The organism is Jujubicoccus corallicola (genome assembly GCF_047345645.1).
Taxonomy (GTDB): Bacteria; Pseudomonadota; Alphaproteobacteria; order Rhodobacterales; family Rhodobacteraceae; genus JBLEFH01.
Map to the genome: position 1 here is coordinate 110613 of NZ_JBLEFH010000003.1, position 221212 is coordinate 331824.

A 221212-nucleotide genomic window follows, 5' to 3' on the forward strand; every position below is an offset into this window, starting at 1 on the left:
CTTGTGCTGATCGGGCCACCATGGGGCGAGGCAATCGAGGACCAGCACCACGTCGGCCTTGGCCATCGCCGGGCCTGGGTCCGGCCCGATATGGCAGGGATGGTCGGTCGGGATCGCGAGATGGGTCGCCCACCATGAACAGACCGCGATTCCCCAGCGGTGCGCCCAGTCAGAGAAAGCCGCGAAACTCGCGGCATCCCCGGCACCGCGCTGTGCGATGACAAGCGGATGGTCGGCCTCGGCCAGCAAACGCGCGGCCGCGGCGAGCGACGCCGGGTCGGGTGCGATCCGGGTCGGGGCCATCGTGGCGGGCTCGGTCAGCGGCGCTGCCGGGCAGTCCTCGCACAGGACTTCGCGGGGGAGCGAGAGATAGACGGGGCCCTTGGGTGTGGAGTCCGCAATCGCCAGCCCCCGGTCGATCAGCACGCCCGTTTGCTCGGGGAATTTCAGCTCATAATCCCATTTCACCGCCTCGCGGATGAGGGCGGTCTGATCGCGCATTTCCTGCCCCCAACCGATGGGAACGGTGCGCGCACCGAACCGGTCCGCCTCGGTGACGGGGGTGCGGCCCGACATGACGATCATCGGCACATGCTCGCAGGCCGCGTTGATCGCGCCGATGGAGCCGTTTGCCAGCCCCACATTGGTGTGCAGCATCACCGCCTGCGCCGCGCCCGACATGAGGTAGAACCCATGCGCCATGCCCATGGCGGCGTGTTCATGCGGCATGACAATCGCTTCGGGGAGCGGCACGCCGGAGGCTTCGGCTTCGGCCAGCCCTTCGATAATCGGCGGGAAATCCGTCCCCGAATTGGCAAAGACATAGCGCACCCCAAGTGCGCCGAGCCGCGTGAAAATCGCGGCTCCGGCTGTGGTTGTCGACATCTAGCCCCCCAATATCCGTGGCAGGATCAGCACGATCACCGGGAACATGAGCAGCAGCGCCACCCGGAACATCTCGGCGATGAAGAAGGGCAGAACGCCTTTGAAGGTCTCCAGCATCGGCGTGTCGGGATCGAGGGCGGAGATGACGAAGACGTTCATGCCCACGGGGGGCGTGATCAACCCTAACTCCACAACTATGAGCGCCAGGATCCCAAACCAGATTTTCAGATCCTCGGTGGACATGCCGTAGCCAGACCCTTCCGCGCCCTGGTAAATCCCGCCATTCACTTCGAGCAGCACCGGCCAGAAGAAGGGGATGACGAGCAGGATCATCGAGAGCGAGTCCATCAGGCAGCCGAGCAGGATCAGCGCGAAGAGCAGCAGGATCATCACACCCATGGGCGACAGACCACTGGTCGCGACCCATTCGGCGGCGGCTTGCGGCACGCCCGCGCGGGACATGAAAATCTTGAGCAGTTCCGCGCCAAGCAGGATCAGGTAGATCATGCCCGTGGTGCCGGCGGTCTCCAGAAAGCTTTCGCGAATATCGCTGCGCCCGAGTTTGCCGCGCACAAAGCCGAAGATGGCAACGAGGAACACGCCAATCGCGGCGGCGGGTGTCGGGTTGTAAAAGCCCGCATAGATGCCGCCGATCACGATGCCGAAGACCGCGAGGACCGGGATCACGCCGCGGGTTGCTTCCCAGAATTCTTCGCGCGAGCTGGCCCCATGGGCGGGGCCGGATTCGGGGAAGATCCAGACATAGACCGCGATGGCCAGCAGGAAGAGGATCACCGCGAGGATGCCGGGAATGAAGGCCGCCATGAACATGGTGACGATATTGGCCTCGACGATCACCGCGTAGATGATGAGCACCACCGAGGGCGGAATGAGGATGCCCAGCACCCCGCCCGCCGCGACCGAGCCGGTCGAGAGCGCGCCGGAATAGTTGTAGCGTTTGAGCTCCGGCAGGGCGACTTTGCCCATGGTAGAGGCGGTGGCGAGCGACGAGCCGCAGACCGCGCCGAAGCCCGCGCAGCCCGCAATCGCCGCCATGGCCGTGCCGCCGCGCATCCAGCCAAGCCAGGCATTGGCGGCGCGGAAGAGGTCTTTGGACAGCCCCGTTTTTGTCGCGAGCGCCCCCATCAGGATGAACATCGGCACGACGGAGAGGTCGTAGATGGAGAACTGGCCGTAAGCGAGCGTCTTGAGCTGCGAGAGGAAGACGGAGGGGCCGTTGATCAGCACCGTGCCCCCTGCCCCGACGATGATCATCGCATAGGCAATCGGCATCCGGATCACGATCAGCGCGATGAGGAGGCCGAGCCCGAGAAGGCCAAGGGTAATCGGGTCACTCAACATGGCTGTCTCCGCGCGTGTTGTCGTAAATGGTGAGCAGCGCGGCGAGGCCGAGAAGCGCGATGGAGATCAGGATCGGGATATAGGCGAGCCAGATCGGGAGCTGGAGGATCGCGGTTGTCGCGTTATAGGCTTTCTGGTCGAGCATCCCAAAGGTCATGCGCCAGATCAGCAGCCCCGCGAAAATGAGCGCGACGACCCCGGCAATGGCGGTGAGAAACCGGAGCGTGCCCGGCCCGGCCTTGGAGGTGAAAATATCCGCCGTGACGTTCTCGTCCATGAGCTGCGTGTAGGGCAGGAACATGAAGGCGGCGATGGCGATGAAGACTTCGGTGAGTTCGAAGTCCCCGGCGAAACTCATGCCGATCAGCGGCGCAATGACCGCCCAGACATTGACCAGCACGATCCCGATCAGGATCGCGCCGCCCAGAAGCGCCCAGCCGGTGATAAGCTGCCGAAGCAGGCCAAAGGGCCTGCGCCGGGTGATCTCGTTTGTCATTGGGCGGCCTCGGCTTCCTCAGCGGGGGCCTCTTCAGCCGGGGTCTCTGTCGCAGCGGCGTCATCGGCAGGAGCCTCCTCAGCCGCTGCATCGCCTGCGCCCGCATGGGCTTCGGTCGCCGCAATCGCCTTTTCGACCAGCGCCGCGCCGTCAAAGCCCGCGCCGGAGACCTCTTCCACCCAGCGATCCCGCACCGGGGCAATCGCATCGCGGAACGCGGCGGTTTCCTCTTCGGTGAGCGTCACATGGGTGTTGCCATTCTCAACCGCGAGCGCAATGCCGCGCTCATCCACATCGCGCCAGATCTGCCCGACCTCGGCCAGCCAGTCCTCGTCGGACGCATCGCGGAAGGCCTGTTTCACATCGTCAGGCAGGCTGTCCCATTTCGCCTTGTTCATGGAAACCTGGAAGATCGAGGTACCGAAACGCTCCTTGTTCACGCCCTCGATCTGGTAATCGGTCTGCTCGAAGATCTTGAGTGGCGCGATGATCTCCCACGGGATAAACGCCCCATCAACCACGCCTTTTTGCAGCGATTGCGGCAGATCCGGCACCGGCATCGAGATCGGCGTCGCGCCGAGCGCTTCGATCACCCACCCGCCAGAGCGGGTCGGGATGCGCATTTTCGCGCCCGCCAGATCCTCGGGGCTGCGGACTTCCTGATCGCGCATATGGATCGCCTGACCCGCATGGGCGTGCAGGAACATCACCTCAAGCCCGCGATAATCCTCCGCCAGATCGCTCTCGAAGAGATCCTTCATGGCCAGATTGGTCGCCGCCGGATCGTTCACGAAGACGCCGGGCAGCTCGAACACCTCGCTGCGCGGGAACTGCCCCGCCGTGTAGCCATTGAGCGCCCAGACGAGATCGACCACTCCGTCCCGCGCCTGCTGGACCAGCTCCGGCGGACGCCCGCCAAGTGTCATGTTCGGGAACACTTCGATGGCGACCTTGCCGCCCGACAGCTCCTCGACCCGCTCGGCCCAAGGCACGATCATGTCCGTATGCGCCGGCGCCTGCGCGCTCAGGAAGTGGTGGAATTTGAACTGGAATTCCTGCGCCGAAGCGCCCGATGCAGCCAGAGCCGCGATGGCGGTAAGTGTTTTGATATATTTCATGTTTTCCTCCCAGAAAGCCCGCTTCAGAACGGGTAATGTTGCGCCGGATCTTCAATGGTAATCCAGCGTGTAATGGTAAACTCGTCGATCCCGGCCCGCCCGCCGAAGCGGCCATAGCCGGAGCTTTTCACGCCGCCGAAGGGCATTTGCGGCTCGTCGGCCACGGTCGGGCCGTTGATGTGGCAAATGCCGGTCTCGATCTGCTGCGCGACGGCCATGGCGCGGCGGATATCCTGGCTGAACACCGCGCCCGAAAGGCCATATTCGGTATCGTTGGCGACCCGGATCGCCTCCTCTTCGCTCGCCACCCGGATGATGGGTTTGACAGGGCCGAAGCTTTCCTCGCGGTAAATCCGCATCTCGGGCGTGACATTGTCGAGCAGGGTCGCCGGAACAATCGCGCCGTCCCGCGCGCCGCCCGCCACTTGCTTTGCGTCCTTGGCGGTCGCGTCGGCAATGAGATCGTCCATCTTCTCGGCGGCGTCTTTGGTGACCAGCGCGCCCAGCACGACATGGCCGCGCGGATCGCCTGCGGGTAGCTCATTGGCGCGTTTCGCGAGTTTCTCGACAAAGGCATCGGCAACCGCTTCGTGGACGATGATCCGCTCCGTGGACATGCAGATTTGCCCTTGGTTCATGAAGGCCCCGAAAATCGCGGCATTCACTGCACCGTCGAGATCGGCGTCGTCCAGCACCACGAAAGGCGCTTTGCCGCCAAGCTCCAAGAGCGCGGGTTTCAGCCCTTCCGCCGCCTTTTGCGCGATGATCTTGCCGACCTTCGTGGAGCCGGTGAAATTCACATGTTTGACCTCGGGCGCGGCGATGAGGGCCGCGACGATCTCAGCGGCATCCTCTGGCGCATTGGTCAGCACATTGACGACGCCGGGCGGGAAGCCCGCCTCTTCAAACACCGTGCCGATGAGCCGGTGCGTCGCCGGGCACATTTCGGACGCTTTGAGGATCACCGTGTTCCCGGTCGCCAACGCCATCGCGAGGGCGCGGGTGCCAAGGATCACCGGCGCATTCCACGGCGCGATCCCAAGGCACACGCCATGCGGGCGGCGCGTCGCCATCGCCATGCTGCCGGGCTTGTCGCTGGGGATGATCTCGCCCGACACCTGCGTCGTCGCGCCCGCCGCTTCGCGCAGCATATTGGCCGCGAGCATGACGTTGAACCCCGCCCAAGGGCCGGTTGCGCCGGTCTCGGCGATCATCAGCTGGGTGAAATCACCCGCCTTGCTTTCCATCACCTCGGCGGCTTTCAGGAGCAGCGCGCGGCGCGGACCGGGACCCATTTGGGACCACTCCGCAAACGCCGTATGCGCGGCCTGAACCGCGTCCTCAACGTCTTTCACTGTGGCTTTCGGCGCTGTGGTCGCGACCTCGCCCGTCACCGGATCGACCCGCTCGAACCCCTCGCCAGACCGGGCCTCCCCCCCGATCAACATATCTATCTTCATTTAGTCCTCCCTGAATTCGGCCGCGAACCTCCGCGCCATTGTGGCCGCCGCGCCCGTGACGCGCAGCGGATTGTTCGTCAGATCGCCAATGTCGAGACTGGCGAGACCCTGATCGGATTTGAGCGCCGCCTTCACCGCCGCCTGCGCGTCGGTGCGCGGCATAGTTTGCGCCAGTTGGAACGTCGCGGCTTCGGCGTAAGGGCCGTCCCCGGCGGCGGCGAGATTGGCCAGCATCGTCTCGGGCTTCGGCGTCAACACGGCGAGCAGATCGCCAAGCCGGGCGAGCGCCGCGCCGGAGGCCACTGCGATCTGCCGCAGCACCGCCCATTCCTCGGCCCAGGCCGCGCCGTCGCGCTGGCCGCCATGGAGCATGGCATCGAACATGCCGCCCTGAAGCCGCGCCGTGCTGCGGGCGAGCGTGATGAGCGCTTCGGCCAGAACGGGGTTGGATTTATGCGGCATGGTGGACGAGCCACCGCCTGCGAAACTGACTTCATTCACACCGCTTTGCGCGAGCAGGATCGCGTCGGTCCCGATCTTCCCGATACTCCCCGCGAGCAAGGTCAGCGCCGCGCCGCATTCGGCCATGGTGCCGCGATCGGCATGCCACGGGATCTCGGCGGTTTTGAGGCCAAGCGTGTCCGCCATCTTCGCGCGGACCTCGCCAGCCTTCTCGCCAATCGCCGCATCCGTGCCCGCCGCGCCGTGGAGCGAGACGCGCAGAAGCTGCGGGCGCAGCGCTTTGAGCCGTCCGCGCGCCGCGTAGAGCGCTTGCCCCCAGACGGCGACCCATGCGCCGAAGGTGGTGGGCGTGGCGATCTGGCTGCGGGTGCGGGCCGCCATCGGGATCTCCGCGCCCTCTTCGGCGATCTCTGCCAGCCTTTTCATAGCCTTGGAAAGCCGCGCGTCCAGCAAGTCCAGCACTTTGCCAAGCTGAATGACCGTCGCCGTGTCCACAATATCCTGCGAGGTCGCGCCCCAATGCAAATAGGCCGATGCCTCGGGCGAGAGGTTTTTGCGCAATTCCGCAAGCAGCGCCGGGATCGGCACCCCGTCCCGCGCCGCGCCTTCGCTCAGCGCCGCGGGCGACACCTCAAGCCCGCGCAATTCCTGCGCCAGCGCCGCGCCCGCCTCCGCCGGGATCACGCCGCAGGCGCCTTCCGCCTCGGCCAATGCCGCTTCGACCTCGATCATCGCGCCGACCAGCGCCGCATCATCAAGAAGCCCGCGGATCTCGCCATCGCTGAAGAGATCCGCCCAAAGCGCGCTATCGGCCAGCGAAATACTCACACGCCCTCCAGTGCCAGAAGGCGGCGGGCGGTTTTCCAGTCGGCCACTTCCCGGCCCGCTTTTTCGCAAAGCTCGACGGTGCGTTTGACCAGCGCGGCGTTGGACGGCGCGAGCGTGTCCTTGTCGATCCGCACATTGTCCTCAAGGCCGGTGCGGCAATGCCCGCCAGTCTCAATGCACCATTCGTTCAGCGTAGCCTGATGCGGGCCGATCCCGGCGGCGCACCATGTGGTTTCGGGCAAAATCCGCTCGCGAGTCTGGCGGTAGAAATCGAACACCTCGCGGTCCACCGGCATCGCGTTTTTCACGCCCATGACGAACTGCACATGGACATTCGCCGGAAGCCGCCCGTCCGCCACCATCTTCGCCGCCTGGAAAAGATGCGACAGATCAAAGGCTTCGATCTCGGGACGGACGTTGTATTGCTTCATCTCGCTGGCGAGCCAATCCACCAGATCCGGCGGATTTTCGTAAACCCGCGTCGGGAAATTGTTGGACCCGACGGAGAGCGACGCCATGTCGGGCGAAAGCGGCAGCATCCCGCCGCGCGCCTCGCCCGCACCGGAGCGCCCGCCGGTTGAGAGCTGGATGATCATGCCGGGGCAATGTTCCTTGATCCCCTCGACCAGCCGCGCGAATTTCTCGGGATCGGAACTTGGGCTCTGATCGTCATTGCGCACATGGCAATGGGCGATGGTCGCGCCCGCCTCGAAGCTTTCCTGAATGCTCTCCACCTGCTCCGAAATCGTGATCGGAATCGCCGGATTGTTCGCCTTGCGCCCGACCGAGCCGGTGATGGCCACACAGATGATACAGGGGTCAAATTCGCTCATGATGCGTCCTTAAATGTCGAAAAACACGGTCTCTTTCGGACCCTGAAGATAGATATCGTGATGGTAGCCCTCGTCGGATTTTTCGGCCACCAGCGTCGCGATCCGGGTCTTATGCTCGATCCGCGCGAGAAGCGGGTCGGCGGACAGATCATCCTCGGGGAAATAGACCCGCGTCGACAGCCCCGTATTCACACCGCGCGCGACGATCCAGAGATTGAGATGCGGCGGCTCGGTGCTGCCATCGCCGCGGTCAATCGCGCCGGGTTTGATGGTTTCCAGCCGGAAAATCCCGCTGTCGAAATCCGCCGAGCGGCGGGCAAAACCGGTCACTTTCGGGTCCGCCCCCTCCTGCCCCGGATAGCGTCCTTCAGCATCGGCCTGCCAGATCTCGACCAGCACGTCTTTCAGCTCCATTCCGGCCCCGTCGATCACGCGGAAGGTCAGCACGATTTCCTCGCCCTTCGCCCCCGCCTCAAAGGTCGTTTTGCCGACCGACTCGTAAGGCACGGGATCGAGACCGGCATAGTCCGGCGCGGTGCCGATATGCACGTAAGGCCCCGCCGTTTGCGACGGCGTCACCGGCAGAGTGTCAAGTTTCTGAACCATTTAGAGACCCTCCCGGTGGTTTTCGAAGAATGTCGCGCGGCGGCCCCGCAAGACAATGTCAAATTTGTAAGCAATCGAATCCATCGGCTTGGTCTGGCCCATATCGAGCGCCGCGACGAGACGGCCAAGCGCCTCCTTATCCGGGATCGTATTGGCAATCGGGCAAAGCGGGATCAGCGGATCGCCCTCGAAATAAAGCTGCGTGATCAGGCGCTGACCGAAAGCGTGGCCGAAGACCGAGAAGTGGATATGTGCCGGGCGCCAGTCATTCGTCCCGTTCGGCCACGGATAGGCGCCGGGCTTGATCGTGCGGAAGACGTAAGAGCCATCCTCGCCCGTGATCGTCCGCCCGCAGCCGCCGAAATTCGGGTCGAGCGCGGCGAGATAGCCGTCTTTTTTGTGGCGGTAACGCCCGCCCGCATTGGCCTGCCAGATCTCGATCAGCGCGCCGGGAATGCCCTTACCGTTCTCATCGAGGAGCCGGCCATGAACCAAAATCCGCTCGCCAATCGCGGACTCGCCGGATTGGGCCCAGTTGATGATGAGATCGTTGTCATGCTCGCCAATAATGTCGTGGCCAAAGGTCGGCCCGGTCTCTTCGCTCGGCCCGCTCGGGAACGAGATCATCGCCTTTTGCGGCGACCGAAGCACGCTGGTTTTATAGGCTGGCGTAAACGCTGGCGGGTTGAGCCCCAGCGGACGTTCGATCAATCCTCCGCTCATGTGTCCATCTCCTCCAAGGTGTCCTTGATGATTTTGATCGCGTGATTGGCGCGCGGCACCCCGGCATAGACCGCGACATGCAGCATCGCCTCGCGCAGATCTTCCGGGGTCGCGCCCGTATTGGCCGTCGCCCGCGTATGCATGGCGACCTCGTCGAAATTGCCCAAGGCGGCGAGCAGCGCGATGGTCACGATGGAGCGCTCGCGGTGGGTCAGCTGGTCCCGCGACCAGACGGACCCCCACGCCCCTTCCGTGATAAACTCCTGAAACGGCTGGTCAAAATCGGTCTTGGCCGCTTCCGCCCGGTCCACATGCGCATCGCCCAGAACCGCGCGGCGCGTGGCCATCCCTTGCTCAAAACGCTCAGACATTGGGCAACTCCTTGATGAAGGTTGTAACGAAAGCGGCGACTTTTTCCGGGGCCTCGATGGCCGGGATATGACCCGTCTCGTCGATCAGCTTGTATTGACTACCAGAAATGAGATCCGCCGTGCTTTGCACCAGATCCGGCGGGGTCGAGCCATCATGGCCGCCCGCGATCAGCATAACCGGCAGGTCAAGCTTCTGGGTGCTTTCGGTCAAATCCGCGCCCGAAATCGCATGGCCGCAGCCCGCATAACCTGCCGGGGACTGGCGCGAGAGCATGTTGGACCAAAGCTGGTGGTGATTTCCGTTAACGAAGTCCGGCGAAAACCAGCGTTCCATAATGCCGGGAGCCATCGCCGCCAGCCCGTCCGTGTGGACCTGATCAATCCGCTCAGCCCACATCTCGGGCGTGCCGATCTTGGCTGCCGTGTTCGAGAGGATCAGCGCGCGGCACAACTCCGGCCGCGTCGCCGCCAGTTTCTGCGCGATCATGCCCCCGATGGAACAGCCGAGAATCACAGCATTTTTAATATTGAGATGATCGAGCAGCGCCGCCGCATCTTCGGTCAGCCCGGCCATGGTATAGGCCCCCTCCGGCGCATCGCTGACCCCATGGCCGCGCTTGTCATAGCGAAGGAAACGATAGTCCGGGAGCGCGTCCACGACCGAATCCCACATCCGCAGATCGGTCCCAAGAGAGTTAATGGCGAGGATCACCGGCGCATCTGCAGGCCCGTCTTCGCGGTAATGCATCGCCCCCCAATCGCGTGAAATGGCTTTCATGGAATCCTCCCTGCGAATGATCATTCCATAATATTTACCTTGCGTGAAATATAAAATGGGGGGAAACGTATAACCATATGACTATGCATCCCGGCATCAAACTCCGCCATATCCGCGCCTTCCTCGACGTCGCCGCCGAGGGGACCGTCACCGGCGCGGCGCGGCGGCAGGGCATTTCGCAGCCCGCGCTCTCCAAAACCATTTCGGAACTCGAAACCCTGCTGGATCAATCGCTCTTCACCCGGCAAGGACGGCGGCTTGCGCTGAGCCGCGCCGGCGAGATGTTCCACCGCCACGCACTCAGCGCCGTCGACAGCCTCAACGCCGGTGCCGCCGCGCTGCAAGGCGGCGCGCCCGCGGGCCGCATCGCCGTCGGCGTGCTACCCACGGTCGCCACCAGCTTTTTCCCCCGCGCCGTTCTCGATTTCCACGCGCTTCGCCCCGACTGCCGGGTGCGCGTGATGACCGGCCCGAACGCCTTCCTGATCGACCGCCTCCGCGCCCGCGCCATTGATTTCATGGTCGGCCGCCTGCCCGATGGCGCGAGTATGGACGGCCTCAGCTTCAGCCATCTCTACGAAGACGATGTGGTCCTCTGCGCCCGCGCCGGCCACCCCATGCTCGGCGCGCCGATCAGCGAAATCCTCCGGCACGCGCCGCTCGTGCTGCCCCCCAAAGGCGCGATCATCCGCAACATCGTTGGCCAATTCCTCCACGCCCAAGGCCTCGCCGGACTGCAACCGGCTTTCGAGACCGTCTCCCTCGCCTTCGGCCGCAGCCTCCTGCTGCAATCCGACGCCGTCTGGTTCATCTCCCGCGGCGTCGTCGCCCACGAAGTCGATATAGGCGAGCTCGTCACCATCGACACCGGCGCCCAATTTCTCTCCGGCGCGGTCGGATTGACGCAACTCCAATCCGCCGAGTTCGAAGGCGACGCAGCGCTGCTCATCGAGATTTTGAAGGGGCACGCAAGCGGCGCGCGGGTGAAGCGTTAGGCGCAAAATGCGCGTTTATGATAAAGTTCGGAATCTTAACGCCAGCTAGGCAGAGAAACGGAAAAACAGGAAACGTTTCGACGCGAGATCCCCGCACCTAAAATTATCCAATATTTTCAATAATTTAAATGGTGCCCGGGGGCGGAATCGAACCACCGACACGAGGATTTTCAATCCACTGCTCTACCCCTGAGCTACCCGGGCACGGGTGACGCTTGGCGTCGGGTGAGCGGTTTCTAGGCCACTGCGGCGGGACTGTCCAGAGCGTTTTCGCTCTTTTTTAGTCCTCGTCCTGCGGCAGCATCACCGCGTCGCTCGGGGCCTCGTCGGTTTCCACGCGGTAGCTGCCCGTCAGCCAGCGGCCGAGATCCACATCGGCGCAGCGTTTGGAGCAGAAGGGGCGGTATTTTTCCGCCTCTTGCGGCACGGTTTTACGGCAGATCGGGCAGCGCATCAGAGCAGCTCCGAGAGGGGGCGGCGTTCGCGTTTGCGCTGGAGTTCCAAGAGGCCGAGGGGGGTCCAGCCGGCGATGACCGTATCGATCCCGTCGGCTTTGAGCGCGGCGCGGAGTTCGCCCTCGATTTTCGAGCGGTCCCGTTTGGCGAGCGGCGCGAAATCCACCGTGACCACCCCGCCAAGCCCGCGCAGGCGCAATTGGCGCGGCAGGTTGCGGGCGGCGGCGAGATTGGCCTTGAGGGTCGCGGCGGGCGAGAAATCCCCGCCGGTGTTCACATCGACGGCGGTGAGCGCGCGGGTCGGCTGAATCTCCATCCAGGCTTCGGTGCCAATCTGCGCGCGCGCGGTTTCCAGCGCGGCGATGGCGGACCAGACATCAGCGGTCTCGAAGGTGCCTTCGCCCTCTTCCACCCGCTCGGGGGACGGCTCGGTCCAGTCGCGCCAGGCGGTCAGCACAGCATCGGGCGCTTCGACCAGCAGCGACGGTTCGCTGGCCTGATCCTGCATCACAGCCTCGGCGAGATCACGCATGGCGAAGATGTCTTCGGCCAGCGCCTCACTGTCCGCGCCATCGGAGGCGGAGCGCAGGATGAGGCCGAAATCACTGCCTTCCATGCCTTCGTGACCCAGCTCCAAGAGACGGTCGCGCTCGGCTTCGTCCTTGATTTTGCGGGCAATATTAATGCCGGGCGCATGAGGCGTGACGATGGCATAGCGCGATTTGAAAAGCGGGCGCGGCGTAACCGCTTGCGCCTTACCGGGCTCTGCATGGGTGGTGATCTGCACGGTCACCATATCGCCCTGCGCCATGCCTTTCGCTTCCTTCAGAAAGGCCGATTGCCCGTCCGGAAGGCGCAGCATCGCGCCGCCCATGCCTTTGACGAGACGGTCCACCTTGCCGCGATAGATCGCGCCGATCTGCGGGGTGTCGTCCTTGGAATCGACCAGCAGATCCTCCAGCACCGTGCCGCGCATCCGGGCGACAATGGCCCGGCCATCGGGAAGTTCGTCAATGAGAACGCGCCACATAGCCCGCTCCTTTCAATAGGTTCAGCGTCTCGACCATCGGCAGGCCGACGACATTGGTGTAGGAGCCGATGATCGCGGGCACAAGGCACGCCCCTTGCCCCTGAATGGCGTAGCCGCCCGCCTTGCCCTGCCACTCGCCGGTGCCGAGATACCACGCGAGATCGCCCTCATCGAGGCGTTTGAATTTCACGGCGGTCTCGACCACGCGGACATGCAGGCGCTCCGCGGTCTTCAGCGCCACACCGCTCATCACGCGGTGACGGCGACCCGACAGAAGACGCAGGAATCGCTCGGCTTCTTCCGCATCGGCGGGCTTGCCCAAGATGCGCGTTCCGACCGAGACGACCGTATCCGCCGCCAGCACCAAATCGCCCGGCACGGCTTCGGCCTTTTCCACGGCCATACGCCGCACATAGGCGCGCGGCGCTTCGCCCGTTGCGGGCGTCTCGTCGATATCAGCGGGAATGATCTCGGCGGGCACGATCCCGGCCTCGGCCAGCAAATCGCGCCGACGCGGGCTGGCCGAGGCCAGAATGAGCCGCGAGATCGCCTTATTTGAAGCGGTAATTGATCCGGCCCTTGGTCAGATCATAGGGGGTCATCTCGACCTGCACCTTATCGCCTGCCAGCACGCGGATGCGGTTTTTGCGCATCTTGCCAGCGGTATGTGCGATGATTTCATGGCCGTTCTCAAGCTCCACCCGAAAGGTCGCGTTCGGCAGCAGCTCGGTCACGACTCCGGGAAATTCAAGAAGCTCTTCCTTAGCCATGGGGTCTCCGAGGTTTTGTTACAATGCGCTTTAGATGCGCCTCAATCGCCCGAAATTCAAGGGCAAAGCGCGGGCACAAGCGGGAATGTTAAACAGCGAGGCCGAAACGTGACTGAATCCGCGCATAAAGGTCGTCGCGGCAGTTCCGATAGGCCGCCATTTTCTCCTCACGGCGCTCTCCAAGGCCGGTTGGGTCCATCACGGGCCAGTATTCCACATCGATATGGGCGTTGCGGGCATATTCCTGCGCATGGCGCATCGCGGCGGGCGAAAGGGCAATGATGAGATCGAAACTCTCGATCTGGTCGCCCCACTCTTCCATTTCTTCGAGCGAGCGCGAGCGGTGGCGTTCCAGCTCGATATTCATTTCACGGCAGACGGCGACCGCAAACCCGTCGATTTCGAGATCATGGCGCACCCCGGCGGATTGCACATAGACGCTGCGGCCCAGCAATTTCTTGCAGATCCCCTCGGCCATCGGCGAGCGGACGGCGTTGTGATCACAACAAAAAAGTACCGCTCCGGGGCCCATAAATCAGCCTTTGAAATGCAGCACGCAAATCAGGGTGAAGAGGCGGCGCGCCGTGTCGTGATCGAGCTCCACCTTGCCTTCGAGCCGCTCCATCAGGATGCGCGAGCCCTCGTTGTGGATCCCCCGGCGGGCCATGTCGATCGCCTCGATTTTCGAGGGCGGCAGGTTCTTCACCGCGTCGAAATAGCTGGCGCAGATAGCGAAGTAATCCTTGATGACCTGCCGGAAGGGCGAGAGCGAGAGATGCAGCTCCGCCGGATCGCCGCCCGCTTCGGGCGCAATCGACATCACCAGCCGCTTGTCCCGCACGGCGAGGCTCAGATGATACGGCCCCGGCGGAATCTCCTGCCCTTCCTTGGCGAGCGGCGCGAAGCTGTTCTCCTCCAGAAGATCGAAAATCGCGACCTTGCGTTCCTGCGCGATCTCCGGCGTCGGGACCGGCAGGCCCGTTTCGTCCAAAGTCACGTCGCTGATGCGGTTGGTGTCACTCATCCTTGCCCCCATGGTTGAGCGTGTCGAGCCGTGCCGTTACCGACAGGCCATGCGCCTCAAGGCTTTCCGCCCGCGCAAGTGTTGCCGCCGCCGGGCCGATGGCCTTGAGCGCTTCCGGCGTCATTTTCGCTATCGTCGTGCGTTTCATGAAATCCAGCACCGACAGCCCCGACGAGAACCGTGCCGAGCGCGCCGTCGGCAGCACATGGTTCGGCCCGCCAACATAATCGCCAATCGCTTCGGGCGTGTAGGCCCCGAGGAACATCGCGCCCGCATGGCGGATGGTGGCGGCCACGGCGTCCGGATCAGCGGTGCAGATCTCCAGATGCTCCGGCGCGATGCGGTTGGTGAGCGCGCTCGCCGTCTCCAAGTCCGGCACGGTGATGATCGCGCCGAAATCGCGCCAGCTTGCGCCCGCAATGGCGCGCCGCTCCAGCGTTTCCAGCCGTGCCTCCACCGCTTTCGCGACCCCCTGCCCCAGCTCCGCGCTGGTGGTGATCAAAATGCTCTGCGCGCTTTCGTCATGCTCGGCCTGGCTCATCAGATCAAGCGCCAGCCAATCCGGGTTGTTGTCCGCATCCGCAATCACGAGGATTTCCGACGGCCCGGCGATCATGTCGATCCCGACATGGCCATAAACCCGGCGCTTGGCGGCGGCCACATAGGCATTGCCCGGACCGGTGATCTTGTCGCAAGCGGGCACGCTTTCGGTGCCATAAGCCATCGCCGCCACGGCCTGCGCGCCGCCGACACGGAAGATTTTCGAAATGCCCGAGAGTTTCGCCGCAAGGATCACCAGAGGGTTCACCGCCCCGTCCGGCGTCGGCACGCACATGACCAGCTCGCGCACCCCGGCCACACTCGCCGGGATCGCATTCATCAGGACCGAAGACGGATAGGTCGCGATGCCGCCCGGCACATAAAGTCCCGCTCGGTCCACCGCCGACCAACGCCAGCCAAGGGTCGCGCCCGCTTGATCGGTGAACTGGTGATCTTCGGGACGCTGCTTTTCGTGATAAGCTCGGATCCGGCCCGCCGCGAGTTCCAGCGCCGCACGGTCGCCGGGGGCCACATCGGCGATAATCGTCTCGACCTCATCTTCGGAAAAGGCCAGCGCCTCGGGCGTGAAGCGATCAAATTTCGCCGTCAGCGCGTGAAGCGCCGCATCGCCCTCGGCCCGCACCTGCGCAATGATCGCCGCGACCGCCTCGTCCACATCGACGCTCGCCTCCCGCTTCGCCGAAAGCAGCGCGGTGAACTCCGCCTCGAAATCCGGCGCGGACGCATCGAGGAAAACCGGCATCAGCCGTCCTCGCTGTGACGCGGCAGCGCTTTGGCCCGTGCTTTATAGGGGCGCGAGACATCCTTGAGGATCACGTCGATGGTCTCGACATCCACCGCAATCTCGCCATCGCCCGCCAGCGTCAGCATCATCCGGCCCGCGCCATCCTCTCCGGGCGTGAACTCCAGCGACAGGAGCGAGAACACCAGCTCCTGATCATTGCGGTCGATCCCGCTCGACGAGACTTTCAGTGCGCCGTCGATCACCAGAACCGATTGCACCCGCTCATAAGGCCGGCTCTGCGCCGCCGCCTCATCCGCATCTTCCCAGCGGAAGCGGTTGAGAAGGAACGCCAGCCGGTGCTGTTTGGGGATCCAGCGCATCTCGCTGACCTGCCCGACCGCGTCCTGGATCATGGCCGAAATGACCGGCAGATCCTCCGCGCCTTCGGCTTTCAGCGCCAGCGCCTCTTCCGCGCCATCGGCAAAACGAGCGTCACTCATCGGCCACCTCTTTGACTGGCTGAACTTCCTTTTCACGCCGCACATCCGCGCCGCAGGCCCGCAGCTTTTCCTCAAGCCGCTCATAGCCGCGATCAAGGTGATAGACGCGGCTCACACTGGTTTCGCCCTCCGCCGCGAGCCCCGCCAGAATGAGCGAGACCGAGGCGCGCAGATCCGTTGCCATCACCGGCGCGCCGCGCAGTGTCTCGACCCCGTGGACCGTGGCAGTCCCGCCATGGACCTCGATATTCGCGCCCATGCGGGCCAGCTCCGGCGCGTGCATGAAGCGGTTCTCGAAAATGGTTTCCTCAAGGTGGCTGTCGCCATCCGCAAGGGTCAACATCGCCATCATCTGCGCCTGAAGATCGGTGGGAAAGCCCGGATGCGGCTCGGTGGTCACATCCACCGCCGTCAGACGCCCATTGGTGCGGCGGACCTTGAGCCCCGCCTTGGTTTCCTCAACGGTCACGCCCGCCTGCTCCAGCTTCTCGCAGAACGCTTCCACCAGATCGCGGCGCCCGCCAAGCAGCTCCACTTCGCCGCCGGCCATCACGGGGGCGAGCATGTAGGTGCCCAATTCGATCCGGTCGGTGATCACGCGATGCGTCGCGCCATGCAGCTTTTCGACGCCCTCGATGGTGATCTCCTCGGTGCCGTCGCCCGTGATCTGCGCGCCCATGGCCCGCAGGCAGTCCGCCAGATCGACGATCTCCGGCTCCCGCGCGGCGTTTTTCAGCACGGTTTTGCCATTGGCCAGCGTCGCCGCCATCATCAGGTTCTCGGTCGCGCCCACGGAAACGACTGGGAATTCAAACACCCCGCCCTTGAGCCCGCCCGGTGCCTTCGCGAACACATAACCATCACGCAGATCCAGCTCCGCGCCAAGCGCCTCCAGCCCGCGCAAATGCAGATCAACCGGCCGCGCGCCAATCGCGCAGCCACCCGGCAAGCTCACCTCTGCATGGCCAAGCCGCGCCAGCATCGGGCCGAGCACCAGAATCGACGCGCGCATCTTGCGGACGATCTCGTAATCGGCCTTGGAATTCGTGATCTCGGGCGTCGCCAGCACCAGCACCTGATCATCCGACAGGCTCGCAATCTCCGTACCGAGCGAGCGCAGCAGCTCCTTCATCGTGCGAATATCCGACAGGCGCGGCGCGTTGGTCAGCGTCAGCGGCTCGTCGGTCAGGAGCGCAGCGGGCATCAGCGTGAGGCACGCATTCTTCGCCCCCGCAATCGGAATCTGCCCACTCAGGCTGTTGCCGCCCTTCACGATGATCTTGTCCATGCTTACTCCTCGGATGCCTGATCGCCCGCGGATTTGCGCCCGCGCGCCTGCGCCTTGCGGCGTTTGAGATTCTCGCGCAGGGCCTCGGCCAGCCGCGCCTCCCGCGTGGCCTTTTCGGCCCGCGTCGCCTCGGTCATGTCCGGCTCACCCTGTGATGTGCCTGTCTTACTTGGGGTCTTTCCCTGCGTCATGAGGTTTCTTTTACAAAGAGGCGAAAGAATGGTCCAGATAAGGGTTGCACTCGGCGCAAGATCCGTTAAAAGCCGCTCCCACGATGCTGCTGTAGCTCAGAGGTAGAGCACTCCCTTGGTAAGGGAGAGGTCGAGAGTTCAATTCTCTCCAGCAGCACCAGTTTTTCCTTTAAAGTCAGTATTTTGACAGCGCCGCATGGCTGTTCGTGTCTCCACATGAAAAAGCCGCCAATAGAGGCGGCTTTTCGCAGTTTGAACCGCTCACGCCTCCCAGGGTACTGAGAAGACGCCCAGGATTTCTTGGATTTTATCGTCGCTGACGCCGTCAGCGCGTTCGACTTTGGCGACGAGGCCACGTTTCTTGTCCTCGCGGATTTCGCCGATCTCGGCATTCACGCCGCCCTCTTTGAGCGCTGCGTCAAAGACGCGCTTGATCGCGAGGCGGCGCAGGTCGGGTTTGAACACCTTGCCCACGGCGGTTTTCGGCAACTCGGGCAGGATCTCGATATGTTTCGGGACCGCCGCGCGCTCGGAGATGTGGTCTTTGCAATGCGCCACCAGATCGCCGACGCTCACATCCGCGCCGTCGTTCAGCTCCACATAGGCCGCGGGGACTTCGCCGGAATGCGCGTCCGGCTGGCCGATCGCGCCGACGAAAGCAACCTCGGGGTGGGACATCAGCCCCTCCTCGATGATCGCCGGGTCGATATTGTGTCCGCCGCGGATGATCAGATCCTTGGCGCGGCCGGTGATCCAGAGGAACCCGTCCGCGTCGATCCGGCCAAGATCGCCGGTGCGCAGATATTTCCCATCGGCGAAGAGCTTCTCGTTCTTGGTCGCATCGGTGTAGGTCTTGCCGGTCCAGACGCCGGGATTGGCCGCGCAAATCTCGCCAATCTCGTCGACGCCGCATTCCTTGGTGACCGCGCCCGACGCATCGCAATGCAGGATGCGCACCTCGGTGTGGGGGAACGGGATGCCGACGGAGCCGATCTTGCGCTCGCCCTGCACCGGGTTGACGGAAATGAGGCAGGTCGCCTCGGTCATGCCGTAGCCCTCAAGGATGCGCAGGCCGGTCTTGTCTTCAAACCGGGTGAACAGCTCGCGCGGCAGCGGCGCGGAGCCGGAGATCGCATATTTCAGCGAGGACACATCGGCGTTGATCGGCTGCTGCATCAGCGCGGCGGCGGCGGTCGGGACCGTGATGAGGAAGTCCGCCTTGTATTTCTCGATGAGCTTCCAGAAATTCTGCATCACGCCATCGCCGCGATAGCCCTGCGGCGTCGGCATCACGAGATGCCCGCCCGTGACCAGCGAGGACATGAAGACCGGGTAAGCCGCGAACACATGGAACATCGGCAGCGGACACATCAACACGGAGCCGGGCGCCAGCACGTTCAGCTCGCTCACCACCCAGCCATTATAGAGCATCCCGAGCGCGTTATGCTGCGCCAGTTTCGGCATTCCCGTGGTCCCGCCGGTGTGGAAATAGCCGCAAGCGCGGTTCTCCCGGCTCTCGGTGAAGGTCAGCTTGTCGCCGGAGTGCTTGGCCAGTTCCTTCTCGAAATTATGGATCTTGGCGTTGTGGCTGTGATTCCGCTTGGGGCGCAGGAACGGCACGATCATCTTTTTCACGCCCGTCAGATAGCGCAGCAAATCGACCTCGACGACATGCTTGACATTGGGCGCATAGCCAACCGCTTCGGCGACCTTCTCGCTCAGATCCGTTTTCGGGAACGGCTTGAGCGTCACCACCACTTTCGCGCCGCTTTCGCGCAGGATCGAGGCGATTTTCTCCGGCTCGATCAGCGGGTTGACCGGGTTGACGATCCCCGCCGTCGCACCGCCCAGAAGCGTGACCACCGCCTCGTTACAATTCGGCAGGATATAGGCAACGGAGTCCCCCTCCTCGACGCCCAGACTGCGGAAAAGGTTCGCGGCCCGTGTCGCCCGTTCCTTAAGCTCGCGCCAGCTGAGCGTCTCGCCCTTGTCCGAAATATCCGATGTGAGCTGAAACGAAATCGCGGGCGCATCGCCGCGCGCGTTCGTCGTTTCCGTCAGTTGTTCGTAAAGTGTGCGCGCCGTAATCTGGTCTTCAAAAGGCCCGCGCGCCTCTATCTCAGCCTTATATGCAAGCGGGTCAAACCCCGCCTCAGCGGTTGCATTCATGTTATCCTCCCCTGCCATCAGATGGCGTGCTGCGCAGCCTGTGACGATTAAATTTAGCTCGCAACCTGAACGCGGCGTCAAGCCTGTCGCTCCGTTACGTTAACGTCACTTATGTTGACGTAAACTGCAACGCGGCGAGGCGCGCATAGAGACCGCCCTCTGAAACAAGGCTGTCATGGGTGCCTTGAGCGACAATCCGGCCCTCGTCAAAGACCAAAATCCGGTCGGCTTTTTTCACGGTCGCCAGCCGGTGCGCGACGATGAGCGTGGTGCGATCCGCGCTCATCCGGTCGAACGCCTCCTGCACCGCCCGCTCGCTTTCCGCGTCGAGCGCCGAGGTCGCCTCATCGAGCAGCAGCACCGGCGCGTCGCGCAGCACCGCCCGCGCAATCGCGATCCGCTGTTTCTGCCCGCCCGAGAGCATCACGCCGCGCTCGCCGACATAACTGTCATAGCCCTCGGGCAGACGCATGATGAACTCATGCGCGGACGCGGCTGTAGCCGCAGCAATAATCTCATCCCGGCTCGCGCCCTCGCGCCCGAAGCCGATATTCTCCGCAATCGTCGTGGCAAAGATCACCGGGTCTTGCGGAACAAGCGCCAGCGCGCTGCGCAAATCCGTGCGGGTCAGGCGGTGAAGGCCGACGCCGTCGAGCGTGATCTCACCGCCCTGCGGCGCATAAAAGCGCTGAAGCAGTTGCAGCACCGTGCTTTTGCCCGCCCCGGACGGGCCGACCAGCGCCACCGTTTCCCCCGGTGCAATCGCGAAGCTGACCCCTTCGAGCGCCGAGACATCCGGGCGGCTCGGATAGCTGAACGCCACATCGTCAAAGCGGATCTCGCCGCGCACGGGATGGACGAGCGGCAGCGGGTCCACCGGGTCGGGCAGGCTGTCTTGGGTCTCCAGCAGCTCCATGATCCGCTCCGTCGCGCCCGCGGCGCGCTGAAGCTCGCCCCAGATCTCCGAGACCGCGCCAACCGCGCCGGCGACCATCACCGAATAGATCACGAATTGCACCAGCTCGCCCGCGCTCATCTCCCCGGCCCGCACATCGCGCGCGCCGATCCAGAGGACCGCGACGACACTTGTAAAGACAAGGAAAATCACGATGGCAGTCATGCCCGCGCGGGTCGTGATCCGGCGTTTGGCCACGTCAAAGGAATACTCTGTCAGATCGCCAAACCGCGCGCGGCTCGTGCCTTCGCGGGTGTAGGATTGCACGGTCTGCGCGGCCTGCAACAGCTCGCTGGCATGAGCGGAACTCGCGGCGATGGCGTCCTGGCTCTCGCGGCTCAACACCCGCAACCGCCGCCCAAGCGTGAGGATCGGGACCAGCACCAGCGGCACGCCGAGCATCACGAGGCCAGTCAGCTTCGCCGAGGTCAGCAGCATGAAAATCAGCCCGCCCGTCAGCGTCAGCATATGGCGCAGTGCAACCGAGACCGACGAGCCGATCACCGAGAGGATCAGCGTCGTGTCCGTAGTCAGGCGCGAGAGGATTTCGCCCGTCATGACCCGCTCGTAAAAGGCCGGACTCATGGAAATAATGCGGTCGAACATGGCGCGGCGAATATCGGCCACCACCCGCTCGCCAAGCCGCGTGACCAGCATGAACCGCACCGCCGTGCCGATGGCGAGCAGCCCGGCAATGAGGATCGCCGCGCCGAAATAACGGTCCATCTGCGCGGCGCTTTCGGCCCCGAAATTGTCGATCACCCGGCGCACCGCGAGCGGCAGCGAGAGCGATAGCATCGCCGTCACGCAAAGCGCCAGCCCGGCACCGACGGCCATCCATTTATAGCGCAAAACATAAGGCAGAAGCCCACGCAACGGCCCGATTTGTCTGGACTTTTCGCGCTCTTCTTGGGCTGTCATCGCGTTCCCTTAGGCTCGTCTTCGGCGACCCGCGCAAGGGATGGCGGGAATTGGAGCGGGTAGACGGAATCGAACCGACATAGCCTGCTTGGAAGGCAGGGGCTTTACCATTAAGCTATACCCGCGTGCGCCCCTTCCTAAGATATTCGGAAAGGCGCGGCAAGCCGATTTCCTCTCAATGCCTGTGCATCCGGTCGAGCAGTTTCGCGGTCATCTTGTCGAGCCAGCCATCTTGGTTGAACCGCGCATAATTCGGCCCGCGCTGCGCCGTCATCTCGCGGAGCGGCAGCGGGTCAAACCGCGTCTCCAGCGTCTTCGACGCGCCATCCGCACCGGCCGCCTGAATCGCCAGCGTCAATTCGGTGAGATGCAGCGTAAAATCGTGGCTCGGGAAGGGTTTGCGCCCTTTCTCGATCGCCTGCACCAGTTCCGCGATGCCGATAAACTTGTCCTGCTGGCCAAGCTGGCGGCGCTTGAACTTCTTGATGAGCGTTTTCGGGCTCCAGCTGTTGCCGAGCGGATCGATCTTCTCTTCCCCGTCCCGCCCCGGCGTCGGCGCATCGACGAGCGGCAAGCGCTTGCCCCCCACCCCGAACGGCCATTGCAGCCAGCTTTTCGTCCGCACCGACCGCGCCTTGCGGGCGTTCATCGACAGCTTGGTGAAGCGCTCATGATAAACGGGGCATTCGTAATGGCGATAAGTATCCGCGTGGAGCATCCCCTCATTGCCGATGATCCGCATCCGGTGGTCATAGGGCGCGGCGATGGAGCAGGTAACACGGCCCACGACACCGCTTTCAAAATCCAGACAGGCCACCGAGAAATCAGGCGTGTCGGGCGGATCGAGCGGCTTGTCCGTCTTGTCCGGCAGGGTCTGTTTGGAAAACGCCGTGACCGACCGCACCGGGCCAAAAATCGCGCACATCCATGTCAGGTGATAGCCAACATGCTCCCAAGTGCACCCCATCTCATATTCATGCAAATAAGGCCACGGCGCGCCGGAGCGGGAGCGCCATTCCTCGGGGCTCATGAGGTAAATCGGGTTGTCGTCAAACTCGGCATAGACGATACGCGGATCGCCAATGGTCCCATCCGCCACGGCTTTCCACATGGTCTGCGAGGTCGCCGAGAGCGTGTTCGACGGCGCGCAGGAGAGATACAGCCCCTTCTCCTCCGCCAGCGCCATCAATGCCTTGGCCTCATCCATATCCGTGACGAGCGGCTTTTCGGAATAGGCATGTTTGCCCGCCTCCAGCGCCGCGCGCGTCACGTCGTTATGCGCCTCGATGGAGGTGAGATTGACGATAATGTCGATCTCAGGGTCCGCCAGCATCGCCGCATTGTCGGGATATTGCTTCAGATCGTAAAAATCCGCGACATGCACCGCGCGGGCCGTGTCCTTGTCCGTAATCCCGGCGATCTCGACATGCGGGTGCTTGGCCCGCGTTGCCATATAGTGATCAAACACATAGCCGCAGCCGATAATCCCGATCTTCATGCGCCAAACCTCATGCACCTGTGCTCCATGTCGCCTTGGCCTGATCGACCAGTTTCATGATTTCGACCGTCTCCTCCAGCGGAAGCGTCTGATGCGCGGTCACGCCCTTCTCCAGCGCCTCGGCGACCGCGTCGGCTTCATGGCCATAGCCATTACCCGCATAAGGCGCGTTGATCGCGCTGCCGCCGGGCCGCAGCGCCTTGGCCGCGCCGCCGAAACGCTGCCAGAGCGCCTGAACCGTTGCGTTCTCCTTGAGTCCCGCCAGCTTGCCGCCGCCGCCCGTGCCGCCCTCCCGCGGTTTGATGCGAAAGAGCCGCGCGCTTGGCGGGCGGTAGATCGGCGCTTCCAGTCGGATCGTGCCGCGCTCGCCCTGAATGACCAGCATATTCGGCCCGGTGCTGCGCAGGCTCGCGCGGATGTTCGACAGCGCGCCCCCCGCATGGCGCAGGGTCAGCATGACTTCTTCATCAACCGCGGTGGAGCCGATCCGCGCCATGGCCTGCATCTCATCGACCGGCCCGCAAAAGGCGCGCGCCAGCGAGAGCGGATAGATCCCGCGATGCATGAGCGCGCCGCCGCCCGCGGCCGGATCGAAGAGGCTGACGGAATCGCGCGGCACATCGGCCCCGCAGAACTGCCCCTGAAGCTGGCGGATCTCGCCGATCTTGCCATCCGCGATCTGTTTCTGCACCTCGGCGATGAGCGGCATGAACCGCGTCCACATCGCTTCCATACAAAACACATTGGCCGCTTTGGCCGCATCGGCGATCCGGGTGGCGGCTTCGGCATCGAGCGCGAAGGGCTTTTCGATCAGCACCGCCTTGCCCGCGGCAATCGCCAGCTTGGCGTGATCCTCATGCAACGCGGGCGGCGTCGCGATATAGACCGCATCGACCCCCGGCATGGCGACCGCAGCGGCATAATCCTCCGCCACCTCCGCGCCCAAGCTCTCGGCGAGCCGCGCGGCATTCTCCCGGCGGCGCGAGGCCACGCACGCGACCTTCGCGTCATGCGCCGCTGCCTCAAGCCCGCGGGCAAATTTCTCGGAGACCGGGCCGCTACCGATCAGCGCCCACCCAATTGTTTTCGCCATTACACTTCATCCACCATTCTGTCGCGCCCAGATGTGCCACGACGCGGCCCGTCTCTAAAGCCCTTTCTTCAGCCGCCCAAGGTGATCTTGTCGGCGCGCAGAAGATCCGTCTCGGCCTCCGCCGCGCGTTCGGCCTCGACCTTCTGAACCACGTCTTTTTCAGGGGTTACGTCAGCAATTTCATCCGCTTCCTCGGGCGCGGGCGCGGCGTCTTTGGGCTGGCGCGGGCCGATTGGCGCACCATCTTGTGATATGTTGATGATATAGGCGGGCTCGGGCAACGCGATCCCGGCGGCCTCAATGGCCTTCTTGGTGAGCCGCACCGCTTCGGAGCGCGCGGAGTTGAAATCCGTCACCTTCTGATCGACCCAGCCGTCAAATTGCACCAGCACCGAGCTGTCCCCGAGATCCTTCACAAGCACCTTTGGCTCCGGCTCTTTCAGAACGAAGGGCAGCGCATGCAGCGCGCCGAGCCCGATCTGCTGGACCTGCGAGAGCGAGGCCGCCGCATCGACGCCGAAATCGAAGGTAAAGCGCCGCTCCGGGTTGCGAGTGAAATTGGTGATGATCGCCTTGAAGACCTGCGCATTGGGGATGCGCACATGGTTGCCGTCGCGGTCGAGCAGCACCGTTGCGCGGGAGGAGAGCAGCAGCACATGCCCTTCCCGCCCGTCAATATCGACGAGATCATTCGGCCCAAAGGGCTGGCGGAGCGACAGCATGATCGAGGCGATATAGTTCTCGACCGAGTCCTTGACCGCGAAACCGACCGCGAGGCCCACGATCCCGGCGGCCCCGAGAACCGTGGAAATCACGCCGGTTGCACCGAGGATATCAAGCGCCAGCACCAGCCCCATGGCAATAAAGGCAAGGTAAATAGCTTGTTGGATCAGGTTGGCAATAAAGGGGTTCGGCGCGAACCGCGACACCAGCCCTTTGCGGCCCGACAGCCAGCGCCCGATCATCCAGATCACGCCGAAACAAAGCCCCGCGACGAGCAGGAGCGGCAGATAGAGCACGGCTTGGTTAAACCGCGCCATCAGGCGATTCTCGACCTCGCCAACGCGCTCAACGACGCTGGTCGCGATGTCGAGGCTCTCATTCACAGAAACCACGCCCTCGATTCGGCCCGCAACGGCGGCGAGTTGCTCGGCGAGATCGGTGTCCGGCACCTGTCCGCTGATCGTCACAATCCCTGAGTTCACTGAAAGCTGAACGTTGTCAGTGCCTTCCATCGCGCCGAAAATATCGCTCAGCCGCCGCGCGATCTGCTGGTCCGCCGCCTGGTCCTCCTCGGCCGCGATCACCCCGGTATTGCCCTCCTGCGCGACAAGGGGGGCAGCGTAAAAAAACAGACACATGATCGTGACGATCCGGGTGAAAAACCGCATTGCGTGAACTCCTTTGTGCCCAAAATCTTAAGGGTTTATGACATGGCGAACGCCCCCGTCACAAGATGCTCACAAGGGCGTGGTTGCGGGCAAATCACAACAGCTGCGACCCGGTGCCGCAGCCCGATTGAAGCCGCCCCCGGACAGGCCTAAATCTGCCATCGTTCATCACGAAATGACCGCTCAAGGTCGCAGAACATAGTGAGGTATGAACATGAAGAAATTTGCACTTTTCGCAGGCGCAGCCCTGATCGCAGGCACCGCACATGCCGGTAATGTGGTTCAGCCGGAAGCAGATCCGGTTGTCGTCGCTCCGGCTCCCGTGGTCACCCCGGCTCCGGTCGCAACCCCGGACAGCAACTGGTCGGGCTTCTATCTGGGTGCGCAAGTTGGCTACGCTGACGGCGATTTCCAGCTCGGCGATAATGACGACAGCGAGCAAGGCTTTGATGGCGCTCTCGGCGGTGTCCATGCCGGTTACAACTACGATTTCGGCAAATTCGTCCTCGGTGGCGAGCTGGCTTATGACAAGGCCGCGCTCGAATTCGAAGACAATGACGAAAACGAAATCACCGATGTTGCGACCGTGAAAGTTCGCGCCGGTTACGATGCAGGCCGCTGGATGCCCTACGTGACCGCCGGTGCCGCCTATGCTCAGGCCGAAGTGGCCGATGAAGAGTATGAAGATTGGGGCTACCTCGCCGGTGCCGGTGTGGATTTCAAAGCCACCGAGCGCATGATCGTTGGCGTGGAAGCGACCCACAACCGCTTCGAAGAGTTCGACGACACCGAATTTGAAGGCGATTTCAACGCCATCAAACTGAAGGCGTCCTACCGCTTCTAAGTTTGAGATTGCGTAAAGAGTGCATGGACCGGGCCTTCGCGCCCGGTTCTTTTTTTCCCCGAACGCCCGGCGTTAAGCTCCGTTTAACCAAAATCGGCCAAATGTCGTGACGTCACCCTCCCTGTTTAACGATTGTTAACACACCGCGCCCTATCCTCATCGCAGGAGGTCGCTCATGCCAATTTTGATTACGATTATCGCGTCTTTTGCGTGGGTTGCGGGGGTCACCGCAGGGCTTGTTTTCGGCTTCTGGGTTGGTGTTTACACGACTCTCGCCTTCTATCTGATCGGCCTCATCTGCACCGTCACCCTGATTCTCGCCGCCGCCTTCGGTCCGGCTCCCACACCCGAATCCTCCGCCTAGCGCCGCTCCATAGCCATTTGCCCGCAGCCATGTAAAACTTGACCCCTTACGGATCGTTAAAGGGGGCGGAAGATCATGGGCGTGCAGGAGACATTGGAACGCAAAATCACCCAAGGCCGGGGCGATGCGCCCGCCGATCTCGTCCTGCGCGGCGGCAAAGTGCTTGATGTCGTCACCGGCGCGATGATCGACGGCGATGTGGCGATTTGCGGCGATACCATCGTCGGGATCGGCGCGGAATATGAGGGCAGCGAGATCATCGACGTCTCCGGCCTCACCCTCGTTCCCGGCTTCATCGACACGCATCTGCATATCGAAAGCTCGCTCGTAACGCCGTTTGAGTTCGACCGCTGCGTCGGCCCGCGCGGGATCACCACCGCGATTTGCGACCCCCATGAAATCGCCAATGTCATCGGCCTGCCCGGCATCCGCTATTTTCAGGAGTCATCCGAACACACGCTGATGGATATCCGGGTGCAGCTCTCCTCCTGCGTGCCCTCCACCGATATGGAAACCTCCGGCGCGGCGCTGGAGGCCGCCGATCTAAGCGAGGTGATGGGCCACCCCTCCGCCATCGGCCTCGCCGAATTCATGAATTACCCCGGCGTCATCCACCGCGATCCCGGCGCCATGGCGAAGCTCGCGCTCTTCGAGGGCGGCCATATCGACGGCCATTGCCCGCAACTCTCGGGCAAGGATCTCAACGCCTATATCACCGCCGGGATCCGCACCGAGCATGAGGCGACCACCGCCGAAGAAGCCATTGAAAAGCTTCGCAAAGGGATGCGCGTGCTGATCCGCGAAGGCTCCGTGTCCAAAGATCTCGACGCGCTCGCCCCAATCCTCACCGACATCACCTCCGCCTATATGTGCCTGTGCACCGACGACCGGAACCCGCTCGATATCGGCGAGCATGGCCACCTCGACTACTTGATCCGCCGCCTGATCGCGCTTGGCTGCCCGCCGCTCGCGGTCTACCGCGCCGCCAGTCTCTCCGCCGCCGAAGCCTTCGGCCTCAAGGATCGCGGCCAGATCGCCCCCGGCAAACGCGCGGATATTGTCGCCATCGACAGCCTCGAAAGCTGCCGCGCCGAGCTCGTGCTTTGCGCCGGCCAGCGGATGACGGAGGACGCCTTCGCCGCGCGCCGCGAGATCGCCCCACCGGGGCGAAATTCCGTGAACGCCCCGAAGCTCGACCCCAAGGATTTCCAGAACCGGGACAACGCGGCGGACACGCATGTCATCGGCATCCTTGAAGGCAAGATCATCACCGAGCATCTGCGTAAGGAGATCACGCCGGAAAATGGCGAGAAACGCCCTGATCCGTCGCGCGATCTGGTGCGGATCGCGGTCGTCGAGAGACATGGAAAAAACGGCAATATTTCAACGGGTTTCGTGGAAGGCTTCGGTCTCAAAGCGGGCGCGATTGCCTCCACAGTTTGCCATGATCACCACAATATTTGCGCCGTCGGCGTGAGCGACAGCGACATGGCCCTCACCGCCAACCGGCTCGGCGAGATCGAGGGCGGCTTCGTGGTTGCGCGGGACGGCGAGATCCTCGCGGAACTCGCCCTGCCGATTGCGGGCCTGATGAGTCTGGAGCCTTTCGAGACCGTCCGCGACCATCTCGAAGCGCTGCGCGAGGCGGCAAAATCCCTCGGCGTGACGCTCGAAGAGCCGTTCCTGCAACTTGCCTTTCTCGCCCTGCCCGTCATCCCCGCGCTCAAAATCACGGATCGCGGGCTGGTCGATGTGGAAGCATTTCAGCTGATTTGAAGCGCGGGCCGCGTCCTTAGATGCAGCCCGCCGGGTGGGAAAACGGCAACGCCGTCTTGCGGCCTTAGCGGCCTAAATGACCGCGTCCGCCGACAGCAACGGCTTCGCATTTTTCCCATGCCGCATGGCCAAACGCCGCGCTGCCCGTCCCTGCAAAACGGCCCGTGCGGTTTCGCAAGGCGGCGTCGCCTTAGCCAACTCCGGGAAAATTTCACGCAGCTCGGCCACTGCTTCTGGCCCGACAGATTTGAGCGCTTCCGGGCCGGGAAAGAGCGACTCCGTCGGCGCACCGTTGGAGATAACCACCTGATGACGCTCGAAAAGCATGTGGAAATAGGTCACACCCTTCGCCATCTCCGCAACCTCGATTCCGTCGAGCGCCAGCAGCTGTTTCGCCGCCACGAGAACCTCATCCTCGCCGGTCATCCGCTTGGCGATGACGGAGCGCACGAGCAGGCGGTGCTGCGGGCTGACCAGAAGGTCACGATGCGGCATCCCGCCCCCAAGCGCGCCTGCGCGAATACGGATCGGTCGCAGATGCGGCGACGCCGCGAGACGCGCGGCGGAAAGATGCGTGCGGCCCACCCAGCGGACCGGTTTCAACCCCTCATCGCGGGTCTGAACGCGCGCCCCAACGGATATATTCTCCACCGCCTCCATGCCATTTTCGCAAGAAATCAGAGTGCCTTGCGCGAAACAGACCACCGCATCGCCCGCCGTTTTCGGCCCACTCGTGACGTTGCCATAGAGGTCAATGCGCACCGTGTCGCCGCCGCCCGGCGGGTTGAGATTGCTGGCCTGCGCCCCATCGGCGGCACCGCCCTGAAGCGTCGTGTCGCGGTTGCGCAGCACGCCATAGGCGTCGATCGCCGTGGTCTCGCCGCTCTCCCCGACCCGCGACAGCGCGACGTAATTCGCCTCATCCGCGAAGCGCCCCGGCCCGCCATTGATGAGCTTGCCGTTCGCCGCCGTCGACGCGACCGTGTAGATCGTCCACTCCGGATTGTCCGGGTCGGGCGTGCCACTGAGGCTCGCCAGCGACAATTCACCATTTTGCAGATTGCCAGTTGTCGACAGCCCGCTCGTGTGCAACTCGCCATTATTGCGATAGAAAGATACGATAAAATCGGCGGGGTCGTCCCCCGGCCCAAGCGCGATTTCGACATATTCGGGCGGAGTCACGCCCGATTTGTAGTTAATTTCGGAAATAAACGCAGTCACCTCACACCACCAAGGTTCGTTAACGATTGGTTAACACTACGCATCTCCATTAACTTTAAAAATAGTGGAGTCGGTGAAAGAGGGGTGGGGCGGCTATTTGTCGCTGATGTCGCACCTATTGCGGGTCAGATGTGAGTAAAAGACGGCTCAAAGCATCCGATAAAAACCACGATGTTCTATAGATCCATCACATCAATACCTTTGGGAGAAGGTTTCTTCGCACCGCCCTACACAGAAATGCGACAACCTGCCGCAGTCTTTCAATCAAAATCCGTAAAATGCAAAATCAAGAAAATACTTTTCCTAAAATACAATACAAAACGCTTTTATTGATGATCCCCTCATTCGCCTGTTTACTAAGTTTCGAATCATTTTCGGATGTGGGGAGGCGCAAATGAGACAGAATATTTCCATCGCAACAATCCTGGCTCTGACGCTCCCAACGCCGCTTCTGGCGCGGGATGTGCTAACCATCGCGACCGTAGGCAACCCTGACATGGAGCGTCTGCAGCGGCTCTCTCCAGCCTTCACCGACGCGCATCCAAATGTGCAACTCAACTGGGTCGCGCTTGATGAAAACACGCTCCGTCAGCGGGTTACGACGGATATCGCGACCGGCGCGGGCCGTTTCGATATCGTGACCATCGGCAGCTACGAGGCCCCGATCTGGGCGGAGCGCAGATGGCTTCTGCCGCTGGACGAAATGCCCGCGGGCTATGATGAGGCGGATTTGCTCCCCTCCATCCGCGCAAGCCTCTCGCATGAGGACACGCTTTTCGCGGCGCCCTTCTATGCGGAGTCGTCCTTCACCATGTATCGCACCGATCTCTTTGAGGCCGCGGGGTTAACCATGCCTGACGCGCCGGACTGGAGCTTTATCCGCGAGGCCGCGGCGACGATCAGCGCGGAGAACGAGGGCGTCCACGGCATTTGCCTGCGCGGCAAGCCCGGTTGGGGCGAGAATGTCGCGCTGATCACGGCGATGGCCAATGCTTACGGCGCGCGCTGGTTCGATGCCGATTGGCAGCCGCAACTCGACAGCCCGGCGTGGTCCAGCGCTGTGAGCGACTATGTCAGCCTGCTGCAAGAGTTCGGTCCGCCGGACCCGCAGGCCAATGGCTACACGGAAAATCTCGCGCTTTTTCAACAGGGTGACTGCGCTATTTGGGTGGACGCCACCGTGGCCGCCTCGGCGGTGACGGACCCGGAGCTGTCGCAAGTGGCCGATCAGGTCGGTTTTGCCATGGCCCCCGGCGCCGGGCAGGACAAGACGAGCAACTGGCTCTGGTCATGGGCGCTCGGCATTTCCGCGCAGTCGCCACATCAGGAGGTCGCGAAAACCTTTGTCGCCTGGGCCACATCGGCGGAGTATGCGGCGCTGGTGGCGCGGGAGGAGGGGTGGTCGCAAGTGCCGCCGGGCACACGCGCTTCGCTTTACGAAAACGCCTCTTATCTGAACGCCGCCCCCTTCGCCGAGATGGCGCTGGCCTCGCTGAACGCGGCGGATCCGGCCAACCCCACCGTCGAAGCCGTGCCCTATACCGGCATCCAATTCGTGGGAATCCCTGAATTTCCGGGGATCGGCACGGCGGTTGGCTCGCAAATTGCCGAAGCTTTGGCGGGGGAGATCACCGTCGAAGAGGCGCTGGAAAATGCGCAATGGGTGACCGCGCAGGTCATCGCCCGTGCGCGCTTTATTGACGACACCGAATAATCATCCGGGCCGGCCTTCGCGCTGGCACCGAACACCCCAAGGGAGGTGCATATGGCGGACTCCGCAGCACATAAATTCAGCGCCATTGAACAGATGGATGACGAGCAACTGCCGGTGCCGCCGCATCGTTTGCACGGGGCGGGCCATTTTCTCGGGCTCTATGCGGCGGAGCATGTCGCGGCGACGGAGTTCGTGATCGGCGCGGCCTTTGTGGCCCTCGGGGCGACCATTAACGACATTCTCATCGGCCTGCTCATCGGCAACACGCTGGCGATGCTGAGTTTCTGGCTCATCACCGCGCCGATTGCGGTGAAAACGCGCCTCAGCCTCTACACCTATCTCGACAAGAATATGGGGGAGCTGTTCTCACGCTTCTATAACGGCGCGAATGTCTTGATTTTCGTCGCCATTTCAGCGGCGATGATCACCGTGTCCGCCACCGCTGTGCGGGTGCTTTTCGACATCCCACCGCAAGTCTACCCCTACCCCAGCAACATCGCCTTCGTGGCCATCGCGGCCTCGGCGAGCGTGATCGCGGTGCTGGTCGCCTATTACGGGTTCAACGTGCTCAGCGAATTCGCCAGCATCTGCGCGCCATGGCTGATGGTCATGTTCACCGCGGGCGGCATGGTCCTCCTGCCCTCGCTCAATGAAGCGCTGACCGGCTACACCACCCTGTCGAGCTTTTCCGACTTCGTGAACCTCGCCGGAACCACGGTCTTTACGGGCATTAACGCGGATGGCGAGCCGGGGATCGGCTTGGTCGAGGTGATCGGCTTTGCCTGGGCCGCCAACACCTTCGCCCATTTCGGCCTGATCGACATGGCCCTCCTTCGCTACGCGCGCAAATCGATCTACGGGCTCTGCACCGCCACCGGCATGATGTTCGGCCATTATGTCGCGTGGATCTCGGCGGCGCTCATGGGCGCTGCGACGGCGGCGATCATGAAAACCAGCATCGCGGTCGTCTCCCCCGGCGACGTGGCCTATTACGCCCTCGGCGCGACCGGCTTTGTCATCGTCATCGTCGCGGGCTGGACCACGGCGAACTCCAATCTCTACCGCGCGGGCCTCGCGGCGCAGGCGGTGTTTCCGAAAGTCCCGCGCCAGAAAGTCACCCTTGTCGTCGGCGCGGCGGTGGTGGTCGGAAGCTGTTTTCCCTTCATCTACCGCAGCATCCTGCCGCTCCTGACCTATGCGGGCCTGCTGCTCGTCCCCATCGGCGGGATCGTCTTTGCCGAGCAATATATCTTCCCGCGTCTCGGCATGAAGACGAACTGGTATCGGCTCAAGGGTGTGAAACACAACATGCCCGCGCTGATCGCCTGGGGGATCTCGCTGGTCTTCGGCTTCGGGCTGGATTTGCTCAACGTCATCTCTTTCTTCTATCTCTTCGTGCCGACATGGTTCGTCTCGATCATCGCCTATACGGTCCTCGCCAAACGCTATGGCGCCGATGGAAGCTGGCCCGAAGCCGAAGCGCGGGAGGAAGCCTTCGACCAGCTCGTGAAGGAATATCACGCAGAACTGGCCATCAAGGAGGGCGGCAAACATGGCGCGATCCGGGACAAGCGCCCGCTCAGCCGGGTGATCCGCGCGGTCTGGATCGTGATCGGCCTCGTCGTCCCTGCGGTGCTGGCGTGGCGCGTGCTCTTCAACAGCCCCGATCTCTACCGTTACTATGTGAATCGCGAAATGTTCTACGATGTCACCATCTGGTGCACCGCGATCTATTTCGCCTTCGCATGGTGGGGTCTGCAACGCGCCAAAGCCTATAGCCGCGCCGAAATGCAGCACGAGGGCAACGAGGCGACCGTTCCGGCGGAGTAATCCGCCGGGCCATGCGCCCGCATTCAAAGGGATATTTGGAAATGTGGTAGGCCCGGAGGGATTTGAACCCCCAACCAAAGCGTTATGAGCGCTCTGCTCTAACCGTTGAGCTACAGGCCCGCCAAGACTGCCCTAAGCCGCGTGTCCAGAGAGGTCAAGTCGCATCGGACTTGGCGGGGCGCGCGGCCTTCGTTATGAGAGGCGCAAAGCCGGAGGATCTCATGACATCGAAGCCCACCCCCACCACTTATAAAGACGCTGGCGTTGATATCGACGCGGGCAATGCGCTGGTCGAAGCGATCAAACCGGCGGCCAAACGCACGGCGCGTAGCGGGATGATGGCGGGGCTTGGCGGCTTCGGCGCGCTGTTTGACCCGAAGGCCGCGGGCTATGACGATCCGGTTCTGGTCGCCGCGACGGACGGGGTCGGCACCAAGCTGCGGGTCGCGCTGGAGACGGGGCGGTTCGACGGCATCGGGCAGGATCTCGTTGCCATGTGCGTCAATGATCTGATCTGCCAAGGCGCGGAGCCGCTGTTTTTCCTCGACTATTTCGCGACTGGCAAACTCGACACCGCCCGCGCGACCACCATCATCGAAGGCATTGCGAAGGGCTGCGAGCTTTCCGGCTGCGCGCTCATCGGCGGCGAGACGGCGGAAATGCCCGGCCTCTATGCGGGCGATGATTTTGACCTCGCGGGCTTCGCCGTCGGCGCCATGAACCGGGGCGCGCATCTGCCGCAGGATGTGGCGGAAGGCGATGTGCTGCTCGGCCTCGCCTCCTCCGGCGTCCATTCCAACGGCTATTCGCTTATCCGCAAACTGGTCGCGCAGAGCGGCCAGACATGGGATTCGGATTTCGACGGCGGCACTCTCGGCGACTCGCTGATCACGCCGACCCGCATCTATGTGAAACCGCTCCTCAAAGCGATCCGCGCGGACGGCGTCCACGGCCTCGCCCATATCACCGGCGGCGGGCTGACCGAGAACCTGCCCCGCCTCTTCCCCGAAGGTGTCGGCGCGACGGTCGATCTCGATGCCTGGGACTTGCCGCCGCTTTTCAAATGGTTGCGCGGCGAGGCTCAACTCGACGAGACCGAAATGCTGAAAACCTTCAACTGCGGGATCGGCATGATCCTCGCCGTCGCACCAGACCGGGCGGACGCGATTGCCGAATTGCTGGAAGCCGAAGGCGAGACCGTCACGCGCCTCGGGCAACTCACATCGGGCAGCGGCGTCACCTATGAGGGCGCTCTGTGAGCCGACCGCGCGTCGCGATTCTGATCTCGGGCAGCGGGTCCAACATGGTTTCGCTGGTCAAGGATATGCAGGCGGCCGACTATGCCGAGCCAATCCTCGTCCTGTCGAACAAGGCGAGCGCGGGCGGGTTGGAGAAAGCCGAAGCCCTCGGGATCCCCACGCAAACCGTGCCGAGCAAGGGCCGCGCCCGCGAGGAGTTCGAGGCCGATCTTGACGCGGCATTGCGCGAAGCAAACCCCGATGTGATCTGCCTTGCCGGTTTCATGCGGGTGCTGAACGCGGCGTTTGTCCGCAAATGGGAGGGCAAGATGCTGAATATCCACCCGTCCCTGCTCCCGAAATATAAAGGTCTGCACACCCATGCCCGCGCGATTGAGGCGGGCGATGCGGTCCATGGCTGCACCGTGCATCTGGTCACGCCGGAACTGGATGACGGCCCGATCCTCGGGCAGGCCGAAATCCCGATTGAGGCGGGCGACACGCCGGACAGCCTCGCCGCGAAACTCCTGCCCCATGAGCATCGCCTCTACCCGGCCATGCTCCGCAAATTCCTCGCAAAATAAAAGGCCGCCCCGAAGGACGGCCCTTTAAAAACTTCGCCTAACCCTAAGATTAGCCGACGATTTCGAGACCCGAGAAGAAGAATGCAATCTCTTCCTGCGCGGTTTCCGGAGCGTCCGAACCGTGGACCGAGTTCTCGCCAATCGACTGGGCGAACTCTTTGCGGATGGTGCCTTCCGCGGCTTCCGCCGGGTTGGTCGCGCCCATCACTTCGCGGTTTTTCGCAATCGCATTCTCGCCTTCGAGAACCTGCGCCACGATGGGGCCGGAGGACATGAAATCGACCAGCTCGCCGAAGAACGGACGCTCGGCATGGACCGCATAAAACTGCTCGGCCTGACGGCGCGACAGGCGCAGGCGTTTCTGGGCGACGACCTTCAGGCCAGCCTCTTCCAGTTTCGCCACGATTTTGCCGGTCAGGTCACGGGCGGTTGCGTCGGGTTTGATCATCGAAAACGTGCGTTCAATAGCCATGTCGAGGCTCCTTTGCTCTAGATTTGCGCCCGGTTAACATGCGTCCGCGCCGCTGCCTAGCCCAAATCAGACTGGCCCCGGTCAAAGGCGGGTGTTAGGGGAGATCATGCTGACGATAAGTGATCTGACCTACCGCATTGATGGCCGCGCCCTGTTCGATCAGGCGAGCGCCCGAATCCCCGAAGGCCACAAGGTCGGGATCGTCGGGCGCAACGGCACGGGCAAAACCACGCTGTTCCGGCTTATCCGGGGTGAGATCGCGCCGGAATCGGGTGAGATCAGCATCCCCAAACGCGCCCGCATCGGCGGTGTCGCGCAGGAGGCACCCGCCAGCGATATCAGCCTGTTGGAAACGGTTCTTCAAGCGGATACCGAACGCGCGCGCCTGCTCCGCGAGGCCGATGAGGCAACCGATCCCATGGAGATCGCCGAGATCCAGATGCGGCTCGCCGATATCGACGCTTATTCGGCTGAGGCCCGCGCGGGCGCGATCCTCTCCGGCCTCGGGTTCAACGCCGAAGCGCAGCAACGCCCTTGCAAGGATTTCTCCGGCGGCTGGCGGATGCGCGTCGCGCTGGCGGCGGTGCTGTTCTCCGCGCCGGATTTGCTGCTGCTCGACGAGCCGACCAACTATCTCGACCTCGAAGGCACGATGTGGCTGGAAAACTTCATCGCCCGCTACCCCCATTCGGCGCTGATCATCTCCCACGACCGCCAGCTTCTGAACCGCGCGGTGACCGGCATCCTGCATCTCGAAGATCGCAATCTGACCTATTACGCCGGCAATTATGATGAATTCGCGCGCCGCCGTGCCGCGCAGCGCGAGCAGCAGGCCGCCGCGAAGAAGAAGCAGGACGCGACCCGCGCGCATCTGCAAAGCTATGTGGACCGCTTCCGTTACAAGGCGAGCAAGGCCAAACAGGCGCAGAGCCGCCTCAAGATGCTGGAGAAGATGGAGGTCATCGCCGATGTGGTCGAAACCGGCGTGGCCGCGTTCAACTTCCCCAGCCCGACGGAGCTGTCCCCGCCCATTCTGCGGCTTGAAGATGTCGCCGTAGGTTACGGAGATCGCAAGGTTTTGCACCATCTCAACCTGCGCATCGACCCGGATGACCGTATCGCCCTTTTGGGTGCAAACGGGCAAGGCAAATCCACGTTTGCCAAGCTTCTGGCCGAACGTCTCGACCCGATGGAGGGCGACATCACCCGCGCCTCCAAGCTCAAGATCGGCTATTTCGCCCAGCATCAGCTCGACGAGCTGCGCGCCGAGGAGACGCCGATTCAGCATCTCGCCCGCGCCCTGCCCGATCTGCCGCCCGCCAAACTCCGCGCGCGGTTGGCCTCTTCCGGCATCCCCAACGCGATTGCCGACAACAAGGTGCGCGACCTTTCGGGTGGGCAAAAAGCGCGGCTGGCGATGCTGCTCGCGATGATCGACGCGCCGCATCTCATCCTGCTCGACGAACCGACCAACCACCTCGATATGGAGAGTCGCGAGGCGCTGATCATGGCGCTCAACGATTACGAAGGCGCGGTGATCGTGATCAGCCACGATCCGCATTTGCTCGGCGCAGTGGCGGACCGGCTGTGGCTCGTTAAAGGCGGCGCAGTAACGGGCTATGAGGGCGATCTCGACACCTATCGCCGCCTGCTGCTCTCCGAGCGCGGCGGTCAGGAGCCGGGCGCGAAGGCCGCCAAACAGGCGAAGCCGGAGCCTACTCCGGCCAAGCCCGCGCCAAAGCCTGCCGCGTCCAAATCAGACCGCAAGAGCCTCGAAAAAGCCGCCGCCGAGGCCGAAGCGCGGCTCGAAAAACTGGACATCATGCGCCTCAAACTCGACGCGCATTTGGCCAATCCGAAGCTCTATGATCCCGACAACCTTGAGAAAACCCGCGAAATGCAGGAGAAACATGCGGAACTGATGCGCATGATCGAGAAGGCCGAAGACGCCTGGATGCAGGCGCAAAACGCTCTGGACGCAGCCGACAGGGAGGCCGGTTAACATGGCGGAATGGACCGAAATTTTCATCGCGGCGTTCGTCAGCTTTTTCGTGATCGTGGACCCGGTCGGCCTCACGCCGATCTATCTCGCCCTCACCCAAGGCATGAGCAAGGAGCGCCGCCGCGGCATCACATATCGCGCCATCGCGGTCGGCCTCGGCCTGATGCTGCTCTTCGGCGTAGCGGGCGAAACCGTGCTTTCCACCATCGGGATCGGGATGCCCGCCTTCCGCATTTCCGGCGGGCTGCTGCTGTTTATGACAGCCATCGAAATGTTGTTTGAAAAGCGCACCCAGCGCCGCGAAGATCAGGCCGAAGCCGATGACCGCCCGGACCCCGCCGTCTTTCCGCTCGCCCTTCCGCTCCTCGCCGGACCCGGCGCGCTGACCACGATGATCCTTCTCACGGGTCAGCAAGAGGGCAATCTCAGCGGCCTCGCAGCGGTTTATGCCGCCCTGATCGCCGTCTTTAGCATTTGCTTCCTGCTCTTCTCCTCCGGTAACTTTTTGGAACGCATCTTGCGCCAGACGGGGATCAACCTCATCTCTAGACTGCTGGGGATGCTGCTCGCGGCGCTCGCGGTGCAATTTGTGGTGGATGGCATGAAGGGTTTGGGAATTCTGTGACCGGGGATGACACTGCGCGCCTGCTTTATCTGTCCCTTTTCGGGATCGCGATTGCGTCGATGCTGTTCGGCTCCTACCGGATGCGGCTCGGCAAGGCGGTGCAATCCCTTGGAATCTGGGCCCTTATCATCGTCGGCGCGATGGCGCTTTACCGATTTCAGGAGCCGGTGAAGAACTTCCTCAACCCCGTCAAACCGCCCGTCATCGCCGCCGGAGAAGTCATCCTGACCCGCAGTCCGGACGGCCATTTCTACACCCGCATCGAAGTGGACGGGGTCGAGATCGACGCCATGGTCGACACCGGTGCCAGCACGCTCGCGCTGACGCATCGCGACATTGAACGCATCGGGCGCGATCCGGAAAATCTCGTTTTCATGACCGAAGTGCGCACCGCCAATGGCGTGACCCGCGGCGCACCGGTGACGCTCAATTCCGTCGCCCTCGGCCCCTTTGAGATCAACGACATGCGCGGGATTGTCGTGGACGGCCAGATGGATCAGGCGCTTCTGGGGATGAACTTCCTCCAGCATTTCAGCCTCACCATCGAAGGCAACGAAATGCATCTGCGCCGCTGACGTCTAAACCGTGATCCGTGTCACCCCGTCCATCTGCGCCAGCGCCGCCCAATCCTCCGCATAAGCCGCCTGTAGCGCGGCTTTTTCTGCGTCCAAAAGCGGGTCGAATTTGGGGAAGCGGTCGCTGACGGGCATCGCGCGCACAATGGCGGCGGTTTCCGCCCGCCACGCCGCCTTGGGCTGAAACCGGCGATAACGCCCCTCCATGTCCACAACCGCAGCGGCAGACGGCGTTTGCGTGATCTGCGGCGGCGGAAGGTCGGGCATGTCGTCAAACACCGCGCGCGGCAAGCCCGTGAGCGCGGCGATGATATGCGATGCGTGGTCGCCGTAATCTTCCTGTCGCCAGATGGTTATCGGTGTGTCTGGAAGCGCAGCCCGCAGGCGATCAACGATACCGGTCCAACGTGGCGGCGCTTCGGTGATCCGCTCGCGGAACGCAGTGAGATAGCAGGGGCGACATTGCCGCAGATGCAGGCCCTCCGCATAAGCGCCCGGCGCGAGGCCAGCAAAGCAGCGGATCGAGAGGAACAGACGCACCGGCGCACCCTCCGCCATCCCGCGAACAATCTGCGGCACACGCTGTTCGAGGCGCGGATAAGGTTGCGCGTCAAGTATTTGCGCGCATCGGCCCAGAATATTCTCTTCGGACACGATCCGGACGGGCAGACCGGACAGCGCCGCCAAATCCTCCGCAATCCCCCGCTCAAATGCCGCACCACCGAACTGATACCGCCAATTCGGCCGCCAGAGATGCTTTTGCAGAATCGGTCGCACCGCGTCGCGCGGCAGATAGGCCACGCCCTGCGCGGCCAGCGCGTCCGCCATCGCGGCGAGCGTGTCCTGAAGATGCGTCGTCGCCGTCTTATGCGCCCCGATATGGAGACGCCATTCCGCTTCAGCCATTGCTCGCTTTTTTCTCCCAGCCACGCTCGCCCTCGGCCCAGTAGGTTGCCGTCAGCCCTGCGGCTGTCGCGGCGCGCCAGGAGGCGCGGGCCGCTTCGGTTTCTTCCGGGTCATGGCCGTTGAATAACAGGCACATACGGTCGAGTCCGCTCACTTCTGTGGGATCAAAAGCGGCCCCTTCAACCAAAAAAACAAGGTTCGGCTGGTTGGGCCGCTCCGTTCCGGCAGTCAGGAACACGGGCTGCTCCGTCTCCATCCCCATGGACGCCGTGCCATGGGGCAAAAACCCCTCCTTGCGACTTGTCCAGAGCGCCAGATCGAGATCATCGAGCCGGTCCGCCATCCCCGTCTGCACCACCGCCCGCCACCCGCGCGAGAGGCTTTTGTCGAGCAGCGTGTAGAGCGTCTCGATCAGCGGCGCGCGTGTCAGATGGTAGAAAAGAACCTCGCCCATGCTGGCTCATTTGCCCTCATACTGATCGCGGACAAGCTGATCGAGCGCGCGGATCCCCCAGCCGGTTGCCCCTTTCGGCGCGAGATCCGTATCGCTCGGCGTGTCGGAGACCCCCGCAATGTCGATATGGATCCACGGCATTTTCGGCTTGATGAAGCGGTGGAGGAACTGCGCCGCCGTGATCGACCCGGCATAGCGCCCGCCGACGTTTTTCATATCCGCCTTAGGGCAATCGATCAGCTTGTCATAGGCGGGACCAATCGGGAGCTGCCACGCCTGCTCCCCGGCCCGGTCCGCCGATTTAAGGAACTGGTTTGCAAACTTGTCGTCATTGGAGAAAATTCCGGCATATTCATGGCCAAGCGCCACCAGCATCGCGCCGGTCAGGGTCGCCAGATCAATAATCGCTGCCGGGTCGTGCTTCTCCTGCACATACCAAAGCGCATCGGCGAGAACGAGGCGGCCTTCGGCATCCGTGTTGATCACCTCAATCGTGTCGCCCTTCATGGATTTGACGATATCACCAGGCCGCTGCGCCTTGCCGTCTGGCATGTTTTCGACAATGCCGACGACGCCGACCACATTGGCCTTCGCCTTGCGCAGCGCCAGCGCCCTCATGGTGCCCGCGACCGTGGCCGAGCCGCCCATATCGCCGACCATCGCTTCCATCCCGGCGGCGGGCTTGATCGAAATGCCGCCCGTATCGAACACCACGCCCTTGCCGACCAGCGCCAGCGGCTTGGCTTTGCCGCCACCATTCCAGCGCATGACCACCAGTTTCGACGGGCTGGCCGACCCCTGCCCGACCGCGAGCAGCGCCCGCATCCCGAGCTTTTCCATCGCCGTTTCGTCCAGCACCTCAACCTCAAGGCCAAGCTTGCTCATCTCGGCAAGGCGTTCGGCATAATTTTCGGTGGTGAGGATATTGGCGGGCTCATTCACAAGATCGCGGGCGAAATACACCCCCTCGGCCAGCGCCGTGTGATCGCCGTTCTCCAGACTGGCCGGTTTGCTGTGCAGGATGGTGAAGGTCGGCGCGGATTTCGCATCCGCCTTATACTGATCGAACCGATAGGCCCGCAGCGCCAGCCCGAACACAAATTCGCCAGCCTCCTTCACGCCATCGAGCGCAATCACCGCATTTTTCGCGCCAAGCACCTTGGCGACATCCGCGCCCGCCTTGCGCGCGTCCTCGGGCTTCGCCGTGGCCTTCAGCTTGACGACGAACACCTCCTCCGCCTTCAACTCCGCCGCATAGGCAAAGCGCAGAACCTCGCCCTCCTTGGCGTCCTTGATCGGTTTGGCCACGCGTTTCAGGAACGCTTCGGCCTCCTTGCCCGGCTTGGTGCCCGAAACCAGAACCAGACGCGCCGCGCCCGTCACCGCTTTTGCAGTCATTTTTTTGAAATCCAGTTTCGGCATCTCGGTCATGGCACCATCCTTTGGCAGCGATTCATTACAGACGGATTGATGCTATTGCCTCGCGCCTCTCTTGACCAGTCAACGCAGAACGCGGCACAACCCTTGAGAACCACCGGAGCAAATATGCGCCTAGACCGCTATCTTTTCACACAGCTCATGGGGCCCTTTGCCTTTTTCGCGCTGCTCCTTGTGGGGATTGTGTGGCTTGGGCAGAGCTTGCGTGTCGTGGAGCTGGTGGCCGGGTCCGGCGAAGCGGTCGGGCGCATCCTGTCGCTCTCGCTGCTCCTGATCCCGCCGGTCATGGTCGATGTGCTGCCCGTCGCGGCGCTGGCGGGCACGATGCTGACCCTGTCGCGGCTCACCCGGGAGAGCGAAATGGTGGTGATGAAATCGGCGGGCCAAACGCCCGCCGCGCTGCTCCGCCCCATTGGCGCGTTCGGTTTGGTGGTGGCGCTGATGGTGGTGATCCTCGCCGGGTTCCTCGCCCCCAAAGCCCGCTATGATCTCGCGGATCAACGGCAGGAAATCGGACAGGACATCGCCGCCGCGATCCTTCAGGACGGCCAGTTCATCGAGCCGGTCGATGGCGTGACTCTCTTTCTCACGGACAGTTCCAGCGCCGGTGAAATTCGCGGCATCTTCATCTCGGACCGGCGCGACGCGGCGCAGGAAGTCACCTACAGCGCCACCCGCGCCCTGCTCACCCGCAACGATCAGGGCACGCCCCTCTTGATGCTTTTCGACGGCACGGTCATTCGCGCGGGCGATGCGAGGGAGATCGAGAGCGGGCGGTTCGAGCGCTTTTCCATGGACTTAAGCGGCATGATCGAGAGCGAGCCGGTCGAGATGCGCCCGCGCTATTACGCCCTGCCCGCCCTCTTCGCGCCGGATGCGGATATGCTGACGGATCGCGATGCAGGCGAATATCGCGCCGAGGCCCATGCCCGTCTTGGCCTCGCCCTGCTCGGTTTCGTCTTCCCACTTGTCGCAGGCGCAAGCTACACCACCGGCAGCTATTCGCGGCGCGGAAGCCGCCGGCCCCTCATTCGCGCGCTGATCGTCGCCACCCTCGCTTATATCGCGGTCAAGCTGATCTCCGGGCAGGCCGAGGACAACCCGGCGCTGGCCCCGATGATCTACGCCCCGGCGCTTGCGGCGCTCATCTGGACGGCGGCGCTCGTCACCCTTGATCGCAGGAGCTGGCGCGCCATATGACCCTCTCGCTCTACATCCTCCGCCGTTTCCTGCGCAGCTTCACCGGCGCGCTCTGCTCGCTCGCCCTGCTGATCGCGCTGCTCGACGGATTCGAGCAGACCCGCGAATATTCCGGCGAGGGCGCATCCTTCGCCGATATCGCCGCGCTGACCCTCCTGCGCCTGCCCGAGCTGTTGCAACAGGCCCTGCCGATCATTTTCCTCGTGGCGAGCCTCTGGCTCTTCATCGGCCTCGCCCGCAGTTCCGAGCTGGTCATCATCCGCGCGGCGGGCCTTTCGGGGGTGCGCACCATGGGCCTCGTCGCCGGGCTGGCGCTGCTGATCGGCGGGTTCCTGACGCTGATCCTCGACCCGCTCGCCGCCGTTACCGGCCCGGCGGAAGACCGCATATTGGAACGTTACGGCGAGACCCCCACCAGCCGGATCACCCTCGCGGGCGGCGCGATCTGGCTGCGCCAACAGGACAACGGCGAAAGCGCGATCATCTCCGCCCGCCGCATCGCGCCCTCGGGCGACCTGCTGACCGACGCGATCTTCTACCGCTACGATGCTGACGGGCGCCTGCGCGACCGGATCTCCGCCGATCAGGCGCAACTGACCGATGAGGGCTGGCTTTTGCAAAACGGCCGCATCTGGCCAATGGACCGGCCCGAGAGCAACCCGGCCGCCATCGCCGAAGATTTCACCGAAGCGCTCGTGCCGACCCCGCTCTCAGCCGCTGATATCCTCGGCAGTTTCGCGACACCCGGCGCGATCCCGCTTTGGGAGCTTCCGGGCGTCATTGATCGGCTGGAAAGTTCCGGCCTCTCGGCGACCGCATGGCGGGTGCATTTCCAAAGCCTGCTCGCCCGACCGATCCTGATGGCGGCAATGGTCATGATCGGCTCGGCCTTCGCCATGCGCCATGTGCGTTTTGGCGGCGTGGGCCTCCGCGTCACCATGGCGCTCCTTGCCGGTTTTGTGCTTTATATTCTGCAAGATATCTCCCGCAGCTTCGGCATCGCCGGAAACCTGCCGGTCGGCGTCGCGGCCTGGACCCCGCCGATTGCAGCGATCCTGCTTGCGTTCTCGCTGCTCTTGCATCTGGAGGATGGCTGATGCTGCGTGCCGCGGCCCTTGTGCTCACCTTGGCCACACCGGCCCTTGCCCAGCAATCGGCGCTGATTGCCGATATGGTGACGGTCGATGGCGATCTCGTCACCGCCGAGGGCAATGTCGAGATCTATGCCGAGGAAGGCCGCCTCACCGCGAGCCGCGTCATCTATGACCAGTCCACCGGCGAGATCCGCGCCGAGGATTTGCTGCTGCAAGGCCCGGATGGCGAGGTCGTCACCGCCGAAGATGCGGTGATCGACGACGAGATGGAGGACGCGCTGATCAACGGCGCGCGGCTCCTGCTCGACGAGCGCTTCCAGATCGCCGCCGCCGAAGCCAAACGCACCGCCGGGCGCTGGACCACCGCGTTCAACGCCACCGCCACCGCTTGCGGGATCTGCGAGACGGAGGACACCCCCCTCTGGCGTATCCGCGCCGCCAAGATCCTGCGCGACGAGGTGGAGGGCCAGATCTGGTTTGAGGACGCCCGGTTCGACCTCCTCGGTGTCCCGATCTTCGGCCTGCCGCGCCTGCGCATGGCCGACCCCTCTGCGGGCCGCGCCTCGGGCATTCTGCCCGCCCATATCACCCATTCCGGCGTCTATGGTCTCGGGGTCAAACTGCCGTTTTTCTACGTTCTCGGCCCGCGCTCGGATGTCACACTCACGCCCTTCGTCACCAGCATGGGGACGGTGCTCTTCGAGCCGGAATACCGGCTGAACTTCTCCGGCGGCGGGCTGCGGATCAACGGGGCCTTTGCGCTGATGGAGGAAGGCGATCTGACCGCCGACCGCGGCATGATTTCCATCGACGCCTGGGCCGATCTCGGCAATGGCTATCTCTTCAACGCCGATGTGAACGCCGCCGATGACGAAAGTTTCCTCTCCGATTACGACTATTCGGACACGGACCGCCTGACCTCCATCGTCACCATTTCGCGGCTCCGCGCGCATGACTATTTCGCCGTCTCGATGCTCGCCTTTCAGGATTTCCGCGACGATGTAGACAAGAGCGAGATCCCCTTCGTCTTGCCCGATATGACCTTCCGCCGCACCTTCGACGATGACTATGGTGGCGGGCGGTTCGGCCTCTCGGCGGACGCGCTCGGCCTTTACCGCGAAGAGGGCCGCTCCGTGTTTCGCGCCGGTATCGGCGGCGATTATTTCAAGGCCTTCACCCTGCCCGCAGGCATCCGCGCCGAGACCACCTTCGAGATTTTCGCCGATGGCTGGCGGGTCTGGGACGATCCTGCCTTTGACGAGGACGAGATCATCTGGCGCACCGGCCATCAGGCGCAGGTCGATCTGCGCTGGCCATGGTCGAAATCCGGCAGCGATGGCGTGACCCATATCGTCGAGCCGGTGGTCCAGCTTGTCGCCTCGGATGTGTCGACCCAGGACGTGCCCAATGACGACTCGCTTCAGGTGGAGTTTGACGAGACCAACCTTTTCGACATCGACCGCTATCCCGGCGACGACCGCGTCGAGACCGGCAAACGCGCCCATATCGGGGTGAATTACCGCCGCATCGCGCCTTCGGGCTGGACCATCGGCACCACGGTCGGACAGGTCCTGCGCCTCGACCCCGAAGAGGATTTCGACGAGATTTCCGGCCTCGACGGCAAGGAATCCGATTTCGTCGGCGCCGCCTATTTCGTCACCGAAGACACCAGCCTCGTGGCCCGCGCGCTCTTTGACAACGATTTCGAACTCTCCCGCTTCGAAGTGCTGGCCGATTACAATTTCGACCCGTTCAGCTTCGATGTGGCCTATGCCTATCTGGAACCCGACGCGACAGCCGGGGCGCTGGAAACCCGCGAAGAGATTGATTTCGACATCGGCTGGGACGTGAACCGCCGCTGGTCGGTCACCGCCGGGCTTCAGCGCAACCTCAAGGACGACGAAAATGTCGAGGCGCGCGGCGGTCTTATCTACCGTCACGACTGCGCGATACTTGACCTTTCCGTGTCGCGCAGCTTTACAACATCCAATAACATCGAAGCCTCGACCAATGTCGGGCTGGATCTCTCGCTCGCCGGTTTCAGCGCGGGCAATTATCCGGCCCGCGAATGCAGCAGATAAAGGCCGCCGCGCCTGAAGGATCAACGCTATGAAATTTTTCGCCCTCGCGCTCATGTCTCTGCCGCTGGCCATGCCGGTGATGATCGCTGCGCCTGCGGCCGCGCAGGCCCCGCAAAACGCGGCGATCCTCGTGAATGGCGATGCGATCACCTATCACATGATCAATGAGCGCGCCCGCTTCGTGGAAGTCGCAGGCGGCGGCGCGGACCCGGTATCGACCGCGCGCGACCAGCTGATCGACGAGGCGCTGCAACTGCAATATGCGCGCCGTGTCGGCGCAGCGGCGAGCACCGCCGATATCGCCGACGGGATGCAGGAATATGCCGGCCGCCGAAACATGTCGCCGGAAGAGCTAATCAGCGCGCTGGAAGGACAGGGCGTGAGCGCCTCGACCGTGCGCCGTCTGGTCGAAGCCGGGGTGAGCTGGCGCAATGTGGTTCAGGCGCAGTTCCGGGGCCGCGCGACGCCCTCCGAGCGGGCCGTCGATGGGGTGATGATCAACCGCCAGAACGCGGTCACCGAGACAATCCGCCTCCGCGAAATCGCCCTGCCCTTTGCCGAACATGGCGAGGCCGGCACCCGCGCGCTGGCGCAGCGGCTCGTCGCGCAGACCAATGCCGGGGCGAATTTCTCCACGCTCATCCAGCAATATTCGCGCTCGCGCAGCGCGCTTCAGGGTGGCTATCTCGACTGGATGCCCCTTGGCAACCTGCCCCCGCAACTGCGCTCGCAGCTTGAGAACGCCGCCCCCGGACAGGCCGCGACCTTTGAGCTTCCGGTCGGTATCCTCGTGATGCAGCTTGCCGAGCGCCGGGAGGAAAAAGTGCCGATGCGTGTCTCCGTGACCTATGCGAAAGGCGTGATCCCGATGCCGCAGGGCTATGAGGCCGCGATGCAGCAAGCCGCCGGGATGGCCACGCAGTTCGACACTTGCGACGGGTTCGAAAGCCACGGCGCGCAGCAGATGGGCACCCATGAAGTGGACAATCTGCCCGGCGATGTGGCCATGGCGCTTGCCCGCCTCGACCGCAACGAGATCAGCTATGAGCTGACGGAGGGCAACAATCTGCAAATGCTGATGCTCTGCGAGCGGGTCATCACGCCGCGCGATCAGGTCATGCCGGAGCCGGTGGAGGGCGAGGACATGCCCCCCGTCGCCGATGCCACGCAGCAGGCCGCGAATGCCGTGTTCAACCAGAACCTGAACGCGCTTGGCGAGGGCCTCTTGCAGGAGCTGCGCCGCCGCGCGGTGATTGAGGAGTTGTGAGCCGCCAACCCGTCGCGCTGACCATGGGCGACCCGGCGGGCGTCGGGCCGGAGATCACGCAAAAAGCCTGGGGCGCGATTGGCGCGGAGGTGCCGTTTTTCGTCATAGGCGATGCGGCGCTTTATCCCGGCGCGAGCGTGATCGAGACGCCGGAGGCGGCGCTTCACGCGACCTCTCTGCCCGTCCTGCACCGCCCCTTGCCGGGGCCGGTGACGCCCGGCCAGCCGACCCCTGAAAACGCCGCCGCGATCATCGACAGCATCCGCGAGGGTGTGGATCTGGTCACGGCGGGCGCGGCGGGCGCTCTCTGCACCAACCCGATCAACAAGGCCGCGCTCAAAGACGGCGCGGATTTCGCCTATCCCGGCCACACCGAATTTCTCGCGGCGCTGACGGAGAGCCCCCGCCCCGTGATGATGCTCGCGGGCGAAGGTCTGCGCGTCGTGCCGGTGACGATCCATATCGCGCTCGAAGAGGTGCCCGCCGCGCTCACGCCGGACCTGATTGAGGAAACCATCCGCATCACCGACGCGAGCCTGCGCCGTATGGGGATCGCGCGTCCGCGCCTCGCCGTGGCGGGCCTCAACCCCCATGCGGGCGAGCAGGGCAAAATGGGCCGCGCGGAGATCGACATGATCGGGCCGCCGCTCGAGCGCCTGAAAGCCGAGGGTCTCGCCATTACCGGCCCGCATCCGGCGGACACCATGTTCCACCCGGCGGCGCGCGCGCGCTATGACGTCGCGATCTGCATGTATCACGATCAGGCGCTGATCCCGATCAAGACGGTGGATTTCGCGGGCGGCGTCAATGTCACGCTCGGCCTGCCGATCACCCGCACCTCGCCCGATCACGGCACCGCCTACGACATCGCGGGCCAAGGCGTCGCCGATGCGCAAAGCCTGATCGCCGCGCTCAAAATGGCGGCAGAGCTGGCATGATCGACAGCCTTCCCCCCTTGCGCGACGTGATCGCGGCCCATGATCTCAGAGCGAAAAAATCGCTCGGGCAGAACTTCCTGATGGACCTCAACCTCACCGCGAAAATCGCGCGGCAGGCGGGGGATTTGTCGGAATGTGATGTGCTGGAAATCGGCCCCGGCCCCGGCGGGCTGACGCGCGGGCTTCTGGCCGAAGGCGCGCGCCATGTGGTCGCCATCGAGCGCGACAGCCGCGCCATTCCGGCCCTCGATGAGATCGCCGCCGCCTATCCGGGCCGCCTCACGGTGCTGGAAGGCGACGCGCTGGCCCTCGATCCCGCCGCGCATCTGACCCCGCCCGTCCGCATCGCCGCCAATCTGCCCTATAATATCGGCACCGAACTGCTCGTCCGCTGGCTCACGCCGCCGACATGGCCGCCGTTTTGGCAGAGCCTGACGCTGATGTTTCAAAAGGAAGTCGCGCAGCGGATCGTGGCGCAGCCGGGCAGCAAGGCCTACGGGCGGCTCGCGATACTGGCACAATGGCGCTGCGAGGCGCGTATGGCGATGGAAATTCCGCCCGCTGCCTTCACACCGCCGCCCAAAGTGCATTCGGCGGTCGTCCATCTCACCGCTCTGCCCGAACCGCGCTATCCGGCGGATGCGGAGGTGCTGAGCCGCACCGTCGCCGCCGCTTTCGGGCAGCGCCGCAAAATGCTGCGCGCCAGCCTCAAGGGCCTCGCGCCGGATATCGAAGATCGTCTGGAAGCGTCCGGCATCAAGCCAACCGCGCGGGCCGAAGAGATTGAACTGGAACGTTTCTGCGCCCTCGCCCGAAACCTCGCCGCCACATAAAAAACCCCGCCGAAGCGGGGCTTTGATCACTCTGCGGAGCTGGCTGCGCGCGGCTCAACCGTGCCAGCGGCCTTGCGCCGGCGGGTCTTGGGCTTGTCTTCGCCCTCCGCCGCATCAGCAGACTGGGCCTCCGCCTCTTCGGCTGCTTTTTCCGCCTTGGGCTTGCGACCGCGCTTTTTCGGCGCAGGCTTTTCCCCTTCATCGGACGCCGCCTCGCTCGCCGTATCCTTTTGATCCGGCTTGGACTTGCCCTCGGGCGTTTCGACGATGTTGCTGTCGCTCTCATCGTCGCTGCTGTTGTCCTGATCCTGACCGCGCTGCTCATTGCGGCGCTGGTCCTCGCGGCTCTGGCGCTCGGCCTGCTCGCGATACGCCTCGTTCAGAAGGCGCGTATAATGCTCGGCATGTTGCTGATAGTTTTCAGCCGCCACACGGTCCCCCGAGAGCTGCGCGTCACGCGCCAGCGAGGTATATTTTTCAATAACTTGTGCCGGGGTTCCGCGCACACGGCCGTCCGGGCCGGCGCTGTCAAAGACACGGTTGATGACATTCCCCGAAGAACGGCCACCGCGGTTATTGTTCTTGTTGTTGCGCGAACGCGATTTGTTAGAAGCTCTCATAAACTCTGTTTCACATCAGTTTATCACAAAGACCGGCGCTCCTGAGGGAGCGTCAAATTTCTAGAAACCGATCAGCAAAGCACTCCGCGACCTCCAACCCCGTGGTCTCAACCTGAAGTGCTTCTGCCCTTATAAATGCCGAAAAACGTAACGCAACCCTTAAAATCGAGGCTCAAGGCTGCGTGACTTTCAAAACACGGTCCCGTCCGTCGAGATCCGGAAGGATTTCAACGGCAAAACCTGCCCGGCGAAAAATGGCGCTGGCGCTCTCGCCCTGTTCCAAACCGATCTCGAAAAACGCGCGGCCGCCCGGTTCAAGATGCGCCGCGAGCCCGGCCGCAAGGGTCCGATAACTCGCGAGCCCATCCCCGCCCGTCGTGAGCGCGAGATGCGGATCGAAGCGCCGGACCTCCGGTGCGAGCGTCTCCATTTCGGTTTCCGTGATATAGGGCGGATTGGAGACGATGAGATCGAAGCGGCCCGTGACCGGCGCAAACCAGTCGCCTTGCAGTAAGGTCACACGATCCGTTAGCGCAAGATTTTCGGCGTTCCGGAGGGCCATGGCGAGGGCGTTTTCGGAAAGATCCGTGGCCACCCCAGCGGCGTCCGGCCGCTCCGCCAGTAAGCTTAATATAATCGCGCCGCTGCCCGTTCCAAGGTCCAGCGCGCGAGAAAATGGCGCCTCCAGCGCGGCGAGAACCAGCGTCTCCGTCTCAGGGCGTGGGTCGAGAACATCGGGGCCGGTCAGGAATTCATGCTTGAAAAAGAGACGCTTGCCGAGGATCTTTGACACCGGCTCCCGCGCGGCGCGGCGGGTGAGCGCCGCCTGATAGCGCGCCGCGTCCTCCGCACTCACCGGATCGCTGTCGAAAAGACTACGCCCGCAAATCCCTTGCAAAAGCCGCCGTGCATCCTGCGCACCGCCGTCTATCTCCGCAAGCGCCTCGCGCCCCATCCGCAACGCGTCGCGAACCGTCAGATCAACCATCCTGCGCCGCCAACCGCGCGGCTTGATCGGCGGCCCGAAGCGCCTCGGTCAGCTCGCCCAAATCCCCCGCCATAACCTGATCGAGCTTATAGAGCGTCAGGTTAATGCGATGATCCGTGACGCGCCCTTGCGGGAAATTATAGGTGCGAATGCGCTCGGACCGGTCACCGCTTCCGACATGCGCCTTGCGCGCCGCGGCCCGCTCGTCATCGGCCTCCTGCCGCTGCATATCGAAGAGCCGGGTGCGCAGAACCTGCATCGCCTGCGCCCGGTTCTGGTGCTGCGATTTTTCCGAACTTGTCACGACAATCCCGGTCGGAATATGCGTGATCCGCACCGCCGAATCCGTCGTGTTCACATGCTGACCGCCCGCACCGGAGGCCCGCATCGTATCGATTCGGATGTCCTCATTGCGAATCTCGACGTCGATATCCTCCGCCTCGGGCAGCACCGCCACCGTCGCCGCCGAGGTATGAATCCGCCCGCCACTTTCGGTCTGCGGCACGCGCTGGACGCGATGCACCCCGCTTTCGAATTTCAACCGCGCAAAGACGTTTTCACCCTTCACCGCCGCGATGACTTCCTTATAGCCGCCGATCTCGCCCGCATTTTCTTCCATAATCTCAACGCGCCAGCCCATCTCATCGGCATGGCGCTGATACATGCGCAGGAGATCACCAGCGAAAAGCCCCGCCTCATCACCGCCCGTGCCGGCGCGAATTTCGAGGATCGCCGAGCGGTCATCGGCGTCGTCTTTTGGCAACAGCGCGAGGGTCAGGCTCCGCTCCGCCTCCGGCAAACGGGCGCGCAGATCGGGCAACTCCTCCGCCGCCAGCGCCTTCATCTCCGGATCGTCCAGCATTTCCTCGGCATCCGCGATGGCCGAGACCAGCCCGCGCCACGCCTCAATTTCCTCAACAATGGGCCGCAATTGTGCATATTCGCGGCCAAGCTGCGACAGCTCGTCGGGTGTCGCGCCGCTAGCCATTTTCGCCTCAATATAGGCGAAACGCTCGGAAATCTGGGATATGCGCGCCTCGGGGATCATCGGGATGATCTGCCCTCTTGGGCCGCGCCGGTCAAGCTCATTGCGCCAGCAGGTCGAGCCAGCGGGTCAGCCGCGCCTTGTTCACGCCCATATCGCTATGCCCAAAGCGCGAGCGTGAATAGGCGGTGACAACGGTCTCCGGGCCGTCTTGCGTAAACTGCAGGGAGATATAATCGGGATAGCCCATCAGCTTCGAGCGCGCGATATAGGTCGCATGTCCGGTTGAAGGATCGCCCGCAAGCCGCTGAACCGCCTCATTTTCCATGATCTGCGAGTCAAAATTCTGCGCCAGCGCATTGGCATCGCCCGTGATGCGCAGCGGCTCACGGTCCCCGCCCTCGGCGACGAGATAGTCATTCGGCTTGCCCGTCCGCTTCGCCTTCTCCGGCTCGACATGCCAGGCCTCAGGATCCGACGGCGCGAGCCGCACCCAAGCCGCAAAGCCGATCACGACCAGCGCAACGAGGATCAGAAGCAGCTTCATTCCGCCGCCTCCTGCGCCGCTTCGATCTCGGCGGCTTTTTTCTCAACCTCTTCAACGATGTGGTCGATCATCTTGTCATTATCGATCCGGTGGTCCTGCTTGCCCGCAAGATAAACCATGCCGTGACCCGCGCCGCCGCCGGTGAAGCCCACATCGGTCATCAGCGCCTCGCCCGGCCCGTTCACCACGCAGCCAATGATCGAGAGACTCATCGGCGTCTTGATATGCTCCAGACGGTCCTCCAGAATTTCCACAGTCTTGATCACGTCGAACCCCTGCCGCGCGCAGGACGGGCAGGAAATGATGTTGACGCCGCGATGGCGCAGGCCGAGGGATTTCAGGATTTCGAACCCGATTTTTACCTCTTCCACGGGGTCGGCGGAGAGCGAGACCCGCAGCGTGTCCCCGATCCCCATCCACAGCAAATTGCCAAGCCCGATGGCCGATTTCACCGTGCCGGAGGTCAGCCCGCCCGCCTCGGTAATGCCCAGATGAATCGGCGCGTCCGTCGCTTCGGCCAGCCCCTGATAGGCCGCCGCCGAGAGGAACACATCGGAGGCTTTCACGCTGATTTTGAACTCGTGGAAGTCGTTGTCCTCAAGAATACGGATATGGTCGAGCCCACTTTCGATCATCGCTTCGGGGCAAGGTTCACCATATTTTTCAAGCAGATGCTTTTCGAGGCTCCCCGCATTGACGCCGATCCGCATGGAGCAACCATGATCCCGCGCCGCCTTGATCACCTCGCGCACGCGGTCGGGTTTGCCGATATTGCCAGGGTTGATCCGAAGGCAGGCCGCGCCCGCCTCCGCCGCCTCGATCCCGCGTTTGTAATGGAAATGAATATCCGCCACGATCGGCACCGGGCTCTCGCGGCAAATCTCCTTCATCGCCTTCGCCGAATCCTCATCCGGCACGGAAACGCGCACCATATCTGCGCCCGCCTCGGCGCAGCGCTGGATTTGCTCAATCGTCGCCTTCGCATCGGTCGTCAGCGTGTTCGTCATCGTCTGCACGCTGATCGGCGCGCCGCCCCCGACCGGGACCGAGCCGACATGGATCTGACGACTCTCGCGGCGCTGGATTTCCCGCCATGGGCGAATGTTATGGAGCGACATCGCTATCTCCGTCGGTCTGCGGCGTTGGAACTTCGAAAGCTATATAGGATGGACGGGGCGTGGTGTCACCCATCACCGCATGGAAGCGATTAACGTTAATCGGTCAATCTTGCGCGACTTTGGTTCCGGCATCGCCGGAGGGAAGACCCGGTCCTTCGGGTTGCGGCAGATCCTCCAGCACCCCTTCGGCGGCCTCGAAACGCTCCACCACATCATCGGGAAGGAGCGAAATTTGCTTGGCAACACCGGTGCCGCGCCCCGCAGGGCCGTAAGCCACTTCTTCGATCACAAGGTAAACGGAGCCGGAATTGCCCGCGCGGAGCAGCGGGTTTTCGACATCGAGCGGTACGGAATAGCGCTCGCCGACTTCGAGAATTTTCTCAAGCAGAACAGATCCATCCGGCAGATAGACACGTACCCAGGCCGGGCGAATTGCCACGATCTGCACATTCGGCGGCGTGATATCTTCGGTGACAATTGGCGTCGGGTTGACGGTCGCAACAGCAGGCGTCACCTCAACCGGCGTTTCCGTCTGCGCCACCGTGCGGAAATAGCCGCTTTCCTGCGGGTCCAGCGAAGCAATGCGGCCATCACGCGGCGCGAGCTGCGGAACCTTCAATTCCTGCGGCTTATAAAGGCGCTCCAGCGAGGACAGCTTCAACTCGTCTTCCGCCTCGGGCGAGGTCACATCCGGCGCGGAAAGCTCTGCCGTCACCTCGGGCGTCTGCTCGGACGGCGCGAAATTCACCCGCTGAATATTCTGCAAGAACAGCCAGCCACTGTAGAGAAGCCCGCAAATCAGGGCGAGCAGCACTGCCGTCGACGCCACGGAAGAAAACGAAATGCTCTCATACCATCGCGATTTGCGGACATAATCGTAACTCGCATCGGCGGAGCGGCGAAAATCGGACGGTTTGGTGTAGCTTTCGAGCTTAAAGCCGGACTCGCGCCGGAATTTGTCGAGCATCGCCTCGGGGTCGAGCCCCAGATACCGCGCGTAGCTCCGCACATAGCCGGAAACAAAGGATTTATTGTCGATAATGGAGGGATCGCAGTCTTCGATAGCAGCCAGATAGCGCGCTTTGATCCGCAATTCGCGCTCAACATCGAGCAGCGACTTGCCGAGCGTCGCGCGTTCTCCTCGCAAGAGGTCGCCTAGAAGGATCTCATCGTAAGACAACGTTGTGTCCATTCTGCCTGATGCCGGACTTCTGCCCGACTTGCTCCACCTGTTTTCGCACGCAACCGAATCGACTGCGCATCGATTTTTTTCATTTCATAATAATATCATGAATCAAATATGAACGGGCTGAATTTGCCGTGAAATATTTGAAACGTTGCGGCGGAGTCGCTTATCCGGCCATCTCGACACGTGCCAAAGCGCAGTGCGACCAGAGCTGATCCATGCCCTTGATGAGCGCGTCAAACTCCTTCGGACCATGGACCGGAGAGGGGGTGAAGCGCAAGCGCTCAGTCCCTTTCGGCACGGTCGGATAGTTAATGGGCTGCACGTAAATGCCGTGATCATGCAGCAGCGTGTCGGAGATAAATTTACACTTCACCGGGTTGCCCACGAGAACGGGCACAATGTGGCTCGGGCTGTCGATCAGCGGCAGGCCGAGCATCCGGAAGCGCGTTTTCAGCAGTTCCGCCCGCTCCTGATGCAGCGCGCGCAGCTCTGGCGCGGTTTTCAAGTAACGAATCGAGGCGGTAGCCCCCGCAGCGACCGCAGGCGGCAGCGAGGTGGTAAAGATGAAGCCCGGCGCATAGCTGCGGATCGCGTCCACCATTTTCGCGCTCGCCGCGATATAGCCGCCATGGACGCCAAATGCTTTGCCGAGCGTACCGTTAATAATGTCGATCCGGTCGAGCAGCCCCTGCTCTTCCGCGACACCGCCACCGCGCGGGCCATACATCCCCACGGCGTGCACTTCGTCGAGATAGGTGAGCGCGCCGAACTCGTCGGCCAGATCGCAGACCTCTTTGATCGGGCCGAAATCCCCATCCATCGAATAGACGGATTCGAAGGCGATCACGATCGGACGCCCCGGCTCAATCGCTTCAAGAATTTCGCGCAAATGCCCGAGATCGCTGTGTTTCCACAGATGTTTCTCCATGCGGCCGCGCCGGATTCCCTCAATCATCGAGGCGTGATTCAGGCTGTCGGAGATCATCACCAGATCCGGGAAAAGCCGCGCGAGGGTCGAGAGCGTCGCGTCATTGGCGTTGTAGGCCGACGTGAAAAGCAGCGCCGCTTCCTTCTGGTGCAGATCCGCAATCTCGTCCTCAAGCGCGCGGTGATAGACCGTCGTGCCGGAGATGTTGCGTGTGCCACCAGAACCAGCGCCCACATGGTCAATCGCCTCATGCATGGCTTTCAGCACATCGGGATGCTGGCCCATGCCGAGATAATCATTGCCGCACCAGACGGTTATGTCCTGCTCGCTGCCATCGGGACGACGCAAAATCGCATGGGGGAACTGACCGCCCTTGCGATAAATGTCGTGGAAAACCCGGTAACGCCCCTCATCGTGAAGGGCGTCAATGGCGCGATCGAGTGCGTCTGAATAATTCACTGGTCTCACTGGCTCTTACGGCTGGTATCCGATAGCCAATATGGCCTATCTGAGCCGAGGGGTAAAGGCCAGCGGGGAAATTGACGCGCGCTGCGTCAAACTTTCCGAAACCCTTAGTAAATATAGCGAATTTCGTCAGCCCAGAACCGCTCCAGCTTGCGCAGGGCGATGTTGAGGCTCTCCAGCGCGCCATCGCCGAGCAGCTCCGGCGAGGTCAGCGTTCCGGCATGGCGGTCGAAGAGTTTGCGCACGACCTCATGCACCGCTTGGCCGCGATCTGTCAGGCTCACGCGCACGGAGCGTTTGTCCGCGGCGCAGCGTTGATGATGCATATAGCCCAGATCCACCAGCTTCTTGAGGTTATAGGAGACGTTGGAGCCCTGATAATAGCCGCGGCTCTTGAGCTCGCCCGCCGTCACCTCATTCTCACCAATATTGAAAATCAGCAGCGCTTGTACGGCGTTGATGTCGATCAGACCCAGCCGTTCAAACTCATCCTTGATTACGTCGAGCAAGAGCCGGTGCAGACGTTCAACCAGCCCGAGCGTGTCGAGATAGGCGACGAGATCCGAGCGGGTCTCAGATGTTTCGACTTTGTTCGTTGCTTCAATATCCATGACCTACTCCGAATCTACTCTGATTGACGGGGAATTTTGCGCAAATTCGCCAAAAAGACGTTAACTCGACTCGCTTTTTATTCCGTGGTGGTTCCTGATGTGTTCCAGCGCGCCCATGTGAACCGGAGGCGCGGCGCGCTGCCCTGTCACCCAAAGGAAGAGGTCCTGATCGGACTCATCCATGAGCGTTTCGAGCGCATCAAGCTGGCTCTCGTCCAGATCGCTGAGCGCGTCCTGCGCATAGCGTCCGAGCAAGATATCCATTTCCTTCATGCCGCGATGTGAGGCACGCATGAAGATCCGTTTGCGCCGATCGTTCCAATCTCTCATAAAATCAACATATCATCCTTCAAACGCCCGTCTACCGCTTTACGCTTCCGAAAGGCCCCCCATGCAGACTCTTGCCGACCGGCTGAACGCCATAAAACCCTCGCCTACTATCGCTATGACGACCTTGGCGGGCGAAATGCAGCGCGCGGGCCGCGACATTATATCGCTGTCGGCGGGGGAGCCGGATTTCGATACACCCGAACATATTCGCCGCGCTGCGTTCGATGCGATCGAAAACGGGCAGACGCGCTACACCCCGCCGGGCGGCACGCCGGAGTTGAAAGACGCCATCAGTCGGCACTTCGCGGAGCAGACCGGACATGAGGCGAGCGCGCGGGAAATCATCGTCTCTGCGGGCGGAAAGCATGTTCTTTTCAACGCTCTGATGGCCAGTGTGAACCCTGGCGACGAAGTCGTTATTCCCGCACCCTACTGGGTCTCCTACCCCGATATGACCCGTCTGTGCGGCGGCGCCCCGGTCATCATCGAGACCAAACCGGAAGAGGGGTATCTGCTCACGCCCGAGGCATTGGAGCGCGCGATCACGCCCAAAACCAGATGGCTTCTGCTCAATTCACCGGGCAATCCATCAGGCGCGGCCTACACCGCGGCCCAACTCGACGCGCTGGCCGAGGTGCTGCGCCGCCACCCGCAGGTGATGATCCTCTGCGACGATATTTACCGCGAAATCACCTTTGACGGCTTCACCTTCGCCACCATGATCACCGCCGCGCCGGATCTGAAAGACCGGATTCTCACCATGGACGGTGTGTCAAAAGCCTATGCGATGACCGGCTGGCGAATCGGTTACGGCATCGGTCCTGAATGGCTGATTCAGGGCATGCATGTCATCCAGTCGCAATCCACCTCCTGCGCCTCCTCGGTCAGCCAGGCCGCCGCTTTGGCCGCGCTGGAAGGCCCGCAAGACTTTCTGGAGGCATGGAGGGGCAGCTTCCGCGAGCGCCGCGACTTTGTCGTCGGCCGCCTCAACGCCTGCAAAGGCGTCACTTGCCCCTTTCCCCAAGGCGCGTTTTACGCCTTCCCCTCGATTCGTGACTGCATCGGGACGATGAGCGCAGGAGGCCGCGAGATTCGCAGCGATGAGGATTTCTGTATGGCGCTTCTCGAAGAGGAAGGTGTCGCAACGGTGTTTGGATCCGCCTTCGGCCTCTCCCCCAACTTCCGTTTTTCCTACGCAACTTCAATGGATAAGCTCGAAGAGGCCTGCAAGCGCATTGAGAGATTTTGTGAAAAATTGCGCCGTTAACAGCTTTCTTCCGTTTACGTTAACTGATCGTTAACCATTTGGACGGAAAACAGGGCTCACGAGGGCCTTACCCACCAACCCACGCCCTCGAACGCTTCTCTCACCAAGAAGCTCATGTAAGGTTGCCCGTCGGGAGCTCACCCGCTCACCCACCCCGACGGGCAATCTTTTTTTTCATCCCAAATCCATTTGGTCCGCCTTCGCGCTGACGCGGCGTTATGCGATTTTCTGACGCAGGGTTCGCGGCGAATGGCCCACCGACCATGGCAAGCTTTCCACACAATAAAATAAGGAGGAAACACCATGGGTCTTTTCGGTTATCGCGATCTCGACAAGGAGACGCTGGATGATCTCATCAAAACATCGCACGATCTCGCCGTCTATTCATCCACCAGCGGCGCGCTCGGCATTTCGGGAACCAACGGCATTCTCGACACGGTTCTCGGCGCGCTGCCGGACGGGTTGGTCATGCCGGATAGCAATTCGGTCAGCCTCTCGGATGGTTGGCGCGAACTGACACCGGATGAGCTTGGCCTGCCCGACAGTGTCCTGAACAGCGGTGGCAATTACGCCATCGAAGGACCGGTCTCCGGCAATCTGCCCGGCGGCGCGGAAGCCAAGATTCTTGGCCAATTTGACGAAGCGGGAAATCTCACAAAAGTCTCGCTGAGTTTCGCGGGCACCAACGGCCTCGCCGATATTCTCGATTTTCTGCAATTGGTTGAGGGCACGATCTGGCCAAATTTCGAGATCTACGCCTCGGCCCTCGCCAACTATGCCACCGCGAACGGGCTGACCGGCGCGGACGCGATCATCACCGGCTACTCGCTCGGCGGCGGCTACACCAACATCATGCATGAGAATAAACACGCGCTGGCGGGTGGGTTTTTCGCGGACTCATACTATGTCGGCCACGCCGCGCCCGTGATCCACGACGATCCGGGCATCGTGAATATCGGCTATGAAAATGACGTGGTGCATCGCCTCGCGGGCGACAAAGACACCTTCGCCGAAGCGCTCGAAGCGGGCGGCCTCACCCTCACCCCGCCCGACTACGATCTCGGCAGTTCCACCGACAATTTCATCCTGTTTGACGGCGCTTACGCCAGTCCGCTCTGGCCGATCCCCGTCTTTTCGCTCGCCAATCCGGTGAGCTGGTATGCGCATGTGGACGGGCTCTTAACGGACGCTATCGCCCGCACGCTCGACTCCGCGTTTTATGACTATACAGAGCAGGATTCGGTTGTTGTCGTCGCCAATCTCGGCGCGGATCTGCGCGGAACGACCTGGGTTGAGGACAAGAAGGTTTCAACCGGCGATCACTTCGGCGATCCGGCCTTCCTCATCGGCTCGGCCTATGGCGACAAACTGCGCGCTGGCACGGGCGACGACTATATCGACGCCGCCGCCGGGAATGACCTGATCCATGTCGCGGAAGGCGCGAACCGGGTCGATGGCGCGGAAGGCACCGACACGCTGCGCCTCGCGGGCGATGCCTCGGATTACGAAGTTTACCACATGGCAGACGGCACGCTCTTTTTTGCCTCAGACGACATGCTGACCGAAGCGGAGAACATCGAAGCGGTTGAATTTGAAGGCTTCACCTTATTTGGCGCGAATCTGGTCAATACACCCTATTCCATCAAATCGAACCGGCTGGAGGATGAAAGCTGGTCGATGTTCGAATGGGGCGACGAAGATGTCGCCTACAGCGCAGCCACTGAAGGCAGCGCGGGCGCGGACGATCTCATGGGCCGCACCCTCTTCGGACGCGAAGGCGATGACACCCTCACCGCGACCAGATCGGGCCTCCTCCATGGCGGCGAAGGCGACGATGTGCTGACCGGCTCCTCAGGCGCAGATCGCCTCTACGGGGCGGAAGGCGATGACGTGCTGATCGGCGGCGCAGGCGACACGCTCACCGGCGGCGTCGGCAGCGACGTGTTTGTTCTGGACGGTTCAAAATCCGGAACCGCCGTCATCCGCGACTTCAACATCCACGAACAAGGCACCGATCTGATTGCGCTTTCCTCCGTGGGCGACTTCACCGATCTCAGCATCACGCAACGCGGCTCCACCGCCTGCGTCTCCACCGGCACCCTCGAAATCCGCCTGCTCGACTGCGACGCCACAGGTCTCAGCGCCGACGATTTCCTCTTCATCTAAGAAAAAACGGCGCGGCCCCACCAAGGCCGCGCCGCTTTAACTGGTGCCCCCACACGGACTCGAACCGCGGACCCACTGATTACAAATCAGTTGCTCTACCAGCTGAGCTATAGGGGCATGGGCGGCTTCATAGCGGAGCGCCTGCCGCTTTTGCAAGCGCTTTTGCGACGCCGAGCTTCATCTTGCGACGAGACCCTTCATAAAACCTTAAAGAAAACGCCCCACGATGCTGTGATATGGGCAGATTTTCTTGAAGCACCCCCATGCTTGCCTTACATCCGGTTGCGTTTAAAGGAGAATGGATAATGGACGCCGGGCAGGTATTTGACTGGGCACTGATCATCACAACCGGAGCGATTGTCTTGCTCCTCGTTTGCTCTGCATTTTTCTCGGGATCGGAGACCGCGCTCACCGCATCGAGCCGCGGCAAGCTGCACACGCTCGCCGACAAAGGCAATCGCGGGGCGAAAATCGCGCTCGATCTGACCGAGGATAATGAGCGGCTGATCGGCGGCATCCTTCTGGGCAACAACCTCGTCAATATTCTCGCGACCTCGCTGACAACCGCGCTCTTCACCCGGCTGTTCGGGGACAGCGGCGTGGCCATCGCGACGCTGGTGATGACAGCCCTAGTCCTCATCTTCGCCGAGGTGATGCCGAAAACCTACGCGATCACCAATTCGGAGAAAGCGGCGCAGTTTGTTGCCCGCCCAATCAGTATCATCGTGCGGGTGCTCTCCCCCATCGTGTCCCTCGTCAGCTTCATCGTGCGCCGGGTTCTGCGCACCTTTGGCGTGGAGACCGACCCCGAGGTCAATCTTTATGCCGCGCAGGAAGAAATCGCGGGCGCGATTGCGCTGCACCACTCCGAAGGGGCCGTGGAAAAGGATGACCGTGACCGTCTGCTCGGGGCGCTTGATCTCAAGGACCGGACCGTCGATGAGATCATGCTCCACCGCTCGAATATCGAGATGATCGACGCGGATGCCGACACCGAGGAGCAGATCACGCAGGCGCTGTCTTCGCCGCACACGCGCATCCCCGTCTATCGCGAGGAGCAGGAAAATATCGTCGGCGTGCTTCATGCCAAGGACATGCTACGTAAACTTGATGAATTGCGGCGCGGCGCCGAAGGTCTGGAAGCGATCAAGAATTTCCGCATCACCGATGTGGCGATGAAGCCCTATTTCATACCGGAAACCACGACGCTTGATGACCAGATGCGTGAGTTTCTGCGCCGCCGCACGCACTTCGCGCTGGTGGTCGATGAATATGGCTCGCTGCGCGGGCTAATCACTCTTGAGGATATTATCGAGGAAATCGTCGGCGAGATCGCGGATGAGCATGACACGGACGAGCATGACGGGATTGAGCAGCGTCCGGACGGCTCCGTCATCGTCGAAGGCGCGGTGACGATCCGCGACCTCAACCGCGCCTGCGACTGGTCGCTGCCCGATGAGGAAGCCAACACCATCGCGGGCCTCGTGATCCATGAGGCGCAGAGCATTCCAACCGCCGGGCAGGTCTTCTCCTTCCACGGCTTCCGCTTCGAGGTGCTGTCGCGCGAGCAAAACCGCATCACCAAGCTGCGGCTGCGTCCGCTGATCGGGCGGCAATAAGGGGCGTCAGCGCCCCTTGAACAGGCTCCCCATCACGCCGCGCACAATCGCCGTGCCGGTTTTCGTGCCCAAAGAGCGCATCATGCTTTTTGCAAAAGCTTCGGTCGCCGTGTCGCTCCTGCGGCTCCGCGATTTCGGCTTTTCGGCGGCGGGCATGTCCCAGTCGATCTGATAGCGCCGCGCGCGCTTGAACTCTTCGGCCTTCTCCTCCGCCGCTTCCGCCTCCGCCGCCTCTTTGGCGGCCTCATCGGCACGAGCCGTCAGAATTTCATAGGCAGATTCGCGGTCCAGCGGCTCCTCATAAGCCCCGAACATCGGCGAATTGGCGATGAACGCTTTCCGCTCCTCTGCCGTGATCGGCCCGAGCTGCGAGGATGGGGGGCGGATCAATGTCCGCTGCACCACCGAGGGCACGCCTTTATTCGCCAGCGTCGAGACCAGCGCCTCGCCGACCCCAAGCTGGCCGATCACCTCGGCGCTGTCGAAATCCGGGTTCTCGCGAAAACTCTCGGCCGCGGCTTTCAGCGCTTTCTGCTCGCGCGGCGTGTAGGCGCGGAGCGCGTGCTGCACCCGGTTGCCAAGCTGCGCCAGAATATCCTCCGGCACATCGTCCGGGTTCTGCGAGATGAAATACACGCCCACACCCTTGGAACGAATAAGCCGTGCCACCTGCTCCACCTTGTCGATCAACGCTTTCGGCGCGTCGTCGAAGATCAGATGCGCCTCGTCGAAAAAGAGGACGAATTTCGGCTTTTCCGGGTCGCCCACTTCGGGCAGGCTCTCGAACAGTTCCGACATGAGCCAGAGCAGCACCGTCGCATAAAGACGCGGGCTCTCCATCAGGCTCTCGGCGTGGAGAATGTTGATCCGCCCGCGCCCGTTCGGTGTGGTTTGCATGAGATCGGAGAGTTTCAGCGACGGCTCCCCGAAAAACGCCCCCGCCCCTTGGTTCTCGATCACCAGCAACCGCCGCTGGATCGCGCCCACGGAGGCCGCCGAGATATTGCCATATTTCAGCGTCAGCTCCCCCGCATTCTCGCCAATCCAGATCAGCATCTGGCGCAGATCCTTCAGATCCAGCAACGCCAGCCCCTGCTCATCGGAGAGACGAAACGCGATGTTGATGATCCCCTCCTGCACCTCGGTGAGATCGAGCAGCCGCGAGATCAGCAGCGGGCCGAGATCCGAGATCGTCGCACGCACCGGATGGCCCGCTTCGCCAAACACATCCCAGAAGGTGACCGGGAAATCCTCATAACCGAAATCGCTGAACCCGATTTGGTTGGCGCGTTTCATAAACGGCTCATGCAGCTTCGAGTCCGGCGAGCCTGCCTTGGCCAGCCCCGACAGATCGCCCTTGATATCCGGCGCGAAGACCGGCACGCCCGCCGCCGAAAACCCTTCCGCAAGGATCTGAAGCGTCACGGTTTTCCCGGTCCCTGTGGCGCCAGCGATCATGCCATGCCGGTTCGCCAGCTTGAGCGCGAGGCTCTGCGCCTCCGCATAATCCTTGCCGCCGCCACCTACAAAAATCGAACTCGTCATCACATCGCTCCGCGCTTACTGGTCCTAAAGTCGTCGCAGACAATACAACATTAACCAGTTGCCGCCATAATAGAGTTATCCGGGTCATGGGTCTTTCCCGGATGTCCTCCCTGAACTCGGTCGCGCTTTCATGCGCGGCCTTTTTTCTTTGTCTCGCTCATTCGTCATGACGGATTGCTTGACACTCTGCCATCCCGGTGACACGTCTAATCGACGAGCGGACATAACCCGCAGAAAAAGAGACAGGAAGACAGATGAAACTGACCCAAGCCGTCACCGTTGCTTCACTTCTGGCTGGCACCGCGATCTACGGGATCGCCGTGGCGCAGGATGACTCGAACCAGTTCAATGACGCTGCGAATGCCGCAGCCGAGGATATGTCGAATGCAGCCGACGAGGCGCAGAACGCTGTCGAAGACGCCGCGAATGAAGCGGCCGAGAACGCTGAAGAGATGGTCAATGACGCCGAGCAGACTGCGCAAGAGGCTGTAGAGGAAGCCGCTGGCGAGGGTGAAGCGGCTGAAACTGATGCAGACGCTGAGGCAGATGTCAGCGCCGAAACCGATGCCGATGCGGCTGAAAGCACCGATGCGGAAGGCGACGATTCCGCCGCCGAAAGCGGTGATGAGGCCGAAGCTGGCGCAGAAGCGGACGCTGCCGCAGATGACAGCGCCGCTGAGGCAACCGACGAGGCAGACACCTCCACCGAGGGTGACAGCGCCGAGAGCGATGCTGACACCGGTGAGACTGCCGAAGGCGAAGCCGCCGAAAGCGCGCCGCAAGTGACCCGCGAGACCTTTGATGATTGGGAAGTCCAGTGCATCGAAGGCACCCAGACCTGCGTCATGAATCAGGTTCTGGAAGATGAAAATGGCAACCCGGTGGTTGAGGTTTCGATCCGCCCGCTTCAGGAAGACGGCGAAGCCGATGCGGGCCTCGTGATCATGACCCCGCTCGGCACGCTGCTGACCGAGGGCCTGAGCCTGCAAATCGACTCGAGCCAGACGCAGCGCTACCCCTATTCCTACTGCAACCGCGATGGCTGCATCGCGCAGATCGGCCTTCCGGGCAACGCTGTGACCGCGTTCAAGCGCGGCAATGTCGCCAATGTCGGCCTGCGCGCGGTGGCCGCACCGCAGCAAGCGATCGACCTCGACATGTCGCTGGCTGGCTTCACCGCCGCTTATGACAGCATGACCTCGAGCGAGTAACCCGCTCACAAGGCAACAAAAAGCCCCGCTTAGGCGGGGCTTTTTTCATGCGCGCTTGATAAGACGCTTACGCCTTTTTCAGCGCCAGAACCGCATTGAGCCCGCCAAAGGCGAAGGCGTTGCTCATCACCGCAGAGACCTTCGCCTCCTGCGCCTCATTCGGTACGATATTGAGATCGCAGGCCGGATCAAATTCCTCGTAGGAAATCGTCGGCGCGATCACCCCGTCCCGCAGCGCCATGATGCAGGAGAGCAGTTCCACCGCGCCCGTGCCGCCAATCAGATGGCCATGCATGGACTTGGTCGACGACATCCGCAGATCATCCGCCGCCGCGCCGTAAACCTCACGCACCGCCTGACATTCGAGCCGGTCATTCGCCGCCGTCCCCGTGCCATGCGCATTGATATAGCCGATATCTTCGGGGTTTAGCCCGGAATCTTTAAGTGCGCCCTGCATCGCGCGCACGGGCCCTTGCAGGGACGGCATCACGATATCCGAAGCGTCCGAGGTCATCGCGAACCCGACGACTTCGGCCAAGATCTCCGCGCCGCGCGCTTTGGCCCGCTCGTAATCCTCGAAGACGAACACCGCCGCGCCCTCGCCCTGCACCATGCCGTTGCGGGTCTTGGAGAAGGGGCGGCAGCCGTCGCGGCTCATCACACGCAGACCTTCCCACGCTTTGATCCCGCCGAAACACAGCATCGATTCCGACCCGCCGGTCAGCATCACATCGGCCATGCCGGAGCGGATCATGTTGAACGCATGGCCCATGGCGTGGTTCGACGAGGCGCAGGCCGTCGCGACCGTGAAGCCCGGCCCCATCAGCTTGTGCCGCATCGACACGTGGCTGGCGGCGGCATTGTTCATCAAACGCGGCACGACGAAGGGGTGAACCCGGTTCTTCCCCTCCTCATAAACCGCGCGGTAATTGTCGTCCTGCGTCTGAAGCCCGCCGCCGGATGTGCCAAGCACCACGCCGGCGCGCAGCGAGTCTTCCTCGCTCAATTCCAGCCCCGCCGACTCCACCGCTTCATCCGCCGCGAGCAGCGCGAATTGTGTGAACCGGTCGTAAAGCGTCAGTTCCTGCCGGGAAAACAGCGCGGTTTCGTCGAAATCCTTGATCTGCCCACCGATCTGGATCGAGAGCCGGTCCACATCGCGAAACTCCAGCGGCCCGATCCCGAGCCGCCCTTCGCGCATCCCCTCCAGCGTCTTGGCCGCAGAGGTGCCAAGCGCGCTCAGCGCGCCCATTCCGGTAATGGCAACCCTGCGCATCAGGCGTTTTTCTTGGCGACGATGCCTTCGACCGCGCCCACCATCGAGGCTACATTGGTGATGTCAAATTCGGAGTCCGCCGGGTCATTGGCGTTGAAGGGCACCGAGATGTCAAAGGCCTCCTCGATCGCGAACACGGCCTCGACCAGCCCCATACTGTCGATCCCCAGATCCTCAAGCGTTGCGCTCATTTCGACCTCGGACGGATCCATCACCGCCTGCTCGGCAATAATTTCGACGACCTTGTCTTTGACACTCACGCTCATGGACTTCTCCTACTTTCACGGAATGTTTAGCGGGCCGGCCCGTCTTTGGAAACCGGTTTTTCGCTGCGGCGCAGTTGCGTCATCAGACGTGGCAAACGGCGCAGCGCCTTATAAATCTCAATATTCTGCTGCATCTCGACCGCCGGGTTGCCCATCATGACCTTGCCGCCCGCGACATGCGAATTGACACCAGAGCCGCCCGCGATCACCACATCATTGCCGACGCGCAGATGATCGGCCACGGCGGTCGCCCCGCCAATCACCACCCGATCGCCAATTTCGGTGCTGCCCGCAACGCCCGACTGGCCCGCCATAAGGCAATCGCGGCCCATTTTGACGTTGTGACCAATCTGGACCTGATTGTCGATTTTGGTGCCGGACCCGATCCGCGTCTCCGCAATGGTGCCGCGATCAATCGTGGTGTTACAGCCAACCTCCACGTCATCCCCAATCACCACCGTCCCGAGCGAATTGATCCGGCGGTGATGGCTGTCCCGGCCAAGGCTGAGTTGCCCGGTCGCTTTCGCTTCCTCCACCGCGCCCGGCTCGGCAGTCACAAAGGCAAAGCCGTCACCGCCAATCACCGCGCCCGCGCCTGCGATGAACCGCGCGCCGATGGTGACATGCGCGCCGATGGTCACATGCGGATGCAGCAGCGCGCCGTCCCCAAGCACCGCGCCCGCACCAATCGCGCCATGGGACGCAATCCGGCTGCCCGCGCCGATCTGCGCGCCCGGCCCGACGACGGTGAAGGGGCCAATGTCACAATTCTCGCCAATGGTTGCGGTCTCATCAATCACCGCGCTCGGATGGATGCCCTTGGGGATCGCCAGCGGCGCAGCGAAAATCTCGCCCACCCCGGCCAGCGCAAGCCGCGCGCGCGGCGCGAAAATCGCCGCATCGAGGCCAAGCGCCTGCCAATCCGCCTCGGGCCAGAGCAGCGCCGCGCGCGCGCTGCCTTCCGAAAGCTGCGCGGCAAAGCGCTTGTCCATCGCCAGCGCCAACTCATCCGCAGCAGCGCCCGACGGCTCCGCCGGACGCGACACAAGGACGTCGCCATCCCCGGCAAATTCCGCCCCGAGGGCTTTGGCAATCTCGGCGACCGTCGGCATGTGACCTCCTCAAAGCCCCATCAGCTTTGGGGCGCTCCTGCATTGACCAAGGCACGGTAAACCTGCGCGTCGCGCCCGTAAATGTCATTCAGGTAGCGAATGGAGCCATCGGCCTGCGGCCATGCGGTCAGATAAGTGATATGCACCGGCACCGGCTCTTGCAAATTCACATATTTCTCATTGCCCGTGTCGAGCCAGCTCTTGAACTGCCCCTGCGGGTTGGACGATTGCCGCGCCAGCAGCGTATAGGCAAAATCGAACGGATCGCCGAGCCGCACACAACCATGGCTGAACGCGCGGACGGATTCGTTAAAGAGCCCTTTCGACGGGGTGTCATGCAGATAGATGTTCCATTTGTTTGGGAACATGAATTTCACGCGGCCAAGCGCATTGCCTGGATCGGGGTCCTGCTTGATCATATAGGGGAAATTGCTCGCGTTATATTGCGAGAAATCAACACCGTAAGGGTCCACCTCATTCCCGGCGCTGTTCACCAGCCGCATATTGCGCGACTTCAGCGCCCCGCGATCAGATTGCAAGATCGGCAGATATTCCTTGCCCGCGATGGAGCGCGGCACATGCCAGGTCGGGTTCACGACCATATGGGTCATCTGGTCCGAGAATTCCGGCGTCTGGAATTCCTGGCTCTTGCCGATCACCGAACGGGTCGAGAAGACCGGACGGCCATTATCGACGACCTGCACCGTGAAATCGGGCAGGTTCACCATAATATGGCGCGCGCCCCGGTCGAAATTCAGCCAGCGTTGACGCTCCAGATTGACGAGGATCTTGCGCATCTGCGCACTGTCATTGCCCGCCGCGCCGCCATTGAGCGCGCGCAAGGTCGCGGGTCCGGGGATGCCATCCGCGCCGAGGCCCTTGCTGGTTTGGAACTGTTTGAGCACCGCGACCAGCCCCGCATCGAAGCTTTCCCCCTGCCCGCCCGCAAACCCGAGCGCGGTCAGCTTGTCCCGCAGCACCTGCACCGCCGGGCCGCTCATGCCGGGACGCAGACCCGCAGGCACCACAGGCCCCGGCGTTTCCGCCGCACCGCCGCCCAGACGGGCGCGCTCTTTCAGAAGTCGCTGATATTCCGGCGTTTGCGGCGCGAGACGGTCGAAGAAATCCGCACGCGGCGCTTTAGCGTAAGCCTCCAAAATCTTCGCCGCTGGCTTGAAGGGCCGCGTCACATTGATCTCGCTCGACGCCGAGCGCGGCTCGATCACACCCGCGCTGATCGCATTGCCGAACTCCAGAAAGGTCTTGGTAATTTCCAGATCCACCGCCGCGCGGCTCTGGCTGTCCTCAGCACCCTGCGCCTGCTGCGCCAGCACCTTCATCTTGCTGCTAAAGGACGGAATGCCATGTTTCGGCGCCACACCCATCGCATCGACCGCCGTTTGCAGCGCCGCGAGATCGCTCCCGAAGAAGCCCGATTTGAACCAGAACGGCTCATATTTCCGGCTGCGATAAAAACTGTCGATCCCCGAACCGGTCAAATTCTGCGTCAGAATTTGCTGATAGAGATCATAGCCCTGCTGTGTGACCTGCATCGGTTGCGGCTGTGGCGCAGCGGCAACAGGCGTGTCACTCTGCTGCGCGAAGCCCGGCGAAACCGTCGCGGCGGCACTGCTCAAAGCGGCGGCGATCAGCGTTGTGCGGAATGACATTTTCACGTCCTTTCTCGGCATCTGACGAAGCGAAATCCTTACCGTTATCTGAACAATATGTCGCGTTTCGTAAAGATGATGTGGACAAAATCGAGTGAATCGCAGCGATTTGTTGCATTCCAGCACGGGACTCACACAGATTCTGGTCTCCGGTTCATTTTTCGGCAATTTCCCCGTGCCAAGGTCAAGTCCAGAAAAGCGCGGCAAAACTGCAACTTGGCGATTGAAGAACCCTGTGGCATCATTCACTCACAAAAATATGTTCAATGCCGCGTCAAGACGGCTCGAAACACAAAACTGAGGCAGCAGTATGACCAATCAGACCATGACCCGCCGGGGGGTTTTGGGCGCAATGGCGGCATTTACCGTCGCAGCGCCCGTTTACGCGAACGCGCCCGGCCTTTTGCGCGGTGCCGGGCAATTCCGCCAGCTTCGCATGACCAATGCGCGCACCGGCGAGGCGCTCAACACGCATTATTGGGTGGAGGGGCAATATATCGAGCCCGCGCTCAATGAAATTCACTATTTTTTCCGCGACTGGCGGCAAAATCTCATCGCCCGGCATGACCGTCGCAGCTTCGACATCATCTCGATCACCCACCAGCTTCTGAACACGCAGGAACCGATGAACCTCGTCTCCGGTTTCCGCTCGGTGCAGACCAACAACATGCTCGACAGCCGGATCGACGGTGTCGCGCAGAACTCCTACCACACGCGCGGCATGGCGGCGGATCTCACCATGCGCTCGCGCTCGGTGCGGCACATGGTCAGCGCGGCGAGCAGCCTTCAGGCGGGCGGCGTCGGCACCTATACGCGGTCGAACTTCATCCATATCGACAGCGGCCCCAAGCGTTACTGGGGAAGTTAAAAAAGGCACCCCACCGGGTGCCTTTTCGCTTTCGGATCAGGGCCGCGTCGTGCCCTGCCCGGTCACGACATATTTGAAACTGGTCAACTCGCGCGCGCCGACCGGACCGCGCGCATGCATCTTGCCGGTCGCGATCCCGATCTCCGCACCCATGCCGAACTCGCCCCCATCGGCAAATTGCGTCGAGGCGTTTTGCACCACAATCGCGGAATCCACCTCGGCGGCGAATTGCGCCAGCACCGCCGCGTCTTCGGCGATGATCCCCTCGGTGTGACCCGAGCCATGCGCCGCGATATGCGCCATCGCGTCCTCCACCCCGTCAACCACTTTGGCGGCGATGATATTATCGAGAAATTCCTTCCCGAAATCCTCCTCGCCCGCAGGTATCACGCCGTCCAGCGCCTGAAACGCCTCATCGCCGCGGATCTCCGTGCCCTTCGCGCGAAGCGCCTCGACCAGCCGCGCGCCAAGGGTCGAGAAGGCGCGCCGGTCCATCAGCAGACATTCCGTCGCCCCGCAGACCCCCGTGCGGCGGGTCTTTGAATTGACCAGAACCGCCTCGGCCTTCTCCGGGTCGGCGCTTTCATGGATGAAAAGGTGGTTAATCCCGTCGAGATGCGAGAACACCGGCACCCGCGCCTCGGACTGCACCCGCTCGACCAGCCCGCGCCCGCCGCGCGGCACGATCACGTCAATCCCACCAACGGCTTGCAGCATCTGACCCACGGCGGCGCGGTCGCGCGTCGGGACGATCTGGATCGCCGCTTCGGGCAGCGACGCGGCACGCAGGCCAGTAACCATACATTCATGAATCGCGCGGGAGGAATTGAGACTGTCCGACCCGCCGCGCAAAATCACCGCATTGCCGGATTTGAGGCACAGCGCCGCCGCATCGGCGGTCACATTCGGGCGGCTCTCATAGATCACGCCGATCACCCCAATCGGCGTGCGGCGTTTCTCGATCTCCAGCCCGTTCGGCCGTGTCCAACGCTCGATCACCTCGCCCACCGGATCGGCTTGCTCGGCTACGGCGCGCAGCCCATCAACGATGCCGCGAATGCGGTCCTCATCAAGCATCAGCCGGTCGAGCATCGCATCGCTGAGCCCCTTCTCGCGACCGTATTCCATGTCGTTTTCATTGGCGGCGATGATCGTCGCCCGCTCGGCCCAAACCGCATCGGCGGCGGCGATCAGCGCGGCATGTTTGCGCTCGGCGCTCGCCTGCGCCAGCGCGCGACTGGCGCTGCGGGCCTCGGAAACCAGGTCGGAAATCGTGGTTTGAACGTCCATAAAGCCCCCTCAGAGCACAAGATTGTCGCGGTGGATCAGCGCACCGCGCGCTGGCCCGCCCAAAATGACTGCAATATCAGCGCTTTGCCGCCCCGCAATCGCGCGGGCCTGCGCCGCATCATAGGAGGTCAGCCCATGCCCCAGCACCCGCCCGGCATGGATCACCTCAACGCAATCGCCGCGCGAAAACTGCCCAGCCACATCGCTGACCCCCGCCGCGAGCAGCGAGCGCCCCGCTTCCAGCGCCCGCGCCGCGCCCTCATCAATCGTGATCTTGCCATGGGGTTTCATCCCCGCGATCCAGTTCTTACGCGCCGATTTCGGCGTCTCATGCCCAACAAACCAGCTCGCCCGCGCGCCGTCCCGCAAGGCGGAAATCGGGCGCATCACCTCGCCCTTCATGATCGCCATCGCGGCCCCGGCCTGCATCGCGATCCGCGCGGCCATGAGCTTGGTTTTCATCCCGCCCTTCGCGCCCGGCCCGGCCTCACCAGCCAGCGCGTCGATCTCCGGCGTGATCTCGGTGATCGTCGGGATATGCTTGGCGCTCGGATCGTGACGCGGATCGGCCGTGTAGAGCCCGTCCACATCCGAGAGCAAAAACAGGCAATCCGCGCTTGCCGTCAGCGCAATCTGCGCCGCGAGCCGGTCATTGTCGCCGAACCGGATCTCGTCCGTCGCCACCGTGTCATTTTCGTTCACAATCGGCACGATGCCATGATCGAGCAGCGCCGCGAGGGTCGAGCGGGAGTTCAGATAGCGCGAGCGGATGCGGCTGTCTTCCAGCGTCACAAGGATCTGCGCGGCCTTGAGGGCATGGGTCGCGAGCCGGTCCGTATAGGCTTGGGCGAGATGGATCTGCCCGACCGCCGCCGCCGCTTGCGCCGCTTCGAGTTGCAAATCCCCGGCGGGCAGGCCCATTTCGCGCCGACCCAAAGCGATGGAGCCGGAGGAGACCAAAATCACCTGTTTGCCCTCGGCCCGGAGCATCGCCACATCCTCGACAAGCCCGGCGAGCCAGTCCCGGCGCAGCCCGTCCGGGCCGACCAGAAGCGCGGAGCCGATCTTGATGACGACTCGGCTGGCGCGCGACAAACGGTCCTGGCTCAGGGTCTCCAAGGGGTTTTCTCCGCCTCTTCGCGCTCCTCGCGGGCCGCTTTCACATCCCGAAGGATCACTTCGCGAAGCGCACGCAGCACCTCGGTCACCCCCTCACCGGTCGCGCCGGAGAGCATGTAAGGCTTGGCGCCGCACGCTGCCTCAAGCGCTTCCGCCGCCGCGGCGCGTTCGTCCTCATCCAAGGCATCAACCTTGTTGACCGCATAAATGCGCGGCTTTTCGGCCAGACCGCCGCCATATTCGCGAAGCTCCGTGTCCACGACCTCAAAATCCGCCGCGATATCCTCGGCGGTGCCATCGACCAGATGAAGCAGCACCGAACAGCGCTCGACATGGCCAAGGAACCGATCGCCGATCCCCTTGCCCTCATGCGCGCCTTCGATCAGGCCCGGAATATCGGCCATCACGAATTCCGCACCATCGACGCCGATGACGCCGAGATTGGGGTGGATCGTGGTAAAGGGATAGTCTGCGATCTTGGGCCGCGCGTTCGACGTTGCCGCCAGAAAGGTCGATTTGCCCGCATTCGGCAGACCAACCAGCCCCGCATCGGCAATGAGTTTCAGCCGCAGCCAGATCTCGCGCTCCACCCCCGGCAACCCCGGATTGGCGCGGCGCGGCGCCTGATTGGTCGAGCTTTTGAAATGCAGATTGCCAAACCCGCCATTACCGCCCTCGGCGAGCAACACGCGCTGGCCGACCTCATCGAGATCGGCGATCACCGTCTCCTGATCCTCGGCCAGAATTTCGGTCCCGACCGGCACACGCAGCACAATGTCGTCGCCGCCCGCGCCGGTCATCTGACGGCCCGCGCCGCCCTTGCCGTTCTTGGCGAAGAAATGCTGCTGATAGCGGAAGTCGATCAGCGTGTTCAGCCCCTCGACCGCTTCGGCCCAGACATCCCCGCCCTTGCCGCCATTGCCGCCATCCGGCCCGCCATATTCGATATATTTCTCGCGCCGGAAACTGACCGCCCCATTGCCGCCAGAGCCGGAGCGAATGGTGACCCGTGCCAGATCGAGAAATTTCATGGTAACCTCCTCTGGCCGCGTCGGCTCAGGCGTTCAAATCCAGCGCATAGCGCCAGCGGGGGACCATGGCGCCGCGCGCCACGGAAAAGGCTTCATCATCGCCGGTATAGGCAAAACCGGCTTTACTCAACACCTTGGCAGATGCGGGATTGTCTTGAAAGACCGAGGCGACCAGCCGTTTGATCCCGGCCTTGCGCGCATGATCGACCACGCGCTGCACCGCTTCGCTGGCAATCCCGGTGCCCCAGAAAATCGGCGCGATGAAATAGCCGATCTCGGCAGTCTCATCGCCTTTGCCCGCCAGCGTGATCAGCCCGAGAAACTCATCGAGTTCCGAGATCGTGCCATCAATCACCCAATCGACCGCAGCCGCCTTGCGGGTCAAAAACGCCTCTGCCGCGCCCTTGGGATAGGGATGCGGGATCGAGGTCGTGTTCCATGCCACCTGCTTGTCGCTCGCATAATGCGCCAGCAGCCCGCTATCGGACATGCGCGGCGCACGGAGCGTCAGGCGATCGGTTGTCAATTCAGGGGTCATAGCCCCTCCTCCCTTCAGACCATGGGTCCAAAAACAAAAAGGACCGGCGCGCGGCCGGTCCCTTTGATTTCTCTTCGGTGTCCGCGCTTATTCTGCAGCGTCGGCGATTGGGGTCACGGAAATGAACGTGCGCCCCTTGAGACCCTTGTGGAAAGTCACATTGCCTTCGACTTTAGCAAAGATGGTGTGATCCTTGCCCTGGCCAACGCCCACACCCGGCCACCATTTGTTGCCGCGCTGACGCGCAATGATGTTGCCCGGAATGACAGCTTCGCCACCGAATTTCTTGATGCCGAGGCGGCGACCTGCGGAGTCGCGGCCGTTACGGGATGAACCGCCTGCTTTTTTATGAGCCATATCAGCCTCTCCTTACTTCGCTTCAGCGGCGAGATCTTTCGCCTGCTTGATCCAGTCGTCGCGCTCGATGCGGCCCGAGAACGACAGTTGATCATCCATATATTCAATCTCGGCTTTCTTCCAAGCGGCAATCTGCCAGAAATGGAACACGCCGTTTTCGTTCAGCAGCTCTTCAAGCTTCGGGCCGACGCCGGAGATCTTTTTCAGATCGTCCTTGTCGCCTTCCGGCTTGCTCAGCAGGTTGCCGGGCTTGGTGCCCGCCGCTGCCGGAGCGTCATCCGCCTTGGCGTCGTCTTTCTTCGCGGCCTTTTTCGGCGCTGCTTTCTTCGGCTCGGCCTTTTTCTCAGCCTTCGGCGCCGCTTTTTTCTCAGCCTTTTTCGCCGGTTTCTTGCCGGTCACTTCCTCAGCAACCGCTTCACCGAGACCGCCGATTGCGGCTTTCACACCCGACTTGTCCCCGCCCGAGGCGAGAATGTCGGTGATGCGCACGACCGAAAGGTGCTGGCGGTGTCCACGGCGACGCTTCGAGCTGTGCTTGCGGCGACGCTTGACGAAGGAGATCACCTTCTCGCCGCGAATGTGGTCGATGATTTCCGCCTGAACAGCAGCGCCATCGATCAGCGGCGCGCCCACGGTCACCTTGTCACCGCCGAGCATCAGAATGTCGTTGAACTGCACGGTTTCACCCGCGTCAGCATTGATCCGCTCAACCTTGAGCACGTCGTCTTTGGCAACTTTATATTGTTTGCCGCCTGTCTTTACGACTGCGAACATCGTCTTATCCTTTTCAACTTCCGCGTCTCTGCGGCCCTGATCCAATGATCAGCGTTTGGTGCCGGTGGACAGCGCGCCTTGCGGCGAGATTTCAGGTGATCCGTTCCGCATCACCCAACGAAAATACCCCGCAATGCGGGGATGAAGCCCGCTTATGTGAGAATCGCACCGGATTGTCAAGCGAGCCTGCACATTTTCGCCCCTTTTCCGGGGCCGCAGATTTTCCCTGAATAATGGCGAAATTTCCTCTTGCACAAGACCGCGCCGCCCCATAGGTTCCGCGCACCGTTGACCACGGCTCGAACGAGCCTCTGCGGAGAGGTGACAGAGTGGTCGATTGTGGCGGTCTCGAAAACCGTTGTCCGTGCAAGCGGACCGTGGGTTCGAATCCCACCCTCTCCGCCACTTCGGAACATCTCTAGAATTCGTGGTCCCGCGGACGGTTAGTCTGGTCAAATAGTCTTGGCATCTCCAGAAAATTTTCGCGCTTCGGACTGGGTCAGCCCGCAGCCGTCATCGCACTGGCGCAACGTCCGCACCAATGATGGCGACCAGTTTTGAAAGCCCGCCTTGTTGGTCCAGATTACCGATATCTCTCCAAAGCGCCGAGCTGGCATTTCCGCCCAGGAGCGTTGCCGATTTTTCGCGCAAGCGTGTCTCAATCATGTCCGGATCGCTATCGGTCAGAACATCATAGCTAGCTTCCAGCACCTGACCAGCCGCCGCAACCCGGATTTGGGAGGCCGTGTCTTGAACGGTCTCATCGGGCAGGACGGACACGCGATCCCGCAACGTGATCAGATCAGGGCGCGCGCATGTTTCGTCGCTGTAGACATCCAGTGCCGCAGTATCGAGGCCCGCTATACTCATTGCGGCAGTTAGGCGGTAGCTGAACTTGGCTTGCAGTCCTGTCACCGGTTCCAGTTGATTACATACGGATAGCCAGCGCGGGTGCGCGCGGATTTCGACCGCATCCACTGCACTCGTGTCGAGCCCATCCGCTTTCACTTTCCGAAGCGCTTCCAGCATGGCGTGTAATCCGTGGCAACAGGCATGAAATTTATACGAGATATTTGGAAAAACCCACGTCTCGCCAAGCCCTGCAATCGCCGACGACTCTGCGATCCCTGCATGTGTCGGCCCTAGGCCTTGCGCGCCCTCAATCGCGTCGGGGGTCGAGACCACACCGGCTTCCGCAAGCAACGCGCAGGTTACGCCCACTTCGGCGGCAAAGCCCGCATTGAGCGGCTTTCCCATCGTGCCGAATTGGCTTTTCAGTCCGGCGGCGCGTGTTGCAGTGAGGCTCAACGCCTGCGCCATTTGGCTCGGACCCAGCCCGAGTATCCGTCCGGCGGCCGCCGCGGCACCAAATGCGCCCGATGTGCCCGTTTGGTGAAACCCTGCCTCATAATGCGGTCGTCCGAGCCAGGCACCCACGCGGCAGGCTGTTTCCAGACCGACCGCCAGTGCCTGCAGGAACCGCTCGCCCCCTATGCCCCTTGTCTCGGCCAAAGCCAAAGCGGCAGGGATGACGGCGACGCTTGGGTGTCCGATATGGCCGAAATGCGTATCGTCGTAGTCCAATGCATGACTGGTTGCACCGTTTGCGAGAGCTGCGGCCGCCGGGCTGGCAGCGCCACCGCCAAAGAGCGTCGCGCCGCTCTTTGCAGGGGCCGTGTCCAAGGCGACCGAACGCGCCGCGCGGGCGACGGATTCATCAACGCCAGCAAGACCGACCGTTGCCCAGTCGAACAGCGAAAAGCGCACAAAACGCTTCATCCGCTCGTCCGTGACAGGGGAGGCTGCAGCAAATTCGCCAAGAAGCTCTGCGAGTGTCATATCTGTCTCCCGAAATCGGTTTCACCGCAGATCGCCGCGTGCGCTTCGCGATATTCACGTTCAAGCCGTGCCACAACGTCAGCGGCCGGCTCCAGAGCACGAGACTGGCTGACAGCCTGACCAGCACTCCAGACCTGAGACCAGGCTTTGGGTCGATCCGGGTCGGTCTTCGACCCCATCCGGCGGGGGCTCGCATGTCGGGCTTCTTCAAGGTCGACACCAGCGGCCTCAATACTCGGCACAAGATAGTTGCCATGGGTGCCTGAGAACATCGGCGTGTAAAGGATCTCGTCTGACGCCGCCTCGACGATCATCTGCTTATGAGCTTCAGGCGCGATGGCCTCGATTGTCGGGATAAACACAGTGCCCGCATAGGCAAAATCGCATCCGAGCGCTTTCGTTGCGAGGATCGAGCGTCCGTTGGCGATCGCCCCAGATAGCGCGAGCGGACCATCCCAAAACGCGCGCACCTCCTCCACCAGCGCAAATGGGCTGAGTGTGCCGGCATGTCCGCCCGCCCCCGCACAGACGAGGATCAAGCCATCGACGCCGGCCTTCGCCGCCCGCCGCGCATGGCGCGCTTTGATCACATCATGGAAGACGATGCCGCCATATCCATGCACCGCTTCAACCACCTTGTCCGGCGCAGATAGAGAGGTGATCACAAGGGGCACTTTATGACGCACAATCGTCTCAAGATCCTCAGTCAGCCGCTCATTATAGTCGTTGACGATCAGGTTCACGCCGTAGGGCGCGGCGCGGTGTCCGGTCTCGTTTTGGTGGCTGCGCAGACGTGTCTCGATCTCCGAGAGCCACACATCGAGTTGCTCGGCGGGGCGCGCGTTCAGCGCGGGAAATGTCCCGATCACCCCGGCACAGCACTGCGCGACGACCAGATCGACGCCAGAAGCAAGGAACATCGGCGCGCCAATAAGGGGTAATTTTAGCCCAGATGACAGTGCATTTATGACCGTTTGTCGTGTCATGTCTCTTCGCTCCAAACGACGTCGGATTTTATTCGCGTCGCTATCATCATGTCGTTATCCGTCCGAAATGACGCGTCATTTTCGCGGACGCTGAATGCGCGCATTCGCAACCGATCCGACCCCCATCACGCCAGAATCCGCGCCTCTGTCACGGCTTGGACGGACTCGAGACTGTTGCCATCGGTCAGCTCCACCAGTCTGAGACCCTCAGGCGTGACATCAAGAACCGCAAGATCCGTGTAAATCCGGCTCACAACGCCAAGCCCCGTCAAAGGATAGGTGCACTGCTTCAATATCTTGGGGCTCCCGTCGCGATTGACGTGCCGCATCATCGCGAAAATTTTCGGCACGCCGACGACCAGGTCCATCGCCCCGCCGACGGCCGGTGGAAATGTCTCGTCCAACGTTGCCCAATTTGCGAGATCACCATTCTCGGCAACCTGATAGGCGCCCAGAACAGCGATATCGATATGGCCACCCCGCATCATGGCAAAACTGTCCGTGTGTTCAAAATAAGCGGCGCCCCTTGCTGCGGTCACATAGCGTTTGCTGGCGTCAATCAGTTCGAGATCTTCACTGCCCTCAGCGGGAGTCGGCCCAACACCGAGCAGACCATTTTCGGAATGATAAATCACCTCGCGACCTTCTGGCACATAACCCGAGACATGCGTCGGCTTGCCAATTCCCAGGTTCACATAGGAACCGTCGGGAATATCCTGCGCCACGCGGGCGGCCAGCTGCGCATCGTCGAGTGCATTCAATGTCATGGTCTTACCCCGTATTCGACGATGCTCTTGATGAAGATGCCGGGCGTGACCACGGCTTCGGGATCGAGAGGATCGTCGCTCAATTCGCGGACCTCTGCCACGGCGTGTTTCGCAGCCATCGCCATCACCGGATTGAAATTTCGCGCGGTGGCGTGAAAGCTCAGGTTCCCCCATTTATCGCCGCGCTCTGCGCGAATAAGCGCAAAGTCTGCCGGCAATGGGGCCTCTAAAACATAGCCACGTCCATCGATCACGCGGGTTTCCTTGCCGTCAGCCAAACGCGTGCCGTAGGCCGTTGGGGTCAGAAACCCGCCCAATCCCGCACCGGCTGCGCGCATCCGTTCCGCCAGAGTGCCTTGTGGGACAACCTCAAGCGCGACTTCGCCCGCCTTGAAGCGCTTCTCGAACCAGATTGATCCCGGCGTTCGCGGATAGGAGCAGATCACCTTGGCGACGCGGCCCGCCTTGAGCAGTTTGGCGATCCCGCTTTCCCCTGCCCCGGCATTGTTCGAGATCACGGTGAGCCCGGTGGCGCCTTGCTCCAATAGCGCGTCGATCAATCCGAACGGAATGCCGGAGGACCCGAACCCGCCGATCATCACCACCGCGCCGTCCGTTACCGGTTTCACTGCGCGCGCCAAGCTCTCCAGTCTTTTGTCCATCTGCTCGCCTATTCTCCCGCAGCGCCACGGCGTCGCACGAGGCCAAGGTTCACCACGATGACACCAATGAGAACCCCCGCACCGATCAGGCTGGTCGTGAGTTCCGGGAACAGGATGAGAATGCCACCGGCCCCGAAGGCGATGCGGCTCACAATGTCGATCCGCCCGACTTTGTAGATCCAACTTTCGAAGGCGGAGGTGATCGCCCAGATCGCCAACACCGTCAGACCGACACGTTCAATAATCTGTATCCAGCTGCCATCCATGATCAGCGCCGGATCGTAGACGAAGATGAAGGGCAGCACGAAGAGTGGCATCCCAAGACGCATGGAGTGAAAACCCGTCTTCATCGGCTTGGAGCCCGCGACATTCGCAGCGGTGATCGCGGCCAGCGCCACGGGCGGCGTGATGTAGGACAGCATCCCCCAATACAGGATGAACAAATGGCTGGCGATCGGGTTGAGCCCAGCTTGTACCAATGCGGGCGCCAGGAGGATCGACAGGAAGATGTAACAGGCCGTTACGGTCATCCCCATGCCGAGCACGAAGCTTGTGACAGCACCGGCAACCAGCATCAGCGCCGTGTTGCCGCCCGCATAGAGCAGGAGTTCGCGGGAGAACGCCCCAGCAACACCCGTGTAGGACAGGCCGCCGACAACAAGACCAATCCCAGCGAGAACCGCGACGAGACTGGCGATGTTCAGCGAGGTATCGAGAAGCAGATCCTTGAACCGACGAAAATCAATGCGGGTTTCCTTGCGAAAGGCCGTGGCGACAAGCATGACGACCGAAGCGTAATAGGGCGAACGCGCTTCCATTCTGAGCCCCATGAGGACGAAGATCAGAACGGCGAGGCTCAAGAGATAAGGCCAGCCGCTCTTCAGCACGGGCCATATCGGCGGCGTCTCCGAACGCGGCAGGCCCTCCAAGCCGCGGCGCGCCGCATACATGTCCACCTGAAACAGCAGCGCGACATAGAACAGGATCGCCGGGATCACCGCGGCGATCACGATGGTGGAATACTGCACCCCGAGGAACGACGCCATGACGAAGGCGACGGTCCCCATCACGGGTGGCATGAGCGTCGCACCGGTAGACGCGCAGGCTTCCACAGCCGCCGCGTAATGTGCCGGATAGCCGACGCGGCGCATTGTTGGAATGGAGAACGGTCCCGAGGTCAGGATGTTGGATATGACGCTTCCTGAGAGCGAGCCGAGAATGCCCGAGCCCATCACGGCCACCTTGGCCGGCCCGCCTCGGCTATGTCCCAATAGGGCCGAAGCCAGTTCCATGAAGAAGTCGCTTCCCTTCGTGGCAACCAGAACCGATCCGAAGATCACAAAGCCGATGACCAGTTCGGCGACCACCTGCATCGGGATGCCGATAATCGACTCCACCCCAAGCACATGCGCCCGGATGGTGCTGACCAGCGAGTATTCGGTGCCCCACAGAAATCCCGGCATGTAATCTGCATAAAGCGGATAGGCACCAAAAATCAGCGCCGTAAAGAGCAGGATCGGCCCGCCCGCGCGGCGCACCCCCTCAAGAACAAGAACGATGAGCACCGACGACATGATGTCCGCGGTCAACGGGGCATCATACTCCCAACCCCTCTGGATGATATCAAGGCCATGGAACCCCAGCCAGCCCGCGCTGACGAGCGCCGCAATGGCGAGGATCATGTTGAGCAACCAAAAGCGGTCGGGATTTTTCGCGCTCGCGGGAAGAGTCAGGAAGGCCAGCGCCAGAAAGATCCCGATCAGATAATAAAGATACGCATTCCCAAGTGGCTGAAATCCTAAGATATTCAGAAGAAATTGCTGGTTGATCGCCATGAGGATCCCAAGAGCGCCCAGCACCATCACGATGAGACGGAGTGTCTTTTGGATTGCGGTTTCGGGCTCTTGCGGTGCAGCGACTCCATCCGTCGCGGCAACCCCGGTGTTTTTTTCAGAGGTCATGATCTCATCCTGATCAGGTCAATGCGGTTCCCCGGCGACTTGACCGCCGGAGAACAATCACCACGTCGGCGGCTTATTCCAGCCCGCTCACAACTTCTGCGCGGTGCGCCATCCAGGCTTCGGCGAACTCTTCTTCCGAGAGACCTTCATTTTCAGGTTTGAACGTTTCCCACGCGGCAACCAGCGCGTCCATACGCTCGGTGCGTTTCGCGTTCCAGGCATCGTCCTCTTCGGTCCAGATGCCTTTTTCCTTGAGATAGCGCACAGCGCCTTCATGGAAGGGCACATCAATGGCCGGCTTTCCCGACATCTCCAGCGTCCAGCGCTCCATGGTCGCGGTGCCGTTCTTGTAGAGATCATAGGTTTCATCAAGCGCCTTGATGAAGGCGTAGACTTCGTCGGCAGATTTATCGACCGTTGTCGTGATCACCGGGTAACGATAAGCCGCCATCTTGGCGATCTCACCCTCAGCAAGACCCGCGGCCACATCCTCGTCGGATGGCCCCATAATAGGGAGGACTTTCAACAGACCTTCCCAGCCCTCGGCGTTATCAGCCTCCAGCGGCGCGTAATAGATCCCGCGCGGGCTTTCCGCCAATTCATAGAGCTGACTTGTGGTCGGCGTGGTGCAGGTCGCGTCGGACTCGTTGCGCGTCATCGACGACATGGCCGACGCATAGGTCGGGAAGGTCACCACTTCAACATCGTCGAGCGTGAGACCGCCAAACGCCAGAATGGCTTCGCATTTCACATTCACTGACGGGTTGCCCGCGACAAAAGCGATCCGCTTGCCGCGTGCATCGGCGACCGTCTCGATCCCCGCATCGCCCGCTGCGATCAGCGTAATGCCCGCCGGACGCCCTGCAACGGCGCGCAGCTCGCGCGGCCCCCATTCAGGTGTGGCGAAGTCAAATGCCCCTTCGGACATGAAAAATGCCTCGGTGGCGAGGAAAGCATAATCTGCGCTTCCCTGAAGCAAGGGCTGCAAACGTCCGATGCCGCTACCCGACGGCTGGATGCGGACGCGCGTTCCAAACTCTTTGCCCAAAGCATCTGCAATCGCCGACGCCTCCGCATAGCCGGCCGAACCCACATCGTAGGACGACCATACCATCGTATCCGGCAGGTCTTGCGCTGATGCGGTGAACGCACAAATCGTCATCAGACCACCAACGGCAGCCCCAAATTTCTGTTTGGTCTTCATATATTCCTCCCTGTGTAAAGAAAGGCGTTCGATGGCCTGTTTTCAGTTTTCTGTTCTTGTCCCGATATCGCTCTTTTAGAGCGACAGTTGGCCGAACTTTCCTTCCCCTGTCTCTGACAGTGTCGCACTGGCACTCATGATTCAAATGCATTATAGATATAACAGAGATACACATGAGGCATGAATGAATTTCCGCCAGCTTCGAAACTTTATTCAAGTGGTCGAACTGAGCAGCATCACCTCTGCCGCTGAACATCTGAACATGGCGCAGCCGGCCCTGAGCCGTCAGGTTAAAGCTCTCGAAGAAGAGCTTGGAGTGGCGCTGCTGCGTCGTCACGGGCGCGGTGTCATGCCGACGGAGGAAGGCATTCGGCTGGCCCATAGAGCCAAGGCGATTATTGAGGATGTAGAGGAGCTTGCCGGAGAGATTTCTGGCAATCGCGCGCATCTTTCCGGCACAGTGACCCTTGGCCTTCCCCCAACCGTTTCAGAAATCCTCGCAACCCACCTGATCGAACGGACACTGGAAGAATTCCCGGATGTCAATCTGCGCATCACCTCGGGCTTTAGCGGCCATGTGCAGGATTGGCTGCTGCGCGGAAAAATTGATCTCGGCGTGGCTTACGAAGGCCAACGGTCCCCTTCCATCAAGTTTCAGCCGATCCTGATCGAACAGCTTTTCCTAATACAGCCCGCGGGCATCGACGGCGCGCGCGACGGTGTTCCAATCAAGGCGCGGGACGCTTTGGAGCATCCGCTTATCCTGCCCAATCCTGAGCATGGCTTGCGCGGCCGGATCGAAGATATCGCGCGCAATGAAAATCTCGATCTGAACGTGGTGCTGGAAATCGACATTCTGCCCACGATGCTCGCCTTTGTGGAGCGCAATCTCGGAAGCACAATTCTGCCACTCGTCAGCGTCATCAACCACATGCGCGAAGGCCGCTTGATCGCCAGGCCGATCATTGAGCAACCCATGAACCGAACGCTCGTTTTGATGACACCGCTGAACCGTCCCGGCTCACGGCTAACGACGCGCTTTGCGGATTTCCTAACGTCGGAGATGCACAAGATGGTTACGTCGGGGAAATGGCCCGGCACAACGCTTTAGGGCTGGGTGATCCGCCCGCGCTCGGTTCAATCAACCCGACCTGTGCTGCGGCAGGTGAGCGGTGCCAGCACCAGCATCTATATCCAGCCAAATCTTATCAGCATCGCCAGCATGAGCGACCAGACCGTGAGAATGGACAGACAGTAAAGGCCATTCCAGCGCAAACCGACGGTGAAAGTGCTGCGTCCGATAATACTCGCGGTAAGAACCAAAGTCGTGATGAACGGCGAAAGCCCGATCACGGCGGTCCAGCCACCGGTAATGGCTAGCGCGATGGCCGCGTCACTCAGCCCCGGCACCGTCACTTGCGCCGCGATCGCGCCAAGCACAGAGGCCACCACAATCGGGTTCATCCCAACAAGAGCCAGCGCGACAATCGCAACCGAGATCCCGAGCGCGACCGAGATCGCGCCGAGTCCCATGCCCGAGATGACGGCCCGAAGTTCCTCGGCGGGGATCAGTCCCAACAGGACCACCGGCAAGAAACCTGCCGACGCAAAGACCCCGACCTCGGAGCCCATTGCCGACAGCCGCTCCCATGTCGCGCGCGCAGCCCCTGTGACCCCCGACACGGGGCCGCCCGGCGTTTCACGCGCCGACATCCCCGCCCAGACAATCGCGTAACAGGGCACCACGCAGACCAGCGCTTGCTGAAAGCTGAGCGCGCTCACTTCATGGACCAGAAACACCAGAAGTCCGAGCGCAAAAACATGTGCGACAAGCGCCACGGCGCCTGTCCAGCTCCCCGGTGGCGGCGACGGGCGCGGGAGCCCCAGCTTGCGGAAGCGCCAGCCATCCACACGATCAAAAGCCCAGCCAATTGCGATAAAAACGAAGGACATCGCGAAGCCTATGGGCCCGAAATTCGCATAGCTTAGCCCCGGAACAGCAATCAAAATCGCATTAGTGGCGAAACCGAAGGGCGACCAGAGAGAGATCAGGGCAAAACCGCGAACGATGGCCATCGTCATCCGTTTCAGGCGGGTCTCGCGCGCGTCTGGCGGAAGCTGCGCCGCGGCTTCCGAAGACATGGATCTTTTGGCGATATCCAAGAGAAGTGCCAGCCCGCCGAAATTGATCAGCACGCCAAAGAGATGCCCGCCGGACGTCATCGCCAGATAACGCCGCGAGGCGGGTTGGCCGGTGACGAAAAGGCCGGCACGATGCACTTCGGGCGCAATCGCCGCCGCTGAGCGCAAGGTGCTCAGTGTGGCAATAAGTGCCGCGAGAAACAGCATTCTGTCGGCCCCCTGCCAGAGCGCGGCCGGGTCCACACGCTGCGCAAGCGCCAAAACAAAGACGGTCAGCGCCATGAGCACCGGCACCCAGGTTCCGAAGCCAAACTGGCGGCGGGTCAGCCAAAGATAGAGGCACAGCGCGGCGACCCCCAAGCTCGTCACGATCCGCGAGTCAACGAAGATCAGGAGGATGGCAGACACCATGATGGCGACCATCATCAATCGACAGAGCGTCGCGGATTTCGGCGCGCGGTCGTCTTCCCCACTCGCGCTCTCACGTGATCGTCGCGCCCTGCTCAACATCCTTTGAACTGCGGCCGCCTTTTTTCAGCAAAGGCCGCCCTGCCCTCCGCAGCGTCCGCGCTGTTGATCAGCATCGGCTGAATCGCCGCCTCATAGTCCAGCGCGGCCGACACGTCCCGAGCGAACCAATCAAGGATGAACTGACGCGGCAGCGGCGCAACCTCTGCCTCCTTCAGCGCTAACTCGCTCGCCATTGCCACCGCCTCGGCGGGGCTCGCCAAGGCGTCACAGATCCCGAGACCGTGCGCCTCTTCCGCATCAATGACGCGGTTATCCAGCATCAGGCGCCGGCTCTTCGCGGGTCCGATCCGTGCCAACAATGTCGCAAGCAGGCCCATATCCGGGATCAAACCGATCTTGGTAAAGGCCGCCGTGAAACGCGCCTCACGCGAGGCCACCACAATGGGACAGGCCATCGCAAGCGCAAATCCGCCGCCTGCGGCCCATCCTTCAACCGCCGCGACGAGCGGTTTGGGAAAGCGGACGATACGCATCACCATATCCGATATCACAGCGAAGCGCTCACGATGCGCCGCGATGCTGCGCTCTCCCTGATCGCGGATATCGCCCCCGGCTGAAAAATGTCCGCCTGCGCCCGTAAGAACCACCGCGCGGACCGCATCATCCGTTGCCGCCTCGCTGAGAGCTTCGCGAAGCGAGAGCCGCGCCGCGTGACCGATCGGATTGCGTCGCTCCGGCTCGTTCAGCGTAATGATCCTGAGACCATCGTCATGCGTTGTGATGTCGATCGCCATATCATCCCCTCCGTTTGAACAATCCGTTTCCGATCGCAATCTTGTCCCGCTCCAGGACCCGCGTGCGGAAAGACCCGTCATTCCAGATCTCAGTGCGCAGCGTTTCGCCGGGATAGACGACGGACGTGAAACGCGCATCCATCGAGCCGAAATGCTCCGCCTCATAGTCGCAGAGCGTTGCGAGAAGCGCATGTGCGGCAAAGCCAAATGTACACAAACCGTGCAAAATAGGCTGCTCAAACCCTGCCTTGGCCGCAACGCGCGGATCGAGATGCAGCGGATTGGGATCGGCGTTCCAGCGGTAATAAAGCGCCTGTTCCGGGCGCGTTGGCGTCTCAAAAATATGATCCGGCTCAGTGTCGGGCAGCGTATGCGCTTGTTTGACCGGTCCGTCCGGACCGCCAAAACCGCCATCGCCCCGCAGGAACGTCGTACCCCGGCACGTCGCGAGATGAAGACCCGTCTCGGCGTCGCGGATCTCCTTTTCATAGTAAAGCAGCGCCCCCCGTCCTTCGCCCTTATCCACCAACCCCGTGACGCGGGTTTTGCCCACGATGGTGGCCTCTGACGGGATCGGGTGGTGGATCGTAATGCCCTGCTCGCCATGGACGAGTTTCAGCGCATCAACACCGGTCTCCGGGTTGCCAAGCCAGAAGCCGGGATGGCCGAGCACATTGACGATGGCGGGCATGGCGCGCACATCATCTGCGAGAGCGCCGACATAGGGCAGTTGCCGCATGTCCAATGGGTCCTGCCCCATGCCGACTGTCAGGCCAAAGCGCGCCACGTCTTCGTGTCCATAACTTTGGCGCACTTCGGGAATGTCGAAATTCAGAAGATGTTCGTAATCAATGGCCATCGCTATCCCCCTGCGTCGCGTCGATCTCGATCACCGCATCGAGGGCAAAGACGCCCTCTCCATTTGGCATTGCGAGAACCGGGTTGAGATCAATCGAGGTCAGCCGCTCGCCTGCGCCAGCCGCAAAGAACGACAGACGGGACAGCATAGTGGCCAGCGCATCAATGTCTGCTGGTTTCGTACCGCGCGCTCCTTGCAGGATCGCCGCGCCGCGGATGGACAGGATCATCTCGCGCGCCGTCTCCGGGCTGAAGGGGCAAGCACGGAGAGCCACATCATTGAGAAGCTCCACGAAAATCCCGCCAAGACCGAACACCGCGACCGGCCCGAATGTCGGATCCCTGTTGATGCCCATCAGACACTCGACCCCGCCCGAGAGCTGCTTGGCAACAAGGATCCCGCTCACATGGGCATCGGGTGCGCGCTCAGCGACGGCCGCGAGAATATCGTCATAAGCAGCGCGCACCTCGTCTGCAGAGGTAATGTCGAGTTTGACCGCGCCGATATCCGATTTGTGCAAGATATCCGGGGACAGAATTTTCATCACAACCGGATAGCCGAAGGCCTCTGCCGCCGTGACCGCGTCCTCTTTGCTGCGCACGGCCTGCTCCGGCGCGGGTGCAATACCCGCTTCGGCGAGAAGCGCTTTGGCCTCGGCTTCATCCGGGCTCGCCGCGGGCAACGTTACCGGCTTGGCTTTCGGCAGGGCTGGCGGCCGCGCACCGGCCTGCTCGGCACCAAATTGCAACACCGCATTGATGGCGCGAACCGCACGGCAAGGATCGTTGAAAATCAGGATCCCGGCGTCGTCATAGCGGCGCAGCACCTCAGGATCGCCCAGCGCGCAGAACGCAATGATACGGTTGGGATAGGCAGCCCGCAGCGGTGCCATCGCCTCTAGGATAACTTTCGAAAGCTTGTCGCTCCCCGCCACATAGGTCAGAAAACACAGCACGGCCCCGTAACCGCCATCTTCCAATCCCGCGCGCGTGAACTGTTCCAGCAGCGCCGGCTCGTTCAGCGCCTGCGCCGTACAATCGAGCGGATTGACCGCCGACGCGTAGGGCAGAAGCTCCAAAAGCTTCGCCTGCGCCTCCTCGGGCATGACCGGCATGGGCAGACCGATCCGCTCGGCCTCATCGCTGACCACAATCCCCGCCCCGCCGCTGACCGTCACCACGCCCAGCGCGTGCCGCGTCGGCAGCACTTTCTTGGAGGCCGCATAAGCGATGTCCATCATGGATTCCGGATCGCGCAAGATAATTGCACCGTGATCCGAGAGGACCGCATCGGCCACAACCGCATCCCCCGTGAGCGACGCAGTATGCGACGCAGCGGCGCGTGCGCCCACCTCCGAACGCCCGGATTTCAAAGCCAGCACCGGCTTGCCCGCAGCGCGCGCGATGTCGAGCGCTTCCAGCAAGGCCGGCGCGTCGTTCACCGCCTCCATATAGGTGCAGATCACGTCAATCGTGTCGCTCTCGGCCATCCAACGAATCCCGTCGGCGACCGTGATGTCGGCTTCGTTGCCCGTGGTAATCAGCACCGATGAGCCAAGACCCCGGTCCCGCGCAAGCGCGCCCAGATGCGCCCCGAAAGCGCCGGACTGGCTGGCGATCCCAATGTTGCCGGGAAGCGGAAAGCCCGTGTCGAGCGATGACGAGAACGTGCCGTAATATCCAATATCGACATTATAAACGCCAAGCGTGTTCGGCCCGAGCAAGCGCATGTCATATTTCGCCGCCAGCGCGACGATTTCGCGCTGTGCCGCCTCGCCCTCGTCTCCGGTTTCCGCAAAGCCCGCCGAAAAAAGGGTTACGGCTTTGCACCCCTTGCGCCCGAGCGCCTCGATCGTCGGCAGCACCAGTTTGGCGGGAACCGCGATGAGCGCCGCCTCCGGCGCTTCCGGCAGATCATCAACGCTTGCATAGCAGGGCAGCCCCTGCACCGTTTCGCGTTTTGGGTTCACCGGCAGGATGCGGCCCTCATAGCCAGCCTTCAGCATCGCCGCGATTGGCCGCCCCCCAATCCGAGACGGGTCTTCCGAGGCACCGATGACGGCCACCGAATTTGGCGCGATGAGCCCGTCGATCAAGGCGCGGTCGCTCATAGCACCGCCTCCGACCCGAGGATCGCCGTGCATTGGCTCGACAGTGTTCCGCCGTTGCCGTGACAGAGCGCAATGTTGCAATCCTCGATCTGGCGTTCGCCCGCATCCCCGCGAATTTGCGCAACGGCCTCGGCAATCAGGAACATACCATACATACCCGGATGCACGCAGGAGAGCCCGCCGCCATTGGTATTCACGGCCAATTCACCTCCGGGCGCAATCCGTCCGTCCTGCACAAAACGCCCGCCTTCTCCTTTGGGGCAGAAGCCAAGGTCCTCAAGGAACAGAATGGTGTTGATGGTGAAGGCGTCATAGAGCATCACGACATCAACATCTTTGTGGTTGACGCCCGCCATTTCCATGGCACGCGGCCCGCTCTCGGCGGCGGCTGTTGTCGTCAGATCCGGCATCGCCACAATCGAGCGGTGATAATTTGCCCCGCCCGCACCGAGGAAATAAACCGGCTTGCCGGGCAAGTCCTTTGCCCGGTCCGCACGCACTAGCACGCAAGCGGCGGCGCCATCGGTCACCAGGCAGCAATCCGCTTTGCTGAGCGGGTCCGAAATCATGCGTGACGACAGCACCTCATCCTTGGTCAGCGGCCCGCGCGCAAAGGCCTCGGGATTGAGGTTCGCCCAGCCCCGCGCGGCCAGCGCGACATCGGCAAGATCCTCGCGCCTCGTGCCATATTCCGCCATATGCCGACTGGTCGCCAAAGCGTATGCGGTGATCGGATGACGCGGATTATAGGGCGTCTCATGCCATTGCGGCTCACTCATCGAGACCAGCCGTCCCCCAGCCGTGCGCTGGTTCGAGCCATAGCAAACAAGGGCGGCATCGCAGAGCCCCGCCTCAAGCGCCAGTGTCGCCTGAAGCAAATGCATCTCAAAGCTGGAGCCGCCCACATTTGTTCCATCAAAGAAACGGGGCTTGAGGCCGAGATATTCAACGACGCTCATGGTCGGAAACGCGTGACTGCTCGTCGCGGCGAACACGCCATCAATATCCTGCAAGTTCAGGCCAGCATCCTTCACGGCCTTCACCGCCGCCTGACCGAGAAGTTCGATCGCCGAAAAGCCCGGCGCCTCACCGACACCTGCGGTCGCCATCCCGACGATAGCCGATTTTCCACGCATACTGTCTTTGCTCATACTGCGTCCTCCCCGGTCAGATCGAAGACCACCCGCGGGCCGTCTTCCGCACTCTCGATCCGCGCGGCAACCCGCGCGCCGATCTCGGCCGTTTCCACCTCGGGCAGCGTCGACATCATGCGTACCCCTTCATCGAGTTCAATCAGCGCCACATTCCACGACCCGGCCCGCGCACGGTTGACGGTGATGGCGTAGATCTCGCCGGTACCTTTCGCCTCGACCCATTCGAGATCTGTTGCCCCGGTCGGCGAGGTCACTTTGGGCCAGAACACATATTCGCCCGTGCTCGCCGCGCGCTGGATCATGAAACGCCCTTGGGCCAGATAGGCCTCATAGGCCGCTTGCGGGCCAAGTTTGGAAATATCGCTTTCGCTGAGCTCACTCATGTCTTTTCCTCCTGTCATCGTCAGTCCTCCCACCCCAGAAACAGATGGGTCTGCGATGTTGTGCCGACGATCTTGCCATCCGTGCGCGTGAGCGTGACCAGCAGCACCACCGTCTTGCGGCCGACATGGACCGGCACGCAGCGCGCCGTGACCACGTCCCCGACGCTCACAGGTCTGATGAAATTGGTCTTGGCCTCCACCGTGGTGTTCGAAACCTCAACCGGGCTGTTGATAAAGGCCGACGATCCTGCTGCGGTGTCGGCCAACGCCATCAGCGCGCCGCCATGCAGAACGCCGTTACGGTTGCCCATTTCCTCGGTCACGCGCATCCGGCAGACCACTTCCTCCGGGACGCATCTGTCCACCTCGATCCCGAGCAGACGCGAAAACGCGGATTGCGGCGGCATCTCTTCAGCCGTGCGGGTCCGGGTCTCGGCCATGATCAGGCAGACCGCTCGGCCAGCATCCGGCGCGCGATGACGAGTTGCTGGATCTGGCTCGTGCCCTCATAGATCCGCAGCAGCCGGATATCGCGGTAGAGCCGCTCGATATCGTATTCGGCCATATAGCCAGCGCCGCCATGGATTTGTAGCGCACGGTCCGCGATCCGTCCGGCAGCTTCCGTGCAGAAATATTTCGTGCACGCGGCCTCAACGATGGCTTTGCCTTCGCGATCAAAAGTATCGGCTGTCGCGCGGACGAGCGCACGGGCCGCCTGAAGCTCGGCCTGACAATCCGCCAAAAGCCCCTGCACAAGCTGATGCTCACCAATCGGCTTGCCAAACTGTTTGCGCTCCAGCGCGTAGTCCGTCGCAATATCGAGCATCCGCTGGCTTTGTCCCACGGCCATCGCGCCGACGTGAATCCGGCCCCGGTCAAGCACCTTCATCGCCGTGCGAAACCCGCGATTGAGATTGTCCGGGCCGCCGATGATGGCCGTTTCGGGAATGCGAACATCCTCAAAGATGACATCCGAGGTCTTGGTCCCGCGCTGGCCAAGCTTGCGGTCCGGCTTGGCGACGGTGATGCCCGGCGTATCCGCAGGCACGATAAAGGCCGACACACCATCCGCGCCTGGCTTGCTCGCATCCGTGCGGGCAAAGACCGTGAACACGCCCGCGCGCACCGCATTGGTGATATAGCGCTTGGTGCCGTTGATCACGAAATCGCTGCCGTCCTTCTTCGCCGAGGTGCGGATCCCGCCGGCGTCCGATCCATTGTCGGGCTCGGTGAGCGCGAAAGAGGCGATCACGTCGCCGCTCGCGACCCCCGGCAACCATGTCTGCTTCTGCTCAGGCGTGCCATCCATGACGATGCCTTGCGAGCCGATGCCGACATTGGTGCCGATCAGCGACCGGAAGGTGAGCGACGCATAGCACAGCGCCTCAATCAGCCGCGCTTCCTGCGGCACATTCAGTCCGACGCCGCCATATTCCTCTGGGGTCGAGAGGCCGAAAAGGCCCATCTCCTTCATCTCGGTGATGATTTCGTCAGGAATATCATCCTCTTCTTCCACCCGGCGCTCCGCCGGAATGAGGCGCTCGCGCGCAAACCGGCTGACCGTTTCAACGAGCTGTTCGAACACATCATCATCCACACCTGACGGCATCATATTCCTCCCACAGAATGATCTCAGTCTCCTCTTGCTCTAGCAAAAAAATTCTCTATAGTAAATATCATTCTGTCAGGGAAATTTTATGAACGGCGATAGCGGACAAAAACTGGTGCCAGCGGTGGAGAACGCCGCAACCATTATGCGGATGCTGGCGACGAGCGGGCGGCCCATGGGCGCAACGCAGATTGCGCGCGAAGCCGGGCTAAACGTGTCGTCGGTTTTCAATATTCTGCGCACGCTGACCCATGAGGGTATTCTGAGTTTCGATCCGGACTCGAAAACATACGTGATCGGCATGGGGCTCCTGGAACTCGCAGCGCCCCTGCTCGGCGCGAATCCCGCCGACCTTATCCGCCCGACCCTGACCGCCATCGCGCAGGAGCACCGCGTGGCCATCGCCCTCTGGCAGATCACAACAAACGAACGAATCGTTCTGATCGACCGCATCACGGCGCCGAACATCGTGCAGGCCGTGATGGCGCGCAGCAGCCGCTTGCCGGTCTTTGCGGGCGCCATTGGCCGCGTTTATGCCGCCTCCATGGGCTTGGACAAGACGCAGACGCGCAAGGGCTATGATGGCGTGCGCTGGCAGGATGCGCCGGCATTCGAGGCCTATTGGGCGGACGTGGAAGCCGCACGCGCCAGTGGAATCGCGCGGGATCGCGGGAACCTGTTCCGCGGGCTCGACATTGTCGCCGCGCTGTCGCGGGATGCCGCAGGCGTGCCGCGGCTTGGCATGAGCAGCATCACCATCACCGGCCAGCAGACCGAGGAGAATCTCGACGCGGTTGGCGAGGCTTTGGCAAAGGCCGCACAAGATATCGAGCGGGGCGTCTTCGGTCGCCCAGCCCACCAAGATTGAACCCGCATAAGAGACAACCGTCGTTCATGACGAAAAGGAGGAGATATGTCTGATCCCAAACCCTTAGACGGCAAGGTCATGTTGGTGACCGGAGCCGGAGGCGGCATTGGCCGCGCAATCGCGATGGAGGCCGCCCGCGCCGGAGCGGCAATCGTCGTCAACGACATCGGCGCATCCCTTGACGGTCAGCGTGAATCGAGCGCTGCCGCACAGGATGCGGTCACCGAAATCGAAGCCATCGGCGGGCGCGCCGTCGCAAACGGTGATGATGTCTCGGACCCCGACGGCGCCAAGGCTATGGTGAAACAGGCGACCGATGCGTTCGGACGCCTTGATGCGGTGGTGAACAACGCGGGAATCTTGCGTGACCAGTTCTTCCACAAGATGACCTATGAGAATTTCGACGCGGTGGTGAAGGTTCATCTTTACGGGACGTTCAATGTGAGCCGCGCCGCCGCCGATGTGATGCGCGAGCAAGGCTCGGGAAGCCTGATCCACATGACCTCGACCTCGGGGCTGATCGGCAATCTTGCGCAAGCAAATTACTCCGCCGCCAAACTCGGGATCACGGCGCTGTCGAAGTCTCTGGCGCTGGACCTTCAGCGATGGAACATCCGCTCAAACTGCATCGCGCCTTTCGCGTGGAGCCGCATGACCTCGTCCATCAAGGTCGACAGCCCTGAGCAGGAAGAGCGCGTCAACCGGATGAAAGAGATGAAGCCGGAGAAAGTCGCCCCCGTCGCGCTCTATCTCGCGTCTGACGAAGGGGCTGACACGACGGGACAAATCTTCGCCGTGCGCAACAATGAGATCTTCCTGATCTCCCAACCCCGCCCGACGCGCTCGGTCCATCGCGGCGAGGGCTGGGATTTGGCGAGCGTGGCCAGCCATGCCATCCCCTCGCTGAAAGCCAGCTATATGCCGCTGGATGTGTCTGCCGATGTGTTCTGCTGGGACCCGGTCTGACCTGAAGCGGCTCATCCTGCTGACATGAACGAAACTGCCCCTGCAAAACATGCGCGGGCAGTTTTGTTATGTGCCCTGCTACCGCGAACGATGGCAGCATTGCGAAAAGCGTCAGCCGCATTTCACGCCGTCGCTGGCAAACTTCTGCTGCAATCCACAGGCGGCGGGACAGATTGAAAATCGAAGCGCATTTCCATCCATACCCTAAAAGCATATCTGAAAGGCCATTCAGCTATTTGAATTATGCGTTATAACATCCGATGATCCCGGAAAAGAAGCAGCTCACTGCTTTGGATACGCCGGAGGACCCCCAATGTATGATCACAACAGCGACGACTTTCAGGACATTCGCGACGCCGTGCGCGCGCTATGTGCCGAATTCCCGGACGAGTATCACCGCAAAATTGATGAGGAACGCGCCTATCCCGAAGCCTTTGTCGATGCGCTGACAAAAGCGGGCTGGATGGCCGCGTTGATCCCCGAAGAGTATGGCGGATCGGGTCTGGGCCTGACCGAAGCATCGGTCATCATGGAAGAGATCAATCGCGCGGGCGGCAATTCCGGTGCCTGTCATGGCCAGATGTATAATATGAACACACTGGTCCGGCACGGCTCCGAGCAGCAGAAGCAGGAGATCCTGCCAAAACTCGCCAGCGGCGAGCTGCGCCTCCAGTCCATGGGCGTGACCGAGCCGACCACTGGAACGGACACTACCAAGATCAAGACCGTCGCCGTGCGCAAGGGCGACAAATACGTCATCAATGGCCAGAAAGTCTGGATCAGTCGGGTGCAGCACTCGGACTTGATGATCCTTCTCGCACGGACGACCCCGCTCCCTGAGGTCAAGAAAAAATCCGAGGGCATGTCGATCTTCATCGTCGATATCAAGGAGGCGATGAAAAGCGGCATGGAGGTCAAACCGATTGCGAACATGGTCAATCACGAGACCAATGAGCTGTTCTTCGACAATCTGGAAATTCCCGCCGAGAACCTGATCGGCGAGGAAGGGCAAGGCTTCAAATATATCCTGACCGGCCTGAACGCGGAACGCACGCTGATCGCGGCGGAATGTATCGGTGACGGCTACTGGTTCACGGACAAGGCAACGGCCTACGCCAATGAGCGCGTCGTTTTTGGGCGTCCCATTGGGCAAAATCAGGGCGTGCAATTTCCCATTGCTGAATCCTTCATCGAGATCGAGGCGGCCAGCCTGATGCGGTGGGACGCCTGCCGCCGCTACGACGCGGGCGAGCCCTCCGGGGCTCAGGCCAACATGGCCAAATATCTCGCGGCCAAGGCGAGTTGGGAAGCGGCCAATGCCTGTATCCAGACCCATGGCGGCTTCGGCTTTGCAAATGAATATGATGTCGAGCGCAAGTTCCGCGAAACGCGGCTTTATCAAGTCGCGCCGATTTCGACCAATCTCATCCTCAGCTATGTCGCCGAACACATGCTTGGCCTGCCGAGGTCCTTCTGATGGCCCTGCCACTGGAAGGATTAACCGTCATCGCCATCGAACAGGCTGTGGCCGCGCCATTCACCACGTCGCGGCTGGCGGATGCGGGTGCCCGCGTCATCAAAATCGAACGGCCTGAAGGGGATTTCGCACGCGGTTATGATGATGTGGCGAAGGGACAGGCAAGCTATTTTGTCTGGCTGAACCGGGGCAAGGAAAGCCGCGTTGTCGATCTGTCGACCCTCGAGGGCAAAGCCGCGCTGTCAGACCTGCTTTCAGAGGCGGACGTCCTTGTGCAGAACCTCAAACCAGGCGCCTTGGCTCGCTTGGGCTTCGGCTTCGAGAAGCTCGCGGCGGATCACCCCCGGCTGATTACCTGCTCCATTTCGGGCTATGGCGAAACCGGGCCGATGGCGGATCGCAAGGCTTATGACCTGCTTGTTCAGGCCGAGTCGGGCCTGTGTTCGATCACGGGCGGCCCGGACGAGCCGGCGCGTGTCGGCATCTCGATTGTCGATATCGCAACGGGCGCGACCGCCCATTCGGCCATTCTCGAAGCCCTCATCCGCCGCGGCATCACCGGAGAAGGCGCCACAATTTCGGTCTCGATGTTCGATGTGATGGCGGATTGGCTGACGGTCCCGCTCCTCAATCACGAGGGTGGCAAATCCCCCAAACGCCTAGGTCTCGCACATCCCTCCATCGCCCCCTATGGCGTGTTCACCTGCACCGATGGCACGCAGATCCTGATCTCGATCCAAAGCGATCGCGAATGGCGGAAACTCTGCGACACCTTTTTGGGCCGCCCGGATATGGGCACAGATCCACGCTTTGAGACCAATGTCGCGCGGGTCGCCAACCGCGCGGAGACCGATGCGCTCATCGCCGCGCGGTTTGCCGATCTCCATGGCGGCGATGCCGTCGAGATGCTGCTTGAGGCCGATGTCGCGCTCGCGCGGGTCAACGATATGGCGGGCCTTTCGGACCATACGGAGCTGCGTCGCATCACGGTCGACACACCAAACGGCCCGGTCAGCTATCCCGCACCGGCCGTGGTTTTTGTCGGCGAAGAGCGGCGCTATGGCGCTGTGCCCGGCATCGGCGAGACAGGACACAAACCATGATCGACATCGACCATCTGCGCCAATGGATTGGCAACGAGGAAATCCAGTCCGAGCTTCTGACCGAAGCTATGGCAGCCCGCTTCAAAGCGACCTTCGATGAGGACGGCACGCCCCAAAACGGTGACGTCGCGCCGCTGATGATCCACCTTTGCGTGGCCCCGCCCGCAGTCCCAACCCAAAGCCTTGGACTCGACGGCCACCCAGCGCGCGGCGGCTTCCTTCCACCCGTCCCCCTGCCGCGCCGCATGTGGGCTGGTGGCGCCCTCACCTTTCACGACGATATTCGCGTCGGCGAAAAGGTCACACGCCACTCGACCATCCGCGACGTGTCCGTCAAAGAAGGCCGCAGCGGAACGCTTTGTTTCGTCACCGTGGACCACCGCATCCACAGCGGAACAAGACTGGCCATCGAGGAGCGGCAGGACATCGTCTATCGCGCCGCCGAAGCCGCAAGCGGTCCGAAAGCTGCGCCCGAACCCGCGAAACCCGGTGCACACCGCACAGTCGTCGCGCCCTCCGCTCCGCTTCTCTTCCGCTATTCAGCGCTGACCTTCAACGGCCACCGCATCCACTACGACTCTCCCTATGTCCGAAACGAGGAAAACTACCCCGGCCTGATCGTCCACGGCCCGCTGCAAGCGACGATGCTGGTGCATCTTGCGGCAAAGCTGCGGTGCGCGCCGCCCGCCCGTTTCGACTTCCGCTCGCTCTCTCCCCTTTTCGACATTGCCGACTTCACGCTGAACGCCGATGAGGACGGGAGCAACCTTCGGCTCTGGACAAGTTACACCGACGGCCCCGTTGCGATGGAGGCCAAGGCGTCATGGTAGAGATCGCCACATTGCGCGCGCCGTTATTCGTCCCGGCCAATCGGCCAGAACGTTTTGAAAAAGCAACGTTATCCGGTGCGGATGCGGTGATCCTCGACCTTGAGGATGCCGTCCCCGCCGATGCGAAGGATACCGCGCGCGCCGCCCTGCGGACCGACTTCACCGACCTGCCCGTGATCGTGCGAATCAACGCGCTTGGCACGCCGGCAAACGCGATGGACATTGAGGCCGTGATCGCCCTTGGCCCCGACGCGGTGATCCTGCCAAAATCCGAGACCGCGGCCGCCGTGCGGTCTGTCGCGCACAGCGTCTCCGTGCCCGTCATCGCGCTGATCGAAACCGCCACTGGCCTCGCCAATGCGCGCCAGATCGCCGCCGCGCCGGGTGTCCATCGCTTGGCCTTTGGCTCGGTCGATTTTTGCGCAGATCTCGGCTGCGACCATCTCCGGGAGGGGCTTCTGCCTGCGCGAAGCGAGTTGGTTTTGGCCTCAAAACTCGCCGGGATCGCCGCACCGATTGACGGGGTCACGGTGCAATTGGACGACCTCTCGATCAGCCATGACGACGCCGCGCACGCCCGCAGCCTCGGCATGACGGGCAAGCTCTGCATCCATCCCAAACAGATCGCCGCAGTCAAACGCGCCTTCGCCCCAAGCGAAGCCGACATCGCTTGGGCTCAGAAAGTGCTGGCTTCCGGAGACGGGGCGGTCATGGTGGATGGCGCTATGGTCGATGAACCGGTGCGTCAGCGCGCAAGGGGCATACTTGCGAACGCAGAAAACACGCGCGAACCATCAATAAAATGAAAGCGCGCCCGTTGTCGGGCCGCGCTTGCTTTATCTAAAGATTGCCAAGCCATCAGGAGCGCAGAACAGTTCTGCGCTCCCCGGCTACGGCGCTCTCAATGCACCCGCGACAGCACGCTCGCGGGCCGCGCTTTTGCCAGCGCCGAGGTCAGCATTCCGGCAATCGCGGCTTTCAGCAGATCGCCCGGAATGAACGCGACCATGAGCATCGTGGCTTCGAGCAGCGTTTTCTCGAGGACGATGGCCATGCCGATGATGCCGGTCAGATACATCGCGCCGATGCCGCCGATGACCGCCGCGATCCCGGCGACGATGGCGAGCGGCGGGCCTTGCCAGCGCTCGGTGATCCAGCCGGTCACGAAGGCGGCGAGCGGCCAGCCGACGAGAAAGCCGACGGTCGGGCCTGCGAAGACGCCGAGACCGCCGCGCCCGCCTGATAGGACCGGCAGGCCGAGGGCGACCAGAAGCACGACCAGAAGCGCCGCGAGCGCGCCGCGTTTGGCGCCAAGCACGGTTCCGGCCAGCATCACGCCGAGGCCCTGCGCCGTGATCGGCACACCGAAGCCGAGCGCAATCGGCGGGACGATCCCCAAAGCGACAATCAGCGCCGCAAACAGGGCGATCATGGTGACATTTTTTTCCATTTAACTCTCCTTTGAAATCTCAATTCCGCCGCGCGCGCGGAGCGCTTCGGCGACATGGTCGGCATCGTCCAACGCCAGCACCGCGAAGGGCAGCACGATCCGCCATCCGGCGCGGCGCGGCGAACGGGCGCGCCAGGCCTCGTTCAGCCGCCCGCCCTTCTCGGCCAGCACCGGCGTCATGCGGATCACCAGCGCGACGGCCAGCTCCAGCGCCTTGGGGTTCAGGCCGAACCGCGCCAGCGGGCGGGTCAGCACATGCAGCACATCCATCATATCCGAAAGCCGCGTCGTCATGGTGACGAAATTCGCAAGCGCAACGGCGGAAAGGATTCGCAGCAGGATCACGGCGCCCTCGGAAATCGCGCCGGTCCAGAGGTGCCAGATTGCGATGATCAGCAAAAACGGCCACAAAACAAGGAGTTGGCGCAGTCCGCTGCGCAGGAAGAGGTGACCGCCGGAGGCGTAGAGGCCGAGAATGGCGAGCAGGATCAGCGCCAGCAGCGGGAGGTTTTGGATGAAGAAAAGCCCCAGTGTCGCGGCGCAAAGCGCGGCGAGTTTCGCGCCTGCGGGGAGCCGGTGCGCCCAGATCTCAACCGGGGAGGTCAGTGAGATCATCCTCGCCTCCTTGCCGTGTCATTTCAGTGACATAGGCGGCCAGAACCGCCGCTGCCGGGCCGCTTTGGGCGATCCGGCCCTGCTCCAGCCAGAGGACGTGGTCGTAATCGCTAAGGTCTTCTGGCTCATGAGAAATATGCACCAGCTGGCCCTTATAGCGCGCCAGATAGCGGCGCAGTTGCAGGCGCGTTGGCAGGTCGAGACCCGTAAAGGGTTCATCGAGAAGGATAATCCGCGGCTGCATGGCGCTTACGGCCATGAGGCAGAGGAGGTGTTTCTGGCCTTGGGAGAGCGCGGTGATGTGGGCGTCCTGCCAGTGGGATTTGCCAAAACTCTCAAGGGTTTGGCGCGCGCTGGCCTCCGCTTCGGCCTTGCTTTTCCCGAGTTGGCGCAGGCCGAATGTGATCTCTTCGATCACGGTCGGGAAGATGATCTGGTGGTCGGGGTTCTGGAAGAGGATGCCGACATGGCGGAGGGCGGCTTTGCGGTCCTTGGCGGGGTCGATGCCGCCGAGCGAAACGGTGCCGCTGCTGGGGGCGATGAGCCCGGCGAGGAGCCTTGCGAGGGTGGATTTTCCGGAGCCATTACGCCCGACGATGCCGATGCGGCGGGCGGTGAGGGTCGCGGTGAGGCCGTGCAAAATGGGTTTTTCGTCAATGGCATAGGTGAGATCGGACAGGGTGATCCCGGACGGCTGGACCTGCGCTGTCGCGCCGTCTGTGATGGATCCGTCCGCTGTCGTCACGCTGCCTCCGTCGCGCCATTCATTGACACGCGGGGATAAAGGGCGCGCGGCGCTGGATCAATCCCTATCCTGCGCCCAAACCCCCGCAAACGCGAAAACGGCCAGCGCGGCGGCTGGCCGTTTGAGAAACAGACCAAACGGTATGTTAAGCTTAAAAAGTCGTTAAAATCCGGCGTTACATACCAAATGGTCGGTTACTCGTTTTCCCATTCGAGAAGCGCGCCTTCGGCGTCATACTCGGCTTCGAACCGGGTGCCGTCAGCGTCGCGGCCCTCAATGTCGAACCCGTCCTTGTCCATGTCGATGGACTCGAATTCGCCATCGACCGGGAAGCGCTCCGCGTCTTTCAGAGCGTCGGGCAGAAGGTCCGCGACTTCGGCAATCGGAGCGTAGCTGTTCTCGGCGGCTTCGATCTCCTCGACGCTGCCATCCTGATGAAAATCGAGTTCCACCTGCGCGCCGCCGGGCAGTGTGCCGATCAGGTCCGGGCCGCGGGCTTCGGGCTGAACGGTGGTGTCCGTCAGACCCAGCGTTTCGGCGGCGGCTTCGACCGCAGCGGCGTCGGGCGCGCCGTGGTCCTCATGCTCATGGGCGAGCAGCGGGAGCGCGGTCAGGGACAGGGCGGCGGTGAGGGTCGTCAGGGTTTTCATCATTTTCTCCTTCGTCAGGGCCGCAAGGGATGCGGCGTCTTTCGGGATTTCAGATAAAAACCGCTGTGCATGGGGCAAGGCGGCTGCGACAGAACGCCACGCTTTCCCGCGCTTCACGCCTGCAAGGCAAGGCGCTGCGAGCGTTCACAAATTTGCGAACAGACGCGCGCGCCCTGCCCTCACCCGTTCTTGAGGCGCAGATCGGCGGGGCGGCTTTCGTCTATCACGATCCGGGCGTTCGGCAGATCATTCTCGCCGATTTTGACCGCTGCATCTTCGGGCGTCATGTCCTTCCAGCGGGCGGCGAGCCGCGCTTCGATCACCTCAAGGGGCACGTCGAGCAGGATGGTGAGATCATAATGGCGGGCGAGATCGCGCCAGCCGTCGCGGTCCAGCAGCAGATAATTGCCCTCCACCAGAATGAGCCGCGCCTCAGGCGTGATGATCCGCGCGCCGGCCCGCGCAATCTCGATGCTGCGGTCGAAGACCGGCACGGCCACGTCGCGTCCATCATCGGCGGCGAGCCGGGCGAGCGTGGTCGCCAGCCCGTCCACATCATAGGTCCATGGCGCGCCCTTGCGCGGGCGGTCACCGCGGGGGACGAGGACCATATCGTCATAGTGATAGCCATCCATCGGCAGGATCGCGGCGCCCGGCACGGCACCCGCCAGATCCTCGACGATGGTGCTTTTGCCCGCACCCGGTGCGCCGACAATGGCGACGATCTTGCGGGTGGATAAGTCGAGCGCGCGGAGCCGGTCCACCAGCTCCGCGCGGGTTACGGGTTCGCTCACGCGGCCTCCGGGGGCGGCTCTTTCGCGCCGGTCATGAAGGCCACCGCGTCGGACATGGTGTAGTCCTCCGGATTGATGACGCAATGCCGCCGCCCGAGACGGTGGACATGGATGCGGTCCGCCACCTCGAACACATGGGGCATGTTGTGCGAGATCAGCACAATCGGCATCCCGCGCGATTTCACGTCCTGAATGAGATCCAGCACCTTGCGGCTTTCCTTGACCCCGAGCGCGGCGGTCGGCTCGTCCATGATGACGACTTTGGAGCCAAAGGCGGCGGCGCGCGCCACGGCGACCCCCTGCCGCTGTCCGCCCGAAAGGGTTTCCACCGGCTGGTCGATATTCTGGATGGTCATCAGGCCGAGTTCGGAGAGCTTCTCACGGGCGATGTCGCGCATCTTGCCGTTGTCGAGCTTGCGAAAATACTGGCCGAGGAACCCTTCCTGCCGGATCTCGCGGCCCATGAACATATTGTCCGCAATCGAGAGCGCGGGCGAGAGGGCGAGGTTTTGATAGACCGTCTCGATCCCGGCATTGCGGCCATCCATGGGGGAGTGGAAATTGACTGGTTTGCCTTCCAGCTCGATCGTCCCCTCATCCACTTGAACCGCGCCGGAGATCGCCTTGATGAGCGAGGATTTTCCGGCCCCGTTATCGCCGATCACCGCGAGGATTTCTCCCGGCATCAGGTCGAAATCGGCCTGGTTGAGCGCGGTCACGCGGCCATAGCGCTTCACGAGACCGCGCGCTTTCAAAATAGGTTCCGTCATGCCGATACCTTTCTGATCCATTGGTCGATGGCGACCGCGATGATGATGAGCCAGCCGGTCGCGAAGACCTGCCAGAGCACGTCCACACCCGCGAGGCGCAGGCCGGACTGGAACACGCCGACGATGAGCGCGCCGAAGAGCGCCCCGAGGATCGAGCCGCGCCCGCCAAAGAGCGAGATGCCCCCGATCACCACAGCGGTGATGGATTGCAGATTGCCCTCGTAGAAGGACTGCGGCGAGATCGAGCCGACGCGGCCGATGGAGGCCCAGCCCGCAATGGCGCAGACGAGACCGGCGAGGATATAGACCGAGGTCAGCACCTTGTCGGTCTGGATGCCGGAGAGGTCCGCCGCTTCCTTGTCATCGCCGATGGCGTAGACATGGCGGCCCCAGGCGGTTTTGTTGAGCATATACCAGAGCACCACAAAGACGACGATCATGAGGATCGAGCCGAAGGTGATCTGCGCCCCGCCGATGCCGAAGGAATTGCCGAAGAATTTGAGGAAGGGGGCGTTCGTGTCGATATCCGCGCCGCGAATGGATTGCGCGCCGGAGAAGTAGAGGAGCAGCGCGTAAAACACGTTCCATGTGCCGAGCGTGGTGATGAAGGGCGGCAGTTTCACCCATGTCACCAGCTTGCCGTTGAGCCAGCCGCAAAACGCGCCGATGGCGAAGGAGATCGGCAGGGCGATGATCGACGGGACGCCCATTTCCACCGCGAGTTTGCCCGCGATGACCGAGCAGAGCACCATGATCGCGGCGACCGAGAGGTCGATCCCGGCGGTGATGATGATCAGCGATTGCGCCGCCGCCAGCATCCCGATGATCGAGACCTGCTGCATGATCAGCGACAGGTTGAAGGCGGAGAAGAAATTGTCCGCCACCACGCCGAAAACGGCAAGGGAGAGGAGCAGCACGATCACCGGCACCATGGTCGGGTTGCCGTGGAGGAAATGCTGCGCCTGGTCGAGAAAGCCGCGACGGCGGGGCTCGAAACTGGCGACGGCGGTGTCGCTTTGATCGAGCGTGTTTTCAAACTCCTGCCGCTGGCGTGGCGGCGGAGGGGGTGTGTCACTCATCGTTAACCTCCCTTTGGACTGTCGGCCCGGTCAGTGCCGGGCCGTTTTATTGTGCGGGTTTAGCCCCAGCAGCGCTCCAGCGCCTCTTCCGAGGTGATCGACTCGAGCCCGTCCACCGGGTTGTCCGTCACCAGCTCGACACCGGTATCGACGAATTCCAGCCCTTCGGTGTTCTCCGGCTTCTCGCCCGTGTCGGCAAAGGCCTTGATCGCCTCGATGCCCTTGGCGGCCATGTCGAGCGGGAACTGCATCGCGGTCGCGCCGATCACGCCATCCGCAACGTTCTGCACACCGGGGCAGCCACCGTCGATGGAGACGATCGTGGCCTGCTCTTCCTTGCCCACGGAGCGCAGCGCCTCGTAAGCGCCAGCAGCCGCCGGCTCGTTGATGGTGTAGACGACGTTGATCTCGGGGTTGATCTGGAGAAGGTTCTCCATCGCGGTGCGCCCGCCATCCTCGTTGCCATCGGTCACGTCATGGCCGACGATGCGCGGATCATCCTCGTCGCCAATATCGGTCAGCTCTTTGTAATCAATGCCGAAACCGGACATGAAGCCCTGATCGCGCAGATAATCGACCGAGACTTCGGAGGGGTTGAGGTCGAGGAAGGCGATTTTCGCGTCTTCCGCTTCGCTCCCGAGCGTTTCCGCCGCCCACTGGCCGATCAGCTCACCGGCCTTGAAATTGTCTGTCGCGAAAGTCGCATCGGCCACATCGGCGGGCTCGAACGGGGTGTCGAGCGCGATCACCAGCATCCCGGCATTGCGGGCCTGATCGACCGCCGGGGTCAGCGCGCGGCTGTCGGACGGGGTGATGAGAATGCCCTTCGCGCCGGACGCGATGCAGGTTTCAATCGCCGCGACCTGCGTTTCCACATCGCCGTCGATCTTGCCCGCATAGGTCGACAGATCAATGCCGTTCTCGGCGGCGGCCTCGGTCGCGCCTTCCTTCATCTTGGCGAAAAACGGGTTGGTGTCGGTCTTGGTGATGAGGCACGCGCCCACATCCTGCGCGAAAGCGGCCGAGCCGAAACCGGCGACGGCGACACTGGCGAAAAGAGCGCATTTCAAAGTCGTTTTCATTCCTGTCCTCCCTTGGAATCATCTGGCGGTCTGCACACCGCGACCTTCAGACTGCGGGGGGGACCGCTAAAATGTCAATAAATAAATCTGCGTTATTTATTTATTGAGCCGCGACAAAAATACGCGCATGATTGGCGGCAGACAGGGAGATCGAAACATGGCTGATATCGCAATTGACTCGCCTCGCGGCAGCAATCAATCGGCGATCCGCGCCTATAATGAGCGGCTCGTGCTGACGCTGCTGCACCGCCATGGCGCGCTGGCGAAGGCCGAGATTGCCAAGGTCACGGGGCTGTCGGCGCAGACGGTGTCGGTCATCATGCGGCAGCTTGAAAAGGACGAGATGATCCTGCGGGGCGAGCCGGTGCGCGGGCGCGTTGGTCAGCCTTCGGTGCCGTTTTCGCTGAACCCGGAAGGCGCGTTTTTCTTTGGCGTCAAAGTCGGGCGGCGCAGCACGGAGGTTATTCTGACGAATCTCTCTGGCCAGATTCTGGAGCGCCGGAGCCGGGTTTACGGCCACCCGGCTCCGGAGGACATCACCGCTTTTCTGACCGAGGAAATCCGCGCCATCACCAAGAGCCGCAAGCCGCGCGAGCGGGACCGGATCGCGGGGCTTGGAATCGCCATGCCGGGCAATCTGTGGAACTGGCCGGGGGTGATCGGCGTCGCGCCGGAGGCGATGGAAGGCTGGCGCGATGTGGATATGCAGGCGCTGCTCGCGCAGGCCCTGCCCTTCCCGGTTTACCTTCAAAACGACGCCAGCGCGGCCTGCGGCGCGGAGCTGATTTTTGGTCAGGCGGAGCTGCCGTCCGAGTTTCTGCATCTCTATCTCGGCTATTTCATCGGCGGCGGCGTGGTCTTCAGCGACACGGCCTATACGGGCCCCACGGGCAATGCGGGCGCGCTTGGCTCCATACCGGTGACGCTGAACGGTAAGACGCAGCAACTGATTGAGATTGCGTCGATTCACACGCTGGAGAAGAAGCTGAAACAGCATGGAGAGGACAGTATTCTGACCGACCGCGAGGATTGGCCGATCCCGGACCGGATCGCCACCGAATGGCTCAGCGAGGCGAGCGAGGCGATGGCGCAGGCGATTGCGGCGTCCTGCGCGGTGGTCGATTTCCCCGCGGTGGTGATTGATGGGTGGATGCCCGCGCGGCTGCGCAGCCGCATGGTGGCGCGGGTCGAGGAGGCGCTGATGCGGCAGGATTTCACCGGGATCGCGCCGCCGAAGATCATCGAAGGCACGCTCGGCCCCGAGGCGCGGAGCCTTGGGGCCGCCGCCCTGCCGCTCGCCGCGACGATCCTGATCGACACGGCGGCCCTGCAAAAAGCGATCTGACGCTTGCGCGGCGCGCGCCGCAGCGGCAGAGTTGAGAAAAAAGGGCAGCGCGATGGAACAGGCAGTCACCGCAAGGCGGATTTTCGATGGCACCGCATGGCATGAAAACGCCGCGCTGGAGATCCGGGCGGGGCGTGTCTACCGGATTTGCCCGGTCGCGGATCTGCCGAAGGACACCGCCCGAACCGATATGGGGGCGATGCTCGCGCCCGGTTTTGTCGATCTTCAGGTGAATGGCGGCGGCGGTGTGATGCTGGGCGCGTCGCCCGGTGTGGCCGAGATCGAGACGATCATCGCCGCGCATCAGGCGGGCGGGACCACGGCGCTTTTGCCGACGCTGATCACCGACACGCCCGAAGTGACCCGCGCGGTTCTCGAGGCCGGGGCCGCCGCGACGCGGGCGCGGATGCCGGGTTTTCTGGGGCTGCATCTGGAGGGGCCGCATCTCGATCCGGCGCGGCACGGGGCGCATGATCCGCGCCGCATCCGGGCGATGGAAGACGCTGATCTCGCCATGCTGATCGCCGCGCGCAAGGAGCTTCCAGCGCTTTTGGTGACGGTCGCCCCGGCCTCGGTGACGCCCGAACAGGTCGCCGCGCTGGTCGACGCGCGCATCCGGGTCAGCCTTGGCCATGCGGAATGCGGTTCCGAGACGGCGCGGGCCTATGCGGATGCGGGGGCGCGCTCGGTGACGCATCTGTTCAATGCCATGAGCCCGCTCGGCCACCGCGCGCCGGGTCTCGTGGGGGCCGCGCTTGATGACGGGCGGCTGAGTGCGGGGCTGATCGCCGATGGTGTGCATGTCGATCCCGCCGCCTTGCGCATCGCGCTGCGCGCGAAGGCGGGACCGGGCGGGATTTATCTGGTGACTGATGCGATGGCCGTGGCCGGAACCGACCTGAGCAGTTTCAAGGTTCAGGGCCGCGAGATTTACCGCAAGGCGGGCCGGCTCACCCTCGCCGATGGCACGCTGGCGGGCGCGGATTGCGATATGATTTCCTGCGTGCGCTACCTGCATGAGACGGGCGGCGCGCGGATAGAGGACGCGCTGACCGCCGCCTCCACCACCCCGGCGAAAATGATGGAATTTTTCCCCCGCAAGGGCGCGCTCCTGCCGGGGAGTGACGCGGATTTTGTGGCGCTTTCGGAGGATCTGACCCTCACCGCCGTCGCGCGCGCGGGCGAGATGCTGACAAACTGAACGATCCGCCATCTTGCGCTCGCGGCGCGGCGCGCTAGGCTCGCCCAAAGCCGAAGGAGCCGATTATGCGCGATGCCGCCCCCACCATCACCAAACTCGCCGATTACCAGCCGCCCGCCTTTCTGGTGGAGACGGTGCATCTGACCTTCCGCCTCGATCCGAAGGCGACGCGGGTGATCGCGAAACTGCGCGTTGTGCCGAACCCGGCGCGCACGGACGGGCCGCATGATCTGCGTTTCGACGGGCGGGATCTCACGCTGATTTCGGCGAGCGTGAACGGCAAGGCGCTGCCACCGGAGATCACGCCGGATGAAAGCGGGCTGACCGTGCCGCAGGATTTGCTGCCGGACGGCGCGTTTGACTGGGAGGCGGAGACGGAGATCAATCCGGGCGGCAATACGGCGCTCGAAGGGCTTTATATGTCGAACGGGCTCTACACCACGCAGTGCGAGGCGCAGGGGTTTCGGCGCATCACCTTCTTCCCGGACCGGCCCGATGTGATGGCGGTCTATACCGTGCGCATCGAGGCAGAGACCCCGGTGCGGCTTTCCAATGGCAACCGGGTCGATGAGGGGGATGGGTTTACCGAGTGGCACGACCCCTTCCCCAAACCCTCCTATCTTTTCGCCCTCGTTGCAGGCGAGTTGGAGGCGCGGCGGGACAGGTTCACCACCCGCTCGGGCCGGGACGTCGCGCTGGAGATCTGGGTGCGCAAAGAGGATCTGGAGCGCACCGGCTTCGCCATGGAAAGCCTCAAAAAATCCATGACCTGGGACGAGCAGGTTTACGGCCGCGAATATGATCTCGACCTCTTCATGATCGTCGCGGTGGATGATTTCAACGCCGGCGCGATGGAGAATAAAGGGCTCAACATCTTCAACGCGAAATATGTGCTCGCGAGCCCGGACACCGCGACCGATGGGGATTTCGAGGGGATCGAGAGCGTGATCGCCCATGAATATTTCCACAACTGGACGGGCAACCGGATCACCTGCCGCGACTGGTTCCAACTGTCGCTGAAAGAGGGGCTGACCGTCTATCGCGACCAGTGTTTTACCGCCGATATGCGGCTCGGCCCGGTCAAGCGGATCAGCGATGTGATGGGGCTGCGCGTCTCGCAATTTCGCGAAGATGCCGGGCCGCTGGCGCATCCGGTGCGGCCGGAAGCGTATCAGGCGATCGACAATTTCTACACCGCGACCGTTTATGAAAAAGGCGCGGAAGTGGTGCGGATGCTGGCGGAACTCGTCGGGCCGGAGGGATATGACAAAGCGCTGGCGCTCTATTTCGACCGGCATGATGGCGAGGCCTGCACGATTGAGGACTGGCTCAAGGTGTTTGAGGATGCGACGGGCCGGGATCTCACGCAATTCAAGCTGTGGTATCAGCAGGCTGGCACGCCGCATCTGACGGTGACGGATGAATTTGCGGAGGGTCGCTACACGCTGCGTTTCACCCAATCGCTGCGGCAGATTCCCGGCCAGCCCGCGCCGAAGCCGATGCATATCCCGATCCGCCTCGCGTTTTTTGGCGAGAATGGCGGGCAGATCGGCGAGGAGCAGGTGTTTGAATTGACCGAGGAAACGGGCGAGATCAGCATCAAGGCGGCGAGCCGCCCGGTGCCGTCGCTGCTGCGCGGCTTTTCGGCCCCGGTGACGATGGACCGGCCCGGCGGGTCGGCGGATGATATTCACCTCTTGGCCCATGATACGGACCCGTTTGCCCGGTGGGACGCTGGCAACCGGCTGATGCGCTCGCGGCTCTTGGACGGGCAGACGGAGCTGTCGCCGGAGCATGTCGACGCGCTGAAAACCGCGCTGGCGGACCGGGATCTGGCACCGGCGTATCGGGCGCAATTACTTGGAATTCCGTCCACGGGCGAGGTTGCGCAGGAATTGGCGCGGCTCGGCACACCGCGCGCGCCGCGCGAGATTCATGATCAGCGGGACGCGCTCACGCAGTCGCTGGCCGAAGCACTCGGCCCGCTCGCGCGGGAGCTTTACGAGGAAAATCTGGTGGATGGACCTTATTCGCCGGACCCCGAGGATGCGGGCAAACGTGCGCTGACCGGGCGGCTGCTGTTCCTGCTCACCAAGCTGGAGCCTGAGGCGAAGACCGCCCGCGCGGCCTACGCGGCGGCGGATAATATGACTGACCAGATCGCGGCGCTGACGGCGCTCATCCCGGCGGGCGCAGCAGATGAGGCGCTGAAAGCCTTCCGCGAACAATGGCAAAACAACCGGCTGGTGATGACGAAATGGTTCGCCATGCAGGCGCGAATGAGCGATCCGGACAGCGCGCTCGATGTGGCCGAGGCGCTGACGCAAGATGCTGCTTTTGATCCGAAAAACCCCAATTTGGTCTATTCGGTGATCGGCGCTTTCGGGGGCGGGAATTTCGCCGGGTTCAACCGCGCCGATGGCAAGGGCTATGCGTGGCTCGCCGATTGGCTGGCGAAACTCGACAAACTCAACCCAGCGGTGGCGGCGCGGCTCTCGACCGCGTTTGAGGCCAAAGCGCTGCTGCCAAGCGATCTCGCCGCGACAATGGATAAGGAAATCAACCGCCTGCTGGCGCAGGATGGGCTGTCGGCGAATTTGCGCGAAATGCTCAGCCGCCTGTCAGGTCAGAGTTGACAGATGGGCCGCTTCGCGCCAATGCACAGGGCGGATCGTTAAAATTTCTTGATCCGCTATGTGCTTGGGGCGAAAATAATTGGGATGACTGACCAGATGACGGAATCGCGGGCCCCGACCTCCCCCGACCTGGAGGAGATCATGGCGATGTCCATGCGCGAGCGGCTTGATCCGTTGATCGCCGAGCGCGCCCCTTGGATGTATCGCGACGGTATGGTCATGCGCCCTATTCGCGGCGCGCTGCATCTGCTGCTTGGCTATGACAAGGCGCTCAAGGTCGGCGAGCAGCTGCGCCATTGGGACAGCCCCACGATCATGGATTTCATGGCCGATATGATCGCCCGGAAAACCGAGATCAGCGGGCTGGAGAATATCCCGGCCTCGGGCCGCGCGATGATCGTCTCGAACCACCCGACCGGGATCGCGGACGGGATTATCCTGTGGAAGCTGATCGCGCAGCGCCGCCCGGATATGTTCTTTTTCGCCAATGCAGATGCGCTGCGCATCCTGCCGCAACTGCGCGAGATCATCGCCCCGGTGGAGTGGCGCGAGGACAAGCGCAGCCATGCGCAGAACCGCGAAACGCTGGCCTATGCGAAGGACGCGGCAGCCAAGGAGCGGCTGGCGGTGATTTTCCCCTCGGGCCGCCTCGCCAAGCGCCGCCGGTTCCGCCTGCATGAGCGTGAATGGATGGCCTCGGCGGCGATGATGGCGCGCAAATTCAATATGCCGGTGATCCCGATGCATATGACCGCGCGCAACTCGGCGCTGTTCTATCTTTTCGACAAACTGCACCCGACGCTGCGCGACATCACCCTCTTTCATGAGGTGCTGAACAAGGACAAGCAGCGCTATAAGGTGGAGCTTGGCACGCCGATTGATCCGTCGGCCCTGCCGCAAGGCTCCGTCGAGGCGACCGAGTTTCTCAAGCAAAAAGTCCTCAGCCTGCCGCAGGATCGCAACCAGTCCCTGCTGGAGCCGGGCAGCACCTTCGACAAGATCGAACGGGCCCTCGCTCTTTCCTGATCGCGCGCCCGTTTGCGGCCTCTTGCACCGCGCCCGCCCTCTGTCCTAAAACGCCCGTGGAATAAGAGGACGTATCCATGACCGAGCTGGCTTACGAGGCCCCCAAGGCCAAAACTTATCACGGCGCGCAAGGCGACTGGGAAGTCGTGATCGGCATGGAGGTCCATGCGCAGGTGAAAAGCAACGCCAAGCTGTTTTCGGGCGCGTCCACCGAGTTTGGCGCGGAGCCGAATTCCCATGTGAGTTTCGTTGATGCCGCGATGCCGGGGATGCTGCCGGTCATCAACAATTACTGCGTTGAGCAGGCGGTGCGCACGGGCCTTGCGATCAAGGCGGAGATCAATCTCGAATCGGCCTTTGACCGGAAGAATTATTTCTACCCTGACCTGCCGCAAGGCTATCAGATCAGCCAGCTTTACCACCCGATTGTCGGCGAAGGCGAAGTGCTGGTCGATATGGCGCCCGGTGTCGCGCGCAAGGTGCGGATCGAGCGGATCCATATAGAGCAGGATGCGGGCAAGTCGATCCACGATATGGACCCGCATATGTCCTTCGTGGACCTCAACCGCACGGGCGTCGCGCTGATGGAGATCGTCTCGCGCCCCGATATTCGCGGGCCGGAGGAAGCGGCGGAATATCTGCGCAAGCTGCGCCAGATCGTGCGCTATGTCGGCACCTGCGACGGCAATATGCAGGAAGGCTCGATGCGGGCGGATGTGAACGTTTCTGTCTGCAAGCCGGGCGATTATGAGAAATTCATCGAGAGCGGCGATTTTGCGCATCTCGGCACCCGCTGCGAAATCAAGAACATGAACTCCATGCGTTTTATCCAGCAGGCGATTGACGTGGAAGCGGCGCGCCAGATCGCGATCTTAGAGGATGGCGGGAGCGTCGATCAGGAGACGCGGCTTTACGACCCGAACAAGGGAGAAACCCGCTCGATGCGCTCCAAGGAAGAGGCGCATGATTACCGTTATTTCCCGGACCCGGACCTGCTGCCGCTGGTGATTGAGCAAGCCTGGGTCAATGAAATCGAAGCGAGCCTGCCGGAGTTGCCGGACGCGAAAAAAGCGCGGTTCGTCAATGATTTCGGGATGACGGAATATGATGCCGGCGTTCTGACCGCCGAAGTCGAGGATGCCGCGTTTTTCGAAAAGGTTGCCAAGGGCCGCGATGGTAAAACGGCGGCGAACTGGGTGATCAATGAGCTGTTTGGCCGCCTCAACAAAGAGGACCTGTCGATCAGCGAGAGCCCGGTGTCTGCCGATCAGCTTGGCGGGATCATCGACCTGATTGCCAAGGGCGACATCTCCGGCAAGATCGCCAAGGGGCTGTTTGAGATCGTCTGGTCCGAGGGCGGCGATCCGGCTGAGATCGTCGACGCGCGCGGCATGAAGCAGGTGACCGATATGGGCGCGATCGAGGCGGCGGTCGATGAGATCATCGCTGCCAACCCCGATCAGGTCGCGAAGGCGAAGGAAAACCCGAAACTGGCCGGCTGGTTCGTCGGTCAGGTGATGAAGGCGACGGGCGGCAAAGCCAACCCGAAAGCTGTCAATGAATTGGTGAGCAAAAAGCTGGGACAGTAAACATGAGCAATTTTGAATATAAGGCGATCCCCTCGCCGCGCCGTGCCGAAAAGCGTGCGGGCGTGAAGGGCGAAGAGCAGCGCTTCGCGGTCACGCTGACCGAAGTGTTGAACGAGCAATCGCTGGGGGGCTGGGAGTATTACCGCACCGAGCAGATCCCGGCGGATGTGAAACGTGGCCTTTTTGGCCGCCGCTCCGAAGAGCTGCAAACGCTGCTGATCTTCCGCCGCGTGAAAAGCGGTGTCGTGGCCGAAGCCCCGCGTGAGCCGATGACGGCCACCTCGGAGCCGAAAGCCGCCGCCCCGAAACTTCAGCGCGACTGATCTTCTGACATCTCCGGTGCCGTCTTCGTGGCGGCACCGATCACCGTGCCGGTGGTCGTGATCGCCGCGCCCGTGACCTGAAGCCCGGTCCCCGCCACGCCGCCGACAAAGCCGCATCCGGCGAGCGCCGCGCAAAACACCAAAATCGTAACTGTTTTCATGCCTCTGCTTCTCCCTGAAGCTGGAGCGCAAGCGCGTGGATCGCGGTCTCCCCTTCCAGCTCATCGGCGAGAACCTTATGCACCGCGCGCGAACGCGCAACCCGGTTCATGCCGTCAAAGGCCGCCGCGCGCATCACGATCCGGTAATGACTCTCGCCGCCCTCGCGATAACCGCCATGGCCGCGATGCTGCTCGCTCTCGTCAATCACCTCCAGATGGCTGGGCGCAAAGGCCTCTGTCAGCACCGTCTCCAACCTGTCCGCTCTGCTCATATTCACCTCTCACGGAAAAAATTTGCCTGCCCCTCTTGGGGAAGCCCGATAAAAACACTAAACTCTTGCCTCCGGCGCGAAAAGCCCGGACCGACATTTTGGCCCATTCCGAGGAGTTGGCGCATGGCTGAGAAACCGCCCTTTGACTTTGATATTTCCGTCTCTTCTGACAAAAAGAAGCGGCGGAAAGGGCGTCGCGGCATGTCCGGGGCTTTCGAGACCTCGTCGCGCAAATGCGACCATCCGGGTTGCGATGATGCGGGCAAATACCGCGCGCCGAAGAGCCCGGACCGTCTCGACGAGTTTTACTGGTTCTGTATGCAGCATGTGCGCGAGTTCAACGCCAACTGGAATTACTTCGCCAATGTCCCGGAGGACGAGCTGGAGCAGCGGTTCAAGGACAGCAAGAGCTGGGGCCAGACGAAACCGCTCGGCAGCAACCCCGAGGCCGCGGCGTGGCAGCGCTTCGGCATTAACGATGCGCATGAGGTTCTGGGCGACAAGGCGACGCGCCGCCGCGAAGGCAGCGATGTAACGCGCCGCCTGCCCCCGACAGAGCGCAAGGCCCTTGGCATTCTCGACGCCAAGGACAGCATGACGAAATCGGAAATTCGCAAGGTGTATAAGAGCCTTGTGAAGGATCTGCACCCGGACATGAACGGCGGCAAGCGCGACGATGAGGACCGTCTGCGCGAGGTCGTCTGGGCCTGGGATCAGATCAAGGCGAGCCGGTCCTTCGCGGACTGACCCGCCCTTTCGCGCTTACATCCCCTGCTCACGCTTCGCCGAGTCGATGGCCCGGCTGAACATGCGCTTAAGCGCCCGGAGCCCCGCTTCCGCCTCGTCCTGCGGCACCCAAAGCAGCACACGCAGCGCCGCCTTGCCGATGGCGACCGAGATCAGCGCATCGTAAAACGCATCATTGCGATCTTTCACGAGGCCCGATTTAAGGATGAATTCGCCGACGATATTGGAGCCGATCGCCAGCTCCTTGGCATAGACCTCGCGAAACTCGGCCCGGTGTTCGAGCTGATCCTTGATCGCCGCAATCGCCGGGTCGGCCCGGTAGATCTGCATCAGGTGATCGAACATCCCGTCCATCAGCGTCAGCATCCCTTGCGGATCGTTCCGCCCGAGCGTCTCCTCGGCCAGCGTCAGGAAGGAGTCGTAATAGCCGCGCGCAAAGCCCGACCAGATATAAAGAAGGATCGCGCTTTTGGCAGCGAAATACTGGTAAATCGTCGCCACCGGCACATTCGACTTATCCGCGATGTCGCGCATCGTGATGTCGTTGTAATCAATATCGTGCATCAATTCCCGGAACGCATCGCAGATCTGATCCACCTTCTCACGACTGCGCTGCTGAACCGGAATCCGTGCTAGATAAACGGTCTCGTCATAGGGCTGCGTCTCAATGTCCCGCAGCCGCATTGCAAGATGTCCGTTATGATCTAACTTTGTCCCATCCATGTCTTACCCACCCACAGATTGTTATTTTGCAATTAATGTAAATCTTGTTCACTTCTTAACAAATTGCAAATTTTTAAGGCAATGGCCAGACATAGAGAGATCCCGATCCGAAGATCGGGATAAAATTCTCTGATTTTCTTGAGAAAATTTGGAGCGGGCGATGAGATTCGAACTCACGACCCCAACCTTGGCAAGGTTGTGCTCTACCCCTGAGCTACGCCCGCGTCCTTGGGTGAGGCCGATGTATAGAGATTTCAGAAGTGGCTGCAACACGAAAATGCAGCCACTCCGAAATTTTTTCTACAGTCCCTGACTGCCGTCGGTTTGGTAATCGGCCCGGCCGCCGCGCTTCTTCTGGCGGCGCAGATTGAGGAATTCCACGAAGCCCGCGAAGACCATGGCGGCGTAGATAAACCCGCGCTCGACGTGGAAATGAAGGCCGTCCGCGATCAGCGCCATGCCGACCATCACGAGGAAGGCGAGCGCCAGCATTTTGGTGGAGGGATGCTGCTCCACAAAGCGCGCAATCGGCGTGGCGGCGACCATCATCACAACGATGGCGACGACGACGGCGGCGATCATCACCTCGATATGATCGGCGATGCCGACGGCGGTGATCACGCTGTCGAGGGAGAAGACGAGGTCCAGCATCATGATCTGGAAAATCACGCTGGAAAAGCCCGCACGGATCGCCTGATGCTCGGTCTCCGGCTCTTCCATCTCGTGATGGATCTCGTCGGTCGCCTTGTAGATGAGGAAGAGACCGCCCGCGAGCAGGATCACGTCGCGCCACGAAAGATCAAAGCCCTTGATGGTCATGAACGGGTCCGTCAGCCCGATGATCCAGGCGATGGAGAGCAGCAAGAGGACGCGCAAAACTAGCGCCCCGGCAAGGCCGATGAACCGCGCCCGCGGGCGCTGCGCTTCCGGCAATTTGGAGGTGGCGATGGAGATGAAGATCACATTGTCGACCCCCAGAACGATTTCGAGAATCGTCAGCGTCGCAAAACTCGCCCAGACGGCGGGATCGGAGAGAAGCTCAATCATGGCACAGATCTATTCGTTGGAACCGGCGAGAAAGTCCGGCTCAGGAGAGGTGGCGCGTTCGAGCGGAAAAGCAAGAGGGATCTCGTTATTTTCCGGCAGGTTCGGCAAGGAGGCGCGCAGGAATGGATAGTGGTCGGCGAGCTTCATGACCCAGGTGAGATCCTCCAGCATCATCAGATACCAGCTTTCCGTGTCATGCAGCGCGAGAACATCGGTCGTGAGGGGCTGCGCCTGTCCGTCCACCGCCGCATCGAAGATCACCGGCAGCACGACATAGCCGAAGCCCTGCGAGACCATGGGCGGCTTGAACCCCGGCGGCGGCACGCGCGGAATGGCGCCGAGATCCGGCACCAGCATGAGCGTTTCGCTGATCGTGATCGGCGGCGGCGTGGTCACGCGGCCATTGGCGAGTTCCAGCCCTTCGAAGCGCAGGGCGAGCTCGGATTCCACCTTGAGCCGGTGCATATATTGGGTGCGGCTCGTGAGCGCGCGCGGCACGGAGGGGCCACGGTAAGTGCCGTCTTGCGGGGTGCCGGGTTCCTCGGCAATCGGTTCGGGGTCGGTTGGCTCTAGGTCGGTTGGGTCTGATTCCGGGAGCGGCTCTTCGGTGTTTGGCAACGGCGCGTCGTCCGGCTCGGCCACCGGCACGACCTCGGTGTCTTCCCCCTCCGGGGTCAGCAATTCCTCCTGCAAAAACGGCGGGAGAAAATCGACGACAAGGCTCCACTCGCCAGTCTCGAACGCGCCGAGAAAGGCATCAAGCTGCATGTCGAGATAGCGGCTTTCATCGGGCTCCAGCTCCCGCGCCGCCAGAGGCAGCGCGAGAGAAAGGCTGAACAAAACCGCGAGTTTAGTCTTCAAAAGCGACGAGCAGGTCTTTCGCATCAATCTGATCCCCCGCCCCAACATGCACGGCGGCGACGGTCCCGTCACGATCAGAATGCAAGGCCGTCTCCATCTTCATCGCTTCGATGGTGAGCAGCATATCGCCCTTCTTGACCTCCTGCCCTTGCGAGACCGCGACGGACGCCACGATCCCCGGCATCGGCGCGGCGACATGATTGGCGTTGCCCTCCTCGGCCTTCGGACGGGTCGCGATGCTCGCCGCGGCATGACGGTCCGGCACGCGGATGTTGCGCGGCTGGCCGTTCAACTCGAAGAACACCTTCACCATCCCGTCCTCGGCATGGGTGTCCCCCACGGCGGAGAGGCGGATTTCCAGCGTCTTGCCGGGGTCGATCTCGGCGGAAATTTCCTCGCCCGGTTCCATGCCGTAGAAGAACACATCCGTCGGAAGCGCGCGAACCGGCCCGTAAGGCTTGTGACGCTCGACATAATCGAGAAAGACTTTGGGATACATGAGGTAAGCGCAGAAATCCTCGTCATCGACGGGGAAATCACCGACCTTCTCTTCGAGCTCTGCCCGGAGCGCTTTCAGATCCGCCGCAGGCAGGACCGCACCGGGGCGCTCGGTCATCGCTGCCTCGCCTTTCAGCACCTTTTTCTGGATCGCCTCGGGCCAGCCGCCCGGCGGTTGGCCGAGATTGCCGCGCATCATGTCGATCACGGAGTCGGGGAAGGCGACGTCGCGGTTCGGGTCCTCGACCTCATCGCGGGTCAGGCCCTGACTCACCATCATCAGCGCCATGTCGCCCACGACCTTGGAGGATGGCGTGACCTTCGGAATATCGCCGAACATCTCGTTGACCTCGTGGTAACGTTTCGCGACCAGCGGCCATTTTTCCTCAAGCCCCATGCTTTTCGCCTGCGCCTTGAGATTGGTGAACTGCCCACCCGGCATTTCGTGCAAATAGACCTCAGATGCCGGGGCTTCCAGCCCGCTTTCAAAGGCCGCGTAGAGCTTGCGCGCGCCTTCCCAATAGTTGGAAATCTCGCGGATCGCGTCGAGATCGAGGCCCGTGTCTCGCTCGCCATGTCGGAGCGCGGAGACAACCGAGCCCATACAGGCCTGCGACGTGCCGCCCGACATCGCGTCCACCGCCAGATCGACCGCATCGACGCCCGCATGAGCCGCCGCGAGGATCGAGGCGGCGGAAATCCCGCTGGTGTCGTGGGTGTGCAGATGGACGGGCAGACCCACCTCATCTTTCAGCGCGCGGACCAGCACATCGGCGGCGTCGGGCTTCAGCAGCCCGGCCATGTCCTTCAGCCCCAGAACATGCGCGCCGCCCGCCTTCAGCGCCTTGCCCATGTCGATATAATAGGCGCGGTCATATTTGTTCTGCGCCGGGTCCATCATGTCGCCGGTGTAGCAAATCGTGCCCTCGCAGATCTTGCCGCTCTCGATCACCGCATCCATCGCGACGCGCATGTTTTCGACCCAGTTGAGGCTGTCGAACACACGGAACACATCGACCCCGGATTCCGCCGCCTGTTTCACAAAGGCTTCGACCACATTGTCGGGATAGTTGGTGTAGCCGACGCCGTTGGAGGCGCGCAGCAGCATTTGCGTCATGAGGTTCGGCATGGCGGCGCGCAGATCGCGCAGGCGCTGCCACGGACATTCCTGCAAGAAGCGATAGGCCACGTCGAAGGTCGCGCCGCCCCAGCATTCCACCGAGAAAAGCTGCGGCAGATTGTGGGCGTAAGCCGGCGCGATTTTCTTCATGTCATGGGTGCGCATCCGCGTCGCAAGCAGCGATTGGTGGCCGTCGCGCATGGTGGTGTCCGTGATGAGCAGGCGCTTTTGGTCCAGCATCCAGTCCGCCACCGCTTGCGGGCCTTTGGCCTCCAGAAGCTGGCGGGTGCCGTCCTGAATCTCGCCGCGAAGGGCGGGGACGATCACTTTTTCCACATCAGGCCGCTCGGTCCCCGCCGTCTCCGGATGGCCGTTCACGGTGATGTCCGCGAGATAGGTCAACAGGCGCGTCGCCCGGTCCTTGCGCTTGCGGAAATCGAAGAGATCCTCGGTCGTGTCGATGAATTTCGTGGTGTAGCTGTCATCGAGGAAGGTCGGGTGCTGGAGCAGGTTTTCGACGAAGTTGATATTCGTCTCCACCCCGCGAATACGAAATTCGCGCAGCGCCCGGATCATCCTGAGGCGCGCGCCTTCGGCGGTTGGCGCCCAAGCGGTGACCTTTTCCAGAAGGCTGTCGTAATAGCGCGTGATCACCGCGCCGGAATAGGCCGTGCCGCCATCGAGACGGATGCCAAACCCGGTCGCGCCCCGATAGGCGGTGATGCGGCCATAATCTGGGATGAAGTTGTTGCGCGGATCTTCCGTGGTGACGCGGCATTGCAGGGCGTGACCGTTGAGACGGACGTTTTCCTGCGAGCCGACACCGGTGGCCTCCTCCAGCGTCTTGCCTTCCGCGATCAGGATCTGAGCGCGGACAATGTCGATCCCGGTGACTTCCTCGGTCACTGTATGCTCCACCTGAACGCGCGGGTTGACCTCGATGAAATAGAACGCCCCCGAGTCCATATCCATCAGGAACTCAACCGTCCCGGCACATTCGTAATTCGCCGCGCGTGCGATTTTCAGGCCGAGATTGCAAATCTCCTCGCGCTGCTCTTGCGTCAGATACGGCGCAGGCGCGCGCTCGACGACCTTCTGGTTGCGGCGCTGAACGGTGCAGTCGCGCTCCCAGAGATGGTAAATCTCGCCGTGGCTGTCCCCAAGGATCTGCACTTCGACATGCCGCGCGCGCTGGACCAGCTTTTCGAGATAGCCCTCGCCATTGCCGAACGCCGCTTCCGCCTCGCGCTTGCCCTCGCGGACCTTGGATTCCAGCTCATCGGCGCTCATGATCGGCCGCATCCCGCGCCCGCCGCCGCCCCAGCTTGCCTTGAGCATCAGCGGGTAGCCGACCTCGTCCGCCATCTGGCGGACCTTGTCCATATCGTCGGGCAGGATCTCGGTGGCCGGGACGACCGGCACATCCGCCTCGATCGCGACTTTCCGCGCGCTGGCCTTGTCGCCAAGCATCCGCATGGTTTCGGCTTTCGGACCAATGAAGGTGAGCCCATTGGCGCGGCAGGCTTCCACCAGATCCGGGTTTTCCGAGAGCAACCCATAGCCCGGATGCACCGCATCTGCGCCCGATTCCTTGGCCACGCGGATGATTTCCTCAATCGACAGATAAGCCGCGACCGGCCCAAGCCCCTGCCCGATCAGATAGGCCTCATCCGCCTTGAACCGATGGAGCGACAGTTTGTCCTCCTCCGCATAAACCGCGACCGTCTGCTTGCCGAGTTCATTGGCCGCGCGCATCACGCGAATGGCGATCTCGCTGCGGTTGGCGACAAGGATCTTTTTAAATTCGGTCACGATAGACTCTCCTGTTCGTCGTTGGGGGCTGGCGCATCGGCCTCCGCATCCGCCTCTTCACGAGCCTTCTGCTTCTCTTTGCGCTTTTTCTCTTTTTCTTCCTTACGCTTCTTGGCGGCTTCATCCTTGGCCGCCAGACGCCCGCGCAGCTCATCCTCGATGCGTTCATGCTGCTCGCGCGCCTTGTCCATGTAAGGCTTGTTGTCGATGATCGGTTTTTCGGGGTCCCAGAGGGTCGCGAGTTCCCGCAGCATCGCGCGGTCATGCTCGACAAAGCCTTCCGCGAACCGCTCGATCTCCCAATCCTCATGACCAAGCGCCTCAAGGGCGTATTTCCCGGCCCGGACGGCGCTGTCGAACACCTCGCGCACCGAATCCTCGGTCCCGGCGGCGTAAAGCTGGTAAACATGGTGGCGATCGCGCGCCCGCGCGATGATCCGCACATCCGGGTGATAGCGGTGCAGATATTCAACGATCCGCACCGATTTTTCAGGATCGTCAATCGCGACCACCACGGCCCGCGCGCCGCCAACGCCCGCCGCTTCCAGCGTCGCAGGGCGGGAAATGTCGCCATAATAGCTGCGGATGCCAAATTGGCGCATGTTGTTGATCGTGCGGTGATTGCTGTCGATGAGCACGGTTTCGTGGCCGGTGCCTTTGAGCATCCGGTTGACCACCTGACCAAAGCGCCCGACGCCGATGATGATGACCGGCCCGCTGGCATCAATATCATCGGGCTCCAGCGACTGCGCCGCCTTGTAACGCGCGGCGATGGCTTCATAGGTGATGAAGAGAAGCGGCGTTAGGAACATCGACATGGAGATGACCATCAGCACCAGATCGCCGCGTTCGGCGGAGAGCACGCGCGTTTCCGTCGCAAAGGAGAGCAGGAAGAAGCCGAATTCCCCGGCCTGCGCCAGCGAGAGGGTGAAGAGCAGACGGTCCCGCCCTTTGAGCTTCGCCGTGATCGCGACGATGAACAGAACCGCGAATTTGATCGCCATCAGCAGGATCGTCAGCCCGATGATGACAAAGGGCATTTCGACGAGCAGCCCAAGATCGATGCTCGCGCCGACGGTGATGAAGAAGAGGCCGAGCAGCAGCCCCTTGAAGGGCGCGATGTCCGCCTCGATCTCGTGGCGGTATTCAGAGGTCGCGAGGACCACGCCCGCGAGGAAGGTGCCGAGCGCGGGCGAAAGGCCGAGCGCTTCCATGAAAAGCGCCACGCCGACGACGAAGAGCAGCGCCGTCGCGACGTAGATTTCATGCAGCTTCGAATGGCTGATGAAGCGGAAAATATGGGGCGTCAGATAGCGGCCCGCGAGCAGCATCACGACCACGGCGCCGATCACGACCGGCGCTTGAAGATAGGTCGGCAACTCGCTGACAACGCTGGCGGTTTCCTCCGCCGCAGCCGCCTCCCCCGAGGGCTTGGCCCACCAGGGCGCAAGCAGCGGGATGATGGCGAGGAAGGGGATCGCGGCGACGTCCTGAAAGAGCAGAACCGAAAAGGACGCCTGCCCGCCCGTCGAGCGCGACAGGCGTTTTTCGTTGAGCGTCTGCATCACGATCGCGGTCGAGGAGAGCGACAGGATGATCCCGAGCGCGAGCGCCTGATTCCACCTAATCCCAAACGCAAAAGCAACGCCCGCAATCGCCGCCAGCGTCAGCAGAACCTGCGCGCCGCCGAGGCCCAGAAGCTTCCGCCGCATCTCCCACAAGGCTTTCGGTTTAATCTCCAAACCGATGAGGAAAAGCATCAGAACCACGCCGAATTCGGCATAATGGCGCAGCTCTTCGGTCTCCGCCCCGACCAGCCCGAGAACCGGGCCGATCATCAACCCGGCGACCAAAAAGCCGAGGACGGAACCAAAACCAAAACGTTGTGTGAGCGGCACGGCGATCACCGCCGCCCCGAGATAAATTGCGATCTGGACGAGAATATGATGCATTTGCGAAAGCCTTTCGGATCGCATCCTATTAATTCAGACGGTAAACGCAACTGTTACCGCAAACATCAACCAGAACGGAGCGCGAACACGGGCTTTCCTTTTCGCCCCACTGCCGCTAATTTGAGCACATGACAGACACAACGCCTTCCCTCTCCGCCCGCGCCATGGGCTACAGCGCCCCGGACTATCTCGACGGGCTGAACCCGGCGCAGCGCGAGGCCGTGGAAACGCTGGACGGGCCGGTGCTGATGCTCGCGGGCGCCGGCACCGGCAAGACCCGCGCGCTGACCACGCGAATCGCGCATCTTTTGCGGACGGGCCGCGCGCGCCCGAATGAAATCCTCGCCGTGACCTTTACCAACAAGGCCGCGCGGGAGATGAAGGACCGCGTGGGCGCGCTCGTTGGCGGCACGGTGGAGGGAATGCCCTGGCTCGGCACCTTCCATGCAATCTGCGTGAAGCTCTTGAGGCGTCATGCGGAACTCGTTGATCTGAAGTCGAATTTCACGATTCTCGACAGCGACGATCAGCAGCGTTTGATGAAGCAGGTTCTAGAAGCAGAGAGCGTCGACATAAAAAAATGGACTCCTCGCTGGGTCGCGTCTCGCATCGACCAATATAAGAATAACACATGGACGCCAGAGAAGCTCCCTGCAGCGAATGAAGTTCGCATGGAACGTATTCCCGGCAGCTTCGTCACGAAAAAGGACGGCGGCCCGGGACATCTTTGCTCGACCAAAGAAATTTACGCGCTCTATCAGGAGCGGCTGAAAACGCTCAACGCGGTCGATTTTGGCGATCTGCTGCTCCATATGGTCCATATTTTTCAGACACATCCCGATGTGCTGGCGAAGTATCAGGAGTGGTTCCGCTACATCCTCGTGGACGAGTATCAGGACACCAATGTGGCGCAGTATCTTTGGCTGCGCCTGCTCGCGGCGGGTCACAAGAACATTTGCTGCGTGGGCGATGACGATCAGTCGATCTATGGCTGGCGCGGCGCGGAGGTCGGTAATATCCTGCGGTTCGAGAAGGATTTTCCCGGTGCGAAGGTGATCCGGCTGGAGCAGAATTATCGCTCGACCCCGCATATCCTTGCCGCCGCCGGTGGGGTGATTGCACAGAATAATGACCGTCTTGGCAAGGAGTTATGGACCGATCTTGAAGAGGGCGAGAAGGTCCGCCTCATCGGCCATCACGACGGCGAGGAAGAGGCGCGCTGGATCGGCGAAGAGATCGAGGCGATGCAGCGCGGCACCCGCCACATGGCGCCCTTCACGCTCGACGACATCGCGATCCTCGTCCGCGCCTCCCACCAGATGCGCGCCTTCGAGGACCGGTTTTTGAACATCGGCCTGCCCTACCGCGTCATCGGCGGCCCGCGCTTTTACGAGCGCATGGAGATCCGCGACGCGATGGCCTATTTCCGCATCGTCGTCACGCCCGAGGACGGGCTGGCCTTCGAGCGGATCGTCAACACGCCGAAGCGCGGGATTGGCGAGAAGGCGCAGCAGCTCATCAACTCTGTCGCGCGGGAGCGGGCACTGACCTTGCCTGACGCGGCCCGCGCCGTGGTGGATGAAGAGTTAATCGCCGCCAAGGGCCGCAGCGCCCTTCGCCAACTTCTCGACGGGATCGAGCGCTGGCGCGGCAAGCTGACCGAGATGCCCCATAACGAGTTGGCCGAAATCATCCTCGACGAGTCCGGCTATACGGAGCATTGGCAAAAGCAGAAGACACCGGAAGCCCAGGGCCGGCTGGAGAACTTGAAAGAACTCGTCAAAGCCCTTGAGGAATTTGAAAATTTCCAAGGGTTCTTGGAGCATGTCAGCCTTGTGATGGACAATGCGGGCGACGAGGCGGGCGAGAAAGTGTCGATCATGACGCTCCATGCTGCCAAAGGTCTCGAATTCCCCGCCGTGTTCCTGCCGGGCTGGGAAGACGGTCTTTTCCCCAGCCAACGCGCCATGGATGAGAGCGGGCTAAAAGGGCTCGAAGAGGAGCGCCGCCTCGCCTATGTCGGCATCACACGGGCCGAGCAAGTCGCGACGATCTCCTTTGCCGGAAACCGCCGTATTTACGGGCAATGGCAAAACACCCTGCCCTCGCGCTTCATCGACGAATTGCCCGAGCGCCATGTCGAGGTGCTAAGCGGCGCGAGCCTGCAAAGCTCGCCGCTCGCCGGAATGATGCGCGGGTCCGACTTGGAAGACCGCGCCGTCAAAGCCGATCACTACAACTCCCCCGGCTGGCGGCGGATGCAAAGCCGCGCGGGCAAACGCGGCATCGTCTCACCGGGCGCAGGCCCGATCATCGACGCCACCGCCGTCTCCCCGTTCTCCATCGGCGATCGGGTGTTCCACCAGAAATTCGGCTATGGCACCGTGACCGAAGAAGACGGCGAAAAGCTCACCGTGGATTTCGAAAAAGCAGGCGAAAAGAAGGTGGTGTCCGCCTATCTTAAAGCGCCGGACGACGTGCCGTTTTAAACACCCATAGCACATAAAAAAAGACACCGCGGCCAGGGAGGAGGAGGCCACGGTGTCCTTTGACAACCGGCTGCTCTAGGGAGGAGGTGAGCGCCGGTATCTCTGAGATGCTTAGGGCTTAGGCGCCGTAAGCAGCTTCATGTGCAATGGCGCGGAGTTCGCCGCGGGCGATGCCGAGATCGGCGAGTTCGCGGTCGCTCAGGTCGCGCAGTTCATTCAGGGTCCGCTGGTATTTGCGGAAAGCCTCGAGGCGCATTTTCAGGTTAGCAAAGAGGCCTGCTTTGGCCGGAGCGAGGCGTGCATCGTATGCGATATGTGCCATTGTGTTTCTCCTAATACTCATACTTTGGCGTTGTGCTCGGGGCCGTTTCGTTTGGCCCGTCGCCTTGTTCGATGACAGGTATATGGGCAGTCGGGCCTCCGGCGAAACTGACGATTGGACAGTCCCGCCCTGCAAAAAACGCATAGCTTAACCATTTGTTTTCAATTGTGAATTTTATGTGATAGCGACAACATTGCTGCAAAGCAGCATGTGACGCCACGTATCGGACATGGCGCGGCGCACGCCCAAATCGATAAAGTGTCGGCTTTGGGGTTGCATAGGGGGCGCGATCCTCCGAAGACTCACCATCAAAGGAGAGGCATATGGATCGTGAGACGGTTTTAGAGGCATTGAAGGCGGTCACACTGCCCGATGGCGGCGATATTGTCAGCCGCGACATGGTGCGCGCGTTGATGATTGACGGCGAGGCTTTGCGTTTTGTGCTGGAGGTTCCCGCCGAGGCCGGGGCTGCGCTGGAACCGGTGCGGGCGGAAGCGGAGCGAGTCGCCAGCGCCCTGCCCGGCATTGCCCGCGCGCAGGTGTTGATGACGGCCCATAGCGCGCCGCAGGCCCCGCAGATCAAAGCGTCCAGCGGCCCGAAAGGCGCGGGCGGGCCGCCGCCGCGGATTGGCGGTCATGCGACACCCGACATGGCGCAACCGCCGGGGGTGAAACGGATTATCGCGATTGCGTCGGGCAAGGGCGGGGTTGGTAAATCCACCCTCTCGGCCAATCTCGCCGTGGCGCTGGCGCAGCAGGGCAAGAAGGTCGGGCTGCTTGATGCGGATATTTACGGGCCCAGCCAGCCTCGGATGCTCGGCGTGACCCAGAAGCCCGAGACGCAAGAGAAGGAGATCATCCCGCTCACCGCCCATGGCGTGACGATGATGAGTCTTGGCCTGTTGATGCCGAAGGATGAAGCGGTCGTCTGGCGCGGGCCGATGCTGATGGGGGCACTGCAACAGATGCTTTCGCTGGTTCGCTGGGGCGAGCAGGATGTGCTGATCGTCGATCTGCCGCCCGGCACCGGGGATGTGCAACTGACGCTGGCGCAGAAGACCCAGATGACCGGCGCGATTGTCGTCTCCACCCCGCAGGATGTGGCGCTGATCGACGCAAGGCGCGCGATGAATATGTTCGACAAGACCAATGTGCGGGTCTTGGGGATCGTCGAGAATATGTCGTCTTATGTCTGCCCGAAATGCGGGCATGAGGAGCATCTTTTCGGCCATGGCGGCGCGAAGGCGGAGGCCGAGGCGCGCGGTGTGCCCTTCCTTGGGGAGATCCCGCTGGACCTTGCGATCCGCCTTGCCGGGGATGGCGGCACGCCCGTGGTCGCCGCCGCGCCGGAGAGCCCGCAGGCGGGCGCGTATCTCGCGCTCGCCAAACGTCTGATCGACGGCGGGTTGGTGTAAAATGCGGGCCTTCGGGCCCGTTTTTTTCAGAGTACCTTGGTTTGCTGGATGCCGAGGCCCGCGACTTCCAGCTCCATTTCGTCGCCCGATTGGAGGAATCGCGGCGGGTTTTGCCCGAGGCCGACGCCGGAGGGTGTGCCCGTGGCGATAATATCGCCGGGGCGCAGTTCGAAATAGAAAGCCAGCCGGGTCACGATCTCGCGGACGGAGAAGATCATGTCGGCGGTGCTGGAGTCCTGCTGCACCTCGCCATTGACCGATGTGCGCAGGTTGAGGGCCTGCGGATCGCCAACCTCATCCGGTGTGACCAGCCACGGCCCGATCGGGCCGTAACCGGGCGCGGATTTGCCCTTCACGAATTGGCCGGAGAAATTCTTCTGGAAATTCCGCTCGGAGACATCATTCACGAGGCAATAGCCCGAAATCGCCGCCATCGCCTCCTCCTCGCTCGCCCGGAAGAGCGGCGCGCCGATGACAACGCCAAGCTCGACCTCCCAGTCGGTCTGATCGCCCGCCAGCATCAGATCGTCATAGGGGCCCGCGATGCAGGAGGTCGCCTTGTTGAAAATCATCGGATCCTTGGGCAGCCGTGAGCCGGTTTCCTCCGCATGGGCGCGATAGTTGAGGCCGATGGCGAAGAAATTCGGCGCATCCGCGAGACAGGCCCCGACCCGGCCCTCGATCACCGGCAAATCGGCGATGGTGATCTCCCGGATCGCGGCGATGGCCTCCAGCGAGATGCCCTTGCCCGCAAAATCCGCGACATGGCCGGAGAGATCGCGCGCGCGGCCCTCCCGGTCGAGAATCGCTGGTTTTTCTTCGCCCTTCGGCCCAATCCGCAGCAGTTTCATAGCGTCTCCTTAGATCCCAAGCTCGTCACGCAGACGATACCATGTCATCCCCAGCACCAGAAGCGGCCAGCGCATCAGCGGGCCGCCCGGGAAAGGCGGGCTGGGGATCGCCGCCATCTGGTTGAACCGTTCGGGCTGGCCGTGCATCGCCTCGGCCAGCAGCTTGCCCGCAAGCGTCGCGATGGTGATGCCATGGCCCGAATAGCCGCCCGCCTGCCACAGATGCGGCGCGCGCTGGCGCAACAGCGGAAGGCGCGCGCGGGTGATCCCGAGCGTGCCGCCCCAGCCATGGGTGATCTCGGCGCTTTCAAGCTGCGGGAAGACCTCCAGCATTTTGGGCCGCACCAGCGCCTTGATGTCCTTGGGGAAGCGGTAGCGGTAGCTTTCCGTGCCGCCAAACAGCATCCGCTTATCATGGGAGAGCCGGTAATAATTCACCACGAATTTGTCGTCATGGACGGCGTAATTGTTCGGGATGATCGCGGGGTCCACCGGCTCGGTGGCGATGATGAAATTGTTGATCGGCATGATCTCGGGCGAGCGCCGCGCGATCTCGTCATCCTGATAGCCGTTGCAGGCGATGATGATCTGATCTGCCGTGACCGACCCGCGCTCGGTGCGTACCAGCCGCCCGTCGATCCGGCCCGGTGATTGCTCGTAGATCTCCGCGCCCGCCGCCTCCGCCGCGCGCGCAAGGCCGATGGCGTAGGAGAGCGGGTGAAGATGGCCCGCCGAGAGATCCAGCATCCCGCCGCTATAGCTTTCCGTCGCCACCTCATCGCGGATCGCCGCCTTGTCGAGATAGCGGGCCTCATGGCCGTAATGCTTGGCCAGATGGTCCACGAGGCGCTTTTCGTGATCGGGACTGCCCGTCGCCGCGCCCAGGACACCGGGCTGATAATGGCAATCAATCTGATGGTCCGCGATGAGGTTGCGGACGAGTTGCCCCGCCTCCTGCCCTAGCTGCCAAAGCGCGCGGGCGGCGTCCTTGCCCATCAGGTCCTCAAGCGCCAGCACATCCTCGCGCTGGCCCGCGCCGCATTGCCCGCCATTGCGGCCCGATGCGCCCCAACCGACTCGCGCCGCATCGAGGACCACCACTTTCGCGCCGCGCTTCGCCAGATGCAGCGCCGCCGAGAGGCCCGTATAACCCGCGCCGAGGATGCAGACATCCGCCTGCACCTCCTCCATCAGCGCGGGCCGCGCCTGCAAGCCGGTCGCCGTGTCCGCATACCAACTATCGGTGTGGCGGCCGCGCGGGCCGTTCACCTCCAGAATGTTGAGACCGTCAAACAAATTCATACATTCAGCAGGAGATGTTCGCGCTCCCAAGGGCTGATAATGTCGAGGAAGGCTTCGGCCTCATGGCGTTTGATGGCTTTGTAAAGGACGCAGAATTCCTGCCCCAGCACCTGCGTGATTTCCGGGCAGCCCTCGAAGAGCTCCACCGCTTCGAGCAGCCCGCGCGGCAAGGCACGTGGCAGACGGTACGCTTCTTCCTTGATGGCCGGGCGCGGTTTCAGCCCCTCTTTCATCCCCAGATAGCCGCAGGCGAGTGAGGCCGCGATGGCGAGATAAGGGTTCGCATCCATGCCGACGATCCTGTTCTCGATCCGCCGGGCCTCAGTCCGGGAAATCGGGATCCTGAGGCCGGTGGTGCGGTTGTCCCGCCCCCATTCAAGGTTAATCGGCGCGGCCTCGTCGGCAATGAAGCGGCGATAGCTGTTCACATAGGGCGCGAAGAGCGAAACCACCTTCGGCATATGGGTTTGCAGCCCGCCAATATAGGCGTGGAAGAGGTCCGTCGCCTCGCCCGCCGCATCGTTGAAGATGTTCTCGCCGCTTTGCATATCCGTCACCGATTGGTGGATATGCATGGCGCTGCCCGGCTCATCCTCCATAGGTTTGGCCATGAAGGTGCAGTAGAGGTCATTCCGCAGCGCCGCTTCGCGCAGGGTGCGTTTGAAGGTGAAGACCTGATCGGCCAATGCGAGCGGGTCGCCATGGATGAAGTTCACCTCCACCTGCCCCGGCCCGCTTTCCTGAATGATCGTGTCGATCTCGATGCCCTGCGCCTCGGCGAAATCGTAAATATCGTCGATGACCTTGCCATAATCCTCCACGGCGGTCATGGAATAGGCTTGGCTCCCCGGCACACGGCGCCCCGTGCGGCCCACCGGCGGCTGGACCGGGAACATCGGGTCAATATTGCGCTGGATGAGGTAGAACTCCATCTCCGGCGCGACCACCGGGGCCCAGCCTTCCGCCTCATAAAGCGCGACGACGCGCTTCAAAACATTGCGCGGCGCGAGCGGGATGTCGTTGCCCTCACTGTCCACCAGATCATGGATCACCTGAATCGTCGGCTCCTCCGCCCATGGACAGGCACGCGCCGTGTCGTAGCAGGGGCGAAGCGTCATATCGCGCTCCATCCACTGGTTCTCGATATCCATATCCACATAAGCGCCATCGACGGTGGAATAGAAAATCGAGGTCGGCAGGAAGACGCGCTCTTCCTTGGTGAATTTCGACCAAGGCATGTTCTTGCCGCGCGCAACGCCGACAAAGTCTGAAATCACAGCCTCGATTTCCTCAGGTTTGCCGCCATTGAGATAATTGCGGCAGGCCTCAGGAAGGCGAGACAGAAGGTCCCGATCAGCGGGCATAAAGGCTCCATTTACTGTTTAAGGATGGCCGCATAAAGCTCCGTTACGGGTTCTGCTTCGGGCGGCGCAGGCCGATCCATGCCGCCGCGAGAATGCCAAGCGCGACAACAAGAATAATGAGCGTCGCCAGCGCGTTGATCGCGGGCGAGACGCCGAATTTGATTTTCGAGAAGATAAGGATCGGCAGGGTCGAGCCGCCGGCCCCGGAGACGAAACTGGCAATCACGAGATCGTCGAGCGACAGCGTGAAGGCGAGCAGCCAGCCGGAGACGAGCGCGGGCGCGATGGTCGGCAGGGTCACATCGAAGAACACCCGCACCGGGCGCGCGCCGAGATCCATGGCGGCTTCCTCCAAACTGTCGTCCAGCCCGGCAAGGCGGGACTGTGCGACGACGGCGATATAGGCCATGCAGAAGGTGATATGCGCGATCATGATGGTCATGGTGCCGCGCCCGGAGGGCCAGCCGAAAAGCGACTCCATGCCGACAAACAGCAGGAGCAGCGACAGACCGGTGACGACTTCGGGCATCACCAGCGGGGCCGTGACCATGCCGCCGAGCAGGCTTTTGCCGCGGAACCGCCCGAAGCGGATCAGCACCAGCGCGGCGAGTGTGCCGAGGACGAGCGCCACGGTGGCCGAGATCACGCCGATCTTGAGCGACAGCCACGCAGCGGCCAGCACCTCTTCGTCCCGCAACAGCTCGCCATACCATTTGGTTGAGAAGCCGGACCAGACCGTCACAAGGCGGTTTTCGTTGAAGCTGTAGATAATCAGCGAGACGATGGGCAGGTAGAGGAAAGCGAAGCCGAAGGTCGCGAGGATACGCAGGATCATGAGGTTTCCGCCTCCTCAATATAGCGCCGCAGCAGCATGAAGGGCAGCACGATCAACACCAGCATGGCCGTTGCCACCGCCGCCGCCACGGGCCAGTCGCGGTTGGAGAAATACTCCTGCCACAGCACCTTGCCGATCATCAGCGTGTTGGAGCCGCCCAAAAGTTCCGGGATGACATATTCGCCAATCGCCGGAATGAAGACGAGCATACAGCCCGCGATGATCCCCGGCATGGAAAGCGGGAGCGTGATGGTCAGGAAGGTCTTGATCGGCCCGGCCCCGAGATCCGCCGCCGCCTCGCGCAGATCGCCATCGAGTTTCGAGAGCGTCGCGTAGAGCGGCAGGATCATGAAGGGCAGATAGGTGTAGACGATCCCGATATAAACGGCGGTCGGCGTGTAGAGGATGGTCAGCGGCGTGTCGATGAGGTTCATCCACATCAGGATCTTGTTGAGTATCCCGGTGTCTTTGAGAATGCCGATCCATGCGTAGACGCGCAGCAGGAACGAGGTCCAGAAAGGCAGGATCACCAGCATCAGCAGGATGTTCCGCATCCGCTCGGGCCGCGTCGCGATGTAATAGGCCATCGGATAGCCGACGAGGAGCGTAAACACCGTGGAGATCGCCGCGATCTTGATCGAGGAGAGGTAAGCGATGCGGTAGAGCGGGTCTTCCCAGATCCAGACATAGTTGGACAGGTTCAGGATCAGGCTGATCTTTTCCTCACTCCATTCCACGAGCGGAAGGTAGGGCGGCATGGCAATTGCCGCTTCGGAAAAGCTGATCTTGAAAACGACAAGGAAGGGGATGAGGAAGAACACAAGCAGCCACAGCATCGGCACCGCGATGACCAAGGCCCGGCCCGAGAGGCCGATTTTTTCAAACACCCCTCTCATTCTGGCAACAGCACCCCTGCGTTTTTCCCCCATGAAATATAGACGCGCTCATCCCAGCCGATCGGATTTTCCGAATAGCGCTGGAGGTTGGGCTGCATGGCGGAGATGAGTTTGCCGCTGTCGAGACGAATGCGGAAGATCGACTGCGCGCCGACATAGGCGACTTCTTCGACCATGCCGGAGGTCTGGTTGGCTCCCTCCTCCACTGGCGCTTCGCGGCTGATGCGCAGCTTCTCGGGGCGCAGCGCGTAATACATGGTCTGCCCGACCGTGCAGGGCGCGCCGTGGCCGACGTAAATCTCGCTGCCCGCCTCTTCGGAGCGCAGGCGGACATGGTCTGGCTCATCCTCAAAGACCACGGCTTCGAAGAGATTCACCGAGCCGATGAACTGCGCCACGAAACGGCTTTGCGGGTATTCGTAAATCTGCGGCGGCTCGCCCACTTGCCAGATCTCGCCGTCACGCATCACGCCGATCCGGGTGGCGAGGGTCATCGCCTCCTCCTGATCGTGGGTGACGACGATAAAGGTGATGCCGAGCGTTTCCTGAATGTTGAGGAGTTCAAACTGCGTCTCTTCCCGCAGTTTCTTGTCGAGCGCGCCGAGCGGCTCGTCGAGCAACAGCAGCTTCGGGCGCTTCACGAGACTGCGGGCCAGCGCCACACGTTGCCGCTGCCCGCCCGAAAGCTGCGCCGGTTTCCTCCCGCCGAATTTCTCCAGCTTCACGAGTTTCAGGATCTCGTTCACCCGGTCCTCGCGCTCGGATTTCCCCATGCCCGCACGCTTCAGCCCATAGGCGATATTGTTGCGCACGGTCATATGCGGGAAGAGCGCGTAGGATTGGAACATCATATTGGTCGGGCGGTCATAGGGCGCAACACCCGTCATGTCCTGCCCGTCGAGATAAATATGCCCCGAGGTCGGCTTCTCGAAACCTGCGAGCATCCGCAAGAGCGTGGACTTCCCGCAGCCGGATTCGCCGAGAAGGCAGAAGAGCTCGCCCCGATAGATATCGAGGTTCACATCCTTGACGGCGGTGAAGTCACCGAATTTCTTGGTGATGTTCTGGATCGAGACAATGGGCTCTTCGCCTCCGGCTTTCCAAGGCTTCCGGTCTGCGGCGATAGCGGCGTCAGCCATGCACGATCCTCCCAAATGCGGGGGCCGCCATGGCCCCCGAAAGTCTTAACAGCTTATTGCCCGGTTTTGATCGTTGTCCAGAGCCTCGTGCGCACGCGCTCCATGCGCGGCTCCAGCGGCGTGGTCACGAAGAGCTTTTCGCGCACCTCATCGGAGGGGAACACCGCCTCGTCATTGCGGATCTCTTCCTCGACAAACTCCATCGCCGGATCATTCGCGCTCGCGTAGTTCACATAGTTGGTGATGTCCGCCGTGATCTCAGGCTGCATGATGAAGTTGATGAATTTATGGGCGTTTTCCTTGTTCTGGCTGTCCGCCGGTATCGCCATCATGTCGAACCAGAGGCGCGCGCCTTCCTTAGGGTTCACGAAAGAAACCTCAACGCCATTGCCCGCTTCTTCGGCCCGGTCGCGCGCCTGAAGCACGTCCCCCGAATAGCCGAGCGCGAGGCAGATATCGCCATTGGCGAGCGCCGTCATATAGCCCGAGCTGTCGAAATTGCGGATGAAGGGGCGGATCTGCATGATCGCCTCGGTCTGCGCTTCCATGGCTTCTTGCGACTGGTCGGTCGGGTCGGTGCCGAGGTAGAGCGCGGCAGCCGGAAGCAGCTCCTCGGACGCATCGAGAACCGTGATCCCGCAAGCCGAAAGCGCTTCGGCATTAGCCGGGTCGAAGAGGATCGACCAGCTGTCAATCGGCGCGTCCTCACCCAGGATTTCCTTGATCTTCGGCACATTCATCCCGAGCGCGGTGGTGCCCCACATATAGATGACGCCGTGGGTGTTGCCCTCGTCAAACTGGGCGACACGCTCCATCAGCTCCGGGTTCATGTTCTCCAGATTGGGAAGCTGCGCCTTGTCGAGCTCCGCATAGACCCCCGCCGGGATCTGGCGCTGCAGGAAGTCCGCCGTCGGGACCACCACATCATAACCGGAATTGCCGGACAGCAGCTTGGCCTCCAGCACGGCGTTTTCGTCGTAAACGTCATAGGTGACATCAACGCCGGTCTCTTCCTCGAATTTCTCGATAGTATCCTCGGCGATATAGTCGGACCAGTTGTAAACATTGAGCGTGCCTTGCGCGAATGCTGCGCTGCCCGCGAGAAGCGCCACAAGGGCGGTGCCGGTCGCAATCTTGTTTGTCATGTCAATCTCTCCTGTTGTTGCGGGATCCCCGCATCACTCTATTTGTCGGATTTGTGTCTTTGCAATTCAAGCGTATTGCGGCATCAAGTTCATATGAAAAGATTCGTCCTGCCGCTTGGCCTGCTCGTCGCTCTGCCCGTCACCGCGCAAACCGCGATCGAGGGGGAAGAGGTTTTCCCCGAACGCAACATCGCCGAAAATATCGTGACCGTTGAGACCCTGAGCCGCTTTGTCGAGGGCGCGACAGCTACGGGGTTGATCGAGGAATTGCGTGCGGAAGGGCCGGTCACGCTGATCGCGCCGAAGGACGACGCCTTTCCACCGCTCGAAGAAGACGCGCCAAGCGCGGCGGAGATTCTGACCGAGGACGGCGCCGAAGCCTTCACCGATCTGATTGGCTGCCATATCATCCCGATGCAACTTGCTACGGCGGATTTCAGCAGCGTGGGCGAGTCGACGGTCGAAACGCTCGGCTCTTGCGAGCTGACCATGCGGGGCGGCCAGCTCTTCGGGCCGGACGGCGCAGAAATCTCGCTCATTGAGACCGACATCGCGCAAGAAAATGGCGTTCTTCATCTGACGGATGATCTGATTGAACCTGTAGAGTAATGGCGGATTTGTGATCGCCAAAGCGCTGTAAAGCCTGCGACGAAATGCTATATTTACACAAATGATAATGAGCGCTCTCAAGGTCTGTGATTTACGAGAGCGATGGTTTTTTCGAGAATAGAAGTCGCACCTTGGGATAGGTGCATGGTTAATACGAAGGCAAGATTATGTATTCGAGACGTCAGTTTCTTAGCGTTATTGGTGGCGCATCGACAGCCGCTCTTCTGAGCCGCGCCGCCTTCGCCCAGAATTTCGCGGTCACGAAGTCCGAAGAGGAATGGCGCGCGCAGCTTGGCGACGCCGCATTCGATGTGATGCGCAATGAGGGCACGGAGCGTCCGTTCTCCAGCCCGCTCCTGAACGAAAAGCGCAATGGCACATTCCACTGCAAGGGTTGCGATCAGGCGCTTTACAGTTCGGACACCAAATATGACAGCGGCACCGGCTGGCCCTCCTTCTGGCAGGCCATCGATGGCGCGGTCGGCACCAAGCCGGACAACTCGCTGCTGATGAAGCGCACCGAGGTGCATTGCTCGCGCTGCGGCTCCCATATGGGCCACATCTTCAACGACGGGCCGCAACCCACGCGCAAACGCCATTGCATCAACGGGATTGCAATGACGTTCAAACCGGCTTAACATTCCTTAAATCACGCCCCGCTTCGGCGGGGCTTTTCTTTATGCTTGGCATAATTGTTACAGAATACTAGTGTGAATTTATGGCCAACGCGCTTGCCCCAGAAGACATTTTCGCCCCGCATGCTCATGCGGATTGCAGCCGTGATGCCCTCGCCAGAGCTGACGCACTTTGCAAGGATCATGGGTGGCGGATGACCGCGACCCGGCGGCGTGTGCTGGAGATCCTGCTGGAATCCCACAAGGCCATGGGCGCTTATGAAATTCTCGACCGCCTGAAAGAGGAAGGGCTCGCCAAGGCGCCGCCCATCGTCTATCGCGCGCTCGATTTCCTCACCTCCTGCGATTTCGCGCACCGGATCGAGGCGCTGAACGCCTTTGTTGCCTGTATCCATCCCGAGGGCGCGCATCAGCCCGGATTCCTCATCTGCAACAGCTGCCACAAGGTTGCGGAAACCCATGAACCGGCCCTGCGGAACGGCGCACATACCGCCGCACGCAATGCAGGTTTCAATCCCACACGCATCGTCGTGGAAATCACCGGACTCTGCCCCGACTGCGCCTCTGCATGAGTCTCGTAGACTTTAAGAATGTCAGCTATCTGCATGGTGAGGCTCCGATTTTGGAGGGGATCAACCTTGCGATCCGGCCCGGCGAGATTGTGACGCTTCTGGGCCCGAACGGCTCTGGCAAGACCACGCTGCTACGTCTCATGATCGGCGCGCTGAAGGCGGATACCGGCGAGATCACCCGCAAGGCGGATCTCGAAATCGGCTATGTCCCGCAGAAACTCTCCATCGACCAAACGCTGCCCATGACCGTCGCGCGCTTCTGCGCCCTTGGCACCGATGCGAGCAAGGCCGAGGTGGCCGACATGCTGGTGCGCACCGGCGCGGGCCGTCTTGCCGGGCGGCAGGTGACCGCGCTGTCAGGCGGGCAATTCCAACGCGTCTGCCTCGCCCGCGCGCTGCTCACCCGCCCCGACCTTTTGGTGCTGGACGAACCAACCCAAGGGCTCGACCAGAGCGGCACCACCGAATTTTACGCCCTCATCGCCCAGATCCGCGCGGAGACCGGCGCGGCGGTGATGATGGTGTCCCACGATCTCCATGTGGTTATGCGCGCCTCGGACCGGGTGATCTGCCTCAACGGCCATATCTGCTGCGAAGGCACGCCCGTCACCGTCTCCGAAGCGCCGGAATATCGCGCCCTTTTCGGCTCCGGTGCGGGCGAGCTGGCGCTTTACAGCCACCATCACGACCACCACCATCACCACCACGACGACCACGCGCATGATTGAGCCCTTCCTGCTTCGCGCCCTGCTCGCCGGTCTGATCCTGGCGGTGGCGGCTGGCCCGCTTGGCTGTTTCGTCGTCTGGCGGCGCATGGCCTATTTCGGCGATGCGACGGCCCATGGCGCGCTGCTTGGCGTGGCGCTGTCTCTCAGCTGGAGCCTCCCGCTCCTGCCCGCCGTTGCCGCGACCGCGCTGATCCTGTCGCTCCTCGCCACACAGCTGTCGGGCCGCGGCTATGCGATGGACACGCTGCTCGGCGTCCTCGCCCATTCCGCCCTCGCCTTCAGCCTGATCGCGATCTCCTTCCTGCCGAGCGTGCGGATTGACCTCAACAGCTACCTGTTCGGCGATATTCTGGCGGTGAGCTGGGACGATCTGGCCCTCATGGCCCTCGGCGCCGCCGCGATCACCGCGCTGATCGCGACCCGCTGGACGTCCCTGCTCCTCGCCACCCTCAACCTCGACCTCGCGCGGGCGCAGCGCATCAACCCGCGCCGCGAAGAGGTGCTGCTAACCCTCGCTCTCGCGGTGCTCGTCGCCGTCGCCATCAAGATCGTCGGCGCGCTGCTCATCACGGCGATGCTGATCATCCCGGCCGCCGCGGCGCGCAGCTTCGCCCGCACACCGGAGTCCATGGCCCTCCTCGCCATCGCCCTCGCGGCCCTTTCGGCCAGCACCGGCCTCGCCGCCTCATGGTATGCCGACACCCCCGCCGGCCCCTCCATGGTCGCCGCCGCAGCCGTGATTTTCCTCTTCTCCGCAAGCTTTTCGCGTCGAATCTGAGGCAAGGTTAGAAACTCTCAATCCTTTTGAGGCAAAGACAAGCGCAACGCAGTGTTTAAGCTTGTAGGGACTCATGGATCAGGGAAGCGCTTGCCCGGTTGTCGCCAGCGACGCGATGAAGCATCTGGAACTCTCCAGCGTGCCGGTTTTTGTGGGCGACCTGACGGCCCGCAAATGTGTTTGGGCAAATGCGGCAACCTTGCGGATCCTTGGCGACATTTCTTTGGAAGAATATCGCGCGCAGAGTTTTGAAAGCATGGCGGAAATTTACCTTCCGTCCCTCGATGCGGAGGTCGCGAAGATGCGCGAGACCGGCGCGCCGATCCGCCGCAATCACGCGGTCATCATCGGCTATCGCCACTACAGCTTCCATCTTCAGATGATGCTCGTGCAACTCGAAAACGGCAATGAGGGGATCATCGTCGAAGCACGGCATGATCGGGACAGCCGCCGCGACTATGTCCGCGCCAAGGAGGCGATGGACCAGATTCCCGCCGTGGTGACGGCAACCCTCATTGACCGCCAGCAGGTCTACGCCAACCGCGCCGCGGTGGTGGCCTATGGTGAGGACCCGCCGCTCCTGCCAGGGCGCATGTGCGACCCGGATGAGGGGCAGGCGCTGCAAGAGGTCATCATGAATGGCGGCTATTGGCACGGGATCGCGAAGATGCGGACCCTGCGCGGCGAGCGCTGGCACGCGATCACGGTCTCCGAAGCGCAGGACAGTATCAGCGGCCTGCCGATTTATGTGATCTGCGAGACGGATCTTACCGAGGCGATCACGGACCTGCCGAGCCATTTTCTGGAAATGGAAAAAACAGCGCTTTAGGAAAGGTTTACAGCGCCTTACGGGCCATCAGCGCCGCCCCGATGGTTCCGTCATCGAGATAATCAAGCTCGCCGCCAATCGGCACCCCTTGCGCCAGAGAGGTGATCTGCACCCCGCCCAGTTCACCCGCGATGTAATGCGCCGTGGTTTGCCCGTCGATCGTGGCGGGAAGCGCGAGGATAATCTCCTGCACCTCCTGCTCCGTGACCCGCGATTTCAAAGCCGGAATCCGCAGCTCGTCCGGGCCCACGCCGTCGAGCGCAGACAAGAGCCCGCCAAGGACATGGTAACGCCCCTTGAATGCCCCGCCCCGCTCCATCGCCCAGAGATCCGCGACATTTTCCACCACGCAGATCTGCCCATTGGCACGGCGCGGATCGGCGCAAATCTCGCATTGGGATTCGCTGGCGATATTGCCGCAAGTTACGCAGTCCCGCGCGGTTTCGGCCACCTTCGCCATCGCCTGCGCGAGCGGCTCGAGCAGCGCGCCGCGCTTGCGAATGAGCGTCAGCGCCACCCGCCGCGCCGAGCGCGGGCCAAGCCCCGGAAGCCGCGCCAGCAGCGCGATCATCTCCTCGATTTCGGGGCTCGCGCTCATCTTAAAAAGGCAGCTTCATCCCCGGCGGCAGGCCGAGATCGTCCGTCACTTTCTGAATCTCTTCCTTCGCGCGGGCCGACGCCGCCTTCTGCGCCTCGCTAAACGCCTGCACGATCAGATCTTCCGCGACTTCCTTGTCATTCTCAAAGAGGGCCGGATCGAGGGTCAGCCCCTTCACCTTGCCCTTGCCATTCACGGTCGCGACCACCATGCCCGCGCCCGCTTCGCCGGTGATTTCGAGATCCTTCAGATCCTCCTGCACCTTGGCCATTTTTTCCTGCACTTCGCCGACCTTGCCCATCATCTTGGCCATGTCGCCGATGCCGCCCAAACCTTTGAACATTTCTCAATCCTTAATGTCGATTCCTTGCCTCTGACCTAAACAGCCGCGCGGCAAGGAGCAAGGGCGCAGCGCCCGTCAAACTCAATCGTCAAAGCCGTCTCCCGCATCGTCAAACGGGTCCCAATCGGGGTCGAACTCCTCGGGCAGCGGCTCTTCCTCGGTCGTGTATTCCTGCACATTGACGACCTGCGCGCCCGGAAAGGTCTCCAACACGGCCTGAACCAGCGGATTTTGCGCCGCGACGGAGTGGCGATCCGCCTTGGCTGTTTCCTTCTGCTCGGCCAGCGTCGGCGTGTCCGCGTCATTCGAGACCACCACGGCCCAGCGTTGATGTGTCCATTCTTTCAACCGGTTGCCGAGCCGCATGGCGAGATCGTCCGGTGCATCGGGTGTCGGCGTAAACTCGATCAGGCCGGGCGCATAGCGCGCCACCCGCATCTGTTTTTCCAGATCGAGACCGAAGGACATGTCCCGCAGTTTCGCCAGCGCCACCACATCCTCAAACTGCGCATAGCGAGCCAGCGCGTCCTTGGCGGCGGGCGCGGCGACGGGCTCCGGGGCGGGATCGGGAGACTGATAGGCAATCGTCGGACCGCCCGCCTGGCGCGCGACGGGTCCGCCCCCGCCCCCACCGGACGCAGGGCCGCCAACGGAAGGCTGCGGCGGCGTGTCTTGCAGCTTTTTCACCAGATCCCCCGGCGGCGGCAGGTCGGCCACATGGGTCAGCCGGATGATCGCCATCTCCGCCGCCATCATCGCATTCGGCGCTGTCGAGACCTCATCCAGCGCCTTGAGCAGCATCGACCAGCTTCGCGCCAGAACAGACATCGGCAGACGCGCCGCAAGATCCTTACCACGGGCGCGCTGGTCGGGCGGAAGTGTAATGTCTTCAGCGGCTTCCGGCGTGATCTTCGCAACGGAAATCCAGTGGGTCAGTTCCGACAGATCGCGCAACGTCGCCAGCGGATCGGCCCCGGCCTCATATTGCGCGCCAAGCTCGCCAAGCGCGCCCGCCGCGTCGCCCTTCATGACCATCTCGAAGAGATCAATAACCCGCCCGCGATCGGCCAGCCCCAGCATGTCGCGCAGCGCATCGGGACCAAGCTCGCCCTCCCCGCCAAGCGCAATCGCCTGATCCATCAGCGACAGCGCGTCGCGCATCGAGCCTTCCGCCGCGCGGGTCAGGAGCGCCAGAGCGTCCTCGCTGATCGCCGCGCCCTCCGCCGCCGCGACCTTGCCGAGATAAGCGATCATCTGCTCCGGCTCGATTCGGCGCAGATCGAAACGCTGGCAGCGCGACAGGATCGTCACCGGCACCTTGCCGATCTCCGTGGTCGCGAAGATAAATTTCACATGCTCCGGCGGCTCCTCCACGGTCTTGAGGAGCGCGTTGAACGCCGAGGTGGAGAGCATATGCACCTCGTCGATGATGTAGATCTTGTAGCGGGCCGAGGCCGCGCGATAGGCGACCGAATCGATAATCTCGCGAATATCGCCCACGCCGGTGCGGCTCGCCGCATCCATTTCCATCACATCGACATGGCGGCCCTCGGCGATGGCCTTACAGGGCTCGCATTCTCCGCAGGGGCTGATCGTCGGCCCGCCATTGCCGTCCGGCCCGACACAGTTCAGCCCCTTGGCGATGATCCGCGCGGTGGTGGTTTTGCCGACGCCCCGTACCCCGGTCAGGATGAAGGCATGGGCAATACGCCCTGTTTCAAAAGCATTTTTCAGGGTGCGCACCATCGCATCCTGCCCGACGAGATCGGAGAAATCCTGCGGGCGATATTTTCGCGCCAGAACCTGATAATCGCTGTCACTCATCACTGACCTTTCCCGCGCGCGATTGACATGGAGGTGCATCCTGCAATGATGCCGAGCCTAATCAACGCCCAACGGGCGGGCAAGCCCGGCAAAGGAGCCTCATGGCACAACGCGCATATGACAGCATCCGCGGATCGTCGCTGATCGCCGATCTCGGCCCCCCGCGGGCGCGCAACGCGATCTTCTGGATCGCGCTGGCCTGTGTGCTGATCGAGGCGGCGGTGATCTTTTACGGCGCGACCACGGTGAACGCGCAGCTTGGCGATCGCTATGGGCTGATGACCTCGATTGACGTGGCGCATGGGATCGCGGCGGAGCGGTATGGCCTCTCCCCGGCTGGCCTCCTGCTGGAGTTGCCGGAGATGCCGGGGCATGAGGACACCGGCCTTTCCGGGATCGCGCGGCTCTTTAGCTATCAGTTCATTCATGGCGGGGTGTTGCACCTCGTGATGAACATGATCGCGATGATCTATCTCGGCCCGCCGGTGCTGCGGCGTCTCGGCTCGCAGCGTTTTGTGCTGTTCTATCTCATCTGCGGCATTGCGGGCGCGCTCACATATGCGGTGCCGCGCGCCATCCCTGCCATGATGGGCGACGCACCAATGGAAGGGTTCTTCTCGCTTGAGGAATTAACCATCCCGCTCGTCGGCGCGTCCGGCTCGATCTTCGGGGTGTGGCTGGCGAATCTGCGCATCACCTGGGATCGCCTGCGCCGGATGCCCGCTCATTTGCAGCCCGAAAGCCCGGCAAAATATATGCGCAAGATCCTCGTGATGATCGTCGTGGTAAATCTCGGTTTCGTTCTGATCCCCACTGGCATCGCGGGCGAGGCGCATATTGGCGGCGCGGTCGCGGGCTTCCTGCTCTATCCCATGTTTGCAGCGGGACAGGTGCGCTACCGGGCGCGGCTCGAAAGCTATGTGCAAAAGCCGTTGAAGCTCTCGGTCGGCTGATTTTGCGGGAAAAGTGAGAGACTGAAACGCGACCCGAACCGAATATCGTTACGGCTGCTTCCTTCCGGACCTGACCGGGTTGGCGAATGGCTCGCTCACGCCAGCCTCTCAAACCCGCATATAGCAACGGCGTTAAGGCTGAGCAAGCCCTGCCGCTTGCGGGTGCGCCTAAGCCGCGCTAGGCAAGGTGAAAATTCGAGCAGGGCTTTCATGATCACCTTCAAAACCGAGACTCCCGTTGCCGCGCCCGCCACGTTCACCTTCAGCCGGCTCAGCGATTTCGACCGGCTCGGGACATTGCTGGCGACGCGCGGAATCACGATGGAGCCGCGCCTTGACGGGGCGGACGGCACGCCTCGCTGGTTCCTGTCCGGCGACTATCGTGGGCGGCAGATCGAAAGCGAGTTGATCCTGCGCGAGCGCGTCGCGCCAGAGCGGATGCAACTGGAGAGCCGGGCTTCGGGCTTTCTGATCGCCGCCACGCTGACGCTGGAGCCGAACGCTGCGGAGGCTTGCGTGATCCGGAGCACCGTTGAGGTGACGCCCCAAAGCATCAAGGCGCGGCTCTTCGAGTCGCCCTTGCGGCTCGCGCAGACGCGGCTCAATGCGCGGTTGGCGGACAATATGGGCCGTCTCGCAAAACGGATTGAGGCGGATTACAAACCCGCGGCTTAACCTCGGTTCTGCATATGCGGGCGCATCGGGTGCATGGCGTAGCTGCCGAGCATCCGCACCATTGAGGTGAAGAACCGCAGCTCATCCATCGCCCGCTCGACATGCGCGTCCGTAGGGCGGCCAATGATCTCGGCGTAAAATTCCGCCGCCTCGAAGCTGTCATCGACGATATAGCTTTCCAGCTTGATCATGTTGACGCCATTCGTCGCGAACCCGCCAAGCCCCTTATAGAGCGCCGCCGGGATGTTGCGGACGCGGAAAAGGAAAGAGGTGATGACGGGCGCACCCTCCGGAGGCGTCGCCTCTTCCGGCCCCATCAGCAGGAAGCGGGTAGTGTTGCTGTCCCGGTCCTCGATCTCTTCGGCAAGCAGATCGAGGCCGTAAAGCTCCCCGGCGAGTTTCGAGCCAAGCGCCGCCGCCGCCGGATCGCCCCGCTCCGCAATCTCGCGGGCGGACCCCGCGGTATCGACGCCGCGTTCGGGCAAAATGCCATGCGCGCGCAGAAAATCCCGACATTGCCCGAGAAGCACCGGGTGGGACCGAGCGATTTTCACATCCTCGATCCGGCTCCCTTTCAGCCCCATCAGGTTGATATGAACCCGCACGAAATGCTCCGCGACGGCATAGAGATTGGCTTCGGGCAACAGCTGATGCACATCCGCGACGCGGCCATGGGTGGAGTTTTCCACCGCCAGCATCGCCATGTCGGCCCTGCCATCATGCACCGCGTCAATCGCGCTTTCAAAGCTTGGGCAGGGAATCACATCGCAGCCCGGCACGGCCTCGACACAGGCCTGATGGGAATAGGCCCCAAGCTCGCCCTGAAAGCTGATCGTCACCATTTCTCGCCCCTCCATCGCAGGTTTGGCTCTTCTATCGCTTGCATCCCGGCTTGGGAAGCGGCTAGAAGAACTCCGACAAGAGCCAAAGACCTTCCGGGGAGTAGCGCAGGAATGAACACCACCGAGATCAACAAAATTGTGGCGGCCATCTGTATCGGTATGCTGGCGCTGCTGTTGCCGAAGTTCTTCCTGAACGGCTATTATTTTGGCTTTGGCGAGCATCACGACGAGAACCCGGCCTATGCGCTGGAAGTTGCTGACGCACCAGCGGGCGGCGAAGAGCAGGAAGCGGTGCAGATCGCCGAGTTTCTGGCCGCGGCAGACGTGGCCGAGGGCGAAGCAACCTTCTCGCGCAAATGCGGCACCTGCCACAAGGTCGATGGCACCAATGGCACCGGCCCGCATCTTGATGGCGTCGTCGGGCGTAATGTGGCATCGGTCGACGGGTTCAACTATTCCGGCGCCATGCAGGAACATGCCGCCGAGCGCCCGGCATGGGATGAGCAGCATCTGAGTGAATATCTCGAAGCGCCGAAAGCGCTCGTTCCGGGCACCGCCATGGGCTATGCGGGCTCCCGCGCCCCCGAGGAGCGCGCCAACATCATCGCCTATCTCAACTCGCTCTGAGACACGCAGATGTGGCTAAAACCGCGCTTCGGCGCGGTTTTTTGTTGGGGCTTTCTGCTTGCCAAAAAGTCGCACCTTCCCTAGCATCTTGGCCGAGCAGAACCATAAAAAGCAGTCGGTCGATGAACAGTATCACGCAACTTGCGGTTGCCTTTGCGAGTCTTGCCAGCATGGCTTTTGCCGAACCGGTGACAAGCCATGGCCACTCGATTTTTGGCGAATTGAAATACCCCGCCGATTTCGAGATGTTCGACTATGTGAACCCGGATGCGCCCAAGGGCGGCGTCTATCACACATGGGATCTCGGCACCTTTAACAAGCTGACCCCGGACACCGAGGGCGGCGATTACGACCGCAATATCTCGCTGACCTTCGACACGCTGATGGTCGGCACGCTCGACAGTCTCGACCAGATGTATGGGCTGATCGCCGAGAGTATCACCGTGGCCGAGGACAAGAGCTGGGTCAGCTTCAAGCTGCGCGAGGAAGCGCGGTTTGCCGATGACACGCCGATCACGGCGGACGACATCCTCTTCACCTTCGACGCGATGCAGAACAAGGCGCAACTGCGCTACAAGGTCTATTATGGCGAGATCGAGAGCGTCGAGGCGCTCGGGCCGCATGAGGTGAAATTCAATTTCGTCGAGGATGCGGCGACCCGTGATCTGATCCCGCTCATCGCGTCGACGCAGATCTACTCCGCCGCCTATTACGAAGACCGCGATTTTTCCGAAAGCACGATGGAGCCGCCGCTCGGCTCTGGTCCCTACCGCGTCGCCGATGTGCAGGCGGGCCGTTACATCGTCTATGAGCGCCGTGATGATTATTGGGCAAAAGACCTGCCCGTGAATGTCGGGCGCTATAATTTCGACCGTATCCGTGTGGATTATTACGCCGATATGGCCGCCGCGTTCGAGGGGTTCAAAGCGGGCGAATACACCCTGCGCAGCGAGGCGGACGCGGATCTCTGGACAACTTCCTATGATTTCCCCGCGGTCCAGCGCGGCGATGTGATCAAGGCAGAAATCCCGACGGAGACGGTGGCCTCAAACGGCTTCCTTTTCATGAATATTCGCCGCGAAAAGCTCTCCGACCCGCGCGTTCGCGAAGCGATTGCGACGATGTTTAACTTTGAATTCGTCAATGAAACGTTGCTCCACGGGCTTGAAACACGCGCGGCAAGCTATTGGGAAAACAGTGATATGGAGGCGGAAGGCCCACCGCCCGCAGACGAACGCGCGCTGCTGGAGCCGATTGCCGGTGAACTTCCTGAGCATATCGGCAATATTTTGGAAGACGACGCAGCGGTGCCCTATGCTGGAAGCGCGAACCCGTCGCAGGATCGTGGACGTCGCCGTGCCGCGCTCGCGCTTCTTGAAGAAGCGGGTTATAGCTTGGAGAACGGCCGGATGGTTGGCCCGGGCGGCCCGCTAACGCTTGAAATCATGACCGGCAACAGTCGCCTTGAGCGCTTCATCTCGCCCTTTATCGAGTCGCTTAATACGATCGGGATCAGCGCCAGCCTGCGCTTTGTCGATAGTGCGCAATGGCGCGAACGCCTCGATACGCGCGATTATGACATGCTGTCGGGCTTCCTGCCGATGAGCAACACGCCGGGCAATGAATTGCGCGATGTGTATGGCTCGCAAAGCGCCGATGTGCCGGGGTCCGTGAACGCCAACGGCACGGCCAATTCCGGAATCGACAAGCTGATTGCCCAAATCGAGCGCGCCGAGACCCGCGACGAGTTGAACATCCGCGTCCGCGCGCTCGACCGGGTCTTGCGCGCCATGCATCTGCGCGTGCCTTACTGGACCCGGCCCAATGTGTGGATCGCCTATTACGACTACTACCGCCAGCCGGAGCCCAAGCCGCCTTACGGCATTGGCGCGCTGTCGATCTGGTGGGCGGACACCGAACGCTATGACGAGTTGAAGGCGAGCGGAGCAATCAACTGATGCTGTCCTATATTTTGCGGCGGATCCTTTTGATGATCCCGACCCTGCTCGGAATCATGCTGATCAATTTCGTACTGGTGCAATTCGTCCCCGGCGGCCCTGTCGAGCAGGTGCTGGCGGAGATGGAAGGCCAAGGCGGCGCGCTCGACCGGATCTCCGGCGGCGGTGGCGGCTCGGTCTCTAACAATAGCGATTATCGCGGCGCGCAGGGCCTGTCACCGGAGTTTATCGCCGAGTTGGAGGCGCAATTCGGCTTCGACAAACCGCCCCATGAGCGCTTCCTGCTGATGCTCAAAAACTACGCCATGTTCGATTTCGGCGAGAGCTATTTCCGCTCCATCTCGGTGATTGATCTGATCAAGGAAAAATTGCCGGTGTCGATTACGCTCGGCCTCTGGTCCACGCTGATCGCCTATCTGATCTCCATCCCGCTCGGCATCCGCAAGGCGGTGAAGGACGGCACGGCCTTCGATACCTGGACCTCTGGCCTCGTCATCATGGCCTATGCGATCCCCGGCTTCCTCTTCGCGGTGCTGCTGCTCGTCCTCTTCGCGGGCGGAAGTTATTGGAAGATCTTCCCCCTCCGCGGCCTGACCTCCGACGGGTTCGCGCAGATGAGCACCTTCGAGCAGATCAAGGATTACCTCTGGCACATCGCCCTGCCCGTCACCGCCTCCACTATCGGGGCCTTTGCGACGCTGACCCTGCTCACGAAAAACTCCTTCCTCGACGAGATCCGCAAGCAATATGTGATGACCGCGCGGGCCAAGGGCCTCAAGGAAAGCCGCGTCCTCTACGGCCATGTGTTCCGCAACGCGATGCTGATCATCATCTCCGGTTTCCCGGCGCTGTTCGTCGCTGTGTTCTTCGGCGGCAGCTTGATCATCGAGACCATTTTCTCACTCGATGGCCTCGGGCGTCTTGGCTATGAAGCGGCGATCGAGCGCGACTATCCGGTCGTCTTCGGCACGCTTTATGTCTTTGGTTTGATTGGCCTGATCGTGGGGCTGCTCTCCGATCTCACCTATGTCTGGATCGACCCGCGCATCGACTTTGAGGCCAGAAACACATGAGCCGCACCACATGAGTCCCCTCAATCGCCGCCGCTGGAACAATTTCAAATCCAACCGCCGCGCCTTCTGGTCGCTCTGGATTTTCGCCGTTCTGTTCTTCATCGCGCTCTTTGCGGAGTTCTTCGCGAATGACAAACCGCTGCTCGTCTCCTATCAGGGCGAGCTAAGGGTGCCCATTTTCCAGTTCTATTCGGAGCTGGACTATAACGGCGAATTCGCGGCCGCAGCCGATTATAAAGCGCCCGAGGTGCAATGCCTGATCGAGACGGGCGGGCTCACCGATCCCTGTTTCGAGGACCCCGAAGCCGATCACAGCCGCAAGGCGGGATATGATGCGGGCTGGATGGTCTGGCCGGTGATCCCCTACAGCTTCAACACCACCAATTACGATGTAATGCGCGCGCCCTCGCCGCCCGATGCGAACCACTGGCTTGGCACCGATGACCAGACCCGCGACGTGCTGGCCCGCGTGATTTACGGCTTCCGCATTTCGGTGCTGTTTGCCCTCGCCGTGACGGTGATTTCCTCGGTCATCGGCATCTTCGCGGGCGGCGTTCAGGGCTATTTCGGCGGCTGGATCGACCTGTTCTTCCAGCGCATTGTCGAGATCTGGATGAACACGCCGACGCTCTACATCCTCATCATCATCTCCGCCCTCTTCACCATGAATTTCTGGCTGCTGACCGGGTTGATTGCGCTCTTTTCCTGGACGCAACTGGTGGGCGTCGTCCGCGCCGAGTTCCTGCGCGCGCGGAATTTCGAATATGTCCGCGCGGCGAAAGCGCTCGGCGTGTCGGACTGGACGATCATGTGGCGGCATGTCCTGCCGAACGCCATCGTCGCGACCATCACGCTGCTCCCGTTCCTCATCACCGCGTCGATCGGCGGGCTGGCGGCGCTCGACTATCTCGGCCTCGGCCTGCCGCCCTCCTACCCGTCGCTCGGGGAACTGGCGCTCCAAGGCAAAAACCGCCTCGACGCGCCATGGCTCGGCTTCTCGGCCTTCTTCACCTTCGCGATCATGCTGTCGCTGCTGGTCTTCATTTTCGAAGGGGTGCGCGACGCGTTTGACCCCAGAAAGACGTTCAAATGAGCCTGCTGACGGTCAACGATCTCAATATCCGTTTCCGGCAGGACAAAAGCACGGTCCATGCGGTGAAAGGCGTGTCCTTCGCCATTGATCGCGGCGAAACGGTCGCGCTTGTGGGCGAGTCCGGTTCGGGTAAATCGGTTTCGGCCCTCTCAACCGTGCAGCTTCTGCCGGACAGCGCGGAGATTTCCGGCTCGATCAAATATAACGGCGAGGAGCTGATCGGCGCGAAACCGTCGAAACTGCGGGACATTCGCGGCAACGATATCAGCTTCATCTTTCAGGAGCCGATGACATCGCTGAACCCGCTGCAAACCGTGGAAAAGCAGATCACCGAGAGCATTAAGTTGCATCAGGGTCTCAGCGGCGATGCGGCCAAGGCGCGGGTGGTGGAACTGCTGACACAGGTCGGCATCCCGGACCCGGAGACGCGCCGCCGTTCCTACCCGCACCAGATGTCCGGCGGGCAGCGCCAGCGCGTGATGATCGCCATGGCGCTGGCGAACAACCCGGATCTGCTGATCGCCGACGAGCCGACCACCGCGCTCGACGTGACCATTCAGGCGCAGATCCTCGACCTGCTGGCCGACCTCAAGGCGCGGCTCGGCATGGGGCTGCTGTTCATCACCCATGATCTTGGCATTGTTCGTAAGATTGCGGACCGCGTGGTGGTCATGAAAGACGGCGAGGTCGTCGAAACCGGCCCGACCGTCGAGATTTTCGCCAACCCGCAGCACCCTTACACGCAAACCCTGCTCGCGGCTGAGCCGCATGGCGTGACGCCAGCGCCTGCACCGTCCGAGCCGATCCTCAAGGCGCGGGACGTCAAGGTCTGGTTCCCCATCAAACGCGGGTTCCTCGGCAAAACGGTCGATCACGTGAAGGCCGTGAATGGCGCGAGCTTTGACCTCTCCCCTGGCGAAACCCTTGGGATCGTGGGCGAATCCGGCTCGGGCAAGACCACGCTCGCCCTCTCGGTCATGCGGCTCATCGGATCGGACGGGCAGATCGTCATGGATGGCCGCGACCTGCAAGCCCTCACCGGCAAGGAATTGCGCCCGATCCGCCGCGACATCCAGATGGTGTTTCAGGACCCGTTCGGCTCGCTCAGCCCGCGCATGACCGTGGCCGAGATCATCGGCGAGGGCCTTGGCGTTCATGAGAACCTGAGCCGCTCGGCGCGCCGCATCGCCGTCGATCACATGCTGACCGAAGTCGGCCTCTCGCCCACCATGATGGACCGTTACCCGCATGAGTTCTCCGGCGGCCAGCGCCAGCGGATCGCCATTGCCCGCGCGATGATCCTCAAGCCCAAAATCGTCGTGCTGGACGAGCCGACCTCCGCGCTCGACATGACGGTGCAGGTGCAGATCGTCGAGCTTCTGCGCCGCCTTCAGCAGAAATACGGCCTCGCCTATCTCTTCATCAGCCATGATTTGCGGGTCGTCCGGGCGCTCTCGCATAAAATCATGGTCATGAAATCCGGCGATGTGATGGAGGCCGGCCCGCGCGATGCGATTTTCGATGCGCCCGAGACCGACTACACCCGCCAATTGATGGCCGCCGCGTTCGAAAAACCTGCCGCTGCGCTCTAGGCGCGGGCGGCTCCATCTGACAGACTGCGCCCATGTCGATTTGGTCACGTATAGCAGAAGCGATTCAGGGGCTTGTCAGCGGGCAAAGCCTCTCGGATATCTTCGAGCGGCTGCGTACGCCGCCGGAGCGCTCGGTCGCCTTCACCATTGCCATTATTGCGCTCGGCGCGAAGATGGCGAAGGCCGATGGCCGCGTGACCCGCGACGAGGTCCGCGCCTTTCGCCAGATTTTCGCGATCAATGAAGCGGATGAGCCAGCGGCGGCGAAGGTCTATGACCTCGCGCGGCAGGATGTGGCGGGGTTCGAGATTTACGCGGACCGCATCGGCAAGATGTTTGCGGACAAGAAAGACACGCTCTTCGACATTCTCGAAGGGCTGTTCCAGATCGCGGTCGCCGATGGCGAATATCACCCGGCGGAAGAAGAGTTTCTGCGGGAGGTTTGCGCCCGGATGGGGCTGGAGCCCCAGCAGTTTGCCCAGCTTCAGGCGCGCTATGCGGTTGGCGATGCGGTCTGCGCCTATGCGCTGCTCGGCGTCAGCCCGGAGGATGATATGGAGACGATCCGCAAAGCGTATCGCCAGCTTGTCCGCGTGAACCATCCCGATGCGATGATCGCGCGCGGCGAGCCTCTTGAGGCGGTGGAGATGGCGACGCATCGGCTCTCCAAGATCAATGACGCCTGGGAGACCATCCGGCGCGGCGTGGCCGAGCCCGCCTGATGCGGATCGCGACCTATAATGTCGAGTGGTTCTCCGCGCTCTTTGGCAAGAATGACCGGCTCCTGAACGACCGCGAATGGTCGCGCCGCCGGGATGTGACACGGCAGCAGCAGATCACCGCCCTCTCGCGTGTTTTTCAAAGCGTGGACGCGGATTTATGGCTGATCGTTGAAGCGCCGAATACGGGGCGAAACAATTCCACCATCAAGGCGCTGGTGGAGTTTGCCGATTATGCCGGACTGCGTGCGGATCATGCGATCATGGGGTTTGAGAACGACACCCATCAGGAGCTTGGCGTTCTTTATGATCCGGCGAAATTCCATGTCGAGCATAGCCCGCAGGAGAGCGACCGCGCGCCGCGTTTCGATGGCGAGCGCGATGGCGTGACCTTTTCGAAACCGCCTTTTGAGGCGTTGATCGCGCCGAACGGGCATCGCCCGTTCCGCATGATCGGCGCGCATCTCAAGACCAAGGCGCCGCACGGGGCGAAGACGCCGGAAGAGATCATCGCCTTTGGCCTGCGCAATCGCGAGAAGCAGATCGCGCAGGCGCATTGGCTGCGCGACCGGGTCGAGGATATGCTGGAGTCGGGCGAAAGCCTGTTTGTGATGGGCGATTTCAACGACGGCCCCGGCTACGATCCGATGGAGCGGGAACTTGGCGAGTCCACCGTCGAGATCGTGTTTGGCGAGAAGCGCCCGGAACACACGCGGCTTTACGATCCCCATGCGGTGGAGCCGAAAAAGGAATATGCCACGGCGCGGTTCTGGTCGGTCGAGGAGAGCAAATATCTCGACCGGGTGATTGATTACATCATGGTCTCGCCCGATCTGGCCGCGCTGAACGGGCAATGGCGCATCTGGCACCCGAAGTTCAATACCGAGATTGGGGCGAATGCGGAGCTGACCGAGGCGCTCTACACCGCGTCCGACCATTTCCCGGTGACACTGGATATCGACCTGCCGCCTGCTTAAGTGGACGGCAACAAAGGAGACGTTATGACTGCTGTATTTTCCCCGCTTGATCTGTCTGGTGGCACCGCCGAGGGCGCGTTGCCGGAATGGGATTTGACGGATCTTTATCCCGCGCCGGATAGCCCGGAACTGAAGGCCGATATTGATTGGCTGGAAAAGGAACTCCCTGCCTTTGCAGCGGATTACGAGGGAAAGCTCGAGTCGATTACGGCGGAGAATTTGCTGGAGGCGATCACCCGTTACGAGGAGATCGACCTCAAGATCGGCCGCATCATGTCCTTCGCCGGGCTGCGCTATTACCAGAACACGGTGGACCCGGAGCGCGCCCAGTTCATGGGCAACATGCAGCAGAAGATTACCGATATGTCCACGGCGCTGGTGTTCTTCACGCTGGAGATCAACCGGATCCCGGATGCGCATTTGGACGGGCTGTTTGAGCAGAACGACGCGCTGGCGCGCTACAAACCGATTTTCGACCGCATCCGCGCGATGAAGCCCTATCAGCTTTCCGATGAGTTGGAGAAGTTTCTGCACGACAAATCGGTCGTCTCGGCCGCGGCGTGGAACCGGCTCTTTGATGAGCAGCAGGCCGGGCTGGAGTTTGAGATCGAGGGCGAGACGCTTGGCCTCGAATCCACGCTAACGCTTCTGTCGGATCGTGATCGCTCGAAGCGCGAGGAAGCGGCCAAGGCGCTGGCGGACCGGTTCCGCGAAGATCTGCCGCTTTACGCGCGGATCACCAACACGCTCGCCAAGGAGAAGGAAATCGAGGATCGCTGGCGCGGTCTGCCCTCCGCGCAAATGTCGCGGCACCTCGCCAATCAGGTGGAGCCGGAGGTGGTGCAGGCGCTCCGCGATGCGGTCGTCAAAGCCTATCCCGACCTCTCGCACCGTTATTACAAGCTGAAAGCGAAGTGGATGGGCCTCGACAAGCTGGAGGTGTGGGACCGCAACGCGCCCCTGCCCGAGGATATCGACAAGGTGGTCACATGGCCCGAAGCGCGCCAGACGGTGCAGGAGGCCTATGCGGGCTTCGATCCGCGCATGGCCGAACTGTCCGAGCCGTTTTTCACCGAAGGCTGGATCGACGCGGCGGTGAAACCGGGCAAGGCACCGGGCGCGTTCGCGCATCCGACCGTGGCGAATGTCCACCCCTATGTGATGCTGAATTACCTTGGCAAACAGCGCGATGTGATGACGCTGGCGCATGAACTGGGCCACGGCGTCCACCAGCGGCTGGCGGCGGAGGCGCAGGGGGAACTGCTGTCCTCGACCCCGCTAACGCTTGCGGAAACCGCCTCCGTCTTTGGCGAGATGCTGACCTTCCGCAAGCTGCTGGCGAATGCCAAGGACAACACGGAGCGCAAGATCATGCTCGCCGGCAAGGTCGAGGACATGATCAATACGGTGGTCCGCCAGATTGCGTTCTATGATTTCGAATGTCGCCTCCACGCCGCGCGGGCGGAAGGCGAGTTGACGCCCGACGAGATCAACGCCATCTGGATGGAGGTGCAGGAAGAAAGCCTCGGCGATGCGTTCAACTTCATGGACGGCTACGACACTTTCTGGGCCTATATCCCGCATTTCATTCACTCGCCCTTCTATGTCTATGCCTACGCCTTTGGCGACGGATTGGTGAACGCGCTTTACGCCGTCTACGAGGCCGAGCCGGAGGGCTTCCAGGACAAGTATTTCGAGCTGCTGAAAGCCGGTGGATCGAAACATCACAAAGATTTGTTGTCCCCATTCGGGCTCGATGCGAGCGATCCCGCGTTTTGGGATAAGGGCTTGTCTCTCATCTCCTCGATGATCGACGAGCTTGAAACGCTGGTCTGAATGAGACACGGTTAACTATAAGAAACTAGGAGACTTCCATGGAATATATTCTCGGACTTATCCACCTCGTCCTGATCATCTGGGCGGTTCTGTCGATCATCAAATCGGGCGCGACCGGCACGGGGAAGGTCATCTGGGCCCTCTTCGTGATCATCTTCCCGATCATCGGCTTCGTCGCCTGGTTCCTCGCGGGACCCAAGGGATAAGCAAAAAGGGTGGACCGGACCAAATTATTTTAGACCGGGGAACACGATAAATTAGACTGACGGGGGGCTTTCGCCCCCATCTTTCGTCGGCTTCTCGGCCTCGATTTCGGTCGTGTAACCACCACTGTCGATCCTGTGGATAACTCGCGTTATCGACCACCTCCCATTAACCTCCGTAAAGAAGCCTTGGGTGACGATCTGCGCCTCGGCAACCAGCTCGGGATTTCCCGGCATCGAGAGACTTAACGTATCACTGCCGCGCGCCATCTCATCGAACTTTGCCTGCGCCGCCTTTTCGGCCTCCACCTTGGTCGGGTGGTTGTGTCGGATCTGAAAAACTGGCTCACCGCTTCCGACAATGACCTTTGATCGCGTTGCTCCTTCAGCGTCCTGCCAAAACGCCTCAACAGAGGCAAATTCGCCGCGCGTTGCCTTGACCATCCGATACGAGCCGACTTGCTGTCGCGTAATTAGAACGACGGGGAGCGGCTCCCCGGTCGCACTCAACCCTTCCCCCTTCTTCACAAAGAGCAGCGTCCCGCCCTTCACGCTCACGAGCGCGTCATGTTCTTTGCCGATGCGCGTCAGGAGGTTGATATCGCTTTCGCCGGATTGCGCGAGGTGCTCGTAGACGAAACCGGCATGCGCTTCACTGACGACTGATTTCAGCCCGTGCTCGCTCGCAATCGTAGCGACAATGTCGCGAATGCTCTTACCGTCCCAATTGCGGGTTTTCTGGCTTTTCAGAGATCCCGAGATGTTTGCGGATGCGCATCGGATCGACATTTGATCCGGAGGGCCTGACAGTGTCGCCTCAAGATCGGAATAAACTCCCATCGGCAACGCACCAAACTCGCGATATCCGAGCGACACCTCAATATCCGCCTTTTCCGAAGGCACCGCGATTTCGCCCTGGGCGTTATCAAGACGGACATCCAAGCTATCCGCTTTCAAACCTGCTTCGTCAGTGAGTGTGAGTGACAGGTAGCGCTCTTCAATGATTGTGGTGATGTCCTCGCCCGCGGCGATGATGCTGAAATACGGCGTCATGTCAGCCCCAAAGCCTCACAACATTCTTCTGCTCCGCCGTCACTTCAAGCTCTTCAGGCAGATCAATCAGAACGCCGCGCGGCAACACCGGACCATGCTCGGCCAGCCCCGGATTGTGGTTCAGAACCGCCTCAACGCTATACTTTCCAGCGCCGTAATGTTTGCGGCAAATCAGATCGAGCACGTCGCCTTCATGGCTGCGATACATCATCAGAAAAGCCTCGCGATATTGGAGGCGGCAGAGATCGCCGCGCCAATGGGATTGAACCGGCTATCCGGATATTCCAGCAAGTCCATGGTGAAATCCTGACGCCTTGGCGCGCCGTCCGACATGAGTGCGCTGCGCGTTTCCTCAATGCGCGTGATCACGTAGTCACCCCAAAGCCATCCCATACCGTCGATCAGCGGAAGCGGCTTATGGGTGTCTCCTGAAATCCGCATGAGGTCGATTTGATGCATCCCCCCAGAGAAGTGTGGGAGGATCATCCCGCTCAAGCTGATCTTGCGCGGATCAGACCCCACAAACTGCGGCGCGCCTTTCGTGCCGATACGATCTTGCACGGTCCAACGCCATGACGCGGTGATTTTCATCTCATTATAGACGGCGGTCTTCACCATAAACGGGTAAGACCCGATCATCATCGCGACATTATTAGTCATGCAACAACCTCCGAAGATCGGCCTTATCGCGCTCCGCCTGTTCTGCGAGCATGCGCCGGATGAGCGCTTCGAGCTGGTCATGATCGCCAGCGACACCAGCGCCAATATTAATGTTGTAGGTTGGCTGATAGACGATCTCTCTATTAGCGCCACCGGCTGCAACCGCGTTGTTACTCGCGTTTAGATAGCTCTCAATCGGGCTGGCCGCTGCCATGCCCCCGGAAAGCGCCACACCACCGGCTGCACCCGCTCCAATCAGTTTGCGCCGCAGCCCTTCCATGCGCGCCGTGGCCAAGCCCTCGCGGCGCTGGATGCCAACAGCCAAGCCTTCACTGATATGACCGCCGAGCGCCATGAAGACCCGCGATGGCGAGCGAATGCCAAGCCGGTTCTTCAGCCAATTCTTCGCGCCGTCACCAACGCCACCAATCGCCTCTTTAACCGCGCCAAACTTGCTTTTGATACCGCTCATTAGGCCCTGAAGCATCTGCGTTCCGATTTCGCGCATGAATGCGGGCCAGCCGGAAACGATCTCTTTCACACCTTCCCAACCCGTCGCGTTCACCAGCTTAATGCTGTCCCAAACAGTCGTGAAAAACGTGGTGACCCCCTGCCATTGCGGCATGATGACGCCAAGCGGGGTGAAGCGCAGCAGCTCACGCAAGCCGTTCCACGCGCCTTCGGCATTGGCGCGAATGCCGCTCCACATCGAGCTGAAGAAAGTCGCCACAGTCTGCCACTGCGGCATGATCAACCCAAGCGGGGTGAACCGCAGCAGCTCACGCAAGCTGTTCCACGCGCCCTCTGCGTTATTGCGGATGCTGCTCCAAAGATCACGGAAAAAGCCGCTCACGGCATCCCAATTGCGGATTATGAGATATGCGCCGCCCGCGATTGCCGCCACTGCGAGACCTATCGGATTGAAAAGCATCATTCGTCCGACGGCCTTAAATGCCACGCTGAAGAGCGTCATACTAAAGCGTAGGGTCGCCCAGCCAGCGATCAGGGGCGCGAGGCCAAGGGCCAACACGGCGATCCCGCCTGTCAGCGCGGCCACACCCGCGACAACGACACCAATGCCCGTAATCAGTCGTGGGTGCGCGCTGATCCAGTTGCTCATGCGATCCAGAAACGCGCCGATCTTCGGGAGCAGAACATCAAAGATCGGGACCAAGCGCAGGCCGATCTTCTGTCGCATGACCTCCCATTTCTGCCCGATGATATCCATTTTCGCGGCGAAGTTGTTATCAACCGCGGCGGCCATCTGCTCGGTGAACTCCGAGCCAGCGCTTGCCGCTTCATTCAATGCCTCGACATTGGCCCGAACCGCATCTTCCTGCCCCCACAAGGCATTGATCAGCTTCAGGGCCTCGGTCGTTCCAAATGCCTTTTTAATCTCGGCGCTTTCGAAGCCGTCGAGCGTCTCACCATAGCGCAGCTTCAAGTCCTGAAGAATATCCGGCATCGCGCGCAGCTGGCCGTTGTCGTCGAGGATCTTCACGCGGATAGGGTTTTTCGAATTCTTCGCCAACCCCTGAAACGCTTCATGCGCGCCCGCCGAGCTTTCCGCGAACGCCCGCAATGCCGTGCCAGCCTCACCGGCCTGCATAGAGGTTTGCATCATGCCGAGAACGGCCATTTCCTCTTGCAGTCCCATGCCGAGGTTCGACGCGAACGCACCGGCGCTCTCAATCGCCTGCTGCATCTTCGCGCCGTCCGTCTTGAACTGCTGGACCGATTTGGCAAGTGTCGCGCCGAACATGTTGCCCCAATCAGCGTCCGACATCTGCGCATTTTGCTTTTTGAAGATCCCGTAGGAAGTCGCGAAGAGCGACGTCATCTGTTCGGGAATGCCCTTGGTGGCCTTGGCCGTAACCACCGCCGCCGCCGTCATATCCGCGACACCTTCATCGGTCAGCGAGGAAATGCCCGACTTAATATCATAGGAGGCCGAAACAAAGCTCGCAGCAGTGACGCCTGCGATCTTACTCTGCATTTCAAGGCCCTTTTGGGTGACGATCTCAAGGTTCTCGACGCCAAGCGATGCCAGCTCGCCTTGCGCAACGGAAACCTCACGAATGCTGTCGGTCCAGCTCGTCAGAAGTTTGGCCGAAGCCGCAGAGACCCCGCCAGCCACAACGCCAACTCCGCCGACCACCGCCGCCTTCTTCAAGGTGCTTTTCATCCGCGCGGCCGATTTCGCAACATTGCCCTCGACACCTTTGAGTGGGCCGGTCAGCTTGTCCTTCAGGCCGACGAGGACGGAGAGATCGATTTGCGAGGATTTGATCATCGTGGCTTCGGCTGGCTTTCTTTATGAAGGCGCTTTGCGTCTTCGAAGTGTTCGAGAAGGTCTTCCACCGGCATGCTTTCCATTTCCGAGGGCTGCCAGTGGAAGACAAACGCGAGAACCGACATGATCTCGCGCAGGTCTTTTTCGCGAAGCGCGATCAGCCCTTGGTGAACTCCCCCATTTTGTTGCCGAGCTGCACGAAGTCATAAATATCAAACTGATCGACCACGCTCGGAGGGATTTCCGCGCAATCCACAAGGAGCGATGCGGTTTGACCTGCATCCGTGTCGTTCTTTTGTGCGCGCTTGATGTCTGCGGCGTTCGGACGGCGGAAATTGATTTCCTTGATCTCCTGATCGCCATCCATCACCGGATATCGCAGCTTATAAGTATTGTTCATGTGTGCTTTCCCTTCTTTTGCACGTTTGCGTTAGAGGCCGATGGCTTTGCGGGTCTCGGCGAGCTGATCGACGCCGTTGATCTTGGCAATCATGTTGATCGGATCGATTTCGACCAGCTCCACACCATCATACTCATACTGATAATAGTGCAGCGTCAGCTTCAGCTTGATCTCTGCACTATCGTTCTTCTTCCACGTTCCGGGGTCCAGCTCCGCGATATGCGCGCGCATCTTGTGCTGAACGGCGTGACGGGTGCCGTTCGCATCCGCCAGCGCACCCTTCGCCGTGAAGGCGTAGGTGTTGCCCGGCACGACGCCGAGCAACGTGAAGATGTCTTTGTCCTGCGCCTTGATCGTCGCCTCGGCTTCGAGCTTTTCAAAGCTCCCGCTCGGCACATCGACCACAGCGCCAAGTCCCCCGCCATCATACTCGATCATCTTGGCGACGATCTTCGGCGGCGTGAACTCTTCGATCCGGCCCGCATATCCGCGACCATCAGCGAAGAAATTGAAGTTCTGGAATACATCCTTGATCATGTCTCGATCTCTCCTTTATGCGGCCACCGGCAGAACATCCGCCAGATACTCGCTGTTGATATGCATGCGGAAATTGACGTGTTCCGCCGTGCCATATTCGACGAAATCGAAGTCAAAGAAGACGTCGCCGCCCTCCATGTTCGTCGGCGTGTTCAGATCCGGGTCCGCCCAGCAACGACCACCAGCAATGGCCTGCTGCTGCTTCAGCGTCCGCAGGTAGTTATCCACACCGGCTATCACGTCCTCAAAATAGGTCGTGGTGATGTTGCGATCCACGGCCCAGAAGTGCGCGCGCATGATGCTGTCGCCGATCATGTCGCCGATGCGGCGGCGCTTGAGGAATGCCCATTTCGGATCTGCCGAGCAGCTGCGGTTGCCCCACAGGCGATACCCATTCTTGCGAATGATGGTGGTCACCTGCTTCTCATTGAGAAGGTTCGCGCGCGAATTCGCATCGCCCAAGGTAAAGTCCACCGGGCGCGCGATCCCCGTGATGCCGAGAATTTCGCGGTTAGAGGGCGAATGCCAGAAACCGCGCTCCGCATCGGATTTTGCGATCAGGCCCGCCACGCGGTCGCTCGCCGGACGGATCACGTCTGCATTTGCTTCCGTGTCCCATACCGTCACCCACGGATCGACGAGATAGGCGCGCGCCGAACCGAAATTCTCACGATAGGCAAGCGCATCCGCATCGGTCGTGTTCGGGCCGTCAATCACCGTGATGGCCCGAAGGCGCTCGGCCACGCTGACCATTTCGGTCGCGACCGAAAGTTCATGGCTGAAGCCCGGTGCGATAATGATGCGCGGCGTCACGCCGACCTCGACCTCAGCGGCGAGCAGCGCCCGCAAGCCCTGATACTGACCGCTCTCCGCGTCAACCCCGCCGATCACAGCACTGACCGCATCTTGGGCAGTCTCGCCCTCTTCGACGCGAACGACCACGACGACTGCGCCAGCCTGATCAAAGATACCGTCAATCGCATCGGGAAGCGTCCCGGTTGCGCCCAGACCTGCGGCCTCGCGGCGCGATCCGGCGATCATCACCGGCACATTGAGCGGGAAGGCGAGCGGATCGGCGTCAGGCGCGTTGCCGACGACGCCGATCACCGCCGAGCGAACGGTTTGAATGGGGCGCACACCGCTGTCGATTTCAACGAGGTCCACGCCGTGAAGGAATGTTTCAGCCATAGCTTTCTCCTTAATAGCTGCCGAGCAATTCGGTGATGCTGGCCGGGGCATCCGGCCAGTGGTGATCTTGTTGGAAAGAGATGCTGCCGCTCTTCGAAAGGAGCGCCGCCTTTTGGCGCATGTCCTTCATCCAAAGGATCAACATGCGATAGGCCGCAGTCTCTTTCTCATCCAGAATGCCAAGCGACAAAGAGGCTGCGAGTGTGGTGCGCTTCCCTTCACCGGCAATCTCGGAAATGCGCTTTTCAGCCTCTTGCTGAATACGGCCTTCGAGATCAGACGGTTTCGGCGGCGGAGCCTCGGATAGCGCGCCCTGCGGCGGCACCTCATCAAGTGATTGGATTTCATGCTTGGTGCCGTCTTCCGTCCAGTAGACATAACCGCGAAAGTCCGGGACAATCTCCCATGCAACGCCATTCCAGACAGCGCTTTCGCGGTGCCGCCCTTCTGGCGGTGCAATGGTGGTGGCACCAGCAGGCACCAACGCATTGCCGTCGAGTGGATCACGGCGCGCCACGGTCGTTCCGCAATACTCACCGGTTGAAGTCGTATAATGAAAGATCTGTGTCATTCTCATCCTCTAGTATTTGATGCAGAACATAAGAGCCGTATTCTTCGGCCTGTTTTCATTGGAGGTCGGAACGACGCGGCTCGCATCAAACTCGAAACTTTCAACGCCCGCACCAATATTTCCACTCGACTGGACGTAGCTCACATCTCCGATGTGCCTCAAAAAAGCACCGGTCATTATGGGATTGTTCCGCCCGAACAGACTGTCAGCCCCATGTCCACGAACATCGACCTGACCCTTGATATTTCGAATGGTGTCCCCTTGCTCACTGCCCATAGCCCGCGCGTTATCCACGCCTCGCCCGTGATCCCACCCTCGGACGAACTGGCCGCGCAGATCTGGAACGGCAAATGTGGTCTCACCATCGCCGTCGCCGAAGATTGTGCCAATCGCAGCGAAAAGCTTTGCGTAGGTATCACGGCGAATTTGGGAGCCATCACACTCTAACCAGCCAGACGGCGGCTCTGTCCCGGCAAAGGTTATCAATGCCCCTGCTGGCGATGCCATTTCGACCATCTGCTTGAGAAATGCCGTCCGGCATGCGAGCTGAAGCGCCTGAATATTTGAAATCCCCAGACCTGCTTCAAGATCCGGCTCCCCTCCGACAACTGGGTCGGTGGTCTCGATACGATAGATTTCATCAAACCACAGGCTTTGCTCGGTCAGGTTTGCCATTCAGATAACTCCATATGTAAAAGTGCCGTCATAGGTGAGGACGCTGTCGTGAACATGCGCCACCTCGACGTAGTTCAGCTCTTTGAGTTGACAGTGCTGCGGCGTGACACCTTCGAGTATTGCGCGCAAAATGTTCGCTTGTTTGATCGAAAGCGGCTTTTTGACGAAGACACTGTATTCTGCCCAGTGCTGCGCCTCGCCATGCGTCTCACTTCCATCGTAAGAGAATGCGTCGTTGTAGCGTTCGGCATTTTGCCCCTCGACCAAGATCGCATCGCCGTAGCCTGCGGCCTTCAGCGCGCGCCGGATCGCAGACACAACCCCGTTCTTTCGATGCACCTGAATGCTGGCCGCAATCACGGCGCGCTGCGTCACCTCCGGCCAGCTTTCATCCCAATAATTCACCGACATTTCCCACGCGAGCGCCGGAAGCGCGCTTGAGGGGCATGTTTCGGCGCGCTTTAGCTGGTCGATAGAGACGGGCAAATCTGTTGTGCTCGACAGCGCCTCTTCAACTGCGCGCTCGATCTGTGTCGCGTTTGGGGGAAGCAGGCTTTTAAACATCTGTCCCCCCTAGAGAAATTGCTGTCTCGGTGCAGAATGCCGCCTGATTGCCGTTCACCTCGATGTCTGCGGTCGGCTCAACGAGGCGCACCTTTTGAACACCCGGTCGATGCAACGCCGCGTAGATCCCGGAGAGCGTGATGTCATGGCCAAGCCTGTGCGTTTCGTTCAAATACTGATCCAGCGCAACAGATGCCGCCTCTTCGACCACGGACGCATCTGGTCCTTGATAGGTCGTAAGTTCGGCCTCGACACGAAACAGCAGGATCGCGGCGCTCTCCACGAGGACCGTGCTGCAAAGTGGCCGCACATCGTCGTCACTTAGAACATCTTGGACAGACTGCTGAAGATCTGCCGAGGCGCTGCCATCTCCTTCATTCGACAAAATAGTCACCAGAACCGTTCCAGGCACCGGACGCGAGACCGCCACATCCTTGACCGCAGGATCAGCCGTGAAGGCCCAAAAAACGTAAGCTCCGCGCGGGCCTGCGGTGCTGAACCCCTCAAGCGCCAACTGCGCACGGCGGCGAAATCTGCTGTCACCCTCATAGACAGCCGCAACAGGCGGGCGCGCCAGATCATCGGCGGGTGTGATCAGCGCCCGCTCTACGCCGTAAAGAGCGGCGAGGTGATCCAGATCAGACCCTGTCGCAAATGCCAGCATATTGGCTTTCGACTGATCATTGATTTTTTGGCGCAGGAGCAATTCACGATACGCTTCAGCCTGAAGAAAGAGGTTCAGATCGTCGCTCTCATAATCAAGGGCGGCGGCAAGGTGGGGTGCAAGTTCAACCAACCGCGCGCGTTTCGCCGCAAGGATCGCTTCGAAATTCAGCTCCTCAATCATTTTGGGCGCGGGGAGCTTTGAGAGATCAATCGCCGAATAACCGCTCATAGCTCGATCCCCTCAAGCGTGACACGGCGACCTTCCGGCAGGTAGTCGCCCTCAACGGTCAAGGTGACACCGTTCTCTTTCGCGACGGCCTGCACACGGACCACACTGAACCGCTTTTCCCATTTGCGAATGGCGTCGATGGTGTTGCTGTAAAGCTTCACCAGCATCACGCTATCCATGTTCTGATCGACAAGCGGGAAGATATCCGCGCCGAAATCCCGGCGCATCACGCGGGTTTCTGTGTCCGTGGTCAGGATGCGGGTGATCGACTTTCGCAGATGCTCGATCCCTGAAATCTTCTTGCCGGTGGTGAAATCAAAGCTTTGGACGGTCATTGCGGCCCGCCTGTGCTTGCGCCGCCCGACATCACGCCGCCATGGACATGCGTGGTCAGGCTGATGCCGCTGGCGATCACATCGCCGTTGACCACAACATCTCCGGAGATTTCCAGACCGCCCGTCGCGACGATTTCAACCGTGCCGCCGTTGAGATCAATCGTCAGGCTTCCTGCCGCCCGGTCGTATGCAATGCTCGCGCCGTCTTGATATTCCCGGCTATGCACATTGGCGCTGCTCTCGCTCGCCTGATGCGTCCCGTTATAGAGCGCCGCGATGATCACCCCGCTCGACAGATTGCCGGAGGGTGCCAGCACAACGACTTCCTCACCGACCTCATAGGGCGACCAGACCTTATCGTTTGCCGCGCGCGGCGCAGCCATACGAAGCCAACCCGACAGCAGGTCGCCAACATCCACACGGGCACGCGGCGGATTGCTGTAATCGACATCGCGAATGGTGCCGTAGCGAACCAGATCGCCGATCATGGCGTTATGCCGTGAGGTCTCGAAAGCACTCATCCGCCCCATGCTCCAATCGGCTCGTAATCGTCTTCGTGACCAAAACCGATATCCGGCGCTTGGCCGATCATCAGGTTCGGACGCTGGCGCGGCGCATCCTCGCGCAAGAGAAAGCCTTCAACGGACAGGCGCATCGCCGTCACCACCTGTTGATCGGTGATCTTGTCGCGGATCTCGATCAACGTGGCACGGGCCTGCTCGGTCATTGTGCCGGGGCCATCGGCCACGGGCAGGAGGTGGATCGGATTTGCCACGAGATCGGCGATCAGCGGCGCGGTCGCCAGCTGATCCACATCATCGCCGCGCAGCTCCGCATAAAGAACGCCTTCAAACGCGGCCTTAATTTCAAAATTCGTGTCGTTGAAATGCCCGCCATCCGGGCCGAACTTGAGAACCTCATTGGCGACAATGACCGCCTTGTGGTCCCAGACCGTCTCCATGGCCTCCGGAAGGAACTCCATCAACCGCGATCCCAGCTCTTCTTCAATTCTGCTTCGCAGGTTCATGGTGCCTCCTAAATTGCGATCATCGTCAGACCGCCAAAGCGCGGTGTCGGATCATCATCGTCATTGCTGGCCGAGGCGATTTCGCCCGCCAGCTCGTGAAATCGGTCCATGAGCACTTGAACGCGCGCGTCCGTGTCGTCAGCATCGAGAAAGCGGTATTGCACTGAGCCTTCGAGCCGTCCGATCTTTGCCGCCCCATCGAGCGCGAAAGTGTTGAGCCATGGATAGACGCTGGCCAAGGCGCGCACGGTGAGCGCCTCTTGCCAAGTTTCTTCAGCCTCGACGGGAGGCACCATCACGCCCGACCGGCTCGCCAGATCGCGCGCGGCAATCCGGATATGCTTGGTCAGGAGCGTGTCCGGGACTTCGCTAGGGAGGTTTGCGAACTCCCGGACATCCTGCGGCGTGATGGTGATCCCCTGCGGCATGGCTTACTCGCCCAGAACCGCTGCGTGTTTCACAGCGACCTCATAATCGAAGGCCATGTCGAAGGTATATTCGAGCGCGCGGCGAATAGTGTGATACTCGCGATCCCGGCGCACGTCTGTATGCATACCAAAAACAAGGTTTTTGATGGGCGTGAAGAGGACCGACCCTTGCGGAACCTTGCCGTTAGCGATGATCTGCTTGCCCATGTAGCGGCGAAGCGGGCTGTCCGCATCCATCGCGGTCCCAGTGATCGGCGCATTCAGCTCTTCGGCGTAGGCGTCCGCATCAGCAATATTCATGATGAAGACGGACTGTTCGCGGTAACGCTCATCCCCTGCTTCGATGATCTGCGAAAGGCTCGCCTTCCAGCCATTCGTCGCCGGGTCGATATCCGCTTTCTTCGCGTTGGCGCTGTCGCGCAGAATTTGCAGCCAACCTTTATTCAAGCGGACGAATTTCGCTTCGCGGTTCGCGCCGGTTGCATCATCCGCAACGCCGTTAAACCCGAGATCCACCAGATCGTTGTGAAGTGTGGTTGCGAACCCTTCCTCGACGAGCTTGATCAGGTTCGGATCATCTTTGTGCTCGCGCAGAGTGTCGAGTTTGATTTTTGCGAACAGCTGCGCGTCAAGCGCGGTCAGTTTGCAGCCCGGCGCATTCGCAGTGGCATGATCGCTCGCCGCAGGCTCTTGTCCCTGCGGAACACGGACGAGCTGACGCGGTGCCAGATCAATCACGTCCACATCTTTGGTCAGACGGGTCATGCGCTCCGTCGTGATCTTCGACATGAAGTCGTCTTTGAAGATCATCGAGATGATGCGGCTTGCCGCCTGCGGGGTCAGATCGCCGGTGTATTTGAGATCACCGGGGCCGATCAGGTTCTTGGCGAGGGCGACCAGCTCTTCCATCTGTTCGCCGGATTTCAGGGTAATCTTCACAGGATGCTCCCTTCTTCATCGATTGCGCCGCCGCCATGCACTTCACGGCCCTTGGCGAGCGCGGTGACAAGCTTCTTTTCGAGCGACTTTTCCATGTTGCCGACAGCCGCTTTGACAGCTTTCTCGACAGCGTCGGTCAGGTCGGCGGCACCGGCCTGCTCTGCGGCAGGCGTGTCGGTGGGTGGGGTGCCGTCATCGGTGCCGCCGTCCCCATTGCCATCCTCGCCCTTCAGCGCGGCGGCAATCTCGCTGCGGACCACGTTCCGCAAGGTTTCTTCATCCATTTCCGGTGTCTCCTTTGTCTGTTCGGAAAATTTCGAGAGAAGGCGCTTGAACCAGCCGGGCGTCTCATCATCTTCCGCCCGAATGAAAGTCGCGGTTTCCGCCGCCACTCGCGCGGTTCCTGCAAGCGAAATGCCGGTCAGCTCACCGGATTTAACTTGCTTCCAGAGATCCGGATCGCCGATCTGGATGCCAACAGCCCAAGAGCCTTCCGGCTCATCGGGAAACAGCTCGTCGCCTTTGCGCACAAGCCAGCTCTCGGCGATGAACGCGACCTCATTGCGAAAGCTGTGTTCCGTATCGATGTTTTTCAGGCGACCTTCGCGCATGAAGGCATAGGCTGCGCGGCGAATGGTGGTTTCGTCTGCGCTGTCGCCATGGCTGTCCACCTGATCGGGCGCATAGACGATGCCGTAGGCCACCATGCGCTCGTCGTCGGCTTTCTCGATCTTGAACGGCTCGACCCGCGCGGCGTTTGCATCCTTCAAGGTCAAGCTCTTCCCGGTCGCTGGCTTTTTAACCAGCGAGATGAAATCCACCGTCAAATCGGTCAGATTGCCCAATTTTCCTGCCTCCGCATAAAGTTGATCAGCGCAATTTCGCGTTTTCGTCAAAAATACATTTGACCGATCTGCGAAACTGGCGAAAGATGGGCGGGGCTGTGCTTGTCTTTATCTGGACTTTTGCAATGTCCGACTAATTTCTATTGCAGTTTTTCGGCGGTAAATACTTGCCTATGAGCAAGACCCCGAACGACAGCAGCAACGTTACCGTGATCAAATCGGTCATCGGCGATGTGATCGAGCAAGCGATGTCCGCCCAAACCGACATCGGCGGCGAAGCTATTTGGCCCATCAATCCTTGGACGCTCTTGAGCCTGTATCGCGCGATCCCGGAGCATGGCCGCGCCATCCAAGTGAAGGCCAACGGCGCGTTCGGGCGCGGTCTTGTGGGCAAGGACGCCTCCAAGCTCAATGATCTGACGAAGAGCGGCTTCGGCTCGCTGGCGGTCGCCCTGGGCGTTGATCGCGGCACCTATGGAAATGCCTTCTTGCAGAAAATTCGTGGAAGCGGGGGAAAGCTTGAGGGTTTGCGGCGTCTTCCAGCGCTGACGATGCGCAAAAGGATCATCGGAGACACGGTGTCCTATGTGCAAACGACCTTGGTTAACGGACGCGAGGTCAAAGAATACTTTGATGAGGATGAGATCATTCACATCAAAGATCCCTGTCCGTCCGGCTTTCATTACGCCTATCCGAGCTGGTCTGGCGTTCAGGAGCTGATGCAGCTCGCGGTTGCCGCCGTTCGCCACAACGCGTCCTTTTTCGAAAATGGCGCGATGCCCGAATACGCCATTATTTTCAAAGGCTCTTCGCCCTCGAAAGAGGTTGAGGCGGATATCAAGGAATTCTTCCAGAAAGAGTTTCGCGGCGTCGATAACGCGCACCGGACGCTGGTGATTGGCACCAACGAAGAAACCACGATTGAAATCAAAAAGCTGACCGCTGACGTGAAGGACGGCGATTTCATTAAGCTGATGGATGCGGCGCGTGACCGCATGCCGGTCGCGCATGGAACGCCGCCGCGCGTTCTGGGCATCATGTCGGCGGGCCAGCTCGGCGGCGGCGGCGAAATGGCCGAGCAGCTCTTCACCTTCGAGGCGTTGACCTGCAAGCCCGAGCGCCAGCAGTTCATGGAGCAGATTTCCCCCGTTCTCGACGAGCTTGGCTTGGCCGCAGGTGATCTTGAGGATGGGCTTGGCGATAACGAAGTTGCTTTCCGCTCGCTCGATCTGACCCCGCCGAAAGATGATTTTGAGCATCTTCCCGATCTTGTCACCTCCGGCGTGGTTCGCCCCGAAGAAGCGCGCGCGGTCGTTCCTTGGCTGCAAGGTCTGCTCGCAGACGGCTCGGAGAGCGCCGGAGCGGGCGCACAAGGGGCCATCTCGCGCAGCGCCGGGGGTGACGCCCTCGACGCGCTTGCCGCGCTTCTGGCGCGTTCTTGAGAGGCGGAGGCGGTATGGCAAAACCCACCAAACCCGAAACACCCGCAAAAAATGCGTCAGGATCGCCAAGTAAGGTCGGCGGGCATGATGGTGGCCGAAAAGGCAAGATGGCCACTCACGGGTCCGCACAATCGCTCTCCGGGGCATCTAAGCGCCGTGGTCGCCCCCCCAAATACACGGAGCAGCAAAAAGACGATGCTTACGCGGCCTATATGGCGGGCGACAGCTCGACCGAGATTGCCGCGCAGATCGGGTGCAGTCCGCGCACGGTGCGCGGCTGGATTTCCGAGGGTGGTTGGGAAGCCGGATTGCGCGCCCGCCGCGAAACCACGTCCGGCCTTGAGGCGCAAATCCTGCGCTTGAGCCGAAAGAAGGATTTGAACAACGCGCAGGCGCAGCGGCTCGCAATGCTGACCCGCTCCCTTGAGCGGCTCAAAAAGGTTGCCCCGAAGCCAAAACCGCGCCCAACGGTGATGAATGCCGTCTCGCAAGATGCGCTGTCGCGGGTGCTCGCTCCCGACTACGGGCTTTACAAATACCAAGTCGAATTCCTTCAATCGGATGATCGCTTTCGCATCGTCTTGAAGGCGCGGCAGATCGGTTTTTCCTACGTGGTCGGCCTCGGCGTCTTGCTTGGCGCAATGGCTGGCCGTCCGCAAATCGTTGTCTCGGCATCCGAGCGCCAAGCGCAGATCATCCTCAACTACGTGCGCCATCACGCCGAGCGCCTCGGCGTCCTTTTTGACGAGGACAAAGCGAACCTGATCCGGCTCAATGGCGTCGATATCGTCGCAGTTTCCACCAACTTTCGCACGGCGCAAGGCTGGCCCGGCGACGTTTGGCTCGACGAATTTGCGTGGGTGCGCAATCAGAAAATGCTTTGGGCTGCGGTCATTCCCTCGATCACGGCAATCGGGGGGCGGGTCACCGTCTTCAGCACCCCCTTCCTGCCCGGATCGCTCTTCTGGGAGATCGCGACCAATCATCAGAACAAGCACAATCACTGGCGGCGCTGGACGATCACCATTGAGGACGCCATCGCGCAAGGCATGCCATTGCCCGGCGGGCTGGAAGAGCTGCGGATGCTCTTCGACAGCGAGAGCTGGGAGATGTTCTACCATTGCAAGTGGGCCGAGAACGGCGCGGCGCTACTTAGCTGGGAACTCCTGCACTCGCTCACGGCGCAGCACATCGATCCCGACCGCTACGGTCGCCTGACCGGCGGGATCGACGTGGGCCGCATCAACGACCGCACAGCGCTCGCCATCATGGGCGAGCAGGTCGAGCGCCAGAAGTGGCTTGGCAAATTCGCGCTCCTGCACCACGAGATGCACAAGGGCCTTAGCTTCGCCGAGCAGAAGTCGCGCATCATCGAGACGGACGCGCGCTTTGATGTCGAGCGCTGGGGCGTGGATAAGACCGGCCTCGGCATGCAACTCGCCGAAGAGCTGACCGCCCGCGCACCGCAGCGCTTCGAAGGCGTCTCATTCTCCGCCAAACGCAAGCAAAAGCTGGCGCTGAACCTTCTCAAAATGGCCGAAGAGCGGAAGCTGGTCCTTCCCAACGACCCGGAAGTCTTGGCCCAGCTCCACTCCGTGCAGAAGCTGACCAGCGGTGACAGCATCCGTTATGACGCCGAGCGCAATGAAGATGGTCACGGGGATCTCTTCTGGGCGATAGCGCTGGCCGCCGAAGGCCGCGCTCTTCGTGGCGGCGGCGGGATCAGCGTGCGGGTGCTGTCATGATCAACTGGCAGCGCGCATCCCTCAAACTCGCTGAAAAGCTTCGCGAAATCGCCACGCGGCAAGGCAATGTGCCGTTCGATAAAGGCGATCTGCGCAAGGCGCATGTGGTCGAGCCGCATGGCGCGACTGACGCGCTTCTTTCAGCAAACACCCCTTACGCGCGCGCCGTTCACGATGGCCGACCGGCAATCACAATCAAGCCGAAGCGCGGCAAGGCGCTGGCATGGAATGGCGCGGAGCATCCCGTCAAATCCGTTCATCAGCCAAAGCGCGAAGGAAACCCGTGGCTCATTCGGGCCGTGGAAGATCTGGAACGCGAGGGGGTGGACTTTTTGGCTGACGACATTGGCCAAGAGGTTGCCAACGAGCTTTCAGAGGCCCTGCGCAAGCGCGGCCTGAAAGTCCGCCAATCAGGCGGAACAAATTAATCTGGATTGAAAAGGAGACCAGAATGTCCACCAAACCCGCCGCATCTTCGGCGAAAACCAAACAGGCCCCCGCGCCCGACACGTCGAAGGCGAAAAACGCCGCGACGACCAAGGCCACTGTGGCCGCTGCTAAGCCCAATCTCGCGGCCCTCGCCATTCAGCTGGTGATGCGCGACACGATTGAGGGCGGCTACGTCAACGATCCGCGCGATCCGGGCGGCGAGACCAACCATGGCATTTCGAAGCGCGCATATCCGAAGCTGAACATCCGCGATCTGACCAAGGACGACGCCATCGCGATCTACAAGCGAGACTATTGGGACGCCATCAACGGCGACGAGCTGGCGGAAATCTCGCGGGAGGTCGCGCTTGCCGCCTTCGACGGGGCGGTCAATCAGGGCGTCGAGATCTCCGCGATGCTCCTGCAAAAAGCTGTCGGGGCCAAGTCTGACGGGATTATCGGCCCGAAATCGCTCGCCGCCGTGCGCGCCATGGTCGATGCGGAGGCCTCGGGCAAACTTCCTCCCGAAGAAGGGGCGCTTATTCAGTTCCTCTCTTGGCGTCTGCGCCGCTATGCGTTCACCCGCAATAGCGCGACCTTCATGCGCGGCTGGTCCAAGCGTGTGCTGGCTATCCAGTATTACGCGCTGATGACCCCCGCCTTCTCTGGCGCGGCTAAGCAGGAGGCCGCGTGATGGAAAAGGCACTTCAGAAGATCGGCGAGCGCTACATCAAGCCGAAATCCCTCACGTGGTGGGCGTCCCTTGTTCCCATCATTGGCGGGCTGATCATCGCGACCGAGCCGCTGCACGGGTCGGGCGCGCTTGTCCAGTCCGTCCGGAACATCGTGGGCGACGGGGCCACCGCAGGCGTTCTCATCAACATGGGACTGGCTGGGGTCGGCATTCGCGGCGCGATTGACTGACCACAAGGGTCGCCGCCTCGCTGCGGCGACCCGCCACAAAAGGGGCAACTGACATGGATTACACCTTCACACTGACATCCGAGTGGGTCGAAATCGGCACCGGACCTTGCCGGATCGATCTGCGCGCGGGCGGCTATAAGCTTTTCATCGGAAACAGTGCACCCTCGCAGGGGACACGCAGCTATTTCGCGGTCAATGAGCCTTACGATGCAGGCATCATCTATTACGGCGCGGCCAAAATCTGGGCGATGCGCCTCGGCACGGAAGACGCCGAGATCGTCCTGTCTGATGAAAATGACGACGTCATCCTTGCCGAAATTTCCGGCCCCGAAACCATCTTCGTCGATAATCCAAGCGCGTTCCCCTTTGAGTTGGGCCGCTTTTCCATCACCGGCGATGCCACGCCACAATGGCAAGCTCTCACCGGTGACGCCGCATTGTTCGATTTTGAGTTCGGTCCCGGTGAGCGGGACATCACGCTGTTCATGCTGGCCTCTGGCATGGATGGTCAGACTTATGGCCTCACGATCTCGGCCAATGGCGTTACGAAAAATGTCAGCATTAACTACACAGAGACGCAAAGCGCCACCGTGACGCCCGTTGCATCTCTGGCCGAGGACAGCGCCCAAGGCGCACAGGTTGCCACCTACAGCGGTGCGGGGGCGGTCTCCGGGCGGGATGCGGCGCTTGTCTCCGCCGATGCAGGGTCGATCACGCTCGTTCAGCCGCTCGATCATGAGGTTTCCGATACGCTCGATCTCGAGGTCGATGGCGAGGCGGTGATCATCCCGGTCACGGCATCTGGTGGGCCTCTGACGAAATGGCAGATGGAGGCGCTGGAACGCGAAGACCGCACCGGCCACCGCCCCGCCTCGCTGAAGATGCCGGGCGTCGATGCTCTCCCCGCAGGCTGGACCTATGACGGCAGCGACACGGTCAAGCAGTTCACCGCGCAAGCGGACGGCGCAGTGCTTGAGGGGTGGTATTTGGAAGATACGCGCATCGATCCCAATGGTCACTCGGATCTGGTTTTGCGCGACAACCACTTTAAAGCGACAGCCGCTGTCGCCGAAGGCGTGGGCTTTTGGAGCTGGTCCGATATCGCAGTTGGCTCCGGCTTTGCCGAAGTTCAATGGAATACCTTCGAGGGCTATTACCAATACGGCGACCTCGGCGCGATTTTCCAGCAGCGGAGCACCGGTGCCGGTCTCGAAACGCAAGTCGCGCAGATCGACACGTTCCGGCGAAATCGCTGCATCGGTGGCCCGCATGATTACCTGAAAATCTCTGGGACGCCGAACGCGGTTCAGAACATCAGCGCAAACTATATGCAGCGCGGCGGGTGGGCAACACAGGCACAAATCGACGCGGGTAAAGACCCTCACCCTGATCTGATCACCGTCAACGGCTCCGTCGCGGGTCTCGTCATTCAGAGCAACTTTCTTGATGGCCGGAAGGTCACGCGGGCGGGCGTTGCGCAATACAACATGACGCAGCTCATGCGCGCCACGCGCGACCCGGACAGCACCCGGCCCGTTGTCGGCTTCAAGATGATCAATAACCTGTGCCGTCTCGACCCGGAAGTCGTGTCCACCCCGCTTCTCTATACGCACAAAGACAGCCCGAATTTTGAGCCTGTGGAAATGGGGGGTAACTTCATCGAGCCAAACGCGGGCGGGAAATACTACTATCCGACGACATCCGGTCCCGAATTTTTTGGCGAGCAGGATATTGATTTCGCCACTGGAGATCTTCTGGACTGGCCGCCGAGTGATCCTTATGTCGCGCCAGACACCGCCGCAGCCCCGTCGATCAACGACTTCCAATATGATCGCCAGAACGTTGGCGAAAACGTTAAACTCAACGCAGCCGGAGACACCTTCGTCCGGCAAGGCTTCGCTAAGGTGCCTTTGTCCGGCACGGGCGTAGAGGGACAAGATATTGAGGTTCGCGCCGTCGGCCAGAACGGTCAGGGCAACACCGGCTGGCAGCAAATTGCGACAGTGGACAGCGAAGGCAACTGGGCTGGCGATATCTCACTGCTCTTCGGGCAAGGGTGGTATCTGGCCGAGGTGCGCAATACGGGCGGAACAGAAACCGCATCCACGGTCAATCGCTTCGGTGTCGGTGGCTCGTACTGTTTTGAGGGTCAATCCCTCGTCAGCATCTCCCACGGCGACCGCAACGACGCGAGTGCTTGGGTACCGATCGTCCGGGATGGCTTTGCGTCCTACTACGGCATTGAGGAAGACACCAAAAAACCGACACCGACCCGTCATATCAACGACGAGACGACAACGCTGGTTCTGCCGACAGGGGCCGACCCGTCCACCGCTGTGAGCGATACGGAGTTCCCGGCCATCATCACGCAGGTGATCGCGGTCTGGCAGGCGCACTATCCCGGTGTTCCGTTCACGATGGTGGAGATGGGCAAGTCTGGCACATCCTTCCAAGAGATGGGCGAGACCTCCGACGACGCGGATTGGACCTCGGTGGATGGCCGCGATATCCAGCACGATTTTGCGCTGCGCGATTTCGCACTTGGCGGTCTCGATGTTCCGTTCACGGCGGTCGGCATCTCCCACTACGCCAGCAACGGCCCATATTTCGAGGATGCGCAATTCAAATACCTCAAGGGCATGTTGACGGATGGCACAATCGTCGCAGGCGAGGTTGACGGCCCGCCGCATTGCCTCTTCGCGCCGACCCCGGAGAAGTATGCCGACGGGACCGCGCTGTTTAAGCACGATCAGGCCATCATGCCGATGATCCAGCTTTCGGCCAGCGGCTGGGGCACGGTGATGATTGACGATTGGGAGCCGGTGATCGCGTCGGGCCTCATGTCCGATCATCTGAATGGGCGACTTCCTTTGCCGATCTTTGATGCGACGGATGTGAGTGACATGGATAGCCACCCCACAAATCGAGGGCTGCAAGGCATGGGCATGCGCTTTGCGCAGTTCTTGATCTCGACCATGGTTGAGATGGGCTATTACACGCCGACTGAGCCTGTCCTTGATGCGGACTGGACAGCGGTGCCGGATCACATCATCGTCACGGCGAATGTCAGCATGGAGCCGATGTGGGTCACGGATGGCACACCGCCGCCGCCGTTCCCCGTTGCCGGGTTCTTCTTCAACTCCCTTTTCGTGAACGACGCGCAGTATCTCACCGAAGACACGGTGATTGAGGGTGTCACCGTTGCGGCGGGGTCGGTTGTTATCCCGCGCACGGGCAGCGATGAGGATATTCTGTCCTACACCCCGAATGCGAAGAACTCCGTCCCTGAATACGACATGACTGACGAGCAGATCCCGGCCCAGCTCACCTTCGGGACTGTTCCCGGCTTCACCTATGGCTTGCAGCACCGCACCGGACGGCCCGAAGAGATGAAACTTCCGAACAATGCGGCACCCGCCTCATCTTACAGCGGAACCGTGCAGACCAACGGCGCGGCCTATCAATTCGGCAGCTTCAACGTCAATCGCGCATCCCATCGTCTGCAAATGAATTTTGCGGTGAAGAACATTGGCGCTACGCAGTGTCTCTATTCGGACCACAATTACGATGTGAGCATCTATATCTTCGAGGACGGCGGTTTGCGCATGTCGTCGAAGGTCGCGACGGACAAGGTTGTAGAGCTTCCGGCGGGGACCATTTCCTTTGGCGCGTTCCATGATATCGACGCCGTTTGGGATGCGGGTACGAACAAGATGACGCTCATCCTCGACGGGGTGTCGGTTATCGATGAGACCTTGGACGTTGCAGACAGCATCATCTCGACGAAGCGGACCTATCTCTTCTCGGACAACTACAACCGGATTTTCGACGGCTATATCGAGGCGGTGACGCTGATCATCGACGGAGTTTCCGTGGTCGATAACTGGACGGTTGCGGCGGACTACACCGCGAGCAGCAGCACTTACGGCTCGGGTAATGCGCCGGAGGATGTGGCATGACTTCATTTTTCACGCACTACCCAAGGCGCAAGCTCGAATGGGCCATCGCGCTCTATACGGTTTACTTCGGCGCGGCGCTCCTGTTGCCGCGCACCTCTATGGCGTCCTACGAATTCGGGTCGGTGCTTCACATCCTTCCCGAAGCCCTGTGGGGATGCGTCTACATCGCTGTCGGGCTGATCCATAATGTCGCGCTTCACGTCAACGGTCGCGGATGCTGGACACCCTTTGCCCGCCTTGCGGCGCTATCCCTCAACAGTCAGGTTTTTCTCGCGCTCTCGCTGGCATCGGCACATTCAAACGCCGTCAGCATGTCCGCCATAACCTATTTTGGGGTCACCATCTTCTTTTGCGGTCCCGCCATCTGGGCCGCTGCGGGTGATTGCGGGCGTGAAATTGCCATCATGCGGGGTGCGCATGACCGAAATTGATCCCCAAGCTGTCGGCGTGGCCATCGGCGCGGTTATTCTCGTGATCGCCAGCGCCATCAAGGGCGCAAAGGAGTTTTTCAAATCGGACGGCAAACCGCCAGCTGATCGCGCACCGTCTCAACATGAGACACGCGCCGAGATCAAAAGCCTGCGGGATGAGCTGGGGATGGTTTCCCGATTGATCGCCGATGCGCTTCACCGGATCGAACGCAATAACGGCACTCTCTCTGAAGAACACAGGGAGCTGCGACGGCTGCTTGGTGAGATTGAGGGTGAACTAAGGAAGATCAGGGGCGACGAGTAAGGGCGGCATTACCGCCTCTACTGTCTTCGCCACTTGGAAGCGGCAGCTTTCAGAGCAAATCCAGAGACCCGGCCTTGCCTCGACCCACTCTTGGCCCGATAGACCGAGGGGCGTTGCGGCGTCCTCTTCCATGTGGCCGTATTTCAGGCAGACGGCACACTGGATGCGGATTAGCACTGCTCCACCCAATCCGGCATCGACATACAATACCCTTCACCATAGGCGTTCAGACATTCCGCATTTACACAAAGCGCCCAAAAGTCATCATCTCCACCTTCTGGGCGTTGTGCTATTAACTCTTTATTTGCCGGGTAAGACCAGACGTGCGAACCGCAGATCGAACATTTACCGGCAGCTTTAGGCTGCGACGCACGGTCATTAATATCGGGTGTGAGCGCCTTGAGATCGACATCCGGCGGCTCGTCGTGCCAGAACTTACATTTCGGGCAGATATAATTGGACCACAACTCGTCATTTCCGCGCGCCGTCGAGATCTCTCTGCTGTCCGCCCCCATCTCGGCGGTGCAACCCTCCCAACCACAGTTGTCGCACTTAACCATCATCATTTTTTGCATCACGCATCATCCTCAATCGGACGCCACCACCAGTGCCCGCGTGGGATTGCCGGAGTGCGTCCCTCTTCATCACGGACGAACCCATAGAGCGCGGTCTCGCGATCCTCCTGATTGTGCTCAATGGCGAAATCTTCATTGAACGCCTTCGCGTGATCGCGCCAATGCGCGTCCACCTTGTCCAGCTCGGCGCGCTGATCGTCCGTCAGCTGCTCGCGCACCAGCTCATAGGCGGAGCGCTCATGCAGCGTGAAATCACGGTCATATTCATAATCAGGATCGCCGAGCGTGTCATAGCAGCCCAGAAAGCCGGTCAGCAGCGTCTCATTCGCTGCCGCGATCTTCTCGATACCCATCATCCGAAAAGCCATTTCATGACCCCCTTCGCGTCCTGTTTCTGCGCCGGAACCTCATCACGCTGCGTTCCCATCTTGGTCCGCCAGTGATGCGTCGTGATGCGATTATCCTCCAAATCAACCGCCGTCACAAGAAAGCCCTCTTCGCCGGTCATTGCATTGCGCGCCGGTTTGGCAAAGGTCGCGTTAATCTTGCCCTTGCGCACCGAGACATAGACATCCCGGTCGCCACGCCGAATGAGATCGACCGCCGAGGCGTTGTAGGCATCCTGTGTGGCCGCGCCCGTGCGCTTGGCGTGTTTGCGGTAGTGACCGCGCGACACCTTCGTGTGCGGCCATCCTGCGCCCTGTGCGCGCTCCACAAGCGCCTTTACATCCTTTCGCGGCAGTTTCTCGCGACTATAGGCGGCGCGCATCCAGCGCCCGATCTCGCCGTCTGCGGACCCAAAGAAGGCCACCGTGATCGTGCGGCAGCGAAAATGATAAGGCGGGCTTGCGGTTCCCTTGCCGATCTTCGATGTCGGCGTGTTCGAAAAGTCCGTTCCCGCGCCATGCATTGCCCACGCGGCCTTGGCTGTTGGCTCGTCGCGCCGCCCGATGGCGTCCAGATAAGTGTCCCGCTGCGCGCGCATGTCTTTAACTGCAATAATCCGGCCATGCATATGACGGCAAATCGGCGTGGTCTTCTCATCGAGCTGCGCGCGGACCTGCACTTGCTCGATCCCGGCGCGCTCGTAGCCGGTGACGCGACCCATTTCGCGGGTCTTCGTGGCCGTGTGATCGGCGAGCAGCTCCCAATAGCGTTGGCCGCGATCCGAAAGCGATGCAAAGTCCTCGGCGAAACGCCGTGTCAGATCTTCGCGCGTCATGCCCTTAGTGAAATAGTCGTCCAGCGCCGCCGCGAACAAATCCTGCGTGTGGGTGTTCCAGCTGTTCCCGACCCAATAAAGGTTGCCTTGCTTGAGAATATCGAGCGCGTCGAGATCCGGGCGCATGAACGCAATTGCAACCCCGGTGGCCTGCCCGACCTCTTCCGCACCCGTGCGAAACAGCGCATCAGATACAGACACGACCGGCTCCCGCATCGCCGCGCGGATCGCCTCTTCGCCAACAGATGTTTCGAGAACACGCATGATGGCCGCGCCATCCTCGGCGGTGAACTTTCCCGGCCCGAGATCCCGCAGGCGGTCCAGCGCGTTCGCGATCCCCTCACGCATGGCCTTGCTCCATGCGTTGGTCATGCCCTTTTGCAGCTCCTTATAGAGCCGCTCGTAAGCTTTGGCGTCCTTGATCACCACACTGCGGATCAGGCGGCGCTTCACGGCATCTTGCAGCGCGGATTTGGCGAGATCATTCATTATCATTTTCTCCAATATGCCCAAACAACTAGCGCGATAAACATCGCCAGACTTAGCATCTGCTGCTCAAAGCTCATGTGGGCCATGGCGGTGCTTACAGACGGGCTCATTTTCTCACTCATCCTTATCTTCGAAAAGCGGAGGCGTGTTGTCCTTCCGCCGATACTCACGGATCTCGCGATCCTCGCGTTCTTCCCATGTGCTGAACTTGTGGCCGCAGATCCGACACCGGCGATAGCGCTGCGTGGTCTCACCATGCGCTTTCGTGCCGTAGGCCATGCCACGCCCGTTACATTTAGGACACCGCATCCGCGCCTCCGTCTTTCGCCGCCTGCGCTTTCACCCATTGCTCAAGGCCGAGAATGACCTGACTGGCCTTCTGCCGAGACAGGAACCGCGTGGACGAAACCTTGGCGGTGCGCGTCACAAACGCCTTGAGGCGCGGATCTTCGAGACCCTTTTCCCAGCCCATGGATCGCGCCAAACCGCCAAGCTTGGCCCATTGCGCCGAGGTCGGGCGATCCGGTCCGTTTCCGCCGCGCTGGCGCTCCGGGATCAGCCCTTCACGGCGCAGATGCTTTATGAATTCCACGCGCTCCGGCGAGGTCAGCGCACCCGCCGAGCGTTTTCCTGTGTGCCGCTCCATCCAGTCTTCATAGGCGGCGCGACCATCACCTTTGCGACCAACATCACCGAAGAGTGCCTTCGCTGCGATATGAATGGTCGCCAAATCCTTGTTGCGATAGCTCATTTTCGGCTTTCCTTTCAGTCTAAATTATTGTGTTCCAGCGGGGGGGTGAACGGGAGGTTTTGCTGATCGAGCAGCGTGAACGCCTCGCGCACATGCTCCGGAAGATCCCGAAACGCGATCCGATACGCACCCGGCTCGCCCTCGATGTGAAGCTTTGCGCCATGCCACGCCGTGCGCGACCGCGACTTGAATTCCGAAACAACGCGCCGGACATAGGGCAAGGTCAGCCCCGCAACCTCTGCGATATCTTCGGGCGACACGTGGCGCGGGGTCATTTCGATGCCCCCGCTTTCAGCTTCGCGATCTCCGCTGTTTTCTCTTTAACAATAATGTGGAGCGCCGCGATCTCGTTGTCCTTGTCTTCCAGCTCGTCTTCGAGTTCTCCGACGCGCTCTTCGAGATTGACGCCCCATTCATCCCAATAAGGCGAACGCGTGTATTCTCCTGACCATTGGGCTTCGGCGGATGTGCTGACCCAAGAAATGGTTGCAACAATATCGTTTGCGGCAATAACCTGACCGTCACGCATCAATTCCAAATCCGACATCATTCCCTCCATAGAAGTTCCGCGCCCCACCATCGGGACGCGGCCTTGCTCATCGCCGATCAGGCAACATGATCGGCAAGCGGCTTGGACACCTTGGCCGTCACCACGTTCTTCGCCGGGATATCGACCGGCTCGCCTGTCTTCGGATTGCGGCCCGTGCGGGCGGCGCGCATCTTGGTGCTCAACTTCGCAATGCCGGGAAGCGTCACCTCTCCGCCCTCTCCAAGCTCCTTCGAAACGATGGTCGCCAGAGATTTGAGCATCGCATCCACCGCGCCCGTGCTTTGCCCGGCATCCGCTGCGATCTTGTTGATAAGGTCCGATTTATTCATGATATTTTCCTTTCAGGATTAAGCGTTGATCACGATGTTTGCGGGGTCGCACTCCGCCAACCAGTCGGCGAAGGCGATGGCGGCCAAGAATGCGTGATCATCATCTTTGGCTTCTGGCACACCCGGCACGAGCAGGGTTTTTCCGTCATGGGCATGGCGGACCTTTGGCGACAGGAAATCTTTGAGATCGGCTTCCTCGCCGCTCGCGATCTCCATCGCGCCTTCCGGCGTGTCTTCGCCGAATTCCAACTCGCCCGAGCGATAGCAGTATGCGACAGCCATCAGGATGCCTCCTGAAGCTCGGTCTCAAACGGCTCGACCAAGAAGTCCTCGCCATCTGATCCGATGCTTACGCCCGCGATCCCCGCCGCCGTTTTGCGGTCTTCGAGCATGGCTTCCTTGTTCACATCTTCCTTGATGCGCAGGAATTTCTTGCCGAGACGCGCCGCCTTGATCGCTTCGATCACGGCGTCCTTGCCGCGAATGGTGACCTTGGCCGGGCGGGTCCGCCAGCTCACCTCACCGGTGGCAAACTTGTGATACTTCACTTTGCCGTTGCGGGTCAGTCGGGCGCGGTTCGCCTCACAAAAGATCTGCAAGCCTTCGGTTTTCGCCTTCGACTGTTCCTTCAGGGGCGCGACCAGCTCGCCATACTTCTCCTGAAGGGCGGCGATCTCGTCATTCATTTTCGCTTCGAGCCGAAGAACCTCGCGGTTCAGGTCGCCCACCTCACGGATGGCGTTGCGCGCTTCGCTGTCGTCCTGAGGGACGGGCAGATTTGCGCCTGCGGTTTTGGTCTTCCTTGTCATGTTTCACCTCTTACAAGGATTGCGTTGTCAGCACGGGCGGGGACGATCTGCCCCCGGTTCCGCACATCTTCGAGAAGCAGGTCGGCCACGAAAGCGAGAGCGATAACTTCGGTCTGGCTTAGAAGGCTCCACCCGCGCGCATGGTCCTTGACTTTCGTCTTGGCCTGCGCAGCCAAGGCCATCATCTGGCCCAGCGTCACCGAGCGCGGCCCGCCACTGGCGGACAGATCAAAAACGCGCTCTTGTTCTGTGATTTCGGCGGTCATGCTTGGCCCGCCATCCATGCCGCTGCGGTATCGACAACCGCCTCGGTCAACTTGTCCAGCTTCTCATTTTTCATGAGACGCTCGCAGGCGTCGGCCAGTTCGAGGCCAGCCCGCCAATTGCCATAGCTGGCAACGCGGAAGCGGTGCGCGGTGCGTTTGGTCACCGCCCCAAAACGCGGCGCGATGATGTAGGCCACCACTTCGTCATTGTCTTTCATGTTGGAGAGCAGCACCTTCTTCGCGCCGATCCGCTGGCGCAGCTGCGCGAGATAGACGCGCACCCGCGCTTCAATCAGGCGCTTGGCCAGAATGTCCGTGCCTGCGAGGATCAGGGCCGCGCCGCCGATATCCGAAAGGGCGCGGAGCTTTTCGAGCGTGGCCCATTTGAGATGGTTGGCCTCATCAATGATGATGATCAGATCCTTGCACTCGTCTTTGATCTTGCGGAACAGCGTCGGCGCGGTGCCGCTCATATCGATGGCGTATCCGTTCGCGTTCATTGCGCCTGCGATCTCCTGCAACAGCGCCTTGTCGCCCATTTCCTCCCAGCACTCGACGCGCACCGCATTCAGCTCTTCGGTCAGCCAGTAGGTCAGGGCCGATTTTCCGGTTCCCGGCTCGCCGGTGATCTGTCCGATCCGGCTGTATTGGCGCGCGGACGCGACCGATTTGACCATGACCAACGCCTCTTCTGCGGCGGCGGTTTTGACAAACTCACTCATTGCTCATCCTCATCTTCGTAGGTGACATTACTAAGCCGCTCGTTTGGTCCCGTTTTCCATTGGGAGAGTTGCGGCTTCTTGGGGGCTTCGGTCTGCGCCATAAGCTCGGCGCGTTCTTCCGCCGCTGCTGTGGCCATGCGGCTCAAAATGTCCGCATTGACCTCCGAGGCGACCGGGATCTCCGGCGCATCCGGCAAGTGCTCATTGTGCCGCGCGGTCTCGGAGACGAGATCGAGCAGGACGCAATGACGCTCTTTTTCTGTGATGTGCCGCCGCAGATACTTGTTGCGGCTGGCCACTTCCCGCGCCCCGGCAGGGTCGAGCGGGTGATAGCTTCTCTCCGGTGTGGCCACGCAAATCAGCTCGTCGCCGTCAAAGCAGAAGAGATATTCGGGGTTGTAGGCCGGAATGTGGATGGTCAGGCTTTGTCCGCCATAGGCGAGAAGCGCGTCATTATAATAGCGCGTGGTTTCTCCGTGGCGCGGGGTGAACTGGACACAGCCGCGATCCACAACCCGCGTTTCCTTGGTGGCAAAGGCCAGCGCCAAGACCTCATCGGAGGCGAGCACCGTCTTGCCCCACCCATTATCGATGTGCGCGCGCAACGCCTCATTCGGGCTGCGGCCCTTGAGACGCCCGTGCTGCGGGCGTTTGTGATACCACTCAAGTTGCGTGGCGGCGGCGCTCAAAAAGTCGCTCTTATCCCCTTGGAACGGGATTGGGTCTTTACCCTTCTGATGCGTCTTCTTGCGCATCCGCTCGCCTGCGGTCCAACCCTGAATGCCCGAGAAGAACCCTTGCTCGATATTGCCGAACGCGCCTTCAATGCCGGGCTTTCCCTTCGCGTTATAGGCGAGCGAGCGCACCACAGCTTCGCGGCCCTCGGCCACGCGTTGATCAACCGTGCTATCGTCAAGATAATGAACCGCGAAATTCGCCAGCTTCGAAAGCATGGTGAACCCACCGATCATTTCGTTCCACTTATACTCCGACCCGTTGTCGAGATAGAGCAGCTTCGGCAGGCCCCATTCAGAAACCATAGCCTCGAAGCTCATGGCGACATGCTCGCGGCGCACCCCTTCGCCCTTTTCGAGAAGCGCGAAGGTCATGTGGATTTCATTGGTCGCCGGATCAAACCAGCTGATCGCCTTCGGATAGACCTTCGAGCCATCGGGCCGGGTCATCATCACATCGACCGGGTGAACGTCACCCACCACAATATCGCGCGGGCGCAAGCTGCTGTAATCCCGGCGTATCGTCGCCGCGATCTTGTCCTGATAGACGGCATTGTCTTTGTTCTTCACCGCAATGACCGCATAGTCCCGCTCATCCTCGGCACGGCGGCGGTTGACCGCGCAGATCCCGAACCGCGTCAGCGTTCCGGCCTGATCGCCGAGCCGCCCCTGATCGAGCGCGCTGAACGCATCGACGCCCAGACTATCCGACAGCTCGATCAGCTTGGTTGTGCTCTTCTCGCAGATCGACCGCCAACCCGGCTCGCCGGACGCCCAAAGTGAGCGGATATAACCCGTCAGATCATCAGCGACCCGGCGGCAATCCTTTTCGGCGGCGCGCTGAAGAAAGAACGCATCCCATGACATGGTGACGAGGCAGCGCGTGGCCTTGCTGTCGCTGCGCTTCTTGCGCACCAGCCCATAAAGACCGCCAGTCTTGTAAGCCGATATCCAGTTATAGAGCGTGGCCCGTGAAATCGTCTTGCGGCTTCCGTCTGGCCATTCCAGAACGGTCCCGGTCAGGGCGTCAGCCGCGTCAGACCGCTCCTTGGACCGCTCGGGAAGAGCCATAAGCGGCTTGATAATCGACAACTTGAATTCTGCGAGCGCCGTTTGCGCCAGCCAGTCGGGATCATCCGACAGCGTATGATTGGCGACCGCCACCCGCTGGCCGTCTCCGGCCTGCGGTTTTGCGTTGATGTCGATCCCTTGGCGCATATACCACGCAGCGCGCAGATCGGCGGGCAGGCTGTCCACATGCACTTGCAGAGATTTACCCCCACGACCGACATTCGACGCCACCTCGCGGACCACCAATTCAGCACCCCGCCAGCGGCGAGCGGCGATGGCTTTTCGGACTGCCCGATCAGTCACCTTTGCGAAGGCGGAGACACTCTCAACCGAAAGCCATTTTTCGAGGTTCCTTAGAGGTTCCTTAGTAGGTTCCTTAGTCCGATTTTCTGGACCGACTAAGGAACCTCGCTCGGCATCGACCAGATCGCCGTCAAAAACCTCGAATTTGCGCACAGCGTTGCTCATGCTCAAGCGGCTCCATCGTAATAGGAAAGACGGCGGCACTTGATACACATGCGGTTGTGCGCGCCTTCGGAGAGAAACCGGTCATGGCAGACCATGCAGAAGCGATGCTTCTGCTTCGCCTTGCGCTCCATGCGGTCACACAGATTGTCCGCATAGAACAGATTTTCACGGGTGCCGACGATCTTGTCGGCCTTGAGATCAAAGACGTCCCAATTGACGCCGTTGAAGCGCACCTCGAAGCGGCTCATAGCAGCACCCCGATCAGCTTGAGAAAGCCGCCCATATAGATAAGGCATGTCACGGAGATCGCGGGCAGAACCCACCAGCCATGCGGCAGCTCGTCGGCCCGATCCCAGTTGCTGTGAAGCGCGTAAGCCCACAACCCCGCCACGAAAGCGGCCAAGAAAAAACAGATAATCATTGGAGAAACCCTAGTTTGCGATGGCGTCTTGAAACGATGGTCGGGATGCCTCGACGCCGAGGTCTCGGCGCTGGCGTTCGCAGAATTCGGAAAGTTCCTTGAGGATATGATCAGCGCGTTCCACGCCGTGCTGATCTGCCGCGCGCATCTTCGAGAGAAGGATGCAAATCACAGCTTGGCTGGCGGTATAGTCCGCAGAGCCATCATCATTTGAGAGCCTGTTTCCCATGATGATGGCTCAAGCCGCGCTGGAAAGCGTCTTGGCCTCTGCGGCCATGCGGGTGCGGTAAGCCGCCTCGACGGCCTTCGGCCCCGCGTCTTTGATCAGCTCATCGAGAAGATCGCGACCGCGAACACCACCGGACATTCCGTAAGTTGCTTGGCGGGCATTGGTGGTCGAAACCCCTTTGTTTCTGCACCATTCGTTAAAGCTGGTGCCGTTGGCGCGAAGGCAACCGACGATAACCTCATGCAAGATTACGCCGGGCCGGAACAAATTATCTTGGACTGACATGTTAACTCCGTTTATGCATCTTCCGTATGCCTTGCTGGCATATCCTGTTATATGCACTCAAATGAGTGCGCGTCAACAGACTTGGGTGAAAAAATGGGTGTATCTGATCGCATTCGAGTGCTCGCAGATGAAAATAATTTAACTATCAAAGAGTTATCCGCGCGCCTCGGGCAAAAATATCGCACCGTTCAGAACTATGTTTTGAACGAACGGACGGTTGGGACAGAGTTCTTGGCGGCAGCTACGGAGCATTTGGGTGTTTCGGCGTCGTGGATTTTAACCGGAGAAGGCCCGAAATTCCTCTCGAACACCCAAATGAGTGGCGGCGACTTCGTCGCCATCCCGCATTACAAGGTAAGTGCAGCTGCGGGTGCAGGGGTGCTGAACGTAAGCGAGGCGATCAACGAATTCCATTCGGTCAATCGCAAATGGCTGACGCGGCGCGGCCTGTCCCCCGAAATGCTCTCTATTATATCGGTGCGCGGCGACAGCATGACCCCTATGCTGTCCGAGGGCGATCTGATCCTCATCGACCGCGCACAGACGGCCCTCGTCGATGGCGTGGCCTTTGTCCTCAATCTCGGCGGCGATCTTCTCGTGAAATTCGTCCAGCGCATCAGCGACCACGAGGTCAACCTGTTGAGCGCCAATCGCTTCTATCCGCCCCGCGCCCTTGATTTACAGGATGAAACCCTCGGCCTTGAGGTCGTCGGGCGCGTGATCGCGTCCATGCATGAATGGTGATTATCGCCGCGACGGGAAAATGGGGGCAAATTCCGGCGACAATTCTAAATTAATGTGCGCCTCGCTCGCTGATCCGCCAATTTGCCCTAGGCGACCAGCGAAAGCCCGATTGGCCCTTTCAAATAAAGCCCTTTCACGAAAAAGGGCGACCTAAGCCGCCCCTCGCCAATCCAGTTTATTACGATCCGCCAATCTAATTTAATTCCTTCCCCCCCAAGGGGCGCTTCGGCGCCCTTTTTTATTAGGGTCATCGAAGATTGATATAAAGATTTTTGATTGAGACCCAACCGTCTGCTAACCTCGATTAATCAGCCAAGGAGGCCACATATGCGTAACATCCTAGCCGCAACTCTGATCGCCCTGCCCGCCACGGTTTTCGCGCAAGATGCGTTCGAAAGCGCCGTCGAGGCCCGGCAGAGCTTCTTCACCCTGCTTGGCGCGAATATGGGCGCCCTCTCGGGCATGGCCCGAGGCGAGGTCGAGTATGACGAGGAGGTCGCCGCCGCTCATGCCGCCAATATCGAGGCGCTGACGCAATATGGCGTGCCGATGCATTTCGTCGAAGGCAGCTCGGTCGATGATCTGGGCGATGATGAAACCGAAGCGCGCCCGGAAATCTGGAGCGACCGCGAAGGGTTTGAAGCGCGTTTTGCCGCCCTTGGTGAAGCTGCCGCAGGCGCAAGCGAAGCGGTGCGCGGCGGTCAGGAAAATGTCGGGCCGGTGCTTCAGCAACTCGGCGGGGCCTGCAAGGCCTGCCATGACGATTACCGGGCCAATTAATGAGCGACGACACCCACAGCACGGCGGCCGCTGAGGATACGCAGCGCCCGCCAGATGTGGAAAAGGTCAAATTGTGGGACCCGCTTTTGCGGGTCTTTCACTGGGCGCTCGCCATCGCGGTGATCACGGCATGGGGCCTCGGCGAATACGGCCCGAGCATTATGACGCTGCATTTTTACGCAGGCTATACCGTGTGCGGGCTGATTCTGTTCCGCATTCTCTGGGGCTTTGTCGGCCCGAAACCGGCGCGGTTCACCCATTTTCTGCGCGGCCCTTCCGCCATCACCGGCTATCTGAGCCACATGTTCCATCGCCACCCGAGCTATTGGCCGGGGCATAACCCGCTCGGCGCGCTGGCGGTTCTCGCCATCCTCGGCGTGCTGAGTTTTCAGGTGGTGACAGGGCTGATCTCGGACCCCGAAGATTACGTGAATGTCGGCCCTTTCGCGGGCGCGGTGCCGCATGATCTCGCGACCGAGGCCGTCGGCCTGCACCACACCGGCGCAACGCTGATCCTGCTTCTCGTGATCCTGCATATCGGCATCATCTTTTTCTACCGCTTCTGGAAGCGTGAAGATCTGGTGACGCCCATGCTGACCGGCTGGAAATGGGTGCGCCGCAAGCTCGGGCAGTAATGAAAAAGCGCCCCGCTGGGCGCTTTTCTTAGGCGTCTTCGGTCTCTTCCGCCGCGGGCATGAGACCCCGCTCCTGCGCAATCTCCCGCATCCGCTCTTGCAGCTTTTCGAAAGCGCGCACCTCGATCTGACGGATCCGCTCACGGCTCACATCATAGACCTGCGACAGCTCTTCGAGCGTTTTCGGCTCGTCCTGCAAACGGCGCTCCGAGAGGATGTGCTTTTCACGATCGTTCAGCACCTCCATCGCCTCGGTCATCATTTCCATGCGCGTCTCATACTCATTGCGCTCGGCATATTCGGCGGCCTGATTGGCGTCGTCATCTTCGAGCCAGTCCTGCCATTCCGCCGACCCCTCCTCACCTTTCGAGAGGGGCGCATTGAGGGACGCATCGCCGCCGGTCATACGGCGGTTCATGGAAATGACCTCATCCTCGGTCACGTTCAGCTGCTCGGCGATCTGCTTGACGTTTTCGGGCCGCAAATCGCCCTCCTCCATCGCGCCGATCTTGTTTTTGGCCTTGCGCAGGTTAAAGAACAGTTTCTTCTGGCCCGAGGTGGTGCCCATCTTCACGAGGCTCCAAGAACGCAGGATATATTCCTGAATGCTCGCCCGGATCCACCACATCGCATAGGTGGCGAGGCGGAAGCCCTTTTCGGGGTCAAACCGTTTCACGGCCTGCATCAGGCCCACATTGGCTTCGGAAATCACCTCGGCTGTCGGCAGACCATACCCGCGATAGCCCATGGCGATCTTGGCCGCGAGCCGCAGATGCGAGGTCACGAGTTTATGCGCGGATTCCTTGTCCTCGCGATCCACCCAAGCCTTGGCGAGCATATATTCTTCTTCCGGCTCCAGCATTGGGAACTTGCGGATCTCGGTCAGGTAACGCGAGAGACCCTGTTCAGGGGACGGAGCGGGAAGATTGGTGTAATTCGCCATGGGATCAACCTTTCTCGACAAGGGCTTTAATGTAAGCCGTGAGGCGGCGAGTGCAATGGCTTTACCTATTCAAATCCGTCAGAAATGCGCGCAATTTTTGCATATCTTCGGGCAAAGGCGCTGAAAACCTTAGCATTTCGTCGCTGACGGGATGGCGGAAACCCAGTGTTTCCGCATGGAGCGCTTGACGCGGGAAGGCCGCGATATAGTCCCGCGCGGCCGGGCTGAGCGCCTGCGGGACGCTCCGCCCGCCGCCATAAACCGGATCGCCGATCAGCGGATGACCGATATGCGCCATGTGGACGCGGATCTGGTGAGTGCGCCCGGTCTCCAAACGGCAAGTGATCTCTGCGGATCCGGTCAGCGGCTCCGCGATCTCAACATGGGTGACGGCGCGTTTGCCGCCCTCCACAATCGCCATTTTCTTGCGGTCATGGCGGTGGCGGGCGATCGGTGCGTTGAGTGTCAGCCGCGCATTTTGCCAGCGCACCGCTGTCAGTCCTGCAAGACGCGGATCGCCGGGAGACGGCACGCCCCAGCAAAAGGCGCGATATTGCCGTTCCAGATCATGTGCCGCGAATTGCGCGGCCAGACCCTGATGCGCCGAGTCGGATTTGGCGACAACCAGAAGGCCGGAGGTGTCCTTGTCGATGCGATGCACGATGCCGGGGCGCTTCTCTCCACCAATCCCGGAGAGCCGGTCCCCGCAATGATACATCAGCGCGTTGACCAGCGTGCCGTCCGGCTGGCCCGCGCCGGGATGGACCGTGAGCCCGGCGGGCTTGTTCACCACGATCAGATCGTCATCCTCGAACACAATGTCGAGCGGGATGTTTTGCGGGATGAGATCAATCTCCTCCGCCTCGGGGATCGCGATGTCCCAAACCTCGCCCGCCTCGACCTTCATTTTCGCATCGCTGGCGGGCGTCCCGTCTCGCGAAACCGCCCCCGCCTCGATCAGCACTTTGAGCCGTGAACGCGACAGGTCTGGCGCGGCCTCCGCCAATGCCTTATCCAGACGGCCAGAGATTTCCAGCTCAACCCGGATATGCGACACTGACCCCATGGATGACTCCCTTCACGATATGCCCGAACCGCCGCGCCTGAAGTTTTTGCGGCGGCTGGTGACGGTTCTGACCCTATCGCTTATCGGCATGGTCATCACCATTGCGGTGCTTTTCGTCCTGAAATTTCAGGAAATCAAGGTCGGCGGCGCGCCGATGCTGCCGGAATCCATCACGCTGCCTGATGGGGAGAGCGCCGAAGCCATCACCATGGGCAGCGGCTGGAGCGGCGTTGTCACCCGTGATGCCAGCGGCGTGGAGCGCATCCGTATCTTCGGCCCGGACGGTGTGGAGACGCAGGTGGTGGAGATCGAATGAGCATCCCCCCGTCCTTCCTTGATGAGCTGAAAAGCCGCCTGCCCATGTCTCAAGTGGTCGGGCGCAAGGTGACGTGGGATCTCAAGAAATCCAATCAGGCGAAGGGGGACTGGTGGGCGCCCTGCCCCTTCCACGGCGAGAAAACCGCGAGTTTTCACGTCGATGACCAGAAGGGCTTCTATTACTGCTTCGGCTGTCAGGCGAAGGGCAATCTTTTCGGTTTCGTGCAGGAGACCGAGAATGTCGGATTTATCGACGCGGTGGAAATTCTCGCCCGCGAGGCCGGGATGCAGATGCCCGCGCGCGATCCGCAAGCGCAGAAAAAAGCCGATGAGGCGACGCGGCTGGCGGAGGTCATGGAACAGGCGGTGCAATTCTACCGCCTGCAACTCAAGACCAACGCCGCCGCCGATGCGCGGGCCTATCTGGAACGGCGCGGGCTCCGGGCCGAGACGATTGACCGCTTCGAGATCGGCTTTGCGCCCGACAACCGCGACGCGCTGCGCCAGCATCTTTTGGGCAAATCCGTGCCGGAGGCGGATATCGAGACCGCAGGGCTTTCGGCGACCCCCGACAGCGGCACCCCCTATGACCGCTTCCGCGACCGCATCATCTTCCCGATCCGCGATCTGCGGGGCCGGGCGATTGCCCTTGGCGGGCGGGCGATGAGCGAGGCGGCGCGGGCGAAATATCTCAACTCGCCCGAGACGCCGCTCTTTCACAAAGGCCACAATCTTTACAATCACGGCCCGGCCCGCGAGGCGGCGGGCAAATCCGGCGCGCTCATCGTTGCTGAGGGCTATATGGATGTGATCGCGCTGGCGCAGGCGGGTTTCGGTCACGCCGTTGCGCCGCTTGGCACCGCGATCACGGAGGATCAGTTGCGGCTTCTCTGGCGGATCACACCGGAGCCGGTGATTGCGCTTGATGGCGACAAGGCAGGCCAGCGCGCGGCCTACCGTCTGATCGACCTCGCCTTGCCGATGCTGGAAGGCGGGCGGACGCTGAATTTCTGCCTTATGCCCGAGGGTCAGGACCCTGACGATCTTATCCAGAGCGGCGGCCCGGGTGCGATGCAGGAGACGCTGAACGTCTCGCTCCCTCTTGTCGAAATGCTGTGGCGGCGCGAGACGGAGGATGGCCAGTTCGACACGCCCGAGCGGCGGACCGCGCTCGACAATGCCCTGCGCACGGCGCTCCGCCAGATCCCCGACCCGGTGCTGCGCAATCATTACGGCGCCGCGATTCAGGAGCGGCGACAGACACTCTTCGCCCCGAAACGGGCGCAGAATAGCGGCGGGCCGCGCGGCCCGTGGAAGCCCCGCGCGCCGCAAGGGGCCAGCACCTCGGCCCGCGCCTCGCGGCTTGTTTCGGGCGCGAGCGGCAGCGGGGTCATGGAGGCGGCGATCCTTGCGGGCTGCATCAACCACCCCGATGCCGCCCTCGCCCTCATCGACACGCTCGAAGATCAGCCCTTTTCCGACGCGCAAACGGACCGGATTCGCCTCGCCCTCTTGCAAGCGCTCGCCAGCGGCCTATCTGACAGGGCGAGCCTGATTTCCACATTGCAACGCCAGCTTGGGACGGACCCGCTGGAGGCCCTCGACGCCGCACGGATCACGCGGGTCAATCGCAGGTTTTCGACCGCCGTCTCGGCCCATGATGCGCAGACCGCCATCGAAGAGGCGCTGCGGCGGCTCGGTGCGCAGGCCGGTTTGCAAATGGAGATCGCAGAGGCAGAGGCGGATTTCGCGGATCATCCGACGGAATCGGCGCTCTACCGGCTCAGCGCGGCCCGCCGGGCCCTGGAAGATGCCCTTCGCCTGCCTGATTCGGGCGAAGGAACCGAATCAACGCTGGATTTCCGCTCCGGACTGGATCGAATCCTGCAAAAGGCGGTAAAAAAAGGCCAATAGACCGCGCATATTAACTTTAACAGGTAAGAATCATTCACCCGGTTCATTGCGAATCAATGATTCGTTCACCATATTGAGGCATTCCGCGAAACGACGCGTGAGGGGGACAGCATGGCAGCAAAAGATACCGATCAGAAGCCGGTTGATGAACAGGATAATGAGCATGTGCTCGATATGAGCAAAGCCGCCGTCCGTAAGATGATCGCCAAGGCGAAAGAACGCGGATCGGTAACTTATGACGAGCTGAACGAAGTCTTGCCCCCCGACGAGGTGTCCTCCGAACAGATCGAGGATGTGATGGCGATGCTCAATGAGATGGGCATTCAAGTCGTCGATTCCGATGAAGACGAGGATGAGGACGACAATAAGGACACGGCGACCACTGAGGGCTCTTCCTCCCGCGCGGTGGCGACCACCTCGTCCTCCAGCGAGAATCTGGACCGCACGGACGATCCGGTGCGCATGTATCTGCGTGAAATGGGGTCGGTGGAGCTTCTGTCCCGCGAGGGCGAGATCGCGATTGCGAAGCGCATCGAGGCGGGCCGCAACACCATGATTGCCGGGCTCTGCGAAAGCCCCCTCACCTTCCAAGCCATCACCATCTGGCGCGACGAGCTTCTCGAAGAAGAAATTCTGCTGCGCGATGTGATCGACCTTGAGACCACGTTCGGTCAATCGATGGACGATGAGGAAGACGGCGAAGACACCATCACCGCTGCCGCTGCGGACGAGGATGAGGACGACAGCCATGCGTCCGATGAGACCGAAAGCGATGACGAGGATGAGGACGACGAGGATGAGGGCGCGAACCTCTCGCTCGCCGCGATGGAAGCGACGCTGAAGCCGAAGGTTCTCGAAACCCTCGACGAGATCGCGGGCCTCTATGAAAAGCTGGCCGAGATGCAGGACAATCGTCTGTCGGCCACGATGAACGAGGATGAAAGCTTCTCGGCTAAGCAGGAGGGCGCCTATCAGACGCTCCGCACCCGGCTTGTCGAACTGGTGAACGGGCTGCACCTCCACAACAACCGGATCGAAGCGCTGGTCGATCAGCTTTACGGCATCAACAAGCGCCTGATGACGATTGACGGACAGATGGTGAAGCTCGCCGATCAGGCCCGCGTCAACCGTAAGGATTTCGTGGAAGCCTATCGCGGCTCGGAGCTGGACCCGATCTGGATGGAGCGGATCAGCGAACTCAAGGGCCGTGGCTGGTCCACGCTGATCGAGCGTCACGGCGAGAAGGTCGAGGAACTGCGCGGCGAACTGGCCCAGATCGGCCAGTATATCGGCGTCGATATTTCCGAATATCGCCGCATCGTGCAGCAGGTCCAGAAGGGCGAGAAAGAGGCGCGTCAGGCCAAGAAAGAAATGGTCGAGGCGAACCTGCGTCTCGTGATCTCGATTGCCAAGAAATACACCAACCGCGGGCTGCAATTCCTTGATCTCATTCAGGAAGGCAATATCGGCCTGATGAAAGCGGTGGATAAATTCGAGTATCGCCGCGGCTATAAATTCTCCACCTATGCGACATGGTGGATCCGTCAGGCGATCACCCGCTCCATTGCGGACCAAGCCCGCACGATCCGCATCCCGGTCCATATGATTGAGACGATCAACAAGCTGGTGCGGACCGGCCGTCAGATGCTCCACGAGATCGGCCGCGAGCCGACGCCGGAGGAATTGGCGGACAAGCTGCAAATGCCGCTGGAAAAGGTCCGTAAGGTGATGAAAATCGCCAAGGAACCGATTTCGCTGGAGACGCCGATTGGCGACGAGGAAGACAGTCAGCTTGGCGATTTCATCGAGGACAAGAACGCGATCCTGCCCCTCGACAGCGCCATTCAGGGCAATCTCAAAGAGACCACGACCCGCGTTCTGGCCTCGCTCACGCCCCGCGAAGAGCGCGTGCTCAGGATGCGGTTTGGCATCGGCATGAACACCGACCACACCCTCGAAGAGGTCGGCCAGCAGTTCAGCGTGACCCGCGAGCGGATCCGCCAGATCGAGGCGAAGGCGCTGCGCAAGCTCAAACATCCGAGCCGGAGCCGCAAGCTCCGCAGCTTCCTCGAGCAATAAAAAAAGCCCGGCGCAATGCCGGGCTTTTTCTTTGGGCTCACTCCCGTGATCAATCGTCGAGGACGAAGGTCACCATCATATTCACACGGTAATGGGTGATGTTGCCACCGTCGCACATCACATGCTGCTCCTTCACCCACGCGCCTTTCACATTGCGCAGGGTCTCATTGGCGCGCTTCACGCCCTGACGCACGGCATCTTCGAAGCCTTTTTCGGAGGTTGCGGAAATTTCGGTCACGCGTGCAATAGACATAATGTCCTCCCTTTTGCTTGCCCGGCGAGCCTTGCACAGCGGGGTCAGCCAAACCACCCGGCTCAAGAGATTGTGTGATTTCTGCCGCGCGCCCACATCTTCTGGGCCATTTTTGCAAAGAGTGCTCTATCCTTGGCGAATCGCCCTAGCTATAGTGGGCGGGAAACTTGCGAGGGGAAGAAATGCGCTGCCCGTTCTGTCAGAATCTCGACACCCAAGTGAAAGACAGCCGCCCGGCCGAGGATCACGTCGCGATCCGCCGTCGCCGGTTCTGCCCCGGATGCGGGGCGCGATTTACCACTTATGAGCGGGTCCAGCTGCGCGATCTGACCGTCGTGAAACGCTCCGGCAAACGCGAGGATTTCGAGCGCGAGAAGCTGGAACGCTCCATACGCATCGCCATGCAAAAGCGCCCGATTGAGGCCGAACGCACCGATATGATGATCACCGGGATCGTGCGGCGGCTGGAATCGCTCGGCGACACGGACATCCCTTCCGAGCGCATCGGCGAGATCGTTATGGACGCGCTCGCCCGGATCGACACCGTCGCTTATGTGCGTTTTGCAAGTGTTTACAAGAACTTCCAGAACCCGGATGATTTCGAGAATTTCGTCGCCGAGCTGCGCCCGAAAGTCTCCGTCGAAGACGATTAACCCATGAGCCAGCGCGCGGATATCGCGCATATGCGTCACGCCATCGCGCTGGCGCGGCGCGGGCTTGGCGCGTGTTGGCCGAACCCGTCCGTGGGCTGCGTGATCGTGAAAGACGGTCGCGTGATCGGGCGCGGGCGCACGGCGGCGGGCGGACGCCCCCATGCCGAACCGCAAGCCTTGGCGATGGCGGGCGATGCCGCAGGCGCGACCGCCTATGTCACGCTGGAGCCCTGCGCGCATCACGGCCGCACGCCACCCTGCGCCGACGCCCTGATCGCCGCCGGTGTGGCGAGCGTCGTCGTGGCCTTGCGGGACCCCGACCCCCGCGTCGATGGCGGCGGGATTGCGAAGCTAAAGGCGGCAGGGATTGAGGTTACCGAAGGCATCTGCGCGGAGGAGGCGCGCGAGGTGACCGCCGGATTTCTCATGCGAATTCAACATGGTCGCCCGCTGGTCACGCTGAAACTTGCCACCAGTGTGGATGGCCGGATTGCCACCGCGTCGGGCGAAAGTCGCTGGATCACGGGTTCTGAGGCACGCCGCGCGGTCCATGCGCTCCGCAGCCGTCATGACGGGGTCCTTGTCGGCTCCGGCACGGCGCTGGCCGACGATCCGATGCTGGATGTGCGCGGGTTCGGAGACGTGCCGCAACCGGTCCGGATCGTCGCGGATCGACGGTTAAGATTGTCGCCGGACGGACGGCTTGGGCAGTCCGCCAAAAAGCATCCAGCCCTGCTCATCCATAGCGCAGACGCGCCGAAGGCGGCACGGGAGGCTTGGGCGGAAAATGGTGCGGAACTTCGCGAGATTTCAACCGACGCAGATGGTTTGGATCTGCCTCACCTGCTCAAAACGCTCGGCGATTACGGCCTGAATTCCGTGCTGTGCGAAGGCGGCGGCAGCTTTGCCGCAGCGCTGCTCAAGGCAGGTTTGGTGGACCGGCTGATCCATGTCGGCGCGGGTCTCGCGCTTGGTGCGGACGGACGGCCAGCGCTTGGCGCGTTGCCCCCGGCGCCGCTCGCCGCCTTCCCGCGTTTCGCGCTTCATGAAACGCGCGCGGTCGGCGGCGATGTCTGGACCGAGTGGCGTCCTACTTCAACCCTTTGAAAAACGGCAGAAGTTCTGCCACCCCGCGATGTGCCGGACGCGCTTTAGCCAAGCGCGGATCGCGCGCTTCGAGCCGCGCCAGAATGTCCTCGGGACCGCAACCGAGCCCTGTGACCGGGTCGACATAGAGCGGATAGTCGATCAGCGCGGCTTGCACCAAAGCGTCAATGGACGGGCGCGCGGCACGGCGCGCGGGCGTTTTTGCCAGATCACACGTGAGGCCCCAACCCGCATAAAAGGGCGTGCCGAGACAGGTCACTGCCTTGCCGCGCAGTAGCGCCTCGAAGCCCATCAGCGAGGTCAGCGTGACCACCGCGTCGCAGAGATCGAGCAGCTCCGCCGCATTCGTTTCCCGCGCAATATAGTCCGCCATTTGCGCGTCGATCACCCCGAGACGCAGCCCAGCTTCCACATCGGGATGCGGTTTATAGACAAGGAAATCATGGGTATAGAGATCCCTTGCTTGCGCCAGAAGATCGGCATTGCCAAGACCGGGCGCGCCGTAGATGACCGAGGCGTCGTCTTCGACCTGCCCCGGCACAAGGATGATTTTGCGGCCTGCGGCGCGGGCGCGCAGATCGTCAAGCGCGTGGTGCCCGACATTATATTTGCTGACCTTCGCGCCGATGATCGCACGGCCGAGGGCGGCGGCGCGCGGTGTCGGTTCCGCTTTGGAAATTAACCGCTCCAAACGGCTCTCGCGGCTCGGGTCATAGTGGACGCCAAGATCGTCGATGATCAGCGACGCGGGCGGGACCAGCGCTGCGCCGAGGCCGACCGAGCGCAGAAAGCCGTCCTCCATATACTGCATATTTGGCACGCTCAGCCCGCCATCGCGGCTCGCCCAGCGGATCAGCGGGCGGCCCGTTTTCTCCGCCAACCGCACCGCGTCGTCGGCTTCGGCGAAGCTGACATCGCCGACGAAAAACCGCCTTAGAAAGCCGCGCTTCCACGGGCTCATGCTCATGAGAACCGCGCCTTTTTTCGTGCGGCACGCGTGATCGCGGCGGCTCAAAAGCTGGCGCGCGGCAGTTTCGAAATCAGTGGCGGTTTCGCGAAAGGGGTCAATCCAGCGCGCGTGGTGGAGATAGAGGCCCGCGAAAAGCTGCTCGCGACTTCGCTGGATGCGGCGCGGGAAGCTCTGGCGGTCGTTGGAGAGGCCCCACCCCGCCCAGATGGGCCAGCCAAAACTCTGCGGGCGCAACCCTGCGAGGATCGCGTCCAAACCGAGCTGGCTGCTCCAGCAATAGACAGCGCTCGCACCGGACAGTGCGGCCCATGGGGTGAGACCGCTCACGAAGCGCATGTTGGCGTCGAGGTCACTTTGCCGGAAATGTCCTTGTTTGCGCCCGGAGGCGATTTCGGGGTGGGTGAGGATGATGATTTCTTCATCTGGGTGGGCAGCACGCGCCTCGCCCAGCATTGCCAGAAACTCCGTGCGACCTGCGCAGAGCAGCGACGCGTCGCTCGCCGTTTGATCCACAACCAGAACGTAAGACCCGGGCAGCGGGGTCGAGTCGCCCTCATTGTATTTCGAGAGGTGATGCGCCTGCAAAAACGCGATGCCCGCGCGGGCGCGTTCCGTGTCATCCTCCGTTGCGGCGAGGATCGCGGTTTCCGCGTCCGACGGTGCGCGCCCGTCGAAATGCACGCCGGTTGCGTCCAACAAAAACCCAACCGGCCACGGATCTCCGGGCGCGATGGATCGGAGCGGCGCGTCTTCAATCGTGACCACGGGCAAGCCGCGCCTGCGCGCCAGCCAACGGCCACGCGCAGCCACCTTTCGCCGTCCCCAGATCGCGACGCCGTCGGCGGGTGCCCAAGGCGCGACGATCTCGATGCCATGAAAGGCAAGCGCGCGCCTCAGATGAGGCGCGCGCCAGAAGCCAAGTGAGATCGCTGCAAGCCGTTTGGGCTTAGTCGGCCACATTTCGAATGCTGTCGATCTGCGTCGCCGGCGCGGTGATCGAGGTGATAACGCGCGCCCATTTCACATAAGGTGCTTCCGTCACATAGAGTAAATCGTCGTCGCGCATGAAGAAATCACGCCCGAGGAAGAGCCCGGAAGGCTCGCTGAGATCAAGGGCATAGACGATCCGCTGCGGCGAGACGATGTCGTTGCGGCGCAGAACCGCATTGGCCACCGCCGCCGACTCTTCGCGCAGAACGAATACGCCGGTCGCGTCCGCCGTGTTGCCATTCAGGCCGCCGACGAGACCGAGCGCTTCGATCAGCGTCAGGTTCGGTTCGGTGAAATCCACCTCGCGCTGACCGGAGGTCTGGCCGAGGGAGGTAAAGCTGCGGCGGTCCTGCTCGACGATCACACGGTCGCCCGGCTGGATCGCAATGTCGAAACGCGGATTGTCGTAAATATCCTGAAGCCACACCGTTTCGGCGCTGCCATTGCGCACGACGCGGACCATGGCCATTTGCGGCTCGATCGAGATGCCGCCCGCCGAGGCGATCACCTCGGTCAGCGTGTTGGACGAGGAGGTCACCGGCACAACCTGCTGCGCATTGACGCGGCCAATCACGGCGACAGTCGCGCCATCGCCGGTGTCGCGGCGGACCTCAACCTGCGGGTCTGGCGTCTGGCTTTGCAGCGCAGCGGTGATCTTGCGGCGCACGGTTGCGGGGCTGTCGCCCGCAACATTGATCGCGCCCGCGTAAGGCACAAAAATCCGGCCCTGCTCATCGACTTGGAGCGCTTCCAGCATCGTCACTTTCTGGCCGATATTGGCGAGAAGACCGTTATCGACGTTCTCCCAAACCGTCACGGTCAACACATCGCCGGGCCGGATCACATCCGCGCTCGGCTCTGCCGCACCCTGGAGATTGCCCGAAAAGCTGAGGCCCGCACCAGGTTGGGTCATCTGAACAACGCCGTTATCGAGCGGCACCACGAAGGCATCGCCGCCCAATCGTGCATCGGAGCTCAGAAGCTGCTCCTTGCTCGGACCCGACGACGGCAACCCGCAGGCGGACAACGCACTGACAGCCGCAACGGCAATCATCGACTTGGCGGACACTAAACGCTGGAGTTTCAAGCCATGCTCCTTCATGTTTTTTTCCCTCTTATACGAAGCCATCCCATCACGCCAACCGTTTTACGAGCCTAATCGTTCATAAGGGCTGAACTGCGACAGTATTGCACGCAAAAGACGTGAAATAGCCTGTTTACGGCCCGAAGCTGCATAGAAACTGCCGGGAAATTGCGAGGTTGCGAGCAGGTAATTGCGGTAAATGTCGTAAGCCGCCGCATCGGGCACTTGGGGATGGGCGAAAAAATCGGTGAGCGGCTGGTGCGAGGTCAGTTCCGGCTTGTCATAGACGGAGCGGCCAAGCGCGCGCACCGGAAGCCCGCGCCAGAGCGCTTGCTGCGCAGCGGTAGAGTTGACCGTGACCACGGCGCGCGCACCGTCGAGAAGCGCGGCGAGTTTGCCGCCGGGATGGATATGAATGCGCGGCCCGAGGCCGGTTTCTGCCGCCAGTTTGCGCGCCACATCGGGGAGGACTTCGCGGCCATCTTCGAGCGGATGATATTTGAAAACGAGGTCCACATCGCGCCGCGCGGCGGCGGCAAAGGCGTGGGCCACCTCGCCCATCATCGAGGCCACGGTCTTGTACTCACTGTGACTTTTCAGCGAGGCGTCATGCGCCAGTTGCAACAGCACGACATCATAGCGCCGCCCGGAGCGCCGCAGCGAATCCAGCGCGATATTCCGCTCCAGCCGCTGCGCGGGCATCGCGATGAGCCGCGCCAGACTGAGCCGCGCCTCTTTCGCGACCGAGATCCCACGATGTGGCTTGAAATTGGGATAGTCCCGCCACCCCGCCATGACTCGCGCATGATAGGCGGCGCCGTAATAGCTGTGCCGGATGAGCGCGCCCCATTTGTCCTGCGGGTGGCCATCGGCTTTCGGATGCCCGGCCAGCGCGGCCCTCATGTCGTTGATGCTGATCTCCATCAGGCGCGAATGGCCGTTGGAGCCATCGCGTTCATATGTCACCCAGGACGGGCGCAAATACCCTTCCTCAAACACATGCACCGTCGCGCCTGCCGCTTTCGCAATTGCAATGGCCTCTGCATGGTGCGGGCGCGTGTCGCCATAAAGCATCAGATCCGTGTCGGTGAGATTCGCCCGAAGATAGTCGCCCCACTCCGCCGGATCGTCGCGATACGCCTCGTAAGGCAAAGTTTTCGGCCAATACGCCCGGTCGCCCGCATTGACCCCGATCCGCCGCACGGCATGACCTTCCGCCGCAAGCGCCTGTGCCAACTGCGCAAAAAACGGACCATGTGGCCCTTGCAAAAACAAAAAACGACGGGGCTTCAACACGCTGCCTCTCTTTTGCGTGAGTTAGACGCATCCGCCGGGCGGGTTCAAGGGTCAGCGGATGCTTGCCGCAACACTCCGCTCACGGTAGCACGTGGGGATGTAAAGGAGTTGCCCCATGTTCACCGGATTGATCGAACAGATCGGAACTGTCCTCGAAACCCGCCAAAACGGCGATATGAAGGCGCGGATCGCTTGCGATTACGACCTTGAGACCGTCGCGCTCGGCGCCTCCATCGCCTGCGACGGCTGTTGCCTCACGGTGACCGAAAAGGGCGAGACAGATGGTCGCGGCTGGTTCGCGGTCGATATTTCCGCCGAAACCCTGTCGAAAACCACGCTCGGCGACTGGCGTGAAGGGCGGAAAATCAATCTCGAACGCTCGCTCAAACTCGGCGATGAGCTCGGCGGGCATATCGTGTCGGGCCATGTCGATGGGGTCGCGGAGATTGTGGAGATCACCGAGGATGGCGAGAGCACGCGCATCACCTTCGACGCGCCGGAAAGCCTTGCCAAATACATCGCCGCGAAAGGCTCCGCCGCACTCAACGGCACCTCGCTGACGGTGAATGGCGTAAACGGCACCCGTTTCGATGTGAACCTCATCCCCCACACCAAAGAGGTCACCACATGGGGCACCGCGAAAACCGGCGACAGGGTGAACCTTGAGATCGACATGCTGGCCCGATATGTCGCGCGGCTGCGTGAGTTCGGGCAATGAGTGTGATCAAGTTTTTCTCTGGTTGGGACAGCGTAGAGTGGGCAATGTTCATTCTCGCGTTAATCACGATGATTGCGACGGTCATCAGTCTATTTCGTAGAAGGTCATCCACAACCAACGTCGCGCGCAATTCTCAGAACGTAAGACAATCAGGCGGACAGGGCAAAACGCCCGTTCACAACAAGGCAGTAGACAGTACAGATGTGGATCAGTCCGGATAATGGTTTTGAATAGCAAAAAGAACAGCGCTGAGAATTCATCGAACGTCCAGCAGGCTGGGCGAGATCAACACTTTACCGGCATTAGCTTTGAGCAGCATCAGGCAAGTTTGAAGGAAGCGGTAAAAGAGCGAGAGGAGCTTCTCAGAAGAGAATTCTCTGAGAGCCGAAGAGCCGACAAGGCAGAGCATAGAGAAGCGATCAGCAGACTTGAAAGCGAGCTTGCAGAACTTCGTCGACGCCTTTCGGAGCCGGAGCGCGACTACGCTGCATATCAAAAACGGATTGGAGAGCTCGAACAACTTCTTAAACAAGCGTCGGGTGCCGTCAGCGAAGAGCGCATATACGAAGCACGCGAAGCGTTGAATCGCGGAAATCTGACAATTGCAGATAAAATCTTCGCCGAGGTCGCCCTTTATGAGGAAGAACAGGAACAAAAGTCACGGCAGCGTCGTGCTGAAGCAGAATATGGTCGCGGCGTCATCGCCGATCAGGAATTACGATTGAATGACGCTGCCGATCACTACGGACAGGCGGCAGACCTATCTCAAGATTTCGAAAAAATTCAGCGAGCGCAATTCGCGTATTTTGTGATCGCCGATTTTGAGCGGTCGCTGGCATATTCCGACAAGCTTATTCTCGCGACAAAAGACTTGGGCAGTCGTGAAGAGGCCATTGCGTTAACGGAACACGCGAAAACGCTGTTAACTATTTCCCAATTCGGGGACCTCGCTACAGGCGAGAAAAACTTGCAAGAAGCAGAGAAAATGCTCATTCGAGCAAAAAATATACTTCAGCGCAAAATGAAGATTAGCAAAGAATCGATCAATCCATACTTAGTTACGATAACAAATTTATCTCATGTTAAGTTTAAGAGAGCTTTCCGATCTGACGACAGGTTCGGATCAGACGCGAAAACAGCAGAGAAGCTGATAAAAGAAGCTATTTAAATAGGAAAAGCGGCTCAACTTGCATCGCCGGCACATCATGCTCAAAGACTTAACCTTCTAGGACATATTTGCTTCTGGACATCACGTTTCGAAGATGCTGAAAAATACGCCCGGCAAGCTCTAACTATTTATGATCGAGGTCACGAAAAGCACAGTTCCAATCACGCTAGCTCAATGATGGCTCTTGTAGAAGTAATTCAAATGGAGCGATCAAAAATAGATGAATGTATATTATTATGCCGTGAAGCTCTTCGCATTTTTACGCGTGCTCTCGGATCCAATCACTTTAGAACACTCGAAGCAAAATATTGGTTGGAGCGGCTTGAAAGCACCCCCTAGCCCTTGGCGCGCGAATTCGGTATGACCCGCGCCAGACAGTGAGGAGCGGCATGAGCGGCATTTCCCCCATCGAGGACATTATCGAGGACGCGCGCAACGGGCGCATGTTCATTCTGGTCGATCACGAAGACCGGGAAAACGAGGGCGATCTGGTGATCCCCGGCCAGATGGCCACCCCCGATGCGATCAACTTTATGGCCAAATATGGGCGCGGGCTGATTTGCCTCTCCATGACCGGCGCGCAGCTTGATGCGCTTGGTCTGCCGATGATGGCGCAGAGCAATTCCTCGCGGCATGAAACGGCCTTCACGGTGTCGATCGAGGCCCGCGAAGGTGTCTCGACCGGCATTTCCGCCCATGATCGGGCGCGGACCGTCGCCGTTGCGATTGACCCGAAAAGCGGGCCGCAACATATCGCGACGCCCGGCCATGTCTTCCCGCTGCGCGCGCGGCGCGGCGGCGTTCTGGTGCGCGCGGGCCATACGGAAGCGGCGGTGGATATTTCACGCCTCGCCGGGCTGAACCCCTCGGGCGTGATTTGCGAGATCATGAAAGAGGACGGCAGCATGGCCCGCCTGCCCGACCTCATGGAATTTGCCGCCGAGCATAAGATGAAAATCGGCACCATTTCGGACCTGATCGCCTATCGCCGCCGCTACGATCACCTCGTCAACGAGATCGAAAGCCGCGATGTGACCAGCGAATATGGCGGCGACTGGACCCTGCGGATTTTCCGCGATGATGCGACCGGCGCGGAGCATATTGCGCTGACCAAGGGCGATGTGGCCTCGGGCGGGCCGGTGCTGGTGCGGATGCACCATCTCAACCCCTTTGACGATCTGCTTGGGCTGACCCCTAAACGGTCCTCCCAGATGCGTGACGCGATGGCGGAGATTGCCCGCGAAGGGCGCGGCGCGGTCGTCCTGTTGCGCGACATGACCGCCGAAATTGCCCATAGCGATGCAGGCGCGCCGCAGATCCTCCGGCAATACGGCCTCGGCGCGCAAATCCTCGGCGCGCTCGGCATCGAAGAGCTGGAACTTCTCACCAACAGCCCCAATCTGCGGGTGGTCGGGCTCGACGGCTACGGCCTCAGCATCACCGGCACCCGCCCGATCCCGAAAGGAGCCGCGTGATGGCCGGCGCTGCGCATGACACTCTCCCCAAGCCCAAATTCGACACGCCGACCCATCTGCTCATCGTCGTCGCCCCTTATTATAAGGATATCGCGGACGAATTGGTGGCGGGCGCGCGCGCGGCGATTGAGGCGGCGGGCGCGACCCATGATCTCATCAACGTGCCCGGCGCGCTGGAACTGCCGACTGCGATCCGCCTTGCGGACCGCTCGGGCGAGTATGATGGCTATGTCGCGCTTGGCTGCGTGATCCGCGGCGAGACGACGCATTATGACACGGTTTGCAACGATTCCAGCCGGGGGCTGACTTTGCTCGGGCTGGAGGGCATTTGCCTCGGCAACGGGATCTTGACTGTGGAAAATATGGCGCAGGCCGAGGCCCGCGCGAAGGTCAACGAACAGAACAAGGGTGGCGGGGCCGCCGAGGCCGCGATGCATCTCATCGCCCTCAAGCGCCGGTTTACGCCCGATGCAAAAGCGCTGCCCGAGGGCAGTTTCAGGATGGCATGAGATGAGCAACAACAAACGACAAATGCGCTCCGCCGCGCGGCTTTATGCGGTGCAGGCCCTGTTTCAGATGGAGGCTTCGGACAGCACGCTCAAAGAGGTGCAGGACCAGTTCGAAAGCTACCGTTTCGGCGCGGAGATTGAGGGCGACACCTATGCGGAGGGCGATATCGACCTGTTCCGCACCCTGCTGCGCGAGGCAGTGAACAACCAGAACCGCATCGACAAGATGACCGATACGGCACTCGTCGCCAAATGGCCCATCGCGCGGATCGACCCGACCTTGCGCGCGCTCTTCCGCGCCGCCGGTGCCGAGTTGATCGGGCCGGACACGCCGCCGAAAGTCGTCATCAACGAATATGTAGATGTCGCGAAGGCGTTTTTCCCGGAAGGCCAGGAAACCAAATTCGTCAACGCGGTGCTGGACCATATGGCTCGGGCCGCGAAGCCCGAAGCCTTTTCTTAAGATCGTGCGGGCGTCCTAGGACGCCGCGCCGCCGAAATCGATCCCGCAGGATTTCTGTGTATTTGCGGCTTCGATTGCCTGCATTTCGCCCTTGAGCGCCGCTACACGCGAGGCACCTTCGCCGTCGCCTTTCACCAGAAAGGCTGCAGGCCAAAAGAGGATCGTCGCCACAGCAACTTTGGTATTATCGCTCTCTGCGCGACGATCTTGAGCGCCCATAGCAACGCGCGCCTCGTGGCTGACCCTAGCGGCCTCCATACGAAGCTGGTCACAATCGTAAGCGGAATACGCCATGGGGGAAATATAGGCTGCTTCAATATTTTCGGAGGTTTGCGCGCAACCAGCAAGCGCGGCAAGAGCCGCGACAATCATTACTTTTTTAATCATAACTCACTCACTTAAATTGTGAAATGTGTTTAACACACACATCACATCGAGTGTATTAAAAAATACACTTAAAGTGAATACGACGTTAGGTTATGTAAATTTATTGTCCCGCGGGAAGCCGCGCGGTGCCATTTTCCCGGCCCCGGCCCGCTTGCCGATCCACTCGGTGAGGTCGGTCTCCGTGCGGGTGCGGCCCGCCGGATCGAGCCAGCTGAGGCCCTCGCCCAGCGTAAAGACCCGCGCATCGGCCAGCCCGCCATCCTTGTATTTCTGGAGGCGAACCCCCTTGCCACGCGACATTTCGGGCAGCTCTTCCAGCGGGAAGACCAGCAGCTTGCGGTTCTCGCCGACCACGACGACATGATCGCCCTCAACCGGCTTGCAAACCGCGGCGACCGCATCCTTGAGGTTCAGCGCCTGTTTGCCGTTTTTCGTCTGCGCAATCAGATCATCCTCAAGGGCAATGAACCCATCCCCAGCCGAGGACGCCAGCAAGCGTTTGCGGCCCGGCTCATGGGTAAAGAGCGTCACCATCCGCGCCTCTTGCGGCAGGTCGATCATGAGCCGCAGCGGCTCGCCCATGCCGCGTCCGCCGGGTAAGTCGTTGGCGGAGATCGTGTAAACGCGGCCCTGCGAGGAGAGGAGCAGCAGCTTGTCCGTCGTCTGGGCATGGAAGACGAAACGCCCCTCATCCCCATCCTTGTATTTCAGCTCTTGATCGAGCGCGATATGGCCCTTCATCGCGCGGATCCAGCCATTGGCGGAGCAGACGATGGTCACTGGCTCTTTCTCGATCATGGCCTCCAGCGGGACGGCCTCGATATCCGGCGCGTCCTCGATGGTGGTGCGGCGCGCGCCGCCGGGCGCATCCTTGCCAAACTCCTTCCGGGTGGCGCGCAGTTCCTCAGCAATCCGCGTCCATTGCGCGCCCTCATCGGCGAGCAGCGCGTTCAGCATCCCCTGCTCTTCGATCAGCCGGTCGCGCTCATCCTTGAGCTCCATCTCCTCAAGCTTGCGCAAATTGCGCAGGCGCATGTTGAGGATGGCTTCGGCCTGCACATCGGTGAGCTCAAACTCTTTGATGAGCTCCGCCTTCGGATCGTCCTCATAGCGGATGATCTCGATGACCCGGTCGAGATTGAGATAGGCGACGAGATAGCCTTCCAGCACCTCAAGGCGATGCGCGATCTTGCCGAGGCGGAAATTCGAGCGGCGGACCAGCACATCGCGGCGGTGGTCGAGGAAGGCTTGCAGAACTTCGCGCAAGCCGCAAACCTTCGGCACCCGCCCGTCGATCAGCACATTCATGTTGAGCGAGAAGCGGATTTCGAGATCGGACTGCCGGAACAGCGTCTCCATCAGCAAATTCGCATCCACCGTGCGCGAGCGCGGCTCCAGAACGAGGCGGATATCTTCGGCGCTTTCGTCCCGCACATCGGCGAGGATCGGGATTTTCTTGTCGTTGATGAGCGTCGCGATCTTCTCGATCAGGCGGCTCTTTTGCACCTGATAGGGGATCTCGGTGATGACAATCTGCCATTGCCCGCGCCCCAGATCCTCGACCTCCCAACGGGCGCGCAACCGGAACGCGCCGCGCCCGGTGCGGTAGGCTTCCATCATCGACTCGCGGCTTTCCACGAGGATGCCGCCGGTCGGAAAATCCGGGCCGGGGATGTATTCCATCAGGGTTTCATCACGGGCATTCGGGGCCTTGATGAGATGCAGCGCGGCGTCGATCAGCTCATGCACATTATGGGGCGGAATATTGGTCGCCATCCCCACGGCGATGCCGGACGAGCCATTCGCCAACAGGTTCGGAAACGCCGCCGGAAGCACCACCGGCTCGCGCTCGGAGCCGTCATAGTTTTCCTGAAAATCGACCGCATCTTCGGACAGCCCTTCCATCATCGCCTGCGCGATGCGGGTCAGCCGGGCCTCGGTGTAGCGCTGCGCCGCCGGGTTGTCGCCGTCGATATTGCCGAAATTCCCCTGCCCATCGACCAGCGGGTAGCGCATCGAGAAATCCTGCGCCAAACGGGCCAGCGCGTCATAGATCGCAGAGTCGCCATGGGGGTGATAATTGCCCATCACCTCGCCGACGATCTTGGCGCATTTGCGGTAGCTCCCACCCGGTTCCAGACGCAGCCCGCGCATCGCAAAAAGGATGCGCCGATGCACCGGTTTCAGCCCGTCCCGCGCATCGGGAAGCGCCCGGTGCATGATCGTCGAGAGCGCATATGTCAGGTAGCGCTGACCCAGAGCCCGGCGGAGCGGCTCTTCGGAAATCTCAGGGGTTGCTTTTGTCATATCCACATTGGATAGGGAGAACGCGTGTTCACGTCCAGTTGAAAGTTGCTGCATCGCAGGATAGGCAAACCATCATGAAAACAGTTCTCATCACCGGGTGTTCCAGCGGAATTGGGCGCGATGCTGCGCGAACATTACGCTCACGTGGGTGGCGCGTCTTTGCCTCTTGCCGCAAGGAAAAGGACTGCGAGCGGCTGCGAAGCCGGGGCTATGACAGCCCGCAAATTGACGTGAACAGCACCGAGAGCATCAAAAACGGTGTCAACGAAGTGCTCGAAGCGACCGGTGGCACGCTCGATGCGCTGATCAACAATGCCGCCTACGCCCTGCCCGCCGCGATGGAGGATTTCCCCCGTCAGGCGCTGGAGGAAATCTTTTCGACCAATCTTTTCGGGGCCTTCGACATGATCCACCATGTCATGCCCGCGATGCGCAAACAGGGGCATGGTCGAATCATCAACGTCTCGTCGATCCTCGGCATCGAAACGGCACGGTTTCGCGGCGCTTATTCCGGCACGAAATTCGCGCTCGAAGGCATGACAGACGCGCTGCGCAAGGAGGCAGGGCCGATAAACGTCATCCTCGTCACCCCCGGCCCGATCGCGACGCCGATCCGCGCCAAGGCCCGCCCGCATTTCGAAAAATGGATCGACTGGGAGAATTCCGCCCTCCGCGATGTCTACGAAAATGAGGCCCTTCCCCGCCTCTATGCCAAATCGTTACCGGCGAATCGGTGGGTCATGCGGCCGGCCGCTGTGTCCCGAAAAATCGTGATTGCGCTCGAAACCGACCGGCCCAGACCGCGATATTTTGTCACAACCCCCACATATGCGGCGGATTACGCAAGACGCTTGCTCCCGACCCGTCTTCGCGACTACCTTTTCCGAAACGCCTGAAGGAGACGCCATGCAGGGCATCCTGTATTTTCTCATCGTCATGCTCGCCATTGCCACCGCCGCCGTGGTCATTCGCGGGATCATCGGCTTTGCGCGCGGCGGCGAGTGGAACAAGAAAAACAGCAACAATATGATGCAATGGCGCATCCTGCTGCAGTTTCTGGCCCTCATCGCGATCATGGCTTTCCTCGCGCTGGCAGGCTGATGGTTGTTCTGAACAAGATCTATACCCGCACCGGCGACAAGGGGGACACGGCGCTTGGCGACGGCTCCCGCGTGCCGAAATTCGACCTGCGTGTGGAAGCCTATGGAACGGTGGATGAGCTGAATTCCGTCCTCGGCCTCGCGCGGCTCCATGCCGACAGCGCGCTTGATACCGCCCTCGCCCGCATCCAGAATGACCTCTTTGATCTCGGCGCGGATTTGGCGACGCCGGAAGCCGAGACGCCGCCCGAATATCCGCCGCTGCGGATCACGGACGGGCAGACAGAACGGCTCGAATCCGAAATCGACGCGATGAATGCCGATCTCGAACCGCTGCGCAGTTTCGTTCTGCCCGGCGGCTCGGCCCTTTCTGCGCATCTGCATCTTGGCCGCACCGTCACGCGCCGCGCCGAGCGGCTGACCGTGGCGCTGGCGGGCGAGCAGAACATCACCCCGGCGGCGATTACCTTCCTGAATCGCTTGTCCGATTGGCTTTTTGTCGCCGCACGGGTTGCGAATGGGAACGGCAAGGATGATGTTCTCTGGGTGCCCGGAGGAAATCGATAACCGCCATCGGAAGAAGTGACGTTGACGTAAAGTTTCTCTTGCGTCAGGCAGCCAACCTTGATTGTTTGCCACCATAAAACGCCCGAATGGGCAAAACCATGCCCCTCGGGGCCCAACAAGGAGACCGCATTATGAAGGTGCTTGTGCCTGTCAAACGCGTGATCGACTACAATGTGAAGGTTCGCGTCAAAGGCGATCAGTCCGGTGTCGATCTGGCGAATGTCAAAATGTCGATGAACCCCTTTGACGAGATTGCCGTGGAAGAGGCGATCCGTCTGAAAGAGGCCGGGAAGGCTGAGGAAGTCGTCGCCGTGTCCATCGGGGTCAAGCAGGCGCAGGAAACGCTGCGCACGGCGCTCGCCATGGGTGCGGACCGCGCGATCCTCATCAATGCGGCTGATGATGTGCATCAGGATATCGAGCCGCTCGCGGTCGCCAAACTGCTCAAGGCGGTTGTGGATGAAGAGCAGCCGGGCCTTGTGATCCTCGGCAAACAGGCAATCGACAACGACATGAACGCGACCGGCCAGATGCTCGCCGCCCTGCTCGGCTGGGGTCAGGCGACGTTTGCGGAGTCGCTGGAGATCGACGGCGACAATGCCAAGGTCCGCCGCGAGGTCGATGGCGGTCTGCAAACCGTCAGCGTGAAGCTGCCGGCGATTGTCACCGCCGATTTGCGCCTCAACGAGCCGCGCTACGCATCGCTGCCGAACATCATGAAGGCGAAGAAAAAGCCGCTCGATGAGAAAACCCCGTCCGATTACGGCGTCGATGTGGCGCCGCGTCTGGAGCAGGTCAAAGTCTCCGAGCCCGCCGAACGCCAGGGCGGCGTGAAGGTCGAGAGCGTGAGCGAGCTTGTTCAGAAACTGAAAACCGAAGCGGGGGTGCTCTGATGGCTGTTCTTCTTCTTGCAGAACTGAACGGGTCCGAACTCGACAAGGACCAGACTGGCAAAGCCCTGACGGCGGCGAAACAGCTTGGCGATGTGACCATTCTCGTCGCGGGCGAAGGCGCGCAGGGTGCGGCGGAAGTCGCAGCGAGTCTCGACGGCGCGGCTTCGGTGATTGCTGTTGACGATGCCGCTTACGCGCATCGCCTCGCCGAGCCGATGGCGGCGCTGGTGGCTAAGGTGGGCGAAGGCTTCGATCACATTGTCGCCCCGGCGACTGCCTCGGGCAAAAACATCATGCCCCGCGTCGCCGCGCTTCTCGATGTCATGATCATCTCCGATGTGACAGGCATTGAAGGCGCCGACACGTTCGAGCGCCCGATCTATGCGGGCAACGCGATCCAGACGGTGAAATCCTCCGATGGCAAAAAAGTCCTGACCGTCCGCACCTCCGCTTTCGATGCGGCAGGTGATGGCGGCTCGGCTTCGGTCGAGACGGGCGACGCAGCAGACAAGCCGGGCGTGTCCGAATGGGTCAGCGACGAAATCGCGAAAAGCGACCGTCCGGACCTCACCTCGGCGAAAATCGTCGTCTCGGGTGGCCGGGGTGTCGGTTCGAAGGAAAACTTCGACATCATCAACAAGCTGGCCGACAAGCTTGGCGCAGCCGTTGGCGCGTCCCGCGCAGCGGTCGACTCCGGCTTTGCCCCGAATGACTGGCAGGTTGGCCAGACCGGTAAAGTCGTCGCGCCCGAGCTTTACATCGCCATCGGCATCTCCGGGGCGATCCAGCACCTGGCCGGGATGAAGGACTCTAAGGTCATCGTCGCGATCAACAAGGACGAAGACGCGCCGATCTTCCAGATCGCCGATTACGGCCTTGTCGCGGACCTCTTCGAAGCCGTGCCGGAGCTAGAATCCGCGCTTTAAGCGAAGACGCCAAAGACACAGAACGCCGCCCCCCTCGGGCGGCGTTTTTCGTTAGAACCCGAACAAACCGCGCAGCCCGGACCCGCTGGGGCCGCGCCCCCGGATATGGGTCAGCCGCTCCACCTCGGGTTGCAGATGTTCCGCGATATTGGCGTGGTCCTCTGGCGTCAGCGCGCTGCCTTCCGTGTCGCGCGGCAGGATATGCTCGACGTAATGATCCGCATAAGGCCGGATCGCCTCCATCATTTCCGTGGTGACAAATTGCGGTAGTGGCCCACAATCATCGGCCTGCATATCCATCGCGCGCCCGCCCGGTCTGCGCGGCGAGAGCCAGAGCAGCAGCTTGCGCCCTTCCACAAGCTGCAAAAGATCCCGCATCCGCGCGATATAGGCGCCCTTGAGTTCCACATCGAGCACCCGGAACCGCTCCGCGCTCTGCTTGTGCATGGCGTGCATCATCTCATTCACCGTCTCGAAACGGTGGAATTCCAATTCCGGGAACAGCGCCGTCGCCATCTCGGAGACATCCTTGAGCATCTGATTGCGCCGATCCAATACAGAGTAGAGCCGGTTCGACAGGAAATGTGCGGGCATCACGGTCACGATGGTCAGCTTGGCCCGATTCAGCGCCGCGATCATATCCGCGTCGCGCAGATAATAGCCCGGCCCCGCCCCGTTCTGCGCCCAGTTCATCACCTGAAGGTCAATCCGCTTGGCCAAAAGCCCCGGCCAGGGCACGGAGATATTGCGCGCATAAGTCTCCGACGAGCCGAGACAGGCGATGTAGGGCTTTATCGGCTGAAGCGCCGCGCCCCGATATAACTGCGCCATTGTGCCAAATTTATGGCACGACAGCGCGCCCGCGATATCCATCACAGCCTCCCGCTGCGCTGCCTTGATGCTCTCACCCATGGAACCACCCATATTTCAACCCAGCCCATGGATTAGAACCAAAGCCCTAAACCCTGATTAACAGGCGCGAATATGGTTGCCGTGACGGGGCCGCGCTCCTATCCTGCGGGGCAGACAAAGAAGAGGGCAGTCATGGAGATCAAAAAGGTCGGGGTCGTCGGCGCGGGTCAGATGGGCAACGGGATTGCGCATGTGATGGCACTGGCTGGTTATGACGTGACGCTCAACGATATTTCCAAGGACGCGCTGAGCAAATCGCTGGAGACCATCGACGCCAATCTCGACCGTCAGGTCTCCCGCGACAAGATTTCCGAGGATGAGAAAAACACCGCCCTTGGCCGCATCTCGATCACGGAAGACCTCGGCGTTCTGGGGCAGTCGGACCTCATCATTGAGGCGGCGACCGAGCGCGAGGACATCAAGCATCAGATCTTCAAGAACCTGACTCCGCATCTGGCGGAGAACACGATTCTGGCCTCCAACACCTCGTCGATCTCGATCACGCGTCTCGCCGCAGGAACCGACCGCCCGGAGCGCTTCATGGGCGTTCATTTCATGAACCCGGTGCCGGTGATGCAACTTGTCGAGCTGATCCGCGGCATCGCGACGGATAAAGGCACCTTCGACACGCTCAAGGACGTGGTGGACCGGATCGGAAAGACCTATTCGACCGCCGAGGATTTCCCCGCCTTTATCGTGAACCGCATCCTGATCCCGATGATCAACGAGGCGATTTACACGCTTTATGAAGGCGTTGGCTCGGTCGCGAGCATCGACACCTCGATGAAGCTCGGCGCGAACCATCCGATGGGGCCACTTGAGCTGGCGGATTTCATCGGGCTCGACACCTGCCTTGCGATCATGAATGTCCTGCATGACGGGCTGGCGGATACGAAATACCGCCCCTGCCCGCTTCTGGTGAAATATGTGGAAGCGGGGTGGCTTGGCCGGAAGACCGGGCGCGGCTTTTACGACTATTCGGGCGAGCAGCCGGTCCCGACGCGCTAACCGTCGACGTCGAGGCCAAGCCCGCGCAGATAGATTTTCGTCGCGTTTCTCAGCATCTTGTCGGCATCCTGCGCGACACGCTCACCGGGGCGGCCGAGGGTGAAAAGCGTCGCGATCCCGTGACAGAGCGCCCAGATGTGGTGCGCCACCATCGCGGCAGGCGGACGGCTCTCTTCCGGCATGTTTTCAAACATACGGCCCACAGCGGCCTCCAAAGCATCAAGCGCCCGGCCCGCCGCGAGTTTCAGGCCCGGATTGCCGTCAATATTCACGCCCGCTTCGAACATCGCGATATAGTAGCCGGGGTTCGATTGCGCGAAGGCGAGATAGGTGCTGTTTGCATCGTAAAACGCATCGACCGGCGAGTCGTCCGGGCCGGAAATTTGCTCTAGCCCGCCGAGAAAGGTCTCAAAGCCTCTTCGGGCCACCTCTTCGATCAACTCGTCACGGTTCTTGAAATGGCGATAGGGCGCGGCGGGCGTCACCCCTGCCTCACGCGCTGCCTCCGCAAACGTGAAGCCGCGCGGCCCCTTTTCTGAGATGAGTTTCAGCGCCGCCTCGACAAGCGTCTCTTTCAGGTTACCGTGGTGGTAGCCGCGCCCGTCACCACGCCCCGGCATCTTAGCGGCCCTCTCCGAAGAGACCGCCGACAAGATCCGCCAGCGCCTCGGCCAGCTTCTCCGCCTCCGCGCCTTGGGTCTCAACGTCAATGGCGCTGCCCTTCGCCGCCCCCAGCATGAGAAGGCCCATAATCGAGTCCCCCGACACGGATTGGCCGTCGAAACTCACCTTGGCACGCGCATCGAATCGCTCCACTGTCTCGACAAATTTCGCCGAGGCACGGGCATGGAGGCCCTTCTCATTGGAAATCAAAAGGCTTTGACGCATCAGCCTGCCCGGTTGAAGGCGACTGTCTGACCGGCCCGGTCCATATAGGATTGTCCGGCACGCAAAGCCCGGTCACAGGCTTCGTCCAGCGAAAGATGCCGTGCTTTCGCGAGCTTAATCAGCATGGGCAAATTCGCGCCATAAAGAAGCCTGCGATCTTCCCGAGCGCAGGCTTTCAGGCCATAATTTGCAGCAGTGGAGCCATAAAGATCGGTCACGACAATGACACCGGCGCCTTGATCGACGGTCTTCATCGCGGTGTTGAGGCTCTGACGGGTCAGGGACGGGCTGTCCTCCGGATCGACCGAGATCGCCTCGATCCCGGATTGCGGGCCGAGCACATGCTCAAGCGCGTCGCGGAATGCGGCGCTCAGCGGCCCATGGGCAAGAATAACGATCCCAATCATAGGGGCGATCATACTCGCAAAACCCTTTCCATTTCCCTATGCCTGATTACAACAGGCCAACCATCACGTTGCAAGCGCTTCCAAAGCGCTTCAGCCACAGTAACGGAACGGTGTTGCCCTCCGGTACACCCTATGGCGATGGTGAAGTAGGCTTTGCCCTCATCGCGATAGGCGGGCAACAGCAATTCCGCAAGGCCGGTGAGCTTTTCAAAGAAGGGTGCGTAGAGCGGATCGGCGGTCACATAATCCTGCACATCCGCATCACGCCCGTCCTTGCCACGTAAATTGGGGTCCCAATAGGGATTTCGCAAGAAGCGTACATCGAAAAGCATGTCCGCTCCGCGAGGTAGCCCACGTTTGTAGCTGAAACTCTGGATGGTGACGGAGAACTCCGCCAGCGCGTCGCTCTCGAACCACCGCCCTAACTCGGTTTTGAGCTGATGTGGGGTGAGATTTGAGGTGTCGATCAGAATATCGGCGCGCGCGCGGAGGTCTCCCAAAAGGTCGCGTTCCCGTTCGATCCCGACAAGCGGTGCCTCTGCGGGGGCCAGCGGATGTTTGCGGCGGGTCTCGGAAAACCGGCGCAGCAGCACATCGGTGTCCGCATCGAGATAGAGCAGCGAGACTTCCATATCCGGGTCCGCCGTCGCGCGCTCACAGAGCGCAATCAGGCCCTCGGCACTGAAATCTCGCGTCCGCGTATCGACACCGATCGCCAGCGGACGCTCCAGCGGCGGCCCGTCCATCAACCGATCGAACAGCGAGAGCGGCAGATTGTCGATGGACTCAAAGCCCATATCTTCCAGCGCGTTGATGGTGGTGGAGCGGCCCGCACCCGACGGTCCCGTGACAATCACGATCTTTGGACCTGCGTCGGATGTGTTGGCTTCGCTCATATCTGCTCCGGGTCGAGAAGCTGCCCGCCCTTGAGCAGAATCATCAGACCTGACGCGAGGTTGGGCACTCCTTTACCGGCGATCAAGGGATAATGCTGCCCTGCAAGATGAATTTCATTGCACCGCGGCAAACGGCCCACAGGTTCCAAATCGAGATCGACGACATAGCAAAGACGCGCCCGTCGCGCGGGCAACCGGATCAGCCCGAGTCCCCTCGCCTCGATCATCCCCGCAATCCGTTCCGGCGCGGACAGGCAGCCGCCCGCGATCTGCACCTGATCATCGGCAACCAGCGCCGCGCCAAGCGCAAGCATAGTGAGGGCCAAACCCGACTTCCCGCTCCCCGACTCGCCCCGGATCAACAACCCGGAATCACCCACAGAAATCGCGGTGCCGTGACATGTAACCGCCTCACCCGTCGCAGCGGCGTGAGGCCCATTGTGGCAATTATGTGACATGGTGACGCTAACCCATAACTCATTCTGTTCTGTTGACGCTAACAATGTCGCAAGATTATTTCACCGCATTTTATCCCGCGCCGCAGCAGCTTATAGTCGTTTGCACACCCGGACACAGCCGGGTCTTTAGCGACGCGAAAGCCTTGGGAGGCACCATGACAATTGGCACCGTGAACACCGCGACAACGCTTGAGAAAACCGGATTCCCGGCGCTCGGGAACGTCTATTATAATCTCAACGAAGCCGCGCTTGTGCAGGAAGCCCTCACCAGAGGCGAAGCCGAGATGGGCCATGGCGGCGCTGTTCTCGTGACGACCGGCAAACATACCGGCCGCTCGCCCAAGGATAAATTCATCGTCCGCGAACCGTCTGTTGAGGACAAAATCTGGTGGGAAAACAACGCGCCGATGGAGCAGGACGCTTTCGCGCAGCTTCACGCCGACATGCTGACCCATATGGAAGGCCGCGATTATTTCGTGCAGGACCTCTTCGGCGGCGCGGATCCGGCGTATCGTCTGAACGTGCGCGTCGTGACCGAACTTGCCTGGCACGCGCTCTTCATCCGCCACCTTCTCCGCCGCCCGGAGCGCGCGGAACTGGCGGGCTTCGATCCAGAATTCACCATCATCAACTGCCCCGAATTCCTCGCCGATCCGGAGCGTCACGGCTGCCGCAGCGAAACCGTGATCGCCATCAGCATGGAGAAGAAACTCGTGCTGATCGCGGGCACCGCCTATGCGGGCGAGAACAAGAAATCGGTGTTCTCGATCCTCAACTACCTTCTGCCGGAACAGGGCGTCATGCCGATGCACTGCTCGGCCAACCACGCCGAGGGCGACCCGGAAGATTGCGCCGTGTTCTTCGGCCTCTCGGGCACCGGGAAGACCACCCTCTCCGCCGATCCCAAACGTGTGCTGATCGGCGATGATGAGCATGGCTGGTCGGACAATGGCGTCTTCAACTTCGAAGGCGGCTGCTACGCGAAGACCATCAATCTCTCGCCAGAAGCGGAGCCGGAGATTTTCGCGACCACGTCGAAATTCGCCACGGTCGTCGAGAACATGGTTTACGATCCGGACACCCGCGATCTCGACTTCGAAGATGACAGCCTGACCGCGAATATGCGTTGCGCCTACCCGCTCGATTACATCTCGAACGCCTCGGCCAATTCGCTCGGCGGCGTGCCGAAAAACATCATCATGCTGACCTGCGATGCCTTCGGGGTTCTGCCCCCGATCGCCCGTCTGACACCGGCGCAGGCGATGTATCACTTCCTCTCGGGCTTCACCTCGAAAGTGGCCGGCACCGAGCGCGGGATCACCGAGCCGCAGCCGACCTTCTCGACCTGCTTCGGCGCGCCCTTCATGCCGCGTCGCCCTGAAGTTTATGGCGCGATGCTCCGTGACAAGATCGCCGAACATGGCGCGACCTGCTGGCTTGTGAACACCGGCTGGTCCGGCGGCGCTTACGGCACCGGCTCGCGGATGCCGATCAAGGCGACCCGCACCCTGCTGACTGCCGCGCTCGACGGCTCGCTCGCCGATGCGCAGTTCCGCAAGGACCCGAATTTCGGCTTCGAAGTGCCGGTCTCCGTTGCTGGCGTCACCGATGTGCTGCTCGACCCGCGCCGCACCTGGGACGACAAAACCGCCTATGACGCGGCAGCGGCCAAACTGGTGAAGATGTTCGCCGACAACTTCGCCCAGTATGAGCCTTACGTGAATGATGAGGTCATGGACATCGCGCTGCAAAGCGCCTGATCTTTGAGATCATATTTGAGAGGGCGGCCATAGAGCCGCCCTTTTGCTTTAGAAAATCGCCCGCCGCAGGAGGTTCAGCCCGGCGATCAGCAGCACCCAGCGAACCAGCGCCACGAATTTCTTCTGGTCCAGCTTGTCCTGAATACGGAAGCCCAGCTGCTGCCCCGCAATCGCGGCAAGGGTGAGAATTGCGGAGAACTTGAGCGTTTCCGCGTTGAGCAACCCGGAATAGAGATGCGCAATCGTCAGCGTGACGATCCCAAGGAAGAAATTGACGCCAAGCGCCGTCGCCATCTCGCGTTTTTCCGTGTCCATCGCCATAAAGAACATGATGACCGGCGGCCCCCAGACCCCGGAGAGCCCGCCCGTGATCCCCGCGATCACGCCGACAACATACTGCGCGACCACGCGGTTTTCCGGCGCGATGCTCAGACGCACCCCCGCGATTTGCAGGAGCGCGAAGGCAGTCACGGCGAGCCCGAGAATCGAGAAGAACAGCCGATCCGGGATGCCGATGACGAGCTGCGCCACGAGGGCGACAATCACCAGCAACACGATGTTGAGCCGCCAATAGCGCCTGAGCATCCGGTCCGCCTCGCCAATGCCGAAGCGAAACGCCTGAAGCCCGTTTGTCACGAGCGTCGGCAGAAGCATCCCGGCCAGCGCGATTTTCGGCGGCAAAAACATTGCCATAAGGCCAATCGCGAGGACGGGCAGCGCAAATCCGGTCGCGCCCTTCACCGTTCCAGCCAGAAACAGCGCAATCATCGCGCCGGTCAGGCTCAGCACCCACTGCTCCCCCAGAATTTCAGCCATGGACGAAACTTTCCGTCGCGGAATTGCTAACTGATGTTCGTTTCTTGCGCATGTTCGCTTGACCCTTCCGCTTCACCGGCCTAGTTTTGCGGCAACGCAACATAATGCAGAGGCCGTCCATGTCCGAGATTATCCTGCCCGACCTTCTCAAGCTCACGCAAGAGGCCATTCCGACTGCGGAGACGCTTCTTGATAAAGCCCGCACCAGCCTGCGCGCGCGCGTGGCGACCGATGGGCGCGTGTCGGGTAAGGCGTTGGAAAAGGACCAATATGCCGCGCACGCCATCGCCTGGCTCGCCACCTATGTCGAGTCGCTCCGCGAGATGCATGGCTGGGCCGCGCGCCTCGAGGACGAGGGCAAGTTCGGCGAGATGGAGCAGCTTATTCTCCAGATCGCTTTCGGCGAATATCTGGCCCAAATTCACGGTGGAATCCCGATGGCGCAGGGCGAAATTGTGCGCCCGCAAGATATGGGCCTCTCCGCCGAGGACCGCCATGACATGATGCAAGGCGCCGTGGTCACGCTGACCCAAGGCGGCAACACCGATGCCGCCCGCCTGCGCCTCGTGCAACTCATGCGCGATCAGGCCGGGAATGCCACCTTTGGGAACACCGGCCTCGACGAAGAATTCGAGATGGTCCGTGACCAGTTCCGCCGCTTCGCCGAAGCCAAGGTTGTCCCTCATGCGCATGAATGGCACTTGAAGGATGAACTCATTCCCATTGAGATCATTAACGAAATGGCGGAAATGGGTGTGTTCGGCCTGACCATCCCCGAGAAGTTCGGCGGTTTTGGTATGGGCAAGACCGCCATGTGCGTCGTCTCCGAAGAGCTCTCACGCGGCTATATCGGCGTCGGCTCGCTCGGCACCCGCTCCGAAATCGCGGCGGAGCTGATCATGGGTGGCGGAACGGACGCTCAGAAAGAGCATTACCTGCCCAAACTCTCCAGTGCCGAAATCTTGCCGACGGCGGTGTTCACTGAACCCAACACAGGCTCCGACCTCGGCTCGCTCCGCACCCGCGCGGTGAAGGAGGGCGAAACCTACAAGATCACCGGCAACAAAACATGGATCACCCACGCCGCCCGCGCCGACCTCATGACCTTGCTCGTCCGCACCGACCCCAGCACGGACAATTATTCCGGCCTTTCCATGATGCTCGCCGAGAAGACCGCCGGGACCGATGACACCCCCTTCCCCGACGCGACCATTTCGGGCGGCGAGATCGAAGTGCTCGGTTATCGCGGGATGAAGGAATATGAGATGGGCTTCGACGGTTTCGAGGTTCCAGCGGAAAACCTGCTCGGCGGCGTCGAGGGTCAGGGCTTTAAGCAACTGATGCAAACCTTTGAATCGGCACGCATCCAAACCGCCGCCCGCGCCATTGGCGTCGCGCAATGCGGCATGGAAATCGCCATCCGTTACGCCGAGGAGCGTGTTCAGTTTGGCAAGCCGCTGATCGAATTCCCGCGCGTCGCCGCCAAGCTCGCCATGATGGCCGTCGAGATCATGATCGCCCGCCAGCTCACCTATTTCTCCGCCCGTGAGAAAGACGAGGACCGCCGCTGCGACCTCGAAGCGGGGATGGCGAAACTGCTCGGCGCGCGCATCGCCTGGATGTGCGCCGATCAGGGCCTGCAAATCCACGGCGGCAATGGTTTCGCGATGGAATACCCGATCTCCCGCGTCCTCTGCGACGCGCGCATCCTCAACATTTTCGAGGGCGCAGCGGAGATTCAGGCGCAGGTCATCGCCCGCCGGGTGCTCGAAAAAGCGTGACCCGGCGCGCGCAATTCGCGCCTGTTCTTTCATGGCGGCGCTGCTAAGGTGCGGCCATGAAAACGCTTCTTCTTCTTTGTACCGCGCTGGCGGTTTCGGGTTGCTATTGGCAACGTCAGGACACGATTGCGACGACCGCCGGGAGCGGCGGCTGGCAGCTTGTCGAAGTTGACGAAAGCCCGATCGCCTATCGGGCCACGATCAGCTTCCCCTCCAAAAACCGCATTGCGGGAGAGGCGCCCTGCAACAGTTTTTTAGGCAAGCAAGCGATGCCTCTGCCGTGGTTTCAGGTGGAAAACCTTGCCGTGACTGAGCGCGCCTGCCCGGAGATGGCAAGCGAAGCGGCGTTTTTCGAAGCGCTGGACGCGATGCGCTTTGCCGAATCCAGCCCGCAGACACTGCTTCTGACCGGAGAAGGCGGGCGCTCGATGCTCTTCGCGGCGGTCAACGCAGAAGCAGACTAAGCGCGCGGGTGCGGGCCTCCGGTAAGCGGTCCCGTCCCAGTTCCGGCATGAGCCGGTTTTCCAGAAAATGTCCGGTCAAGCGCAGCCCGGCGGCGAGATCCTCCGGGTTGGCGCTGTCGATCCCGGCGCGCATGAAGGGCGGCAAGGGCAGTAGCCGGGCCGCCCATTCCCCTGCACCGTTGCGGCTGACGGCACGGCCCGATTTCGGCGATACAAAGGCCAAATCCTGTGTCACACCCGTAACCGCACATTCCGAAAGATCGAGGCCAAATCCCATATCTTCAAGCAGCACCAACTCCCACAGCGCGTAAGCGGGGCCGGGATCGCCAGCGCCGAGCGCATCGAACAGCGCTTCGGTTTCACGGTAAAGACGCGGGTGATCCTCGCGCTCCGGCAGCGTCGCACGCAGGAGCCCGGAGACCGCGCCGAAAACCGCCAGCGCGGTCGCATCCCCCATCAGCGCGGCGGAGCGGCTGCGCAGCGTTTCAACCTTGAACACCCCCAGATGATCGTCGAGCCGCGCCGACCATTCGGCCCGCACATGGGTGCCGGGTTGCAGATGGGGCGCCATCTTGCGCGAGGCGCCGCCCCGGACCAGCCCGGCATGGCGCCCGCGCGTCGCGGTAAAAATCTCAACAATCGCAGAGGTTTCGCCGTGGCGGCGCAGGGACAGGATCGTGCCGTCATCCTCCCAGCGGATCACGTCAGCCCCTCCTCCTCCAAGAGCGTGCGGCCTTGGCGGTCCTCAATCTCAACGATCCAGAGATCCGGGTCGAAGTCCTTCTGCCGCGCCAGCGCCGCATCCACCTCGCGCTCCTCGCCCTCGGCCAGCGTCACCCAGATGCGCTCGCCCGAAGAGAGGTCAAAGCTGCGTTGAAATGCTGCCGCCTGCCCGTCCAGCGTCGCGCATTTGACCAGCACCGCACCCGCAGTTTCATCACCCTTTTGCGTGATATAAGCCGGGATCGCCGCCAGCTCGAGCCGCGCCAGATAGGCCCGCACCCAAAAGCCGGTGGCGAGCCGCGCCATCAGTTCCCGTCCGAGAAATCGAGGCCCATTTCGCTGTAGCGCTCCGCCTCGTCGAGCCATTGCGGGCGCACCGCGACATTGAGGAAAAGGTGGACCTTGCGTCCCAGAAACTCCGAGATTTCCTCACGCGCAGCGGTGCCGATCTGCTTGATCGTTTGCCCCTTCGGCCCGAGCGCAATGCCCTTATGCCCGTCCCGCGCGACGTAAATAATCTGGTAAATGGCGACGGAACCGTCCTTGCGCTCCTCCCATTTCTCGGTCTCGACGGTGAGCTGATAGGGCAGCTCCTGATGGAGCCGCAGGGTGAGCTTCTCGCGGGTCATCTCGGCGGCGATCATCTTCATCGGCAGATCGGCGATCTGGTCCTCGGGATAGAGCCACGGCCCTTCCGGCAGACGCTCGGCGAGCCAGTCCTTAAGGTCCTGCACACCCTTGCCCTTCTCGGCGGAGATCATGAAAGTCGCGGCGAATTCATAGAGTTCGTTCAACTCCGCCGTCAGGCCGAGAAGCTTTTCGCGCTTCACCCGGTCGATCTTGTTGATCGCCAACGCCACCGGCGCGCGGGTCCGCTCTTTCAGCGCGTTGATGATCTCGCGCACGCCGCCCGTGATGCCGCGATGTGCCTCGACCATGAGCACCACGAGATCCGCATCCCCGGCCCCGCTCCATGCGGCGGAAACCATCGCGCGGTCGAGACGGCGGCGCGGTTTGAAAAGGCCCGGTGTGTCCACGAAAATAATCTGCGCATCGCCTTCCAGAGCCACGCCGCGGATACGCGCGCGCGTCGTCTGCACCTTGTGGGTCACGATGGACACTTTCGCGCCGACCATCGCATTGGTCAGTGTCGATTTCCCGGCATTCGGCTCGCCAATCAGGGCGACAAAACCGCAGCGCGTGGTTTGATCAGTCATTGCTGATCTCCTTCAATAATTTCTCCGCCGCCGCCTGCTGCGCGGCGCGTTTGGACGGCGCTTCAGCGCGGGCAGTCTCGCCGCTTTCCAGCGCGACCTCGACTTCGAAGACCGGCGCATGATCCGGCCCAGTTCGCCCAACATCCTCATAGGCCGGCGGTGCCATGCCCCGGCCTTGCGCCCATTCCTGAAGCGCGGTTTTCGCGTCATGCGCCCGCGCTTCCGCATCGCCAATCCGCTTTCCCCAAAGCCGAAGAATATGGGCCTTCGCCTCATCATAGCCCGCATCGAGGTAAATCGCAGCCAACACCGCTTCCATGGCATCGCCCAGAAGCGCGCGTTTCCGGCGACCACCGGACAACATTTCCGAGCGGCCCATTTTCAGCGCAGCACCGAGATCAATGCTTTCCGCCACTTCGGCGCAGGCCTCCTTGCGCACAAGCGCGTTGAACCGCGGCGCGAGCGTGCCTTCATCGGCCTTGCGGTCATCATTCAGAAGCGCTTCGGAGATCACAAGGCCAAGCACGCGGTCACCCAGAAATTCGAGGCGTTGATTGTCCGACCGCTGCGCCGTGGAGAGCGAGGAATGGGTCATCGCCTCGATAATCAGCGCCTTGTTGCGAAACTGGTAGCCCAGACGGTCGCAAAAGGATTGAAGATCCGCAGAAAGCTTCACCGCACCCTCGTGAAGAAGCGGTCACCACGCCATGTCCAGAATTTCAGGATCGACGAGCCCTTGGCGGAGAAAATCACCACCTCGGCGCGGCCCAGGAGATATTCCGCCGGGACAAGTCCCACACCGCCAACGCTCTGCGGATAGCGGCTGTCTTGCGAATTATCGCGGTTGTCGCCCATGAAGAAATACTGGCCGTCCGGGATGGTGAACTGCGCCACATTGTCCGCCTGCATCGCCCCGATTTCGAGAACGCTGTAGCTCTTGCCATTATCCATCGTTTCGGTGAAGCGTTCTTTCTCACAGGTCCCGCCATCCTCAACCGGATCATTGGCGCAGCGCGGCACGTTCTGGAACCCGCCCTGTGGCGCCTTGATTTCCTCAAAGACCCCGTCATCGGTACGGGCGATCTCCTCGCCATTCACCGTGATGATGCCACCCGTGATCGACACCGTATCGCCCGGCAGGCCGATCACCCGTTTGATGAAATCAACGCCCTGAACCGGGTGGCGAAACACGACGACGTCACCGCGATCCGGTTCGGACCCGAAAAGACGGCCCG

The 221212-nt window shown here is 61.5% G+C and carries 233 protein-coding genes, 7 tRNA genes, 1 other RNA gene and 1 pseudogene (2 of these 242 only partly in view); 90 read left to right on the top strand and 152 right to left on the bottom strand.

Annotated features, from left to right (window positions below; all coding sequences use genetic code 11):
* The 11 genes in view from ACMA5I_RS05695 to pcaD are tightly spaced (at most 23 nt apart) and all read right to left on the bottom strand, a layout consistent with a single transcriptional unit that may run on beyond the window.
* Positions 1-885, bottom strand: partial view of a thiamine pyrophosphate-requiring protein gene (locus ACMA5I_RS05695; protein ID WP_525885278.1) — the 5' portion only. The gene continues 795 nt to the left of window position 1, outside the view; 885 of the gene's 1680 nt are visible here — the first part of the coding sequence; it begins with the start codon at positions 883-885; its stop codon lies off the left edge, out of view.
* Entirely contained in the window at positions 886-2247 is a 1362-nt protein-coding gene (locus ACMA5I_RS05700; protein ID WP_525885279.1) for a TRAP transporter large permease, read from the bottom strand.
* Entirely contained in the window at positions 2237-2743 is a 507-nt protein-coding gene (locus ACMA5I_RS05705) for a TRAP transporter small permease (protein ID WP_525885280.1), read from the bottom strand. The genes ACMA5I_RS05700 and ACMA5I_RS05705 overlap by 11 nt, the downstream gene beginning before the upstream one ends.
* On the bottom strand, positions 2740-3861 hold the full coding sequence (locus ACMA5I_RS05710; protein WP_525885281.1) for a TRAP transporter substrate-binding protein: 1122 nt from the start codon (positions 3859-3861) through the stop codon (positions 2740-2742). Before ACMA5I_RS05710 ends, ACMA5I_RS05705 begins: the two co-directional genes overlap by 4 nt.
* A gap of 23 nt (positions 3862-3884) precedes the next feature.
* Positions 3885-5321, bottom strand: coding sequence for an aldehyde dehydrogenase (locus ACMA5I_RS05715; protein WP_525885282.1), 1437 nt, complete (start codon positions 5319-5321; stop codon positions 3885-3887).
* Positions 5322-6611 (bottom strand): lyase family protein, encoded by a 1290-nt coding sequence (locus tag ACMA5I_RS05720; RefSeq protein WP_525885283.1) that lies wholly within the window; start codon positions 6609-6611, stop codon positions 5322-5324.
* A complete protein-coding gene (locus ACMA5I_RS05725; RefSeq protein WP_525885284.1) occupies positions 6608-7444 on the bottom strand; it encodes a 3-oxoadipate:acetyl-CoA acetyltransferase in 837 nt (278 codons plus the stop codon). The genes ACMA5I_RS05720 and ACMA5I_RS05725 overlap by 4 nt, the downstream gene beginning before the upstream one ends.
* 9 nt (positions 7445-7453) lie before the next feature.
* Complete coding sequence (gene pcaG, locus ACMA5I_RS05730) at positions 7454-8050, bottom strand: protocatechuate 3,4-dioxygenase subunit alpha (protein WP_525885285.1); 597 nt, start codon at positions 8048-8050, stop codon at positions 7454-7456.
* The gene (pcaH, locus tag ACMA5I_RS05735) at positions 8051-8773 is read right to left on the bottom strand and encodes a protocatechuate 3,4-dioxygenase subunit beta (RefSeq protein ID WP_525885286.1); all 723 of its coding nucleotides are present in this window, start codon (positions 8771-8773) and stop codon (positions 8051-8053) included. It abuts the gene before it with no gap.
* Positions 8770-9144, bottom strand: a complete 375-nt coding sequence (gene pcaC / locus ACMA5I_RS05740) for a 4-carboxymuconolactone decarboxylase (RefSeq protein ID WP_525885287.1) — start codon at positions 9142-9144, stop codon at positions 8770-8772. The genes pcaH and pcaC overlap by 4 nt, the downstream gene beginning before the upstream one ends.
* Entirely contained in the window at positions 9137-9922 is a 786-nt protein-coding gene (gene pcaD, locus ACMA5I_RS05745) for a 3-oxoadipate enol-lactonase (RefSeq protein WP_525885288.1), read from the bottom strand. The genes pcaC and pcaD overlap by 8 nt, the downstream gene beginning before the upstream one ends.
* A gap of 77 nt (positions 9923-9999) precedes the next feature.
* Here pcaD and ACMA5I_RS05750 point away from each other — a divergent pair, with 77 nt between their 5' ends.
* On the top strand, positions 10000-10917 hold the full coding sequence (locus tag ACMA5I_RS05750) for a LysR substrate-binding domain-containing protein (protein ID WP_525885289.1): 918 nt from the start codon (positions 10000-10002) through the stop codon (positions 10915-10917).
* A gap of 129 nt (positions 10918-11046) precedes the next feature.
* Here ACMA5I_RS05750 and ACMA5I_RS05755 read toward each other — a convergent pair.
* The 11 genes from ACMA5I_RS05755 to ACMA5I_RS05805 form a co-directional block, all read right to left on the bottom strand.
* Positions 11047-11121: transfer RNA gene (locus tag ACMA5I_RS05755), tRNA-Phe, on the bottom strand.
* A 76-nt stretch (positions 11122-11197) separates the two neighbouring features.
* Entirely contained in the window at positions 11198-11371 is a 174-nt protein-coding gene (locus ACMA5I_RS05760; RefSeq protein ID WP_525885290.1) for a DNA gyrase inhibitor YacG, read from the bottom strand.
* Complete coding sequence (locus ACMA5I_RS05765) at positions 11371-12402, bottom strand: ribonuclease E/G (protein WP_525885291.1); 1032 nt, start codon at positions 12400-12402, stop codon at positions 11371-11373. The genes ACMA5I_RS05760 and ACMA5I_RS05765 overlap by 1 nt, the downstream gene beginning before the upstream one ends.
* Positions 12383-12949, bottom strand: a complete 567-nt coding sequence (locus ACMA5I_RS05770) for a Maf family protein (protein WP_525885657.1) — start codon at positions 12947-12949, stop codon at positions 12383-12385. The genes ACMA5I_RS05765 and ACMA5I_RS05770 overlap by 20 nt, the downstream gene beginning before the upstream one ends.
* Positions 12950-12953: 4 nt before the next feature.
* Positions 12954-13172 (bottom strand): translation initiation factor IF-1, encoded by a 219-nt coding sequence (gene infA, locus ACMA5I_RS05775; RefSeq protein WP_107495332.1) that lies wholly within the window; start codon positions 13170-13172, stop codon positions 12954-12956.
* 88 nt (positions 13173-13260) lie between these two features.
* Entirely contained in the window at positions 13261-13704 is a 444-nt protein-coding gene (locus ACMA5I_RS05780; RefSeq protein WP_525885292.1) for an arsenate-mycothiol transferase ArsC, read from the bottom strand.
* Positions 13705-13707: 3 nt separating this feature from the next.
* Positions 13708-14196 (bottom strand): UPF0262 family protein, encoded by a 489-nt coding sequence (locus ACMA5I_RS05785; RefSeq protein WP_525885293.1) that lies wholly within the window; start codon positions 14194-14196, stop codon positions 13708-13710.
* Positions 14189-15499, bottom strand: coding sequence for a histidinol dehydrogenase (gene hisD / locus ACMA5I_RS05790; RefSeq protein ID WP_525885294.1), 1311 nt, complete (start codon positions 15497-15499; stop codon positions 14189-14191). The genes ACMA5I_RS05785 and hisD overlap by 8 nt, the downstream gene beginning before the upstream one ends.
* The gene (locus ACMA5I_RS05795) at positions 15499-15981 is read right to left on the bottom strand and encodes a DUF2948 family protein (protein WP_525885295.1); all 483 of its coding nucleotides are present in this window, start codon (positions 15979-15981) and stop codon (positions 15499-15501) included. Before ACMA5I_RS05795 ends, hisD begins: the two co-directional genes overlap by 1 nt.
* Positions 15974-17269: a UDP-N-acetylglucosamine 1-carboxyvinyltransferase gene (gene murA, locus ACMA5I_RS05800; RefSeq protein WP_525885296.1), complete on the bottom strand. Its 1296-nt coding sequence runs from the start codon at positions 17267-17269 to the stop codon at positions 15974-15976. Before murA ends, ACMA5I_RS05795 begins: the two co-directional genes overlap by 8 nt.
* Positions 17270-17271: 2 nt before the next feature.
* A complete protein-coding gene (locus tag ACMA5I_RS05805) occupies positions 17272-17460 on the bottom strand; it encodes a hypothetical protein (protein WP_525885297.1) in 189 nt (62 codons plus the stop codon).
* An 85-nt stretch (positions 17461-17545) separates the two neighbouring features.
* Here ACMA5I_RS05805 and ACMA5I_RS05810 point away from each other — a divergent pair.
* A tRNA-Thr gene (locus ACMA5I_RS05810) sits at positions 17546-17620 on the top strand.
* A gap of 101 nt (positions 17621-17721) precedes the next feature.
* Here ACMA5I_RS05810 and ACMA5I_RS05815 read toward each other — a convergent pair.
* From ACMA5I_RS05815 to ACMA5I_RS05840, 6 genes are all read right to left on the bottom strand, one after another.
* The gene (locus ACMA5I_RS05815) at positions 17722-19629 is read right to left on the bottom strand and encodes an acyl-CoA synthetase (protein ID WP_525885298.1); all 1908 of its coding nucleotides are present in this window, start codon (positions 19627-19629) and stop codon (positions 17722-17724) included.
* A 109-nt stretch (positions 19630-19738) separates the two neighbouring features.
* Positions 19739-21505 (bottom strand): ABC transporter transmembrane domain-containing protein, encoded by a 1767-nt coding sequence (locus ACMA5I_RS05820; protein ID WP_525885299.1) that lies wholly within the window; start codon positions 21503-21505, stop codon positions 19739-19741.
* A 51-nt stretch (positions 21506-21556) separates the two neighbouring features.
* Positions 21557-21630: transfer RNA gene (locus tag ACMA5I_RS05825), tRNA-Gly, on the bottom strand.
* A gap of 50 nt (positions 21631-21680) precedes the next feature.
* Positions 21681-23003: a Gfo/Idh/MocA family protein gene (locus tag ACMA5I_RS05830; protein WP_525885300.1), complete on the bottom strand. Its 1323-nt coding sequence runs from the start codon at positions 23001-23003 to the stop codon at positions 21681-21683.
* 10 nt (positions 23004-23013) lie between these two features.
* Positions 23014-24096 carry a Gfo/Idh/MocA family protein gene (locus tag ACMA5I_RS05835; protein ID WP_525885301.1) on the bottom strand — a complete coding sequence of 361 codons (1083 nt, stop codon included), beginning with the start codon at positions 24094-24096 and terminating at the stop codon, positions 23014-23016.
* A gap of 68 nt (positions 24097-24164) precedes the next feature.
* On the bottom strand, positions 24165-25487 hold the full coding sequence (locus ACMA5I_RS05840) for a mechanosensitive ion channel family protein (RefSeq protein WP_525885302.1): 1323 nt from the start codon (positions 25485-25487) through the stop codon (positions 24165-24167).
* Positions 25488-25701: 214 nt separating this feature from the next.
* Between ACMA5I_RS05840 and ACMA5I_RS05845 the strand changes: the two genes are divergently transcribed.
* From ACMA5I_RS05845 to ade, 3 genes are all read left to right on the top strand, one after another.
* Positions 25702-26331 carry an outer membrane protein gene (locus ACMA5I_RS05845; RefSeq protein WP_525885303.1) on the top strand — a complete coding sequence of 210 codons (630 nt, stop codon included), beginning with the start codon at positions 25702-25704 and terminating at the stop codon, positions 26329-26331.
* A gap of 175 nt (positions 26332-26506) precedes the next feature.
* On the top strand, positions 26507-26695 hold the full coding sequence (locus ACMA5I_RS05850) for a hypothetical protein (RefSeq protein WP_525885304.1): 189 nt from the start codon (positions 26507-26509) through the stop codon (positions 26693-26695).
* Positions 26696-26770: 75 nt separating this feature from the next.
* On the top strand, positions 26771-28471 hold the full coding sequence (ade, locus tag ACMA5I_RS05855) for an adenine deaminase (RefSeq protein ID WP_525885305.1): 1701 nt from the start codon (positions 26771-26773) through the stop codon (positions 28469-28471).
* Positions 28472-28543: 72 nt separating this feature from the next.
* Here the strand turns inward: ade and ACMA5I_RS05860 are convergent, their stop codons facing one another.
* Positions 28544-29692, bottom strand: a complete 1149-nt coding sequence (locus tag ACMA5I_RS05860) for a Hint domain-containing protein (protein WP_525885306.1) — start codon at positions 29690-29692, stop codon at positions 28544-28546.
* A 394-nt stretch (positions 29693-30086) separates the two neighbouring features.
* Here ACMA5I_RS05860 and ACMA5I_RS05865 point away from each other — a divergent pair, with 394 nt between their 5' ends.
* Positions 30087-31406, top strand: coding sequence for an ABC transporter substrate-binding protein (locus ACMA5I_RS05865; protein ID WP_525885307.1), 1320 nt, complete (start codon positions 30087-30089; stop codon positions 31404-31406).
* A gap of 51 nt (positions 31407-31457) precedes the next feature.
* Positions 31458-33236, top strand: a complete 1779-nt coding sequence (locus tag ACMA5I_RS05870) for a purine-cytosine permease family protein (RefSeq protein WP_525885308.1) — start codon at positions 31458-31460, stop codon at positions 33234-33236.
* Positions 33237-33280: 44 nt separating this feature from the next.
* Here the strand turns inward: ACMA5I_RS05870 and ACMA5I_RS05875 are convergent.
* Positions 33281-33356 (bottom strand) — tRNA-Ile (locus tag ACMA5I_RS05875).
* Positions 33357-33457: 101 nt separating this feature from the next.
* Between ACMA5I_RS05875 and purM the strand changes: the two genes are divergently transcribed.
* Positions 33458-34495 carry a phosphoribosylformylglycinamidine cyclo-ligase gene (gene purM, locus ACMA5I_RS05880; protein ID WP_525885309.1) on the top strand — a complete coding sequence of 346 codons (1038 nt, stop codon included), beginning with the start codon at positions 33458-33460 and terminating at the stop codon, positions 34493-34495.
* Positions 34492-35058, top strand: a complete 567-nt coding sequence (gene purN, locus ACMA5I_RS05885; RefSeq protein WP_525885310.1) for a phosphoribosylglycinamide formyltransferase — start codon at positions 34492-34494, stop codon at positions 35056-35058. Before purM ends, purN begins: the two co-directional genes overlap by 4 nt.
* 49 nt (positions 35059-35107) lie before the next feature.
* Here purN and ndk read toward each other — a convergent pair whose 3' ends face one another.
* The gene (gene ndk / locus ACMA5I_RS05890; RefSeq protein WP_525885311.1) at positions 35108-35530 is read right to left on the bottom strand and encodes a nucleoside-diphosphate kinase; all 423 of its coding nucleotides are present in this window, start codon (positions 35528-35530) and stop codon (positions 35108-35110) included.
* 106 nt (positions 35531-35636) lie between these two features.
* On the opposite strand from ndk, the gene ACMA5I_RS05895 reads away from it, so the two are divergent.
* From ACMA5I_RS05895 to ACMA5I_RS05905, 3 genes are read left to right on the top strand one after another with little or no spacing between them, the layout of a single operon-like run.
* Positions 35637-37532 carry an ABC-F family ATP-binding cassette domain-containing protein gene (locus ACMA5I_RS05895; RefSeq protein ID WP_525885312.1) on the top strand — a complete coding sequence of 632 codons (1896 nt, stop codon included), beginning with the start codon at positions 35637-35639 and terminating at the stop codon, positions 37530-37532.
* A gap of 1 nt (position 37533) precedes the next feature.
* Positions 37534-38157: a MarC family protein gene (locus tag ACMA5I_RS05900; protein ID WP_525885313.1), complete on the top strand. Its 624-nt coding sequence runs from the start codon at positions 37534-37536 to the stop codon at positions 38155-38157.
* Positions 38154-38732, top strand: coding sequence for a retropepsin-like aspartic protease family protein (locus tag ACMA5I_RS05905; protein WP_525885314.1), 579 nt, complete (start codon positions 38154-38156; stop codon positions 38730-38732). Before ACMA5I_RS05900 ends, ACMA5I_RS05905 begins: the two co-directional genes overlap by 4 nt.
* Before the next feature lie 3 nt (positions 38733-38735).
* On the opposite strand, the gene ACMA5I_RS05910 is transcribed toward ACMA5I_RS05905, so the two are convergent.
* The 3 genes from ACMA5I_RS05910 to ACMA5I_RS05920 are packed head-to-tail and all read right to left on the bottom strand — an operon-like array spanning position 38736 to position 41523.
* A complete protein-coding gene (locus ACMA5I_RS05910; protein ID WP_525885315.1) occupies positions 38736-39638 on the bottom strand; it encodes a hypothetical protein in 903 nt (300 codons plus the stop codon).
* Complete coding sequence (locus ACMA5I_RS05915) at positions 39631-40092, bottom strand: DNA polymerase III subunit chi (RefSeq protein WP_525885316.1); 462 nt, start codon at positions 40090-40092, stop codon at positions 39631-39633. The genes ACMA5I_RS05910 and ACMA5I_RS05915 overlap by 8 nt, the downstream gene beginning before the upstream one ends.
* Before the next feature lie 6 nt (positions 40093-40098).
* Positions 40099-41523 (bottom strand): leucyl aminopeptidase, encoded by a 1425-nt coding sequence (locus ACMA5I_RS05920; RefSeq protein ID WP_525885317.1) that lies wholly within the window; start codon positions 41521-41523, stop codon positions 40099-40101.
* A 114-nt stretch (positions 41524-41637) separates the two neighbouring features.
* Between ACMA5I_RS05920 and ACMA5I_RS05925 the strand changes: the two genes are divergently transcribed.
* Genes ACMA5I_RS05925 through rsmA form a run of 6 tightly spaced genes read left to right on the top strand, consistent with a single transcriptional unit; the run spans position 41638 to position 48942 of the window.
* Positions 41638-42729 (top strand): LptF/LptG family permease, encoded by a 1092-nt coding sequence (locus tag ACMA5I_RS05925; RefSeq protein ID WP_525885318.1) that lies wholly within the window; start codon positions 41638-41640, stop codon positions 42727-42729.
* Entirely contained in the window at positions 42726-43826 is a 1101-nt protein-coding gene (gene lptG, locus ACMA5I_RS05930; RefSeq protein WP_525885319.1) for an LPS export ABC transporter permease LptG, read from the top strand. Before ACMA5I_RS05925 ends, lptG begins: the two co-directional genes overlap by 4 nt.
* Positions 43826-45904, top strand: coding sequence for an LPS assembly protein LptD (lptD, locus tag ACMA5I_RS05935; RefSeq protein ID WP_525885320.1), 2079 nt, complete (start codon positions 43826-43828; stop codon positions 45902-45904). Before lptG ends, lptD begins: the two co-directional genes overlap by 1 nt.
* Positions 45905-45932: 28 nt before the next feature.
* The gene (locus ACMA5I_RS05940; protein WP_525885321.1) at positions 45933-47171 is read left to right on the top strand and encodes a peptidylprolyl isomerase; all 1239 of its coding nucleotides are present in this window, start codon (positions 45933-45935) and stop codon (positions 47169-47171) included.
* Between the two features lie 23 nt (positions 47172-47194).
* A complete protein-coding gene (gene pdxA / locus ACMA5I_RS05945; protein WP_525885658.1) occupies positions 47195-48109 on the top strand; it encodes a 4-hydroxythreonine-4-phosphate dehydrogenase PdxA in 915 nt (304 codons plus the stop codon).
* Complete coding sequence (gene rsmA / locus ACMA5I_RS05950) at positions 48106-48942, top strand: 16S rRNA (adenine(1518)-N(6)/adenine(1519)-N(6))-dimethyltransferase RsmA (protein ID WP_525885322.1); 837 nt, start codon at positions 48106-48108, stop codon at positions 48940-48942. The genes pdxA and rsmA overlap by 4 nt, the downstream gene beginning before the upstream one ends.
* Positions 48943-48968: 26 nt before the next feature.
* On the opposite strand, the gene ACMA5I_RS05955 is transcribed toward rsmA, so the two are convergent.
* The 9 genes from ACMA5I_RS05955 to ACMA5I_RS05995 form a co-directional block, all read right to left on the bottom strand.
* The gene (locus ACMA5I_RS05955) at positions 48969-49562 is read right to left on the bottom strand and encodes a DUF4167 domain-containing protein (RefSeq protein ID WP_525885323.1); all 594 of its coding nucleotides are present in this window, start codon (positions 49560-49562) and stop codon (positions 48969-48971) included.
* Positions 49563-49734: 172 nt separating this feature from the next.
* Positions 49735-50541, bottom strand: coding sequence for a peptide chain release factor N(5)-glutamine methyltransferase (gene prmC, locus ACMA5I_RS05960; RefSeq protein ID WP_525885659.1), 807 nt, complete (start codon positions 50539-50541; stop codon positions 49735-49737).
* 1 nt (position 50542) lies between these two features.
* Positions 50543-51598: a peptide chain release factor 1 gene (prfA, locus tag ACMA5I_RS05965; RefSeq protein ID WP_525885324.1), complete on the bottom strand. Its 1056-nt coding sequence runs from the start codon at positions 51596-51598 to the stop codon at positions 50543-50545.
* A 37-nt stretch (positions 51599-51635) separates the two neighbouring features.
* Positions 51636-52082, bottom strand: coding sequence for a DUF1499 domain-containing protein (locus ACMA5I_RS05970; RefSeq protein ID WP_525885325.1), 447 nt, complete (start codon positions 52080-52082; stop codon positions 51636-51638).
* Positions 52079-53200, bottom strand: coding sequence for a flavodoxin-dependent (E)-4-hydroxy-3-methylbut-2-enyl-diphosphate synthase (gene ispG, locus ACMA5I_RS05975; protein ID WP_525885326.1), 1122 nt, complete (start codon positions 53198-53200; stop codon positions 52079-52081). The genes ACMA5I_RS05970 and ispG overlap by 4 nt, the downstream gene beginning before the upstream one ends.
* 103 nt (positions 53201-53303) lie before the next feature.
* The gene (locus ACMA5I_RS05980; RefSeq protein WP_525885327.1) at positions 53304-54392 is read right to left on the bottom strand and encodes a helix-turn-helix domain-containing protein; all 1089 of its coding nucleotides are present in this window, start codon (positions 54390-54392) and stop codon (positions 53304-53306) included.
* Between the two features lie 160 nt (positions 54393-54552).
* Positions 54553-55776, bottom strand: coding sequence for a 5-aminolevulinate synthase (hemA, locus tag ACMA5I_RS05985; RefSeq protein ID WP_525885328.1), 1224 nt, complete (start codon positions 55774-55776; stop codon positions 54553-54555).
* A gap of 113 nt (positions 55777-55889) precedes the next feature.
* Positions 55890-56393: a MarR family winged helix-turn-helix transcriptional regulator gene (locus ACMA5I_RS05990; protein WP_525885329.1), complete on the bottom strand. Its 504-nt coding sequence runs from the start codon at positions 56391-56393 to the stop codon at positions 55890-55892.
* 60 nt (positions 56394-56453) lie between these two features.
* Positions 56454-56723 (bottom strand): FAD assembly factor SdhE, encoded by a 270-nt coding sequence (locus ACMA5I_RS05995; protein ID WP_525885330.1) that lies wholly within the window; start codon positions 56721-56723, stop codon positions 56454-56456.
* Between the two features lie 61 nt (positions 56724-56784).
* On the opposite strand from ACMA5I_RS05995, the gene ACMA5I_RS06000 reads away from it, so the two are divergent.
* Positions 56785-57990 carry a pyridoxal phosphate-dependent aminotransferase gene (locus ACMA5I_RS06000; RefSeq protein WP_525885331.1) on the top strand — a complete coding sequence of 402 codons (1206 nt, stop codon included), beginning with the start codon at positions 56785-56787 and terminating at the stop codon, positions 57988-57990.
* Positions 57991-58293: 303 nt separating this feature from the next.
* Entirely contained in the window at positions 58294-60156 is a 1863-nt protein-coding gene (locus ACMA5I_RS06005) for a calcium-binding protein (RefSeq protein WP_525885332.1), read from the top strand.
* A 41-nt stretch (positions 60157-60197) separates the two neighbouring features.
* On the opposite strand, the gene ACMA5I_RS06010 is transcribed toward ACMA5I_RS06005, so the two are convergent.
* Positions 60198-60273, bottom strand: a tRNA-Thr gene (locus ACMA5I_RS06010).
* 188 nt (positions 60274-60461) lie between these two features.
* Here ACMA5I_RS06010 and ACMA5I_RS06015 point away from each other — a divergent pair.
* Positions 60462-61775, top strand: a complete 1314-nt coding sequence (locus ACMA5I_RS06015; RefSeq protein WP_525885333.1) for an HlyC/CorC family transporter — start codon at positions 60462-60464, stop codon at positions 61773-61775.
* A 6-nt stretch (positions 61776-61781) separates the two neighbouring features.
* On the opposite strand, the gene ACMA5I_RS06020 is transcribed toward ACMA5I_RS06015, so the two are convergent.
* The gene (locus tag ACMA5I_RS06020) at positions 61782-63320 is read right to left on the bottom strand and encodes a helicase HerA-like domain-containing protein (protein ID WP_525885334.1); all 1539 of its coding nucleotides are present in this window, start codon (positions 63318-63320) and stop codon (positions 61782-61784) included.
* A 254-nt stretch (positions 63321-63574) separates the two neighbouring features.
* On the opposite strand from ACMA5I_RS06020, the gene ACMA5I_RS06025 reads away from it, so the two are divergent.
* Positions 63575-64531 carry an invasion associated locus B family protein gene (locus ACMA5I_RS06025; protein ID WP_525885335.1) on the top strand — a complete coding sequence of 319 codons (957 nt, stop codon included), beginning with the start codon at positions 63575-63577 and terminating at the stop codon, positions 64529-64531.
* A gap of 67 nt (positions 64532-64598) precedes the next feature.
* On the opposite strand, the gene ACMA5I_RS06030 is transcribed toward ACMA5I_RS06025, so the two are convergent.
* The 4 genes from ACMA5I_RS06030 to ACMA5I_RS06045 are packed head-to-tail and all read right to left on the bottom strand — an operon-like array spanning position 64599 to position 68855.
* Positions 64599-65807 (bottom strand): beta-ketoacyl-[acyl-carrier-protein] synthase family protein, encoded by a 1209-nt coding sequence (locus tag ACMA5I_RS06030; protein WP_525885336.1) that lies wholly within the window; start codon positions 65805-65807, stop codon positions 64599-64601.
* Positions 65807-66073 (bottom strand): acyl carrier protein, encoded by a 267-nt coding sequence (locus ACMA5I_RS06035; RefSeq protein WP_525885337.1) that lies wholly within the window; start codon positions 66071-66073, stop codon positions 65807-65809. Before ACMA5I_RS06035 ends, ACMA5I_RS06030 begins: the two co-directional genes overlap by 1 nt.
* A 26-nt stretch (positions 66074-66099) precedes the next feature.
* Positions 66100-67185, bottom strand: a complete 1086-nt coding sequence (lpxD, locus tag ACMA5I_RS06040) for a UDP-3-O-(3-hydroxymyristoyl)glucosamine N-acyltransferase (RefSeq protein WP_525885338.1) — start codon at positions 67183-67185, stop codon at positions 66100-66102.
* Between the two features lie 20 nt (positions 67186-67205).
* Positions 67206-68855, bottom strand: a complete 1650-nt coding sequence (locus tag ACMA5I_RS06045) for a L,D-transpeptidase family protein (RefSeq protein WP_525885339.1) — start codon at positions 68853-68855, stop codon at positions 67206-67208.
* Positions 68856-69165: 310 nt separating this feature from the next.
* On the opposite strand from ACMA5I_RS06045, the gene mepK reads away from it, so the two are divergent.
* Entirely contained in the window at positions 69166-69723 is a 558-nt protein-coding gene (gene mepK / locus ACMA5I_RS06050) for a peptidoglycan L,D-endopeptidase MepK (protein ID WP_525885340.1), read from the top strand.
* 36 nt (positions 69724-69759) lie between these two features.
* Here the strand turns inward: mepK and ACMA5I_RS06055 are convergent, their stop codons facing one another.
* The 6 genes from ACMA5I_RS06055 to ACMA5I_RS06080 form a co-directional block, all read right to left on the bottom strand.
* The gene (locus tag ACMA5I_RS06055) at positions 69760-71013 is read right to left on the bottom strand and encodes a glutamate-5-semialdehyde dehydrogenase (protein ID WP_525885341.1); all 1254 of its coding nucleotides are present in this window, start codon (positions 71011-71013) and stop codon (positions 69760-69762) included.
* 9 nt (positions 71014-71022) lie between these two features.
* On the bottom strand, positions 71023-72132 hold the full coding sequence (gene proB, locus ACMA5I_RS06060; protein ID WP_525885342.1) for a glutamate 5-kinase: 1110 nt from the start codon (positions 72130-72132) through the stop codon (positions 71023-71025).
* Positions 72120-73163 (bottom strand): GTPase ObgE, encoded by a 1044-nt coding sequence (gene obgE, locus ACMA5I_RS06065; RefSeq protein ID WP_525885343.1) that lies wholly within the window; start codon positions 73161-73163, stop codon positions 72120-72122. Before obgE ends, proB begins: the two co-directional genes overlap by 13 nt.
* Positions 73164-73188: 25 nt before the next feature.
* Positions 73189-73701, bottom strand: a complete 513-nt coding sequence (locus tag ACMA5I_RS06070) for a GNAT family N-acetyltransferase (RefSeq protein ID WP_525885344.1) — start codon at positions 73699-73701, stop codon at positions 73189-73191.
* Between the two features lie 87 nt (positions 73702-73788).
* Positions 73789-74058: a 50S ribosomal protein L27 gene (gene rpmA, locus ACMA5I_RS06075; protein WP_525885345.1), complete on the bottom strand. Its 270-nt coding sequence runs from the start codon at positions 74056-74058 to the stop codon at positions 73789-73791.
* A gap of 12 nt (positions 74059-74070) precedes the next feature.
* Positions 74071-74832, bottom strand: coding sequence for a 50S ribosomal protein L21 (locus ACMA5I_RS06080; RefSeq protein ID WP_525885346.1), 762 nt, complete (start codon positions 74830-74832; stop codon positions 74071-74073).
* 315 nt (positions 74833-75147) lie between these two features.
* Here ACMA5I_RS06080 and ACMA5I_RS06085 point away from each other — a divergent pair.
* Positions 75148-75237 (top strand) — tRNA-Ser (locus tag ACMA5I_RS06085).
* Positions 75238-75345: 108 nt separating this feature from the next.
* Here ACMA5I_RS06085 and ACMA5I_RS06090 read toward each other — a convergent pair.
* The 6 genes from ACMA5I_RS06090 to ACMA5I_RS06115 form a co-directional block, all read right to left on the bottom strand.
* A complete protein-coding gene (locus ACMA5I_RS06090) occupies positions 75346-76671 on the bottom strand; it encodes an MmgE/PrpD family protein (RefSeq protein ID WP_525885347.1) in 1326 nt (441 codons plus the stop codon).
* Positions 76668-77591, bottom strand: coding sequence for an NAD(P)H-dependent flavin oxidoreductase (locus ACMA5I_RS06095; RefSeq protein ID WP_525885348.1), 924 nt, complete (start codon positions 77589-77591; stop codon positions 76668-76670). The genes ACMA5I_RS06090 and ACMA5I_RS06095 overlap by 4 nt, the downstream gene beginning before the upstream one ends.
* A gap of 191 nt (positions 77592-77782) precedes the next feature.
* Positions 77783-78418 (bottom strand): 3-oxoacid CoA-transferase subunit B, encoded by a 636-nt coding sequence (locus ACMA5I_RS06100; protein ID WP_525885660.1) that lies wholly within the window; start codon positions 78416-78418, stop codon positions 77783-77785.
* Positions 78419-78420: 2 nt separating this feature from the next.
* Positions 78421-79086 carry a 3-oxoacid CoA-transferase subunit A gene (locus tag ACMA5I_RS06105; RefSeq protein ID WP_525885349.1) on the bottom strand — a complete coding sequence of 222 codons (666 nt, stop codon included), beginning with the start codon at positions 79084-79086 and terminating at the stop codon, positions 78421-78423.
* An 8-nt stretch (positions 79087-79094) separates the two neighbouring features.
* Entirely contained in the window at positions 79095-81047 is a 1953-nt protein-coding gene (locus tag ACMA5I_RS06110) for a TRAP transporter permease (protein WP_525885350.1), read from the bottom strand.
* Positions 81048-81120: 73 nt separating this feature from the next.
* A complete protein-coding gene (locus ACMA5I_RS06115) occupies positions 81121-82251 on the bottom strand; it encodes a TAXI family TRAP transporter solute-binding subunit (protein WP_525885351.1) in 1131 nt (376 codons plus the stop codon).
* 184 nt (positions 82252-82435) lie between these two features.
* Here ACMA5I_RS06115 and ACMA5I_RS06120 point away from each other — a divergent pair, with 184 nt between their 5' ends.
* Positions 82436-83362 (top strand): LysR family transcriptional regulator, encoded by a 927-nt coding sequence (locus ACMA5I_RS06120; protein ID WP_525885352.1) that lies wholly within the window; start codon positions 82436-82438, stop codon positions 83360-83362.
* 77 nt (positions 83363-83439) lie between these two features.
* Here the strand turns inward: ACMA5I_RS06120 and ACMA5I_RS06125 are convergent, their stop codons facing one another.
* From ACMA5I_RS06125 to ACMA5I_RS06160, 8 genes are all read right to left on the bottom strand, one after another.
* Entirely contained in the window at positions 83440-84804 is a 1365-nt protein-coding gene (locus ACMA5I_RS06125; protein WP_525885353.1) for a hypothetical protein, read from the bottom strand.
* 92 nt (positions 84805-84896) lie between these two features.
* Complete coding sequence (locus tag ACMA5I_RS06130) at positions 84897-85658, bottom strand: enoyl-CoA hydratase/isomerase family protein (RefSeq protein WP_525885354.1); 762 nt, start codon at positions 85656-85658, stop codon at positions 84897-84899.
* A 1-nt stretch (position 85659) separates the two neighbouring features.
* Positions 85660-86517, bottom strand: a complete 858-nt coding sequence (locus ACMA5I_RS06135; RefSeq protein ID WP_525885355.1) for a MaoC/PaaZ C-terminal domain-containing protein — start codon at positions 86515-86517, stop codon at positions 85660-85662.
* Positions 86507-88627 carry an acetate--CoA ligase family protein gene (locus ACMA5I_RS06140; RefSeq protein ID WP_525885356.1) on the bottom strand — a complete coding sequence of 707 codons (2121 nt, stop codon included), beginning with the start codon at positions 88625-88627 and terminating at the stop codon, positions 86507-86509. Before ACMA5I_RS06140 ends, ACMA5I_RS06135 begins: the two co-directional genes overlap by 11 nt.
* Positions 88624-89778, bottom strand: coding sequence for a thiolase family protein (locus ACMA5I_RS06145; protein WP_525885357.1), 1155 nt, complete (start codon positions 89776-89778; stop codon positions 88624-88626). The genes ACMA5I_RS06140 and ACMA5I_RS06145 overlap by 4 nt, the downstream gene beginning before the upstream one ends.
* Positions 89775-90164: a Zn-ribbon domain-containing OB-fold protein gene (locus tag ACMA5I_RS06150; protein WP_525885358.1), complete on the bottom strand. Its 390-nt coding sequence runs from the start codon at positions 90162-90164 to the stop codon at positions 89775-89777. Before ACMA5I_RS06150 ends, ACMA5I_RS06145 begins: the two co-directional genes overlap by 4 nt.
* A 20-nt stretch (positions 90165-90184) precedes the next feature.
* Positions 90185-90604: a PaaI family thioesterase gene (locus ACMA5I_RS06155; RefSeq protein WP_525885359.1), complete on the bottom strand. Its 420-nt coding sequence runs from the start codon at positions 90602-90604 to the stop codon at positions 90185-90187.
* A 2-nt stretch (positions 90605-90606) separates the two neighbouring features.
* Complete coding sequence (locus tag ACMA5I_RS06160; RefSeq protein WP_525885360.1) at positions 90607-91773, bottom strand: acyl-CoA dehydrogenase family protein; 1167 nt, start codon at positions 91771-91773, stop codon at positions 90607-90609.
* Positions 91774-91861: 88 nt separating this feature from the next.
* Between ACMA5I_RS06160 and ACMA5I_RS06165 the strand changes: the two genes are divergently transcribed.
* From ACMA5I_RS06165 to ACMA5I_RS06190, 6 genes are all read left to right on the top strand, one after another.
* The gene (locus ACMA5I_RS06165; RefSeq protein ID WP_525885361.1) at positions 91862-92641 is read left to right on the top strand and encodes an IclR family transcriptional regulator; all 780 of its coding nucleotides are present in this window, start codon (positions 91862-91864) and stop codon (positions 92639-92641) included.
* A gap of 45 nt (positions 92642-92686) precedes the next feature.
* Positions 92687-93607, top strand: coding sequence for an SDR family oxidoreductase (locus ACMA5I_RS06170; protein ID WP_525885362.1), 921 nt, complete (start codon positions 92687-92689; stop codon positions 93605-93607).
* A 313-nt stretch (positions 93608-93920) separates the two neighbouring features.
* The gene (locus ACMA5I_RS06175) at positions 93921-95084 is read left to right on the top strand and encodes an acyl-CoA dehydrogenase family protein (RefSeq protein ID WP_525885363.1); all 1164 of its coding nucleotides are present in this window, start codon (positions 93921-93923) and stop codon (positions 95082-95084) included.
* Entirely contained in the window at positions 95084-96187 is a 1104-nt protein-coding gene (locus tag ACMA5I_RS06180; RefSeq protein WP_525885364.1) for a CaiB/BaiF CoA transferase family protein, read from the top strand. Before ACMA5I_RS06175 ends, ACMA5I_RS06180 begins: the two co-directional genes overlap by 1 nt.
* Entirely contained in the window at positions 96184-97017 is an 834-nt protein-coding gene (locus ACMA5I_RS06185; protein ID WP_525885365.1) for an HTD2 family dehydratase, read from the top strand. Before ACMA5I_RS06180 ends, ACMA5I_RS06185 begins: the two co-directional genes overlap by 4 nt.
* On the top strand, positions 97011-97823 hold the full coding sequence (locus tag ACMA5I_RS06190; RefSeq protein WP_525885366.1) for an HpcH/HpaI aldolase/citrate lyase family protein: 813 nt from the start codon (positions 97011-97013) through the stop codon (positions 97821-97823). Before ACMA5I_RS06185 ends, ACMA5I_RS06190 begins: the two co-directional genes overlap by 7 nt.
* 95 nt (positions 97824-97918) lie before the next feature.
* On the opposite strand, the gene ACMA5I_RS06195 is transcribed toward ACMA5I_RS06190, so the two are convergent.
* The 8 genes from ACMA5I_RS06195 to ACMA5I_RS06230 form a co-directional block, all read right to left on the bottom strand.
* Entirely contained in the window at positions 97919-98467 is a 549-nt protein-coding gene (locus ACMA5I_RS06195; RefSeq protein ID WP_525885367.1) for a biotin transporter BioY, read from the bottom strand.
* Entirely contained in the window at positions 98468-99082 is a 615-nt protein-coding gene (locus ACMA5I_RS06200) for an energy-coupling factor transporter transmembrane component T family protein (RefSeq protein WP_525885368.1), read from the bottom strand. It abuts the gene before it with no gap.
* Complete coding sequence (locus ACMA5I_RS06205) at positions 99057-99827, bottom strand: energy-coupling factor ABC transporter ATP-binding protein (protein ID WP_525885369.1); 771 nt, start codon at positions 99825-99827, stop codon at positions 99057-99059. The genes ACMA5I_RS06200 and ACMA5I_RS06205 overlap by 26 nt, the downstream gene beginning before the upstream one ends.
* A gap of 194 nt (positions 99828-100021) precedes the next feature.
* The gene (locus tag ACMA5I_RS06210) at positions 100022-100477 is read right to left on the bottom strand and encodes a hypothetical protein (RefSeq protein WP_525885370.1); all 456 of its coding nucleotides are present in this window, start codon (positions 100475-100477) and stop codon (positions 100022-100024) included.
* 179 nt (positions 100478-100656) lie between these two features.
* Complete coding sequence (locus ACMA5I_RS06215) at positions 100657-101271, bottom strand: nucleoside/nucleotide kinase family protein (RefSeq protein WP_525885371.1); 615 nt, start codon at positions 101269-101271, stop codon at positions 100657-100659.
* Positions 101268-102041, bottom strand: coding sequence for an ATP-binding cassette domain-containing protein (locus tag ACMA5I_RS06220; protein WP_525885372.1), 774 nt, complete (start codon positions 102039-102041; stop codon positions 101268-101270). The genes ACMA5I_RS06215 and ACMA5I_RS06220 overlap by 4 nt, the downstream gene beginning before the upstream one ends.
* Entirely contained in the window at positions 102038-103120 is a 1083-nt protein-coding gene (locus ACMA5I_RS06225; protein ID WP_525885373.1) for an ABC transporter permease, read from the bottom strand. The genes ACMA5I_RS06220 and ACMA5I_RS06225 overlap by 4 nt, the downstream gene beginning before the upstream one ends.
* A 59-nt stretch (positions 103121-103179) precedes the next feature.
* Entirely contained in the window at positions 103180-104202 is a 1023-nt protein-coding gene (locus ACMA5I_RS06230; RefSeq protein WP_525885374.1) for a sugar ABC transporter substrate-binding protein, read from the bottom strand.
* A 157-nt stretch (positions 104203-104359) separates the two neighbouring features.
* Between ACMA5I_RS06230 and ACMA5I_RS06235 the strand changes: the two genes are divergently transcribed.
* The 6 genes from ACMA5I_RS06235 (at position 104360) to ACMA5I_RS06260 (ending at position 112322) form a co-directional block, all read left to right on the top strand.
* Entirely contained in the window at positions 104360-105547 is a 1188-nt protein-coding gene (locus tag ACMA5I_RS06235; protein WP_525885375.1) for an ROK family transcriptional regulator, read from the top strand.
* A 52-nt stretch (positions 105548-105599) separates the two neighbouring features.
* Entirely contained in the window at positions 105600-106748 is a 1149-nt protein-coding gene (gene nagA / locus ACMA5I_RS06240; RefSeq protein ID WP_525885376.1) for an N-acetylglucosamine-6-phosphate deacetylase, read from the top strand.
* Positions 106749-106813: 65 nt separating this feature from the next.
* Positions 106814-109384 (top strand): aminopeptidase N, encoded by a 2571-nt coding sequence (gene pepN / locus ACMA5I_RS06245; protein ID WP_525885377.1) that lies wholly within the window; start codon positions 106814-106816, stop codon positions 109382-109384.
* 84 nt (positions 109385-109468) lie between these two features.
* Positions 109469-110410, top strand: a complete 942-nt coding sequence (locus ACMA5I_RS06250) for a 1-acyl-sn-glycerol-3-phosphate acyltransferase (RefSeq protein WP_525885378.1) — start codon at positions 109469-109471, stop codon at positions 110408-110410.
* A gap of 77 nt (positions 110411-110487) precedes the next feature.
* On the top strand, positions 110488-111999 hold the full coding sequence (gatB, locus tag ACMA5I_RS06255) for an Asp-tRNA(Asn)/Glu-tRNA(Gln) amidotransferase subunit GatB (protein WP_525885379.1): 1512 nt from the start codon (positions 110488-110490) through the stop codon (positions 111997-111999).
* Positions 112000-112001: 2 nt separating this feature from the next.
* A complete protein-coding gene (locus tag ACMA5I_RS06260) occupies positions 112002-112322 on the top strand; it encodes a hypothetical protein (protein ID WP_525885380.1) in 321 nt (106 codons plus the stop codon).
* Here the strand turns inward: ACMA5I_RS06260 and ACMA5I_RS06265 are convergent.
* On the bottom strand, positions 112310-112483 hold the full coding sequence (locus tag ACMA5I_RS06265) for a hypothetical protein (protein WP_525885381.1): 174 nt from the start codon (positions 112481-112483) through the stop codon (positions 112310-112312). The genes ACMA5I_RS06260 and ACMA5I_RS06265 overlap by 13 nt on opposite strands.
* Entirely contained in the window at positions 112480-112755 is a 276-nt protein-coding gene (locus ACMA5I_RS06270) for a BolA family protein (RefSeq protein WP_525885382.1), read from the bottom strand. The genes ACMA5I_RS06265 and ACMA5I_RS06270 overlap by 4 nt, the downstream gene beginning before the upstream one ends.
* Positions 112756-112878: 123 nt before the next feature.
* On the opposite strand from ACMA5I_RS06270, the gene ACMA5I_RS06275 reads away from it, so the two are divergent.
* Positions 112879-113502, top strand: coding sequence for a DnaJ domain-containing protein (locus tag ACMA5I_RS06275; protein WP_525885383.1), 624 nt, complete (start codon positions 112879-112881; stop codon positions 113500-113502).
* Positions 113503-113517: 15 nt separating this feature from the next.
* On the opposite strand, the gene ACMA5I_RS06280 is transcribed toward ACMA5I_RS06275, so the two are convergent.
* The 6 genes from ACMA5I_RS06280 to ACMA5I_RS06305 all read right to left on the bottom strand — a co-directional run bounded on the left by ACMA5I_RS06280 (position 113518) and on the right by ACMA5I_RS06305 (position 121515).
* On the bottom strand, positions 113518-114186 hold the full coding sequence (locus ACMA5I_RS06280) for a TetR/AcrR family transcriptional regulator (RefSeq protein WP_525885384.1): 669 nt from the start codon (positions 114184-114186) through the stop codon (positions 113518-113520).
* Positions 114187-114374: 188 nt separating this feature from the next.
* Positions 114375-114449 (bottom strand) — tRNA-Gly (locus ACMA5I_RS06285).
* Positions 114450-114525: 76 nt separating this feature from the next.
* Positions 114526-115272 carry a TerC family protein gene (locus ACMA5I_RS06290; RefSeq protein ID WP_525885385.1) on the bottom strand — a complete coding sequence of 249 codons (747 nt, stop codon included), beginning with the start codon at positions 115270-115272 and terminating at the stop codon, positions 114526-114528.
* A 9-nt stretch (positions 115273-115281) separates the two neighbouring features.
* Complete coding sequence (locus ACMA5I_RS06295; RefSeq protein ID WP_525885386.1) at positions 115282-116112, bottom strand: hypothetical protein; 831 nt, start codon at positions 116110-116112, stop codon at positions 115282-115284.
* A gap of 10 nt (positions 116113-116122) precedes the next feature.
* Positions 116123-119563: a pyruvate carboxylase gene (locus ACMA5I_RS06300; protein ID WP_525885387.1), complete on the bottom strand. Its 3441-nt coding sequence runs from the start codon at positions 119561-119563 to the stop codon at positions 116123-116125.
* Complete coding sequence (locus ACMA5I_RS06305; RefSeq protein ID WP_525885388.1) at positions 119560-121515, bottom strand: monovalent cation:proton antiporter-2 (CPA2) family protein; 1956 nt, start codon at positions 121513-121515, stop codon at positions 119560-119562. Before ACMA5I_RS06305 ends, ACMA5I_RS06300 begins: the two co-directional genes overlap by 4 nt.
* 128 nt (positions 121516-121643) lie before the next feature.
* Between ACMA5I_RS06305 and ACMA5I_RS06310 the strand changes: the two genes are divergently transcribed.
* Positions 121644-124004 carry an ATP-dependent helicase gene (locus tag ACMA5I_RS06310; protein WP_525885389.1) on the top strand — a complete coding sequence of 787 codons (2361 nt, stop codon included), beginning with the start codon at positions 121644-121646 and terminating at the stop codon, positions 124002-124004.
* 118 nt (positions 124005-124122) lie between these two features.
* Here ACMA5I_RS06310 and ACMA5I_RS06315 read toward each other — a convergent pair whose 3' ends face one another.
* Positions 124123-124326 (bottom strand): DUF1127 domain-containing protein, encoded by a 204-nt coding sequence (locus ACMA5I_RS06315; RefSeq protein ID WP_525885390.1) that lies wholly within the window; start codon positions 124324-124326, stop codon positions 124123-124125.
* A 323-nt stretch (positions 124327-124649) separates the two neighbouring features.
* Here ACMA5I_RS06315 and ACMA5I_RS06320 point away from each other — a divergent pair, with 323 nt between their 5' ends.
* Positions 124650-125741 carry an Mrp/NBP35 family ATP-binding protein gene (locus tag ACMA5I_RS06320; RefSeq protein ID WP_525885391.1) on the top strand — a complete coding sequence of 364 codons (1092 nt, stop codon included), beginning with the start codon at positions 124650-124652 and terminating at the stop codon, positions 125739-125741.
* A gap of 26 nt (positions 125742-125767) precedes the next feature.
* Here the strand turns inward: ACMA5I_RS06320 and ACMA5I_RS06325 are convergent, their stop codons facing one another.
* From ACMA5I_RS06325 to ACMA5I_RS06355, 7 genes are read right to left on the bottom strand one after another with little or no spacing between them, the layout of a single operon-like run.
* Entirely contained in the window at positions 125768-126592 is an 825-nt protein-coding gene (locus ACMA5I_RS06325) for a fumarylacetoacetate hydrolase family protein (protein WP_525885392.1), read from the bottom strand.
* 9 nt (positions 126593-126601) lie between these two features.
* Positions 126602-127894 carry an NAD(P)/FAD-dependent oxidoreductase gene (locus tag ACMA5I_RS06330; protein ID WP_525885393.1) on the bottom strand — a complete coding sequence of 431 codons (1293 nt, stop codon included), beginning with the start codon at positions 127892-127894 and terminating at the stop codon, positions 126602-126604.
* Positions 127891-129258: a glutamine synthetase family protein gene (locus tag ACMA5I_RS06335; RefSeq protein WP_525885394.1), complete on the bottom strand. Its 1368-nt coding sequence runs from the start codon at positions 129256-129258 to the stop codon at positions 127891-127893. The genes ACMA5I_RS06330 and ACMA5I_RS06335 overlap by 4 nt, the downstream gene beginning before the upstream one ends.
* A gap of 43 nt (positions 129259-129301) precedes the next feature.
* Positions 129302-130093, bottom strand: coding sequence for an ABC transporter permease (locus ACMA5I_RS06340; RefSeq protein WP_525885395.1), 792 nt, complete (start codon positions 130091-130093; stop codon positions 129302-129304).
* The gene (locus ACMA5I_RS06345) at positions 130090-130989 is read right to left on the bottom strand and encodes an ABC transporter permease (RefSeq protein ID WP_525885396.1); all 900 of its coding nucleotides are present in this window, start codon (positions 130987-130989) and stop codon (positions 130090-130092) included. The genes ACMA5I_RS06340 and ACMA5I_RS06345 overlap by 4 nt, the downstream gene beginning before the upstream one ends.
* Complete coding sequence (locus tag ACMA5I_RS06350; RefSeq protein ID WP_525885397.1) at positions 130986-132128, bottom strand: ABC transporter ATP-binding protein; 1143 nt, start codon at positions 132126-132128, stop codon at positions 130986-130988. The genes ACMA5I_RS06345 and ACMA5I_RS06350 overlap by 4 nt, the downstream gene beginning before the upstream one ends.
* 53 nt (positions 132129-132181) lie before the next feature.
* Positions 132182-133273: a polyamine ABC transporter substrate-binding protein gene (locus tag ACMA5I_RS06355; RefSeq protein WP_525885398.1), complete on the bottom strand. Its 1092-nt coding sequence runs from the start codon at positions 133271-133273 to the stop codon at positions 132182-132184.
* A 93-nt stretch (positions 133274-133366) separates the two neighbouring features.
* On the opposite strand from ACMA5I_RS06355, the gene ACMA5I_RS06360 reads away from it, so the two are divergent.
* The 6 genes from ACMA5I_RS06360 to ACMA5I_RS06385 all read left to right on the top strand — a co-directional run bounded on the left by ACMA5I_RS06360 (position 133367) and on the right by ACMA5I_RS06385 (position 137424).
* Complete coding sequence (locus ACMA5I_RS06360) at positions 133367-133882, top strand: fasciclin domain-containing protein (protein ID WP_525885399.1); 516 nt, start codon at positions 133367-133369, stop codon at positions 133880-133882.
* Between the two features lie 167 nt (positions 133883-134049).
* Positions 134050-134520 carry a peptide-methionine (R)-S-oxide reductase MsrB gene (gene msrB, locus ACMA5I_RS06365; RefSeq protein ID WP_525885400.1) on the top strand — a complete coding sequence of 157 codons (471 nt, stop codon included), beginning with the start codon at positions 134050-134052 and terminating at the stop codon, positions 134518-134520.
* 191 nt (positions 134521-134711) lie between these two features.
* Positions 134712-135089: a Fur family transcriptional regulator gene (locus tag ACMA5I_RS06370; RefSeq protein WP_525885401.1), complete on the top strand. Its 378-nt coding sequence runs from the start codon at positions 134712-134714 to the stop codon at positions 135087-135089.
* Entirely contained in the window at positions 135086-135817 is a 732-nt protein-coding gene (locus ACMA5I_RS06375) for a metal ABC transporter ATP-binding protein (RefSeq protein WP_525885402.1), read from the top strand. The genes ACMA5I_RS06370 and ACMA5I_RS06375 overlap by 4 nt, the downstream gene beginning before the upstream one ends.
* On the top strand, positions 135810-136595 hold the full coding sequence (locus tag ACMA5I_RS06380) for a metal ABC transporter permease (RefSeq protein WP_525885661.1): 786 nt from the start codon (positions 135810-135812) through the stop codon (positions 136593-136595). Before ACMA5I_RS06375 ends, ACMA5I_RS06380 begins: the two co-directional genes overlap by 8 nt.
* Before the next feature lie 73 nt (positions 136596-136668).
* The gene (locus tag ACMA5I_RS06385; protein WP_525885403.1) at positions 136669-137424 is read left to right on the top strand and encodes a PAS domain-containing protein; all 756 of its coding nucleotides are present in this window, start codon (positions 136669-136671) and stop codon (positions 137422-137424) included.
* A gap of 7 nt (positions 137425-137431) precedes the next feature.
* On the opposite strand, the gene recR is transcribed toward ACMA5I_RS06385, so the two are convergent.
* The 3 genes from recR to ACMA5I_RS06400 form a co-directional block, all read right to left on the bottom strand.
* Entirely contained in the window at positions 137432-138022 is a 591-nt protein-coding gene (gene recR / locus ACMA5I_RS06390; RefSeq protein WP_525885404.1) for a recombination mediator RecR, read from the bottom strand.
* Between the two features lies 1 nt (position 138023).
* Positions 138024-138365 carry a YbaB/EbfC family nucleoid-associated protein gene (locus ACMA5I_RS06395; RefSeq protein ID WP_525885405.1) on the bottom strand — a complete coding sequence of 114 codons (342 nt, stop codon included), beginning with the start codon at positions 138363-138365 and terminating at the stop codon, positions 138024-138026.
* 81 nt (positions 138366-138446) lie between these two features.
* Complete coding sequence (locus ACMA5I_RS06400) at positions 138447-140228, bottom strand: DNA polymerase III subunit gamma/tau (protein ID WP_525885406.1); 1782 nt, start codon at positions 140226-140228, stop codon at positions 138447-138449.
* 62 nt (positions 140229-140290) lie between these two features.
* Here ACMA5I_RS06400 and ACMA5I_RS06405 point away from each other — a divergent pair, with 62 nt between their 5' ends.
* On the top strand, positions 140291-141142 hold the full coding sequence (locus ACMA5I_RS06405) for a rhomboid family intramembrane serine protease (protein WP_525885407.1): 852 nt from the start codon (positions 140291-140293) through the stop codon (positions 141140-141142).
* A 12-nt stretch (positions 141143-141154) separates the two neighbouring features.
* Here ACMA5I_RS06405 and ffs read toward each other — a convergent pair.
* Positions 141155-141252: signal recognition particle sRNA small type (gene ffs, locus ACMA5I_RS06410), an RNA gene on the bottom strand.
* Between the two features lie 100 nt (positions 141253-141352).
* On the opposite strand from ffs, the gene ACMA5I_RS06415 reads away from it, so the two are divergent.
* Entirely contained in the window at positions 141353-141817 is a 465-nt protein-coding gene (locus ACMA5I_RS06415; protein WP_525885408.1) for an SRPBCC family protein, read from the top strand.
* On the opposite strand, the gene ACMA5I_RS06420 is transcribed toward ACMA5I_RS06415, so the two are convergent.
* Positions 141814-142659 (bottom strand): prephenate dehydratase, encoded by an 846-nt coding sequence (locus tag ACMA5I_RS06420; protein WP_525885409.1) that lies wholly within the window; start codon positions 142657-142659, stop codon positions 141814-141816. The two genes, ACMA5I_RS06415 and ACMA5I_RS06420, sit on opposite strands and share 4 nt — an antisense overlap.
* Positions 142660-142770: 111 nt before the next feature.
* Between ACMA5I_RS06420 and ACMA5I_RS06425 the strand changes: the two genes are divergently transcribed.
* From ACMA5I_RS06425 to ACMA5I_RS06465, 9 genes are all read left to right on the top strand, one after another.
* Positions 142771-143286 carry a c-type cytochrome gene (locus tag ACMA5I_RS06425; protein WP_525885410.1) on the top strand — a complete coding sequence of 172 codons (516 nt, stop codon included), beginning with the start codon at positions 142771-142773 and terminating at the stop codon, positions 143284-143286.
* Positions 143287-143456: 170 nt separating this feature from the next.
* Entirely contained in the window at positions 143457-145244 is a 1788-nt protein-coding gene (locus tag ACMA5I_RS06430) for an extracellular solute-binding protein (RefSeq protein WP_525885411.1), read from the top strand.
* Positions 145244-146317, top strand: coding sequence for a microcin C ABC transporter permease YejB (locus tag ACMA5I_RS06435; protein ID WP_525885412.1), 1074 nt, complete (start codon positions 145244-145246; stop codon positions 146315-146317). Before ACMA5I_RS06430 ends, ACMA5I_RS06435 begins: the two co-directional genes overlap by 1 nt.
* Positions 146318-146327: 10 nt before the next feature.
* Positions 146328-147410: an ABC transporter permease gene (locus ACMA5I_RS06440; RefSeq protein ID WP_525885413.1), complete on the top strand. Its 1083-nt coding sequence runs from the start codon at positions 146328-146330 to the stop codon at positions 147408-147410.
* Entirely contained in the window at positions 147407-149002 is a 1596-nt protein-coding gene (locus ACMA5I_RS06445; protein ID WP_525885414.1) for an ABC transporter ATP-binding protein, read from the top strand. Before ACMA5I_RS06440 ends, ACMA5I_RS06445 begins: the two co-directional genes overlap by 4 nt.
* 32 nt (positions 149003-149034) lie before the next feature.
* A complete protein-coding gene (locus ACMA5I_RS06450; protein WP_525885415.1) occupies positions 149035-149724 on the top strand; it encodes a TerB family tellurite resistance protein in 690 nt (229 codons plus the stop codon).
* Positions 149724-150698, top strand: a complete 975-nt coding sequence (locus ACMA5I_RS06455) for an endonuclease/exonuclease/phosphatase family protein (RefSeq protein ID WP_525885416.1) — start codon at positions 149724-149726, stop codon at positions 150696-150698. Before ACMA5I_RS06450 ends, ACMA5I_RS06455 begins: the two co-directional genes overlap by 1 nt.
* 24 nt (positions 150699-150722) lie before the next feature.
* Positions 150723-152534 carry a M3 family oligoendopeptidase gene (locus ACMA5I_RS06460; protein WP_525885417.1) on the top strand — a complete coding sequence of 604 codons (1812 nt, stop codon included), beginning with the start codon at positions 150723-150725 and terminating at the stop codon, positions 152532-152534.
* Between the two features lie 38 nt (positions 152535-152572).
* Positions 152573-152740 (top strand): PLDc N-terminal domain-containing protein, encoded by a 168-nt coding sequence (locus tag ACMA5I_RS06465; protein ID WP_525885418.1) that lies wholly within the window; start codon positions 152573-152575, stop codon positions 152738-152740.
* Positions 152741-152791: 51 nt separating this feature from the next.
* Here ACMA5I_RS06465 and ACMA5I_RS06470 read toward each other — a convergent pair whose 3' ends face one another.
* The 4 genes from ACMA5I_RS06470 to ACMA5I_RS06485 are packed head-to-tail and all read right to left on the bottom strand — an operon-like array spanning position 152792 to position 156446.
* Complete coding sequence (locus tag ACMA5I_RS06470; protein ID WP_525885419.1) at positions 152792-153790, bottom strand: contractile injection system protein, VgrG/Pvc8 family; 999 nt, start codon at positions 153788-153790, stop codon at positions 152792-152794.
* 1 nt (position 153791) lies between these two features.
* Positions 153792-154001 (bottom strand): tail protein X, encoded by a 210-nt coding sequence (locus tag ACMA5I_RS06475; protein WP_525885420.1) that lies wholly within the window; start codon positions 153999-154001, stop codon positions 153792-153794.
* Positions 154001-154450 carry a phage tail protein gene (locus tag ACMA5I_RS06480; protein WP_525885421.1) on the bottom strand — a complete coding sequence of 150 codons (450 nt, stop codon included), beginning with the start codon at positions 154448-154450 and terminating at the stop codon, positions 154001-154003. Before ACMA5I_RS06480 ends, ACMA5I_RS06475 begins: the two co-directional genes overlap by 1 nt.
* Positions 154443-156446 (bottom strand): phage tail tape measure protein, encoded by a 2004-nt coding sequence (locus ACMA5I_RS06485; RefSeq protein ID WP_525885662.1) that lies wholly within the window; start codon positions 156444-156446, stop codon positions 154443-154445. Before ACMA5I_RS06485 ends, ACMA5I_RS06480 begins: the two co-directional genes overlap by 8 nt.
* Positions 156447-156458: 12 nt before the next feature.
* Between ACMA5I_RS06485 and ACMA5I_RS06490 the strand changes: the two genes are divergently transcribed.
* Complete coding sequence (locus ACMA5I_RS06490; RefSeq protein ID WP_525885673.1) at positions 156459-156770, top strand: hypothetical protein; 312 nt, start codon at positions 156459-156461, stop codon at positions 156768-156770.
* Here ACMA5I_RS06490 and ACMA5I_RS06495 read toward each other — a convergent pair.
* The 14 genes from ACMA5I_RS06495 to ACMA5I_RS06560 are packed head-to-tail and all read right to left on the bottom strand — an operon-like array spanning position 156740 to position 165147.
* Positions 156740-156868, bottom strand: a complete 129-nt coding sequence (locus ACMA5I_RS06495; RefSeq protein ID WP_525885422.1) for a GpE family phage tail protein — start codon at positions 156866-156868, stop codon at positions 156740-156742. The two genes, ACMA5I_RS06490 and ACMA5I_RS06495, sit on opposite strands and share 31 nt — an antisense overlap.
* A 32-nt stretch (positions 156869-156900) precedes the next feature.
* Entirely contained in the window at positions 156901-157143 is a 243-nt protein-coding gene (locus ACMA5I_RS06500; protein ID WP_525885423.1) for a phage tail assembly protein, read from the bottom strand.
* 30 nt (positions 157144-157173) lie between these two features.
* Positions 157174-157680: a phage major tail tube protein gene (locus ACMA5I_RS06505; RefSeq protein WP_525885424.1), complete on the bottom strand. Its 507-nt coding sequence runs from the start codon at positions 157678-157680 to the stop codon at positions 157174-157176.
* 15 nt (positions 157681-157695) lie between these two features.
* Positions 157696-158868, bottom strand: a complete 1173-nt coding sequence (locus ACMA5I_RS06510) for a phage tail sheath subtilisin-like domain-containing protein (RefSeq protein WP_525885425.1) — start codon at positions 158866-158868, stop codon at positions 157696-157698.
* A 10-nt stretch (positions 158869-158878) separates the two neighbouring features.
* Positions 158879-159439, bottom strand: coding sequence for a hypothetical protein (locus tag ACMA5I_RS06515; protein ID WP_525885426.1), 561 nt, complete (start codon positions 159437-159439; stop codon positions 158879-158881).
* A gap of 9 nt (positions 159440-159448) precedes the next feature.
* A complete protein-coding gene (locus tag ACMA5I_RS06520; protein ID WP_525885427.1) occupies positions 159449-160114 on the bottom strand; it encodes a phage tail protein in 666 nt (221 codons plus the stop codon).
* A complete protein-coding gene (locus ACMA5I_RS06525) occupies positions 160115-160678 on the bottom strand; it encodes a phage tail protein I (protein WP_525885428.1) in 564 nt (187 codons plus the stop codon).
* Positions 160671-161573 carry a baseplate assembly protein gene (locus tag ACMA5I_RS06530; protein WP_525885429.1) on the bottom strand — a complete coding sequence of 301 codons (903 nt, stop codon included), beginning with the start codon at positions 161571-161573 and terminating at the stop codon, positions 160671-160673. The genes ACMA5I_RS06525 and ACMA5I_RS06530 overlap by 8 nt, the downstream gene beginning before the upstream one ends.
* On the bottom strand, positions 161570-161908 hold the full coding sequence (locus ACMA5I_RS06535) for a GPW/gp25 family protein (RefSeq protein WP_525885430.1): 339 nt from the start codon (positions 161906-161908) through the stop codon (positions 161570-161572). The genes ACMA5I_RS06530 and ACMA5I_RS06535 overlap by 4 nt, the downstream gene beginning before the upstream one ends.
* A complete protein-coding gene (locus ACMA5I_RS06540; RefSeq protein ID WP_525885431.1) occupies positions 161905-162429 on the bottom strand; it encodes a phage baseplate assembly protein V in 525 nt (174 codons plus the stop codon). The genes ACMA5I_RS06535 and ACMA5I_RS06540 overlap by 4 nt, the downstream gene beginning before the upstream one ends.
* A complete protein-coding gene (locus ACMA5I_RS06545) occupies positions 162426-162935 on the bottom strand; it encodes a hypothetical protein (protein ID WP_525885432.1) in 510 nt (169 codons plus the stop codon). The genes ACMA5I_RS06540 and ACMA5I_RS06545 overlap by 4 nt, the downstream gene beginning before the upstream one ends.
* Positions 162936-162943: 8 nt before the next feature.
* The gene (locus tag ACMA5I_RS06550; RefSeq protein WP_525885433.1) at positions 162944-163363 is read right to left on the bottom strand and encodes a hypothetical protein; all 420 of its coding nucleotides are present in this window, start codon (positions 163361-163363) and stop codon (positions 162944-162946) included.
* A gap of 3 nt (positions 163364-163366) precedes the next feature.
* Positions 163367-164302, bottom strand: coding sequence for a hypothetical protein (locus ACMA5I_RS06555; RefSeq protein WP_525885434.1), 936 nt, complete (start codon positions 164300-164302; stop codon positions 163367-163369).
* The gene (locus ACMA5I_RS06560) at positions 164299-165147 is read right to left on the bottom strand and encodes an XkdF-like putative serine protease domain-containing protein (protein WP_525885435.1); all 849 of its coding nucleotides are present in this window, start codon (positions 165145-165147) and stop codon (positions 164299-164301) included. The genes ACMA5I_RS06555 and ACMA5I_RS06560 overlap by 4 nt, the downstream gene beginning before the upstream one ends.
* 173 nt (positions 165148-165320) lie before the next feature.
* Here ACMA5I_RS06560 and ACMA5I_RS06565 point away from each other — a divergent pair, with 173 nt between their 5' ends.
* The 8 genes from ACMA5I_RS06565 to ACMA5I_RS06600 are packed head-to-tail and all read left to right on the top strand — an operon-like array spanning position 165321 to position 174381.
* On the top strand, positions 165321-166589 hold the full coding sequence (locus tag ACMA5I_RS06565; protein ID WP_525885436.1) for a phage portal protein: 1269 nt from the start codon (positions 165321-165323) through the stop codon (positions 166587-166589).
* Positions 166590-166603: 14 nt separating this feature from the next.
* Positions 166604-168334, top strand: coding sequence for a terminase large subunit domain-containing protein (locus ACMA5I_RS06570; RefSeq protein ID WP_525885437.1), 1731 nt, complete (start codon positions 166604-166606; stop codon positions 168332-168334).
* Positions 168331-168762, top strand: a complete 432-nt coding sequence (locus ACMA5I_RS06575) for a hypothetical protein (protein ID WP_525885438.1) — start codon at positions 168331-168333, stop codon at positions 168760-168762. The genes ACMA5I_RS06570 and ACMA5I_RS06575 overlap by 4 nt, the downstream gene beginning before the upstream one ends.
* A 23-nt stretch (positions 168763-168785) precedes the next feature.
* The gene (locus tag ACMA5I_RS06580) at positions 168786-169457 is read left to right on the top strand and encodes a glycosyl hydrolase 108 family protein (protein ID WP_525885439.1); all 672 of its coding nucleotides are present in this window, start codon (positions 168786-168788) and stop codon (positions 169455-169457) included.
* Positions 169457-169687: a hypothetical protein gene (locus ACMA5I_RS06585; RefSeq protein ID WP_525885440.1), complete on the top strand. Its 231-nt coding sequence runs from the start codon at positions 169457-169459 to the stop codon at positions 169685-169687. The genes ACMA5I_RS06580 and ACMA5I_RS06585 overlap by 1 nt, the downstream gene beginning before the upstream one ends.
* Positions 169688-169740: 53 nt before the next feature.
* Positions 169741-173646 carry a hypothetical protein gene (locus tag ACMA5I_RS06590; RefSeq protein ID WP_525885441.1) on the top strand — a complete coding sequence of 1302 codons (3906 nt, stop codon included), beginning with the start codon at positions 169741-169743 and terminating at the stop codon, positions 173644-173646.
* On the top strand, positions 173643-174077 hold the full coding sequence (locus tag ACMA5I_RS06595) for a hypothetical protein (protein WP_525885442.1): 435 nt from the start codon (positions 173643-173645) through the stop codon (positions 174075-174077). Before ACMA5I_RS06590 ends, ACMA5I_RS06595 begins: the two co-directional genes overlap by 4 nt.
* Positions 174064-174381 (top strand): hypothetical protein, encoded by a 318-nt coding sequence (locus tag ACMA5I_RS06600; protein WP_525885443.1) that lies wholly within the window; start codon positions 174064-174066, stop codon positions 174379-174381. Before ACMA5I_RS06595 ends, ACMA5I_RS06600 begins: the two co-directional genes overlap by 14 nt.
* A 170-nt stretch (positions 174382-174551) precedes the next feature.
* On the opposite strand, the gene ACMA5I_RS06605 is transcribed toward ACMA5I_RS06600, so the two are convergent.
* The 16 genes from ACMA5I_RS06605 to ACMA5I_RS06680 all read right to left on the bottom strand — a co-directional run bounded on the left by ACMA5I_RS06605 (position 174552) and on the right by ACMA5I_RS06680 (position 183155).
* Positions 174552-174956 carry a hypothetical protein gene (locus tag ACMA5I_RS06605; RefSeq protein ID WP_525885444.1) on the bottom strand — a complete coding sequence of 135 codons (405 nt, stop codon included), beginning with the start codon at positions 174954-174956 and terminating at the stop codon, positions 174552-174554.
* On the bottom strand, positions 174956-175324 hold the full coding sequence (locus tag ACMA5I_RS06610; RefSeq protein WP_525885445.1) for a hypothetical protein: 369 nt from the start codon (positions 175322-175324) through the stop codon (positions 174956-174958). Before ACMA5I_RS06610 ends, ACMA5I_RS06605 begins: the two co-directional genes overlap by 1 nt.
* Positions 175309-176667 carry a putative phage head morphogenesis protein gene (locus tag ACMA5I_RS06615; RefSeq protein WP_525885446.1) on the bottom strand — a complete coding sequence of 453 codons (1359 nt, stop codon included), beginning with the start codon at positions 176665-176667 and terminating at the stop codon, positions 175309-175311. The genes ACMA5I_RS06610 and ACMA5I_RS06615 overlap by 16 nt, the downstream gene beginning before the upstream one ends.
* A gap of 114 nt (positions 176668-176781) precedes the next feature.
* Positions 176782-176976 carry a hypothetical protein gene (locus ACMA5I_RS06620; RefSeq protein WP_525885447.1) on the bottom strand — a complete coding sequence of 65 codons (195 nt, stop codon included), beginning with the start codon at positions 176974-176976 and terminating at the stop codon, positions 176782-176784.
* Positions 176963-177418 (bottom strand): phage protein GemA/Gp16 family protein, encoded by a 456-nt coding sequence (locus tag ACMA5I_RS06625; RefSeq protein WP_525885448.1) that lies wholly within the window; start codon positions 177416-177418, stop codon positions 176963-176965. Before ACMA5I_RS06625 ends, ACMA5I_RS06620 begins: the two co-directional genes overlap by 14 nt.
* Positions 177419-177432: 14 nt before the next feature.
* Positions 177433-177693: a hypothetical protein gene (locus ACMA5I_RS06630; protein ID WP_525885449.1), complete on the bottom strand. Its 261-nt coding sequence runs from the start codon at positions 177691-177693 to the stop codon at positions 177433-177435.
* Positions 177690-177965 (bottom strand): hypothetical protein, encoded by a 276-nt coding sequence (locus ACMA5I_RS06635; RefSeq protein WP_525885450.1) that lies wholly within the window; start codon positions 177963-177965, stop codon positions 177690-177692. Before ACMA5I_RS06635 ends, ACMA5I_RS06630 begins: the two co-directional genes overlap by 4 nt.
* Positions 177966-178024: 59 nt before the next feature.
* Positions 178025-178297, bottom strand: coding sequence for an HU family DNA-binding protein (locus ACMA5I_RS06640; protein WP_525885451.1), 273 nt, complete (start codon positions 178295-178297; stop codon positions 178025-178027).
* An 18-nt stretch (positions 178298-178315) separates the two neighbouring features.
* Positions 178316-178579 (bottom strand): hypothetical protein, encoded by a 264-nt coding sequence (locus tag ACMA5I_RS06645; RefSeq protein ID WP_525885452.1) that lies wholly within the window; start codon positions 178577-178579, stop codon positions 178316-178318.
* Positions 178579-179106 (bottom strand): host-nuclease inhibitor Gam family protein, encoded by a 528-nt coding sequence (locus tag ACMA5I_RS06650; RefSeq protein ID WP_525885453.1) that lies wholly within the window; start codon positions 179104-179106, stop codon positions 178579-178581. Before ACMA5I_RS06650 ends, ACMA5I_RS06645 begins: the two co-directional genes overlap by 1 nt.
* Positions 179103-179372 (bottom strand): hypothetical protein, encoded by a 270-nt coding sequence (locus ACMA5I_RS06655; protein ID WP_525885454.1) that lies wholly within the window; start codon positions 179370-179372, stop codon positions 179103-179105. Before ACMA5I_RS06655 ends, ACMA5I_RS06650 begins: the two co-directional genes overlap by 4 nt.
* Complete coding sequence (locus tag ACMA5I_RS06660) at positions 179369-180094, bottom strand: AAA family ATPase (RefSeq protein WP_525885455.1); 726 nt, start codon at positions 180092-180094, stop codon at positions 179369-179371. Before ACMA5I_RS06660 ends, ACMA5I_RS06655 begins: the two co-directional genes overlap by 4 nt.
* Positions 180091-182202 (bottom strand): Mu transposase C-terminal domain-containing protein, encoded by a 2112-nt coding sequence (locus ACMA5I_RS06665; RefSeq protein WP_525885456.1) that lies wholly within the window; start codon positions 182200-182202, stop codon positions 180091-180093. Before ACMA5I_RS06665 ends, ACMA5I_RS06660 begins: the two co-directional genes overlap by 4 nt.
* 167 nt (positions 182203-182369) lie before the next feature.
* Positions 182370-182615 (bottom strand): hypothetical protein, encoded by a 246-nt coding sequence (locus ACMA5I_RS06670; RefSeq protein ID WP_525885457.1) that lies wholly within the window; start codon positions 182613-182615, stop codon positions 182370-182372.
* Positions 182612-182758, bottom strand: a complete 147-nt coding sequence (locus ACMA5I_RS06675) for a hypothetical protein (RefSeq protein WP_525885458.1) — start codon at positions 182756-182758, stop codon at positions 182612-182614. The genes ACMA5I_RS06670 and ACMA5I_RS06675 overlap by 4 nt, the downstream gene beginning before the upstream one ends.
* Positions 182759-183026: 268 nt before the next feature.
* Positions 183027-183155 carry a hypothetical protein gene (locus ACMA5I_RS06680; RefSeq protein ID WP_525885459.1) on the bottom strand — a complete coding sequence of 43 codons (129 nt, stop codon included), beginning with the start codon at positions 183153-183155 and terminating at the stop codon, positions 183027-183029.
* A gap of 240 nt (positions 183156-183395) precedes the next feature.
* On the opposite strand from ACMA5I_RS06680, the pseudogene ACMA5I_RS06685 reads away from it, so the two are divergent.
* The 4 genes and pseudogenes from ACMA5I_RS06685 to ACMA5I_RS06700 form a co-directional block, all read left to right on the top strand.
* Positions 183396-183566 (top strand): annotated as a pseudogene (locus tag ACMA5I_RS06685) (helix-turn-helix domain-containing protein); the annotation flags it as partial.
* A gap of 51 nt (positions 183567-183617) precedes the next feature.
* Positions 183618-184046 carry a S24 family peptidase gene (locus ACMA5I_RS06690; RefSeq protein WP_525885663.1) on the top strand — a complete coding sequence of 143 codons (429 nt, stop codon included), beginning with the start codon at positions 183618-183620 and terminating at the stop codon, positions 184044-184046.
* A 327-nt stretch (positions 184047-184373) separates the two neighbouring features.
* The gene (locus ACMA5I_RS06695) at positions 184374-184826 is read left to right on the top strand and encodes a c-type cytochrome (protein WP_525885460.1); all 453 of its coding nucleotides are present in this window, start codon (positions 184374-184376) and stop codon (positions 184824-184826) included.
* Positions 184826-185461 (top strand): cytochrome b/b6 domain-containing protein, encoded by a 636-nt coding sequence (locus ACMA5I_RS06700; RefSeq protein WP_525885461.1) that lies wholly within the window; start codon positions 184826-184828, stop codon positions 185459-185461. Before ACMA5I_RS06695 ends, ACMA5I_RS06700 begins: the two co-directional genes overlap by 1 nt.
* Before the next feature lie 28 nt (positions 185462-185489).
* On the opposite strand, the gene rpoH is transcribed toward ACMA5I_RS06700, so the two are convergent.
* Both rpoH and ACMA5I_RS06710 read right to left on the bottom strand, forming a co-directional pair.
* Positions 185490-186404, bottom strand: coding sequence for an RNA polymerase sigma factor RpoH (gene rpoH / locus ACMA5I_RS06705; RefSeq protein WP_525885664.1), 915 nt, complete (start codon positions 186402-186404; stop codon positions 185490-185492).
* Positions 186405-186465: 61 nt separating this feature from the next.
* Positions 186466-187470, bottom strand: coding sequence for an RluA family pseudouridine synthase (locus ACMA5I_RS06710; RefSeq protein ID WP_525885462.1), 1005 nt, complete (start codon positions 187468-187470; stop codon positions 186466-186468).
* Here ACMA5I_RS06710 and ACMA5I_RS06715 point away from each other — a divergent pair.
* From ACMA5I_RS06715 to rpoD, 3 genes are all read left to right on the top strand, one after another.
* Positions 187469-187786, top strand: coding sequence for a DUF6476 family protein (locus tag ACMA5I_RS06715; protein ID WP_525885463.1), 318 nt, complete (start codon positions 187469-187471; stop codon positions 187784-187786). The two genes, ACMA5I_RS06710 and ACMA5I_RS06715, sit on opposite strands and share 2 nt — an antisense overlap.
* Positions 187783-189702, top strand: a complete 1920-nt coding sequence (gene dnaG / locus ACMA5I_RS06720) for a DNA primase (protein WP_525885464.1) — start codon at positions 187783-187785, stop codon at positions 189700-189702. The genes ACMA5I_RS06715 and dnaG overlap by 4 nt, the downstream gene beginning before the upstream one ends.
* Positions 189703-189813: 111 nt before the next feature.
* Positions 189814-191781: an RNA polymerase sigma factor RpoD gene (gene rpoD, locus ACMA5I_RS06725; protein WP_525885465.1), complete on the top strand. Its 1968-nt coding sequence runs from the start codon at positions 189814-189816 to the stop codon at positions 191779-191781.
* Positions 191782-191830: 49 nt separating this feature from the next.
* Here rpoD and ACMA5I_RS06730 read toward each other — a convergent pair whose 3' ends face one another.
* The gene (locus tag ACMA5I_RS06730; RefSeq protein WP_525885466.1) at positions 191831-192034 is read right to left on the bottom strand and encodes a dodecin family protein; all 204 of its coding nucleotides are present in this window, start codon (positions 192032-192034) and stop codon (positions 191831-191833) included.
* Positions 192035-192216: 182 nt separating this feature from the next.
* On the opposite strand from ACMA5I_RS06730, the gene nrdR reads away from it, so the two are divergent.
* Positions 192217-192687, top strand: coding sequence for a transcriptional regulator NrdR (nrdR, locus tag ACMA5I_RS06735; protein WP_525885467.1), 471 nt, complete (start codon positions 192217-192219; stop codon positions 192685-192687).
* 3 nt (positions 192688-192690) lie between these two features.
* Entirely contained in the window at positions 192691-193794 is a 1104-nt protein-coding gene (gene ribD / locus ACMA5I_RS06740) for a bifunctional diaminohydroxyphosphoribosylaminopyrimidine deaminase/5-amino-6-(5-phosphoribosylamino)uracil reductase RibD (protein WP_525885468.1), read from the top strand.
* Here ribD and ACMA5I_RS06745 read toward each other — a convergent pair.
* From ACMA5I_RS06745 to ACMA5I_RS06755, 3 genes are all read right to left on the bottom strand, one after another.
* Positions 193778-195574 (bottom strand): capsule polysaccharide biogenesis protein, encoded by a 1797-nt coding sequence (locus ACMA5I_RS06745; protein ID WP_525885469.1) that lies wholly within the window; start codon positions 195572-195574, stop codon positions 193778-193780. The genes ribD and ACMA5I_RS06745 overlap by 17 nt on opposite strands.
* Before the next feature lie 136 nt (positions 195575-195710).
* A complete protein-coding gene (locus ACMA5I_RS06750) occupies positions 195711-196823 on the bottom strand; it encodes a polysaccharide biosynthesis/export family protein (protein ID WP_525885470.1) in 1113 nt (370 codons plus the stop codon).
* A gap of 78 nt (positions 196824-196901) precedes the next feature.
* Complete coding sequence (locus tag ACMA5I_RS06755) at positions 196902-198074, bottom strand: capsular polysaccharide export protein, LipB/KpsS family (RefSeq protein WP_525885471.1); 1173 nt, start codon at positions 198072-198074, stop codon at positions 196902-196904.
* Positions 198075-198249: 175 nt separating this feature from the next.
* On the opposite strand from ACMA5I_RS06755, the gene ACMA5I_RS06760 reads away from it, so the two are divergent.
* The 6 genes from ACMA5I_RS06760 (at position 198250) to nusB (ending at position 202467) form a co-directional block, all read left to right on the top strand.
* Entirely contained in the window at positions 198250-198852 is a 603-nt protein-coding gene (locus ACMA5I_RS06760) for a riboflavin synthase (RefSeq protein WP_525885472.1), read from the top strand.
* 226 nt (positions 198853-199078) lie between these two features.
* The gene (locus tag ACMA5I_RS06765) at positions 199079-200020 is read left to right on the top strand and encodes a hypothetical protein (protein ID WP_525885473.1); all 942 of its coding nucleotides are present in this window, start codon (positions 199079-199081) and stop codon (positions 200018-200020) included.
* The gene (locus tag ACMA5I_RS06770) at positions 200021-200359 is read left to right on the top strand and encodes a tetratricopeptide repeat protein (RefSeq protein WP_525885665.1); all 339 of its coding nucleotides are present in this window, start codon (positions 200021-200023) and stop codon (positions 200357-200359) included.
* A 50-nt stretch (positions 200360-200409) separates the two neighbouring features.
* On the top strand, positions 200410-201495 hold the full coding sequence (gene ribB, locus ACMA5I_RS06775) for a 3,4-dihydroxy-2-butanone-4-phosphate synthase (RefSeq protein WP_525885474.1): 1086 nt from the start codon (positions 200410-200412) through the stop codon (positions 201493-201495).
* Complete coding sequence (locus ACMA5I_RS06780) at positions 201495-202004, top strand: 6,7-dimethyl-8-ribityllumazine synthase (protein ID WP_525885475.1); 510 nt, start codon at positions 201495-201497, stop codon at positions 202002-202004. The genes ribB and ACMA5I_RS06780 overlap by 1 nt, the downstream gene beginning before the upstream one ends.
* 1 nt (position 202005) lies before the next feature.
* Positions 202006-202467, top strand: a complete 462-nt coding sequence (gene nusB / locus ACMA5I_RS06785) for a transcription antitermination factor NusB (RefSeq protein WP_525885476.1) — start codon at positions 202006-202008, stop codon at positions 202465-202467.
* A 15-nt stretch (positions 202468-202482) separates the two neighbouring features.
* Here nusB and ACMA5I_RS06790 read toward each other — a convergent pair whose 3' ends face one another.
* Together ACMA5I_RS06790 and parC are read right to left on the bottom strand one after the other, a co-directional pair.
* Positions 202483-202854, bottom strand: coding sequence for a hypothetical protein (locus ACMA5I_RS06790; protein WP_525885477.1), 372 nt, complete (start codon positions 202852-202854; stop codon positions 202483-202485).
* 90 nt (positions 202855-202944) lie between these two features.
* On the bottom strand, positions 202945-205161 hold the full coding sequence (parC, locus tag ACMA5I_RS06795) for a DNA topoisomerase IV subunit A (RefSeq protein ID WP_525885478.1): 2217 nt from the start codon (positions 205159-205161) through the stop codon (positions 202945-202947).
* A gap of 74 nt (positions 205162-205235) precedes the next feature.
* Here parC and ACMA5I_RS06800 point away from each other — a divergent pair, with 74 nt between their 5' ends.
* The 5 genes from ACMA5I_RS06800 (at position 205236) to ACMA5I_RS06820 (ending at position 208647) form a co-directional block, all read left to right on the top strand.
* Positions 205236-206057, top strand: coding sequence for an SDR family oxidoreductase (locus tag ACMA5I_RS06800; protein WP_525885479.1), 822 nt, complete (start codon positions 205236-205238; stop codon positions 206055-206057).
* A 10-nt stretch (positions 206058-206067) separates the two neighbouring features.
* Positions 206068-206262: a twin transmembrane helix small protein gene (locus tag ACMA5I_RS06805; RefSeq protein WP_525885480.1), complete on the top strand. Its 195-nt coding sequence runs from the start codon at positions 206068-206070 to the stop codon at positions 206260-206262.
* Positions 206262-206828: a cob(I)yrinic acid a,c-diamide adenosyltransferase gene (locus ACMA5I_RS06810; protein ID WP_525885481.1), complete on the top strand. Its 567-nt coding sequence runs from the start codon at positions 206262-206264 to the stop codon at positions 206826-206828. Before ACMA5I_RS06805 ends, ACMA5I_RS06810 begins: the two co-directional genes overlap by 1 nt.
* 131 nt (positions 206829-206959) lie before the next feature.
* Positions 206960-207721 carry an electron transfer flavoprotein subunit beta/FixA family protein gene (locus tag ACMA5I_RS06815; RefSeq protein ID WP_525885482.1) on the top strand — a complete coding sequence of 254 codons (762 nt, stop codon included), beginning with the start codon at positions 206960-206962 and terminating at the stop codon, positions 207719-207721.
* Positions 207721-208647 (top strand): electron transfer flavoprotein subunit alpha/FixB family protein, encoded by a 927-nt coding sequence (locus ACMA5I_RS06820; RefSeq protein ID WP_525885483.1) that lies wholly within the window; start codon positions 207721-207723, stop codon positions 208645-208647. Before ACMA5I_RS06815 ends, ACMA5I_RS06820 begins: the two co-directional genes overlap by 1 nt.
* 51 nt (positions 208648-208698) lie before the next feature.
* On the opposite strand, the gene ACMA5I_RS06825 is transcribed toward ACMA5I_RS06820, so the two are convergent.
* On the bottom strand, positions 208699-209559 hold the full coding sequence (locus ACMA5I_RS06825) for a DUF6473 family protein (RefSeq protein ID WP_525885484.1): 861 nt from the start codon (positions 209557-209559) through the stop codon (positions 208699-208701).
* Between the two features lie 132 nt (positions 209560-209691).
* On the opposite strand from ACMA5I_RS06825, the gene ACMA5I_RS06830 reads away from it, so the two are divergent.
* Complete coding sequence (locus ACMA5I_RS06830; RefSeq protein WP_525885485.1) at positions 209692-210567, top strand: 3-hydroxybutyryl-CoA dehydrogenase; 876 nt, start codon at positions 209692-209694, stop codon at positions 210565-210567.
* On the opposite strand, the gene ACMA5I_RS06835 is transcribed toward ACMA5I_RS06830, so the two are convergent.
* From ACMA5I_RS06835 to ACMA5I_RS06855, 5 genes are read right to left on the bottom strand one after another with little or no spacing between them, the layout of a single operon-like run.
* Positions 210564-211187: a TetR/AcrR family transcriptional regulator gene (locus ACMA5I_RS06835; protein WP_525885486.1), complete on the bottom strand. Its 624-nt coding sequence runs from the start codon at positions 211185-211187 to the stop codon at positions 210564-210566. The genes ACMA5I_RS06830 and ACMA5I_RS06835 overlap by 4 nt on opposite strands.
* A gap of 1 nt (position 211188) precedes the next feature.
* Positions 211189-211455, bottom strand: a complete 267-nt coding sequence (locus ACMA5I_RS06840; RefSeq protein WP_525885487.1) for an HPr family phosphocarrier protein — start codon at positions 211453-211455, stop codon at positions 211189-211191.
* Positions 211455-211874: a PTS sugar transporter subunit IIA gene (locus tag ACMA5I_RS06845; protein ID WP_525885488.1), complete on the bottom strand. Its 420-nt coding sequence runs from the start codon at positions 211872-211874 to the stop codon at positions 211455-211457. Before ACMA5I_RS06845 ends, ACMA5I_RS06840 begins: the two co-directional genes overlap by 1 nt.
* Positions 211871-212758: an RNase adapter RapZ gene (gene rapZ, locus ACMA5I_RS06850; RefSeq protein WP_525885489.1), complete on the bottom strand. Its 888-nt coding sequence runs from the start codon at positions 212756-212758 to the stop codon at positions 211871-211873. Before rapZ ends, ACMA5I_RS06845 begins: the two co-directional genes overlap by 4 nt.
* Positions 212755-213216: an HPr kinase/phosphorylase gene (locus ACMA5I_RS06855; protein WP_525885490.1), complete on the bottom strand. Its 462-nt coding sequence runs from the start codon at positions 213214-213216 to the stop codon at positions 212755-212757. The genes rapZ and ACMA5I_RS06855 overlap by 4 nt, the downstream gene beginning before the upstream one ends.
* 155 nt (positions 213217-213371) lie before the next feature.
* Between ACMA5I_RS06855 and ACMA5I_RS06860 the strand changes: the two genes are divergently transcribed.
* Complete coding sequence (locus tag ACMA5I_RS06860) at positions 213372-214976, top strand: phosphoenolpyruvate carboxykinase (protein ID WP_525885491.1); 1605 nt, start codon at positions 213372-213374, stop codon at positions 214974-214976.
* Between the two features lie 48 nt (positions 214977-215024).
* On the opposite strand, the gene ACMA5I_RS06865 is transcribed toward ACMA5I_RS06860, so the two are convergent.
* The gene (locus tag ACMA5I_RS06865) at positions 215025-215792 is read right to left on the bottom strand and encodes a sulfite exporter TauE/SafE family protein (RefSeq protein WP_525885492.1); all 768 of its coding nucleotides are present in this window, start codon (positions 215790-215792) and stop codon (positions 215025-215027) included.
* Positions 215793-215911: 119 nt separating this feature from the next.
* On the opposite strand from ACMA5I_RS06865, the gene ACMA5I_RS06870 reads away from it, so the two are divergent.
* Both ACMA5I_RS06870 and ACMA5I_RS06875 read left to right on the top strand, forming a co-directional pair.
* On the top strand, positions 215912-217573 hold the full coding sequence (locus ACMA5I_RS06870) for an acyl-CoA dehydrogenase family protein (RefSeq protein WP_525885493.1): 1662 nt from the start codon (positions 215912-215914) through the stop codon (positions 217571-217573).
* A gap of 56 nt (positions 217574-217629) precedes the next feature.
* Positions 217630-218037, top strand: coding sequence for an META domain-containing protein (locus ACMA5I_RS06875; protein WP_525885494.1), 408 nt, complete (start codon positions 217630-217632; stop codon positions 218035-218037).
* Here the strand turns inward: ACMA5I_RS06875 and recO are convergent.
* The 5 genes in view from recO to lepB are tightly spaced (each overlapping or abutting the next) and all read right to left on the bottom strand, a layout consistent with a single transcriptional unit that may run on beyond the window.
* Entirely contained in the window at positions 218018-218737 is a 720-nt protein-coding gene (recO, locus tag ACMA5I_RS06880) for a DNA repair protein RecO (RefSeq protein ID WP_525885666.1), read from the bottom strand. The genes ACMA5I_RS06875 and recO overlap by 20 nt on opposite strands.
* On the bottom strand, positions 218737-219066 hold the full coding sequence (locus ACMA5I_RS06885) for a DUF1491 family protein (protein ID WP_525885495.1): 330 nt from the start codon (positions 219064-219066) through the stop codon (positions 218737-218739). The genes recO and ACMA5I_RS06885 overlap by 1 nt, the downstream gene beginning before the upstream one ends.
* Positions 219066-219977: a GTPase Era gene (era, locus tag ACMA5I_RS06890; protein ID WP_525885496.1), complete on the bottom strand. Its 912-nt coding sequence runs from the start codon at positions 219975-219977 to the stop codon at positions 219066-219068. The genes ACMA5I_RS06885 and era overlap by 1 nt, the downstream gene beginning before the upstream one ends.
* Positions 219970-220653, bottom strand: a complete 684-nt coding sequence (gene rnc / locus ACMA5I_RS06895) for a ribonuclease III (protein WP_525885497.1) — start codon at positions 220651-220653, stop codon at positions 219970-219972. Before rnc ends, era begins: the two co-directional genes overlap by 8 nt.
* A protein-coding gene (lepB, locus tag ACMA5I_RS06900; RefSeq protein ID WP_525885498.1) for a signal peptidase I crosses the window boundary here: on the bottom strand, positions 220650-221212 show its 3' portion. Its footprint extends 220 nt past the window's final position; the window shows 563 of its 783 coding nt (coding positions 221-783); its start codon lies off the right edge, out of view — the gene reads right to left on this strand; the stop codon is at positions 220650-220652. Before lepB ends, rnc begins: the two co-directional genes overlap by 4 nt.

Excerpts from the sequence above, each read along its gene's own strand:
- pcaC (WP_525885287.1), bottom strand. The coding sequence starts at position 9,144 with ATGTCTGAGCGTTTTGAGCAAGGGATGGCCACGCGCCGCGCGGTTCTG.
- ACMA5I_RS06155 (WP_525885359.1), bottom strand. The coding sequence starts at position 90,604 with ATGGCCGAGACCCGGACCCGCACGGCTGAAGAGATGCCGCCGCAATCC.
- ACMA5I_RS05840 (WP_525885302.1), bottom strand. The coding sequence starts at position 25,487 with ATGCGGTTTTTCACCCGGATCGTCACGATCATGTGTCTGTTTTTTTAC.
- parC (WP_525885478.1), bottom strand. The coding sequence starts at position 205,161 with ATGACAAAAGCAACCCCTGAGATTTCCGAAGAGCCGCTCCGCCGGGCT.
- lptD (WP_525885320.1), top strand. The coding sequence starts at position 43,826 with ATGCTGCGTGCCGCGGCCCTTGTGCTCACCTTGGCCACACCGGCCCTT.
- ACMA5I_RS05940 (WP_525885321.1), top strand. The coding sequence starts at position 45,933 with ATGAAATTTTTCGCCCTCGCGCTCATGTCTCTGCCGCTGGCCATGCCG.
- ACMA5I_RS06160 (WP_525885360.1), bottom strand. The coding sequence starts at position 91,773 with ATGCCGTCAGGTGTGGATGATGATGTGTTCGAACAGCTCGTTGAAACG.
- ACMA5I_RS06680 (WP_525885459.1), bottom strand. The coding sequence starts at position 183,155 with ATGTCCGGTGGTGTTCGCGGTCGCGATCTTCTCGATGAGCTGATCAAA.
- ACMA5I_RS06395 (WP_525885405.1), bottom strand. The coding sequence starts at position 138,365 with ATGTTCAAAGGTTTGGGCGGCATCGGCGACATGGCCAAGATGATGGGC.
- ACMA5I_RS06170 (WP_525885362.1), top strand. The coding sequence starts at position 92,687 with ATGTCTGATCCCAAACCCTTAGACGGCAAGGTCATGTTGGTGACCGGA.
- ACMA5I_RS06200 (WP_525885368.1), bottom strand. The coding sequence starts at position 99,082 with ATGATCTCACTGACCTCCCCGGTTGAGATCTGGGCGCACCGGCTCCCC.
- ACMA5I_RS05955 (WP_525885323.1), bottom strand. The coding sequence starts at position 49,562 with ATGAGAGCTTCTAACAAATCGCGTTCGCGCAACAACAAGAACAATAAC.
- pcaG (WP_525885285.1), bottom strand. The coding sequence starts at position 8,050 with ATGGTTCAGAAACTTGACACTCTGCCGGTGACGCCGTCGCAAACGGCG.
- pcaH (WP_525885286.1), bottom strand. The coding sequence starts at position 8,773 with ATGAGCGGAGGATTGATCGAACGTCCGCTGGGGCTCAACCCGCCAGCG.
- ACMA5I_RS06370 (WP_525885401.1), top strand. The coding sequence starts at position 134,712 with ATGACCGCGACCCGGCGGCGTGTGCTGGAGATCCTGCTGGAATCCCAC.
- ACMA5I_RS06105 (WP_525885349.1), bottom strand. The coding sequence starts at position 79,086 with ATGGACAAAAGACTGGAGAGCTTGGCGCGCGCAGTGAAACCGGTAACG.
- ACMA5I_RS05715 (WP_525885282.1), bottom strand. The coding sequence starts at position 5,321 with ATGAAGATAGATATGTTGATCGGGGGGGAGGCCCGGTCTGGCGAGGGG.
- rpoD (WP_525885465.1), top strand. The coding sequence starts at position 189,814 with ATGGCAGCAAAAGATACCGATCAGAAGCCGGTTGATGAACAGGATAAT.
- ACMA5I_RS06335 (WP_525885394.1), bottom strand. The coding sequence starts at position 129,258 with ATGCCCGCTGATCGGGACCTTCTGTCTCGCCTTCCTGAGGCCTGCCGC.
- ACMA5I_RS05710 (WP_525885281.1), bottom strand. The coding sequence starts at position 3,861 with ATGAAATATATCAAAACACTTACCGCCATCGCGGCTCTGGCTGCATCG.
- ACMA5I_RS06885 (WP_525885495.1), bottom strand. The coding sequence starts at position 219,066 with ATGGCGCGGCTCGCCACCGGCTTTTGGGTGCGGGCCTATCTGGCGCGG.
- ACMA5I_RS06810 (WP_525885481.1), top strand. The coding sequence starts at position 206,262 with ATGGTTGTTCTGAACAAGATCTATACCCGCACCGGCGACAAGGGGGAC.
- ACMA5I_RS06080 (WP_525885346.1), bottom strand. The coding sequence starts at position 74,832 with ATGTTCGCAGTCGTAAAGACAGGCGGCAAACAATATAAAGTTGCCAAA.
- pcaD (WP_525885288.1), bottom strand. The coding sequence starts at position 9,922 with ATGAAAGCCATTTCACGCGATTGGGGGGCGATGCATTACCGCGAAGAC.
- ACMA5I_RS05835 (WP_525885301.1), bottom strand. The coding sequence starts at position 24,096 with ATGGCGAAAACAATTGGGTGGGCGCTGATCGGTAGCGGCCCGGTCTCC.
- ACMA5I_RS05850 (WP_525885304.1), top strand. The coding sequence starts at position 26,507 with ATGCCAATTTTGATTACGATTATCGCGTCTTTTGCGTGGGTTGCGGGG.
- ACMA5I_RS05900 (WP_525885313.1), top strand. The coding sequence starts at position 37,534 with ATGGCGGAATGGACCGAAATTTTCATCGCGGCGTTCGTCAGCTTTTTC.
- ribB (WP_525885474.1), top strand. The coding sequence starts at position 200,410 with ATGAGCGGCATTTCCCCCATCGAGGACATTATCGAGGACGCGCGCAAC.
- ACMA5I_RS06845 (WP_525885488.1), bottom strand. The coding sequence starts at position 211,874 with ATGATCGCCCCTATGATTGGGATCGTTATTCTTGCCCATGGGCCGCTG.
- ACMA5I_RS06305 (WP_525885388.1), bottom strand. The coding sequence starts at position 121,515 with ATGCATCATATTCTCGTCCAGATCGCAATTTATCTCGGGGCGGCGGTG.
- lptG (WP_525885319.1), top strand. The coding sequence starts at position 42,726 with ATGACCCTCTCGCTCTACATCCTCCGCCGTTTCCTGCGCAGCTTCACC.
- infA (WP_107495332.1), bottom strand. The coding sequence starts at position 13,172 with ATGGCTAAGGAAGAGCTTCTTGAATTTCCCGGAGTCGTGACCGAGCTG.
- ACMA5I_RS06435 (WP_525885412.1), top strand. The coding sequence starts at position 145,244 with ATGCTGTCCTATATTTTGCGGCGGATCCTTTTGATGATCCCGACCCTG.
- ACMA5I_RS06700 (WP_525885461.1), top strand. The coding sequence starts at position 184,826 with ATGAGCGACGACACCCACAGCACGGCGGCCGCTGAGGATACGCAGCGC.
- ACMA5I_RS06625 (WP_525885448.1), bottom strand. The coding sequence starts at position 177,418 with ATGAGCTATCGCAACAAGGATTTGGCGACCATTCATATCGCAGCGAAG.
- ACMA5I_RS06535 (WP_525885430.1), bottom strand. The coding sequence starts at position 161,908 with ATGACCGTCCAAAGCTTTGATTTCACCACCGGCAAGAAGATTTCAGGG.
- ACMA5I_RS05700 (WP_525885279.1), bottom strand. The coding sequence starts at position 2,247 with ATGTTGAGTGACCCGATTACCCTTGGCCTTCTCGGGCTCGGCCTCCTC.
- ACMA5I_RS06250 (WP_525885378.1), top strand. The coding sequence starts at position 109,469 with ATGACTGACCAGATGACGGAATCGCGGGCCCCGACCTCCCCCGACCTG.
- ACMA5I_RS05865 (WP_525885307.1), top strand. The coding sequence starts at position 30,087 with ATGAGACAGAATATTTCCATCGCAACAATCCTGGCTCTGACGCTCCCA.
- nusB (WP_525885476.1), top strand. The coding sequence starts at position 202,006 with ATGAGCAACAACAAACGACAAATGCGCTCCGCCGCGCGGCTTTATGCG.
- ACMA5I_RS05995 (WP_525885330.1), bottom strand. The coding sequence starts at position 56,723 with ATGAGAGATTGGAACGATCGGCGCAAACGGATCTTCATGCGTGCCTCA.
- ACMA5I_RS05750 (WP_525885289.1), top strand. The coding sequence starts at position 10,000 with ATGACTATGCATCCCGGCATCAAACTCCGCCATATCCGCGCCTTCCTC.
- rpoH (WP_525885664.1), bottom strand. The coding sequence starts at position 186,404 with ATGGCGAATTACACCAATCTTCCCGCTCCGTCCCCTGAACAGGGTCTC.
- era (WP_525885496.1), bottom strand. The coding sequence starts at position 219,977 with ATGACTGATCAAACCACGCGCTGCGGTTTTGTCGCCCTGATTGGCGAG.
- rpmA (WP_525885345.1), bottom strand. The coding sequence starts at position 74,058 with ATGGCTCATAAAAAAGCAGGCGGTTCATCCCGTAACGGCCGCGACTCC.
- hisD (WP_525885294.1), bottom strand. The coding sequence starts at position 15,499 with ATGCCGGTTTTCCTCGATGCGTCCGCGCCGGATTTCGAGGCGGAGTTC.
- rapZ (WP_525885489.1), bottom strand. The coding sequence starts at position 212,758 with ATGAGCGAAGCCAACACATCCGACGCAGGTCCAAAGATCGTGATTGTC.
- ACMA5I_RS06485 (WP_525885662.1), bottom strand. The coding sequence starts at position 156,446 with ATGCAGAGTAAGATCGCAGGCGTCACTGCTGCGAGCTTTGTTTCGGCC.
- ACMA5I_RS06005 (WP_525885332.1), top strand. The coding sequence starts at position 58,294 with ATGGGTCTTTTCGGTTATCGCGATCTCGACAAGGAGACGCTGGATGAT.
- ACMA5I_RS06505 (WP_525885424.1), bottom strand. The coding sequence starts at position 157,680 with ATGATCAAGGATGTATTCCAGAACTTCAATTTCTTCGCTGATGGTCGC.
- mepK (WP_525885340.1), top strand. The coding sequence starts at position 69,166 with ATGACCAATCAGACCATGACCCGCCGGGGGGTTTTGGGCGCAATGGCG.
- ACMA5I_RS06460 (WP_525885417.1), top strand. The coding sequence starts at position 150,723 with ATGACTGCTGTATTTTCCCCGCTTGATCTGTCTGGTGGCACCGCCGAG.
- ACMA5I_RS06650 (WP_525885453.1), bottom strand. The coding sequence starts at position 179,106 with ATGACAAGGAAGACCAAAACCGCAGGCGCAAATCTGCCCGTCCCTCAG.
- ACMA5I_RS06450 (WP_525885415.1), top strand. The coding sequence starts at position 149,035 with ATGTCGATTTGGTCACGTATAGCAGAAGCGATTCAGGGGCTTGTCAGC.
- ACMA5I_RS06830 (WP_525885485.1), top strand. The coding sequence starts at position 209,692 with ATGGAGATCAAAAAGGTCGGGGTCGTCGGCGCGGGTCAGATGGGCAAC.
- ACMA5I_RS05725 (WP_525885284.1), bottom strand. The coding sequence starts at position 7,444 with ATGAGCGAATTTGACCCCTGTATCATCTGTGTGGCCATCACCGGCTCG.
- ACMA5I_RS06670 (WP_525885457.1), bottom strand. The coding sequence starts at position 182,615 with ATGAGCCGCTTCGAGGTGCGCTTCAACGGCGTCAATTGGGACGTCTTT.
- ACMA5I_RS06070 (WP_525885344.1), bottom strand. The coding sequence starts at position 73,701 with ATGACCCCTGAATTGACAACCGATCGCCTGACGCTCCGTGCGCCGCGC.
- ACMA5I_RS06235 (WP_525885375.1), top strand. The coding sequence starts at position 104,360 with ATGGCTGATATCGCAATTGACTCGCCTCGCGGCAGCAATCAATCGGCG.
- ACMA5I_RS06875 (WP_525885494.1), top strand. The coding sequence starts at position 217,630 with ATGAAAACGCTTCTTCTTCTTTGTACCGCGCTGGCGGTTTCGGGTTGC.
- ACMA5I_RS06000 (WP_525885331.1), top strand. The coding sequence starts at position 56,785 with ATGCAGACTCTTGCCGACCGGCTGAACGCCATAAAACCCTCGCCTACT.
- ACMA5I_RS06660 (WP_525885455.1), bottom strand. The coding sequence starts at position 180,094 with ATGAGTGAGTTTGTCAAAACCGCCGCCGCAGAAGAGGCGTTGGTCATG.
- ACMA5I_RS06350 (WP_525885397.1), bottom strand. The coding sequence starts at position 132,128 with ATGGCTGACGCCGCTATCGCCGCAGACCGGAAGCCTTGGAAAGCCGGA.
- ACMA5I_RS06115 (WP_525885351.1), bottom strand. The coding sequence starts at position 82,251 with ATGAAGACCAAACAGAAATTTGGGGCTGCCGTTGGTGGTCTGATGACG.
- ACMA5I_RS06600 (WP_525885443.1), top strand. The coding sequence starts at position 174,064 with ATGACCGAAATTGATCCCCAAGCTGTCGGCGTGGCCATCGGCGCGGTT.
- ACMA5I_RS06090 (WP_525885347.1), bottom strand. The coding sequence starts at position 76,671 with ATGACACTCGCAGAGCTTCTTGGCGAATTTGCTGCAGCCTCCCCTGTC.
- ACMA5I_RS06315 (WP_525885390.1), bottom strand. The coding sequence starts at position 124,326 with ATGGCACATATCGCATACGATGCACGCCTCGCTCCGGCCAAAGCAGGC.
- ACMA5I_RS06280 (WP_525885384.1), bottom strand. The coding sequence starts at position 114,186 with ATGCGGCTGCGGGACATTGAGACGCAGCCCTATGACGAGACCGTTTAT.
- ACMA5I_RS06620 (WP_525885447.1), bottom strand. The coding sequence starts at position 176,976 with ATGCGGTGTCCTAAATGTAACGGGCGTGGCATGGCCTACGGCACGAAA.
- ACMA5I_RS06470 (WP_525885419.1), bottom strand. The coding sequence starts at position 153,790 with ATGACGCCGTATTTCAGCATCATCGCCGCGGGCGAGGACATCACCACA.
- ACMA5I_RS05795 (WP_525885295.1), bottom strand. The coding sequence starts at position 15,981 with ATGAGTGACGCTCGTTTTGCCGATGGCGCGGAAGAGGCGCTGGCGCTG.
- ACMA5I_RS05765 (WP_525885291.1), bottom strand. The coding sequence starts at position 12,402 with ATGTGGCGCGTTCTCATTGACGAACTTCCCGATGGCCGGGCCATTGTC.
- ACMA5I_RS05870 (WP_525885308.1), top strand. The coding sequence starts at position 31,458 with ATGGCGGACTCCGCAGCACATAAATTCAGCGCCATTGAACAGATGGAT.
- ACMA5I_RS06290 (WP_525885385.1), bottom strand. The coding sequence starts at position 115,272 with ATGATTGAGCTTCTCTCCGATCCCGCCGTCTGGGCGAGTTTTGCGACG.
- ACMA5I_RS06180 (WP_525885364.1), top strand. The coding sequence starts at position 95,084 with ATGGCCCTGCCACTGGAAGGATTAACCGTCATCGCCATCGAACAGGCT.
- ACMA5I_RS06360 (WP_525885399.1), top strand. The coding sequence starts at position 133,367 with ATGAAAAGATTCGTCCTGCCGCTTGGCCTGCTCGTCGCTCTGCCCGTC.
- ACMA5I_RS06025 (WP_525885335.1), top strand. The coding sequence starts at position 63,575 with ATGAAACTGACCCAAGCCGTCACCGTTGCTTCACTTCTGGCTGGCACC.
- ACMA5I_RS06635 (WP_525885450.1), bottom strand. The coding sequence starts at position 177,965 with ATGTCGGATTTGGAATTGATGCGTGACGGTCAGGTTATTGCCGCAAAC.
- ACMA5I_RS06615 (WP_525885446.1), bottom strand. The coding sequence starts at position 176,667 with ATGAATGATCTCGCCAAATCCGCGCTGCAAGATGCCGTGAAGCGCCGC.
- ACMA5I_RS05760 (WP_525885290.1), bottom strand. The coding sequence starts at position 11,371 with ATGCGCTGCCCGATCTGCCGTAAAACCGTGCCGCAAGAGGCGGAAAAA.
- ACMA5I_RS06095 (WP_525885348.1), bottom strand. The coding sequence starts at position 77,591 with ATGTTCCTTGCTTCTGGCGTCGATCTGGTCGTCGCGCAGTGCTGTGCC.
- ACMA5I_RS06230 (WP_525885374.1), bottom strand. The coding sequence starts at position 104,202 with ATGAAAACGACTTTGAAATGCGCTCTTTTCGCCAGTGTCGCCGTCGCC.
- ACMA5I_RS06815 (WP_525885482.1), top strand. The coding sequence starts at position 206,960 with ATGAAGGTGCTTGTGCCTGTCAAACGCGTGATCGACTACAATGTGAAG.
- nrdR (WP_525885467.1), top strand. The coding sequence starts at position 192,217 with ATGCGCTGCCCGTTCTGTCAGAATCTCGACACCCAAGTGAAAGACAGC.
- ACMA5I_RS06655 (WP_525885454.1), bottom strand. The coding sequence starts at position 179,372 with ATGACCGCCGAAATCACAGAACAAGAGCGCGTTTTTGATCTGTCCGCC.
- ispG (WP_525885326.1), bottom strand. The coding sequence starts at position 53,200 with ATGTCGCTCCATAACATTCGCCCATGGCGGGAAATCCAGCGCCGCGAG.
- ACMA5I_RS06275 (WP_525885383.1), top strand. The coding sequence starts at position 112,879 with ATGGCTGAGAAACCGCCCTTTGACTTTGATATTTCCGTCTCTTCTGAC.
- ACMA5I_RS05895 (WP_525885312.1), top strand. The coding sequence starts at position 35,637 with ATGCTGACGATAAGTGATCTGACCTACCGCATTGATGGCCGCGCCCTG.
- ACMA5I_RS06585 (WP_525885440.1), top strand. The coding sequence starts at position 169,457 with ATGGAAAAGGCACTTCAGAAGATCGGCGAGCGCTACATCAAGCCGAAA.
- ACMA5I_RS06790 (WP_525885477.1), bottom strand. The coding sequence starts at position 202,854 with ATGATTAAAAAAGTAATGATTGTCGCGGCTCTTGCCGCGCTTGCTGGT.
- ACMA5I_RS05920 (WP_525885317.1), bottom strand. The coding sequence starts at position 41,523 with ATGACCGAGATGCCGAAACTGGATTTCAAAAAAATGACTGCAAAAGCG.
- ACMA5I_RS06120 (WP_525885352.1), top strand. The coding sequence starts at position 82,436 with ATGAATTTCCGCCAGCTTCGAAACTTTATTCAAGTGGTCGAACTGAGC.
- ACMA5I_RS06695 (WP_525885460.1), top strand. The coding sequence starts at position 184,374 with ATGCGTAACATCCTAGCCGCAACTCTGATCGCCCTGCCCGCCACGGTT.
- ACMA5I_RS06325 (WP_525885392.1), bottom strand. The coding sequence starts at position 126,592 with ATGAAACTGCTGCGGATTGGGCCGAAGGGCGAAGAAAAACCAGCGATT.
- ACMA5I_RS06835 (WP_525885486.1), bottom strand. The coding sequence starts at position 211,187 with ATGCCGGGGCGTGGTGACGGGCGCGGCTACCACCACGGTAACCTGAAA.
- ACMA5I_RS06015 (WP_525885333.1), top strand. The coding sequence starts at position 60,462 with ATGGACGCCGGGCAGGTATTTGACTGGGCACTGATCATCACAACCGGA.
- ACMA5I_RS06110 (WP_525885350.1), bottom strand. The coding sequence starts at position 81,047 with ATGACCTCTGAAAAAAACACCGGGGTTGCCGCGACGGATGGAGTCGCT.
- ACMA5I_RS06475 (WP_525885420.1), bottom strand. The coding sequence starts at position 154,001 with ATGATGTATCGCAGCCATGAAGGCGACGTGCTCGATCTGATTTGCCGC.
- ACMA5I_RS05925 (WP_525885318.1), top strand. The coding sequence starts at position 41,638 with ATGCGCCTAGACCGCTATCTTTTCACACAGCTCATGGGGCCCTTTGCC.
- ACMA5I_RS06400 (WP_525885406.1), bottom strand. The coding sequence starts at position 140,228 with ATGCACCTCCATGTCAATCGCGCGCGGGAAAGGTCAGTGATGAGTGAC.
- ACMA5I_RS06500 (WP_525885423.1), bottom strand. The coding sequence starts at position 157,143 with ATGAACAATACTTATAAGCTGCGATATCCGGTGATGGATGGCGATCAG.
- ACMA5I_RS06055 (WP_525885341.1), bottom strand. The coding sequence starts at position 71,013 with ATGGACGTTCAAACCACGATTTCCGACCTGGTTTCCGAGGCCCGCAGC.
- ACMA5I_RS06520 (WP_525885427.1), bottom strand. The coding sequence starts at position 160,114 with ATGGCAAACCTGACCGAGCAAAGCCTGTGGTTTGATGAAATCTATCGT.
- ACMA5I_RS06145 (WP_525885357.1), bottom strand. The coding sequence starts at position 89,778 with ATGAGCAAAGACAGTATGCGTGGAAAATCGGCTATCGTCGGGATGGCG.
- recR (WP_525885404.1), bottom strand. The coding sequence starts at position 138,022 with ATGAGCGCGAGCCCCGAAATCGAGGAGATGATCGCGCTGCTGGCGCGG.
- ade (WP_525885305.1), top strand. The coding sequence starts at position 26,771 with ATGGGCGTGCAGGAGACATTGGAACGCAAAATCACCCAAGGCCGGGGC.
- ACMA5I_RS06430 (WP_525885411.1), top strand. The coding sequence starts at position 143,457 with ATGGCTTTTGCCGAACCGGTGACAAGCCATGGCCACTCGATTTTTGGC.
- ACMA5I_RS05705 (WP_525885280.1), bottom strand. The coding sequence starts at position 2,743 with ATGACAAACGAGATCACCCGGCGCAGGCCCTTTGGCCTGCTTCGGCAG.
- ACMA5I_RS05820 (WP_525885299.1), bottom strand. The coding sequence starts at position 21,505 with ATGACAGCCCAAGAAGAGCGCGAAAAGTCCAGACAAATCGGGCCGTTG.
- ACMA5I_RS06330 (WP_525885393.1), bottom strand. The coding sequence starts at position 127,894 with ATGAATTTGTTTGACGGTCTCAACATTCTGGAGGTGAACGGCCCGCGC.
- ACMA5I_RS06515 (WP_525885426.1), bottom strand. The coding sequence starts at position 159,439 with ATGACACAGATCTTTCATTATACGACTTCAACCGGTGAGTATTGCGGA.
- obgE (WP_525885343.1), bottom strand. The coding sequence starts at position 73,163 with ATGAAATTTCTCGATCTGGCACGGGTCACCATTCGCTCCGGCTCTGGC.
- ACMA5I_RS06455 (WP_525885416.1), top strand. The coding sequence starts at position 149,724 with ATGCGGATCGCGACCTATAATGTCGAGTGGTTCTCCGCGCTCTTTGGC.
- ACMA5I_RS06550 (WP_525885433.1), bottom strand. The coding sequence starts at position 163,363 with ATGCCGCAGGGGATCACCATCACGCCGCAGGATGTCCGGGAGTTCGCA.
- ACMA5I_RS05845 (WP_525885303.1), top strand. The coding sequence starts at position 25,702 with ATGAAGAAATTTGCACTTTTCGCAGGCGCAGCCCTGATCGCAGGCACC.
- ACMA5I_RS06595 (WP_525885442.1), top strand. The coding sequence starts at position 173,643 with ATGACTTCATTTTTCACGCACTACCCAAGGCGCAAGCTCGAATGGGCC.
- pepN (WP_525885377.1), top strand. The coding sequence starts at position 106,814 with ATGCGCGATGCCGCCCCCACCATCACCAAACTCGCCGATTACCAGCCG.
- ACMA5I_RS06495 (WP_525885422.1), bottom strand. The coding sequence starts at position 156,868 with ATGTCGGTTCTCGCGTTTGTCTTCCACTGGCAGCCCTCGGAAATGGAA.
- ACMA5I_RS06640 (WP_525885451.1), bottom strand. The coding sequence starts at position 178,297 with ATGAATAAATCGGACCTTATCAACAAGATCGCAGCGGATGCCGGGCAA.
- ACMA5I_RS06165 (WP_525885361.1), top strand. The coding sequence starts at position 91,862 with ATGAACGGCGATAGCGGACAAAAACTGGTGCCAGCGGTGGAGAACGCC.
- ACMA5I_RS06820 (WP_525885483.1), top strand. The coding sequence starts at position 207,721 with ATGGCTGTTCTTCTTCTTGCAGAACTGAACGGGTCCGAACTCGACAAG.
- ACMA5I_RS06510 (WP_525885425.1), bottom strand. The coding sequence starts at position 158,868 with ATGGCTGAAACATTCCTTCACGGCGTGGACCTCGTTGAAATCGACAGC.
- msrB (WP_525885400.1), top strand. The coding sequence starts at position 134,050 with ATGTATTCGAGACGTCAGTTTCTTAGCGTTATTGGTGGCGCATCGACA.
- ACMA5I_RS05785 (WP_525885293.1), bottom strand. The coding sequence starts at position 14,196 with ATGAGTGACACCAACCGCATCAGCGACGTGACTTTGGACGAAACGGGC.
- ACMA5I_RS06355 (WP_525885398.1), bottom strand. The coding sequence starts at position 133,273 with ATGACAAACAAGATTGCGACCGGCACCGCCCTTGTGGCGCTTCTCGCG.
- ACMA5I_RS06480 (WP_525885421.1), bottom strand. The coding sequence starts at position 154,450 with ATGACTAATAATGTCGCGATGATGATCGGGTCTTACCCGTTTATGGTG.
- lpxD (WP_525885338.1), bottom strand. The coding sequence starts at position 67,185 with ATGCCGACGGTCGCCGAGATTGCCAAAGCCCTCGGGGCGGAATTTGCC.
- ACMA5I_RS06195 (WP_525885367.1), bottom strand. The coding sequence starts at position 98,467 with ATGGAAAAAAATGTCACCATGATCGCCCTGTTTGCGGCGCTGATTGTC.
- ACMA5I_RS06380 (WP_525885661.1), top strand. The coding sequence starts at position 135,810 with ATGATTGAGCCCTTCCTGCTTCGCGCCCTGCTCGCCGGTCTGATCCTG.
- ACMA5I_RS06220 (WP_525885372.1), bottom strand. The coding sequence starts at position 102,041 with ATGACGGAACCTATTTTGAAAGCGCGCGGTCTCGTGAAGCGCTATGGC.
- ACMA5I_RS06645 (WP_525885452.1), bottom strand. The coding sequence starts at position 178,579 with ATGGCTGTCGCATACTGCTATCGCTCGGGCGAGTTGGAATTCGGCGAA.
- ACMA5I_RS06565 (WP_525885436.1), top strand. The coding sequence starts at position 165,321 with ATGAGCAAGACCCCGAACGACAGCAGCAACGTTACCGTGATCAAATCG.
- ACMA5I_RS05780 (WP_525885292.1), bottom strand. The coding sequence starts at position 13,704 with ATGGGCCCCGGAGCGGTACTTTTTTGTTGTGATCACAACGCCGTCCGC.
- ACMA5I_RS06690 (WP_525885663.1), top strand. The coding sequence starts at position 183,618 with ATGAGTGGCGGCGACTTCGTCGCCATCCCGCATTACAAGGTAAGTGCA.
- ACMA5I_RS06185 (WP_525885365.1), top strand. The coding sequence starts at position 96,184 with ATGATCGACATCGACCATCTGCGCCAATGGATTGGCAACGAGGAAATC.
- ACMA5I_RS06610 (WP_525885445.1), bottom strand. The coding sequence starts at position 175,324 with ATGGCTTTTCGGATGATGGGTATCGAGAAGATCGCGGCAGCGAATGAG.
- ACMA5I_RS06605 (WP_525885444.1), bottom strand. The coding sequence starts at position 174,956 with ATGCAAAAAATGATGATGGTTAAGTGCGACAACTGTGGTTGGGAGGGT.
- ACMA5I_RS06760 (WP_525885472.1), top strand. The coding sequence starts at position 198,250 with ATGTTCACCGGATTGATCGAACAGATCGGAACTGTCCTCGAAACCCGC.
- ACMA5I_RS06210 (WP_525885370.1), bottom strand. The coding sequence starts at position 100,477 with ATGAAAACCCTGACGACCCTCACCGCCGCCCTGTCCCTGACCGCGCTC.
- dnaG (WP_525885464.1), top strand. The coding sequence starts at position 187,783 with ATGAGCATCCCCCCGTCCTTCCTTGATGAGCTGAAAAGCCGCCTGCCC.
- ACMA5I_RS06630 (WP_525885449.1), bottom strand. The coding sequence starts at position 177,693 with ATGACCCCGCGCCACGTGTCGCCCGAAGATATCGCAGAGGTTGCGGGG.
- ACMA5I_RS06030 (WP_525885336.1), bottom strand. The coding sequence starts at position 65,807 with ATGCGCAGGGTTGCCATTACCGGAATGGGCGCGCTGAGCGCGCTTGGC.
- prfA (WP_525885324.1), bottom strand. The coding sequence starts at position 51,598 with ATGATCCCCGAGGCGCGCATATCCCAGATTTCCGAGCGTTTCGCCTAT.
- ACMA5I_RS06265 (WP_525885381.1), bottom strand. The coding sequence starts at position 112,483 with ATGAAAACAGTTACGATTTTGGTGTTTTGCGCGGCGCTCGCCGGATGC.
- ACMA5I_RS06445 (WP_525885414.1), top strand. The coding sequence starts at position 147,407 with ATGAGCCTGCTGACGGTCAACGATCTCAATATCCGTTTCCGGCAGGAC.
- ACMA5I_RS06140 (WP_525885356.1), bottom strand. The coding sequence starts at position 88,627 with ATGAGCGACCGCGCCTTGATCGACGGGCTCATCGCGCCAAATTCGGTG.
- ACMA5I_RS06175 (WP_525885363.1), top strand. The coding sequence starts at position 93,921 with ATGTATGATCACAACAGCGACGACTTTCAGGACATTCGCGACGCCGTG.
- ACMA5I_RS06345 (WP_525885396.1), bottom strand. The coding sequence starts at position 130,989 with ATGAGAGGGGTGTTTGAAAAAATCGGCCTCTCGGGCCGGGCCTTGGTC.
- ACMA5I_RS05915 (WP_525885316.1), bottom strand. The coding sequence starts at position 40,092 with ATGGGCGAGGTTCTTTTCTACCATCTGACACGCGCGCCGCTGATCGAG.
- ACMA5I_RS06135 (WP_525885355.1), bottom strand. The coding sequence starts at position 86,517 with ATGGCCATTGATTACGAACATCTTCTGAATTTCGACATTCCCGAAGTG.
- ACMA5I_RS06190 (WP_525885366.1), top strand. The coding sequence starts at position 97,011 with ATGGTAGAGATCGCCACATTGCGCGCGCCGTTATTCGTCCCGGCCAAT.
- ACMA5I_RS06780 (WP_525885475.1), top strand. The coding sequence starts at position 201,495 with ATGGCCGGCGCTGCGCATGACACTCTCCCCAAGCCCAAATTCGACACG.
- ACMA5I_RS05910 (WP_525885315.1), bottom strand. The coding sequence starts at position 39,638 with ATGGCTGAAGCGGAATGGCGTCTCCATATCGGGGCGCATAAGACGGCG.
- ACMA5I_RS05805 (WP_525885297.1), bottom strand. The coding sequence starts at position 17,460 with ATGACGCAGGGAAAGACCCCAAGTAAGACAGGCACATCACAGGGTGAG.
- ACMA5I_RS06405 (WP_525885407.1), top strand. The coding sequence starts at position 140,291 with ATGGCACAACGCGCATATGACAGCATCCGCGGATCGTCGCTGATCGCC.
- ACMA5I_RS06590 (WP_525885441.1), top strand. The coding sequence starts at position 169,741 with ATGGATTACACCTTCACACTGACATCCGAGTGGGTCGAAATCGGCACC.
- ACMA5I_RS05980 (WP_525885327.1), bottom strand. The coding sequence starts at position 54,392 with ATGGACACAACGTTGTCTTACGATGAGATCCTTCTAGGCGACCTCTTG.
- ACMA5I_RS06375 (WP_525885402.1), top strand. The coding sequence starts at position 135,086 with ATGAGTCTCGTAGACTTTAAGAATGTCAGCTATCTGCATGGTGAGGCT.
- murA (WP_525885296.1), bottom strand. The coding sequence starts at position 17,269 with ATGGACAAGATCATCGTGAAGGGCGGCAACAGCCTGAGTGGGCAGATT.
- ACMA5I_RS06525 (WP_525885428.1), bottom strand. The coding sequence starts at position 160,678 with ATGTTTAAAAGCCTGCTTCCCCCAAACGCGACACAGATCGAGCGCGCA.
- gatB (WP_525885379.1), top strand. The coding sequence starts at position 110,488 with ATGACCGAGCTGGCTTACGAGGCCCCCAAGGCCAAAACTTATCACGGC.
- ACMA5I_RS06020 (WP_525885334.1), bottom strand. The coding sequence starts at position 63,320 with ATGACGAGTTCGATTTTTGTAGGTGGCGGCGGCAAGGATTATGCGGAG.
- ACMA5I_RS06130 (WP_525885354.1), bottom strand. The coding sequence starts at position 85,658 with ATGGCGATCGACATCACAACGCATGACGATGGTCTCAGGATCATTACG.
- rsmA (WP_525885322.1), top strand. The coding sequence starts at position 48,106 with ATGATCGACAGCCTTCCCCCCTTGCGCGACGTGATCGCGGCCCATGAT.
- ACMA5I_RS06825 (WP_525885484.1), bottom strand. The coding sequence starts at position 209,559 with ATGGGTGAGAGCATCAAGGCAGCGCAGCGGGAGGCTGTGATGGATATC.
- ACMA5I_RS05830 (WP_525885300.1), bottom strand. The coding sequence starts at position 23,003 with ATGAAGATCGGGATTATCGGCTGCGGCTATGTGTTTGATCACTATATG.
- ACMA5I_RS06865 (WP_525885492.1), bottom strand. The coding sequence starts at position 215,792 with ATGGCTGAAATTCTGGGGGAGCAGTGGGTGCTGAGCCTGACCGGCGCG.
- ACMA5I_RS06730 (WP_525885466.1), bottom strand. The coding sequence starts at position 192,034 with ATGTCTATTGCACGCGTGACCGAAATTTCCGCAACCTCCGAAAAAGGC.
- ACMA5I_RS06710 (WP_525885462.1), bottom strand. The coding sequence starts at position 187,470 with ATGGGGTCAGTGTCGCATATCCGGGTTGAGCTGGAAATCTCTGGCCGT.
- ACMA5I_RS06840 (WP_525885487.1), bottom strand. The coding sequence starts at position 211,455 with ATGCGTCAAAGCCTTTTGATTTCCAATGAGAAGGGCCTCCATGCCCGT.
- ACMA5I_RS06465 (WP_525885418.1), top strand. The coding sequence starts at position 152,573 with ATGGAATATATTCTCGGACTTATCCACCTCGTCCTGATCATCTGGGCG.
- ACMA5I_RS05815 (WP_525885298.1), bottom strand. The coding sequence starts at position 19,629 with ATGAATGCAACCGCTGAGGCGGGGTTTGACCCGCTTGCATATAAGGCT.
- ACMA5I_RS06420 (WP_525885409.1), bottom strand. The coding sequence starts at position 142,659 with ATGGTGACGATCAGCTTTCAGGGCGAGCTTGGGGCCTATTCCCATCAG.
- ACMA5I_RS06545 (WP_525885432.1), bottom strand. The coding sequence starts at position 162,935 with ATGAACCTGCGAAGCAGAATTGAAGAAGAGCTGGGATCGCGGTTGATG.
- ACMA5I_RS06045 (WP_525885339.1), bottom strand. The coding sequence starts at position 68,855 with ATGTCATTCCGCACAACGCTGATCGCCGCCGCTTTGAGCAGTGCCGCC.
- purM (WP_525885309.1), top strand. The coding sequence starts at position 33,458 with ATGACATCGAAGCCCACCCCCACCACTTATAAAGACGCTGGCGTTGAT.
- ACMA5I_RS06150 (WP_525885358.1), bottom strand. The coding sequence starts at position 90,164 with ATGAGTGAGCTCAGCGAAAGCGATATTTCCAAACTTGGCCCGCAAGCG.
- ACMA5I_RS06800 (WP_525885479.1), top strand. The coding sequence starts at position 205,236 with ATGAAAACAGTTCTCATCACCGGGTGTTCCAGCGGAATTGGGCGCGAT.
- ACMA5I_RS06340 (WP_525885395.1), bottom strand. The coding sequence starts at position 130,093 with ATGATCCTGCGTATCCTCGCGACCTTCGGCTTCGCTTTCCTCTACCTG.
- ACMA5I_RS06415 (WP_525885408.1), top strand. The coding sequence starts at position 141,353 with ATGATCACCTTCAAAACCGAGACTCCCGTTGCCGCGCCCGCCACGTTC.
- ACMA5I_RS06860 (WP_525885491.1), top strand. The coding sequence starts at position 213,372 with ATGACAATTGGCACCGTGAACACCGCGACAACGCTTGAGAAAACCGGA.
- ACMA5I_RS06310 (WP_525885389.1), top strand. The coding sequence starts at position 121,644 with ATGACAGACACAACGCCTTCCCTCTCCGCCCGCGCCATGGGCTACAGC.
- ACMA5I_RS06540 (WP_525885431.1), bottom strand. The coding sequence starts at position 162,429 with ATGAGTGCTTTCGAGACCTCACGGCATAACGCCATGATCGGCGATCTG.
- ACMA5I_RS06260 (WP_525885380.1), top strand. The coding sequence starts at position 112,002 with ATGAGCAATTTTGAATATAAGGCGATCCCCTCGCCGCGCCGTGCCGAA.
- ACMA5I_RS06385 (WP_525885403.1), top strand. The coding sequence starts at position 136,669 with ATGGATCAGGGAAGCGCTTGCCCGGTTGTCGCCAGCGACGCGATGAAG.
- ACMA5I_RS06530 (WP_525885429.1), bottom strand. The coding sequence starts at position 161,573 with ATGAGCGGTTATTCGGCGATTGATCTCTCAAAGCTCCCCGCGCCCAAA.
- ACMA5I_RS06870 (WP_525885493.1), top strand. The coding sequence starts at position 215,912 with ATGTCCGAGATTATCCTGCCCGACCTTCTCAAGCTCACGCAAGAGGCC.
- ACMA5I_RS06225 (WP_525885373.1), bottom strand. The coding sequence starts at position 103,120 with ATGAGTGACACACCCCCTCCGCCGCCACGCCAGCGGCAGGAGTTTGAA.
- ACMA5I_RS05990 (WP_525885329.1), bottom strand. The coding sequence starts at position 56,393 with ATGGATATTGAAGCAACGAACAAAGTCGAAACATCTGAGACCCGCTCG.
- ACMA5I_RS06715 (WP_525885463.1), top strand. The coding sequence starts at position 187,469 with ATGGATGACTCCCTTCACGATATGCCCGAACCGCCGCGCCTGAAGTTT.
- ACMA5I_RS06580 (WP_525885439.1), top strand. The coding sequence starts at position 168,786 with ATGTCCACCAAACCCGCCGCATCTTCGGCGAAAACCAAACAGGCCCCC.
- ACMA5I_RS06035 (WP_525885337.1), bottom strand. The coding sequence starts at position 66,073 with ATGAGCGTGAGTGTCAAAGACAAGGTCGTCGAAATTATTGCCGAGCAG.
- ACMA5I_RS06440 (WP_525885413.1), top strand. The coding sequence starts at position 146,328 with ATGAGTCCCCTCAATCGCCGCCGCTGGAACAATTTCAAATCCAACCGC.
- pdxA (WP_525885658.1), top strand. The coding sequence starts at position 47,195 with ATGGGCGACCCGGCGGGCGTCGGGCCGGAGATCACGCAAAAAGCCTGG.
- ACMA5I_RS06570 (WP_525885437.1), top strand. The coding sequence starts at position 166,604 with ATGGCAAAACCCACCAAACCCGAAACACCCGCAAAAAATGCGTCAGGA.
- ACMA5I_RS06425 (WP_525885410.1), top strand. The coding sequence starts at position 142,771 with ATGAACACCACCGAGATCAACAAAATTGTGGCGGCCATCTGTATCGGT.
- ACMA5I_RS06270 (WP_525885382.1), bottom strand. The coding sequence starts at position 112,755 with ATGAGCAGAGCGGACAGGTTGGAGACGGTGCTGACAGAGGCCTTTGCG.
- ACMA5I_RS06575 (WP_525885438.1), top strand. The coding sequence starts at position 168,331 with ATGATCAACTGGCAGCGCGCATCCCTCAAACTCGCTGAAAAGCTTCGC.
- ACMA5I_RS06320 (WP_525885391.1), top strand. The coding sequence starts at position 124,650 with ATGGATCGTGAGACGGTTTTAGAGGCATTGAAGGCGGTCACACTGCCC.
- ACMA5I_RS05970 (WP_525885325.1), bottom strand. The coding sequence starts at position 52,082 with ATGAAGCTGCTTCTGATCCTCGTTGCGCTGGTCGTGATCGGCTTTGCG.
- ribD (WP_525885468.1), top strand. The coding sequence starts at position 192,691 with ATGAGCCAGCGCGCGGATATCGCGCATATGCGTCACGCCATCGCGCTG.
- ACMA5I_RS06855 (WP_525885490.1), bottom strand. The coding sequence starts at position 213,216 with ATGTCACATAATTGCCACAATGGGCCTCACGCCGCTGCGACGGGTGAG.
- ndk (WP_525885311.1), bottom strand. The coding sequence starts at position 35,530 with ATGGCTATTGAACGCACGTTTTCGATGATCAAACCCGACGCAACCGCC.
- ACMA5I_RS06805 (WP_525885480.1), top strand. The coding sequence starts at position 206,068 with ATGCAGGGCATCCTGTATTTTCTCATCGTCATGCTCGCCATTGCCACC.
- nagA (WP_525885376.1), top strand. The coding sequence starts at position 105,600 with ATGGAACAGGCAGTCACCGCAAGGCGGATTTTCGATGGCACCGCATGG.
- ACMA5I_RS06125 (WP_525885353.1), bottom strand. The coding sequence starts at position 84,804 with ATGGTGTCTGCCATCCTCCTGATCTTCGTTGACTCGCGGATCGTGACG.